At 68.1% G+C, this 222355-nt stretch carries 211 protein-coding genes, 6 tRNA genes, 1 pseudogene and 1 riboswitch (1 of these 219 cut by a window edge); of the genes and pseudogenes, 127 read left to right on the top strand and 91 right to left on the bottom strand.

The window, feature by feature from the left end:
- The 4 genes from FBZ89_RS16265 to FBZ89_RS16250 all read left to right on the top strand — a co-directional run.
- A protein-coding gene (locus tag FBZ89_RS16265; RefSeq protein ID WP_145750987.1) for a Ros/MucR family transcriptional regulator crosses the window boundary here: on the top strand, positions 1 to 164 show its final stretch. Its footprint begins 301 nt before the window's first position; only the last 164 of its 465 coding nucleotides appear in the window; its start codon lies beyond the left edge, outside the window; its stop codon occupies positions 162 to 164.
- Between the two features lie 486 nt (positions 165 to 650).
- Complete coding sequence (locus FBZ89_RS16260; RefSeq protein WP_145750986.1) at positions 651 to 1358, top strand: hypothetical protein; 708 nt, start codon at positions 651 to 653, stop codon at positions 1356 to 1358.
- Positions 1355 to 1624 (top strand): hypothetical protein, encoded by a 270-nt coding sequence (locus FBZ89_RS16255; protein ID WP_145750985.1) that lies wholly within the window; start codon positions 1355 to 1357, stop codon positions 1622 to 1624. The genes FBZ89_RS16260 and FBZ89_RS16255 overlap by 4 nt, the downstream gene beginning before the upstream one ends.
- A gap of 1415 nt (positions 1625 to 3039) precedes the next feature.
- On the top strand, positions 3040 to 3405 hold the full coding sequence (locus tag FBZ89_RS16250) for a hypothetical protein (RefSeq protein ID WP_145750984.1): 366 nt from the start codon (positions 3040 to 3042) through the stop codon (positions 3403 to 3405).
- Between the two features lie 344 nt (positions 3406 to 3749).
- On the opposite strand, the gene FBZ89_RS16245 is transcribed toward FBZ89_RS16250, so the two are convergent.
- The 3 genes from FBZ89_RS16245 to FBZ89_RS16235 form a co-directional block, all read right to left on the bottom strand.
- Positions 3750 to 4334 carry a DNA/RNA non-specific endonuclease gene (locus FBZ89_RS16245; RefSeq protein ID WP_145750983.1) on the bottom strand — a complete coding sequence of 195 codons (585 nt, stop codon included), beginning with the start codon at positions 4332 to 4334 and terminating at the stop codon, positions 3750 to 3752.
- Complete coding sequence (locus FBZ89_RS16240; protein ID WP_145750982.1) at positions 4331 to 4627, bottom strand: plasmid mobilization protein; 297 nt, start codon at positions 4625 to 4627, stop codon at positions 4331 to 4333. Before FBZ89_RS16240 ends, FBZ89_RS16245 begins: the two co-directional genes overlap by 4 nt.
- Positions 4628 to 4754: 127 nt before the next feature.
- Positions 4755 to 5024 carry a helix-turn-helix domain-containing protein gene (locus FBZ89_RS16235; RefSeq protein WP_186457398.1) on the bottom strand — a complete coding sequence of 90 codons (270 nt, stop codon included), beginning with the start codon at positions 5022 to 5024 and terminating at the stop codon, positions 4755 to 4757.
- 200 nt (positions 5025 to 5224) lie between these two features.
- On the opposite strand from FBZ89_RS16235, the gene FBZ89_RS16230 reads away from it, so the two are divergent.
- The 5 genes from FBZ89_RS16230 to FBZ89_RS16210 all read left to right on the top strand — a co-directional run bounded on the left by FBZ89_RS16230 (position 5225) and on the right by FBZ89_RS16210 (position 9802).
- The gene (locus FBZ89_RS16230; protein ID WP_145750980.1) at positions 5225 to 5788 is read left to right on the top strand and encodes a hypothetical protein; all 564 of its coding nucleotides are present in this window, start codon (positions 5225 to 5227) and stop codon (positions 5786 to 5788) included.
- Positions 5789 to 5893: 105 nt separating this feature from the next.
- Positions 5894 to 6412, top strand: coding sequence for a hypothetical protein (locus tag FBZ89_RS16225; protein WP_145750979.1), 519 nt, complete (start codon positions 5894 to 5896; stop codon positions 6410 to 6412).
- Positions 6413 to 6490: 78 nt separating this feature from the next.
- The gene (locus FBZ89_RS16220; RefSeq protein ID WP_145750978.1) at positions 6491 to 7621 is read left to right on the top strand and encodes a DUF3800 domain-containing protein; all 1131 of its coding nucleotides are present in this window, start codon (positions 6491 to 6493) and stop codon (positions 7619 to 7621) included.
- Positions 7622 to 8976: 1355 nt separating this feature from the next.
- Positions 8977 to 9387, top strand: a complete 411-nt coding sequence (locus FBZ89_RS16215) for a helix-turn-helix domain-containing protein (RefSeq protein ID WP_145750977.1) — start codon at positions 8977 to 8979, stop codon at positions 9385 to 9387.
- A gap of 4 nt (positions 9388 to 9391) precedes the next feature.
- The gene (locus tag FBZ89_RS16210; RefSeq protein ID WP_145750976.1) at positions 9392 to 9802 is read left to right on the top strand and encodes a hypothetical protein; all 411 of its coding nucleotides are present in this window, start codon (positions 9392 to 9394) and stop codon (positions 9800 to 9802) included.
- Between the two features lie 19 nt (positions 9803 to 9821).
- On the opposite strand, the gene FBZ89_RS30920 is transcribed toward FBZ89_RS16210, so the two are convergent.
- Positions 9822 to 10115 (bottom strand): DUF6471 domain-containing protein, encoded by a 294-nt coding sequence (locus FBZ89_RS30920; RefSeq protein WP_186457397.1) that lies wholly within the window; start codon positions 10113 to 10115, stop codon positions 9822 to 9824.
- Positions 10116 to 10223: 108 nt separating this feature from the next.
- Here FBZ89_RS30920 and FBZ89_RS16205 point away from each other — a divergent pair, with 108 nt between their 5' ends.
- Both FBZ89_RS16205 and FBZ89_RS16200 read left to right on the top strand, forming a co-directional pair.
- A complete protein-coding gene (locus FBZ89_RS16205; protein WP_186457396.1) occupies positions 10224 to 11207 on the top strand; it encodes an IS1595 family transposase in 984 nt (327 codons plus the stop codon).
- Positions 11201 to 11434, top strand: coding sequence for a hypothetical protein (locus FBZ89_RS16200; protein ID WP_145750974.1), 234 nt, complete (start codon positions 11201 to 11203; stop codon positions 11432 to 11434). Before FBZ89_RS16205 ends, FBZ89_RS16200 begins: the two co-directional genes overlap by 7 nt.
- Positions 11435 to 12245: 811 nt before the next feature.
- Here FBZ89_RS16200 and FBZ89_RS16195 read toward each other — a convergent pair.
- Together FBZ89_RS16195 and FBZ89_RS16190 are read right to left on the bottom strand one after the other, a co-directional pair.
- On the bottom strand, positions 12246 to 12614 hold the full coding sequence (locus FBZ89_RS16195; protein WP_145750973.1) for a hypothetical protein: 369 nt from the start codon (positions 12612 to 12614) through the stop codon (positions 12246 to 12248).
- Between the two features lie 159 nt (positions 12615 to 12773).
- A pseudogene (locus tag FBZ89_RS16190) lies at positions 12774 to 13373 on the bottom strand (magnesium chelatase domain-containing protein); the annotation flags it as partial.
- A gap of 144 nt (positions 13374 to 13517) precedes the next feature.
- On the opposite strand from FBZ89_RS16190, the gene FBZ89_RS16185 reads away from it, so the two are divergent.
- Positions 13518 to 14015 (top strand): helix-turn-helix domain-containing protein, encoded by a 498-nt coding sequence (locus tag FBZ89_RS16185; protein WP_145750971.1) that lies wholly within the window; start codon positions 13518 to 13520, stop codon positions 14013 to 14015.
- On the opposite strand, the gene FBZ89_RS16180 is transcribed toward FBZ89_RS16185, so the two are convergent.
- The 4 genes from FBZ89_RS16180 to FBZ89_RS16165 all read right to left on the bottom strand — a co-directional run bounded on the left by FBZ89_RS16180 (position 14012) and on the right by FBZ89_RS16165 (position 20023).
- Positions 14012 to 14944, bottom strand: coding sequence for a replication protein RepA (locus tag FBZ89_RS16180; protein WP_004274244.1), 933 nt, complete (start codon positions 14942 to 14944; stop codon positions 14012 to 14014). The two genes, FBZ89_RS16185 and FBZ89_RS16180, sit on opposite strands and share 4 nt — an antisense overlap.
- A gap of 666 nt (positions 14945 to 15610) precedes the next feature.
- Positions 15611 to 16255 carry a tetratricopeptide repeat protein gene (locus FBZ89_RS16175; RefSeq protein ID WP_145750970.1) on the bottom strand — a complete coding sequence of 215 codons (645 nt, stop codon included), beginning with the start codon at positions 16253 to 16255 and terminating at the stop codon, positions 15611 to 15613.
- Positions 16256 to 16442: 187 nt separating this feature from the next.
- A complete protein-coding gene (locus FBZ89_RS16170; protein ID WP_145750969.1) occupies positions 16443 to 17813 on the bottom strand; it encodes a histidine-type phosphatase in 1371 nt (456 codons plus the stop codon).
- Entirely contained in the window at positions 17813 to 20023 is a 2211-nt protein-coding gene (locus tag FBZ89_RS16165; protein WP_246172273.1) for a TonB-dependent receptor, read from the bottom strand. Before FBZ89_RS16165 ends, FBZ89_RS16170 begins: the two co-directional genes overlap by 1 nt.
- Between FBZ89_RS16165 and FBZ89_RS16160 the strand changes: the two genes are divergently transcribed.
- The 3 genes from FBZ89_RS16160 to FBZ89_RS16150 all read left to right on the top strand — a co-directional run bounded on the left by FBZ89_RS16160 (position 19998) and on the right by FBZ89_RS16150 (position 21635).
- On the top strand, positions 19998 to 20216 hold the full coding sequence (locus tag FBZ89_RS16160; protein ID WP_145750968.1) for a hypothetical protein: 219 nt from the start codon (positions 19998 to 20000) through the stop codon (positions 20214 to 20216). The genes FBZ89_RS16165 and FBZ89_RS16160 overlap by 26 nt on opposite strands.
- A gap of 50 nt (positions 20217 to 20266) precedes the next feature.
- Positions 20267 to 20878, top strand: a complete 612-nt coding sequence (locus tag FBZ89_RS16155) for a winged helix-turn-helix domain-containing protein (RefSeq protein ID WP_186457395.1) — start codon at positions 20267 to 20269, stop codon at positions 20876 to 20878.
- 88 nt (positions 20879 to 20966) lie between these two features.
- Positions 20967 to 21635 (top strand): winged helix-turn-helix domain-containing protein, encoded by a 669-nt coding sequence (locus FBZ89_RS16150; protein ID WP_145750966.1) that lies wholly within the window; start codon positions 20967 to 20969, stop codon positions 21633 to 21635.
- A gap of 30 nt (positions 21636 to 21665) precedes the next feature.
- Here the strand turns inward: FBZ89_RS16150 and FBZ89_RS16145 are convergent, their stop codons facing one another.
- The 3 genes from FBZ89_RS16145 to FBZ89_RS16135 form a co-directional block, all read right to left on the bottom strand.
- Positions 21666 to 22274 (bottom strand): response regulator transcription factor, encoded by a 609-nt coding sequence (locus tag FBZ89_RS16145; RefSeq protein ID WP_145750965.1) that lies wholly within the window; start codon positions 22272 to 22274, stop codon positions 21666 to 21668.
- The gene (locus FBZ89_RS16140; RefSeq protein WP_145750964.1) at positions 22261 to 24249 is read right to left on the bottom strand and encodes a two-component system sensor histidine kinase NtrB; all 1989 of its coding nucleotides are present in this window, start codon (positions 24247 to 24249) and stop codon (positions 22261 to 22263) included. Before FBZ89_RS16140 ends, FBZ89_RS16145 begins: the two co-directional genes overlap by 14 nt.
- A 150-nt stretch (positions 24250 to 24399) precedes the next feature.
- Complete coding sequence (locus tag FBZ89_RS16135) at positions 24400 to 24951, bottom strand: thioredoxin family protein (RefSeq protein WP_145750963.1); 552 nt, start codon at positions 24949 to 24951, stop codon at positions 24400 to 24402.
- A gap of 174 nt (positions 24952 to 25125) precedes the next feature.
- Here FBZ89_RS16135 and FBZ89_RS16130 point away from each other — a divergent pair, with 174 nt between their 5' ends.
- A complete protein-coding gene (locus FBZ89_RS16130) occupies positions 25126 to 26232 on the top strand; it encodes a winged helix DNA-binding domain-containing protein (protein WP_211115258.1) in 1107 nt (368 codons plus the stop codon).
- 73 nt (positions 26233 to 26305) lie between these two features.
- The gene (locus FBZ89_RS31950; RefSeq protein ID WP_145750962.1) at positions 26306 to 27982 is read left to right on the top strand and encodes a Na/Pi cotransporter family protein; all 1677 of its coding nucleotides are present in this window, start codon (positions 26306 to 26308) and stop codon (positions 27980 to 27982) included.
- 37 nt (positions 27983 to 28019) lie between these two features.
- On the opposite strand, the gene FBZ89_RS16120 is transcribed toward FBZ89_RS31950, so the two are convergent.
- From FBZ89_RS16120 to FBZ89_RS16110, 3 genes are all read right to left on the bottom strand, one after another.
- The gene (locus FBZ89_RS16120) at positions 28020 to 29276 is read right to left on the bottom strand and encodes a serine hydrolase domain-containing protein (RefSeq protein WP_145750961.1); all 1257 of its coding nucleotides are present in this window, start codon (positions 29274 to 29276) and stop codon (positions 28020 to 28022) included.
- Positions 29276 to 29764 (bottom strand): MarR family winged helix-turn-helix transcriptional regulator, encoded by a 489-nt coding sequence (locus FBZ89_RS16115; protein WP_145750960.1) that lies wholly within the window; start codon positions 29762 to 29764, stop codon positions 29276 to 29278. The genes FBZ89_RS16120 and FBZ89_RS16115 overlap by 1 nt, the downstream gene beginning before the upstream one ends.
- Before the next feature lie 80 nt (positions 29765 to 29844).
- On the bottom strand, positions 29845 to 30561 hold the full coding sequence (locus tag FBZ89_RS16110) for a helix-turn-helix transcriptional regulator (RefSeq protein WP_145750959.1): 717 nt from the start codon (positions 30559 to 30561) through the stop codon (positions 29845 to 29847).
- Between the two features lie 109 nt (positions 30562 to 30670).
- Between FBZ89_RS16110 and FBZ89_RS16105 the strand changes: the two genes are divergently transcribed.
- A complete protein-coding gene (locus FBZ89_RS16105) occupies positions 30671 to 31423 on the top strand; it encodes a glutathione S-transferase family protein (protein ID WP_145750958.1) in 753 nt (250 codons plus the stop codon).
- A 67-nt stretch (positions 31424 to 31490) separates the two neighbouring features.
- On the top strand, positions 31491 to 33290 hold the full coding sequence (locus tag FBZ89_RS16100; RefSeq protein WP_145750957.1) for a multicopper oxidase domain-containing protein: 1800 nt from the start codon (positions 31491 to 31493) through the stop codon (positions 33288 to 33290).
- Here the strand turns inward: FBZ89_RS16100 and FBZ89_RS16095 are convergent.
- The 3 genes from FBZ89_RS16095 to FBZ89_RS16085 are packed head-to-tail and all read right to left on the bottom strand — an operon-like array spanning position 33281 to position 35199.
- Positions 33281 to 33712 (bottom strand): VOC family protein, encoded by a 432-nt coding sequence (locus FBZ89_RS16095; protein WP_145750956.1) that lies wholly within the window; start codon positions 33710 to 33712, stop codon positions 33281 to 33283. The two genes, FBZ89_RS16100 and FBZ89_RS16095, sit on opposite strands and share 10 nt — an antisense overlap.
- Before the next feature lie 14 nt (positions 33713 to 33726).
- Positions 33727 to 34740, bottom strand: coding sequence for a polysaccharide deacetylase family protein (locus FBZ89_RS16090; RefSeq protein WP_145750955.1), 1014 nt, complete (start codon positions 34738 to 34740; stop codon positions 33727 to 33729).
- Between the two features lie 15 nt (positions 34741 to 34755).
- Positions 34756 to 35199, bottom strand: coding sequence for an ester cyclase (locus FBZ89_RS16085; protein WP_211115257.1), 444 nt, complete (start codon positions 35197 to 35199; stop codon positions 34756 to 34758).
- Between the two features lie 208 nt (positions 35200 to 35407).
- Here FBZ89_RS16085 and FBZ89_RS16080 point away from each other — a divergent pair, with 208 nt between their 5' ends.
- Positions 35408 to 36307, top strand: coding sequence for a LysR family transcriptional regulator (locus tag FBZ89_RS16080; RefSeq protein ID WP_186457394.1), 900 nt, complete (start codon positions 35408 to 35410; stop codon positions 36305 to 36307).
- Positions 36308 to 36512: 205 nt separating this feature from the next.
- On the top strand, positions 36513 to 37709 hold the full coding sequence (locus tag FBZ89_RS16075; protein WP_145750954.1) for a sulfotransferase: 1197 nt from the start codon (positions 36513 to 36515) through the stop codon (positions 37707 to 37709).
- Here FBZ89_RS16075 and FBZ89_RS16070 read toward each other — a convergent pair.
- Positions 37706 to 39625 carry a glycosyltransferase family 9 protein gene (locus FBZ89_RS16070; protein WP_145750953.1) on the bottom strand — a complete coding sequence of 640 codons (1920 nt, stop codon included), beginning with the start codon at positions 39623 to 39625 and terminating at the stop codon, positions 37706 to 37708. The two genes, FBZ89_RS16075 and FBZ89_RS16070, sit on opposite strands and share 4 nt — an antisense overlap.
- Before the next feature lie 602 nt (positions 39626 to 40227).
- Positions 40228 to 40304: transfer RNA gene (locus FBZ89_RS16065), tRNA-Arg, on the bottom strand.
- A gap of 235 nt (positions 40305 to 40539) precedes the next feature.
- Here FBZ89_RS16065 and gpt point away from each other — a divergent pair.
- Positions 40540 to 41028 (top strand): xanthine phosphoribosyltransferase, encoded by a 489-nt coding sequence (gene gpt, locus FBZ89_RS16060; protein WP_040845989.1) that lies wholly within the window; start codon positions 40540 to 40542, stop codon positions 41026 to 41028.
- A 186-nt stretch (positions 41029 to 41214) separates the two neighbouring features.
- Here the strand turns inward: gpt and FBZ89_RS16055 are convergent, their stop codons facing one another.
- Positions 41215 to 41634, bottom strand: a complete 420-nt coding sequence (locus tag FBZ89_RS16055) for a hypothetical protein (protein ID WP_145750952.1) — start codon at positions 41632 to 41634, stop codon at positions 41215 to 41217.
- Between the two features lie 178 nt (positions 41635 to 41812).
- Positions 41813 to 42415, bottom strand: a complete 603-nt coding sequence (locus FBZ89_RS16050) for a TrmH family RNA methyltransferase (RefSeq protein WP_425465961.1) — start codon at positions 42413 to 42415, stop codon at positions 41813 to 41815.
- Positions 42416 to 42507: 92 nt separating this feature from the next.
- On the opposite strand from FBZ89_RS16050, the gene FBZ89_RS16045 reads away from it, so the two are divergent.
- Positions 42508 to 43629 carry an asparaginase gene (locus FBZ89_RS16045; RefSeq protein WP_145750951.1) on the top strand — a complete coding sequence of 374 codons (1122 nt, stop codon included), beginning with the start codon at positions 42508 to 42510 and terminating at the stop codon, positions 43627 to 43629.
- A gap of 96 nt (positions 43630 to 43725) precedes the next feature.
- Here FBZ89_RS16045 and FBZ89_RS16040 read toward each other — a convergent pair whose 3' ends face one another.
- Together FBZ89_RS16040 and FBZ89_RS16035 are read right to left on the bottom strand one after the other, a co-directional pair.
- Positions 43726 to 45120 carry an ammonium transporter gene (locus FBZ89_RS16040; RefSeq protein WP_425465960.1) on the bottom strand — a complete coding sequence of 465 codons (1395 nt, stop codon included), beginning with the start codon at positions 45118 to 45120 and terminating at the stop codon, positions 43726 to 43728.
- 512 nt (positions 45121 to 45632) lie between these two features.
- Positions 45633 to 45872 carry a hypothetical protein gene (locus FBZ89_RS16035; protein ID WP_040843696.1) on the bottom strand — a complete coding sequence of 80 codons (240 nt, stop codon included), beginning with the start codon at positions 45870 to 45872 and terminating at the stop codon, positions 45633 to 45635.
- A 157-nt stretch (positions 45873 to 46029) separates the two neighbouring features.
- Here FBZ89_RS16035 and FBZ89_RS16030 point away from each other — a divergent pair, with 157 nt between their 5' ends.
- The 3 genes from FBZ89_RS16030 to FBZ89_RS16020 all read left to right on the top strand — a co-directional run bounded on the left by FBZ89_RS16030 (position 46030) and on the right by FBZ89_RS16020 (position 48217).
- Positions 46030 to 46497, top strand: coding sequence for an acyl-CoA thioesterase (locus FBZ89_RS16030; RefSeq protein WP_246172271.1), 468 nt, complete (start codon positions 46030 to 46032; stop codon positions 46495 to 46497).
- On the top strand, positions 46494 to 47885 hold the full coding sequence (locus FBZ89_RS16025; protein WP_145750950.1) for a class I SAM-dependent RNA methyltransferase: 1392 nt from the start codon (positions 46494 to 46496) through the stop codon (positions 47883 to 47885). The genes FBZ89_RS16030 and FBZ89_RS16025 overlap by 4 nt, the downstream gene beginning before the upstream one ends.
- A gap of 140 nt (positions 47886 to 48025) precedes the next feature.
- Positions 48026 to 48217 carry a hypothetical protein gene (locus tag FBZ89_RS16020; RefSeq protein WP_040848183.1) on the top strand — a complete coding sequence of 64 codons (192 nt, stop codon included), beginning with the start codon at positions 48026 to 48028 and terminating at the stop codon, positions 48215 to 48217.
- A 152-nt stretch (positions 48218 to 48369) separates the two neighbouring features.
- Here FBZ89_RS16020 and FBZ89_RS16015 read toward each other — a convergent pair whose 3' ends face one another.
- Positions 48370 to 49485, bottom strand: coding sequence for an NUDIX hydrolase (locus FBZ89_RS16015; protein WP_342780622.1), 1116 nt, complete (start codon positions 49483 to 49485; stop codon positions 48370 to 48372).
- 282 nt (positions 49486 to 49767) lie between these two features.
- On the opposite strand from FBZ89_RS16015, the gene FBZ89_RS16010 reads away from it, so the two are divergent.
- The 15 genes from FBZ89_RS16010 (at position 49768) to gyrB (ending at position 70379) form a co-directional block, all read left to right on the top strand.
- Positions 49768 to 54627 carry an NAD-glutamate dehydrogenase gene (locus FBZ89_RS16010; protein WP_145750949.1) on the top strand — a complete coding sequence of 1620 codons (4860 nt, stop codon included), beginning with the start codon at positions 49768 to 49770 and terminating at the stop codon, positions 54625 to 54627.
- Positions 54628 to 54921: 294 nt separating this feature from the next.
- The gene (gene coaBC, locus FBZ89_RS16005; protein WP_145750948.1) at positions 54922 to 56193 is read left to right on the top strand and encodes a bifunctional phosphopantothenoylcysteine decarboxylase/phosphopantothenate--cysteine ligase CoaBC; all 1272 of its coding nucleotides are present in this window, start codon (positions 54922 to 54924) and stop codon (positions 56191 to 56193) included.
- Positions 56193 to 56672 (top strand): dUTP diphosphatase, encoded by a 480-nt coding sequence (dut, locus tag FBZ89_RS16000; protein ID WP_186457393.1) that lies wholly within the window; start codon positions 56193 to 56195, stop codon positions 56670 to 56672. Before coaBC ends, dut begins: the two co-directional genes overlap by 1 nt.
- 17 nt (positions 56673 to 56689) lie before the next feature.
- Positions 56690 to 57145: an RrF2 family transcriptional regulator gene (locus FBZ89_RS15995; RefSeq protein ID WP_004273531.1), complete on the top strand. Its 456-nt coding sequence runs from the start codon at positions 56690 to 56692 to the stop codon at positions 57143 to 57145.
- Positions 57146 to 57160: 15 nt separating this feature from the next.
- Entirely contained in the window at positions 57161 to 58132 is a 972-nt protein-coding gene (cysK, locus tag FBZ89_RS15990; protein WP_040848093.1) for a cysteine synthase A, read from the top strand.
- A gap of 168 nt (positions 58133 to 58300) precedes the next feature.
- Positions 58301 to 59155, top strand: a complete 855-nt coding sequence (locus tag FBZ89_RS15985; protein ID WP_145750946.1) for a HesA/MoeB/ThiF family protein — start codon at positions 58301 to 58303, stop codon at positions 59153 to 59155.
- Positions 59152 to 59574 carry a DsrE family protein gene (locus FBZ89_RS15980; RefSeq protein ID WP_145750945.1) on the top strand — a complete coding sequence of 141 codons (423 nt, stop codon included), beginning with the start codon at positions 59152 to 59154 and terminating at the stop codon, positions 59572 to 59574. Before FBZ89_RS15985 ends, FBZ89_RS15980 begins: the two co-directional genes overlap by 4 nt.
- A 25-nt stretch (positions 59575 to 59599) precedes the next feature.
- Entirely contained in the window at positions 59600 to 60457 is an 858-nt protein-coding gene (gene mutM, locus FBZ89_RS15975) for a bifunctional DNA-formamidopyrimidine glycosylase/DNA-(apurinic or apyrimidinic site) lyase (protein WP_145750944.1), read from the top strand.
- Between the two features lie 109 nt (positions 60458 to 60566).
- The gene (locus FBZ89_RS15970; protein WP_211115256.1) at positions 60567 to 60944 is read left to right on the top strand and encodes a hypothetical protein; all 378 of its coding nucleotides are present in this window, start codon (positions 60567 to 60569) and stop codon (positions 60942 to 60944) included.
- A 263-nt stretch (positions 60945 to 61207) separates the two neighbouring features.
- Positions 61208 to 61471, top strand: a complete 264-nt coding sequence (gene rpsT, locus FBZ89_RS15965; RefSeq protein ID WP_040846579.1) for a 30S ribosomal protein S20 — start codon at positions 61208 to 61210, stop codon at positions 61469 to 61471.
- A 949-nt stretch (positions 61472 to 62420) separates the two neighbouring features.
- Entirely contained in the window at positions 62421 to 63935 is a 1515-nt protein-coding gene (gene dnaA, locus FBZ89_RS15960; RefSeq protein ID WP_145750943.1) for a chromosomal replication initiator protein DnaA, read from the top strand.
- A gap of 161 nt (positions 63936 to 64096) precedes the next feature.
- Entirely contained in the window at positions 64097 to 65146 is a 1050-nt protein-coding gene (locus tag FBZ89_RS15955; protein WP_145750942.1) for a winged helix DNA-binding domain-containing protein, read from the top strand.
- Between the two features lie 191 nt (positions 65147 to 65337).
- Entirely contained in the window at positions 65338 to 66462 is a 1125-nt protein-coding gene (gene dnaN / locus FBZ89_RS15950; RefSeq protein WP_040846584.1) for a DNA polymerase III subunit beta, read from the top strand.
- Between the two features lie 53 nt (positions 66463 to 66515).
- Positions 66516 to 67754: a DNA replication/repair protein RecF gene (gene recF / locus FBZ89_RS15945; protein WP_145750941.1), complete on the top strand. Its 1239-nt coding sequence runs from the start codon at positions 66516 to 66518 to the stop codon at positions 67752 to 67754.
- Between the two features lie 102 nt (positions 67755 to 67856).
- Positions 67857 to 70379, top strand: a complete 2523-nt coding sequence (gyrB, locus tag FBZ89_RS15940) for a DNA topoisomerase (ATP-hydrolyzing) subunit B (RefSeq protein WP_145750940.1) — start codon at positions 67857 to 67859, stop codon at positions 70377 to 70379.
- Positions 70380 to 70530: 151 nt separating this feature from the next.
- Here gyrB and FBZ89_RS15935 read toward each other — a convergent pair whose 3' ends face one another.
- Together FBZ89_RS15935 and FBZ89_RS31205 are read right to left on the bottom strand one after the other, a co-directional pair.
- Positions 70531 to 71589 carry a Fic family protein gene (locus FBZ89_RS15935; protein ID WP_246172269.1) on the bottom strand — a complete coding sequence of 353 codons (1059 nt, stop codon included), beginning with the start codon at positions 71587 to 71589 and terminating at the stop codon, positions 70531 to 70533.
- Positions 71590 to 71790: 201 nt separating this feature from the next.
- A complete protein-coding gene (locus FBZ89_RS31205; protein ID WP_211115255.1) occupies positions 71791 to 72000 on the bottom strand; it encodes a hypothetical protein in 210 nt (69 codons plus the stop codon).
- 2 nt (positions 72001 to 72002) lie between these two features.
- Here FBZ89_RS31205 and FBZ89_RS15925 point away from each other — a divergent pair, with 2 nt between their 5' ends.
- Positions 72003 to 72203 (top strand): hypothetical protein, encoded by a 201-nt coding sequence (locus tag FBZ89_RS15925; protein ID WP_145750938.1) that lies wholly within the window; start codon positions 72003 to 72005, stop codon positions 72201 to 72203.
- A gap of 52 nt (positions 72204 to 72255) precedes the next feature.
- On the opposite strand, the gene FBZ89_RS15920 is transcribed toward FBZ89_RS15925, so the two are convergent.
- Positions 72256 to 73002 (bottom strand): SDR family NAD(P)-dependent oxidoreductase, encoded by a 747-nt coding sequence (locus FBZ89_RS15920; protein ID WP_145750937.1) that lies wholly within the window; start codon positions 73000 to 73002, stop codon positions 72256 to 72258.
- On the opposite strand from FBZ89_RS15920, the gene FBZ89_RS15915 reads away from it, so the two are divergent.
- Positions 72986 to 73468 carry a winged helix-turn-helix transcriptional regulator gene (locus FBZ89_RS15915; protein ID WP_246172267.1) on the top strand — a complete coding sequence of 161 codons (483 nt, stop codon included), beginning with the start codon at positions 72986 to 72988 and terminating at the stop codon, positions 73466 to 73468. The two genes, FBZ89_RS15920 and FBZ89_RS15915, sit on opposite strands and share 17 nt — an antisense overlap.
- A gap of 360 nt (positions 73469 to 73828) precedes the next feature.
- Here FBZ89_RS15915 and FBZ89_RS15905 read toward each other — a convergent pair whose 3' ends face one another.
- The 3 genes from FBZ89_RS15905 to FBZ89_RS15895 form a co-directional block, all read right to left on the bottom strand.
- The gene (locus tag FBZ89_RS15905) at positions 73829 to 74062 is read right to left on the bottom strand and encodes a tautomerase family protein (RefSeq protein WP_145750936.1); all 234 of its coding nucleotides are present in this window, start codon (positions 74060 to 74062) and stop codon (positions 73829 to 73831) included.
- A 24-nt stretch (positions 74063 to 74086) separates the two neighbouring features.
- Positions 74087 to 74800 (bottom strand): SDR family NAD(P)-dependent oxidoreductase, encoded by a 714-nt coding sequence (locus FBZ89_RS15900; protein WP_145750935.1) that lies wholly within the window; start codon positions 74798 to 74800, stop codon positions 74087 to 74089.
- Positions 74801 to 74949: 149 nt separating this feature from the next.
- Complete coding sequence (locus tag FBZ89_RS15895; protein ID WP_145750934.1) at positions 74950 to 75879, bottom strand: LysR family transcriptional regulator; 930 nt, start codon at positions 75877 to 75879, stop codon at positions 74950 to 74952.
- Between the two features lie 151 nt (positions 75880 to 76030).
- Here FBZ89_RS15895 and FBZ89_RS15890 point away from each other — a divergent pair, with 151 nt between their 5' ends.
- Both FBZ89_RS15890 and FBZ89_RS15885 read left to right on the top strand, forming a co-directional pair.
- Positions 76031 to 76549, top strand: a complete 519-nt coding sequence (locus FBZ89_RS15890; protein WP_211115252.1) for an isoprenylcysteine carboxyl methyltransferase family protein — start codon at positions 76031 to 76033, stop codon at positions 76547 to 76549.
- A 93-nt stretch (positions 76550 to 76642) separates the two neighbouring features.
- Entirely contained in the window at positions 76643 to 77323 is a 681-nt protein-coding gene (locus FBZ89_RS15885) for an exopolysaccharide biosynthesis protein (protein ID WP_145750933.1), read from the top strand.
- 2 nt (positions 77324 to 77325) lie between these two features.
- On the opposite strand, the gene FBZ89_RS15880 is transcribed toward FBZ89_RS15885, so the two are convergent.
- On the bottom strand, positions 77326 to 78417 hold the full coding sequence (locus FBZ89_RS15880) for a hypothetical protein (RefSeq protein ID WP_246172265.1): 1092 nt from the start codon (positions 78415 to 78417) through the stop codon (positions 77326 to 77328).
- 303 nt (positions 78418 to 78720) lie between these two features.
- On the opposite strand from FBZ89_RS15880, the gene FBZ89_RS15875 reads away from it, so the two are divergent.
- Positions 78721 to 81168, top strand: coding sequence for an ATP-binding protein (locus FBZ89_RS15875; RefSeq protein WP_145750932.1), 2448 nt, complete (start codon positions 78721 to 78723; stop codon positions 81166 to 81168).
- Between the two features lie 120 nt (positions 81169 to 81288).
- Here the strand turns inward: FBZ89_RS15875 and FBZ89_RS15870 are convergent, their stop codons facing one another.
- A complete protein-coding gene (locus FBZ89_RS15870) occupies positions 81289 to 82419 on the bottom strand; it encodes a type III PLP-dependent enzyme (RefSeq protein WP_145750931.1) in 1131 nt (376 codons plus the stop codon).
- A gap of 1040 nt (positions 82420 to 83459) precedes the next feature.
- Between FBZ89_RS15870 and ccmA the strand changes: the two genes are divergently transcribed.
- The 11 genes from ccmA to upp all read left to right on the top strand — a co-directional run bounded on the left by ccmA (position 83460) and on the right by upp (position 93141).
- Entirely contained in the window at positions 83460 to 84119 is a 660-nt protein-coding gene (gene ccmA, locus FBZ89_RS15865) for a heme ABC exporter ATP-binding protein CcmA (protein WP_145750930.1), read from the top strand.
- Positions 84119 to 84775 (top strand): heme exporter protein CcmB, encoded by a 657-nt coding sequence (gene ccmB / locus FBZ89_RS15860; RefSeq protein ID WP_145750929.1) that lies wholly within the window; start codon positions 84119 to 84121, stop codon positions 84773 to 84775. Before ccmA ends, ccmB begins: the two co-directional genes overlap by 1 nt.
- A 127-nt stretch (positions 84776 to 84902) precedes the next feature.
- Complete coding sequence (locus FBZ89_RS15855; RefSeq protein WP_145750928.1) at positions 84903 to 85619, top strand: heme ABC transporter permease; 717 nt, start codon at positions 84903 to 84905, stop codon at positions 85617 to 85619.
- 132 nt (positions 85620 to 85751) lie between these two features.
- Positions 85752 to 85973 carry a heme exporter protein CcmD gene (gene ccmD, locus FBZ89_RS15850; protein WP_088872274.1) on the top strand — a complete coding sequence of 74 codons (222 nt, stop codon included), beginning with the start codon at positions 85752 to 85754 and terminating at the stop codon, positions 85971 to 85973.
- Positions 85970 to 86461 (top strand): cytochrome c maturation protein CcmE, encoded by a 492-nt coding sequence (ccmE, locus tag FBZ89_RS15845; RefSeq protein WP_145750927.1) that lies wholly within the window; start codon positions 85970 to 85972, stop codon positions 86459 to 86461. The genes ccmD and ccmE overlap by 4 nt, the downstream gene beginning before the upstream one ends.
- A 23-nt stretch (positions 86462 to 86484) precedes the next feature.
- Positions 86485 to 88485 carry a heme lyase CcmF/NrfE family subunit gene (locus tag FBZ89_RS15840; protein ID WP_145750926.1) on the top strand — a complete coding sequence of 667 codons (2001 nt, stop codon included), beginning with the start codon at positions 86485 to 86487 and terminating at the stop codon, positions 88483 to 88485.
- Between the two features lie 10 nt (positions 88486 to 88495).
- Positions 88496 to 89056, top strand: coding sequence for a DsbE family thiol:disulfide interchange protein (locus tag FBZ89_RS15835; RefSeq protein WP_145750925.1), 561 nt, complete (start codon positions 88496 to 88498; stop codon positions 89054 to 89056).
- Complete coding sequence (locus FBZ89_RS15830) at positions 89053 to 89574, top strand: cytochrome c-type biogenesis protein (protein ID WP_145750924.1); 522 nt, start codon at positions 89053 to 89055, stop codon at positions 89572 to 89574. Before FBZ89_RS15835 ends, FBZ89_RS15830 begins: the two co-directional genes overlap by 4 nt.
- Positions 89571 to 91220, top strand: a complete 1650-nt coding sequence (gene ccmI / locus FBZ89_RS15825) for a c-type cytochrome biogenesis protein CcmI (RefSeq protein WP_145750923.1) — start codon at positions 89571 to 89573, stop codon at positions 91218 to 91220. The genes FBZ89_RS15830 and ccmI overlap by 4 nt, the downstream gene beginning before the upstream one ends.
- Positions 91221 to 91420: 200 nt before the next feature.
- Positions 91421 to 92287, top strand: a complete 867-nt coding sequence (locus FBZ89_RS15820; protein WP_145750922.1) for a diguanylate cyclase — start codon at positions 91421 to 91423, stop codon at positions 92285 to 92287.
- Between the two features lie 203 nt (positions 92288 to 92490).
- Positions 92491 to 93141 carry a uracil phosphoribosyltransferase gene (upp, locus tag FBZ89_RS15815; protein WP_145750921.1) on the top strand — a complete coding sequence of 217 codons (651 nt, stop codon included), beginning with the start codon at positions 92491 to 92493 and terminating at the stop codon, positions 93139 to 93141.
- A gap of 189 nt (positions 93142 to 93330) precedes the next feature.
- Here upp and FBZ89_RS15810 read toward each other — a convergent pair whose 3' ends face one another.
- Positions 93331 to 94620, bottom strand: coding sequence for a hemolysin family protein (locus FBZ89_RS15810; protein ID WP_145750920.1), 1290 nt, complete (start codon positions 94618 to 94620; stop codon positions 93331 to 93333).
- A 291-nt stretch (positions 94621 to 94911) separates the two neighbouring features.
- Here FBZ89_RS15810 and groES point away from each other — a divergent pair, with 291 nt between their 5' ends.
- From groES to FBZ89_RS30915, 3 genes are all read left to right on the top strand, one after another.
- The gene (gene groES, locus FBZ89_RS15805; RefSeq protein ID WP_040848135.1) at positions 94912 to 95199 is read left to right on the top strand and encodes a co-chaperone GroES; all 288 of its coding nucleotides are present in this window, start codon (positions 94912 to 94914) and stop codon (positions 95197 to 95199) included.
- A 105-nt stretch (positions 95200 to 95304) separates the two neighbouring features.
- Entirely contained in the window at positions 95305 to 96936 is a 1632-nt protein-coding gene (groL, locus tag FBZ89_RS15800; protein ID WP_145750919.1) for a chaperonin GroEL, read from the top strand.
- 214 nt (positions 96937 to 97150) lie between these two features.
- A complete protein-coding gene (locus FBZ89_RS30915; protein ID WP_186457392.1) occupies positions 97151 to 97291 on the top strand; it encodes a hypothetical protein in 141 nt (46 codons plus the stop codon).
- Positions 97292 to 97429: 138 nt separating this feature from the next.
- Here the strand turns inward: FBZ89_RS30915 and FBZ89_RS15790 are convergent, their stop codons facing one another.
- Both FBZ89_RS15790 and FBZ89_RS15785 read right to left on the bottom strand, forming a co-directional pair.
- Complete coding sequence (locus FBZ89_RS15790; RefSeq protein ID WP_145750918.1) at positions 97430 to 97675, bottom strand: DUF1150 family protein; 246 nt, start codon at positions 97673 to 97675, stop codon at positions 97430 to 97432.
- A gap of 99 nt (positions 97676 to 97774) precedes the next feature.
- Entirely contained in the window at positions 97775 to 98248 is a 474-nt protein-coding gene (locus FBZ89_RS15785; RefSeq protein WP_145750917.1) for an Hsp20 family protein, read from the bottom strand.
- 712 nt (positions 98249 to 98960) lie between these two features.
- Here FBZ89_RS15785 and FBZ89_RS15780 point away from each other — a divergent pair.
- Complete coding sequence (locus FBZ89_RS15780; protein WP_145750916.1) at positions 98961 to 99551, top strand: hypothetical protein; 591 nt, start codon at positions 98961 to 98963, stop codon at positions 99549 to 99551.
- A 372-nt stretch (positions 99552 to 99923) separates the two neighbouring features.
- On the opposite strand, the gene folE is transcribed toward FBZ89_RS15780, so the two are convergent.
- Together folE and apaG are read right to left on the bottom strand one after the other, a co-directional pair.
- Positions 99924 to 100559, bottom strand: a complete 636-nt coding sequence (gene folE / locus FBZ89_RS15775; RefSeq protein ID WP_186291326.1) for a GTP cyclohydrolase I FolE — start codon at positions 100557 to 100559, stop codon at positions 99924 to 99926.
- 188 nt (positions 100560 to 100747) lie between these two features.
- Complete coding sequence (gene apaG, locus FBZ89_RS15770) at positions 100748 to 101140, bottom strand: Co2+/Mg2+ efflux protein ApaG (protein ID WP_040848143.1); 393 nt, start codon at positions 101138 to 101140, stop codon at positions 100748 to 100750.
- Positions 101141 to 101659: 519 nt separating this feature from the next.
- Between apaG and FBZ89_RS15765 the strand changes: the two genes are divergently transcribed.
- From FBZ89_RS15765 to FBZ89_RS15750, 4 genes are all read left to right on the top strand, one after another.
- The gene (locus FBZ89_RS15765) at positions 101660 to 102262 is read left to right on the top strand and encodes a GNAT family N-acetyltransferase (protein WP_145750915.1); all 603 of its coding nucleotides are present in this window, start codon (positions 101660 to 101662) and stop codon (positions 102260 to 102262) included.
- A 141-nt stretch (positions 102263 to 102403) separates the two neighbouring features.
- A tRNA-Gly gene (locus FBZ89_RS15760) sits at positions 102404 to 102477 on the top strand.
- A 251-nt stretch (positions 102478 to 102728) separates the two neighbouring features.
- On the top strand, positions 102729 to 103451 hold the full coding sequence (locus FBZ89_RS15755; RefSeq protein WP_145750914.1) for a Bax inhibitor-1/YccA family protein: 723 nt from the start codon (positions 102729 to 102731) through the stop codon (positions 103449 to 103451).
- Positions 103452 to 103585: 134 nt separating this feature from the next.
- Entirely contained in the window at positions 103586 to 104452 is an 867-nt protein-coding gene (locus FBZ89_RS15750) for an SAM hydrolase/SAM-dependent halogenase family protein (RefSeq protein WP_145750913.1), read from the top strand.
- 115 nt (positions 104453 to 104567) lie between these two features.
- On the opposite strand, the gene FBZ89_RS15745 is transcribed toward FBZ89_RS15750, so the two are convergent.
- On the bottom strand, positions 104568 to 105347 hold the full coding sequence (locus FBZ89_RS15745; protein WP_246172263.1) for an HAD-IB family phosphatase: 780 nt from the start codon (positions 105345 to 105347) through the stop codon (positions 104568 to 104570).
- A gap of 100 nt (positions 105348 to 105447) precedes the next feature.
- Here FBZ89_RS15745 and FBZ89_RS15740 point away from each other — a divergent pair, with 100 nt between their 5' ends.
- Positions 105448 to 106437, top strand: a complete 990-nt coding sequence (locus FBZ89_RS15740; RefSeq protein WP_145750912.1) for a nucleoside hydrolase — start codon at positions 105448 to 105450, stop codon at positions 106435 to 106437.
- A 247-nt stretch (positions 106438 to 106684) separates the two neighbouring features.
- A complete protein-coding gene (locus FBZ89_RS15735; protein ID WP_145750911.1) occupies positions 106685 to 107248 on the top strand; it encodes a hypothetical protein in 564 nt (187 codons plus the stop codon).
- Here the strand turns inward: FBZ89_RS15735 and FBZ89_RS15730 are convergent.
- Entirely contained in the window at positions 107245 to 107838 is a 594-nt protein-coding gene (locus tag FBZ89_RS15730) for a helix-turn-helix transcriptional regulator (RefSeq protein ID WP_145750910.1), read from the bottom strand. The two genes, FBZ89_RS15735 and FBZ89_RS15730, sit on opposite strands and share 4 nt — an antisense overlap.
- 85 nt (positions 107839 to 107923) lie before the next feature.
- Positions 107924 to 108337: a bactofilin family protein gene (locus FBZ89_RS15725; RefSeq protein WP_145750909.1), complete on the bottom strand. Its 414-nt coding sequence runs from the start codon at positions 108335 to 108337 to the stop codon at positions 107924 to 107926.
- Between the two features lie 432 nt (positions 108338 to 108769).
- On the opposite strand from FBZ89_RS15725, the gene FBZ89_RS15720 reads away from it, so the two are divergent.
- The 3 genes from FBZ89_RS15720 (at position 108770) to hslO (ending at position 111962) form a co-directional block, all read left to right on the top strand.
- The gene (locus FBZ89_RS15720; protein ID WP_145750908.1) at positions 108770 to 109942 is read left to right on the top strand and encodes an aspartate aminotransferase family protein; all 1173 of its coding nucleotides are present in this window, start codon (positions 108770 to 108772) and stop codon (positions 109940 to 109942) included.
- A gap of 14 nt (positions 109943 to 109956) precedes the next feature.
- On the top strand, positions 109957 to 110883 hold the full coding sequence (gene argF / locus FBZ89_RS15715) for an ornithine carbamoyltransferase (RefSeq protein WP_145750907.1): 927 nt from the start codon (positions 109957 to 109959) through the stop codon (positions 110881 to 110883).
- A gap of 101 nt (positions 110884 to 110984) precedes the next feature.
- A complete protein-coding gene (gene hslO / locus FBZ89_RS15710) occupies positions 110985 to 111962 on the top strand; it encodes an Hsp33 family molecular chaperone HslO (protein ID WP_145750906.1) in 978 nt (325 codons plus the stop codon).
- Here hslO and FBZ89_RS15705 read toward each other — a convergent pair.
- Positions 111944 to 112879 carry a DMT family transporter gene (locus tag FBZ89_RS15705; RefSeq protein WP_145750905.1) on the bottom strand — a complete coding sequence of 312 codons (936 nt, stop codon included), beginning with the start codon at positions 112877 to 112879 and terminating at the stop codon, positions 111944 to 111946. The two genes, hslO and FBZ89_RS15705, sit on opposite strands and share 19 nt — an antisense overlap.
- A gap of 133 nt (positions 112880 to 113012) precedes the next feature.
- Here FBZ89_RS15705 and msrA point away from each other — a divergent pair, with 133 nt between their 5' ends.
- Both msrA and FBZ89_RS15695 read left to right on the top strand, forming a co-directional pair.
- The gene (gene msrA / locus FBZ89_RS15700; protein WP_145750904.1) at positions 113013 to 113522 is read left to right on the top strand and encodes a peptide-methionine (S)-S-oxide reductase MsrA; all 510 of its coding nucleotides are present in this window, start codon (positions 113013 to 113015) and stop codon (positions 113520 to 113522) included.
- 107 nt (positions 113523 to 113629) lie between these two features.
- A complete protein-coding gene (locus FBZ89_RS15695) occupies positions 113630 to 113953 on the top strand; it encodes a YnfA family protein (protein ID WP_145750903.1) in 324 nt (107 codons plus the stop codon).
- A 9-nt stretch (positions 113954 to 113962) separates the two neighbouring features.
- Here FBZ89_RS15695 and FBZ89_RS31945 read toward each other — a convergent pair whose 3' ends face one another.
- The 5 genes from FBZ89_RS31945 to FBZ89_RS15675 all read right to left on the bottom strand — a co-directional run bounded on the left by FBZ89_RS31945 (position 113963) and on the right by FBZ89_RS15675 (position 117104).
- Positions 113963 to 114091, bottom strand: a complete 129-nt coding sequence (locus FBZ89_RS31945; RefSeq protein WP_281292022.1) for a hypothetical protein — start codon at positions 114089 to 114091, stop codon at positions 113963 to 113965.
- A gap of 40 nt (positions 114092 to 114131) precedes the next feature.
- The gene (locus FBZ89_RS15690; RefSeq protein WP_246172260.1) at positions 114132 to 115988 is read right to left on the bottom strand and encodes a M14 family metallopeptidase; all 1857 of its coding nucleotides are present in this window, start codon (positions 115986 to 115988) and stop codon (positions 114132 to 114134) included.
- Between the two features lie 136 nt (positions 115989 to 116124).
- Positions 116125 to 116200: transfer RNA gene (locus FBZ89_RS15685), tRNA-Ala, on the bottom strand.
- Positions 116201 to 116476: 276 nt separating this feature from the next.
- Positions 116477 to 116552: transfer RNA gene (locus FBZ89_RS15680), tRNA-Ala, on the bottom strand.
- 147 nt (positions 116553 to 116699) lie between these two features.
- Positions 116700 to 117104, bottom strand: coding sequence for a TIGR02300 family protein (locus FBZ89_RS15675; protein ID WP_145750902.1), 405 nt, complete (start codon positions 117102 to 117104; stop codon positions 116700 to 116702).
- A gap of 264 nt (positions 117105 to 117368) precedes the next feature.
- On the opposite strand from FBZ89_RS15675, the gene FBZ89_RS15670 reads away from it, so the two are divergent.
- The 5 genes from FBZ89_RS15670 (at position 117369) to FBZ89_RS15650 (ending at position 122548) form a co-directional block, all read left to right on the top strand.
- The gene (locus tag FBZ89_RS15670; RefSeq protein WP_186457391.1) at positions 117369 to 118700 is read left to right on the top strand and encodes a 3-phosphoshikimate 1-carboxyvinyltransferase; all 1332 of its coding nucleotides are present in this window, start codon (positions 117369 to 117371) and stop codon (positions 118698 to 118700) included.
- Between the two features lie 98 nt (positions 118701 to 118798).
- Entirely contained in the window at positions 118799 to 119473 is a 675-nt protein-coding gene (cmk, locus tag FBZ89_RS15665) for a (d)CMP kinase (RefSeq protein ID WP_145750900.1), read from the top strand.
- Positions 119474 to 119620: 147 nt separating this feature from the next.
- Positions 119621 to 121345, top strand: a complete 1725-nt coding sequence (rpsA, locus tag FBZ89_RS15660) for a 30S ribosomal protein S1 (protein WP_004272478.1) — start codon at positions 119621 to 119623, stop codon at positions 121343 to 121345.
- A 429-nt stretch (positions 121346 to 121774) separates the two neighbouring features.
- Positions 121775 to 122056 carry an integration host factor subunit beta gene (ihfB, locus tag FBZ89_RS15655; RefSeq protein ID WP_040845205.1) on the top strand — a complete coding sequence of 94 codons (282 nt, stop codon included), beginning with the start codon at positions 121775 to 121777 and terminating at the stop codon, positions 122054 to 122056.
- 117 nt (positions 122057 to 122173) lie between these two features.
- A complete protein-coding gene (locus tag FBZ89_RS15650) occupies positions 122174 to 122548 on the top strand; it encodes a lipopolysaccharide assembly protein LapA domain-containing protein (protein ID WP_186291181.1) in 375 nt (124 codons plus the stop codon).
- A 148-nt stretch (positions 122549 to 122696) separates the two neighbouring features.
- On the opposite strand, the gene bla is transcribed toward FBZ89_RS15650, so the two are convergent.
- Positions 122697 to 123620: a subclass B3 metallo-beta-lactamase gene (gene bla / locus FBZ89_RS15645; RefSeq protein WP_145750898.1), complete on the bottom strand. Its 924-nt coding sequence runs from the start codon at positions 123618 to 123620 to the stop codon at positions 122697 to 122699.
- Positions 123621 to 123754: 134 nt separating this feature from the next.
- The gene (locus FBZ89_RS15640; protein ID WP_145750897.1) at positions 123755 to 124534 is read right to left on the bottom strand and encodes a tRNA-uridine aminocarboxypropyltransferase; all 780 of its coding nucleotides are present in this window, start codon (positions 124532 to 124534) and stop codon (positions 123755 to 123757) included.
- A 244-nt stretch (positions 124535 to 124778) separates the two neighbouring features.
- On the opposite strand from FBZ89_RS15640, the gene FBZ89_RS15635 reads away from it, so the two are divergent.
- Positions 124779 to 125198 carry a metallopeptidase family protein gene (locus tag FBZ89_RS15635; RefSeq protein ID WP_145611001.1) on the top strand — a complete coding sequence of 140 codons (420 nt, stop codon included), beginning with the start codon at positions 124779 to 124781 and terminating at the stop codon, positions 125196 to 125198.
- A gap of 91 nt (positions 125199 to 125289) precedes the next feature.
- Positions 125290 to 125688, top strand: a complete 399-nt coding sequence (locus tag FBZ89_RS15630) for an MAPEG family protein (RefSeq protein ID WP_145750896.1) — start codon at positions 125290 to 125292, stop codon at positions 125686 to 125688.
- Here the strand turns inward: FBZ89_RS15630 and FBZ89_RS15625 are convergent.
- The 3 genes from FBZ89_RS15625 to FBZ89_RS15615 form a co-directional block, all read right to left on the bottom strand.
- Positions 125685 to 126215 (bottom strand): DUF3299 domain-containing protein, encoded by a 531-nt coding sequence (locus tag FBZ89_RS15625; RefSeq protein ID WP_145750895.1) that lies wholly within the window; start codon positions 126213 to 126215, stop codon positions 125685 to 125687. The two genes, FBZ89_RS15630 and FBZ89_RS15625, sit on opposite strands and share 4 nt — an antisense overlap.
- Positions 126216 to 126296: 81 nt before the next feature.
- Positions 126297 to 127535 (bottom strand): ABC transporter permease, encoded by a 1239-nt coding sequence (locus tag FBZ89_RS15620; RefSeq protein WP_145750894.1) that lies wholly within the window; start codon positions 127533 to 127535, stop codon positions 126297 to 126299.
- A complete protein-coding gene (locus FBZ89_RS15615; RefSeq protein WP_145750893.1) occupies positions 127532 to 128200 on the bottom strand; it encodes an ABC transporter ATP-binding protein in 669 nt (222 codons plus the stop codon). The genes FBZ89_RS15620 and FBZ89_RS15615 overlap by 4 nt, the downstream gene beginning before the upstream one ends.
- A 188-nt stretch (positions 128201 to 128388) precedes the next feature.
- On the opposite strand from FBZ89_RS15615, the gene FBZ89_RS15610 reads away from it, so the two are divergent.
- Both FBZ89_RS15610 and mutS read left to right on the top strand, forming a co-directional pair.
- The gene (locus tag FBZ89_RS15610; RefSeq protein ID WP_145750892.1) at positions 128389 to 128922 is read left to right on the top strand and encodes a low molecular weight protein-tyrosine-phosphatase; all 534 of its coding nucleotides are present in this window, start codon (positions 128389 to 128391) and stop codon (positions 128920 to 128922) included.
- Positions 128923 to 129070: 148 nt separating this feature from the next.
- Positions 129071 to 131725, top strand: a complete 2655-nt coding sequence (gene mutS / locus FBZ89_RS15605) for a DNA mismatch repair protein MutS (RefSeq protein WP_145751011.1) — start codon at positions 129071 to 129073, stop codon at positions 131723 to 131725.
- Between the two features lie 15 nt (positions 131726 to 131740).
- Here mutS and FBZ89_RS15600 read toward each other — a convergent pair whose 3' ends face one another.
- The gene (locus FBZ89_RS15600; RefSeq protein ID WP_145750891.1) at positions 131741 to 132223 is read right to left on the bottom strand and encodes an FxsA family protein; all 483 of its coding nucleotides are present in this window, start codon (positions 132221 to 132223) and stop codon (positions 131741 to 131743) included.
- A gap of 164 nt (positions 132224 to 132387) precedes the next feature.
- On the opposite strand from FBZ89_RS15600, the gene FBZ89_RS15595 reads away from it, so the two are divergent.
- From FBZ89_RS15595 to purB, 8 genes are all read left to right on the top strand, one after another.
- Positions 132388 to 133116, top strand: a complete 729-nt coding sequence (locus FBZ89_RS15595; RefSeq protein WP_145750890.1) for a Tim44/TimA family putative adaptor protein — start codon at positions 132388 to 132390, stop codon at positions 133114 to 133116.
- 161 nt (positions 133117 to 133277) lie between these two features.
- Positions 133278 to 134498 (top strand): murein transglycosylase A, encoded by a 1221-nt coding sequence (mltA, locus tag FBZ89_RS15590; RefSeq protein ID WP_246172256.1) that lies wholly within the window; start codon positions 133278 to 133280, stop codon positions 134496 to 134498.
- The gene (locus FBZ89_RS15585) at positions 134495 to 135073 is read left to right on the top strand and encodes a Smr/MutS family protein (protein ID WP_145750889.1); all 579 of its coding nucleotides are present in this window, start codon (positions 134495 to 134497) and stop codon (positions 135071 to 135073) included. The genes mltA and FBZ89_RS15585 overlap by 4 nt, the downstream gene beginning before the upstream one ends.
- A complete protein-coding gene (locus FBZ89_RS15580) occupies positions 135070 to 135423 on the top strand; it encodes a helix-turn-helix domain-containing protein (protein WP_145750888.1) in 354 nt (117 codons plus the stop codon). Before FBZ89_RS15585 ends, FBZ89_RS15580 begins: the two co-directional genes overlap by 4 nt.
- Before the next feature lie 193 nt (positions 135424 to 135616).
- Complete coding sequence (locus tag FBZ89_RS15575) at positions 135617 to 136039, top strand: Fur family transcriptional regulator (protein ID WP_004274465.1); 423 nt, start codon at positions 135617 to 135619, stop codon at positions 136037 to 136039.
- A gap of 11 nt (positions 136040 to 136050) precedes the next feature.
- Complete coding sequence (locus FBZ89_RS15570; protein WP_145750887.1) at positions 136051 to 136260, top strand: hypothetical protein; 210 nt, start codon at positions 136051 to 136053, stop codon at positions 136258 to 136260.
- Positions 136261 to 136276: 16 nt separating this feature from the next.
- Positions 136277 to 136513 (top strand): DUF6434 domain-containing protein, encoded by a 237-nt coding sequence (locus FBZ89_RS15565; protein ID WP_145750886.1) that lies wholly within the window; start codon positions 136277 to 136279, stop codon positions 136511 to 136513.
- A 122-nt stretch (positions 136514 to 136635) separates the two neighbouring features.
- A complete protein-coding gene (gene purB / locus FBZ89_RS15560) occupies positions 136636 to 137931 on the top strand; it encodes an adenylosuccinate lyase (protein ID WP_145750885.1) in 1296 nt (431 codons plus the stop codon).
- Between the two features lie 201 nt (positions 137932 to 138132).
- On the opposite strand, the gene FBZ89_RS15555 is transcribed toward purB, so the two are convergent.
- Positions 138133 to 138453, bottom strand: coding sequence for a DUF1476 domain-containing protein (locus FBZ89_RS15555; protein ID WP_145750884.1), 321 nt, complete (start codon positions 138451 to 138453; stop codon positions 138133 to 138135).
- A gap of 156 nt (positions 138454 to 138609) precedes the next feature.
- Between FBZ89_RS15555 and FBZ89_RS15550 the strand changes: the two genes are divergently transcribed.
- The 3 genes from FBZ89_RS15550 (at position 138610) to purS (ending at position 140645) form a co-directional block, all read left to right on the top strand.
- On the top strand, positions 138610 to 139410 hold the full coding sequence (locus tag FBZ89_RS15550; RefSeq protein ID WP_145750883.1) for an NRDE family protein: 801 nt from the start codon (positions 138610 to 138612) through the stop codon (positions 139408 to 139410).
- Positions 139411 to 139565: 155 nt separating this feature from the next.
- Positions 139566 to 140324, top strand: a complete 759-nt coding sequence (gene purC / locus FBZ89_RS15545) for a phosphoribosylaminoimidazolesuccinocarboxamide synthase (RefSeq protein ID WP_145611017.1) — start codon at positions 139566 to 139568, stop codon at positions 140322 to 140324.
- 81 nt (positions 140325 to 140405) lie between these two features.
- Positions 140406 to 140645, top strand: a complete 240-nt coding sequence (gene purS, locus FBZ89_RS15540; RefSeq protein ID WP_145734887.1) for a phosphoribosylformylglycinamidine synthase subunit PurS — start codon at positions 140406 to 140408, stop codon at positions 140643 to 140645.
- A gap of 39 nt (positions 140646 to 140684) precedes the next feature.
- On the opposite strand, the gene FBZ89_RS15535 is transcribed toward purS, so the two are convergent.
- Entirely contained in the window at positions 140685 to 141308 is a 624-nt protein-coding gene (locus FBZ89_RS15535; RefSeq protein WP_145750882.1) for a TetR/AcrR family transcriptional regulator C-terminal domain-containing protein, read from the bottom strand.
- An 84-nt stretch (positions 141309 to 141392) separates the two neighbouring features.
- Between FBZ89_RS15535 and FBZ89_RS15530 the strand changes: the two genes are divergently transcribed.
- A complete protein-coding gene (locus FBZ89_RS15530) occupies positions 141393 to 142631 on the top strand; it encodes a TCR/Tet family MFS transporter (protein ID WP_145750881.1) in 1239 nt (412 codons plus the stop codon).
- A 22-nt stretch (positions 142632 to 142653) separates the two neighbouring features.
- Here FBZ89_RS15530 and FBZ89_RS15525 read toward each other — a convergent pair whose 3' ends face one another.
- Complete coding sequence (locus FBZ89_RS15525; protein ID WP_145750880.1) at positions 142654 to 143178, bottom strand: MarR family winged helix-turn-helix transcriptional regulator; 525 nt, start codon at positions 143176 to 143178, stop codon at positions 142654 to 142656.
- Between the two features lie 153 nt (positions 143179 to 143331).
- Here FBZ89_RS15525 and FBZ89_RS15520 point away from each other — a divergent pair, with 153 nt between their 5' ends.
- Entirely contained in the window at positions 143332 to 145101 is a 1770-nt protein-coding gene (locus FBZ89_RS15520; RefSeq protein ID WP_145750879.1) for a redoxin family protein, read from the top strand.
- Between the two features lie 86 nt (positions 145102 to 145187).
- On the opposite strand, the gene radC is transcribed toward FBZ89_RS15520, so the two are convergent.
- Positions 145188 to 145931 (bottom strand): RadC family protein, encoded by a 744-nt coding sequence (gene radC, locus FBZ89_RS15515; protein ID WP_246172254.1) that lies wholly within the window; start codon positions 145929 to 145931, stop codon positions 145188 to 145190.
- A 269-nt stretch (positions 145932 to 146200) separates the two neighbouring features.
- Here radC and FBZ89_RS15510 point away from each other — a divergent pair, with 269 nt between their 5' ends.
- Positions 146201 to 146701, top strand: a complete 501-nt coding sequence (locus tag FBZ89_RS15510) for a hypothetical protein (RefSeq protein ID WP_145750877.1) — start codon at positions 146201 to 146203, stop codon at positions 146699 to 146701.
- Positions 146702 to 146802: 101 nt separating this feature from the next.
- On the opposite strand, the gene map is transcribed toward FBZ89_RS15510, so the two are convergent.
- On the bottom strand, positions 146803 to 147648 hold the full coding sequence (gene map, locus FBZ89_RS15505) for a type I methionyl aminopeptidase (protein WP_145750876.1): 846 nt from the start codon (positions 147646 to 147648) through the stop codon (positions 146803 to 146805).
- 245 nt (positions 147649 to 147893) lie between these two features.
- On the opposite strand from map, the gene FBZ89_RS15500 reads away from it, so the two are divergent.
- Together FBZ89_RS15500 and FBZ89_RS15495 are read left to right on the top strand one after the other, a co-directional pair.
- Positions 147894 to 148664, top strand: coding sequence for a competence/damage-inducible protein A (locus FBZ89_RS15500; RefSeq protein ID WP_145750875.1), 771 nt, complete (start codon positions 147894 to 147896; stop codon positions 148662 to 148664).
- A 94-nt stretch (positions 148665 to 148758) separates the two neighbouring features.
- Positions 148759 to 148845 (top strand) — tRNA-Leu (locus FBZ89_RS15495).
- Between the two features lie 27 nt (positions 148846 to 148872).
- On the opposite strand, the gene FBZ89_RS15490 is transcribed toward FBZ89_RS15495, so the two are convergent.
- From FBZ89_RS15490 to FBZ89_RS15480, 3 genes are all read right to left on the bottom strand, one after another.
- Positions 148873 to 149118, bottom strand: a complete 246-nt coding sequence (locus FBZ89_RS15490; protein ID WP_145750874.1) for a helix-turn-helix domain-containing protein — start codon at positions 149116 to 149118, stop codon at positions 148873 to 148875.
- A gap of 11 nt (positions 149119 to 149129) precedes the next feature.
- On the bottom strand, positions 149130 to 149399 hold the full coding sequence (locus FBZ89_RS15485; RefSeq protein ID WP_145750873.1) for a BrnT family toxin: 270 nt from the start codon (positions 149397 to 149399) through the stop codon (positions 149130 to 149132).
- 81 nt (positions 149400 to 149480) lie between these two features.
- On the bottom strand, positions 149481 to 149741 hold the full coding sequence (locus tag FBZ89_RS15480; RefSeq protein WP_040849837.1) for a hypothetical protein: 261 nt from the start codon (positions 149739 to 149741) through the stop codon (positions 149481 to 149483).
- 183 nt (positions 149742 to 149924) lie between these two features.
- On the opposite strand from FBZ89_RS15480, the gene FBZ89_RS15475 reads away from it, so the two are divergent.
- Positions 149925 to 151025, top strand: coding sequence for a patatin-like phospholipase family protein (locus FBZ89_RS15475; RefSeq protein WP_145750872.1), 1101 nt, complete (start codon positions 149925 to 149927; stop codon positions 151023 to 151025).
- Between the two features lie 109 nt (positions 151026 to 151134).
- Here the strand turns inward: FBZ89_RS15475 and FBZ89_RS15470 are convergent, their stop codons facing one another.
- Positions 151135 to 151557, bottom strand: coding sequence for a YccF domain-containing protein (locus tag FBZ89_RS15470; RefSeq protein WP_145611029.1), 423 nt, complete (start codon positions 151555 to 151557; stop codon positions 151135 to 151137).
- A 229-nt stretch (positions 151558 to 151786) separates the two neighbouring features.
- On the opposite strand from FBZ89_RS15470, the gene FBZ89_RS15465 reads away from it, so the two are divergent.
- Complete coding sequence (locus tag FBZ89_RS15465) at positions 151787 to 153064, top strand: PQQ-dependent sugar dehydrogenase (RefSeq protein WP_145750871.1); 1278 nt, start codon at positions 151787 to 151789, stop codon at positions 153062 to 153064.
- A gap of 145 nt (positions 153065 to 153209) precedes the next feature.
- On the top strand, positions 153210 to 153494 hold the full coding sequence (locus FBZ89_RS15460) for a hypothetical protein (protein ID WP_145750870.1): 285 nt from the start codon (positions 153210 to 153212) through the stop codon (positions 153492 to 153494).
- A gap of 104 nt (positions 153495 to 153598) precedes the next feature.
- Here FBZ89_RS15460 and FBZ89_RS15455 read toward each other — a convergent pair whose 3' ends face one another.
- Positions 153599 to 154252, bottom strand: a complete 654-nt coding sequence (locus FBZ89_RS15455; protein ID WP_145750869.1) for an HAD family hydrolase — start codon at positions 154250 to 154252, stop codon at positions 153599 to 153601.
- Positions 154253 to 154484: 232 nt separating this feature from the next.
- Here FBZ89_RS15455 and FBZ89_RS15450 point away from each other — a divergent pair, with 232 nt between their 5' ends.
- Positions 154485 to 156587, top strand: a complete 2103-nt coding sequence (locus FBZ89_RS15450) for a S9 family peptidase (RefSeq protein ID WP_145750868.1) — start codon at positions 154485 to 154487, stop codon at positions 156585 to 156587.
- A 90-nt stretch (positions 156588 to 156677) separates the two neighbouring features.
- A complete protein-coding gene (locus FBZ89_RS15445) occupies positions 156678 to 157745 on the top strand; it encodes a COX15/CtaA family protein (protein WP_246172252.1) in 1068 nt (355 codons plus the stop codon).
- A 183-nt stretch (positions 157746 to 157928) separates the two neighbouring features.
- Here the strand turns inward: FBZ89_RS15445 and FBZ89_RS15440 are convergent, their stop codons facing one another.
- Positions 157929 to 158531: a DJ-1/PfpI family protein gene (locus tag FBZ89_RS15440; RefSeq protein WP_145750866.1), complete on the bottom strand. Its 603-nt coding sequence runs from the start codon at positions 158529 to 158531 to the stop codon at positions 157929 to 157931.
- Between the two features lie 467 nt (positions 158532 to 158998).
- Positions 158999 to 159859, bottom strand: coding sequence for a flagellar motor stator protein MotA (gene motA / locus FBZ89_RS15435; RefSeq protein ID WP_004271405.1), 861 nt, complete (start codon positions 159857 to 159859; stop codon positions 158999 to 159001).
- Positions 159860 to 160047: 188 nt separating this feature from the next.
- Positions 160048 to 160157, top strand: a riboswitch (TPP riboswitch).
- On the opposite strand from motA, the gene thiO reads away from it, so the two are divergent.
- The 4 genes from thiO to FBZ89_RS15415 all read left to right on the top strand — a co-directional run bounded on the left by thiO (position 160125) and on the right by FBZ89_RS15415 (position 163034).
- Complete coding sequence (gene thiO / locus FBZ89_RS15430; protein WP_186457390.1) at positions 160125 to 161342, top strand: glycine oxidase ThiO; 1218 nt, start codon at positions 160125 to 160127, stop codon at positions 161340 to 161342. (Overlaps the previous riboswitch by 33 nt.)
- A gap of 115 nt (positions 161343 to 161457) precedes the next feature.
- Positions 161458 to 161661 carry a sulfur carrier protein ThiS gene (gene thiS, locus FBZ89_RS15425; protein WP_211115251.1) on the top strand — a complete coding sequence of 68 codons (204 nt, stop codon included), beginning with the start codon at positions 161458 to 161460 and terminating at the stop codon, positions 161659 to 161661.
- Entirely contained in the window at positions 161654 to 162427 is a 774-nt protein-coding gene (thiG, locus tag FBZ89_RS15420; RefSeq protein WP_145750863.1) for a thiazole synthase, read from the top strand. The genes thiS and thiG overlap by 8 nt, the downstream gene beginning before the upstream one ends.
- 7 nt (positions 162428 to 162434) lie before the next feature.
- Positions 162435 to 163034: a thiamine phosphate synthase gene (locus FBZ89_RS15415; protein WP_425465959.1), complete on the top strand. Its 600-nt coding sequence runs from the start codon at positions 162435 to 162437 to the stop codon at positions 163032 to 163034.
- On the opposite strand, the gene FBZ89_RS32050 is transcribed toward FBZ89_RS15415, so the two are convergent.
- The 6 genes from FBZ89_RS32050 to FBZ89_RS15385 form a co-directional block, all read right to left on the bottom strand.
- A complete protein-coding gene (locus FBZ89_RS32050; protein WP_145750861.1) occupies positions 163013 to 163336 on the bottom strand; it encodes a type II toxin-antitoxin system RelE/ParE family toxin in 324 nt (107 codons plus the stop codon). The two genes, FBZ89_RS15415 and FBZ89_RS32050, sit on opposite strands and share 22 nt — an antisense overlap.
- A gap of 394 nt (positions 163337 to 163730) precedes the next feature.
- The gene (gene polA, locus FBZ89_RS15405; protein ID WP_145750860.1) at positions 163731 to 166736 is read right to left on the bottom strand and encodes a DNA polymerase I; all 3006 of its coding nucleotides are present in this window, start codon (positions 166734 to 166736) and stop codon (positions 163731 to 163733) included.
- 205 nt (positions 166737 to 166941) lie between these two features.
- Positions 166942 to 167018, bottom strand: a tRNA-Arg gene (locus FBZ89_RS15400).
- Positions 167019 to 167119: 101 nt separating this feature from the next.
- Positions 167120 to 167479: a hypothetical protein gene (locus FBZ89_RS15395; protein ID WP_145750859.1), complete on the bottom strand. Its 360-nt coding sequence runs from the start codon at positions 167477 to 167479 to the stop codon at positions 167120 to 167122.
- A gap of 157 nt (positions 167480 to 167636) precedes the next feature.
- Complete coding sequence (locus tag FBZ89_RS15390) at positions 167637 to 167960, bottom strand: heavy metal-binding domain-containing protein (protein ID WP_145750858.1); 324 nt, start codon at positions 167958 to 167960, stop codon at positions 167637 to 167639.
- A gap of 108 nt (positions 167961 to 168068) precedes the next feature.
- A complete protein-coding gene (locus FBZ89_RS15385; protein WP_186457389.1) occupies positions 168069 to 170801 on the bottom strand; it encodes a M1 family metallopeptidase in 2733 nt (910 codons plus the stop codon).
- 796 nt (positions 170802 to 171597) lie between these two features.
- On the opposite strand from FBZ89_RS15385, the gene FBZ89_RS15380 reads away from it, so the two are divergent.
- The gene (locus FBZ89_RS15380) at positions 171598 to 173670 is read left to right on the top strand and encodes a methyl-accepting chemotaxis protein (protein WP_145750856.1); all 2073 of its coding nucleotides are present in this window, start codon (positions 171598 to 171600) and stop codon (positions 173668 to 173670) included.
- Positions 173671 to 173808: 138 nt separating this feature from the next.
- Positions 173809 to 174345 carry a transcription elongation factor GreB gene (gene greB, locus FBZ89_RS15375; RefSeq protein ID WP_145750855.1) on the top strand — a complete coding sequence of 179 codons (537 nt, stop codon included), beginning with the start codon at positions 173809 to 173811 and terminating at the stop codon, positions 174343 to 174345.
- 32 nt (positions 174346 to 174377) lie between these two features.
- On the opposite strand, the gene FBZ89_RS15370 is transcribed toward greB, so the two are convergent.
- Genes FBZ89_RS15370 through secA form a run of 3 tightly spaced genes read right to left on the bottom strand, consistent with a single transcriptional unit; the run spans position 174378 to position 177982 of the window.
- The gene (locus FBZ89_RS15370) at positions 174378 to 174899 is read right to left on the bottom strand and encodes a YqhG/Tai3 family protein (protein ID WP_186457388.1); all 522 of its coding nucleotides are present in this window, start codon (positions 174897 to 174899) and stop codon (positions 174378 to 174380) included.
- Positions 174900 to 174913: 14 nt separating this feature from the next.
- Positions 174914 to 175174, bottom strand: coding sequence for a hypothetical protein (locus FBZ89_RS15365; RefSeq protein ID WP_145750853.1), 261 nt, complete (start codon positions 175172 to 175174; stop codon positions 174914 to 174916).
- A gap of 51 nt (positions 175175 to 175225) precedes the next feature.
- Entirely contained in the window at positions 175226 to 177982 is a 2757-nt protein-coding gene (gene secA, locus FBZ89_RS15360; RefSeq protein ID WP_145751009.1) for a preprotein translocase subunit SecA, read from the bottom strand.
- A 499-nt stretch (positions 177983 to 178481) separates the two neighbouring features.
- On the opposite strand from secA, the gene FBZ89_RS15350 reads away from it, so the two are divergent.
- The 3 genes from FBZ89_RS15350 (at position 178482) to mutT (ending at position 181521) form a co-directional block, all read left to right on the top strand.
- Positions 178482 to 179444: a peptidylprolyl isomerase gene (locus tag FBZ89_RS15350; RefSeq protein ID WP_246172249.1), complete on the top strand. Its 963-nt coding sequence runs from the start codon at positions 178482 to 178484 to the stop codon at positions 179442 to 179444.
- Positions 179445 to 179681: 237 nt separating this feature from the next.
- Positions 179682 to 180914, top strand: coding sequence for a bifunctional glutamate N-acetyltransferase/amino-acid acetyltransferase ArgJ (gene argJ, locus FBZ89_RS15345; protein WP_145750850.1), 1233 nt, complete (start codon positions 179682 to 179684; stop codon positions 180912 to 180914).
- A 166-nt stretch (positions 180915 to 181080) separates the two neighbouring features.
- Positions 181081 to 181521 (top strand): 8-oxo-dGTP diphosphatase MutT, encoded by a 441-nt coding sequence (gene mutT, locus FBZ89_RS15340; RefSeq protein WP_211115250.1) that lies wholly within the window; start codon positions 181081 to 181083, stop codon positions 181519 to 181521.
- 130 nt (positions 181522 to 181651) lie between these two features.
- On the opposite strand, the gene FBZ89_RS15335 is transcribed toward mutT, so the two are convergent.
- Positions 181652 to 182569, bottom strand: a complete 918-nt coding sequence (locus tag FBZ89_RS15335) for a methyltransferase domain-containing protein (RefSeq protein ID WP_145750849.1) — start codon at positions 182567 to 182569, stop codon at positions 181652 to 181654.
- A 146-nt stretch (positions 182570 to 182715) separates the two neighbouring features.
- Here FBZ89_RS15335 and FBZ89_RS15330 point away from each other — a divergent pair, with 146 nt between their 5' ends.
- The 3 genes from FBZ89_RS15330 (at position 182716) to FBZ89_RS15320 (ending at position 184669) form a co-directional block, all read left to right on the top strand.
- Complete coding sequence (locus FBZ89_RS15330) at positions 182716 to 183441, top strand: double zinc ribbon domain-containing protein (protein WP_342780618.1); 726 nt, start codon at positions 182716 to 182718, stop codon at positions 183439 to 183441.
- Positions 183442 to 183542: 101 nt separating this feature from the next.
- On the top strand, positions 183543 to 183824 hold the full coding sequence (gene grxC / locus FBZ89_RS15325; RefSeq protein ID WP_088872197.1) for a glutaredoxin 3: 282 nt from the start codon (positions 183543 to 183545) through the stop codon (positions 183822 to 183824).
- Positions 183825 to 183826: 2 nt separating this feature from the next.
- Positions 183827 to 184669, top strand: a complete 843-nt coding sequence (locus tag FBZ89_RS15320; RefSeq protein WP_145750847.1) for a carbon-nitrogen hydrolase family protein — start codon at positions 183827 to 183829, stop codon at positions 184667 to 184669.
- A gap of 6 nt (positions 184670 to 184675) precedes the next feature.
- Here the strand turns inward: FBZ89_RS15320 and mazF are convergent, their stop codons facing one another.
- From mazF to hppD, 3 genes are all read right to left on the bottom strand, one after another.
- Positions 184676 to 185008 (bottom strand): endoribonuclease MazF, encoded by a 333-nt coding sequence (mazF, locus tag FBZ89_RS15315; protein WP_145750846.1) that lies wholly within the window; start codon positions 185006 to 185008, stop codon positions 184676 to 184678.
- A complete protein-coding gene (locus tag FBZ89_RS15310; protein ID WP_145619310.1) occupies positions 185008 to 185250 on the bottom strand; it encodes an AbrB/MazE/SpoVT family DNA-binding domain-containing protein in 243 nt (80 codons plus the stop codon). Before FBZ89_RS15310 ends, mazF begins: the two co-directional genes overlap by 1 nt.
- Before the next feature lie 152 nt (positions 185251 to 185402).
- Positions 185403 to 186551, bottom strand: coding sequence for a 4-hydroxyphenylpyruvate dioxygenase (gene hppD / locus FBZ89_RS15305; protein WP_246172247.1), 1149 nt, complete (start codon positions 186549 to 186551; stop codon positions 185403 to 185405).
- A gap of 138 nt (positions 186552 to 186689) precedes the next feature.
- Here hppD and FBZ89_RS15300 point away from each other — a divergent pair, with 138 nt between their 5' ends.
- Positions 186690 to 187181 carry an Lrp/AsnC family transcriptional regulator gene (locus FBZ89_RS15300; RefSeq protein WP_040848442.1) on the top strand — a complete coding sequence of 164 codons (492 nt, stop codon included), beginning with the start codon at positions 186690 to 186692 and terminating at the stop codon, positions 187179 to 187181.
- Positions 187182 to 187328: 147 nt separating this feature from the next.
- A complete protein-coding gene (gene phhA / locus FBZ89_RS15295) occupies positions 187329 to 188201 on the top strand; it encodes a phenylalanine 4-monooxygenase (RefSeq protein ID WP_145750845.1) in 873 nt (290 codons plus the stop codon).
- Positions 188202 to 188314: 113 nt separating this feature from the next.
- On the opposite strand, the gene FBZ89_RS15290 is transcribed toward phhA, so the two are convergent.
- Both FBZ89_RS15290 and FBZ89_RS15275 read right to left on the bottom strand, forming a co-directional pair.
- On the bottom strand, positions 188315 to 188995 hold the full coding sequence (locus tag FBZ89_RS15290) for an SDR family NAD(P)-dependent oxidoreductase (RefSeq protein ID WP_186457387.1): 681 nt from the start codon (positions 188993 to 188995) through the stop codon (positions 188315 to 188317).
- Between the two features lie 41 nt (positions 188996 to 189036).
- Positions 189037 to 192504 carry an SIS domain-containing protein gene (locus FBZ89_RS15275; protein WP_211115249.1) on the bottom strand — a complete coding sequence of 1156 codons (3468 nt, stop codon included), beginning with the start codon at positions 192502 to 192504 and terminating at the stop codon, positions 189037 to 189039.
- A gap of 170 nt (positions 192505 to 192674) precedes the next feature.
- Here FBZ89_RS15275 and FBZ89_RS15270 point away from each other — a divergent pair, with 170 nt between their 5' ends.
- Entirely contained in the window at positions 192675 to 193022 is a 348-nt protein-coding gene (locus FBZ89_RS15270; RefSeq protein ID WP_145750842.1) for an ArsC/Spx/MgsR family protein, read from the top strand.
- Between the two features lie 64 nt (positions 193023 to 193086).
- Here the strand turns inward: FBZ89_RS15270 and FBZ89_RS15265 are convergent, their stop codons facing one another.
- Complete coding sequence (locus tag FBZ89_RS15265) at positions 193087 to 195060, bottom strand: sensor histidine kinase (RefSeq protein ID WP_186457386.1); 1974 nt, start codon at positions 195058 to 195060, stop codon at positions 193087 to 193089.
- A 344-nt stretch (positions 195061 to 195404) separates the two neighbouring features.
- Between FBZ89_RS15265 and FBZ89_RS15260 the strand changes: the two genes are divergently transcribed.
- The 3 genes from FBZ89_RS15260 (at position 195405) to FBZ89_RS15250 (ending at position 199754) form a co-directional block, all read left to right on the top strand.
- Entirely contained in the window at positions 195405 to 197666 is a 2262-nt protein-coding gene (locus FBZ89_RS15260; protein ID WP_186457385.1) for a sensor histidine kinase, read from the top strand.
- Positions 197667 to 197703: 37 nt separating this feature from the next.
- Entirely contained in the window at positions 197704 to 198222 is a 519-nt protein-coding gene (locus FBZ89_RS15255) for a hypothetical protein (RefSeq protein ID WP_004273874.1), read from the top strand.
- 257 nt (positions 198223 to 198479) lie between these two features.
- Complete coding sequence (locus FBZ89_RS15250) at positions 198480 to 199754, top strand: dicarboxylate/amino acid:cation symporter (protein ID WP_145750839.1); 1275 nt, start codon at positions 198480 to 198482, stop codon at positions 199752 to 199754.
- A 115-nt stretch (positions 199755 to 199869) separates the two neighbouring features.
- Here the strand turns inward: FBZ89_RS15250 and FBZ89_RS15245 are convergent, their stop codons facing one another.
- The 4 genes from FBZ89_RS15245 to htpG form a co-directional block, all read right to left on the bottom strand.
- Positions 199870 to 200307, bottom strand: a complete 438-nt coding sequence (locus FBZ89_RS15245) for a hypothetical protein (RefSeq protein ID WP_246172246.1) — start codon at positions 200305 to 200307, stop codon at positions 199870 to 199872.
- A gap of 156 nt (positions 200308 to 200463) precedes the next feature.
- On the bottom strand, positions 200464 to 201141 hold the full coding sequence (gene mepK / locus FBZ89_RS15240; RefSeq protein WP_246172244.1) for a peptidoglycan L,D-endopeptidase MepK: 678 nt from the start codon (positions 201139 to 201141) through the stop codon (positions 200464 to 200466).
- Between the two features lie 274 nt (positions 201142 to 201415).
- Complete coding sequence (locus tag FBZ89_RS15235; protein WP_145750838.1) at positions 201416 to 203374, bottom strand: L,D-transpeptidase family protein; 1959 nt, start codon at positions 203372 to 203374, stop codon at positions 201416 to 201418.
- Positions 203375 to 203725: 351 nt separating this feature from the next.
- Complete coding sequence (htpG, locus tag FBZ89_RS15230) at positions 203726 to 205618, bottom strand: molecular chaperone HtpG (RefSeq protein WP_145750837.1); 1893 nt, start codon at positions 205616 to 205618, stop codon at positions 203726 to 203728.
- Between the two features lie 188 nt (positions 205619 to 205806).
- On the opposite strand from htpG, the gene FBZ89_RS15225 reads away from it, so the two are divergent.
- The gene (locus FBZ89_RS15225; protein ID WP_211115248.1) at positions 205807 to 206511 is read left to right on the top strand and encodes a protein-L-isoaspartate(D-aspartate) O-methyltransferase; all 705 of its coding nucleotides are present in this window, start codon (positions 205807 to 205809) and stop codon (positions 206509 to 206511) included.
- On the opposite strand, the gene FBZ89_RS15220 is transcribed toward FBZ89_RS15225, so the two are convergent.
- Positions 206508 to 207518, bottom strand: coding sequence for a hypothetical protein (locus tag FBZ89_RS15220; protein ID WP_145750836.1), 1011 nt, complete (start codon positions 207516 to 207518; stop codon positions 206508 to 206510). The genes FBZ89_RS15225 and FBZ89_RS15220 overlap by 4 nt on opposite strands.
- A gap of 180 nt (positions 207519 to 207698) precedes the next feature.
- Positions 207699 to 209087, bottom strand: coding sequence for a DUF2125 domain-containing protein (locus FBZ89_RS15215; protein ID WP_145750835.1), 1389 nt, complete (start codon positions 209085 to 209087; stop codon positions 207699 to 207701).
- A gap of 264 nt (positions 209088 to 209351) precedes the next feature.
- On the opposite strand from FBZ89_RS15215, the gene FBZ89_RS15210 reads away from it, so the two are divergent.
- The 4 genes from FBZ89_RS15210 to FBZ89_RS15195 all read left to right on the top strand — a co-directional run bounded on the left by FBZ89_RS15210 (position 209352) and on the right by FBZ89_RS15195 (position 214190).
- On the top strand, positions 209352 to 211979 hold the full coding sequence (locus FBZ89_RS15210) for a helicase-related protein (RefSeq protein ID WP_145750834.1): 2628 nt from the start codon (positions 209352 to 209354) through the stop codon (positions 211977 to 211979).
- A gap of 39 nt (positions 211980 to 212018) precedes the next feature.
- A complete protein-coding gene (locus FBZ89_RS15205) occupies positions 212019 to 212366 on the top strand; it encodes an RNA-binding S4 domain-containing protein (RefSeq protein WP_145750833.1) in 348 nt (115 codons plus the stop codon).
- A gap of 109 nt (positions 212367 to 212475) precedes the next feature.
- Positions 212476 to 213783, top strand: coding sequence for a M48 family metallopeptidase (locus FBZ89_RS15200; protein ID WP_145750832.1), 1308 nt, complete (start codon positions 212476 to 212478; stop codon positions 213781 to 213783).
- On the top strand, positions 213780 to 214190 hold the full coding sequence (locus FBZ89_RS15195; protein ID WP_145750831.1) for an MmcQ/YjbR family DNA-binding protein: 411 nt from the start codon (positions 213780 to 213782) through the stop codon (positions 214188 to 214190). Before FBZ89_RS15200 ends, FBZ89_RS15195 begins: the two co-directional genes overlap by 4 nt.
- Here the strand turns inward: FBZ89_RS15195 and FBZ89_RS15190 are convergent.
- Positions 214187 to 215074 (bottom strand): LysR family transcriptional regulator, encoded by an 888-nt coding sequence (locus FBZ89_RS15190; RefSeq protein ID WP_145750830.1) that lies wholly within the window; start codon positions 215072 to 215074, stop codon positions 214187 to 214189. The two genes, FBZ89_RS15195 and FBZ89_RS15190, sit on opposite strands and share 4 nt — an antisense overlap.
- A 209-nt stretch (positions 215075 to 215283) precedes the next feature.
- Here FBZ89_RS15190 and maiA point away from each other — a divergent pair, with 209 nt between their 5' ends.
- Complete coding sequence (maiA, locus tag FBZ89_RS15185) at positions 215284 to 215925, top strand: maleylacetoacetate isomerase (protein WP_145750829.1); 642 nt, start codon at positions 215284 to 215286, stop codon at positions 215923 to 215925.
- On the opposite strand, the gene FBZ89_RS15180 is transcribed toward maiA, so the two are convergent.
- Positions 215922 to 216689: an MOSC domain-containing protein gene (locus FBZ89_RS15180; RefSeq protein ID WP_145750828.1), complete on the bottom strand. Its 768-nt coding sequence runs from the start codon at positions 216687 to 216689 to the stop codon at positions 215922 to 215924. The two genes, maiA and FBZ89_RS15180, sit on opposite strands and share 4 nt — an antisense overlap.
- A gap of 236 nt (positions 216690 to 216925) precedes the next feature.
- Between FBZ89_RS15180 and clpB the strand changes: the two genes are divergently transcribed.
- Positions 216926 to 219568: an ATP-dependent chaperone ClpB gene (clpB, locus tag FBZ89_RS15175; RefSeq protein WP_145750827.1), complete on the top strand. Its 2643-nt coding sequence runs from the start codon at positions 216926 to 216928 to the stop codon at positions 219566 to 219568.
- 218 nt (positions 219569 to 219786) lie between these two features.
- On the opposite strand, the gene FBZ89_RS15170 is transcribed toward clpB, so the two are convergent.
- Positions 219787 to 221214, bottom strand: coding sequence for a peptidoglycan DD-metalloendopeptidase family protein (locus tag FBZ89_RS15170; protein ID WP_145750826.1), 1428 nt, complete (start codon positions 221212 to 221214; stop codon positions 219787 to 219789).
- Positions 221215 to 222355 lie beyond the last annotated feature (1141 nt).

The following is a 222355-nucleotide window of genomic DNA, read 5'->3' as shown; positions in this document are numbered from 1 at the left end:
CGGATGAGTACCGGGCTCGCTGGGGCCTGCCGGCGGACTACCCCATGGTAGCGCCCAACTATGCCGAGCAGCGCTCAGGGCTGGCCAAGGCTATCGGCCTGGGTAAGCGCGAGCCGGTGGCGGAAGCCAAGCCAGCGCGGAAGGGCAAGCGCGCGGCAGCGTGACCTGCTCGGGCGGCCGTCTTCAACCGGCGGCTGCCCGCATCATCAGTTCTATAGGCGAGAAACGACCTGGCTTCGATGCGAAGGCTCCCGAACTGGGCCGTGGGTTGCTGACCAATCTCCTGCCCCAAGGCGGCGAGGTCGCTTGTCATCGCGATGGGCTGGAGTTTGGCCACCTGCTCAGCGAATTGGCTGAAGCCGGCGGACAATCCGGAAACTGAAGTGGCGCCGTCACTGGCCCAAGTGCCCCTTCTTTCAGCAAGGCCCGAGGGCTAGTACTGCGGTCACTTGGCGGAAAACCAGCAGACAAGGAACAGGCTGGAAACCTTTTTGGGCTGGGCAAAAGCACCCGCTAAATTGCCATCGAGATCATTGTCCGGCGCGGGCGCTCACCGCTACGGCCACCTCCCCAGGTGATATATCCCCTTGCCGATTCGCTAAATTCGCCTACCTCGCTTCTGTCAGCACCGGGAGAAGGCCAGCCCAGACATGAGCGCGACCGCGGACAACCAGGCAATGGAAGCCGAGCTTGACCGGCAGCTTGTGCAAGGTGCCCAGCGCATCGTGACGGATGCCGTGGGTCAGCGAGTAGACCAACGCACCATGCCTGTGGGTCGAGTCCCGGCCGGCATGAGTCTGGTGCAGTTCTGGCGCCTGGACACCCCGCTGGATGGTGTCTCCACGCGGTACAACGATCCACTGGTGCAGCACCTTCTTCAGGACATGCTCTCGGTGCGGCGTCTGGATCCGGGTGCGCTCTATGCGCTCCTGACCAGGATCAAGACCCAGCTGGTGACAGCGTACGGCCCAGCCCAAGGTGGTTGGATGGCCGCCATGCTGATGTCCCGATGCCGTCAGGCGATCGAAAGCCCGGAGGACTTCCCGCCGCTGCTCTCCGACGACGAGTTGCGGGAGGCTTTCAAGACTTATGACCGTCTGGCCAAGGTCTTCCATTATGGCGACGCCCTCAGACAGGGGGCGCTGGGGGAGGGCACGCGCCGAAAGGTCATGCAATACGGCAGGAGCCCGGTAATCCTCAAAGACATGTACACCGAGTTGACCAAGGGGCCAGCCATACCCATCGCCGCGATGTATTACTTTATCGGCTATATCCTGAGTACGGGCGAGAAGTACAATGCCGCTCGGAATCTCAGCTATCGAGATGAGCTGAACCGGCGGAACCTGGCGCTCCCATGACCTCCACGATTGAACCCCAGCAACGCAATCCGAAGGTCCGCCGCGTCTACCTGGTGCTCTGGGGGCTGGGCCTAGCCATCTATCTCTCCAGCCTGTTCATAGATCATTCTACGCCATTGTCCGGGGGCGCCCAGTTGCTGGGCAGCGCGATCTTGCCGATCGGGTTCCTGCTGTCCGTGGTCACCGCGCGCCGGCCATTGTTGAGCGGCGGGCTGTGGGTGGCCTCTGCGCTTGGCCAACTGGCGTTCGCCCTGGCCTGCCGCTGAAGCAATCCCCAGCCCCCGGGCCTGGTGGATGCGCGTGAGGCGCGGTGCCGGACAGCATCGACGCTTGGAGGTTTCTGTAAAGCGTAGTCGGCCTGGGCTTTGCCGCGGTTCTGGCCCCGTGGTGGCCATCAAGGCATGGGCCATCAATCGCCCGCTGCGCACCAGGCCGACGCGAGCTTCAGGGGGTGGCTAATTCAGGCGATAGCAGCGACTGGCGCCGGTTCGATCGTCGACGCGGGGTTCGTTCACCACGAGTTCGCACATCGCCCATCGCCGATCGTTCCTTAAGATCATACCGATAGTCGGCGAGCCTGACGTTACCACCCACCCGCTGGACAACAACTTCTCCAAAGACTCCGTCATTGGCTCAGCCATGGTTGGCAGTCTTTTTGGTATTGGATCGGCGTGCGCTGCCATAGAAAATGGCGCAGAAATCAAGAATATGGAAAAGATAATGGAAATAGCCTTCACGTTGCACCTTTCATTCTTAGAGACCGGGTAAATTAAGGACGCGCACAACAAGCGCAGAGCCCGCGTCCATAGACAATGTAAGGATTTATGCTCATTGCATATTCACTATTACTGTCAAATTCTGACGTGGGTGAAGTGGATCAGTTGAGCATGATGGTTCAGCGGAGACGTCATAGATGCGATTGTCAGAGCCCTTAAGCTGCCTCCACGTAATGCATCGCCGGTCAGATGACATGTCGCCAACTAGGCTCCACCCAAGTTGGTCCCATGGCCTATCGGGGCTCTCCCCAATAAAGAGGATCGGCGCAACCACATCCTCTCCTCCCCCGAGAAACGCGCCACCACCGCCAAGAATAACATGGACCTCCTGAACATTTTGCCCAGCACTCGACGTGTCGCACATCAGAACAGACGCACCAAACGTCGCAGCAACGAGTCGCGTTAATTTTCTTAAAGGTTTATGCAAAGCGGCACTCCATCGATTTCTTGCCTTCTTGCAACAGGATTAACTCCCTGCCGGCAACAAACAATAGATGAGGGCTTCGCTCCCCATGATCGGCGAGCAAGGAACGGCGAACGACTACGGGTGTAGTAAGACATTACAGATTTGGCCATCCCGATGGGTGTCCGTCGTCGTGGTTGCTCGGGCGGGCGTCGCGACAGCTTGTTAGCCAATCCCGACTCCGTCAGCCAGTGGATGGTCCGCCACTGCCTCCACCTTTTACCTCGCCCGATCATCCGCCTGGATCGCGCTCGTCAGTTGCTGGCTGTCGATGCCAGGCGGTGTGGGCGGTACGTCGAGGAGGAGGATCACCCCAGAGGTGGCTCACTGCAAGCACGGCCATCCCTTGGACGGGCTCAGCATGCGAGCGATCCCCTCTTTGATTGCCGATGGGAGCGATATACAACCAGAGCCCCATTCATCGACGCTGAAGGAATGATAGATGACGCGGGCTCTTATTGCCGTTGTGCTGGCCGCCGGCACCTCTCTCTTTGCCTTGACGGGGGCTGGACAGGCTGAGCCCTCTTCTGCTGCTCCGGCGGGCCGCTATCAGCTTCTCTATACCGGCAAGTTCACCAACCAGGTGGCCGAGGTTTATCGGATCGACACCCAGACGGGCCAACGATGGTTCCTGGCGGAGGGAACCCACTGGGTGCCAGCCGATCCAGTAGCCCCAGGCCACTATCAGGTCTTAAGCACCGGATTCACCCGGAATGGCGAGTCGGAGGTGCTCATGATCAACGCCGAGACGGGCGAGACATGGCGCAGGAAAGGCAACGACTGGATCCGCATCCCGTTTCCAGGTTGATGAGATCGGCGCGGCGGGGCCTTCTCAGCCGCGCTTGCGGCTCGCCTGAATTGGGCGGCTGCCTCCGCTGCCGGCTCGCGCTGGGTGGCTTGGCGGCCATCGGCTCCTAACCGTCAACGCACCTGGCAGGCTGCATGCTTGCGCTCTTGAAACGCCTCCGTGTCGGCGGGCCAAACCACGCCGACAGCAGCCCGGTCCACGCCGGCAGGCAATGGCAGCGTAAGCCCAGCTGCAGCTTCTACCTGAGCGATCGATACCGCGTAAGGGGCCAGGTCGCCTTTCGGCGTGGCCTCGTTCCTCATGATGAACGCGGCGGTCTGCCCGGAGCTATCCACCACCACCTTCTAATACGCCGCGGGCACGCCCACCGCATCGGCGCCGATGGTTGTGATGGGGTCCGCCCAGATGGGGCCGTCCATCACGACCAGCGGTCCCCGCGTCAGCGCCCACGCTCGTGTCACTTCCTCCAGCCGCTCCCATTCCCACTGATTCAGGTGAGACGCCTGGGGGCTCATGTTCGACAGATAGAAGCTCTCTCGTTGAACTTGGGCATCCCACTCGAAATCCGAGTTGGGGGCCATGTGACCCCGGTCGTACACCCCGGCATGCCCCTTGTAGTCGGCCAGCTCGGCCCGGTGACCAGCAGGGAGATCAGGGTCCGGTGCGAACGAGTCTTTGCGCGGAAGGCACCCCAACGCGTGTTCCGCCGTCAGCGACCAGGACACGAAGTCCGGCACCAGCTTCACGTCATCGTGCAGAGCGACATAGGCCCGGTGGCAAAGGGTCGTGATCGGCGGCTCCGTTCCCGCCCATTGAGGTGCTCCCCAGGGGGCCTGGGCCTGGCAAGCGTCTGGGATTTCCGCCGCGCCTGGTGCTCCGCATATGCTCAGCCAGGCCAGAACAGCCAAGCCCGCCACATATTTGGTCATGCAACGTCCCAGGGCGCCGGTTGGGCGATATCGAGGCGGTGTAGCGTGGCGTCCAGAGCAGCCATGGCGGCGTCGAGATCGGCTTCCATGCCGGCGATAAGCCGGTCGACCTGAGCAAGTGCGTGGGCAGGCACCCCGGAGTTATCATCAAGAGCGCGGAGGCGCAGATAGGCGCTGACGGAGAGGCCGGCGGCGCTCGCCTTGGCGGTGATGGTTGAACTTTCCTCTTCGCTGACCAGGGCGCTGACGCGGGTGGTCCGCGCCTGGGAGGGAGGTGTTGTGGGCAGGGCCATGAGCGGGCTCCTTGGCGTGATGACCAAGCCCATATTGGCACATCTGCCGGCGCGCATTCAGGGGTGATTGTCCGAGCCCAACGCCGCCGGCCGGACACGAAGCCCGGCTCAGCCAGCAGGGCTATTCCTACTGGTGCATCGACTCGTCTTTGACGGATTTTAGCCAGTTGAACTGGCTCAGGAATGCCCCCGGTTCGCACCGTAAGGCGACGCAATACCGAACGAAATCCAGGACATCCAAGAGGACGTCCAAGCGCTCATACCGGGAGATCAGCGACTGGGTGGTGCCCATACGGTCGGCGACGTCAACCTGGGTAAGGCCCCGGCGCTTTCGCTCAGCGACCAGCGCTTTAACGACAGCTGCATATTCCGGGTCAAAACGGTCCTTGTTCGCCAAGCCAAACTCCCCCTGGGCCTGGACAGGGGGTAGCTTACTCGCTGCAAAATGCATGATGTACATAGACACGTTGTGTCTTATCCTGATGCGGCCGCACGCTGCGTCTGGGACGCCGTGCGCTGGTATCCCCCGACGCCGGGGCAAGGAACGTCTACGCCGCCCCCGGGGACCATCCCGGGGCCTGTCCACCGGAGCCCGGCATGTCCTTCACCTCTCCTCACCCTGAAGATCGGGCGGCTACCCTGGGCAGCAACCCACTTACCACCTGCGGCTGGATGTTGGGCGGGGCTATCCTCGCCATGTTGGCCGGGCCTTCGTTGGGAGGATTCGGGGGCCTGCTCTTCCTCGGCGGCCTGTTCATGGTGGTGGCGTCGCTCTGGTGTGGTCTCCGCGCGATGTTCGGCACCCAGTTCTACAAAGCCGCCCACCACCTGGTCGCAACGGGTCAGTTCACGCCCACCTGGACCTACCGGTCATTCATGTGCGCAGGGGGCGGCATCCTGATGGTGGATGAGCCTGGCCGGCGCGTTCACCTCGGGGGCGACACCTTCGCCTTCGCCGACGTGAAAGGAATCTCGTACACCTCCTTCGTTGGCCCCGGCGCTCCATCGGATGGGGAGGTCTCCATCATCCGGAACGGCGGCATGACCCCCGTCCGCGTGCTGCGCATTCCGCGGGCTGATGTGGCGCAGGTCGCCCATCGGCTGGCCAACTGCATCGGTGGTTTGGAAGCCACCGTCGTTCCGCATCACAGGCAGGCGTAACAGCCTCGACGCCCCGCAAGGTTCCGTCTTGCCGGTCGATGCGGTGGGGCAGACACTGCCTGTGTTTTTGGATTGCGGTGAACCTCTCAGCCAGCGGCCCCGGTCATGATCGCCTTTCTTGACATCGAGGCGTCCAGCCTCGACTCGGGCAGTTACCCCATTGAGGTTGGCTGGGCCATACCTGGCCGCCAGATCGAGAGCTACCTGATCCTCCCCCACCCGGATTGGACGGACTGGGACCCGGCTGCGCAAGGCGTGCACGGGCTTTCCAGGCAGACGTTGTTCAGCGACGGTACGGCGGGCCCAGCGGTGTTGGCGCGGCTGTCGCGCAGCCTGGTGGGGCTGACAGTCTACAGCGACGCGCCGGCGGAAGATGGATACTGGCTAGGGCGGCTTTGCCAGGCTTGTGGTCAGCCCCAGCCTTTCCTCCTGCACGACGCGGAAATGCTCTTTCAGGAGATGGCGGCTGCCGCAGGCCGGGACCTGGAAGCGGCCCGGCTGGAAGTGGGGCACCAGTTCCCGATCCGCCATCGGGCTGCGCCGGACGTCGCCTATCTAAGCGCCCTGTGGACCAGGTTAGGGAGCGGAAGAAAGGCTATTAATCAAAGAACGCGACTCCAATAGTGTGGTAAAATGTAAACTAGAATCACAGCGGTTGATGGAAATCCGATAAGATTGTGGCTTAGGTGAGGATGACAAAGAATGAAGACGGTATTTAAATCTGAGGAAATGCTAAAAATGGTTGCGGCACGGCGTAATCTTTTTGCGCCGCTTAAGATATTTTACGACGAAAGTGAGAATTTTCGCAAAGTCCGTATTACTAACAACGGCTTCAACAATGACATCCGGAAAGCATTCGTTTTGGCCGGGATAGCGCTTCAACCTGGCCAGGAAGTGCCAAGTGAGGCCACATTGAGGTCCCTCACTATGATGCAGAGCAACATGCCGGAAATTAAGTTCGACTATATCGCAAATGGGACTTATGAGAATATTCTGAAATCTCGAAAACTCGAGGCCTTTCTGGCGCATTTGGTCGAAAAGAAGATTGTTGTACATTATTCGGTTATTGATTTGTTGTACTGGACGCTGGTTGATATCATCGATAATACAATTGGCCCAAACTGGGATCTGAAGAACGAGCTATTCCGAGGCGCCATACAGAGCAACGGTAAGATTACTGATCTCCTATACCGCTATGAATTTCCAGTTATACCAGATGGAAAGACCCAGGCGTTTTTATCAGAATTGAAAGATATATTGGCAGCTCTACAGCATCATCCTGATAATCCCCATCCTCCTGTTCTGATGGAGGCAATCGATATGATGATCGCGCATCCGGATATTGAGGACGCGTTTTTCTCCACGGGTACCAAGCATGAGGTGGTCGAAGGGCTCTCATCTCATTATTTTCACTGTGTCTACAAATTTCCCAAGGCAACACATCTATTTGACCGAGAGGTTGAAATAGAAGATGCCTTGTCAGATTTGGAGCTACAGGATAACGGGAATCCTGTGAATTTTTCGTTTTGTGATTCCAAATCCGAATTTGGCATTCAGATCGCGGATGTCATAGCTGGCCTTTTTTCCAGGCACTTCACATACTTGCGGTCTCTACCTATTTCCGAAATCCGTAGAAGGAAATCAGGGTTTTTTGCCATACAGAACCGTAATCTTGCTCTTATTAAGAAACTTGTTGATTACTCCGACGCCGTGAGTGACGGAACATGCCATGCAATTGTTCCACTGGACACCGCCGCGAAGAATAGATTGTTCTTGCATGATATTGATGAGCCGGAATTGTACGATGATTTTGTTTATGTAAATGGGTCATGATCTAATGTTGCTAGGGGTGGCTTGCATGCTACATCCCTTGATTGGCCGGCTGCCTTTCCCTCCCCCGCTCGCCGGTAGATATTTTTGCTGGGGGTCAAAGCACCTGCACGGCTAGGCCTTGGCTGCTGACCAGCGAATGCTAGCCGCGCTGACCATCTGGGGGCTCAGCCGGCAGGCCATCTGCTACGCAAGATGATGTGGATCGGTGGGCTGCTGGACGCGGCGCGCCGGTCGAGCAGCCTCAACGCAAGGGCCGCGGTTTGGACCGCCTGAGCCGTGGGCTGCACCGCCGCAGGCGCGGTCGCAGGAATGTCCTGAGGCGGAAGCCACAGTTTCCCTTGGTAGCTCAAGTCGGCGCAGTATTGCTTTGAGAAGAGCGGCGTTCGACTATTCCCACCCCAATGGCCCAATGAAACCAGGCACCTAACCCGCCCAATGAAATTGAATTGAGGGGAATTTTCGATTTAGCCAAGTAGGACTATCCTGTGGTAGCAAATTTCGGCGCCATCAGATCAGCGCAGATAGTAAGGTGGCGAGAACAGGTCCGCCCTTTGCCTGTTAGCCCTCAGGCCGAAACTTGAATTGCGATTCGCCAAGAAGTCTGTTGTATTGATGGCGTGCGGCCGGCCGGGCCGCGTCCCCACCAAATGGTGCGCGATGGTCTAGCGAATACATGGGCGCCGATAGCATGATGCCCCGCCGCAGAGCGGCAGGGCATCAAGGATGATGCGGGTGCTACAACACCCCTCATCCGGGCAAAGCGGCGATGGCACAACCACAATCCACACTTGCTGGCAGAGAATGCCACAAGGCCGCCCTATTGTCTAGGGTGTGCCAATCCTCTTCCAGTCATTGTGGACTAAACCCAAGGGAAACCAAATGGGAACAGTCCCCTATGACGTGCGAGGCCGCACGCCACTACTTACTCCGATTTCAGTCTTTATTGTTTTTCGGCTACCGCACGGGTAGGCCGCTATGAAGCCTCCCGTGCTCCCCTACAAACGAATAGCCGCTGAATGGCGGGCTGCTGCGGCTCACCTGTCTGCGGCCGCCGCTCGGTTCGAGGCCCTTGCTCAACTGGGCGCTCCGCCTCCCGAAATTACCGCCGGCACGGTGCCTGTGCGCTATCGGCGAACGCGGCAGAAATGCCAAGAGCCCATCCTGCAGCTGCTCGCCTCGGCGCCAGGGCCAATGTCCTTGGACGAGATCATGGCAGGGCTCCAACAGCAGGGCCTCACGTCCCTGCCGAAGTCCGTAAAGGCCGCGCTGTGCCGGCTCGAGCTTCGTCGTGCGGTTCAGGTCGTGGGCCGAGGTCACTACCAGCTGGGCCCAGCCTCCAAAGATCGGAGGACGCCATGATCAACGTGGAACTGGTCCGTAGGAAGCTGGAAGAGACCCGTACCGCCGTAGTCCACCAGTCGGGCTACGCGGCCGCCTTAGTCTGGGTCCTGGAGGAGGCAGGCGGCGTGCCGGTGGGCGACGCGGCGGCCGCCCCCGTTGCTACGGAAGCGCCAACGGCGCCGAAGAAGCTGCCTCGGCAGCGAACCCCATACACGAAGTATGTGCTGGCCATAATCGACAAGGCCGGCGGCCCGTTGACCCCGCTCGAGATATGCAACGAGCTGAAGGCCCGGGGGGTGACGATTTCCGAGGAAGAGTGCCTTCGGGTCTTGCGGCGTCTAACCAGCGCCGGCCTGCTCACAGAAGAGGGGGCAGGATTCGAAGACGCTCCGGAGGGCGGAGAGCCCAATGGCACCGAAAGCTGATGCCATGGCCACGATTGAATCAAAGGCGACTGCCGCCCGCCAGGCGGCGGAAGATGCCGCCTGGGAGGAAATCATCGCCGCTGGTCAGTTTGCCGCTGGCGTCGCTGACGGCTTGGCCTGGGTGGCACGCCACGCCTGGACGCCTGGGAAGGAGGAGGCAGTGCTACCCCCGCCCGAGCCCGAAGCCCCCCGAACTGCGGCGCGCTATCGCGACCCAACGCCGACTCAGCGGCCGCTCATCGACATCATGCGGCGTGAGGCCAGGCCGCTATCGATCACAACCCTCATGACCCTCGCGCGGGCCGAAGGCCATGACCTCATCCGGCCGACGGTCAAAGACGTGCTGAAGCGCTTACACAGCCGCGGTGACGTCAAACTCTTACCCAATGGCAGATGGCTCTTGGTCCACCTGTGAGGAGAATGCCATGCCTGGATTAGCTATCCCCGGCTTCAGTGTCGGCGCGCTTCTCTGGAAGGAACTTCGCCACTTCCTCAAGGGTGACTCCGGGGAGACCAATCGCCGCCAGCAGGGCGAGGAAGAAGCCGGGGTCATACATGCTGCGCCGAACCTTGTTCCCCAGCGCCACCCGTTCCTTGGGCTCGCCGGCGAAGCTGGGGGGCTGGGCGATGTCGGAGTAATCCACCCGCCGCTGAGCCATGGCGTGGCGCAGGAAGCGGAAGAGCGCCTCCCGCCACTGGTCTTCGGTAACGTGTCGCAGATCGGTCAAGGGATGCTCCCGTTAAATTCGGCGCCATCATATGGGATGGCGTTTCCTGTTGCAACGCGCTCACCCGAGGGGTATAACGCCATCATATACGATGGCGATGAACCGAAGATGCGCAAGCAGGGAACCCACTTTCTGAAGTCAGCGAGGCGCGCGACCTGGTCGCTGTGGAGCGTCGCTGAGATGACGGAAGAAGAGGCCTACGAGCGTTTCCTGAAGCACCGGTGGCCGCGAACGGGCGGGACGCCAGTCTGCCGGTACTGCAAGTGTGAGAGGTGCTACACCATCACCACCAGGCGGATATTCAAGTGCTCCGCCTGCCGCCGGACCTTCTCGGTGACGGCCGGCACGCCATTCAATTCAAGAAAGCTGCCCTTCAAGCGAATCATCGCGGAGATCACGACGTTTGTGCTCAATGCCAAGGGAGTCAGCGCCATCCAAGCATCCCGGACGGTGGGGCTGAACACCAAGACGTCGTTTGTTTTCAACCACAAAATCCGCGAGACGATCGCTCGCAGGCGCGGCGACCTGGTTTTGTCCGGTGAGGTGGAGGAGGATGCCGCGTATTATGGCGGGCACGTCCGCCCTGGAAACACCGGCCGGGAGGGGCTGCGGCCCGACAAGAAGCAACCCAAGAAGTTGCCCAAGAAGAAGGCGGTCTTGGTGTTGCGGGAACGGGGCGGGAATACCGTGACCGTGGTGATAGAAAGCGAAACCACCGAGGAAATCCTGGCGGCGAGCGCTAAGCACGTCGCTCCGGGCAGCGTGATTTATACCGACGAGCACAAGGCCTACGGCGCGTTGCACGCCCGCTACCAAACCCATCACATCAATCACCGCCTCGAGTACGCCAATGGCCGGATCCACACCAACGGCGCGGAGGGGTTTCACTCCCGCATGCGCCGCGCCGAGATCGGCGTCTACCACCGGATCAGTTCGCACCTGCTAGGGCTGTACAGCGCGGAGATGGCCTACCGCGAGGATCGGCGCCGCGTGGATGACGCCAGCCAGGTCTGGGAAATCCTCGAAATGATGCTCGCGAGCCCCACCAGCCGCGTGTGGACGGGCCGGTGGCAGAAGATGGCGTGTTGCTGACGATGGAACGGACTGGACGAGAACGGCCGGCGCTGCGCGAGGTCTTCATCGTGGTCACCGACATGTCTGGCCGCCGGCACGCCCTGGCACCGAGCTTCATCGCCGGCATCTCCGACGCCGACGACACTGCCATGAACGCGTGTGTCACCCTGCGCACGGGCGCAGTGTTGCTGATTACCGAGTCGCTGGATGCGCTTATGAGCCGGTTGGGGGCTTGCCAACGCTAACCGACGGCATTTCGGCCAAACGATCCTCAACGTCACTTCGGAAAGCGCCAATCCGCCGTTTTGCGAAAAATAATGGCCATTTATTGCGATGCTTCCAGTATGCCTCCCACGCCCCGTCTTCAGCATGGATTTTTGCGATACGGAGATGCGCATTGGTCCCGAAAGGCACGATACTCCTCCATGCCCCCTGGTGGAGAAGCACGTTACTCGGATATGGCAGCGCCAAATCTTGCGCATCTTCCATTATTGGCCCATCCCACAAGAACGTTATTTTCGCTCCGTTCCCTTCAATATGTTGGTTCGTGTTATGCGGTTGTCCGGCTGCAAAGCAATTCAAGCCCGAGTCTGCAGCAAGAGGGTTCCTATAGCGAGGAACGAACCAAAGCGTATCCAATATGCTTAGGGCTGCGCCGAGCCCCGTATAGTGATATAATTCAGTCATGTTTATCTCCTGATATTTAATAGTTATTTATTATGTTAAAACGCGGTCCAATTGTAATTATCTCGCGCCTCATATCCGCATCGGAGACATTTTGCGCGCAGACCAGTTTGGTGGCTATCTTCCGTCTTCGACCACGGAAGCACGGACACTTCACCATAGCGCGTCCTACCGCAAACGCCCCGGCACACTATTTGTACTAACTTTTCCTTCGGCACATGTCGGGCGTAATCGGGTATAGGCATTTTCCCTCCATATGATCCGCAACTCGAGGCTCTGGAAAATTATTAAAGCTCTACGTTGATCTCATATGGCCTGCCGACCACCAGAATTCAACCTCACGTTTCTCTAGGGTGCTTTATAAACAGCGCTTTAGATCAGATGCCAGATCACCGCGCGGTTGGCGCCATGGCCACCGTCTCGCCCTGCCTTGCGAACCAACCCTTTCCGGAACTGGCCATTCAGGCCGGCATTGATCTTCCGCAGCAGGACCTGGAATTGCCGGGATGTCAGCCGCGGACCACCCTTTTTCTCGAGCATCACCTTGAGGATGTCCGTCGTCGAGAGGGCCGTATTCGCCTCCCTGAGGGCATCAAGCGCCATCAACGGCGCTTCGCCTGGACGGAAAATCTCATCAAAGGTAACGTGCTTCTTCGGCGTCACGGCCGCGAGATCCACCGAGGGATCCAGCAGATGTATCACCGCGTCCAGATGGTGAACGGCCTTCTCGCACTCAGCCATCTCATCCCGAAGTATCGCCATGTCTCGGAGGATGTCTCGGCGCTGATCAAGGAGTGCCGTTATTGTAGGGGACGTCATGCGGGCTCCTGCTATTGCAGAACTAGTCTATCGGTCCCCCGTCAGCCTTGCGATTTCGATTTGGGTGTTTTTGCGCCACCATTCCGCCGTCTCCTGCCCCTTGATGTCGGCCAGGTCCGGCAGGGCGCCGGGCTCATCCTCCTCCATCTTGGGCTGGGGGCGGGACAGCACTTGGGTGCCCTTGAAGTGATTGATCAGTTCCAGCAGGGTGCGGGGGGCCAGCACCTCCAGCTCCCCGGCCCAGGCGGCCTCCCCGCCGCAGGCCGCCGGGCAGATCAGCCCCCGGTCGGTGGCCACCGCGTGGATGGCGGCGGGCAGGGTGCCGGCCACGGCCGTCAGCGCGCCGTCCAGCGCCAGTTCGCCCAGGGCGCAGAAGCCCTTGATGTCCTCATCCGGCAGGATGCCCATGACAGTCAGCAGGGCGATGGCGATGGGCAGGTCGTAGTGCGACCCCTCCTTCTGCACGTCGGCCGGCGCCAGGTTCACGGTGATGTGCTTGGGCGGCAGGGCCAGGCCCAGGGCGTGCAGGGCCGCCCGCACCCGCTCCCGGCTTTCGGCCACCGCCTTGTCCGGCAGGCCCACCACGGTGAAGGCCACCTGCCCGCCTGACATCTGCACCTGGACGTCGATGTCCAGGACGTCCACCCCCTGGAAGGCCACCGTCGAAACCCGCGCTACCACCGGCCCCACCCCATCCCGCCTCTGCACGTGCGGGTAGTGTAGGGGCGGGATGGAGGATGCGCCAGGGGATGCGATCGGCTCTATTGATCCCAGATAGAGTTATGATATTATCACTTGTGAATTTTTCACAAACTGAGGAATGTCATGCAGCCCGAGCAATTACGAGCAGCCCGCAGCGCGCTCAATTGGAACTTGGATCGTCTAGCGGAGGAATCGGGGATTCATCGAAATACAATTTCGAACTTTGAAAATAGAAAGTACTCAGGAGAGAGTGTGACGATCAATATATTAAAGAATACTTTGCGTATGGCGGGGATAATTTTTATTGAAGAAAGTGAAAATGAATCGGCCGGTATTCGGATGCGTCGTTTTAGAGTGGGTGACAAGGTGAGTTTCCGGCCAAACTCTAGAGTGTCAGCGGGAATATCGCCTAGAGAAGTGGGGGATGTTGTAGAAGTCGAGCCACATCCGCCCGCCACGGGACCTACCTATCAAATCAAGGTTAAGTTTGACCAAAAAATTTTGCCATATATCTTCAGATATGAATTTGAGTTGAAGCAGCCTGCCCCAGACGATGGGGAAAATATTCAATCGGAAATGATCCGGCGACCGTATCTTCAGATAGTTGAAGATAATATTTAAGCGATCAGCGCCGCTTCCCTTCGCGCGATGGGCGGGCGCGACGGATGCAGGACGATGCCGTCGTCGGCGATCTCGACCTTGGCTTCGGGGTAAACGGCGGTGGCCAGGGCCAGGGCGTCCAGGAACACGGGCTTGAAGTGGCTGAGCTTGGCGTAGTGCTCGCCGAACTGGCGGCGCAGGGCGGCCCAGCGCACGGGCGTCGCCTGGTTCAGCACGTGCAGGCGGTAGGCCAGCCAGATGTAGACGTCGATGGCGGTGCTGCTGGCGCTGATGTGGCGCAGGGCCGCTTCGGAGACGGGGACGGCGTGCTGCTTCAGGCTGTCGTAGAAGCTCTCGTTCAACTCGATCACGTCCTGGAACAGGGCCACCTGGCGCTGGTCGGGGTTGGACTTGAACAGGATGGAATTGTTGACGAAGCCGGCGTTCTGCCGGGTGACCGAGGCGTCCGTCTCCCACAGGAATTGCAGGCTGCAGGCGGTGATGCGCTGCGCCTGTTCCATCACCAGGCGGTAGGTCTTGCCGCCGGGGCTCTCCCCCATGGCCTTCAGCCAGGAATGCCAGCTCTTGCCCAGCTCCACCTGGCGGGAATTGGTCTTCAGCGCCTCGGTCTGCAGGTACAGCAGGATCATGCGCGCCTTGGCGCCATAGGGCACGCCCACCAGGCTGCCGTCGGCGTGCCGGCCGCTCTGCACGATCAGGGTGCAGCGCCCGGTTTCCTTGCGGTGGTATTCCGGCTCCGGCCCCTTGTCGATGGAGCGGTGGGGCAGGCTGGTCAGGGCGAAGCCGGCATGGGTGATGCCCATGCTGTCCTCTTCCTGGGCCAGCATGGCGGCGGCCACGTCCACCAGGGCGCGACCGCTCTTGCTGGTCGCCATCTCGCGCGCCCGGTCCACGCCATGTTCCAGGATCAGACGGTGAATGTCGGCCATGGCGCCCTTCGCTCCCTGCCAGTCGGTTCGGTCGGTGTCGGTTGGTGTCGGTTGGTGGCCGGAGTGTTCCAAAGGCAAATCACTAAATCTAGGTCGGACTTTACCGGCCCCCGCTATTTGTGGGGTATTTGGAGTCTGTTATTTGAGGTGCCGGTTAAGTCCGGGAAATAATCCCGAGTCGGGCCGGTAGAGTCCGGCCCTCGGCCGGCAAGGTCCGGGGGAAAACTGTTCTTCCCATGCGGGCGGACCGCCCCGGCGCATCTTTTGGCCGGTAAAGTCCGGAGGAGACGCGCCCGAGTCTGTGGATAACTCTGACCTGGCCGGTAAAGTCCGAGCCGAATCGTGACGAATCGCCCCGCCGGGGATCGCGGGATCGACTCCGCCGGACTCGAAAGCGGTCGCGACTCGCCCCTGGATTCGGACTTTACCGGCCTTGCCGACGGAAGTCTGGGCCTTTCCGGCCGGCGGGATGGTTGAGGGAGGGGGGGCGGGTGGGCGCGGCCGCGGCTCAAATCCAGGCCCGCCGGGTCCACTCGGACTTTACCGGCCCCGACTTTGGGGCGGGGCTGTTCTGCCCCGGCGCTTTTTCCTGGACTCGGACTTTACCGGCCTTGGCCGGGCGGAACACGGACTTTACCGGCTTACGCCCGCCCGCCGTCACCGGGCTCAGGGTTGGCCGGAACAGACCGAGGCGAGAAAGTCGATCTCCAGTTCATCGCCATTGGCCTGGGCTTCCCGCGCGCAGCGGCAGGCCTGGGGCAAGTCGTTCTGGTTGGCGTAGACATAGGCTATCTGGGCGCGGGCGTTGTGGGCGGTGGGTGAGGCCGCCAGCGCCTCCCGCGATTGCGCCAGGCTTTCCTGGTAACGGTGTTGCATATCCAGATAGCGGGCGTAATCGACGTGCGACGACACGGTGTCGCGCGGTTGGGCCAGCGCCATCTGGAAATAGCGCTCCACCTCCGCCGCCGGGGCATTGCGCATGGCCAGGACGACGGCGAAGCCGTGATAGGGCTCCCCGCTTTGCGGGTCCAGCATCCAGGCCTGGTTGAAGCGGGTCATGGCGGCCACCAGATTGCCGCTGGCGAGATAGCGCCAGGCGTTCAGCACCACCCGTCGCGCCCCTTCCTCATGCGTGACGCCCAGCGCCTCGATGGAGGCGATGAACTTGGCGTCGGCCTGCTTCTGCTTTTCCGTCTTTTCCACGCCGCCATAGAGGGGCTGCTGGTTGATGGGCAGGTCGGCCGCCCGCCCCGGGGGGACGCCCGGGACGCAGGTCAGGATGAGAAGAAGGCGCAGCAGGCGAAGACGCATCGGCTAGGCTCCGCAAGGGGTTACCCTCCGGATGCCACAGGACCGCAATCACGGCGTGAATGGCCAGCCGGAAGCACCACCGGGTGCCGAATTCCAGAAGGACGGAAGGCGGGGCGGTTCCGCAGACCGCCCCGCCTCTCCCTCACGGGCGGCGGATGATGGGAGGGCCGCCCGTCGGTTTCGCCCCTCAGCGCCAGCAGGCTGCCGGCACCGCCTTGCGCACCAGGGTGGCAAAGTCCTCCACCGTGCAGCGGTCGCCGCCGCAGGCGGGCAGGGGCAGATCAACCTTACCCGCCGGGTGGCCCGGCGTCAGGGCGGCGGCTTGCCGCAGATCCTCCAGGGTCTGGTAGTACAGCACCACCCGGACATAGCGCTTGCCCGTGGCGGTGTCGCGGCTCACCTCGAACGCCAGGGTGGTGTCGGGGGCGGTCTTGTCCGGCTGGTCGGGCAAGGTCCAGTCCAGACCCAGCAGGCCGGCCACGTTGGACAGGTTGGTGTCATGCCCCAGGATGGAGACGAGCTTGGCTCCCGCCGGCACCGGTGCCAAGGGTGCCGGCGCCGCCCCGCCCGTCACCCCGGCCACGATCTGGCGGGCCAGCAGCGCGCCGTTGTGACTGGCGATGTAGGGGGTGCGGCGGGTCAGGTCGGCCTGGTAGTCGTGCACCGGCAGGATGGCGGCCAGGGCCTGCGGCGTGCCGGCGCGGCCCCAGCCCACCTGCTCGGCGGGCATGCCCTGCACATATTCCAGGAAGACGCTTTCGGCCAGCATGGCGCCCCGCGCCAGGGGCCCGTCCACCTTCACCTCTCCGCCCTTGTCCACCACCTTGGCGGGGCCGGTGGCGAAGCAGGCGCCGGGGGTGGCGTTGGCCGCGCAGGCCTTGGGCGCCACCACCTTCACCAGGGCCGCCAGGGCCGGGGCGACGCTGGCCGGCACGGTGGCGATGTCGCCGCCGTTGGCCGCGACCACCGCCTTGGTGGCCTCATCCGCGTCCATGGGGCAGGCGCCGCCCGACGCGGCGTCGAACAGCACGTCGGGGCTGTCCGGCGCCAGGCCATGGGGCTTCAGTCCGCAGCCGGGGGCCAGCCCCTCCGCCAGGGCCTGGGCGCTGGCGCGGGTGCGCTGGTCGCCGCTGTCGCCCCAGACGAAGATACTGTCACCCGCTGGGCCGCCGGCTGGGCCGCCCCCTGGGCCGCCCCCTGGGCCGCCCCCTGGGCAGCGACCGGGGCCCAGCAAGCCGCGCTGGCGGTACTGGGCGCCCAGGTACAGGCCCAGCTGGCGGATGGCGTCGGCGCCGTGGGGGGTCAGGATGCCCCGGTCCACGGGCCACGCCGGCCAGTCCTGGTCCGACAGGCGGCGCAGTTCCGCCAGGCCCTTGGTCGGGCTGCGCACGCCGTGGCGGGTTAGCATGACCACCCGTTCCAGGACCTCATGAGAGGCCGGGGGGGCGGTATCGGCCCAGGCGGGGCCGGCCACCAGGCCGGCCGCCAGGACCACCGGCATAAGCCGCCGGACGGCGGCGCCCGGCGCTTGAGGGAACACGCGGAAACCCTTACCCATCACCACCCCGTCACCGACAGGTTGAAGAACACGCTGCGTCCCGGCGTGGTCCAGTACAGCGCGTCGCCGGTGGCCGACTGGGTGCCGGCGAAGCCGTTGATGCGGTGGGTGTCGAACAGGTTGCCGATCTTCAGGCTGGGGGTGACGTCCACCAGGTGATAGCCCAGGTCCTTCAGCCGCCAGCCCACAGAGACGTCGGCGGTGAATACCGGGTGGATGCGATAGGCATTGGCGAAGTCGGGCAGGCCGGTCTTGGCGTCGGTGGTGTTGTCCTGGCCGTAGAACGGGCCCACCACCTTGCCGATGGCGGAGAAGTAGAGGCCCTCGGGGCTGTCGTACATGACGCCGGTGGTGGCCATCCATTGCGGCGTGTCCGCCACCCAGACGTAATTGTCCTTGTACTGGGCGTGGTTCAGGCTGGCGTTGGCGTACAGCGACAGGGCGTCCGTCAGGGCGTACTGCGCCTCCATCTCCAGGCCCTTGTAGATGGCGCCGGATCCGTTGACGAAGGTGCTTTCCGTCGTGCCCGGCACCTGGCTGGTGGAGATGTAGTTGCTGAAGTCGATATAATAGGCGTCGGCGCCCACCATCCAGCGGCCATGCTGCACGGCGGTACCGACCTGGTAGTTCATGGTCTCTTCCGGCTTGATCGAGGCGATCTTGGCGACCTGGAAGACGTCGATGGGCGGCGCCAGGAAGCCCTTGGCCACCTGGGCGTAGGCGGTCCACCCTTCCTGGATGGTGTAGTGGGCGGCGATGGAGGGCTGGGCCTCGGTATAGGTTTCGCTGTAGTTCAGCGGCGCCGGCGGCTTGGTCTTGTTATACAGGGCGTCGACATCGCGGGTGAAGCTGGTGACCTTCACGCCCGGGATCAGGGTCAGGTCCGGCGTGACCTTCCAGTCAAACTCGGCATAGGGCTGCCAGGTGGTGTTCAGGTCGCGGTACTTGTAGGTGTAGGGCGTGCCGTACTTGCCCGTAACCAGGATGTTCTGGGTCCAGTCATAGGATTCGGAATGGCGGTGGTCCAGCTGGCGGTCGTACCAGACGCCGGCCTTGATGTCGCCGAAGGACAGGCTGTCGGTCAGGCGGAAGGTGTCGCCGAAGGTGCGGTAGTTGGCGTTGGCCTCCTTGCCCGGGATGTCGTTGGCATAGGTGGCCACCTTCTTGCCCGCGGCGTTGTACACGGTGACGCCCACATCCTTGGGGTTGCTGTCGCTGGCGTCCGACGATTCCTTGTAATGATGGCCGAAGCCGTTGGTGTAGGCGGTGTTGTCCAGCTTGATGCTGTCCGTCAGTTCCGACTGCACCCGGATGTAGTCGAAGTCCGAGGTGTAGCGGCTGGGCTGGTACTTGTAATAGGACTGGGCCTTGGGGTTGTCGCCCAGGCCCCAATTGTCGCCGTACTTGGCCAGGTCGGCCAGGGTAACGCCCTGGGTGGTGTACTCGAACGAATGGTTCTTGCTGGCCACCAGCGTCACCGTCGTGCGCTCCCCGATGTCCAGCACATCCTTGAAGAAATAGTTGGTGCGCTGTTCCTCCGCCCCGGTCAGGTAGCCGTCGGAGGTGGTGCGCTGCACGTCGAAGAACATGCGGCCCAGCACGGTGCGGCCGGTGTCGATCTCCCCGCCGATGCCCTTGGTGTTCCAGCTGCCATAGGTGCCGTAGGCGGTGACGCCCGGATCTTCCGACGGGGTCTTGGACAGGAAGCCCAGGGTGCCGCCGAAGGTGGCCTTGCCGATGGTTGAGGCCGTGCCGGGGCCGCGGTCCACCTCCGCCTGGCCCATGTCGTGCGCCACGAACAGGGCGGAGCTGGTGTGGTGCAGGTCGGTGGCGTCGCCGAAGGGGATGCCGTCGAAGGTGATGTTGAACTGGCTGTCCTGGAAGCCGCGCAGGCTCAGCGTCTCCGCCTTGCCCAGGCCGGGGCCGTTGGGGCTCTGGGCATAGACGCTGGGCTGGAACTTCACCATGTCGTCGAAGCTGGACAGCGGGACGATGTTGTCGCGCAGGAAGCCCTCCGGAACGATGGAGGTGGGCTCCGTCGCCTCCAGCGGCACGTTGGAGGGCGAGACGCGCATGACCTTGGCCACCACGTCGATCTCGGTCATGGGCGCGTCGGCGTCGGCCGCGCCAGACGGGGCGGGCGCCTCGGCCGCGCGGGCCGGCGGGGCGAGGGCGGCCAGCGCCATGGCCACGGCGGCGGCGCCCATCATCAGTGTGGCCCTGCTCGGGCGGGTCTCCGGCTTCGTCGTCATCATCGTCCCCCTTCGTTCATCGCGGCACCTTGGACGGCGCTTTGCAAAATCGCGTGCCGCGCTGGTACAGTCGGGACGGGATGCGGATCTTGACGGCAGCCTGACGGAAATTTCAGGTATCGCCGATCACGGCGGCGGCATAAGGCCTTAGGTGGCGCCCGTTTTCTTGTGAATTTCATTTGACCAATACATGACGGGATGATGACGGGCCGCCTTGCCTTGACCGCGCTGGACCGCGATGCCGGGGAACTGATTCAGGAACTGGCGGCGCTGGGGTGGGAGGCCACCCAGGACGGCGTGCCCGATGTCCGCCTGCTGATCGCAGCCGATGCCGGGGCGCTGCCGCGTCATCTCATGGAAGAGTGGCCCACCCTGTGCCTGGCCACTGTGGGGGCGGAGGCCGAGTCCGTCCTGCTGCGGGCCGGCGCGCACATGGTGCTGCCTTTGGATACGGCGGCGATGACGGTGGCGGCGGCCCTGTCGGCGCTGGCCCGGCTGGCGGCGCCCGGCGACCGCCCCTTTCGGGTGGGCGACGTCGCCCTGCACGTCGACCGGCGGTTGGCCTGGTGCCGGGGGCGGCCGCTGGCCCTGGCGCCCCTGGATTTCGACCTGTTGCTGCTGCTGGCCGAACGGGCCGGGCAGGTGGTGCCGGCGGCGGAACTGCGGGCCCGGCTGTGGCCCGATGCGACCGACAGCGCCGGCCGCCTGACGGCGCACATCCACAGCCTGCGCCGCGCCCTGGGGCCGGCCGCGCCGCTGCACACCTGCGGCCACCGGGGCTATATGCTGGGGACGCCGGGCCGGGAACGGTAGGCTGGATCGTTAGGTAGTATACCGGATATCGGCGCTGGCGGCCGCCGCCTAGGGTACCCGGCATGGTTCCACCAGGCGGGTGATTCCCATGCGCGCCCTTATCATCGGCAAGGCCACGCCCGGCGTCGCGCGGCTGTCGCGGCTGTTGCGGGAACGCGGCTGGCAGGTCGACACCCTGGCTGCCCTGCCGCTGGCGCCCCGTACGACCGACGTCGTGGTGCTGCCCGATGACACCCGTCACTTGCGAGAGCGCCTGAGCCGCGCACGGCGGATTTTCGCCGGCGCCCTGGTGGTGACGCTGGCGGCGGAGCGGGCGGACCGCGCCGGCGCCCTGGCGCAGGGCGCCGATGACCAGGTGGACGCCGCCCTGCCCGGCGACCTGGTGGTGGACCGCCTGCTGTCCCTGCTGCGCCTGAAGCGCCAGGGGCCGCGCCTGGCCTATGCCCTGGATGACCTGACCGTGGATGTGCGCCAGCGCCGCGTGCGCCGCGCCGGCCGCGACATCCTGCTGTCTTCGCGCGAGTTCCAGCTGCTGGTCCTGCTGCTGCAGGCGGAGGGGGCGGTGGTGCCGCGTAGCGCTATCCTCGACCGGCTGTGGGCCGGCGACCTGGACGTGGCCGACAATGCCGTGGATGCCCTGGCCTCCCGCTTGCGCCGCCGGCTGGACGGGCCGGGCCAGCCCCGCCTGCTGCACACCCTGCGCGGCGTTGGCTACTGCCTGCTGTCCGCCGTGATGGAGACCCGGGCCGCCGCCTGATGCCGCCGCCGTCCCCTATGTCGGGGGCCGTCATGTCGCGGCCATGCTCAAGTGGATCAGGGCGGGTACGTTGTCGCAGCCCGTCTTTTCCATGACCCGCGCGCGATGGTTTTCCACCGTGCGGGCGCTGATGCCCAGCTTCCAGGCGATGACCTTATTGGGGTGGCCGGCCACCAGCAGGTCCATGACCTCGCGCTCACGGGTGCTCAAGGTCTCCAGCCGGCTTTGCGCCGCCTGGAATTCCGCCTGGTGGCGCAGGGTGTGGCCGGAGCGCGCCATGGCCGTCTCCACCGCCCGCACCAGGGCGTCGATGGCGAAGGGCTTCTCGATGAAATCCACCGCCCCGGCCTTCAGGGCCGTCACCGCTTTGGGCACGTCACCCTGGCCGGTCAGGATGATCATGGGCAGGGGACAGGCGCGCCGCGCCAGCTCCGCCTGCAACTCCAGGCCCGTCATGCCCGGCATGTTGATGTCGGCGATGACGCAGCCGGGCACGCCGTCGGCGCCCGCTTCCAGGAAATCGGTGGCCGAAGGGTATGTGGCCACAGGGTAGCCTTCGGCCTGGAACAGGGCGCTCAACGCGTCGCGCACCGCCTCGTCATCATCGACGATGGCCAGGGTCAGCTCAGGCTGCGGCATCGGGTACCTCCTGGGCGGGCACTTCCGGGGCGGGCACTTCCGGGGCGGGCGGTGCCAAAGGTCGGGAGGCCAAAGGCAGGGAAAACGAGAAAGCGGCACCGCCCAGGGTGCCGGTGCCGGCCCGCAGGCGGCCGCCATGGGCCTCGACGATGCCGCGGCTGATGCTGAGGCCCAGGCCCATGCCCGTGGGCCGGGTGGTGGTGAAGGGCGCGAACAGGCGGCCCGCCACTTCCTCCGCGATGCCGGGGCCGGTGTCGGCCACGCGGATGTCGGCATGGGTCCCGTCTTCCGCCGCCCGCATCTCGATCAGAATGCGGCGGTCGGCGGTGGCGCCATCGGCCAGGGCGTCCAGGGCGTTGCGCACCAGGTTGATCAGTACCTGTTCCACCTGCACCCGGTCGATGGACAACGCCAGGCCGTCCTCGACCGCCAGGTCCAGGCGGGCGCCGGCGTTGGCCACCTCATCCGCCAGCAGGCGGGCGACGCCGGCCACCAGGTCGCCGGCCGGTACCGGGGCGCTGTCCACCTGGCCGGTGCGGTAGAATTCGCGCAGGTGGCGGATGATGGCGCCGGCCCGCTCCGCCTGGGCGGCGGCCTTGCCCATCAGTTCCAGCGCCTTGGACTGGCTTTCGGATTCCAGGATGCGGCGACAGGCGCCGGTGTAGCTGACGATGGCCGACAGGGGCTGGTTCAACTCGTGCGCCAGGGCGGCCGCCAGTTCCTCCGTCAGGTGGCTGCGGCTGGCCTGCTCGGCGGCGGCGCGGTGTTGGCCCAGGGCGGCGGCGGCGCGCTTGCGGGCGGAGATGTCGCGGATGGTCAGCACGCCCATGACGCCGCCCGTTTCCTCGACCATGGCCAGGGACGATTCCACCGGCAGGGGGTGGCCATCGGCGGCGACCAGCCATTCCTCGCCGCCCTCGCGGCGCAGCAGGTCGGCCAGGGGGCGGCCGCGCAGGATATCGGGCGTCCGGCCCGTCAGGTCGGCGACCAGGCGGTTGACCTCCTCCACCCGGCCGTCGGCGTCCAGGATGACGATGCCATCGGGCGCCAGCTCGATCAGGGTCTTCAGTCGCGCCTCGCCCTTGGCGGCGGCGGCGCGCACCCGCTCGCGTTCCGAGATGACGGCGCCCAGCAGCAGGCCGGTCATGGCCAGCGACAGCATCAGGATTTGCAGCTTCAGCGCCTGATACGGCTGGATGTCGCAAACGGCGATGCCCAGGCTCAGGGCGGCCTCCAGCCCGGCCAGGGCCAGCACGGCGCCGGGCAGGCCGCTGCCGGCCGCCACCCAGACCAGGGGGATGAACACGGGGTAGAACCGCGACCCCACCACCCGGGGAAAGATCACCGCCACCGACAGGCAGATGCCGGCGACCTGGCCCAGGGTCTGGGCCCGCAGCAGGCGGGCCGGGTGCAGGGGATGCGCCAGGCGCGGCGCCATCAGGGCCAGGGTAGCGGTCACGGTGACGCCGGCCACGTCGCCCACCCAATGCTGCAGGGCCACGGTCAGCGGGTCGGCGGTCATGGCGCGCCCGTCCCAGCCGGTCAGCGTCCATCCCGCCAGGGGCCAGCCCGGCAAGACCCGGGCCAGGGCCAGCAGCAGCAGGCTCTGCCCCAGCGCCCCCGCCATGGTCAGGCCGGCCAGGCGCATGACGCCGTCCACATCCTCCAGCACGAAACCCTCGCCGTCGCGGCGCAGGCGGCGGGCCAGCAGCAGGGCGGGCAGGGTGAAGACCAGCGGCTCGGCCAGGGTGGGGATGGCCATGCTGGCGGCCAGGGGGTGGCTGGCCGGCACCAGGACGGCGCGCAGGGCCAGGCCGGCGGCGGCGGCGGCCATCAGCAGCGGCAGGCGCCGGGGGCCCCAGACCATGACCAGGGCCAGGCCGATGCCGGCGCGCACGTTCCACGGCGCCCAGCCGGGCACGGCCGAGACCAGCAAAGGGTCCAGCAGGCCGGCCAGCGGGTACAACGCCAGCAAGGCCCACGGCCAACGGGAATTTGAAGTCGACAGCAAAAGGCCCCATCACGGACAGGATGAAGGCGGTTCCTTCATCTGCCTGTGATAGGGCCCTTGCGTTACGGTCTTGTGACGGCGCGTCTTTTCGGGGCGCCGTCTTCGACGCTGCCTTTACCGGGAAGCCGTCTTCGACGGCGGGGCCCACTTGGCCAGCCAGTCGACCACGGCCTGCGGGTCCATATGGCGGGCGTCGGTCAGGTCGAAGCTGGCGTCGCCGTTCACCAGGGTGCCATCGGCCTCCACCACCAGCACGGTGGGCACGCCCTTGAACTTCGGCACGCCAAAGCGCGCGGGCACGTCCATGTTCTTGGTGTAGCGGCCCACGTCCACCGTCACCATCACGTAGTTCTTGTCCAGGAAGCTGTGGACCTGTGGCAGTTCCACCAGACCGGCCAGCACGCGGCAGTCGCCACACCAGTTGCCGCCGAAGTCCAGCAGCACGCGCTTGTGCTCCTTCTTCGCCTTGGCCAGGGCGGCGTCCACCTGGGCGTTCACGGCGGCGTTGTCGATGGCCTCGTCATAGGGATAGGGCAGGGGCTGCTTCAGTTCCACATTGCCCACCTGCGGGGCGGCGACCTGGGCGGTGGCCGCGGCGGGGGCCAACAAGGGCAGGGCCAGCAGGGCGGTGACGCCCAGGGCGGAGAGGGTGGTGCGGACGGTCATCGCAGGCTCCTGGGCTACAAGGGGACAGTCGCACTTTTCCAAGCGCGAATTCAGGTCATTATGCCTGATATGGGCACCAGGGAAAGCCCCGCCAGGGACCTATTCCCACCGCCGGCCGCATGACCGCCCGGCATTTGACGAATAATGGGCGATTGGTTCGGGTGAATTACCACAATGACCAATGTAGATAACAAGATCATGGACCGTGCGGACCTGAACCGCGCCCTCCTGGCCCGTCAGATGCTGTTGTCGCGCCATGCGGCCGGCGTGGTCGCGGCGGTGGAGGCGACGGCGGGACTGCAGGCGCAGGAACCCCGCCCGCCCTTCGTCGGCCTGTGGTCCCGCCTGCTGGGCTTCCAGCGCGATGACCTCCTCGCCGCCCTGCGCGAACGCCACGTGGTTCGCGCCACCCTGTTGCGTGGGACTCAGCACCTGGTGAGCGCCGCCGACTACGCCGCCTGGCGCGGCCTGATGCAGCCGATGCTGACGGCCGCCTTCTTCGGCCTGGGCGACCGTACCCGCCATATCGACCCGCTGCCCATCGCCGCCGTGGCCCGGCCCTTCATGTCCCTGCCGCGCACCTTCACCGACCTGCGCGCCCACCTGGCCCAGGCCTTCCCCGATGAGGCGGACGACCGGGCCATGGGGCACGCGGTGCGCTGCCACCTGCCGCTGGTGACGGCGCCGGATGACGGCCCCTGGGGCGTCGCCAACGATCCGCTGTACGTGGCGGCGGAGGAATGGCTGGAGCGGCCGGTGGATTTGCAGGGCGACCTGCAGGGGCTGGTGCGCCGCTACCTTGCCGCCTTCGGGCCCGCCACCGCCGCCGACATGCAGGCCTGGTGCGGGCTGAGGGGGCTGAAGCCGGTGCTGGACTCCATGGCGGCGGAACTGGTGGTGCTGCGCGATGAGAAGGGCAAGGCGCTGTGGGACCTGCCCGACGCCCCCCGCCCGCCGCCGGAGACGCCGGCGCCCGTGCGCTACGTGCCCGCTTTCGACAACCTCATCCTGGCCCATGCCGATCGCACGCGCATCGTGGATGAGGCTTGGCGCCCGCGCATCGTGTCCAAGAACCTGCAGGTCGCGGCCACCTTCCTGGTGGACGGCTTTGTCGCCGGCATCTGGAAGACGGCGCGCAAGGCCAAGCTGGCCACCCTGACCCTGGAGCCCTTCACCCCCCTGGCGCCGATGGATGAGGCGGCGCTGCGCGAGGAGGGCGGGGCGCTGCTGCGCTTCCTGGAACCCGACGCGCCGGGCCTTGAGATCACGGTGGCGGGGTGAAGGGGGTCCCCCCATCTTCCTAGTCCCATGGTCCGTGTTGCGCCGCGATCCAGGGGGGCGGACCCTGGCACCCATGGATTTCACCTTCGCCATCGCCGAGCTGGCGGGCGCCGTCGCCCTGTTGTTATGGGGCGTGCACATGGTGCAGACGGGCGTGCAGCGCGCCTTCGGCGCCCGGTTGCGCGCGGTCTTGGGGCGGGCGCTCTCCAACCGTGCCCGCGCCTTCCTGGTGGGCATGGGGGTGACGGCCCTGCTGCAGAGCAGCACCGCCACCGGCCTGATGGTTTCCGGTTTCGTGGCTGGCGGGCTGGTGGATCTGGTGCCGGCCCTGGCCGTCATGCTGGGCGCCAACGTCGGCACCACCCTGATCGTGCAGGCGCTGTCCTTCAACGTCGCGTCCATCGCCCCGGTGCTGATCCTGGTGGGCTTCCTGCTGTTCCGCCGGGGCGCCAGCCCGTCGCGGGACATGGGCCGCGCCTTCATCGGCCTGGGCCTGATGCTCATGGCCCTGCACCAGTTGCTGGCCATCATCGCGCCTTATGAGGACGCGCCCAGCCTGCGCATGATCCTGGGGGCCATCGCCACCGAGCCGGTGGTGGACGTCATCCTGGCGGCGGCGCTGACCTGGGCCGCCCATTCCAGCGTGGCGGTGGTGCTCCTGACCATGTCGCTGGCGGCGCAGGGGGCCGTGCCGCCGCATGCGGCCTTCGCCCTGGTGCTGGGCGCCAACCTGGGCACGGCCATCAATCCGGTGCTGGAGGGGGCCGCCGGCGACGACCCCGCCGCCCGGCGCCTGCCCCTGGGCAACCTGTTGAACCGGGCGGCGGCGGTGCTGCTGGGCTTGGCGGCGCTCAACCGCATCGGGCCGTTGATGGTGGGGCTGGAACCGGACGTGACCCGGGCGGTGGCGGATTTCCATACCTTGTTCAATCTGGCGGTGGCGCTGCTGTGCTTCCCCCTGCTGCCGCTTTACGCCCGGCTGCTGGCCCGCCTGCTGCCGGCCCGGGTGGACGCGGCCGACCCGGGGCGCCCGCTCTACCTCGATCCATCCGCCCAGGGCACGCCGGTGGTGGCCCTGGGCAACGCCGCGCGTGAGGCGCTGCGCCTGGTGGACGTGCTGGAGGCCATGCTGCAAGGCCTGCGTGACGCCTTGGAGGAGGGCGACCGCCGCCGCATCGCCGAGACCAAGCGCTTGGACGACGTGCTGGATCGGCTGAACACTGCCATCAAGGCCTACCTTTCCGCCCTGGACACCGATGCCCTGTCGGATGCGGACCAGCGGCGCGTGTTGGAAATACTGACTTTCGCCCTGAACATGGAACACGCGGGCGACGTGGTGGACCGCAACCTGATGGGCCTGGCGCGCAAGCGGCTGAAACGCGGCCTGGTCTTCTCGGCGGAGGGGCAACGGGACCTGCTGGCCATGGTCGATAGCCTGGTCGTCAACCTGCGCACCGCCGGTTCGCTGTTCATGACCGGCGATGCCCGTGCCGCCCGCCTGCTGGCGGGGGAGAAGGAGGCGTTTCGCCGGCGGGAGAACGCGGCCACCACCGCCCACTTCGCCCGCCTCAGCGCGGGCCGGGTGGACAGCACGGAAACCAGCGCCCTGCACCTGGACCTGCTGCGCGACCTGAAACGGGTGAACACCCACCTGGTGGAGGCGGCGGCCTACCCCGTCCTGGAACGCTCCGGCGATCTGCTGCCCAGCCGGCTCAAGGGCCGCCAGCCAGCGGACGGCCGGGACGGGTAAGGGCATGGGGCCCACCCCATGCCGCCATGGCTCGCGACTACTCCTTATCCCACTCGCGGATCACCGCCAGCCACAGGGCCAGCGTCTCCGAATGCGGGCTGGTCAGGGGCAGGTTGTCGGTCTTGACCGAGGTCTGGACCATGACCAGCTTGGTCTTGGGGTCGACGAAGATGTACTGGCCCTCGGCGCCCAACAGCGCGAACAGCCGGCGGCCGTCGGGGCTGACCTTGGGGGGCAGCACCCAGACCTGATAGCCATAGCCGTAAAGGTGCGACGCCGTGCCCGGCGCCACCTGCGCGTCGGCCGGGTCCAGGGCGGTGGCGGCCAGCATCCAGTCCTTGGGGATCAGTTGCTTGCCCTCCCACGCGCCGTCGTGGGCCAGCAGGCGGCCCAGGCGGCCATAATCGCGCAGGGTGGCATTGAAGCCGGAACAGCCGATCTCCTGCCCGCTGGCGTCCACCTCCCACCGCGCCTCCGCCTCCGCCCCCATGGGCTGCCAGACCTTGGTGGCCAGGTAATCGGACAGGGACCGGCCGGTGGCGTGGCGCACCACCGTGGCCAACGCCTCGCTGTCACCGCAGGAATATTGGAAATGGCCGCCGGCGGGGGTGGCGCGGCGGTATTTGGCCAGCGCCGTTCCCTCGTCCACCCCGCCGTGGATGTCTTGGAACAGGCTGTGCGGCTCCGCATCCTCAAAGGCCACGCCGGACGACATCTGCAGCAGCGCCTTCAGCGGGGTCTGGCCATAGGCGCTGCCCTTCAGGGTGGGGACGTAGGCCTCGGCCGGGTCGGCGATACCCTTGACGCGGCCGTCGGCGATGGCGGCCCCCAGCAGCAGGCCGACCAGGGTCTTGGCCATGGATTGCGAGGTGAAGCGGTCCTTGTCCGTGCGGCCGTACTGATAACGCTCCACCAGGATGGTGTCGTCCTTCAGGATCAGCAGGCCGGTGGCCGGCACCCGCGCCATGTAATCGGCCAGGCCCAGCACCGGCCCGTCCTTCAGGTGCAGGATGTCGGGCACGTAGTGCAGTTCCGGCTCCGCCGCCGCCCGCCGGAAGGCCCAGGGCTTGGCCGCCGCCGGCAGGGTGTGGGTCTTCACCAGGCTGTCGTAATGGCTGAAGCCCCAGACCATGTGGGGCTTCTCATACCAGTTGTCCCAGGTGCCTGCGGGATAGCCTTCCGCCTGGCCATAGGCGGCGGCGTCGGGGCCGCCGGTCTCGAAGGTCTGGGCCTTTGCGGAAGGGGGCAGCAGTGACACCCACAGCGCGGCGAGGACCAATCCGGTACGGCGCATCACGCATCCCCTTCTTCAGATATCGGGTTGTTCGGCCCCGGATCGGCGTCGGCCAGCCTGTCCATGAGGCCGGCCGCCAGGCGCAGCAGCTCGCGCTCCGTCGGGGTCAGGGTGGTGATCATGGCGCGGGCCAGGGCGGTGCGCCGGCCGTGCACGTCGCCGAACAGGGCCCGGCGGCCGGTATCGGTGATTTCAATGCGCACCTGGCGGCGGTCCGCCGCGTCAGGCCGGCGGGCGATGTGGCCCTGTCCTTCCAGGTCGGCCAGCAGGCGGGTCAGCGACTGCGGCTGGATGCGCAAGTAGGCGGCCAGCGCCGTGGCCGTGGCCGGCCCCTCCCGGTGCAACTGGCCCAGCACGCCCAGCTTGGTCGTGCTCATACCCTCCGCCGGCCGGTCGGCCAGCAGGCGGCGGGACAGGGCGGTGGTGCTGCGGTGCAGCCGCCGCGCCGTCTCCAGCGCCGCCGTGAAGGTTTCATCGTGATCGCTCATATACCAAGATATGGCTTAGTATATTTCGGGAGTCAATGGGCGTTTTTGCCGCGATACGGACAATATAAAGAAGCCATATCTTATGAATTTTTCGCGACGCCCATTGCCTGCCAGCGCTGGCGCATGTCTTCCAGCCAGCGGCCGCGGAGCGCGGCGGGGCGGTCGGGATAGCGCTCATCCAGGAAGTCGGCGGCGGTCACCCGGTCGGTGCGGAAATGGCGGAAGTCCTGGCGCAGCTCGCACCACGCCACCAGCAGGCGCACGGTCTGGAAATAGGCGACGGTGACCGGCCAGACGACGCGGTCGCTGGGCCGGCCGAGTTCATCGGCGTAGCTCAGGCGAATTTTGCGGCCGGCATGGATCCATGTGCGGGTGCGGGCCATGTCCAAGCCATCCGGCGTGCGTTCCGGCCGCCGGGGCGGCATGCGCGTCGCCGGCTCCAGCACATAGGGGCGCAGGCTGTCGGGCACGGCGGCGGCGATCTTGGCGATCAGATCCTGGGCCGCCCGCACCAGGGCGGGGTCGGCCTGGGTGCTGACCCACTGGGCGCCCAGCACGGCGGCCTCGATCTCATCCGGGGTCAGCATCAAGGGCGGCAGGTCGTACCCCTCGTCCAGCACATAGCCGATGCCGGCCTCTCCCCGGATGGGTACCCGCTGGGCCATCAGGTCGGCGATGTCGCGATAGACGGTGCGCTTGGACGTCTCCAGCTCCGCCGCGATGGCGTCGGCGGTCAGGGGGCGTCGGGTGCGGCGCAGGATCTGGATGATCTGGAACAGGCGGTCGGCACGTCTCATGGCGGCATCCTGGGTATACGCTGCTGACAGCATGTTGGCAGCAGGATGGCAGTAGAACGGGGCCATCGACAAGCCACCACCCCCGCCACCACCCCCAAGGAAAACCGCCATGACCGCCACCCAGAGCAGCCCCGGCCAGCCCATCACCCTCTACACCGGCGGCGCCCTGTTCGGCCTGCCCGACGCCAGCCCCTTCTGCATCAAGGCGGAGGTGCAGCTCAAGATGGCCGGCGTGCCCTATGTGAAGGCCCAGGGCATGCCCGACCAGGGTCCCAAGGGGCAGATCCCGTATATCGAGGATGACGGCACCCGCCTGGGCGACAGCACCTTCATCCGCGCCCATATCGAAGCGACCTACGGCGTGGATCTGGACGCCGGCCTCACGCCCCGGCAGCGGGCCCTGTCCTGGACCATCGAGCGCCTGCTGGAAAACCAGCTGTACTGGACCGTGGTGTACAGCCGCTGGCTGATCCCCGAGAACTTCGCCAAGGGCCCCGCCCAATTCTTCAACCGCGTGCCGGAAGCGGTGCGGGAGCAAATGCGGCAGTCGGTGCTGGAACGGGTGACCAACAATGTGCGCGCCGCCGGCCCCGGGCGCCATTCGGATGCGGAGATCGCGGATCTCTGCGACCGCTCCCTGTCCGCCCTGTCCCTGCTGCTGGGCGACCAGCCTTATTTCATGGGGGACAAGGCCACGGCGGTGGATGCCACGGCGCTGGGCGTGCTGGCCAGCCTGCTGACGCCCTACTTCGATACGGAGGTGCGCCGCCGGGTGCTGAAGTATCCCAACCTGCTGGCCTACACCGACCGCCTGATGGCGCGGTTCTTCCCAGACTTCGCCTGGGTGCCGGCAGCCGCTTGACGGAACCTCCGCCGCCACGGCCGGTTAGGGTCCCTGCCTCCCCAACGGCAACGGAAGCAGGGCGCCCATGCTGATCCAGCCGATAGATTATTTTCTGGTCGCCTGGTTCGTTCTGGCGCTGGCGTCGGCCGTCTATGTCGGTATCGACCAGTATCGCCACAATCCGGAACCGCCGGTGATGAAGTGGGGCTTCATCCTTATCACCCTTTATCTGGGTCCCCTTGGTCTTCTGCTCTATGTGCTAGTCGATAAGGAACCCCGGCCGGGCGGGCATGAGGACTTCATCCGGCCCCTGTGGAAGCAGGGGGCCGGTTCCACCATCCACTGCGTGGCGGGGGACGCCACCGGCATCGTGCTGGCGGCGGCGGTGACGGCGGCGTTCGGCTTGCCCATGTGGCTGGACCTGATCGTGGAGTACCTGTCCGGCTTCGCCATGGGGCTGTTTATCTTCCAGTCGTTGTTCATGCGATCGGCCATGGGCGGCGGTTATTGGCAAAATGTGCGGGGCAGCTTCCTGCCGGAGTTCATCAGCATGAACTTCATGATGGCTGGCATGGCGCCGGTCATGTGCTTCCTGATGATGGGGCGTGACATGCGTGCCATGGAGCCGGCGGAGCTGTTGTTCTGGGGTACCATGGCGCTAGGCATCGGCGCGGGGTTCGCGGCGGCCTATCCCGCCAACGTCTGGATGGTGGCCCGGGAAATGAAGCATGGGCTGATGACCCAGCGGGAAGCACGGCAGCATCATCACGACATGAAATCCGACGCCACCAGCGCCCAGGTGGCCGCGTTGGGCGGCGTGTCCCTGCTGGCGTTGGCCACGGGCATGGTAGCGCCGGCCAACTGGTTGAACCTGGATGTCTCGGCGCGTGACGTGGGCGGGGCCATCATGCCTCCAGGCATGGTCATGGACCGCGACACGCCGGCGGACGCGATGCGCGACATGGCCGCCGTGGATCCACGGCGGGTGACGGCCGCCTTCAATATGGACGCCTTGGGGGACCGCGAGTTGCCTTACCGGCTGGAGGGCGGCGTCAAGGTCTTCGACCTGCGCGCGTCCGTCATCCGCTGGACGATTCTTCCCGGCGTCACGGTTGATGCTTATGCCTACAACGGCCAGATCCCGGGGCCGCGTATCCATATCCGCCAGGGCGACCGTGTGCGCATCAACGTCACCAACGCCTTGCCGGAATCCACCACCGTCCATTGGCATGGCTTGGTGGTTCCCAACGGCATGGATGGGCCGGCGTGGGTGACGCAGCCGCCCATCCCGCCCGGCGGACGGTTCAGCTACGAATTCATGGCCGCTCAGCACGGCACCTACTTTTATCACCCGCACGCCAACCCCGACCGCACGCAGGCCTTGGGGCTGTACGGCGCGTTGATCATCGATCCCGCCGACCCGAAGGATGAGGTGCCGGCCGACCATGACTACGTGATCCAGTTGCAGGAATGGCTGCGCCGCGACGGATTGACCTTCCCAGCCATGCCCATGGACGGCGGCCACCCCAACTATTTCACCATCAACGGCCGCGCCTATCCCGCGACGGAGACGGTGCGCATGAAGGTGGGTGAGACGCTAAAGGTGCGCTTCATCGGCACCAACACCGGCTTGGTCCACCCCATGCATATCCATGGCGGGCCTTTCCTGGTGGTGGCCCGCGATGGCCAAACCCTCCCCCCATCCGCCCGGTACGAAGCCGACACCGTGAACGTGGGGCCGGGGCAGCGCTATGATGTCATATGGACGGCACGCCTGCCTGGGAAGTGGCTAATTCATTGCCACATTCCCCACCACACCACCAACAACAACACCGAATCTCGGGGCGGAGGCGGGTTGATGGTGATGATCGACGTTCAGCCTTGAGGGCCGTCCTCCCGGAACACCAGTTCCAGAAGGATGGCGCCGCCGCCCGCGCCGGGGGGCGTGCGGCTTGGGGGCGTGCGGCTGGGGGGCGTGCGGATGAACAGCCGCCGTTCCCCCAGGTCCGGAAGGTCCATGGTGGAATAGGGGACGGCCAGGCCTTCCAGCTTGGCCCGCATGGCCCAGTAACGTTCCGATTGGCCGTCCATGCGGAAGGCCACGTGGTCCAGCATCTCCCCCGTCCGGTCCACCGCCGTTCCTGATCCAGGGATCAGGTGGACGATGGGGGCGCCCTCCGCGTACAGCCAGTACCCAGGGAAATCGAAGGGCGGGCGGTACCCGGGCTTCAGGTCCAGCACCGCCTCCAGAAAGCCGCGCGTGGCCTCCAGGTCGGCGGTGCGCAGGGTGGCGTGGTCCAGCCGCATGACCGCCCCCGCCTTTAGATCGTCTCGGTTTCGCGCACGGTGAGCGGGCTGCCGGCGGCGAAGCGGGCGATCTCATCCTTGCGCAGGAAGGCCACGCCGGGATGGCTCTTGGCGTAGGTCAGGAACTTGTCCCATACCCGTACCATCTGCGGCGTGCCGCTGATGCGGTCATGCGCGCTGATGGACATCATGCGGCGGCGGTGGCCCGCCTCCTCATACAGCTGGTCGAAGTCCAGGGTGACCTGCTCCAGGAACTGGGTGGGCGTGTAGTTGCGGCCCTCGATCAGCACGATGTCGTTGTTGCGCAGGGTGTAGGGCACGACCAGGAAGTCGCGGCCGGCCACCTGCTCGATGAAGGGCTCATCCCGGCTGACGTCGTCGATGTGGTAGAGGTAGCCCAGCTCCTGCAGCAGCGGCAGGGTGTGGGGCCCACGGCGCAACCAGTTGGCGTTGTAGCCCATGGGTGTCTGGCCCGTGACCTCCGCCACCATGGTGCGCGCCTCGGTCAGGAAGCGGCGTTCCTCCTCCCGGCTCATGGCGTATTCGCTGCTCCAGCGCGGGCCGTGGCCGGCGGCCTCATGGCCGCGCTTCACGATCTCGCGCGCCAGGTCCGGGTTCTTGCGCACCGCCTCGCCGATCATGTGCGAGGTGACCTTGACGCCGTGCTTGTCCCACAAATCCAGCATGCGCGGCACACCCTCGCGGTAGCCATAGGCGAACCAGGTGTTGGCGACGGGGTCGCTGGGCACGCTGTCGGGGAAGTCCACCTTGGGGAAGGGGCTGTCGGTGCCCTTCAGCGGCTGGCCACCCGCCTCGAACTGCATGGACACGCTGATGACCAGGCGGGTGTCGCCGGGCCAGAAGCCGGCTTCCTGGGATTTAGGGGGCGCCGCCTTCACGGCGGGGGCCGCGGAGAGGGACTCGGCGGCGCCGGCGGCGGACCCGCCTAGGGCCATGCCGGCGGCCAGCATGCCGGCGCCGGCATGGGTCAGGAAGCCGCGGCGGCTGGCGATGATATCCGCGCTCATGGCTGGTCGCTCCTCTTACTGGGCCACCACGCCCAATTGGCGCAGCAGGGTCAGGTTGTCCTCGATATGCCAGTTTTCGGCGATGCGGCCGTCCTGGACGCGGTAGAGGTCGGTGGCGATGAAGTCGACCGCCTGGCCCTTGCCCTGCACCGCGCCGAAGCGGCCGGTGAAATGGCCCTGGAAGCGGAAGTGCACCGTCACCCGGTCCCCGGCCACCACCAGCTGTTCGACGCTGGCCGTCAGGTCGGGGATGGCGGCCCGCACGAAGGCGGAGGCGGCCAGCGGCCCGGGCACGCCCTGGGCGCGGCCCGGCGGCAGGGTGCGGTCGGTGAAGTCCGGCGCCAGCGCGGCGTGGGCCAGGGCCTCATCGCCGGTGGACCAGAAGGTGGCGTAGCGGCGGGCCGCCAGGATTTCGGCATCGGCCTGCGCCTTGGGCAGGCCGGCGTCGATGGTCACCATGCTTGGGCTGAACCAGGGTGTCGGCGCCAGCCGCGAGGGCCAGGGGCGAGGCGGTCAACGCCAGGCCCAGGACGGTGCCGCGCATCACGGAAAGAGGCATCTCACGCTCCATCGACCGGGGTGAATTCGATGGGCAAACGGTAGCTTAAGGCCCCGCCCGCAAGAATGTACCTTATTCGGCAAGGTCTATTGTGTTATCAGCAAGAATATGGCCGACACTTTTTCCGATATGGCGACCTTCGTCCGCGTGGTTGAGGCGGGCAGCCTGTCCGCCGCAGCCCGCGAACTGGGGCAGTCGCTGGCCGTCGTCAGCCGCCGCCTCGGTGGGCTGGAGGAACGGCTGGGCGTGCGCCTGCTGAACCGCACCACCCGCACCCTGGCCCTGACGGAAGAGGGGGCGGCCTACCACGCCCGCTGTGTGCGCATCCTGGCGGAGGTGGGGGAGGCGGAGATGGAGGCGACCAGGGGCCGCCACACCGCCACCGGCCTGCTGCGCCTGACCTCCACCGTGGCCTTCAGCCGCCACTTGGCGCCCCTGCTGCAGGAATTCCAGGCGTTGCATCCCGGCCTGCAGGTCCACCTGCATGCCGCCGACGCCCTGTTCAACATCATCGACAACAGTTTCGACCTCGCCATCCGCTTCGGCGCGCTGGCCGACAGCAGCCTGATCGCCCGCCAGCTGGCCCCCAACCGGCGGGTTATCTGCGGCGCGCCCGGTTATCTCGACCGCCGGGGCCGGCCACAGGCTTTGGAGGATCTGCTGGGCCACGATTGTCTGCTGTTCGGCGACCCGCCGCCCGACCAGTGGACCTTCGCCGACGGGCGCAGCGTCCGCGTGCGCGGGCCCCTCAGCAGCAATGACGGCGAACGGGCCCATGCCTGGGCGCGGGCCGGGGCCGGCCTGGTGCTGAAATCCATCTGGGACGTGCATGAGGATATTGCCGCCGGCCGGCTGGAAGTGGTGCTGCCCCACCTGCCGTTGCCGGCCGCCCCGCTGCACGCCGTCTATCCCCATAGCCGCCACGCCGCGGCCAAGGTCCGCCTGTGCGTGGACTTCCTGGCCGACCGCTTGCGGCGCATGACGCCGGCCCTGGTTGATCATTCATAAGACGGAATCCTGTGGGTGTCGGGGCCGGCAATACGCCCAGGCCCCCTCCTCCCGAAGATAAGAATGCACATTATGACCCTTTTGGCGAACAAGACCGCCCTGATCACCGGCGGCGGCATGAGTACGCTCTAAGGCCGAAGGACGGCGCCGGGCGGCCTTGATAAGGTCGGCCGGCCCGCCGTTCCTGGTGCTTGAGAGACCCCGTATGACCCTGTCCGTGCCCAGCCATTCCCCCCGCCTCATCGGCTCGTTCGGCTTGCAGGGCAGCGGTTCCACCTGGGTCTACAATGTCATTCACGCGGTGCTGGAAACGACGGGCGTCCGCATCGCCCGCTTCTTCGCCAGCGACCTGACGCACGAGAACATCCTCCAAATCAGGGGCGCCGATATCGCCATCGTGAAGGCGCATGAGCCATCGGCGGCCCTGCTGGCGGCCTGCCTGTTCGCGGGCGCCCCGGTCATCGTCACCGTCCGCGACCCGCGCGATGCCGTCGTCTCCCTCATGGAGCGGTTCGGCCATTCCTTCCAGGAGGCGGCGGACGAGGTGCGCAACAGCGCCCGCTATCTGATGCGCCTGGTGGCCGACTGCCCAGCCTGGGTGTTGCGCTATGAAGACGGCTTCATGGAGGCGCCGGCCACTGTGTCCAAGATCGCCGCCCATGTCGGCGTGGAAATCAGCGGCCAGGATGCCGATGCGATCTTCCAGGCTCACGCCAAGGGCGAGGTGGTGCAGCGGATCGGCCGCTTCATCCAGGAAGGCCGCATGGGCGGCGACAACCCGCGCCTGCGGTTCGACGCGGCGTCCCACTGGCATCCTAACCATGTCGGCGACGGCCTGGTGGGCAAATACGCCAGGAAGTTGACCGCCGACCAGGTCATGGCCGTCGAGATCGCCGGCCGGGACTTCATGGACCGGTTCGGCTACGGTCCCCTGACCAGCGGCCTGCCCTCCGGCTACGCCATCGACTTCGGCCCGTCGGGGTGCGTGAACCGCAGCGTGGCGCACGGCTTCTTCCGTCCGGAAATATCAGACGGCGCCGGGGTCATGTGGGCGCGCACGGCGACGGCCACCGTCGATTATCCCCTGGCCGGTCCCGCCGCCTGGGCGCGGGGCACGGTTGACCTGGCCCTGGCGCCCGGCTTTCGGCACGCAGCCGGTAAGGCCGAGGTGGCCGTCGAGGTCCGCGGGCGGACGATCGCGGTGTTGCGGTCGGGTTCGGCGGGTGAGGACGGGGCGCGGTTGAGCTTCGCGCTGGAGCGGGAGGAGATACCGGCCGATGGTTGTCTGGAACTGGTGTTCCGTACCACGAACGCCGTGAGCGCCGCCGCGCTGGGCCTGTCTCATGACGACCGCAAGCTGGCCGTAGGCATCCGCCGCCTGGCCATGGAGTACGGCGCCTAGCTGTACTCAACCAGGCTGGCGGATGCGGCGGTGGGCGTCAGCAGGGTTTCGGCGGCGGCGACCACCTCGGCGGGGCTGACCCCGGTTATGCAATGCGCCGTGTGCCGCGACACGCAGCCCTGGGCACAGGCCGGGTCGGCGGGAGTGGCGGGCCGCACGATGCGGTGTGGCACCCCCACGGGGCCGAAGCGGCGGGGCGCGTTCTCATGATTGTCCGGCGCCGTCAGTGGATGGCAGGAGATTTCGACCACCGGCACGGCCACGGCCGCCGCCATGTGCATCAGGCCGGAATCGTTGCCGATATACAGGGCCGCGCGCTCCAGCACGGCGGCCGATTTGCGCAGGTCCAGCCGGCCAGCCAGGTTGTGCGCGCGGCTGCCCAGGGCCCGCGCAATGGCGGCGGCGTCGCCGGCCACGTCCGCGCCCCCCAGCAGCGCGAACATCAGGTCGTGGCGCCCCGCCAGCGTCCGCGCCGCCGTGACCACCTGGTCCACCGGCCAGCGCCGGCGCCCGGTCGAGGCGCCCAGGCCCAGGGCCACCAGCGTGCGGCCGGCCACGGGCGGCACCATCGTCCAGGCCGTGGCGCGGTCGACCTCATCCAGGTGGATGTCGCAGCGCGGCTCCGATGATGTCGGGACCGCCCCACCGCCGCTGACCGCCCGCATCAGCGCGCCCATCACCTCGACCTCGTGGCAGGGGGTGGGAATGGTCACCACGTCCGTCATCATGGCGGTGAAGGCGGCGTTGAAACGGCTGAGGTCGGGCATGCGCGGGCTGGTCAGGCCATAGCGGCGCGGTACCCCGGCCAGCACCGCGATGTGGTTGGCCAGGTAATAGTCGGGCATCAGGCGGGGGATGATGGTGGCGTCCACTCCCTGCAGGAACGCCACGGCCTGGTCGATCGTGGCCTCCAGCCAGGCCGTGGCTTCATCGGGGGCGAGCCAGGGCAGGCGCACCGGCACCAGCAGCGTGCGGTCGATGCGCGGGTCGCGGGTGACCAGGTCGCGCACGCGGGCCCCCGCCATCAGCCCGATCTCGCCCCCGAACCAGGGCCTCAAGGTCCGCAGGAAGGACGTCAATAGGACGCTGTCGCCGATGGAATCCAGCTTCAGGATGCCCAGCCGGCCCTGTGGCGTCAGGGGACGGGCCCGCTGGTCGGGCGGGATGAAGGGGGCGAGGGCGGCGGCCAGGCGGTTGGTCAGGCGTGACAGGGCGGCGTCGATGGCGCGCTTGGCCGCGCGCGTCCGCTCCTCGCCGTGGTCGGGGCCATCGTCGGGCGCCTCATCCAGAACGGCGAAGGCATCGCTCTGCGCATCGCCGGCCAGCGCCAGCAGGTCGTGCGCGGCCATGCGGCCCCGGTGCTGGTCGGCGCCGCTGGCCTGGGCCAGGGAGGGCAGGACCAGGCCGCCCGCGGGCAGGTTGGCGACGGGCAGGCCGGCCCTGACGGCGCGCAGCACGACATGGTGGCCGATCCAGCGGTCCAGCGGAACGGGGGCGTCGCCGACGCAGGCGGGCAGGGCATTCACGGGCAGCAGCACGGGGCCGAAATAATGCTCCGGCCGGTCCAGCCGGTCTGCCCGGTCCAAGCGGTACAGTGGGCCGATCACCGGCAGCAACCGGACGACCCCGACGCCGGTTGACGCCGGTGGCGGGGAGGCGGGCAGGGCGATCAGGCCATCGTCGCCGCACAGCAGCACGGCCGGTACCGCCATGTCCCGGGCCAAGGCCGCCAGTGCGGCGGCGTCGACGGTGTCACCCTCCAGAACGCGGCACCCGTCGTCCGGAATAAGCAAAGGGTGGCCAGGCACCCGCAAGATGGTGACCGGCACGCCGGCTGGAATGCGGCGCAGCAGGTGATGCACGACGCGCGGGCCCAGGCGGCCCACGCGCAGCACGACGCCGTAAGAACGCGTCAACCCCCATTCCCCCATGGACCAACTGCCACTTCAGCCCCGGGGCGGCTGGCCCCTGGCCGGATCTGTTAGCGGATCGATGAATTGATACGTGGGGAAGCGTATTTACCCGGTGGTAGAGTCGCAATGATTAGTGCGACAAAATGCGCACTTCACGTTTACTGAATTGGTAATAGACAAACAATTCTGCAATGAATATGGCAGATATTACACGGCCTTTCGATCTATTAAATTAGTAATAATATGAGCAATTTTACAACTATTATGTCGCATAAGGCCGTTAGTTGGTGAGTCTGACGGGGTTTCCCAAAGGCGATGAGATGGTGAAATAAAACGGCGGCCTTCTCGGGGGAGGGGCATCCACGGCGGGCCGGGGGGCAATAGGCCAGGGCCAGCTCTGCGTTCGTCAAGCGGATGCGGCCGGCCCTTTACCGGGGCCGGCGTGGGGCGTGGGCTGGAAAGGATCTGCGGAAATGGCAAAGACCGGGCGGTGGCTTCGCGTCATCGGCGAAGACCTCGGCCCAGGTGACATTCAATTCGTTTGGAATAAGCGGCCGGAAAACTCGACGGCCTGATCTGGCTATTCGCCCACTACTTGAGACGAATGGCGCGCCCGGAAGGACTCGAACCTCCAACCCCCAGATTCGTAGTCTGGTGCTCTATCCAATTGAGCTACGGGCGCTTTTTCGTCTCACCGGTGTCGGCCGGTGAGGTGGGTGCTTGTAGAGGATGATCGGTGGGGACGCAACAGCTTTTTTGGGTCCCGTTGCATTTTCTTTTCGATGGCCACCCCCACCCCGCAAGCGGAGCGGGACGCCGGTGCGTCGCGATGCATTGTCCAGACGGCGGGGATGGGCTATCTACCCAATCCTCCACCTATGTGAACATTTTTGACCGTTTCGCGGAGCGCCGCCCCCATGTCGTCCCATCACGCCGATACCGCCAAGAACTTCCCCGTCACCTGGGAAGAACTGCACCGTCATGCCAAGGCGCTGGCCTGGCGCATCAGCGACAAGGGGCCGTGGAAGGGCATCGTCGCCATCACCCGCGGTGGTCTCGTGCCGGCCGCCATCCTGGCGCGCGAGCTGAACATCCGCCTGATCGACACCATCTGCATCAGCAGCTACGACCACCAGAACCAGCGCACCGCCCAGAACCTGAAGGCGCCGGTGGCGGTGGAGGGTGAGGGCGAGGGCTGGCTGATCGTCGATGATCTGGTCGATACCGGCAAGACCGCCGCCATCGTGCGCAACATGATGCCCAAGGCGCACTTCGCCACCATCTACGCCAAGCCCGCCGGCCGCCCGCTGGTCGACACCTTCATCACCGAGGTGTCGCAGGACACCTGGATCCACTTCCCCTGGGACCTGAACCCCATCGCCTACATGCAGATCCGCAACGACTGATCGCCTGAGGCCTTCGCCCAAACGAACGGCCCCGCCGGGTACGCCCGGCGGGGCCGTTTGCGTTTGCGTTCTTTTTCCCGGCTATTTCCCATAGGACGCGACCGCGTCCGCCGGAGGTTTCCGGGGAGCGAAGCGGACTGGAAACCGAGGTTGGCAGGCGGGCGGATGCCCGGGCCCGCAGGGAACTTATTTAGATTCAGGCGCCACCACGTCGCTCAGGTGCGGGGTGTCCGGGTCGGCGATGATGGCGCGCAGGGCCGAGCGGTCCTGCGGCAGCTTGCCCAGGGGCACGTCCATCAGGGTGTCGGCGCGGGTACTGACCGGCACGGGCTTGCCGTAGATGGCGTTCAGCCGCTCATACTCCGCGCGGTGGAAGGCGTCGTCCTCCTCATAGCTGGGGTAGGCGCGCGGGGTGATGATGATGTCTTCCTGCCGCGTCGCCGTCTCGGCCGCGCGGCGCGGGCCCGGCGCCGGCACGGTCACCGTCTGGGTGGTGGCGGTGGGCTGGGCGGTGGTGGTCTGCTGCGCCCCGGCGGGCGCGGCCAGCAGCGCGGCGGCCAGCAGCGCGGCGGTCACTGTAGGAAGGGGGGCAAGGCGGGTCGGCATGGCATCGGTCTCCTCTGATGCCGGCCTCGCGTAAGGCCGGACGGTGAAGGAATCCGCGACCGCGAAGGAAAGGCCGCCCGGGACCCTGGGGCGGGTCGCGGGAGGGCGGCGGCGGGTAAGCCACTTGAGACCGATAATATAGGGAAGACCGGGACTTATTCCCAGACGGCCAGGACGCTTATTCCCAACCGCCTAGCAGGGGGCGCATGCGCTTGCTGTCCACGTTGCGGACCTTCTGCCGGCCGTGGACATGGGTGGGTGCGGGTTCGACCGGGCCGCCGGCGCGCACCGGGCGCTCGGCGAAACGGCCCAGCGAGATCATGCGGTCGTACATGACGATGGCGGCGGCCACGGCCACGTTGACGCAGAACTTGATGGGGATCTTGATGACATGGTCGCAGCGCGCCTGCATGGCCGGCGACAAACTGCCGCGCTCCGGCCCCAGGACATAGGCGGCCCGCAAGGGATGGCGGAAGCTGGGCAGGTCCACGGCGTCGTCCGTCAGTTCCACACCCACCAGGGTGCAGCCTTCCGGCAGGGTCATGGCCGAGACGCTGGGATAGGTATAGAGCGGAACATGGTCCTGGCCGCCCGAGGTGTCGACCCGGTTCATCTCATCCAGGTCCAAGGCGGCGTTCACGGTGAACACAAAGCTCGCCCCGAACGCATGGCCGGAGCGCATGATGGTCCCGATGTTGCCCGACTTGCTGATCCCCTCGGCGCCCAGGGCGAAATATCCACGCATGTCGCGCACCTTGCACAAGGCAAGCCGCTTGGGCAAGGTTCCAGCCCCCCGGGAAACAGGATTGCAGTCATGCCCCGGCCGGGGGAGAACGCGGACCTCAACGAACCCCAAGGGCGGAGCGCCTGGTCATGCACGACCACGACGACCATGATCACCACCACGGCGACGGCTGCTGTGGCCATGACCACCAGCCCGCCCCCCAAGGCCAGGCGACCGTGCGCCAGGTGGACATCCCCGACCGTTCCGACGCCCCCATCCTGGTGGAGGTGACGCGCGGGTCCATGGTGGAATCCCGGCATCGCGGCCGCGTGGTCGTCGTCGACGCCGGCGCCCGCGTGGTGGCCCACTGGGGCGACGTCGATGGCCTGGTCTATCCCCGCTCCTCCAACAAGGCCTTGCAGGCCATCCCCCTGATCGAAAGCGGGGCGGCCGACGCCTACGCCGTGACGGATGAGGAACTGGCGCTCGCCTGCGCCTCCCACCAGGGAGAGGCCATGCACACCGAACGCGTGGCCGCCTGGCTGGACCGGCTGGGCCTGTCGGCGGATGACCTGGAATGCGGCGCCCACCTGCCGACGCATGAGCCGACGGCGGCCGCCTTGCTGGCGGCGGGGCAGAAGCCCACCGCCCTGCACAACAACTGCTCCGGCAAGCACACCGGCTTCCTGGCCGTGGCCAAGCATAAAGGAGAGAAGCTGGCGGGCTATGTCCGGTACCAGCACCCGGTGCAGCAGCGTATCCTGGGCGTCATCGAGCAGGTGACGGGCCACGACCTTAGCCGCGCACCCTGGGGCGTCGATGGCTGCTCCATCCCCACCATCGGCCTGCCCCTGGGCGCCCTGGCCCTGGGCATGGCCCGGCTGGCCGACCCCGACAGCCTGCCCGACCGGCGGGCGGAGGCGGTGATGCGCCTGCGCCGCGCCTGGGGCAGGCATCCCGAACTGGTGGGTGGCACCGGCAACTTCGACACCGAGGTCATGCGCGCCGCCAACTCGGCCGTGCTGCTGAAGTCGGGGGCGGAGGGTGTGTGCTGCGCCGTGCTGCCGGAACACGGTCTGGGCATCGCGCTGAAGATCGAGGACGGGGCGCCCCGCGCCGCCGGCCCGGCCATGGCGGCGGTGCTGAAGCGCCTGGGCGTGCTGCCCGACACGGTGTGGGACGGCGTGGCCACCCTGGCCGTCGCCCCCGTCACCAGCCGCAAGGGCGAGACCGTCGGCGAAATCCGCCCCACCGCAGCGGCGGCGGGGTGATCGCCCCCCGATTGACGCGCCGATGAAAACCGCCGCCGAGGTCGCCCCCGGCGGCGGTTTCCGTTTTGGGCTGCCCCGCCTTTTTAGTGGCCCCTTTTAGTGAATGGACTCGCCGTGCAGGGCGATGTCCAGGCCGTCGCGCTCGATGTCCTCATCGACGCGCAGGCCGATCACCAGGTCGATGATTTTCAGCAGGATGAAGGTGATGACGGCGCACCACACGACGGTGAAGGCCACCCCCTCCAGCTGGGTGATGACCTGGCCGACATTGCCCTCGATCAGGCCCAGCTTCGTGTCCGGCGCGTCTTTCAGGGTGGTGGCGAAGGCGCCCTCGCTGTTGGCGATGGACATCTTGGCGAACACGCCGGTCAGGATGGCGCCGACGATACCACCGATGCCGTGCACGCCGAAGGCGTCCAGGCTGTCGTCATAGCCCAGGGCGCGCTTCATGGATGTGGCGGTGAAGAAGCAGATGACGCCGGCGGCGATGCCGATGGCGAAGGCGCCGACGGTGTCGACGAAGCCGGCGGCCGGGGTGATGGCCACCAGGCCGGCCACGGCGCCCGAGATGATGCCCAGGACCGAGGGCTTGCCCTTAACCGCCCACTCGACGAACACCCAGGCCAGCGCCGCCGCGGCGGTGGCGACCTGGGTCACGGTCATGGCCATGCCGGCGCGCGGACCGGCCGTCAGGGCCGAACCGGCGTTGAAACCGAACCAGCCCACCCACAGCAGCGAGGCGCCGATGAGGCTCAGCACCAGGTTGTGCGGGCTGAAGTCGGCGTTGGGGTAGCCCTTGCGCTTGCCGATCACCAGGCAGGCCACTAGGCCGGCGATGCCGGCGTTGATGTGCACGACGGTGCCGCCGGCGAAGTCCAGCACGCCCAGCTTGGCCATGAAGCCGTTGGGATGCCACACGGTGTGGGCCACCGGGGCGTAGACCAGCAGCGACCACAGGGTGATGAACACCAGCATGGAGGAAAACTTCATGCGATCGGCGAAGGCGCCGGTGATGAGGGCCGGCGTGATGATCGCGAAGGTCATCTGGTACATCATGAATACCGGCTCCGGGATCGTCGGGGCCAGGGCGTGGGTGCCGGTCGGGTCCATGCCCGCCAGCAGCACGCGGCTGAAGCCGCCAATGAATTCCTTGGCGTCGGCGGCGTCGCTGGCGGCGGTGAAGGACAGGCTGTACCCCACCAGCGCCCAGATGACCGTCACCAGACAGGTGATGGTGAAGCTTTGCATCACCATGGCCAGCACGTTGAACTTGCGCACCATGCCGCCGTAGAACAGCGCCAGGCCGGGAATGGTCATCATCAGCACCAGGGCCGTGGACATCAGCATCCACGCCGTGTCGCCGCCGCTGATGGTGGGGGCCGTCGCGGCCGCGGCGGGGGCCGCCGCATCCTGCGCCATGGCCAGCGCGGGCAGGCCCGCCGCCAGCGCGCATGCGCCCAGTCCCAGGAAACGCCTACCCAAACCGCTCATCCCACACCCCATTCCAACATCCCATTCCCAGGCACCGCCGGCGGCAGGGGGCCGTCACCGGCCCTGGTCCGCCGGCTATCCGCGAACCCGCGCCCCGAAAAGCGCGCCGCCCCCTCTTTCAAACTTCGTGCCGCGATACATCCGGTCGCGGTCCGGGGCCTTGGGCTTCTCTGGGTATGACGGTGGGTGATTATTTAATGGGCGGAATTGGGCGCGCCGGAAGGGTGCAACACCCCATGAGCCTAAAGAATAGGCTGATTTTCATCAAAAATAGAAAGAGATTAACAAAATGATCAATGGCTTAGCGCCAAGCGCCATCAAATATCTGTGCCGTTGGCGGCAAACTGTGCGGGAATTGCCCAATTTTTAGGCTTCGCCCCATCTTCCCCAATTGGGCCCCCAAAAAAGCAACAACGCCGGCGCCACCCCATCGCCACCCCGGGAACAGGGCGGAAAGGGGCGGGCGCCGGCGCCGCCAGCAAACTCTCAATCGGCCGTGAGGAAGGCGACGATTATTCCTCTTCCTCGTCGGCGTCCTGCTCGATCTGGTTGGCCAGGTCGTGCAGCATGTCCACCACGTCCTGGTGCGTGGTCTCTTCCACCGCCTGGTTGACGGCCACTTCGATCATGGCGACCGCCACATAGGCGGCCAGGGGGCCCGCCTCCTTGAGCGCCGCCTCAAGATGCTTTTCCGCGACGCTCAGCGCCTTCTCGAACAGGGCTTCCGCGGTGGAGTTGTTGGTGTCGCTCATGGCAGACCTTCACTGTGATAATAGGGGTGTATGGATCAGATGATGGGCAGCTATAGCACCCTTGCCGGGTGTCGTCACGCCGCCCCGCTTGCCAAAACCGGTTCCATACCCCTAATCCCTGGGGCGAACCCCGCCCCGTCACAGGAACTTAACGCCCGTGTCCGTCCCGCCCCCGTTTCCGTCTGCCTCCAGCGACGCGGCCGACCCGCCCTTCGACCTGGCCGACGCCGGCAGCTATCGTTTCTGGACGGATGAGCATGTGCGTTTCAACGACCTGGACCCAGTGGGCCATGTCAACAACAACGCCTTCGGGGTCTATTTCGAATCGGGGCGCGTGGCGCTGCACCAGGCCCTGCGCCGCCGGGTGGGTTTTGACCGCCATGCCATCGTGATGCGCAAGATCACCCTCGATTACCTGGCGGAGATCACCTACCCCAACGCCGTGCGCGTCGGCACCCGCCTGGTGCGCCTGGGCCGCACGTCGTGGACGACGGGCAGCGGCCTGTTCGTCGGCGGCCGTTGCCACGCCACCGCCCTGTCCGTCTCCGTCCTGGTGGATGTCGACAGCCACCGCCCAACACCCATTCCGGACGACCTGCGCCCTGTCATGGAGAGCTTCCTGTGAGCCGCCGTTCCCCCCCCGGGCCCACCCCCGCGCGCGGCAAGCCCTCCGCCGGTCGCCACCAGTCCCGCCGCCCCGCCGCCCGTCCGCCGGTGGAACCCCCGACCAGCGGCCCCGTCGAGATCACGGTGGAAAGCGTGGGCGCCCTGGGCGACGGCGTGGCCCACTGGCAGGAGCCCTACGGCCCGAACCACCGCCTGTTCGTGCCCCAGACCCTGGTGGGCGACCGGCTGATGGTGCGCTTCGCCCAGCAGCGGGGCGAGGGCTGGCTGGTGGAGCCGGTGTCGCTGCTGGCCGAGGGGCCGGGCCGGGCCGACCCCGCCTGCCGCCACTTCGGCATCTGCGGCGGCTGCACCCTGCAGCACATGGACGCCGACACCTACGGCGCCTGGAAGGTGGAGCAACTGCGCCACGCGCTGAGCCGCGTCGGTATCACCGACCTTCCCATGGCCCCGCTGGCGCGCACGCCGCCCCATGCCCGTCGCCGCGCTGTGCTGGCCGCCGCCCGCCGGGGCCGGCGCCTTTGGCTGGGCTTCAATGAGCGCGCCAGCCACCGCCTGGTGGATATCGAGGAATGCACGGTGCTGGCGCCGCGCCTCATGGCGCTGATCGCCCCCTTGCGCTCCCTGCTGCTGGACCTGCTGCCGGACGAGCATACACTGGACGTGGCGCTGACCCTGCTGGACGATGGGCCGGACGTTCTGCTGGTGGGCCTGCCGCAGCCCGACCTGAACGCCCTGGAAAAGCTGGGCGCCTTCGCCGAGGCGCATGACCTGGCCCGCCTCAGCTGGTCCAAGCGGCCGGGCGCGCCGGCGGAGCCCATCGCCCTGCGCCGCACCGGCGTGGTGCGCTTCGGTCCGGTGGCGGTGTCGCCGCCCGCCGGATCCTTCCTGCAGGCCAGCGCCGAGGGCGAGGCCGCGCTGGTGGCGGAGGCTTTGGCCGGGGCCAAGGGGGCGGCACGGATCGCCGACCTGTTTGCCGGCAGCGGCACACTGACCTTCCCCCTGGCCACACTGGCGCCCGTTCACGCGGTGGAGGGGGATGGGCCGGCCCTCACGGCGCTGAAGGCGGCGGCCCGCATGGCCGGCGGCGGCCATCCCGTGACGGTGGAACGCCGCGACCTGTTCAAGGAACCCTTGTCCCCGGCGGAATTGTCGGCCTACCAGGCAGTGATCTTCGACCCGCCGCGCGCTGGCGCCGCGTCCCAGGCGGCGGCGCTGGCTGCATCCCGTGTGCCGGTGGTGGTCGCCATCTCCTGCAACCCGGTCAGCTTCGCCCGCGACGCCGCCCTGCTGCTGGAGGGCGGCTACGTGCTGGAACGGCTGGTGCCGGTGGACCAGTTCCTGTGGTCCCCCCACCTGGAGGTCGCGGCCCGCTTCCGCCGGGGGTGATGTGGCCCCGGGGTGATGTGCACATGTCACGCCGGGGCCAAACGTTTGGCCAGGGGCGGCAGCGGCGATGCGGGGGCGGGCGGGGCGTGTTATAAACCCTGCCCCCATAGTCGCAATACAGAAGCGAGTCCGGCAGTCCCATGAGCAAGGCGCTTGAGATCCTGAAGTCCTACGCCCCGGCCACGGTGGCGGAGGAAAACGTGCTGAACGATATCCTGGACCGGCTGGGCCGCCGGACGCTGGACGCCGACACCGCCGTCGAACAGATCATCGACCGCCTGGACTGGCCGCTGGACCGCGCCGCCGCCGAGGTGGATGCTTATTTAGAGTAATTCCCTCAAACGGCGGGCGGGCCCATCCGGGCCCTTGCCTTGTCCTCGCTGCGCCCTTCGGTGTCTCGCTGCGGCGGCCACGGTCGTGGCCTTGTCGCTGCGCTCCGGTGCGCTTCGTTTGAGGTGAGGCCAGGTGCGCCTGGCCTCCATCCTTATTCCGTGATGCGGATGGTCGGCAGGCCAACCCCGGCGGCGGCGCGTTCGCGCAGGATTTCGCGGCGGAAGCGGTAGAGTTCCGCCGGGCGGCCGCCGGTGCGCACTTCCAGGGCGCCCGTGGGCTCCACCAAGCCGCCGGCGATCAGCAGGCGGCGGAAGTTCTGCTTGTGCAGGCGCACGCCGGACAGCGCCTCCACCAGGCGCTGCAGCTGGAACAGGGTGAACTGCGGCGGCAGCAGATCGAACACCACCGGCCGGTATTTCAGCTTGCCCCGCACCCGCCCCAGCGCCGCCGCCAGGATGCGGCGGTTGTCCTGGGCCATGGGGATGCCGGTGGCGGCCTGCGCCTCGGGCTGCACCGGGCCGGACCACAGGCCGGCCACGTCGGCCGGCAGCTTGCCGTTCTGCGCCAGGCGGGCCAGCACGGCGCGGTCGCGCGGCGCCTCCGCCACCAGGCCTGCCTCATACAGCAGCTCATACCGCTCCAGCACCCGTTCATAGTCCCAGGCGTCGTCGTCGCGGCTGAAGGTGGTGTGCACCCGGTCGCGGCGCGCGGCGGCCAATTCCGAATCATGGTCGGCCCAGCGTTCCAGCGCCGGCAGCAGGGTGCGCGCGATCATGGCCGGCCGGCCGTCGCGCCAATCCTCCCATGGGAAATAGCTGTACCAGTCGTGCCACTCGGCGGCACCCGAGCCCGACAGCGGCGCCTCGCGCGTCAGGGCGATGTAACCGACGGAGACAACACGGGCGTCGCCATCCACCTCGCGCAGGTCGCGATAGCGGTCGCCGAAGGTGTAGAGCTGCTCGACATAGCCCAGGGGCAGGCCCGTCAGCTCCGTCACCCAGCGGCGCAGGCCCTGTTCCAGGGTGCGGTGGCGCTCCGGCGCGAAGGGACCGAAGGGCAGGGCGTCCCAGTCGCCGCTGGCCTGTTGCTGCGGCGTCGCCAGGTCATGGGTCAGGCGGCGCACCACCAGCACGCGCGGCACCTCCCGCGTCACCGCCACGATCACGGCGGTCAGGCCGATGGAGGCGCGCTCGCCCATGGGCTGCGAGATGGGCTGCGGATTGGCCTGCGGGCTGGGCTGGGGCTGAGGGGCCTGGGCGCTGGTCACGAGTCTCCCGCCAAATCTGTTTTCTGGGCACCTTTTCCGGGCCCGGGGCGGAGGCCCGTCCCGGGGCGCGACAGAATGTGTTGTCCGAGACGCTTTTGACAGCAAGAGAAAGTTCACGGGCACCTGTTAAAAGACGACAATCTGCTTATTGTCCTGGGCGGCAGGATGCCGCTTCGTTTCCCCACCATGATTTGCCTATGGTAGGCCCCGCGAATTAACGGGCCGGCCGCCGTGTGGCAACCACATGTCGTGAGAGAAGGTCCGACTTCGGGAGAGAGACCCATGGCGCTCAAAGCAGAACAGCGCAAATCCGAACTGACCGAGCAGATCGCCGCCAAGGTGCGGGATCGCCTGTCTCGGGAAAAGGCCGCCACGGCGGAACGTTTCGTCCGGCAGTTCTACGCCAACGTGCCCCCTGACGACATCCTGCGCAGCAGCAGCGACGAGCTGTACGGCGCCGCCATCGCCATGTGGCAGTTTGGCGCCGCGCGCAAGGCCGGCACCGCCCAGGTGCGCGTCTGCAATCCCAAGGTGGAGCAGGACGGCTGGCATGCCCCCCACACGGTGGTGGAGATCGTCAACGACGACATGCCCTTCCTGGTGGACAGCGTTTCGGCGGAACTGAACCGCCACGGCCTGGCGGTGCACCTGGTGATCCACCCGGTGGTGAAGGTGAAGCGCGACGCCGATGGCCGCCTGGTCGAGCTGTATGAGCCGCACGCCGCCCCCGCCGATGCGCACGCCGAAAGCTTCATGCATGTCGAGGTCGACCAGCAGACCTCGCCCGAACTGCTGGAAAAGGTCCGCGCCGGCCTGGTGCATGTCCTGGCGGACGTGCGCGCCGCCGTGGAGGATTTCGAGGCCATGCGCAGCCGCGTGGCCGAAACCATCGATGAATCGCGGAAGAACAGCCAGGCCCTGGACGCCGCCGAGGTGGCGGAGGGCGTGGACTTCCTGCGCTGGATCGATGACGACCACTTCATCTTCCTGGGCGTGCGCGAATACCGCTTCGGCAAGGAGGACGGACAGGACACGCTGGACATCCTGACCGGCGCCGGCCTGGGCATCCTGCGCGATGACGAGGTCTCGGTCTTCGACGGCCTGCGCTACTTCTCCCAGCTGCCGCCGGACGTACGCGCCTTCGTGCGCCAGCCGCGCGCCATCATGGTGACCAAGGCCAACAAGGACTCGACCGTCCACCGCCCGGCGCCGCTGGACGCCGTGATGGTGAAGCTGTTCGACGACAAGGGGGTGGAGATCGGCGAGCGGCTGTTCGTCGGCCTCTTCACCTCGGTCGCCTACAACCGCGCTGCGCGCGAGATCCCCTACCTACGCCAGAAGGTGAACCGCGCGCTGGAGCGGGCGGGCTTCGACAAGTCCAGCCACGACGGCAAGGCCCTGCTGCACATCCTGGAGACCTATCCCCGGGATGAGCTGTTCCAGACCAGCGATGATGAGCTGTTCGACATCGCCATGGGCGTGCTGCACCTGCAGGACCGCCAGCGCGTGGCCCTGTTCGTGCGCAAGGACCCGTTCGAACGCTTCGTCAGCGCCCTGATCTACGTCCCGCGCGACCGTTACGACACCGACCTGCGGCTGAAGCTGCAGGGCATTCTGGAGACGGCGTTCGAGGGCAAGACGACGCAGTACCATGTGATGCTGTCGGAAAGCGCGCTGGCCCGCGCCCACATCATCATCCAGACCACCCCCGGCAAGGTGCCCGACTACGACGTCCGCGACGTCGAGGAGACCCTGATCGAGGCGGCGCGCGGCTGGGGCGAACGCCTGCAGCAGGCCCTGATCGACGCCAAGGGCGAGGAGGTCGGCCTGCGGCTGGCCCGCCGCTACCGCCGCGGCACCCTGGCCGAGGGCTACCGCGAGATCTACAGCCCCGAAGCCGCCGTGATGGATATCGAGCGGCTGGAGGCGGTGGCGGCCACAGGGCAGATCGCCCTGAATCTGCACCGCCCGGTGGAGGCCGAGCCGCACGAGCTGTTCTTCAAGGTCTACCACGACGACACGCCGGTGCAGCTGTCCCAGGCCCTGCCCATGCTGGAGGACCTGGGCCTGAAGATCCTGGCGGAAGGCGGCCCGCACGAGGTGCGCCTGCCCGGCCGCGAGAAGTCCATCTGGATCCAGGACTTCGAGATGAAGATGGCCAACGGCCAGGCCGTCGAGCTGGACGCGGTGAAGGAGGCGTTCGAGGACGCCTTCATGCGCGTCTGGACCGGCGAGGCCCAGACCGATGGCTTCAACAAGCTGGTGCTGGGGGCCGGTTTGGCCTGGCGCGACGTCACCATGGTGCGCGCCTACGCCAAGTACCTGCGCCAGGCCCGCTTCGACTTCTCCCAGTCCTACATCGAGGACACGCTGGCCGCCCACGTGGGCATCACCAAGCTGCTGGTGCGCCTGTTCCACCTGGCCCATGACCCCGCCATCCTGGCCAAGCTGGGCCGGGAAGAGGTGGACAGCCGGCGCATGGGCCTGGTGGTGGAGATCGACCACGCCCTGGACCAGGTCACCAACCTGGATGAGGACCGCATCCTGCGCCGGATGCTGAACCTCATCCGCGCCACCCTGCGCACCAATTTCTTCCAGAAGGGTGCCGACGGCCAGCCCAAGGCCTACCTGTCGTTCAAGCTGGACAGCCGGTCCATCGACGACCTGCCGCTGCCCCGGCCCATGGTGGAAATCTGGGTCTACAGCCCCCGGGTCGAGGCCGTGCACCTGCGCGGCGGCAAGGTGGCGCGCGGCGGCATCCGCTGGTCCGACCGCAAGGAGGATTTCCGCACCGAGATCCTGGGCCTGATCAAGGCGCAGATGGTGAAGAACGCCGTCATCGTGCCCATGGGCTCCAAGGGCGGCTTCGTGGTGAAGAACCCGCCGCCGGCCTCGGCCGGCCGTGAGGCGGCGCTGGCCGAAGGCATCGAGTGCTACAAGACCATGATGCGCGGCCTGCTGGACATCACCGACAACCTGGTGAAGGGCCAGGTGGTGCCGCCCCGGGACGTGGTGCGCCTGGACGGCGACGACCCCTATCTGGTGGTCGCGGCCGACAAGGGCACGGCCACCTTCTCCGACATCGCCAACGGGGTCAGCCGCGACTACGGCTTCTGGCTGGATGACGCCTTCGCCTCCGGCGGTTCGGCCGGATACGACCACAAGAAGATGGGCATCACCGCGCGCGGCGCGTGGGAGGCGGTGAAGCGCCACTTCCGTGAGCTGGGCCGCGATTGCCAGACCCAGGACTTCACCGTCGTGGGCGTGGGCGACATGTCGGGCGACGTGTTCGGCAACGGCATGCTGCTGTCCCGGCACATCCGCCTGGTGGCCGCCTTCGACCATCGCCACATCTTCCTGGACCCCGACCCTGACGCGGCCAGCAGCTGGGAAGAGCGCAAGCGCATGTTCGACCTGCCGCGCTCCTCCTGGGCGGACTATGACAAGTCCAAGCTGTCCCAGGGCGGCGGCATCTTTGAGCGCGGGGCCAAGTCGGTCCCGCTGTCGCCCGAGGTGCGCGCGGCCTTGGGGATCACGGCGGAGCGCCTGACCCCGGCCGAGCTGATGCAGGCCATCCTGAAGGCGGACGTCGATCTGCTGTGGCTGGGCGGCATCGGCACCTATGTGAAAGCCGGGGGGGAGAGCAACGCCGAGGTGGGCGACAAGGCCAACGACGCCCTGCGCATCGACGGCCGCCAGGTCCGCGCCAAGGTGGTGGGCGAGGGCGCCAACCTGGGCTTCACCCAGCGCGGCCGCATCGAGGCGGCGCAGGCCGGCGTGCGGCTCAACACCGACGCCATCGACAACTCCGCCGGCGTCGATACCTCGGACCATGAGGTCAACATCAAGATCCTGCTGCGCGACGTGATGGACAAGGGCAGCATGACCCTGCCCCAGCGCGACGCGCTGCTGGCCACCATGACCGACGACGTGGCGGAGCTGGTACTGGCCGACAACTACCAGCAGACCCAGGCCCTCTCCATCGACGAGGCGGTCGCGCCGGACACGCTGGACGATCTGGCCCGCTTCATGCGGCTCATGGAAAAGGCGGGCAAGCTGAACCGCGCCATCGAGTTCCTGCCGACGGATGAGGAGGTGTCGCTGCGCGCCCAGGCCCGCCGGGGCCTGACGCGCCCGGAAACGGCGGTGCTGCTGGCCTATGCCAAGATCGACCTGTACGACAAGCTGCTGAACTCCGACCTGCCGGACGATGCCAAGATGGCGGCGGACCTGGTGGACTACTTCCCGGAAAGCCTGCAGCGGCAATATCCGCAGGCCGTGGCCGGCCACCAGCTGCGCCGCGAGATCATCGCCACCGTGGCCACCAACAGCATGGTGAACCGCGTCGGTCCCAGCTTCGTCGCCGAGATGGTCGAGCAGACCGGCTTGGGCGAGGCCGACGTGGCCCGCGCCTATCATATCGCCCGCGACGCCTATGGCCTGCCGGCGGTGTGGAAGGCCATCGACGCCCTGGACAACCAGGTCCCGGCTGCCACCCAGGCGGCCATGGGCCTGGCCACGCGTCGCCTGTTACGCCGCGCCGTGCCCTGGACCCTGCTGAACAGCACCCATCCCCTGGACATGGCGGCCGGCATCGCCCGCCTGGGGCCGGCGGTGAAGGTGCTGTCCAAGGCGCTGGCCGACATCCTGTCGCCCGACGCCGCCGCCGACCTGGCCGCCAAGAAAGAGGAGCTGGAGCAGGCCGGTGTGCCGGCCGAGCTGGCCCATCACGTGGCGGCCCTGTCCGCCCTGGGGGCCGCCACCGACATCAGCCAGATCGCGGTGGAAACCAACCGGGGGGTGGAAACGGTCGCCGCCGTCCACTTCGCGCTGGGCGAACGGCTGGGCTTCGACTGGCTGCGCGGCCGGGCGGAGGCGGTGAAGACCACCACCCACTGGCAGCGCCAAGCTCTGGGCGCCATCATCGACGACCTCTACGGCCTGCAGGGCCGCCTGGCGGCCCGCGTGCTGGCGGGCGAGGGCGACGATGCGACCGCCCTGATCGACGGCTGGCTGGCCGCCAAGTCCGGTCCGCTGGACCGTATCCAGTCCCTGCTGGCCGAACTGCGCGGCGTGGCCCATATGGACGTGGCCATGCTGGCCGTGGCCGCCCGCCAGCTGCGCGGCCTGACCGCCGGCTGAGTCAACGCTTGGGCATGAACAGCGGCGTGGGGCCATCCCCATGCCGTTGTCGCCCACCCGGCGATTGCGGGAAACCCAGTCCCCTCGGGGGAACTTTTTCCGTGAATTTCAACCCTGATTCTCCGTCGCCTGCACTGTGGGCGGCGGTGGTGAACTGTCGCTTGCGCAAAGCGTGGCGACCCCATATTTATTGATTTCACATCACCTGTCCGTGCATTGATAAGATTGTCCGGCTCGTGGTTTCGTTTCCCCGATATCCCTTGGGGGAACCGCTTCCATAGGTGACCTTTGTCCGTGACGTCGGATTACAGAGTCCTTGAGGGCAAGCGCCTGCTGCTGGTGATATCCGGCGGCATCGCGGCATACAAATGCCTGGAACTGATCCGCCGGCTGAAGGAACGCGGCGTCCGCGTCCGCGCCGTTCTGACCGAGGGCGCGCAGCAGTTCGTGACGCCTCTGTCCGTGGCCGCCTTGTCGGAGGAGAAGGTCTACACCGACCTGTTCTCCCTGACCGACGAGTCGGAGATGGGGCACATCCGCCTGTCGCGCGAGGCCGACCTGGTGGTGGTGGCCCCGGCCAGCGCCGACATCCTGGCGCGCATGGCCGCCGGCATGGCCAATGACCTGGCGACCACGGCGCTGCTGGCCACCGACAAGCCGGTGATGGTGGTCCCGGCCATGAACGTCATGATGTGGACCAACCCGGCCACCCAGGCCAACGTCCGCACGCTGGAGGGGCGCGGCATCCGCCGCCTGGGGCCCGCCGCCGGCGACATGGCCTGCGGCGAGGTCGGCTCCGGCCGCATGGTGGAACCCATGGAGATCGTGGCCGGCATCGCGGCCTTCTTCGCGGAACGGAGCGTGCCCAAACCCCTGGCCGGGCGTCGCGCCGTGGTGACCAGCGGGCCCACCCATGAACCCATCGACCCGGTGCGCTACATCGCCAACCGCTCATCGGGCAAGCAGGGCCACGCCGTGGCGGCGGCCCTGGCGGCGCTGGGCGCCGACGTGACCCTGGTCAGCGGCCCGGTCACCTTGGCCGATCCGCCGGGCGTGCGCGTGGTGCGGGTGGAGACGGCCGCCGAGATGCTGGCCGCCAGTCAATCCGCTCTCCCGGCCGACATCGCCGTCTGCGCCGCCGCCGTGGCGGATTGGCGCGTGGCCGCCGCCGCGGGCGACAAGGTGAAGAAGGGCCCGGACGGCCCGCCCACCCTGACCCTGGCGGAAAACCCCGATATCCTGGCCACCCTGTCCCAGGCCGGCCCGGCGCGACCCCGCCTGGTGGTGGGCTTCGCCGCCGAGACGCGCGACGTGCTGGCCTATGCCGCCGCCAAGCTGGCCAAGAAGGGCTGCGACTGGATCGTGGCCAACGACGTGGCGACCGGCACCGGCACCTTCGGCGGCGATGACAACCAGGTGCATCTGCTGCGCCAAGGGGCCCAGCCCGAAACCCCTCTCATTGAGATTTGGCCGCGCCTCAGCAAGACCGAGGTGGCGGCGCGCCTGGCCCAGGCCATCGCCGACACTTTCCTTTCAACAAGCAACCACAGTCCGGAACCCGTTTGATGACCGAAGCCGTTACCGTCGCCGTCACCCGTCTGCCCCATGGCCGGGACCTGGACCTGCCGGCCTATGCCACCGCCCAGGCCGCCGGCCTGGACCTGATGGCGGCCGTGTCGGCCCCCGTGGTGATCCCGCCCCTGGGCCGCGCGCTGGTGCCCACGGGCCTGGCCATTTCCCTGCCGGTGGGCTTCGAGGCGCAGGTGCGCCCGCGTTCCGGCCTGGCGCTGAAGAACGGCGTCACGGTGCTGAACGCGCCGGGCACGGTGGACGCCGACTACCGGGGCGAGGTGGGCGTCATCCTGGTGAACCTGGGGGACCAGCCCTTCACCGTCGAACGCGGCATGCGCATCGCCCAGATGGTGATCGCCCGCCACGAGCGCGCCCAGTGGAACGAGGTGGACAGCCTGGATGAGACCGCCCGCGGCGCCGGCGGCTTCGGCTCCACCGGCGTCACCGCGACCGCCACCGGCCGGGCGGGCTGATAAAAATGGGGGAAGGGATGCTGCGGATTTCCAAGAAGCTGATGTTCGCCATCGAGGTGGTGCTGGACATCGCCTACAACGCCGGTTCCGAACCCGTGCAGTCGGGTGAGATCACGGCGCGGCAGGGCATCCCCAAGCGTTACCTGGAACAGGTGCTGCAGGCCCTGGTGCGGGCGGGTATCCTGGCCGGCGTGCGCGGCCCCCGGGGCGGCTACCGTCTGGCCCGCGAGCGCCGCCGCATCACGGTGGGTGAGATCGTGCGCATCGTCCGCGCCCTGGAACAGGCCACCGATCCCATGGAAGAGGCGGTGGGGGCCGAGCTGGGCCGGCAGGTGGTGCGCCCGCTGTGGGCCGAGCTGCAGGACGACTGCATGCGCCGCCTGGACCAGACCACCATCGAGGATTTGTGTCTGCGCGCCCACCGCGCCGGCATCGAAAGCGAAGCGACCCACAAGCTGGACTTCAGCATCTAAGGAAGGGATCGAACCATGGCTGACACCGCCCCCACCGCCGCCTTCCGCGGCCGCGTTTACGACAGCATCCTGGAAACCGTGGGCGCCACCCCCCTGGTGCGCCTGAAGCGCCTGGCCGCCGCCCACGGCGTGAAGGCCGACATCATCGGCAAGTGCGAGTTCTTCAATCCGCTGTCCAGCGTGAAGGACCGCATCGGCCTGGCCATGATCGAGGCCGCCGAGGCCGACGGCCGCATCTCCCCCGACCGCACCCTGCTGATCGAGCCCACCTCGGGCAACACCGGCATCGCGCTGGCCTTCGTGGCCGCGGCCAAGGGCTACCGCCTGATCCTGACCATGCCGGAAAGCATGTCGGTGGAACGCCGCCGCATGCTGAAGCTGCTGGGCGCCGAGATCGTGCTGACCCCGCCGGCCCAGGGCATGAAGGGCGCCATCGCCAGGGCGGAGGAACTGGCGGCCGAGGCCGGCGACGCCTACATCCTGCAGCAGTTCAAGAACCCGGCGAACCCGGAGATCCACCGCCGCACCACGGCCGAGGAAATCTGGACCGACACCGCCGGCGGCGTTGATTTCCTGATCTCCGGCGTGGGCACGGGCGGCACGCTGACCGGTGTGGCCAGCGTGATCAAGGAGCGCAAGCCCAGTTTCAAGGCCGTGGCGGTGGAACCGGAGGACAGCCCCGTCCTGTCCGGCGGCCTGCCGGGCCCGCACAAGATCCAGGGCATCGGCGCCGGCTTCGTGCCCGACATCCTGGACACCCACCTGATCGACGAGGTGCTGCGCATCTCCAACCAGCGCGCGTTCGAGACGGCGCGCGAGGTGGCCAAGCTGGAAGGTGTCGCCGTCGGTATCAGCTCCGGCGCCGCCCTGGCCGCCGCCCTGGAGCTGGGCGCCCGCCCGGGGAACGAGGGCAAGCAGATCGTCGTGATCCTGCCCAGCTTCGCCGAACGCTACCTGTCCACCGGCCTGTTCGACGGCCTGGATTGATCGACATCGGGGCCGGTTGAGCGCAACCGGCCCCATCACATCGCTGCTGGTTTTATCGTTTTATCTAGACCGCGACCGCGGTCGCCGGAGCATTTCGGGGAGCGTCAGCGGACTGGAATGCGAGGACAGCCAAGGCGCGGATGCGCCGCCGGCGCCTGAGGCAAACATATGGACTTTAATGACTCACAGATCGAGCGCTACTCCCGCCACATCATCCTGAAGGAGGTGGGCGGGGAGGGGCAGGCCAGGCTGCTGGCCAGTTCCGTCCTGGTGGTGGGCGCCGGCGGCCTGGGCGCCCCCCTGCTGCTGTACCTGGCGGCGGCCGGGGTGGGACGCATCGGCATCGTCGATGACGACACGGTCGACCTGTCCAACCTGCAGCGCCAGGTGGTGCACGACATGGCCTCGTTGGGCCTGGCCAAGGTGGACAGCGCCGCCGCGCGCCTGCGCGCCATCAACCCCGACGTGGCGGTGGAGGTGCACAAGATGCGCCTGGGCCCCCACAATGTCCGGGACCTGATCCGGGCCTATGACATCGTGGCCGACGGGTCGGACAATTTCGCCACCCGCTTCCTGCTGAACGACGCCTGCTATTTCGAGCGCCGTACCCTGGTGTCGGCCGCCATGCTGCGCTTCGACGGCCAAATCTCCACGTTCAAAGCGTATCTGGGTAAGGCCCACGAGGGCCATCCCCACCCCTGCTACCGCTGCGTCTTCCCCGAACCGCCGCCGCCGGGCCTGGTGCCCTCTTGTTCCGAGGCCGGGGTGCTGGGCGCCCTGGCCGGCACCGTGGGGTCCTTGCAGGCGCTGGAGGTGCTGAAGGAGCTGCTGGGCATCGGCGACAGCCTGTCCGGCCGCCTCATGCTCTATGACAGCCTGGGTGCCTCCTTCCGCACCGTGCGGGTGAAGCCCGACCCCGACTGCCCCCTGTGCGGCAGCCATCCCATCATCACCGCCCTGCCGGGCGAGGCCACCATCACCGCCCTGCCCGGTGAAAAGGGGTCGGGGGAAGAGACGGCATGACGGCCACTCAACCGGGGCTTTCCATCGTCCTGCACTCCGGCGGCTTCGACCGGGTGCATTACGCCCTGGTCATGGCCACGGCGGCGGCGGCCATCGGCCGCCCCACCCTGCTGTTCGTCACCGGTCGCGCCCTGCACCTGTTGCTGGCGGACGACGGCTGGACCGGCCTGGACCCGGCGGACGACGGCAGTACCGCCGTCGAGCGTGAGCGGCGGTTCAGGGAAACCAACGTTGCCACCCTGGCGGAGCTGGCTGAGTCGCTGGACCCCCTGGGGGTGCGCGTCATGGCCTGTGAGATGGGCTGGCGCGTGCTGGGGCTGGACAAGCCGGCCCTGCGTCCCGATGTGACGGTGGAAACCGCGGGTGTGGTGACGCTGTTGCAGGCGACCCCGCCGGGCGCCCATCTTATCCACCTGTGATCCGCCCAGCCTGAGAGCGCCCCCCATGCCTGAATTGCCCGAGGTCGAAACCGTGGCCCGGGGCCTGGCCCTGAAGATGGAGGGCCGCACGCTGGTGCGCGTGGCCCAGCACCGCCCCAACCTGCGCACGCCCTTCCCGCCCGGCTTCGTCCAGCGCCTGACGGGCCGGCGCGTGGCCGGCATCGGCCGCCGGGCCAAGTATGTGCTGGTGCGCCTCGACCCGGTTTCTGGCTCCGGGGATGATACCCTGCTCATCCACCTGGGCATGTCGGGCAGCATGGTGGTCAGCCGGGGGCCGGCTGGCGCGCCCGGGGCGCACGACCATGTGGTCATGGAAACGGACGACGGTGCCGTCGTCACCTTCAACGATCCCCGCCGCTTCGGCCTTATGGACCTGATCGCGGACGGGCAGGTGGACAGCCACCCCCTGCTGGCCAAGCTGGGGCCGGAGCCCCTGGGCAACGAATTCGACGCGGATACGCTGTCCGCGCGCCTGGCCGGCAAGATGACGCCCATCAAGGCGGCGCTGCTGGACCAGCGCGTGGTGGCCGGCCTGGGCAACATCTATGTCTGCGAGGCGCTGTTCCGTTCCGGTATCAGCCCGGAACGGTCGGCCGCCAGCGTGGCGGGCAAGGACGCCCAGCGGCTGGTGCCGGCCATCCGCGACGTGCTGACCGAGGCCATCGCGGCCGGCGGATCCTCCCTGCGCGATTACGTCCAGTCGGATGGCGAGTTGGGCTACTTCCAGCACTCCTTCGCCGTTTATGGACGGGAGGGGGAGGCCTGCCCCGGTTGCGACTGCGACGTGGCCCGCACGGGCGGCGTGCGGCGGCTGGTGCAGGCTGGCCGGTCCAGCTTCTTCTGCGCACGGCGGCAGCGCTGACGCATGCGGCCTTGGCCGTTGATGGGCGGCCCGGCATGCTTCACCTTATGGCTCTAGCGAACCTTACCGGCCCCTCCTGGCCGCCCCTGGTCCCCCGCGTGAGCCCTGAATGCGCCTTGCCCTTGCCGTTGCCGTTTCCATCCCCCTGCTGCTGGCCGCCGGGCCGGGCGGCGCCGGACCGGTGGAGCCGGGGTTCGTGCCGGGGGTGGAGGATTTGCCCCTGATGCCGGGGCTGACGGCGCCGGCCAACGCGGCGGTGGTCTTCGATCAGCCAGAGGGCCGCATCGTCGAGTCGGCAGCCCAGGGCGACGTCAACGCCGCCGCCATCACCGCCTTCTACGCCCAGACCCTGCCGCAGCTGGGCTGGCACCCCGCCGGCAACGGCCACTGGGCCCGTGAGGGGGAAAGGCTGGAGATCACGGCGACCCGCGACGGCGTGGGCGGCCGGGCCGAAACCATGGTGCGCTTCATTCTGCGGCCGCAGTAGACCCATTTCTGAAGTGCTTCGCAAGGGAAAGGGCGTGTTTAAAGTAAAAGACCCATGATCTTGGGTGTCGGCGACAGAATCGCCCATATCTGGTTTTAGACTCGTTGAATCCGGGGGGCGGGGATGTCCAAAGCAAGGGCATGCTCGCCGGATTTTGGTCTAGTCTGGCGCGGTTTTTAGGGCCGTGCCGCTTGACGGTTTCGTGGGGAGGGGGTATAAGCCCGGCCTTCCACGGCAAGGGTCGTGTTCGAAAAGGGTTTGTCATGGCTAATCATAAGTCCGCTGAAAAGCGCATCCGTCAGACGGAAGTCCGTACCGAAGTGAACCGGGCCCGCGTGTCCCGTATCCGCACCTTCGTGAAGAAGGTTGAGCTGGCCCTGGAAGCCGGCGACAAGGCCGCCGCCGCCGAGGCGTTCAAGCTGGCCCAGCCGGAAATGATGCGTGGTGTCTCCAAGGGCGTGATGCACCGCAACACGGTGTCCCGCAAGATTTCCCGTCTGTCTCTCCGCATCAACGCTCTGGGCTGATACGCCGGCCGCGCCGATCGCGCGGGCCCTCGGGGCCCGGCGCATGGGGCGGGGTTCCAGCTCTTGACCGTGGATTGGATGAGGCCGCGTCCTGCCGGACACCGGCGGGGGCGCGGCCTTTTCCTTGTCCGCCCGTCGTTACTGCGTTCATCCTCACCTATTCTTCCAGAATAGTCCGAAGGGCCGGTGGCGGGCGGCGGGTGCGAGCATCATTCGGTCTTTTTTGCTTGTTCCCTTTTCGAGCCTATTGCGAGTCCCGGACGGCCCGACTAGCATCTGCGGATGTGCGGGGTCGTTCTCCTCGATGAAGTAATCAAGCGGCGGAAACGCCCGCGCAGACCGATGGCAGATGTACATTGATGCTGACGCTTGGCGCTCTACATCATTCTGGCGTTGGTAGATTTCTGAATCTTTGAAGAAGATCATGCGTCTACGGGAGATTCTTTAAAACGAATCCCGTAAGGTGCGCGGTTTTGTTTGCGTGTGTAGGTTTTGGTCTGCCTAATATTTCAGCGGAATGGCGCCGGACAGGGCGGGGCGATGCCTCAAACCCGGTGCCGGCAAACGTTCCGGTGGGAGGAAAGGCGGTCACGGAACCAGCCGGGACAGGGCCGACGACAGGGGCTGACGAAGCGGGGTTAGGGCGGCGTTGGAAAGGGCGGGACCTTGGGTGGTCCTCCGCCTTTGTCCATCATCATCCGTCGCGCCGGCTGTCCGGCCGGCTCCCATGCCTTCGTTCGGCTCCAGGCTCGTCGCCCGGACCTCCGGCCTTCATGAGGCGCCTGCCGGGGTGATGCATCCCGGGATGACCTGTCTCATGGGGGAACCGGGCTTTTCCGGCATAAGGTTCCGGTCCGATTTGATCCGGTTGTCAGGCCGGCTGTCGTTGGCCGGTGTCGTCTTATTGATTTCCGGGTCCGGAAGGCGTTGGGGCAGGAGCGAAGCGGGAATGTCGGTTCAGGCATCTCTGGATCAGCAATGGGCGCGCATCAGCGGGCGCCTGAAGGACGAGGTGGGTGAAACCGCGTATCGCAGCTGGCTGAAGCCGCTGACCGTTGAGGATTTCATCGGCGGCCAGGTGCGCATCGTCGTGCCCACGCGCTTCATGCGCGACTGGATCCGCACCCACTACGCCGATCGCATCCGCGCCCTGTGGACAGGGGAGAATCCCGGCGTCCAGTCCGTGGAAATCGTCGTGGCCCCTCCGCGCAACGACGCCTCGCTCGGCGGTGCCCTGACCACCGGCCCGCGCGCCGCCAACGCCATCGTCGATGCCGGGCCGCTGGCGGAAACCGGTATCGATCATCTGCCCACATATGACGAGGTCCAGGCGCCCGCGTCCCTCAACGGTGGCCTGCATGGCGGTCTGAACGGGGTGGCCGAGGCGCCGGCCCTACCGGCCTTCATCGCCGGCAACGGCCTGGGTGAGGAGCGCGACGACGTCTCGGCCCTGCTGGACCCGCGCTTCACCTTCGAGAATTTCGTGGTGGGCAAGCCCAACGAGCTGGCGTTCGCCGCCGCCCGCCGCGTGGCCGACGCCAACGCCGTCACCTTCAACCCGCTGTTCCTTTACGGCGGCGTGGGCCTGGGCAAGACCCACCTGATGCACGCCATCGCCTGGCACATCCGCAAGAAGGACCCCGCCCGCCGGGTGATCTACCTGTCGGCGGAAAAGTTCATGTACCAGTTCATCCGGGCGCTTCGGTACAAGGACACCATGGCGTTCAAGGAGCAGTTCCGCTCCGTCGATGTGCTGATGATCGACGACGTGCAGTTCATCAGTGGCAAGGACAGCACCCAGGAAGAATTCTTCCACACCTTCAACGCCCTGGTGGACCAGAACCGCCAGGTCATCATCTCCGCCGACAAGAGCCCCTCCGACCTGGAAGGCATGGAGGAGCGCCTGCGCTCCCGCCTCGGCTGGGGGCTGGTGGCCGACATCCACCCGACGACGTACGAGCTGCGCCTGGGCATCCTGCAGTCCAAGGGCGAGCAGATGCGGGTGCAGATTCCGCAGAAGGTGCTGGAGTTCCTGGCCCACAAGATCACGTCCAACGTGCGTGAGCTGGAAGGCGCCCTGAACCGCATCGTGGCGCATGCCGAGCTGGTGGGCCGCGCCATCACCCTGGAAAGCAGCCAGGAAGTGCTGCACGACCTGCTGCGCGCCAGCAACCGCCGGGTGACCATCGAGGAAATCCAGAAAAAGGTGGCGGAGCATTACAACATCCGTCTGGCGGATATGAGCTCCGCCCGCCGCGCCCGCGCCGTCGCCCGCCCGCGCCAGGTGGCGATGTATCTGTCCAAGCAACTGACCGCCCGCTCCCTGCCCGAGATCGGCCGCAAGTTCGGCGACCGCGACCACACCACCGTGATGCACGCCGTGCGCAAGGTGGAAGAGCTGTGCGCCACCGACCCGACCTTCTCCGAGGACGTGGAACTGCTGCGGCGCATGCTGGAAGGGTGAAGAGGGTGGCTTGACGGAACAGTCAGGCCCCGTCCTAATGTACCTGATCCGTTCTTCTGCCTGATCGGGACATTGCCCTGACCTCCCCCCTGGCGATCTCACTGCCCCAGGCGCTGGCCTTCCGCCTGGACCGTCAGCATCTGCTGGCCCCGGCGCCCGACATGCTGACGGCGGCCGGCACGCTGCTGGGTGCCCAGGCCCAGGTGCAGTCCGCCGCCATCCTGCAATTGCGGGCGCGCACGGCCGCCCTGGACGACGCCGAGGTGGCCGGGGCTCTCCATGACAGCCGCAGCCTGGTGAAGCTGTGGGCCCAGCGCTCCACCTTGCACCTGGTGCCTGCGGCCGACCTGGGCGATCTCTTGGCCCTGCGCCGCCTGAAGCAGCCGGAGTATCATGCGTGGTACAGCCGCGAGGGCCTGTCGCCCGAGCGGGTGGCGGTGCTGATCGACGCCGTGGTCCAGGCGCTGGCCGACGGGCCGCACAGCCGCATGGACCTGTCCCGCCGCCTGGTGCCGCACCTGGGCGGCTGGGCCCAGCCCTGGCTGGAGCACAGCTGGGGCGGGGTACTGAAGCTGGCCTGCGCCCTGGGCCATCTGTGCCACGGCGCCCCGCGTCCCGACGATAACGAAGCCGCCTTCGTGGGGCTGCCCGCCTGGCTGGGCCAGGCGCCCGCGGTGCCGGCGGACAGCGCGTATGGCGTGGCGAATTTCCTGCGCCGCTATCTGGCGGCCTATGGTCCGGCAACGCCGGCCGACTTCCGCAAGTTTGCCGGTATCCCCGCCGGCCCCTGCCGCCAGGCCTTCCAGGACCTGGCCGGCGAACTGCTGGCGGTGGAGGTGGATGGCCGTCCTGCTTACATCCTGGCGCGGGACGAGGCGGCGGCGCGTGCCGCCGAGATGCCGGCCGGTCACCTGGCGGTGCTGCCCCTGTTCGATCCCTGGCTGCTGGCCCACACCGACACCGCCCAGGTGGTGGACGACAGGCATCGTACCGCCATCTACCGCCAGGCCGGCTGGATCTCGGCTGTGGTGCTGCGCCAGGGGCGGGTGGCGGCGACCTGGACCCATCGCCGCCTGGCCGCCAAAGGCCAGCCGGTGTGGGAGGTGGAACTGGCGCCGCTGGGCCGCCTCACCAAGGCGGAACGGCGGGTCGTCCTGGACCGTCTGCGCCACCTTTCGGGCGGCCCGGACGTGCGCTACGCGGGCGGATGATCCCCCTTTCGGACAGGCGGCGACTCGGCCTTCCGAATGCCTCTGGAATCGGTCGAAAACGCTGTCGCCGCGCGGGGCTTGTGCTATGGTGACCACCCATTTTTCCAGGCCCTGTGGGGGGGCCTTGGGGGATTCAAGGCAAACAATCGCCGCGCCTCACAGGGGCGACGGGTCAGCACAAGCGGAACGGCATGAAGATCACCATCGAACGCGCGGCTTTGCTCCGGTCTCTCGGTCATGTTCAGAGCGTGGTGGAGCGTCGGAACACCATTCCGATCCTGTCCAACGTCCTGCTGAAGGCGGAAAACGGTGAGCTGGCGCTGACCGCCACCGACATGGATCTGGAGATTGTGGAATCCGTGCCGGCCGACATCGCGCGTCCCGGTTCCGCCACGGCCCCCGCCCACACCCTGTACGACATCGCCCGCAAGCTGCCGGATGGCAGCCAGGTGGAACTGGACTTCACCGCCGACACGCTGACCCTGCGGTCCGGCCGGTCGCAGTTTCGCCTGGGCGCCCTGCCGGTGGAGGATTTCCCCGTCATGGCCGGCGGCGACACGGGCCACCGCTTCAGCCTGTCGGCCAGCGACCTGAAGATGCTGGTGGACCGGACCAAGTTCGCCATCTCCACCGAGGAGACGCGCTACTACCTCAACGGCATCTACCTGCACGCCTCCAAGGCCAAGACCGGCGCCGCCGAAATCCCCGTGCTGCGCGCCGTGGCCACCGACGGCCACCGCCTGGCCCGGGTGGAGATGGCCCTGCCCGACGGCGCCGGCGGCATCCCCGGCGTCATCATCCCGCGAAAGACCGTGATCGAGGTGCGCAAGCTGCTGGACGAGGCGGCCGACCGCATCGAGGTGCAACTGTCCGATACCAAGGTGCGCTTCGCCTTCGACAGCATCGTGCTCACCAGCAAGCTGATCGACGGCACCTTCCCGGACTATGAGCGCGTCATCCCCACGGGTAACGACAAGGTGATGGAGGTCAACGCCGGCCAGTTCGCTGCCGCCGTCGACCGCGTCGCCACCATCTCCACGGAGAAGAGCCGGGCGGTGAAGCTCAGCCTGGACCGCGGCATCCTGACCCTGTCGGCATCCAGCCCCGAGGCGGGTTCCGCCACGGAGGAGATCGAGGTCAGCTACGACAACACCGCCCTCGAGATCGGCTTCAACAGCCGCTACCTGCTGGACATCACCCAGCAGATCGAGGGTGAGGGCGTGCGCTTCACCCTGGCCGACGCCGGCTCGCCCACCGTGGTGCGCGACGTGGCCGACGGTTCGGCCCTCTACGTCCTCATGCCGATGCGCGTTTGAGGTCCTGGGGTCCCCCGGGGCGGCGGTAGCGGTTGCTGGCCAATATGGGCGCCATGTCCACAGAAGAGCCGCCCCTGACGGGGAAGCCGGAGGGCACCCCTCATGAGCATGGGGGGGCGGCGTCCGCGCCATTCGCGGCGCTGGCCGTCACGCGGCTGACCGTCACCCGCTTCCGCTCCTACGCCCAGGCCCGCCTGACGCTGGACCGGCGGCCGGTGGCGCTGACCGGCCCCAATGGCGCGGGCAAGACCAACCTGCTGGAGGCGGTCAGCTTCCTCGCCCCCGGTCGCGGCCTGCGCCGTGCCAAGCTGGGGGATGTGGAACGGCTGCAGGCCCCGGGCGAAACTTGGGAGACGCCGGGTTGGGCGGTGGCGGCGGAGGTGCAGACGCCGCTGGGCGCGGTGGAGATCGGCACCGGCCGCGACCCCGCTGGGGCGCCGGGCAGCGAGCGCCGCGTGGTGCACATCGATGGCCGCCCGGCCAAAAGCCAGATGGCACTGGCGCAATATGTTTCCTGCGTCTGGCTGACGCCGCAGATGGACCGCCTGTTCGTGGAGGGGGCCGCCGGCCGCCGCCGCTTCCTCGACCGGCTGGTGTTCGGCTTCCATCCCGAGCATGCCGGCCACCTCAGCCGCTTCGAACAGGCCATGCGCGACCGCATCCGCCTGCTGCGCGAGGGGGGCGACCCGTCCTGGCTGACGGTGCTGGAGGATCAGATGGCGACCAACGGCATCGCCGTGGCCGCCGCCCGGCGCGACGTGACCGCCCGCTTGGCCGCCGCCTGCCGCCGGGGCGTGGGTCCCTTTCCGGCGCCCGGCCTGGCGCTGACCGGCACCCTGGACGGCTGGCTGGCCGACCGGCCGGCGGTGGAGGCGGAGGACACGCTGCGCCGGGCCCTGGCGGAGGCGCGGCGGATCGACGCGCACGCTGGCACCACCACGGTGGGGCCCCACCGCAGCGACTTGGCTGTGACCTATCTGGCCAAGGGCATGCCGGCGGACCTGGGCTCCACCGGCGAGCAGAAGGCCCTGCTGATCGCCATCGTGCTGGCCAACGCCCGGCTGATGGCGGCCGAGGGCGGGGCGCCGCCCCTGCTGCTGCTGGACGAGGTGGCCGCCCACCTGGACGCCGAGCGCCGCACCGCCCTGTTCCAGGAGGTGCTGGCCACGGGGTCCCAGGCGTGGATGACGGGCACCGACGCCGCCACCTTCGCCGAGCTGGGGGGCGCTGCCACCCATGTCCGGGCGGTCCCGGACGACGCCGGCGGCGGCGTGGTGGTGGGCGCCGGATAGGCCCCCTGGCGCTTTCGAGAGTCCGCGGAATGGGGGGCTGCGATCCCCCTTGGTTATGACGGTTTTGCCCCTGAGCGACGCGATATCTGGTAGAGTGTATTCATGGCACAAGAAGCTCTGACGACCCCCGACTCCGCCGCCGAGGATTATGGCGCCAGCTCCATCAAAGTGCTGAAAGGCCTTGATGCGGTGCGCAAGCGTCCCGGCATGTACATCGGCGACACCGACGATGGTTCCGGCCTGCACCACATGGTGTACGAGGTCGTGGACAACGCCATCGACGAGGCGCTGGCCGGCTATTGCACGCGGGTGGACGTCATCCTGAATCCCGACGGCTCGTGCACCGTGCGCGACGACGGCCGCGGCATCCCCGTGGACATCCATGCGGAGGAGGGCGTGTCGGCGGCCGAGGTCATCATGACCCAGCTGCACGCCGGCGGTAAGTTCGACCAGAACAGCTACAAGGTGTCCGGCGGCCTGCACGGCGTGGGCGTGTCCGTGGTGAACGCCCTGTCGGAAATCCTGGACCTGCGCATCTGGCGCCAGGGCCGGGTGTGGGAGATGCGCTTTGCCCATGGTGAGGCCCAGGCGCCGCTGGCCAACACCGGCGTCGCCCCGCTGAGGGAAGACGGTCGGCCCCTGTCCGGCACGGAGGTCACCTTCCTGCCGTCCAAGGGCACCTTCACCAAGACCGAGTTCGACTACCAGACGCTGGAACATCGCCTGCGCGAGCTGGCCTTCCTGAACTCCGGCGTCACCCTGTTCCTGACCGATGCCCGGGGCGTGGAGCCCAAGTCGTGCGAGCTGCATTACGAGGGCGGGCTGGAGGCCTTCGTGCAGTGGCTGGACCGGTCCAAGACGCCGCTGCACAAGCCGGGCATCGCGCTGCGCGCCGAGCGCCAGAGCGACCTGGGCGGCACCATCGGCGTGGAAGTGGCGCTGCAGTGGAACGACAGCTATCACGAGAGCACGCTGTGCTTCACCAACAACATCCCGCAGCGTGACGGCGGCACCCATCTGGCCGGCTTCCGCGCGGCGCTGACCCGCACGCTGAACAACTACGCCAATGAGTCCGGCATCGCGAAGAGGGAGAAGGTGAACCTCTCCGGCGACGACATGCGCGAAGGCCTGACCTGCGTGCTGTCGGTGAAGGTGCCCGACCCCAAGTTCTCCAGCCAGACCAAGGACAAGCTGGTCTCCTCCGAAGTCCGCCCGGTGGTGGAGGCGGTGGTGGCCGAGGCCCTGGCGATGTGGCTGGAGGAGCATCCGGGCGACGCCAAGCGCATCATCGGCAAGGTGGTCGAGGCCGCCGCCGCCCGCGAGGCCGCGCGCAAGGCGCGTGAGCTGACCCGGCGCAAGGGCGCGCTGGACATGGCCTCGCTGCCCGGCAAGCTGGCCGACTGCCAGGAACGGGACCCGGCCTTGAGCGAACTGTTCCTGGTCGAGGGTGACTCGGCCGGCGGCTCCGCCAAGCAGGGCCGCTCGCGTCAGTTCCAGGCCATCCTGCCCCTGCGCGGCAAGATCCTGAACGTGGAGCGCGCGCGCTTCGACAAGATGCTGTCCTCCGCCGAGATCGGCACCCTGATCGCGGCGCTGGGCACCGGCATCGGGCGGGAGGAGTTCAACGCGGAAAAGGCGCGCTATCACAAGGTCATCATCATGACCGACGCCGACGTGGACGGCGCGCACATCCGCACCCTGCTGCTGACCTTCTTCTATCGCCAGATGCCCGAGCTGGTCGAGCGCGGCTACCTCTACATCGCCCAGCCGCCGCTGTACCGCGTGAAGCGCGGCACGGCCAAGGAACGCTACCTGAAGGACGACCGGGCGCTGGACGATTACCTGATCGGCCAGGGCCTGGAGGACGTGACCCTCAAGGCCGCGGACGGCAGCGAGCGCCTGGGCGGGGATCTGCGCGACGTGGTGGAGCAGGCGCGTTCCGCCCGCCACCAGCTGCAGGCCCTGACCCGCAAGGTGGGCAACGCGTCCGTGGTGGAACAGGCGGCCGTGGCCGGCGCCCTGTCCATGACCCTGCTGACCGACGACGCGCGCGCTGATGAGCTGGCCCGCGTGGTGGCGGACCGCCTGAACCGCATCGAGGCCCAGGCCGCGCAGGCGGCCGGCAATGCCGGCGAGGGCGCCACCGTGGGCGTGGGCGCCTGGCAGGGTGAGCGCGCGCGCGAGGGCGGCCTGATGCTGTTCCGCACCAGCCGCGGCGTCACCCACCGCCACATCCTGGATGCCGACGTGCTGAAGAGTGTGGAGGCGCGGCGCCTGGACGCCATGGCCGACTTCCTGAAGACGGTCTTCACCGACGCCGCCACCCTGACCTATCGCGGCCGCACCACCCGCACCATCGTCGGCCCCACCGGCCTGATGGACGCCGTGCTGGAACAGGGCCGCCAGGGCCTGGCCATCCAGCGCTATAAGGGCCTGGGCGAGATGAACCCGGACCAGCTGTGGGAAACCACCCTGGACCCCAAGATCCGCTCGCTGCTGCAGGTCAAGGTCACCCACGTTGACGAGGCGGAAGAGGTGTTCTCCACCCTCATGGGCGACATCGTCGAACCCCGCCGCGACTTCATCCAGGAAAACGCGCTGAAGGTGGCGAACCTGGACGTGTAAGTATTCGCCTTTGTGAGTTGACCCATAAAACGAGAATCTTTGACCCATAGCGTGAGAATCGGCGGTTTTTCTCATGCTATGGGTCAGGGCACGCCGAAGGTCGTCACCCCCTCTCCCGGAGCCCGGAAAGGGGATCTCCAGGCCTTCGGGTTCAAAAGGCTTCTCGTCCCTCGGCAATGTTCAGCAGCTGGGGGAACACGAACGTGGCCGGTGCGCGCCCTGCCGCCGGCACCAGTTCACGCAACAGGCCGTTGTCGCGCAGATCGCGGATGATCTTTCTGGCCGTCGGTGGTGGAATTTGGGCTGAGGTGATGAAATCCGGCGTCTGGAATATGGGCCGCTGGAAAATCCAGTCGAGGGCCCGCACCGCATATTGGGAATGGGTGATCTCCACCACCCAGTCGCGCTTATCCTGATGCAGGGCCAGGATCGCCTGAGCTTTCCGGGTGTTGCCTTCGGCCTGGGCGATGATGCCACGCAGGAAGAAGGCCACCCAGCCACTCCAGTCGCCGTCACGCGAGACGGCGAGCAACCGATGGTAATATTCATCGCGGTTGGCTTCGAGATATTCTGAGAGATAGAAATTGGGCCGAGACAACAGGCCATGAGCACAGAGAAACAGCGGGATGATGAGCCGCCCGATGCGCCCGTTGCCGTCGAGAAACGGATGGATCGCCTCAAACTCGGCATGAACAATGGCCAGCTGTACAAGCCGATCCGGCGCATCGGTGTGAATGTAGGCCTCCCATGCCGACATTGCCGGCTCGATCTTGTCAGCGCCTGGTGGCACGAAGCGCGCCTGCCCGATGGTGCAGCCTTCTGGTCCGATCCAGTTGGGAATGCGGCGGTATTCGCCGGGATCCTTGTGGCGACCACGGACACCATCCATCAACACGCGATGCGTGGCCTTGATGAGCCGCTGCGACAGTGGAAGCCAGGACATCAGACCCGCCGCCTCACGCAAGGCGGCACGGTAGTTCAGAACTTCGCGGGCGTCCGCCTTCTTGGGGGTGCTCTCATCGAACAGATGGCCCTGCGCCTCAAATTCCAGCACCTCGCCCAGCGTCACCTGCGTCCCCTCGATCTTGCTTGAGAGAACAGCTTCGTGGGCCGTCAGTGGGGATAGGAGGACGTCGGGATTGGGAATGCCGGAGAGTACGCCCTCATACCGCGCAATCGCGGCATTGGCGGGGCCAACCAGCGGGAACAAGGTTGGGAGATCAAGCTCCGCAGGTGGAAACCGTCCGTCGTGGTAAGCAACAGGCAATGGAGTCTCCGTCGGGCCATCATGGGTGAGCGCGCGTAAGCCGCAGGCTGCCCTTGATGATCGTTTGCCGAAAGCTACACCATTTGATGATCATGAAATAGGATTCTGCCTACATCAAGACAACTTGTTGTTATTGGACGATCATCAAATCCCCAGTCGGCGATGTCCTTTGGGGTTGTGGTTCATCGCGCCAGTCGTCAATCCACAAAAAAGATCGTCCAGGAACTCTGTTCCCGGTCGCACGCCCGTCACCAGCAGGCGATCACGGGCTCGGGTGCAGGCGACGTACAGCAGGCGGCGCTCGGTATCATTGATCGCTTCGATGTCCGCGACGTCGCCGATTGACAGGCGCACTCATGCAACGTGCCCAGGACGCTGGGTTCATCCGAAACGACTTGCCGCCCGGCCTCGCCGCGATCATGGGCGGCGCGCTGGTACAGTTCTGGCTCGACAGTCAGCTTGAAATCCGCGCTGCCCTGGCGATCACCGGCGACGAAGGGCTCGCAGACGAAGACGCCATTCGTCACATTGTTCGCCTGCTCCGCAGCCAGAGTTGAAACCGCGATCCGCGTCTTCCAATTGCGCTTTCGTTTTCTGGGCGCCGTCCGGTCAGATTTGGGCCATGCCACCATCGGCAAAGATCTCGCCGCCGGTGAGGAAACTGCTCTCCGCCGATGCGAGAAACAGAGCGACGGCCGCCACTTCCGTGGGCTTGCCCAGGCGACCTAGCGGAAGCTGGCTTGCCATGGCCTTGAGCGCTTCGTCAGGGTTTGGCGCACGCGACGCCGCGCGCCGGAGACCGGGAGTCTCCGTGGGTCCCGGCGATAATACGTTAACGCGAATCCCGGTTCCCTTGAGGTCCAGCGCCCAGCATCTCGCAAAGCTGCGAATGGCCGCCTTCGAGGCGCTGTAGATGCTGAAGTTCGGAGAGCCCATCGAGCCCGTCGTGGAACCGGTCATGATGATCGAGCCGCCGCCGGTCATCAACGGGAGCGCTTTCTGGACGGTCTGGATCGTGCCTTTCACGTTCACGCCGAAGACAAACTCATAGGATTCTTCGGTGATGCTCCCGAGTTTCTCGCCGGATCCGACACCGGCGTTCGCGAAAACAATGTCCAGCTTGCCGTGATTCGACCGAACCAGGTCAAAGAGACGATCGAGATCGACCGCCATCGCGACATCACCCTGCACGGCGGTGACGCCCGGGCCGATCTCCGCGGCAGCGCGCTCAAGCTCATCGGCACGCCGCCCGGTAATGTAAACATGCGCGCCTTCGCTGGCGAAAAGCCTTGCGGTCTCGAATCCAATGCCCGTGCTGCCGCCGGTTATGACCGCGACCTTGTCCTTCAACCTCATGCCGAGCCCCTCAAAAAAAATCCTGGCGAAGAACATTTTAGGCTCGCATATACTTTGTCACCAGTATGCACCTTTTGGTAAGTGCCACATCATGCGCCGTCCCATGCCCGTGAACGGCTTCAGCTCCGGCCTTGATGCCGCCCTGTTTGTACTTGGCGGCAAGTGGAAGCCGCTGATCCTCTTTCATTTGTTCAAGAACAGCCCGCTCCGCTATGCCGAGCTGCGCCGTGCTGTCGGTCGCGTCAGCGACAAAGTGCTGATCCAGCAGATCAAGGAAATGTTGGCTGACGGCATCATCGATCGGCGTGATTTTGGCGAAATCCCGCCTCGCGTCGAATACTCGGCCACGCAGCTCGGCAAAAGCCTTGGCGCGGCGTTGATGCCGCTGTGCAAATGGGGCGAGGAGTTCACCGATCGCGTCGAGGTGATCCGGGATCGTCGCGATCTCCGGGATATGAGTGACTAGGGAACTGATAAGGAAGGGGCATCACGCCAGGCGCAATTCCACATCGATGTTGCCGCGCGTGGCCTTGGAGTAGGGGCAGAACCCGTGACGGCGGGTGTAGGCCAGTTCCGCCGCCAGTTCGGCGACGATCTTGGCCGCCGGGGGGAAGCGGGCCAGCGGGGCACCCTGGCCGGCCCATTGCGCGCCATAGCCGGCGTCGCCAGCGGCCTTGGCGGCGGTGTTCAGGGCCTTGCCGGCGTCGTAGGCGACCGGGCAGGTGGGGACAGGTGGGCACCGCGTCCGGCGGCAACCTCCCGCCCAGAGAATGCCTCATTTGGCATCCCTGGCGGTACCGTCAGGTCATGGTGCTAAATCGGGGGATCAGCCGATGGCTGCCTTGCGCCGCCGGTACTCCGGCACCGGCAGGCCGCCCCAGCCCCAGTTTTCCAGCGGCATCTCCTCGATGACGACGAAGGTGCTGTCCAGCGGCTTGCCCAGAACCTGCAGCATGAGCTCGCTGGCGCCCTTGATCAGGGCGGCCTTCTGTTCCGCCGTGGTGGCGTCGGCACCGTGTGTGGTGCCTTCGCGGGTGATCTGGATGGTGACGATAGGCATGTCGGCTCTCCCGCCTTCCCAGGATCAGTGACCGGCACTTTGGCCGCCGTCGACGTGCAGGATCTCGCCCGTCACGAAGGGGGCGTTATCCAGGTAGAGGATGGCGTTCACGATGTCGGTCATCTCCCCCATGCGGCCCACCGGATGCTGCTTGCCCAGCCAGTCGTGGGTGGACGGGTCGTGCATCGGGGTCTTGATGATGCCGGGGGAGACGGCGTTGACGCGGATGCCACGGCTGGCGAACTCGATGGCCAGCGACTTGGTGGCGGCGTTCAGCCCACCCTTGGTCAGCGAGGCCAGCACCGAGGGGACACCGGAATTGGCGTGATCCACCAGGCTGGTGGTCACCTGCACCACATGGCCGCCGCCGCCCTGCTTCAGCAACTGGGCGATAACCAGCTGGGTGATGTGGTGGAAGCCGTTCAGGTTGGTGGACAGGACGCGGGCGTAGTCCTCGTCCGTGTAGTCGGTGTAGGGCTTGGCGATGAAGATGCCGGCGTTGTTGATCAGGCTGTCGATGCGACCGAAGCGCTCAAGCGCCGTGGCGATCACGCGCTCCGCCGTTTCGCGGCTGCCGATGTCGCCGGCCACGGTGGCCACGTTCGGATCCTGCGAGGGCTGGATGGTGCGGGAGGTGGCGACGACACGGTAGCCCTGGGCGACGAGGCCGGCGACGGTGGCGGCGCCGATGCCTTGCGAGGCGCCGGTGACGATGGCGACTTTTCCAGTGGTGCTCATGATGGGAACTCCTTCGGGATCGGTGGCGGGCGATCGTCTTTGTCGACGGCGCTGCCCTGTGGATGACCCGAAAGATGCGCCCCGCCTGGTTGCGGGTGAACGCCCGGCCGGCGGCAGACATCCTTGCGCCGCGTGGAAGAGTGCCGTGTTTAAAGGAACTTGAGGGGAGGCGGGCACAGCTGGGCGAAATGGGCCCGTAGGCGCGGCACGGCGTAATCGACGAAGGCGCGCACCTTGGGCACGGACAGGCGCCCCGGCGGCGCGATCAGGTGCACCGGCACCGGTTCATGCTCATCCCGGTCCAGGATGACTTTTAGGCTGCCGTCCGCCAACTCGGCCGCGATGTGGTAGGAGAACAGGCGGGTCACGCCCCGCCCCTCCACCGCCGCCGCGGCCGCCGCCCGGATGGTGTTGACCACCAGGCGGGGGGTGAAGCTGACGGTGCGGGGCACGGCCGACCCGGGCGCCGGTGGGAAGCTCCACGTCTCCAGCCCGAAATGGGTCATGGCCACGATGGCGTGGCGCGCCAGGTCCGATGGCTGTTCGATGGCCGGATGGCTTTCCAGGTAGCGGGGGGCCGCCGCCACCACCCGCCGCACCTCCCCCACCCGGGTGGCGACCAGGGCCGAGTCCGCCAGGTGGGAGATGCGCAGGGCCAGATCCATGCCCTCGTCGATCAGGCTGACCGGATGGTCGATCATGTTCAGGCGGACGGACACCTCGGGATAAGCGTCCATGAAACCCGCCAGGATGGGGCCCAGCACGGTCTCCCCCGCCGCCACCGGGGCGGTGACGGTCAAGAGGCCGCGCGGGGCCGAGTGTTCGCCGGCGGCCAGCATGTCGGCCTCGTCCAGGTCGGCCAGCACGCGGCGGCAGGCGGCGGCATACCGCTCCCCCGCCTCGCTCAAGTGCAGGGATCGTGTGGTCCGGTGCAGCAGGGCCGTTCCCACATGCCCCTCCAGGAAGGCGATGGCGCGGCTGACGGCCGCGGCGGAGCGGCGCATGCGGCGGGCGGCGCCGGCCAGACTGCCTTCGTCCACGGCGGCCACGAACACCCTCATCGCGTCGATACGGTCCATGGGCAAGGCTCTGGCAGGTGGGCGGGGCGAGCGGGCGCGGATGGCTCCGCCACGATAGGGCCGGAACGCAACGGTTGGAATGGGGCATCGCCCCAGGCGCTTATGCTATTGATGCGCCCGACGCTTTCGTCCCTTGGAGCACCGTGCCGCCGTGACCTACCTGATCCTGTTCATCGTCCTGGCCTTCGCCTACCGCTTCGCCATGCTGGCGGTGTCCATTCGGCATGAAAAGGCGCTGCGCGCCGCCGGCGCCGTGGAACATGGCGCCCGCAACACCTTGGCGCTGACCATCGCCCACATCGCCTTCTACCTGTCGGCGACGGTGGAGGGGCTGGTGCGCGACGCGCCCATCGACGCCGTCAGCGGCTTCGGCTTCGCGATCTACCTGTTCGGCACCGCGATGCTGCTGGTGGTGGTGTGGCTGCTGGGCCGGCTGTGGACGGTGAAGCTGCTGATCGCGCGCGACCACCAGCTGGTGACCCACCCGCTGTTCCGCCTGGTGCGGCACCCCAACTACTTCCTGAACATCCTGCCGGAACTGGTGGGCTTTGCCCTGACGCTGCACGCCTACTGCACCCTGGTCGCCGGCCTGGTCGTCTATCTGGTTCCCCTGACCATCCGCATCCGGCAGGAGGAACGGGCCATGCGCGAGACCTTCGCCGCTTATTGATCCGGTGCGCCGGGGAAAAATCGCTGGACCCGGGGCCCCATCGACCCCACCTCCATGGGCGCAAGGCCATTGGGATGGGATCAGAGGAACAGCATGACCGTGGGCGATGCTCCCAACACCCATGCGGCCAACACCCATGCGGCCGACATCCACGCCGCCGATGCCACCCGGCCCCACAAGGTTTCCGATATCCTGCAGGCCCTGGCGGCGGATGAGACCCGGGAGCGGGTGGCCATCGGCGATCTGCTGACGGCGCTCAGCGACCGCGCGGTGGGGGCGCTGATCTTCGTCTTCGCCGTACCCAACGCCCTGCCCATGCCGCCTGGCACCTCCGCCGTGCTGGGCCTGCCGCTGGTGTTCCTGACGGCGCAGCTGGCCCTGGGGCGCAAGCCCTGGCTGCCCCGCTTCATTTCCAGCCGGTCGCTGGCGCGCAAGGATTTCGCCGCCATGATGGCCAAGGTGGCGCCCTGGCTGGCCAAGGCGGAGCGCATGCTGAAGCCCCGCCTGGGCGTGCTGGCCCGCCCGCCGGTGGAACACGCGGTGGGGCTGGTCTGCTTCCTGCTGGCGCTGATCCTGTTCCTGCCCATACCGCTGGGCAACATGCTGCCGGCCGTGGCCATCAGCCTGGTGGCCCTAGGGGTGCTGGAACGGGACGGGGTGTGGGTGCTGCTGGGCCTGGGCACGGCGGTGACGTCCGTGGCCGTCGTCTGGGGCGTGCTGGTGGCCCTGCTGAAAAGTGGGCTGTTCCTGCTGGAACATACGCTGGGGATCTGAACTCAGGCGGTGCCCGCGGCCGACTTTTCGATGCGGCTGATGTGGTCCAGCCCGGGCAGGATTTCCGAACGCACGAATTCGACCCGCTTCATCGGGCCGCCGCCGCCGTGGGGGAATCGGGCCTTCCACAGGGCCATCTTCACCGCCAGGCCGCACAGCACGCCGCCGATGGTGACATGGTGGGCGGACAATTGGGCGCGGACGGAGCGGAAGCTGTCGGCATTGATGTCGTGCCAGAAATCCTTGCTGCGCCGGTCAAAGGCCTCGAACCGCCCGGTGATGGAGGTGGTGATCCCTGTCAGCATACGCATGACGTCGCTGATCATCTTCATCAGCAGGCGGTCGCGGGTGATCATCTCACTCTTGGTCGCTTCGTTCACCCAGGCCATGAAGCGCTGCACCTCCGGCACCAGGCCGTCCAGGCAGCTGCGGAAATAGGCCAGCGACAGGAAGACGTCGCCGTATTCCTCCAGGAAGTTGGGGATGTCCTGCAGCTGGATGTTCAGCTTCCGCGACAGCAGGGTCAGGTTGCGCAGCGCCTCTTCGCGGTCTGGATTGGCCAGCAGCTGGAACAGGTCGGCGATGTCGTTGATGGGCCGCTCCTCCGACCCATAGACCTGCTGGATCAGGGGCAGGGTGAAGTCGCGCATGTAGGTGGTCAGCTCCAGCCGCTTGCCGGCGGACAGGCGCAGGTAGTTGACGTCCTCCACCGGGATGCCCAGGCGGCGCAGTTCGATGCGCAGGCTGTAGACGTCATAGCTGTTCAGTTGGGTCAGCCGGTGGATCTGCGCCATGTCGGTGCGCATTTCCTTGGCGTGCGAGGGGTACATGGTGGCCAGGTGTTCCGGGTTCACCTGGCCGCTGCCGGCCGACCGGTCCTGGAACACCTCCACCACCGTCTCCAGCCGCGCGTTCTTGATCAGCCGCGCCCGTTTCAGGCCCGGCGTCTGCACCGGGATCATGCCCAGCGGCAGGATGTGCAGCGCGTCGCGGTCATCATCGGCGAACAGGCCATCGTCGCCCGACGACGAGGTCGTGGGCGGGAATTCCTCGGCGGCGGCCTCGCTGTCGGAAGGGGCGGGTGAAGACGTCAACGGGGCGGGATCCGGGAGGGCAGCGGGGTGGCGGCAACGGCGCCCTGTGTCGGCCGCCTCGACCCTGCGTCAGGTATAGACGACGGGGGGTGTGGTCAAGGGCGCCCGCGCAAGGATTTGGGCGGCCCCGGACATGCCCGCCCTGTGTCGTACCCACCCCCGGACTTGGATGGTACCCCACCCCCCTGGATATTTGCGCGGGGGCCATGGCCTCGCATACAGTGGGCCACAGGTACAAGGTGTGGGCCTTGGGATCATTTCTCCAATGAGCTGCTTTGTGAACAGATGGGCCGGGTCGGTGCCATGCGCCAGTCGGTGATGGGCGCCCTTGCCGGCCTGGCGGCCCTGCAACTGGGGCTGGCGGTCGTGGACATGCGAACGGCCTGGCTCCAGGCGCGCGACGCGCAGGACGGCCACGCCCTGGTGCTGGCCGCGCGGGGGCTGGCTGGCGCGCTGGATATCCAGTCGGCGCAGTGGACGGCGTCATACCTGGCCTTGCGGGCGCCGGGGACTTTGCCCGCGTCCCCAGCCACCGCTCCCCCGGCCACCACTCCCCCGGCCGCCACACCCTCTGCGGCCAACCCCTCCGCTGATGATCTGGCGGAAAAACGGCGGCAGGCGGACCAGGCGTTGGGCGCGGCGCTGGAGGCGCTGCCCGCCAATGCCGTGCTGGACAACGCACGCCAGCGCCTGGCCGGAATACGTCAGGAGCTGGCGGGGCCGCGCCGCGCGGTGGACCAGATGCTGCATCAGGCCGGCGGCGACCGCGACCCGTCCCTGGTGCGCAACTGGCTGGCGGGGGAAAGGGCGCTGGCCACGGCCGAGGGCCGTTTGGCGCGTGAGATCGTGGCCACCGCCGCCCGCAGCCTGCCCAGCGCCGACGCCGTCCTGGCCGGCGACGCGCTGGCGGCCCGCCGTGACGCCGACCTGGCATGGGCGGACGCGCTGACCCAGCCGCCCGCCGCCACGGCCGCCCCGCTGTTGGACTGGCCCGCGCCCTCCCGGCCCGACGACGGCCTGGCCGTGGCACTGGCGCGTTTCACCGCCGCCTTGAATGGCCGACGGGCGCCGGAGGAGGTGGTGGCGGCGCTCACCGGCATCGGTGCCGTGGCCGGCGGGGCGCTGGACCGCTGGGCGGCGGTGCCCGTTCCCGCCGCCGGCTGGGCGGCGGTCAAGGCCGGGGCGCCGCTGACCTTGGCGGCCCTGTTGACGCTGGCCATCCTGGGGACCTTGCGCCAGGGCGTGTTCCTTGCCGTGTCGCGCACCGCCCGGCTGATGCGCGACCTGGCGGAGGGGCAGGTGGCCCAGGCGCCGGCGTTGCTGCCGCGGCTGGGGCGCGACCCTCTGGTGGCGGAACTGCATTCGGCGCTGGCCCTCTATTGGTCCCACGCCCGCCGCATCGAACGAGAGACCCAGCGCCGGGAACGGGCGGAACGGCTGCTGACGGTGGAACGCAAGGTGTTGGGCATGACCGCAGGGCGCGCGGCCCTGTCGGCCGTGCTGTCGGCCCTCTGCTCCGGCATGGAGGCGGAACTGGAGGGCGGGCTTTGCTCCATCGTGCTGGTGGATGCCGAGCGGCGCCACATCCAGACCGGTGCCGCCCCCAGCCTGCCGCCGGCCTTCGTGCGCGCCGTCGATGGGACGGAGGTGGGGGCGTCCGTGGGGTCCTGCGGCACGGCCATCCACCGGTGCGAGCCGGTGATCGTCACCGACATCGCCAGCGACCCGCTGTGGCGGGAATTCCGGCAGGTCGCGGCGGAGGCCGGCCTGGCCGCCTGCTGGTCCCTGCCCATTCTGGCCGGTGACGGTCATCCCCTGGGCGCCTTCGCCGTCTATTTCCGCACCCCGCGCTCGCCCGAGGGCTGGATGCTGGACCTGGCCCGCCGGGCCAGCCGGTTGGCCACCGTCGCCATATCGGCGGAGCGGGCGGCGGAAGAGGTGGAGCGGGCCAAGGCCGCCGCCGAGCTGGGCAATCGCACCAAGACCGAGTTCCTGGCCAACATGAGCCATGAGCTGCGCACGCCCCTCAATGCCATCATCGGATTCGCCGAGGTGCTGGAGAACGACCTGCGCCGCGTGCCCGATCAGGCGACCAACACCGGCTATGCCGGTGACATCGTGGCCAGCGGCCGCCACCTGCTGGCCATCATCAACGACATCCTGGATGTTTCGAAGATGGAGGCGGGCAAGGTCGAGCTGCGGGAACGGGTGTGCGACGTGGGCGCGCTGGTGGCGGGGTGCGAGCGCATCGCCCGCGCCCGCGCCATGGAAAAGCGCATCGACCTGGTGGTGGCCATGGCGCCCGGCCTGCCCCCACTGTTGGCCGACGACGTGAAGATCAAGCAGATCCTGCTGAACCTTCTGTCCAACGCCGTGAAGTTCACGGACCCGGGCGGCACCGTGTCGCTGACCGCCACCATCAATCCCGAGGCCCAGCTGGTCATCGCCGTCACCGACACCGGCATCGGCATCGCGGCGGAGGACCTGTCCAAGGTCTTCGTGCCCTTCCAGCAGATTGACAACGTCTACGCCCGCACGACGCAGGGCACCGGCCTGGGCCTGTCGCTGTCCAAGGGCTTGGCCGAACTGCATGGCGGCCGGCTGGACATCGCCTCGCAACTGGGCCAGGGCACCACCGTCTCCCTCATCCTGCCCGGCCAGCGCCTGCTGACGGGCGGCGCCGGCGAGGACGGCCGCCCCGGCTTGCCGCCGGGCGTGATGGCGGCGGCGTTGGGGGAAAAGGGCGCGTAAGGGATTACGCGGCCGCCGGCGCCCGATGATCGAGGGAAGGTAAAACGAAAAGGCCCGAAAGCGCAGGGCTTCCGGGCCTTTCCCCCGCCGCTTCCGCGACGGACCAGGTCTCGAAGAACCTTATATGTAGTAGGACGCCAGCGGCGAGAAGCCGTTGAAGTTGACCGCCGAGTAGGTGGTGGTGTAGGCGCCGGTCGCCAGGATATCGACCTTGTCGCCGATGCGCAGGTCCACCGGCAGGCGGTACTCCGTCTTCTCGTACAGCACGTCGGCGCTGTCGCAGGTGGGGCCGGCCAGGATGACGGGCTCGGCGGCGCCGCCGTCATGGGGCGTCTGGATCTTGTACTTGATGGCCTCGTCCATGGTTTCGGCCAGACCGCCGAACTTGCCGATGTCCAGGTAGACCCAGCGGCGCTCGTCACGGTGCGACTTGCGCGAGATCAGCACCACTTCCGACCGGATGACGCCAGCGTTGCCTACCATGCTGCGGCCCGGCTCGATGATGGTCTCGGGCAGGCGGTTGCCGAAGTGCTTGCGCAGCGAGGCCTCGATGGCGTTGCCATACTCGCCCTCGCTGGGGATGTCCTTCAGATAGCGGGTGGCGAAGCCGCCGCCCAGGTTCACCATGCGCAGCATCACGCCCTTTTCTTCCAACGTATGGAAGATCTCGGCGGTCTGGGCCAGGGCCTTGTCCCACTGGGTCAGGTCGCGCTGCTGCGAGCCGACGTGGAAGGACACGCCGTAGGGCACGACGTTCATGGTCGAGGCGGCCAGCAGCAACTCCGTCGCCATCTCCGGCTCGCAGCCGAACTTGCGCGACAGGGGCCAGTCGGCACCCTCGCCCGAGGTCAGGATGCGGCAGAAGACGCGGGCGCCGGGGGCATGCTCCGCGATCTTCTCCAGCTCTTCCATACTGTCGAAGGCGAACAGGCTGATGCCCAGGGCGTGGGCGCTGGCGATGTCCGACGCCTTCTTGATGGTGTTGCCGAAGCTGATGCGGTCGGCGGTGGCGCCGGCGGTCAGGCAGTACTGGATTTCCGGGATGCTGGCGGTGTCGAAGCAGGACCCCCGCTCGACCAGCAGCTTCAGGATTTCCGGCGCCGGGTTGGCCTTCACGGCATAGAAGATCCGGGCCTCGGGCAGGGCGTCGTGCAGGTTGGCGTAATTGTTGGCGACGACGTCCAGGTCGACCACCAGGCAGGGCGTGGCGGGCGTGTTCTCAGCGAAAAAACGAGCGATCTTCTCGGTCATCGATGACTCCGAGGCCAAAAGGCATTCAGGGGATGGATCGGGAATGGGGGCTTAACCGGGCAATGGCCCGGGTCCGTTCACTTAACCGGGCAGCGGCCCGGGTCCGTTCAAGCGTGCCAATAAAGCGGCCGGCCCGAACGGGTCAGATACTGGAGATATGCCCAGGCGGTGCCAAAAGCGCGCAAACCACCGGCCCGGTCTGACTGCAGACCGCCTGATCATGGCCCATCCGACTCTGCTTCAGAGTGGGGGCGGGGGATCGAGGAAAGGCGGGCGCATGCCCACCGACAACAACATCAACCATCGTAGCCTCCAATTCGCCGCCTTGCTTAAGGGACGGACGAGGATACGCGTTACGTCGTTGCATAACCCGTGGGCGGAACCATTCCGCCCGGGGCCATAGGCACGTGCGCTGCGACTGAGCGCTATATAAGATGGAAATCCGGGGTTGCACAGCGATTTTTTTGGTGGACGCCGCCCCTGCGACCTCATGGCCGAATCTTCGGCACCGCGTGGCATTCCTCTCTAATTCCGCTTGGCGCCCCGCGGGTTCCAGCCTGGATGACGCCTGCGGTACAAATCTCAATTTCGCCATTTTTGCGGCCCAAATTGGCCATGTCGCGCTGGCCTTATGCGCATAGAGGACGACGCGACATGATCCCCTGCCGGGGTCGGAAGCACTCCCGCCCGGTCTCCCCCGACCGGCCTACCGGAGGTGTCCTCTCCAGCCTGCCCCGGCTGGTCTACCAAACGGCCACCGCACCTGCCCCCCGCGGTGGCCGTTTTCTTTTTTGTTTGTTCTCAGGCGCCGGGCGCGGGCATCCGCCCGCTGGGCCTGTCCTCCCTTCCAGTCCGCTCCCCCGGAAAGGTCCGGCGGCCGCCCTTTTACGGAGACAGGGGCGTGGCCTACAACGGCGCGAGGGGGAGTCTCACGCCGTTGATTCCGGGCACCGTTGAATTGGGCAATTGATCCAGCGCTTTGTGGCGTGGGCGCCGCCGGCCTATAGTCGGGTCCCTTTCGACTCCGGTGCCCAGGGCCCATGACGTCACCTCAGCTTTTCACCGGCCAGGATTTGCTGTGCCTGCGCGGCGGGCGCCTGGTGTTCCAGGACCTGGACTTCCAGCTGGCGGCCGGCGGCTGCCTGACCCTGGTGGGACCCAACGGCAGCGGCAAGTCCACGCTGCTGCGCCTGATGGCCGGTTTGCTGAAGCCGTTGCGCGGCACCATCGCCTGGGGCGGCGTGGCCCTGGGCCAGGATCCGGAGGCGCACCGGGCCCGCCTGCACTATGTCGGCCACCTGGACGCGGTGAAGGCCAGCTTCACCTGCCGCGAGATTCTGGCCTTCTGGGCCGGCCTGCGCGGCGCTGGCGGGGTGGACGCGGCCCTGGCGGCCTTCGCCATCGACACGATCGCCGATGTGCCGGGCCGTTTCCTGTCCGCCGGCCAGCGCCGGCGCCTGTCGCTGGCCCGCCTGGCGGCGGCCCCGGCCCCCCTTTGGCTGCTGGATGAGCCCACGGTGGGCCTGGACCGCGCCTCCGTCGCGCTGCTGGAGGGGGCCATCGCCCGTCATCGCGCCGGTGGCGGCCGGGTGGTGCTGTCCACCCATATCGACCTGGCGACACCGGGGGGCGAGGTCCTGGACCTGGCGGCCTTCGCGCCGGTCGAGGACGATCAGGACGGGGCGGAGGACGCCGCCTGATGCTGCGCCTCATCCTGCGTGACCTGCGCCTGGTGCTGCGCCAGGGCAGCGACGCCACCGCCGCCCTGATGTTCTTCGTGCTGTGCGTGGTGCTGTTCCCCTTCGGCGTGGGGCCGGAGCCCAACATCCTGACCCGAATCGCCCCCGGCGTGCTGCTGATCGCGGCCCTGCTGGCGGCGCTGTTGTCCATGGAGCGGCTGTTCCAGGGCGACTTCGAGGACGGCAGCCTCGAACTGCTGCTGCTCTCGCCCCTGCCGGCGGAGGGGGTGGCCATCGCCAAGGTGGCGGCCCATTGGCTGGTGACGGGCGTGCCCCTGTTGATCGTGGCGCCCCTGCTGGCCCTGCTGCTGCGCATGCCGGCGGACCAGCTGGGCCTGCTGGTGGGCACGCTGGCCCTAGCGACGCCGCTGCTCAGCCTCATCGGCGCGGTGGGGGCGGCGCTGACCCTGGGCGCCCGGCGCAGCGGCGTGCTGCTGCCGCTGCTGGTGCTGCCGCTCTATATCCCCGTGCTGATCTTCGCCGCCGCCGGCCTGGACGCCGGCCTGTCCGGCCTCTCCCCCCGGCCGCACCTGCTGCTGCTGGGCGGCATGCTGTGCGGCGCGCTGGTGCTGGCCCCGCTGGCCATCGCCGCGGCGCTGCGGGCGGCGCACGAGTAGTCAGCTCGACGCCCAGGGACGGGCATTAACCAATCCATTCGCCCCCTACACCATTGGGCCTGATCCATATCAATTTACAGTGTATCCCGATGGCAAAGGCCGGAGGGCGTGATACATAACGGGGGCCATGCATCGCTTCGCCAACCCCGCCCGTTTCCTGAAGATCGCCAACGCCGTGCTGCCGTGGGCGGCGGGCCTGTCGGCGGTCTGTTTCGCGGCCGGGCTGTACCTGGGCCTGTTCGCGTCGCCGCCGGACTACCAGCAGGGCGACACCGTGCGGATCATGTACATCCACGTGCCTGCCGCGTGGATGAGCATGTTCACCTACAGCACCATGGCCGTGGCCGCCGCCGCCGCGCTGGTGTGGAAGCATCCGCTGGCCGAGGTCTACGCCAAGGCGGCCGCGCCCTTGGGTGCCGGCTTCACCGCCCTGTGCCTGCTGACCGGGTCCCTATGGGGCGCCCCCATGTGGGGCACCTGGTGGGTCTGGGACGCGCGGCTGACCAGCGTGCTGGTGCTGTTCTTCCTCTATCTTGGCTACATGGCCCTGGTGGACGCCTTCGACGATCCGGCGCGGGGGAACAAGGCTGGCAACATCCTGTTGCTGGTGGGCGCCGTGAACGTGCCCATCATCAAGTTCTCGGTCGAATGGTGGAACACCCTGCACCAGCCGGCCAGCGTGTTCCGCCTGGGCGGCCCCACCATCGCCGCCAGCATGCTGTGGCCCCTGCTGCTGATGGCCGCGGCCTTCCAGAGCTACTTTTTCGCCGTGGTCATCCTGCGCATCCGCGCCGGCCTGGCCGCCCGCCGAGTTCAGACCCTGCGCCTGGGCCAGGCCAACTGAACCGGCGGTTGGGGATGGGGTGGGGCCGATGGGACAAGAAGACCGAAGGCGGTCGTTCCGGGGGCGTGATAACGTAATGGTCGTGCCAACTTCGCGGTCCTTCCGGACCGTCCGGCAGTGGTTGAGAGTGTGATGGACGGGTTCCTGTCGATGGGCGGATACGCCGCCTATGTCTGGTCATCCTACGGGGCCGCGGCCGTGGTCCTGGTGGGCCTGCTGGTGCTGAGCCTGACCGGCCTGCGCCGGGTGGAACGCACCCTGGCCACGCTGGAGGCGGCCAAACCCCGCCGCAAGCGCGAGCCCAAGGCGGCCCCGGCCCCCACGGCCACCCCTGCCGCCGAGACCACACCATGACCCGCAAACGCCGCCGCCTGATGATCCTGGCGCTGGCCCTGCTGGGGCTGGGCACCGCCACCGCGCTGACCCTGTCGGCCTTCCGCGACAACATCGTCTTCTTCTACAGCCCGTCGGATCTGGCGGCCAAGCCGCCGGGGGGGCGCACGGTGCGCATCGGCGGGCTGGTCGAGGCCGGCAGCCTGAAGCGCGAGGGCGGCATGACCGTCACCTTCCAGGTGACCGACACCGCCAAGTCGCTGCCCGTCACCTACACCGGCATCCTGCCCGACCTGTTCCGCGAAGGGCAGGGCGTGGTGGCGGAGGGCAAGCTGGGCGCCGACGGCGTGTTCGCGGCGACCGAACTGCTGGCCAAGCATGACGAGAAGTACATGCCGCCTGACGTGGCCGATGCCCTGAAGCGTGCCGGCCACCCCGGCAAGCCCGGTGACGCGCCAATCGCGGCCGGTGAGGAGCACCAGACCTCCACCCTGCGCACCAATCCCTGAACGATGATCCCGGACGACCGCCCATGATCCCCGAGCTTGGACACTACGCGCTGGTTCTGGCGCTGGTCGTCGCCCTGGTGCAGTCGGTCATCCCCCTGTGGGGCGCGGCGCGACGCGACCCCGCGATGATGGAGGTGGGGCGCACGGCGGCCTACTGCCAGTTCGTGGCCCTGGCCCTGGCCTTCGGCGCCCTGACCTATGCCCATGTCGTGTCGGACTTCAGCGTCTTGAACGTGGTGGAGAACAGCCACACCGACAAGCCCATGCTGTACAAGGTGGCCGGCGTCTGGGGCAACCATGAGGGCTCGCTGGTCCTGTGGGTGTTCATCCTGGCCCTGTTCGGCGCGATGGTGGCCGCCTTCGGCCGCAACCTGCCGGCGTCCTTGCGGGCCCGCGTCCTGGCGGTGCAGGGCATGATCGGCGTGGGCTTCCTGTGGTTCATGGTCGCCACCAGCAACCCCTTCACCCGCGTGGATCCGGCGCCGCTGAATGGCCATGACCTCAACCCCCTGCTGCAGGATCCGGGCCTGGCCTTCCATCCGCCCTTCCTCTACCTGGGCTATGTCGGCTTCAGCCTCTGCTTCTCCTTCGCCGCCGGCGCCCTGCTGGAGGGGCGGGTGGACGCCGCCTGGGCGCGCTGGGTGCGGCCCTGGGCCCTGATCGCCTGGTCGTCGCTGACGCTGGGCATCGCCATGGGGTCGTGGTGGTCCTATTACACCCTGGGCTGGGGCGGTTGGTGGTTCTGGGACCCGGTGGAAAACGCCAGCCTCATGCCCTGGCTGGCCGGCACGGCGCTGCTGCACTCCGCCATCGTGGTGGAAAAGCGCGACACGCTGAAAAGCTGGACCATCCTGCTGGCCATCGTCACCTTCACCCTGTCGCTCATGGGCACCTTCCTGGTGCGGTCTGGCGTGCTCACCTCCGTCCACGCCTTCGCGTCCGACCCGGCGCGCGGCGTCTTCATCCTGGCGCTGCTGGTGGTGGCGACGGGCGGCGGCCTGCTGCTCTACGCCCTGCGGGCGCCCATCCTGAAGGCCGGCGGCCTGTTCGCGCCCATCAGCCGCGAAGGCGGGCTGGTTCTGAACAACCTGCTGCTGTCCACCGCCTGCGCCACCGTCTTCCTCGGCACCCTCTATCCGCTGTTCATGGATGCGGTCGGCGGGGGCAAGATTTCCATCGGCCCGCCCTTCTTCAACGCCACCTTCGTGCCCCTGATGGTGCCGGTGGTGGCGGTTATGGCGATGGGTCCCCTGCTGTCGTGGAAGCGGGCGGACCTCGCCGGCGTGCTGGGGCGGCTGAAGATCGCGGCCCTGGTGGGGGTGGTGGCCGCCCTGGCCGCCTTGTGGCTGGCGGGCACCAAGCCGGTGCTGGCCGTTCTGGCCCTGGGCCTGGCCGGCTGGGCCGTCATGGGCGCGGTGGTGGACGTGGCCGACCGCATCCGCCTGTTCCGCATGCCCCTGGGCGACAGCCTTTCCCGCGCCCGCCATCTGCCGCGCGGCGCCTGGGGCACCGCCATCGCCCATGCCGGGCTGGGCGTGGCCGTGGCCGGCATGGTCGGCACCTCCGCCTGGACGACGGAGGCCATCCAGGTGCTGCACATCGGGCAGGCGGTGGACGTGGCCGGCTACAGCTTCCGCCTGGACAGCGTGGCAGAGGCACCGGGCCCCAACTACACCGCGCGGCGCGCCGTGCTGACCGTCACCCACCAGGGCGACTTCGTGGCGACCCTGGCGCCGGAACAGCGCTTCTACCCCGTCACCCGCATGACGACGACGGGGGCGGCCATCCACACCAATTTCTTCAGCGACCTCTATGCCGTGGTGGGCGAGCCGGCGCCGGACGGCACCGGCTACAACACCCGCTTCTATCGCCACCCCCTGGTGCCGTGGATCTGGGTGGGCTCCATCCTGATGATGACCGGCGGCTTGGCCAGCCTGTCCGACCGCCGCCTGCGGGTGGGCGTGCCGCTGAAGCGCGCCGCGCCGCGCGCCGCCGCCACCGTTCCGCCGGCCCCCGCCGAATAAGGTTCCCCGCATGCGCCGCCTGATGTTCCTGATCCCCCTGGTGCTGTTCCTGGGCCTGGCCGGCTGGTTCGCCGTGCGCCTGAAGCAGATCGACCGGGGCGACACGCCCGACCATCTGCCCTCCGTCATGATCGACAAGCCGGTGCCGGCCTTCGACCTGCCGCCCCTGGTGGAGGGGCAGCCGGGCGTGGCCGCCAAGGACCTGGGGCCCAGCGCGGGTGAAAGCGGTAAAGTCCGGCTGGTGAACTTCTGGGCCAGCTGGTGCGCGCCCTGCCGCTCGGAACACCCCATCCTGATGCGCCTGGCGGGGCAGGGGGTGGACATCCGCGGCATCGACTACAAGGACAAGGCGGCGGATGGCCAGGCCATCCTGGCCCGCGACGGCAACCCCTACGCCGCCGTGGCCCGCGACGAGAGCGGCCGCACCGCCATCGACTTCGGCGTCTATGGCGTGCCGGAAACCTATGTCATCGACCGCCAGGGCCGCATCCGCTACCGCCAGGTGGGGCCCATCACCCCACAGGATCTGCAGAACCGCATCCTGCCGCTGATCAATGAGCTGTCGAAATGAGGCGGGCGCTTTTCCCACCGGCCCGGGTCACCCCGGTCCTGGTTACCTTGGTCCTTGTGGCCACGCTGTTGTCCGGCCCCTTGGCGCGCGCCGTGCAGCCGGACGAGATGCTGTCCGACCCGGCCATGGAGGCGCGGGCGCGCGCCATCTCCAAGGATTTGCGCTGCCTGGTCTGCCAGAACCAGTCCATCGACGACAGCGACGCGCCCCTGGCCCGTGACCTGCGCCTGCTGCTGCGCGAACGGCTGGTGAAGGGCGATACGGACGCCCAGGCCGTGGCCTACCTGACCGATCGCTATGGCGACTATGTCCTGCTGCGCCCGCCGGTGCGGCCGGCCACATATCTGCTGTGGTTCGGGCCCTTCGTCCTGCTGGTCGGGGGCGGCGGCATCCTGCTGTGGCGGGGCCGGCGCGGATCGACGGGGGCCGAGGCGGTGGCGCCGCCCCTGACGGCGGAGGAAAAGGCCCATCTGGCCCTGCTGATGCGTGATGAGGACGAAGGGAAGGGGCGGTCATGATGGCGTTCTGGATCGCCGCCGCCTTGCTGACGGCGGGCGTCCTGCTGGCCCTGCTGCGCCCGCTGATGGTGGCGCGCAAGGCGGAGGCCGGCGGCTCGCCCGAAGTCGATATCTATAAGGACCAGCTGGCGGAAATCGAGCGCGACGTGGCGCGCGGCCTGCTGACCGACGACCAGGCGGCCGCGGCGCGGACGGAGGTCAGCCGGCGCCTGCTGGCGGCCGACGCGCGCGCGAAGTCGGTGCCGGCGGCGCCCGCGATGCCGGCGAAGCCCTCCCGCAAGCTGGCCACGGCGCTGATGGCCGCCGTGCCGCTGCTGGCCATGGGCATCTACCTGCGTCTGGGTAGCCCCGACCTGCCGGGCCAGCCGGCGGGGGGGCGCACCGACCAGACCGCCGGCGTCCAAGCCCAGGCGGTGCTGAAGACCCTGCAGGCCCGGGTCATTGAAAACCCCAAGGATCTGGAGGCGTGGAAGGCCCTAGCCACCGCCCAGGGCATGACCGGCCAGAACGACAAGGCCGCCGCCTCCTGGGCCAAGGCCGTGGACCTGGCCCCCGACGACGCCAACCTGCAGGCCTCGCGCGCCGAGGCGCTGGTGCTGTCGGCCGACGGTGTGGTGGGGCCGGAGGCCAAGCAGGCGCTGGCCAAGGCCTTGGCCCTGAACCCCAAGGAGCCCCGCGCGCGCTACTATGACGGCTTGGCCGTGCGCCAGGCGGGCGACCTCAAGGGTGCCATCACCCGCTGGTCCGCCCTGCTGGCGGAAAGCCCGGCCGACGCCCCCTGGGTGCCCTTCCTGCGCGGCCAGCTGGGTGAGACGGCGACCGAGGCCGGCATGGACCCGGCGGCCGTGACGCCGCAGCCCCTCCCGCCCGCAGGGCCCCCGGCTGGTCCGCCCGCCAACCCGACGCCTGCACCTAATACCGGTACGCCCGGCCCGACGGCGGACGACATGGCCGCCGCTTCCACCATGTCCAGCGGCGATCGCAACGCCATGATCCAGGGCATGGTCCAGCGTCTGGCCGATCGGCTGAAAACCCAGCCCGAGGATGCCGAAGGCTGGTCGCGCCTGGCCCGCGCCTATCGTGTGCTGGGGCAGAACGACAAGGCGGCGGAGGCCGAGGCCAACGCCAAGCGCTACGGCGGCACCACCACCGGCGCGCCTGCCGGCGCCGTTCCGCCGGGCATGCCCGACCCCGCCACCATGACGCCGGAACAGAGGTCGGCCACGGTGAAATCGCTGCTGGCCCAGTTCCAGGCGGCGGCGGAGAAAGAGCCGGACAAGCCCGAGGGCTGGGCCCGCCTGGCCCAGGCCTATGAGGCGACGGGCGATGTGGCCAAGACGCGGGAAGCCTGGGCCAAGGCCGTGGCGACCGCGCCCGACGATGCCGAGATCAACCTGGCCTATGCCCGCGTGCTGTTGCCGGCCGACGGCGGCCATCCGCCGCCGGCCTTCTTCACCGCCCTGCGCGTGGTGCTGAAGTCCTCCCCCAACAATCCCCAAGCCCTGTGGTACCTGGGCCTGGACGCGGCGGAGGGGGGGCGCAAGGCTGAGGCCAAGGATCTGTGGGGCCGCCTGTTGCCCTTGCTGCCCGAGGGCTCCGACGACCGCAGGGAGTTGGAGGGCCGGCTGAAGGCGCTGGGTTCCTGAGGCGTTTGACGGTCTGACCTACAGGGGTAATCCCAAGGTGCGGGGCGGGGCGCCGCCGATGCGACATCCTATCCCTCGGGTTGGTGCCAAGGGCGGTGCAAACCGGGGGTGAATGACCTAAAGTGCGGGTATTGCCCCGTTTCGCTGGCGCCGCCCTATCCATGCGGCATACGGCCCCGTCCCAGGATCCCCTTTCCGCGATGAACGAATCGTCCCCCTTGCCTTCCGCCGCCGGTCTGGCCGGCGTGGTGGATGAGCATCTCCGGTGGATCGGTCAGTGGCACCGCGCAGCCTTCTTCAGCCTGGGCGACGGCGCCCCCCTGCCCACGCCGGGGGCTTTTCCCGCGTGGGTGCGGGGCGCCTCCGGCAGCGAGTTGGCCGACCAGCCGGCTATCGACCGCCTGATCTCCCTGCACGACCAGATGCACCGTATGGCCCGCCTGGTGCACATGCGCGCGGTCGAGGGCCAGCCGCCCTCCCTGCAGTCGTACGAGGCGGTTATCGAGAAGTTCGACGAGTTCATGCTGCTGCTGCGCCGCATCGAGCGGGCGTTCAGCGTGGCCGGCAGCGGCATCGACCCGCTGACCGGCCTGCGCAACCGCACCGGCCTGCGCGAGGAGATGGAGCGCGAGGTCAACCGCTACCGACGCACCGGCCGGCCGTTCTGCGTGGCGCTATGCGACCTCGACAAGTTCAAATCGGTCAACGACACCTATGGGCATGAGGCCGGCGACCGCGTGCTGATGGCCGCGGCCGGCGCCGTGAACCAGGGCATCCGCAGCTTCGACGAGGCCTTTCGCCTGGGTGGCGAGGAAATCCTGATCCTGCTGAAGGATGCCACCATCATGGACGGCTACGCCGTGGTGGAACGCCTGCGCCAGGATATGGAGACGCTGTCGGTCGCCATCGGCGGCGGGCGCGCCATCCGCTTCACCGCCAGCTTCGGCCTGGCCGAGGCGCGGCCGGATTGCGACCCGGAGGATCTGGTGGCGGAGGCGGACGCCGCCCTCTACACCGCCAAGCGCCAGGGGCGCAACCAAGTGGTGCGCGCGACCCCGCCGGCGTGAGCGGGATTTGCCGGATGGCGTCCAGGTCTGTCGCGGACCAGCCATGAGGCTTGACCGCTTGGTCAGGATCACCCGCCTGGGGTAACCGGTCGCCTTATTCGGGCGGGGGGACCTGATTTGTCGCGTCGCCATGGTGGCGCTCGGCTGCCGGGTCCGCTAGCTTGGAACCAATTCCACCGCTTAAATCCCTGGTCCTGCCGCCCATGCGCACCGTCCCCGAATTCCCCAACCTGTTCATCGCCGACCATCCGCTGATCCAGCACAAGCTGTCGCACATGCGGGACAAGCGGCGGTCCACCATGGGCTTCCGCCAGCTGCTGCGCGAGATCGCGCTGCTGATGGGCTATGAGCTGACGCGCGACCTGCCGTTGACCACGGAACGGATCGAGACGCCGCTGGTGGAAATGGACGCGCCCGTGATCGAGGGCAAGAAGGTCGCCGTCGTTCCCATCCTGCGCGCCGGCCTGGTGATGGCCGAGGGCCTGCTGGAGCTGATGCCCGGCGCGCGCGAGGGCCACATCGGCCTCTACCGCGACCATGAGACCAAGCAGCCGGTGGAATACCTGGTGAAGCTGCCGGCCGCGGCCGGCCGCACCTTCATCCTGGTCGATCCCATGCTGGCCACCGGCAACTCCGCCGTGCACGCGGTCGACGTGCTGAACCGCCACGGCGTGGCCGACGACCAGATCCGCTTCATGGCCCTGGTGTCGGCGCCGGAGGGCGTGCGCGTCTTCCACGACGCCCACCCCGAGGTGAAGGTCTACACCGCCGCCCTGGACAGCCACCTGACCGACGACGCCTACATCGTTCCCGGTCTGGGTGACGCGGGTGACCGGTTGTTCGGGACGAAGTAGTTTTTTCGTTTTCCCTCAGGCGCCGGGCGGGCGCATCCGCGCCCTCGGCTGTCCTCCCTTTTCAGTCCGCTGACGCTCCCCGAAAAGGTCCGGCGCCCGCAGTCGCGGGCTCGTCGCTACGCTCCACGCGCCCGAATCTGCTCGGGTTCGCCGGGGCTCTATGGCTAAGCCCGCCGTTCGAGGGCACACCTACTCCGCCGGCGGGATCACCAGGATTTTGTCGATGCGGCGGCCATCCATGTCCACCACCTCGAACCGGTATCCCGCGTGGCTGATGCCTTCGCCCACGCGGGGCAGGTGGCCCAGCTTGAACAGCAGGAAGCCGGCCAGGGTCAGATAGTCGCCCCCATCGCGCAGGCCCGGCAAATCCAGGACGTGCGACGCCTCATCGATGTCCATGCGGCCGTCGATGAGCATGGAGCCGTCCTCGCGCCGCACGAACTCATCCTCGTCCACATCGTGGGCCTCCGGCAGGTCGCCGGCGATGGACTCCAGGATGTCGGTCAGGGTGACGATGCCCTCGGCGCTGCCGTACTCGTCCACCACCAGGGCCATCTGCTGGCCGGAGGAGCGGAACAGTTCCAGCAGGCGCATGACCTGGGTGCCGTCGTGGACGATCAGGGCCGGATTGGCCAGCTTGCCCAGGTCCGGCGTCTCGCCGGCCAGCACGGCATCCAGCACCGCCTTGGCGTGCAGCACGCCCACCACCTCGTCCAGGCTGCCGCGGCCGATGGGAAAGCGGCTGTGGTGGCTTTCCTGGATTTCCTTGGTCAGCTGCTCGACGCTGTCGTTCAGGTCCAGCCACATGACGTCCAGGCGCGGGGTCATGATGGCGCGCGCGGGCCGGTCGGACAGGCCCAGCACGCCCTCGATCATGCGCTTTTCTTCCGGCTCGAACACGCCGGCGGCGGTCCCCTCGGCGATCAGGCTCTTCACTTCCTCTTCGGTGACGGCGTTCTCCGGCTTGCCGGCGGCGCCGAACAGCTTCAGCACCAGTTCGGTGGTGGCACCCAGGAACCAGGCCACGGGCGATGCCACGCGCGACAGGCCCAGCAAGAAGGGCGCCGTCAGCACGGCAATGCGCTCGGTCGCGAACAGGGCCAGGCGCTTGGGCACCAGCTCGCCCACGATCAGCGACAGCAGGGTGATGCACACCACCACCAGGGCCACGGCGACGCTGTCGGCATGGGGGGCCAGGGCCGGGATGGTCGCCAGGCTTTCCGCCAGCGGACCCGACAGGGTGGCGCTGCCGAAGGCGCCCTCCACGATGGCGATCATGGTGATGCCGATCTGTACCGTGGACAGGAAGTGCGACGGGCTTTCCTGCAGGGCCAGGGCGGTGCGGGCGCCGCGCTGCCCCTTCTCCGCCAGGGCGGTCAGCCGGCTGCGCCGGGCGGACAGAACGGCCAGTTCGGACATGGCGAAAAAGCCGTTCAGCAGGATCAGCAGAACCAGGATGGCGACTTGCAGGTAAAGCATCAGGGCGGCGTCGGAGCCTGTCGGGGAGGGAAGGTACACGCGGCACGATAGCATGGACGGACAGTCTGTCGCGTCCCACCATCACAGGGGCACCTAAGTTTTACGGCTTATGCCTTCAAAACGGCGACGGGACCAGGGGCGCGGCCATGACGTTTTCGCGACCATCGCCCAGCCGGACGCAAGTGTCTTGATTCCCGACCGGACTCGTATTATCTCCGCTAGCACTCACCGGGGTTGAGTGCTAACAGCAGGCTCAGCCCCACAGCTTTTGCCTTTTGAGGGAGAGATCCTATGAAGTTCCGTCCGCTGCACGACCGCGTGGTGGTGCGCCGCGTCGAGAGTGAGCAGAAGACCGCCGGCGGCATCATCATCCCCGACACCGTCAAGGAAAAGCCCCAGGAGGGCGAGGTCGTCGCCGTGGGCCCCGGCGCCCGTGACGAGCAGGGCAAACTGATCGCCCTGGACGTGAAGGCTGGTGATCGCGTGCTGTTCGGCAAGTGGTCCGGCACCGAGGTCAAGATCGATGGGGCCGAATACCTCATCATGAAGGAATCCGACATCCTGGGCATCGTCGCCTGATTGGATGACCAGGTTGGCCGACCCTGACGGGTCGCCGTCCTGTCGTGTTCCCCTCAAAGCCATCGCGGGCCTCATGAGGCCCCGGAAATTCAAGGAAGAGAGATTATGGCTGCCAAGGAAGTGAAGTTTGGCGTCGATGCGCGCAACCGCATGCTGCGCGGCGTGGACATCCTGGCCGACGCCGTGAAGGTGACCCTGGGCCCCAAGGGCCGCAACGTCGTCATCGAAAAGAGCTTCGGTGCCCCGCGCATCACCAAGGACGGCGTCAGCGTCGCCAAGGAGATCGAGCTGGCCGACAAGTTCGAGAACATGGGCGCCCAGATGGTGCGCGAAGTGGCCTCGAAGACCAACGACATCGCCGGTGACGGCACCACCACCGCCACCGTGCTGGCCCAGGCCATCGTGCGCGAAGGCGCCAAGGCCGTGGCCGCCGGCCTGAACCCGATGGACGTGAAGCGCGGCATCGACCTGGCCGTGACCACCGTCATCAACGACATCAAGAGCCGCTCCAAGAAGATCTCGACCAACGCCGAGATCGCCCAGGTCGGCACCATCTCCGCCAACGGCGAGGCCGAGATCGGCGAGATGATCGCCAAGGCCATGGAAAAGGTGGGCAACGAGGGCGTCATCACGGTGGAAGAGGCCAAGAGCTTCGACACCGAGCTGGAAGTCGTCGAGGGCATGCAGTTCGACCGCGGCTACCTGTCGCCGTACTTCGTCACCAACGCTGACAAGATGACGGCTGAGCTGGAAAGCCCGTACATCCTGCTGCACGAGAAGAAGCTGGGCAGCCTGCAGCCCCTGCTGCCGGTCCTGGAGGCTGTCGTGCAGAGCAGCCGCCCGCTGCTGATCGTGTCGGAAGACGTGGAAGGCGAGGCGCTGGCCACCCTGGTGGTGAACAAGCTGCGCGGCGGCCTGAAGATCGCCGCCGTGAAGGCCCCGGGTTTCGGCGACCGCCGCAAGGCGATGCTGGAAGACATGGCCATCCTGACCGGCGGCCAGGTCATCTCCGAAGACCTGGGCATCAAGCTTGAGAACGTGTCGCTGGACATGCTGGGCACCGCCAAGAAGGTGGTGATCACCAAGGACGCGACCACGATCGTGGACGGCGTCGGCGCCAAGGCCGACATCGAGGCGCGCATCGGCCAGATCAAGGCGCAGATCGAGGAGACCACCTCGGACTACGACCGTGAGAAGCTGCAGGAGCGTCTGGCGAAGCTGGCGGGCGGCGTTGCCGTCATCCGCGTCGGCGGCGCCACCGAGGTCGAGGTGAAGGAGCGCAAGGACCGCGTTGACGACGCCATGCACGCCACCCGCGCCGCGGTGGAAGAGGGCGTGGTGGCCGGCGGCGGCACCGCCCTGCTGTACGCGACCAAGGCCCTGGACGGCCTGAAGCCGGCCAACGACGACCAGCGCGTGGGCGTGGACATCATCCGCAAGGCCCTGCAGTCGCCGGTCCGTCAGATCGCCTTCAACGCCGGCACCGACGGTTCCATCGTCGTCGGCAAGCTGCTGGACCAAGCCAGCGCCGATTTCGGCTACAACGCCCAGACCGGTGAGTTCGGTGACATGTTCGCCTTCGGCGTCATCGACCCGACGAAGGTGGTCCGCACCGCCCTGCAGGACGCCGCTTCGGTGGCCGGCCTGCTGATCACCACCGAGGCGATGGTCGCCGAGAAGCCCGAGAAGAAGGCCGCTCCGGCCGGCGCCCCGGGCATGGGTGACATGGACTTCTAATTCGTCTCCAAGACGAATCGGAAAAGAGGGGGCCGGCTTCCGAAAGGGGGCCGGCCCTTTTCCTTGGCGAAGGCGCATCCGCGCCTCGATCCTCCCTTTTCAGTCCGCTGATCCTCCCCGAAAAGGCATCGACCTGGCGCACGAGGCCGAGGATCGGCGGCTGGGTCGGCGCATCCAATGCCCGACCCTGATGTTATGGGGAGAGAGAGGCCTGGTGGGCCGTGCCTACGACCCGCTGGCCGTGTGGGGCGAGGTCTGCCGCGACCTCCAGGGTGAGGCCCTGGACTGCGGCCACTTCCTGCCGGAAGAGCGCCCGCAGGATGTCCTGCGCGCGCTCTTGGACTTCATGGGTTAGTAGCCGCTACGCCCCGCTGCCTTTTCTCTTGGCCGCGACGGTGCCGCCGGAGATTTCCGGGGGAGCGAAGCGGACTGGAAATCGAGGACAGCCGAGGGCGCGGATGCGCCCGTCCGGCGTTTCGAGGATACAATAAGCTTAATGCACCCGCTGGGGTTCCATGTCGTGCTGGCGGACGGAGGCCAGCGCCACTTCGGGAGAAGCGGCCACGGCCAGCGGCGTGCCGTCGGCGGCGTGGATGGCATAGCCCAGGATGCCCTGGGTCACCACCGGCTTCACATAGGCCAGGACGTTCACGCCGAAGGCGGCGAAATCCTGGGTGGACAGGTGGCGCAGGGCGTCGGGGCTCAGCGTCTGGAATTCAGCGTCGAAGCTGTCGGTCATGATGTCACTCGCTTTTCGCAACGTGAGGAAAGACAGGCTTTTGGAAGCCCTGCCAGGGTGAAGGCGGAAGGTGGCCCGATCTGGGATGAAGCGGGGTTTTTATGGGGCGGGGCTTTTATCGGGCGAAACGTCGATGGTTTGGGGCTCGGGCGTGCCCTCGCCGGCGCCGCTGATCTTGATGGTGCGCACCTTGGGCTCCGGAATGGGCCGGCGCAGGTCGATGTGCAGCAGACCGTTGTCCAGGCTGGCGCCTAGAACCTCGATGCCGTCGGCCAGGACGAAGCTGCGCTGGAACTGCCGGGCGGCGATGCCGCGGTGCAGATAGATGCGCGACTTGTCGTCCTGCTGGCGGCCGCGGATGATCAACTGGTTGTCCTCCGTCTGCACCTGCAGGTCGTCGAAGGTGAAGCCGGCCACGGCCAGGGAGATGCGCAAGCCGTCTTCGCCGACCTGCTCAATATTGTAGGGGGGATAGCCCTCGGCGGCGGACTTGGAAATCCGGTCGAGCGTGCGTTCGAACTGGTCGAAACCCAACAGGAAGGGGCTGTTCAGGAACGAGACGCGGGTATTCATGATGTCGGCAACCTCCTCCAACGAGCGAGTATGCAACGAGCGAATATGCGGGGGCGGCCTCCGCGCCAGGCTCCATCCGAACCCGGTGCCTTCGGCCCGCTGCTCGGCGGCCCGGAACGGCACCGCCTACGGGATACATGGGTACCCCCTCCCACGGTTCAAGACAAGCGCCGGCGCGCGAGGTGGGCTGAGGAGCCGTGGGCGATCGTGGCGGGGAGGGATGAGGCGCCCCCTCCTGTGATCACGATCATGGCAGGGCCCACATGCCTTTCGGCCAGGGGAAGGGGCGGGATTCAGATACCCCCAGAAACTGTGGATAAGTCTGTGAAAGGGTGGTGCCGGGGCCAGGAGTCCCGGGGCTCTGCGCTCTTTGCCCAAAAAATAGGCAATAAAGGCAAGTTATTGGAATTAAACGATATTAATGACAATACGTTTGCGCCGACGGGGGTATTTCCTTATCGCGTAGGGCCATGGCGGCCCCTGATTCGGCCTTGACAGGCTTGTGGACCGCCAGGCAGCAGGGGCCGCGCCGGGGAGAGGGGGGATTCCTTGAGGCTAGGCCCTCCGTCGGGGGATTCGAGTCGCGCCGCCATGCGTCTTCCCTGCCGTTGGTAGGGGTTTATCTCCGGCGTCGCGCTTGATCGGCCGCCGGGGTCATGACACAAGCATTGCCAGCTACCATTCAGGCTTACCGCCTTTTTCGAGGTGACCCATGCGTCGTCTGTTCTTGGCCCTTGTTCTCGGTCTGCTGGTCGTGGCACCCGCCGGCGTGGGTGTACGGTCCGCGTGGGCCCAGTCGGGCGGCTTCGGCTTCGCCGATGAGACGCCCATCACCTTGAACGTGGCCGAGATCGAGGTGGTGAACGATTACGTGTCGCCCATGAAGCCGCCCAACATCGAATACCAGCTGCAACTGACCCCGGCCGAGGTGGTGCGTCTATGGGTGCAGGACCGGTTGAAGGCCGCCGGCTCCAGCGGCAAGGCCCGGGTGGTCATCAAGAACGCCAGCATCGTGGAAGTGAACCTGCCGCGCACCACCGGCGTGAAGGGCTGGTTCACCACCGACCAGTCGCAACGGTATGACGGTCGGGTGGAGGTGGAGATCCAGGTCGACATGCCGGCCAAGGGCTATGCCGGCAGTACCTTGGTGGTGGTGACCTCCAGCCAGTCGGTGTCCGAGGACGTAACTCTGAACCAGCGGGAAAAGACTTGGTCGCAGCTGGTGCGCGACATGGCCCGCGACATGGACGCCCAGCTGGCCAAGGGCATCCGCGACAACCTGTTCGCGGCGATGATTCTCTGAGTTCCTCAGGTGCCGGCAGGGCCGTCCGGCCCTTTGGCCATTCTCGCGTTTCGGTCCGCGTCGCTTCCCAAAACGCTCCGGCGGCCGCAGTCGCGGCCTAGGAAAAGGGTGATGGGACTGGCGATGGCGCAAAGGAAAAGGCCGGTGGCGCTGGGGCGCCGCCGGCCTTTTCCTTTGGTGCTGGCTCGTTGGTGTTGGGGCTCCGGCCTCATACCAGCGGCACGAGATGGTGACTCGTGTCGCTGTAGGCCCCGACCGGGGCCGCCGTAGCGAGCACCGGAGGGCGCAGCGAGGACGAGCCTAGGCGGACGGACATCCGCCGCCCGGCGCATGAGGGAGCATTTGAACGGCCACGTTCAAATGCCGCGCGTATCAGAACATGCTCCCGGCCGGGCTGGGGTTGCCGATCATGGCCAGGAACTCGCGGCGGGTGCTGGGGTCGTTGCGGAAGGCGCCCAGCATGCGGCTGGTGACCATGGACACGCCGGGCTTGTGCACGCCGCGGGTGGTCATGCACTGATGCGACGCCTCGATCACCACGGCCACGCCCAGGGGCTGCAGCACCTCGTCGATGGTGTTGGCGATCTGCGAGGTCATCTTCTCCTGGATCTGCAGGCGCTTGGCGTAGACCTCCACCACCCGCGCCAGCTTGGAGATGCCGACCACGCGCGACCGGGGCAGGTACGCCACGTGGGCCACGCCGATGATGGGCACCATGTGGTGCTCGCAGTAGCTTTCAAAGCGGATGTCGCGCAGCACGACCATCTCGTCGTAGCCGTCGGTCTCCTCGAACGTGCGGGCCAGCAGCTCCATGGGGTCGGAGGCATAGCCGGCGAAGAATTCCTCATAGCTGCGGACCACGCGGTCGGGCGTGCCCAGCAAGCCTTCGCGCGTGGGATCGTCGCCCGCCCAGCGCAGCAGGGTGCGAACCGCCTCCTCCGCTTCCTCCCGGCTGGGGCGGCCTTGGGCGACCACGGTGCGGCGCCCGTGGACCGGCCCGGCCACGATCTTGTCGGCAGGGGTATTTTTGGCGTGGGTCACGGTATTTCTCCCTCGGGCGGGCTGGCTTGATGGCGACGGGGCGTCTGGGCCCTGATTCGGGACCATGCGGTCAGGTTCTGTACAAGCACTGCGCGGTGCCGTCTGTGACAGCGGACGGCTGGTCTTGTGGCTTTATCTACGAGCGGGCGGGGCTGTCAGTTCAGCGCCCCACGTTCATGGGGGCTATCCAGCGAAAAGGCCGGGATGCGCACGTCGAACCGGCTGCCGTCCGTGCGCTCCATCTGATAGCTGCCGACCATGATGCCTGATGGCGTGCTCAGCGGCGTGCCGCTGGTGTATTCAAAGGATTGCCCGGGGCTCAGCACCGGCTGCTCGCCCACCACGCCGGCGCCCCGCACCTCCTGCACCCGGCCGCGGGCATCGGTGATGTGCCAGTGGCGGCTGCGCAGTTGCACCGTCTCGCCGCCGGTGTTCTCGATTCGCACGGTGTAGGCCCAGACGTAGTGACCTTCCCCCGGGGACGATTGGTCCTCCAGGAATTCGGGGCGCACGCTGACCCGGATGGCATGGGTGGTTTCACTGTACATGGGACTTGTCTTTCAGGGCGTTCTTCCCATGTCGCCGGCCGGCGGCTGGTTCGCCCAGCGCCTGATTGGTCCGCGACAAAATCTCCTGTCCCATCCTTCTTAGGCCTGTTCGCGGCCAATCTCCAGGGTCTTGGGCGGCAGGGGAGGAAGGCGTCCCGGGGGGGCGCCCCCGGGCGTCCGAGGGGGGCTGCGGGCCACATGCGTGCGAGGCGGTGGTCCCAGCATTGCCGTAAGCGGGATGCCGACCCCGGCCCAGCGGGGATCAGGCCCTAAAAAACACGCTTGCGCCCGGGGGGGCTTGGCCTCATATAGGCCCTCAGGTGCAACTACCGACGGCGCGTTACATGTACGCCAGCCTCCTCCTTCGACGACGATCCTCCGGTCGCCTGCCTTGCGGGCGACAGGGTCGTATCACGGCCGGATGCTGACGCGTCGCCCCACTCCTGGCGACGCCCCTCGGTTCCGGTCTCTAGGCGCCCACCGCGCCATCGTTTTAGAGAACCGGGACACCCCAATCGTATGATCCTGACGACTGAGCTGCCGGCGCACGCCGGCGCCATCGAACGCCTGCTCGACACCGCCTTCGGACCGAAGCGCAAAGCCAAGACCGTTTACCGCCTGCGCCGTGGCGTGGCCCCTGTGGCCGATCTGTGCATGGTGGCGCTGGATGAAGAGGCGCCCGGCTACTCCGCCGCCCAGCCGCGCCTGGTGGCGTCCATCCGCTACTGGCCGGTGATGGCCGCCGACGGCACCATGACCCTGATGCTTGGCCCCATCGCCGTGGCCGAGGATTACCGGTCCGCCGGCCTGGGTGGCCAGCTGATCCGCGCCAGCCTGGCCCGGGCCGAGGCGCTGGGCTATGCCAGCGTCCTGCTGGTGGGCGATGCGCCCTACTACAACCGCTTCGGCTTCACCCGCCAGCCGGTGCTGGGCCTGAAGCTGCCGGGCCCGGTGGAACTGGACCGCTTCCTGGGTCTGGAGTTCATCCCCGGCTCGCTCAGCAACGCCCACGGCATGCTGGGCCGCGCCCCGACCCGCACGGCCGTCCCCGCCGCGACAGCCGAAACCGCCGAGGCTGGCGTGGCCAAGCTGGCCCGCCCGCGCCGGAGGGCGGTTCGCTGAACCGTCCGGCCCCCCGGCCAATTGCAACGGCCGGGACCCTGATTGATGTGCCCCTGAGGTTCGATGTTTCCCGCGTTTCAAGTGGCGGCCCTACTGCCGCTTGAACGCCGCCCCGGAAAGCCCTATAAGCTCCTTCCCGGCGCGGGTGTAGCTCAATGGTAGAGCAGAAGCTTCCCAAGCTTACGACGAGGGTTCGATTCCCTTCACCCGCTCCAGTTCCGGCCGGCTGGAACCCGCTGCGTTCAGGCGGCGCAAGCCTTCCCGGCGAGACCATTTCGCGGCCTGCGGGTCCCCGGCACCGGGGCCGCCGCCCCACTGCCGCCACGGTTCCTCCCTACATTACAAGTGTGTAACCCGTCCGGGGCTTGGTCGCTTTCCCGTTGAATCGCCGGGCCAGTGGGACAATATGGAAGTCGCGGCCCATGGGGGCCGCCTGGGTTTAACCTGGGATCATTCGAGGAACGTCATGGCTATTGGACCCTACAATCGTTTTGCGTCGAGCACCGGCGCTTACGACCGGGCCCTGTTCGATGAGGGCCTGCGCCAGCACATGCTGCGCGTTTTCAACTACATGACTGTCGGCCTGATCGTCACCGGCCTTGTCGCCTTCTTCGGGGCCCAGTCCCCGGCCCTGGTGGCGGCCATCTTCGGCACGCCGCTGAAATGGGTGGTCATGCTGGCCCCCATCGGCTTCGTGTTCGCCCTGTCGGCCGGCATCAACCGCATGTCGTCGGGCACGCTGCGCACCGTCTTCTTCGCCTACTGCGCCGTCATGGGCCTGTCGCTCATGAGCCTTTTCCTGGTGTTCACCGGCGCCAGCATCGCCCGCGTGTTCTTCATCTCGGCCGCCACCTTCGCCGGCGCCTCGCTGTACGGCTACACCGCCAAGCGCGACCTGACGCAGTTCGGCTCGTTCCTGATCATGGGCGTCATCGGCTTGGTCATCGCCAGCCTGGTCAACATCTTCCTGGCCTCCAGCGCGCTGCAGTTCGCGGTGTCGGTGCTGGGCGTGCTGATCTTCACGGGCCTGACCGCCTACGACAGCCAGCGCATCAAGGAGATGTACGCCGAGTCCTGGGGTGTCGAGGCCAACACCAAGCTGGCCGTCATGGGCGCGCTGAGCCTGTACCTCGACTTCATCAACATCTTCGTCTCCCTGATGCAGCTGATGGGCGATCGCCGCAACTAAGCGGAACCCGCCCGCATTGAGAACGTTGTGGGGCCGTCCGGGCGACCGGGCGGCCCTTTCCTTTTGGCGCCGCCGCCGGTCATGATCGGGCGGGTCCTGTCCACCGTCTCCCCTCTCCCGAGAGGTCCGCCGCCATGATCTTCCTCTATACCGATTTCGGCTGGTCCGGCCCCTATGTCGGCCAGATGCGGGCGGTGCTGGCGGCCCGCGCCCCGGCGGGCACCGCCGTCATCGACCTGATGCACGACGCCCCCGCCTTCGATCCCCTGGCCGCCGGCCGCCTGCTGGCCGCCATTCTGCCGGCCACCCTGGCGGCCCTACCGCACACCACCGTGCCGGCCGTCTTCCTGGCCGTGGTCGATCCCGGCGTGGGCACGGAGCGCCGCCCCCTGGCCGTGCAGCTGTCCGGTGGGCAGGGGAAACCCCAAGGGCGCCCCGTCTGGTTGGTAGGGCCGGATAACGGCCTGTTCCAGCCGCTCATCGCTGATACCACCACCACCGGGGGCCTGGCCGAGGCGTGGGATGTCACCTGGCGGCCAGATGCCCTGTCCGCCTCCTTCCACGGCCGCGACCTGTTCGCGCCCGTGGCGGCCTTGGCCGTGGAAGGACAGGAACTGGGGGACTGGGTCCGGCCCCTGGCCTTGACGGATCTGATGGGTGCGGCGCCATTGGGCGGAACAGGGGGTGGCGGGACCGCCGACCATGGCCGCATCCTCTACATCGACAGCTACGGCAACGGCTGGACCGGCCTGCGTCCCGCCGGAGTGCTGGACGGCACCGTCGCGCCCGACGCCCGGCTGTGGGTGGGCGGCCCCGGCGGCGGCGGCCAGGCGGTGGAGCCCGCCCGCACCTTCGGCGCCGTGCCCCGGGGCACCGCTTTCTGGTACGTGAATTCCAGCGGCCTGGTGGAGATCGCCGTCAACCAGGGCCGCGCCGATGAGGCGCTGGGCTTCACCCTCGGCTCCCCCATCGGCGTGCGCGCGCCCTACATCAAGCTGTAGGTGCCTGTAATCTTCATCGCATTTCAGCCCGGCCATAGGACGCGACCGCGTCCGCCGGAAATTGAGGAGAAGCCAAGCCGGCGGATGCCGGCGCCCGGCGCTTGAGGGCGAAAAACTAATGCGCCGTAGGCACCACTGTCGCCTCGTCCATCAGGGCCAGGAAGGGCAGGTCGCTGGGCTGGTTGCCATAGCCCCAGCGGCGCCCATAGGGGCCCGTCTCCTCCATCCACAGGGCCAGGCGCCGGGCCTTCTCCGCGCGCACGCAGTTGCCGGCCACCATCTCGCCCGTCAGCAGGCCGTCCTCGCCCACCGCCATCTCGGTGCCCAGCAGGTCATGCACCGGCAGGTCGGCCAGCAGGGCCGGCATGTACAGGGTGAGCGCCCCGGTGGCCACCAGGATGCGGTGGCCTTGGTCGGCGTGGCGCATCAGGGCGTCGCGCAGCGGGGTGTGCCAGCGGACCCAGGCCCCCATCTCCGCCGCCGCTTCCTGTGCCCGCTCCAGCGGCACGCCGGCCAGGCAGCGGCGCAGCAGGCGCCGTTTGAAGGCCGTCTTGAAATCGTCGTCCGCGTCGCTGGCGTGGCCGCCCTTCACCAGGGCTTCCCCCGGGGGCCGCTGACGACCGGGCAGGCGGCGGCCGGGGCGAACCGGCAACCGGCGCGACGCGGCACCGGCCACGCTGCCGGCCAGGTGGCGGCGCAGGGTTTCGCCCCCCGCCACCCGCGCCAGGAAGGGCAGCAGGCTGTCGCCGCGCGCCAGGGTGCCGTCGAAGTCGAATACCGCCAGGCCCGGCAGGTCGCTTTCCTGGGAAATGTCGCCCGTGCGGGCGGCGGTCTTGGGGGCGGTGGACTGGGACATGGATGGCATGAAGCTCAGCGGCAGGCGGATGGGGCGCAACCCCCGGTTCATCCGCGCCATAAAACGGGGTGGGCGGCTTCCTCTCAAGTGGTTTTCGCGTTAAGTGTCGGCCTTTCCGCTCAAGACCGACGGCAGACCCATGATCACCACCCCCACCACCCTTGCCGCCGCCACCCAAGGTGCGGCCAAGCCCTACAAGATCATCATCGACACCGATCCCGGCCAGGACGACGCCGTGGCCATCCTGCTGGCCTTGGCCAGCCCCGAGGATGTGGAGGTGCTGGGCATCACCGCCGTGGCGGGGAACGCGCCCCTGCCATGGACGGAGAAGAACGCCTGCCGGGTGTGCGAGCTGGCGGGCCGGCCGGACGTGAAGGTGTATGCCGGTTGCGACCGGCCCATGGTGCGCCTGCTGCACACGGCGCCGGAGGTGCACGGCGACACCGGCCTGGATGGCCCGGTCCTGCCCGAGCCGACCATGCCGCTGCAGGCGCAGCACGCGGTGGACTTCATCATCGAGACGGTGATGCGGGAGGAGCCGGGCACCGTCACCCTATGCCCGCTAGGGCCGCTGACCAATGTCGCCCGCGCCCTGGTGAAGGAACCGGCGATCGCCACCCGCCTGCGCCAGATCGTGCTGATGGGCGGCGCGCAGATGGAGGGCGGCAATTCCACCCCCTGCGCCGAATTCAACATCTATGTCGATCCGCACGCCGCCGACATCGTCTTCAAGTCGGGTGTGCCCATCGTCATGTTCCCGCTGGACGTCACCCACCAGGTCCTGACCGCGCGTCGCCATATGGACCGCATCCAGGCCGTGGGCAACCGCGTGGCCCAGGCGACGTACGAGATGCTGGACTTCTACCAGCGCTATGACGAGCACAAGTACGGCACCGACGGCGGCCCGCTGCATGACCCCTGCGTCATCGCCTGGCTGATCCGGCCGGGCATCTTCGAGGGCAAGACCGTGAATGTGGAGATCGAGACCGGCAGCCCGCTGACCACCGGGCAGACGGTTATCGACCGCTGGAACACCACCGGCCGGCCGCGCAACGCCACCGTCATGCTGAAGGCCGACAGCGACGCCTTCTTCGACCTGCTGGTGGAACGGCTGCGGCGTTTCGGCTGATGCCCCGGCGGCGACGATGGCAGATCGGCAATAGTTGCCGATCTGTCGGAATCTTTTGCCCGGGCCGGCTTGGGGCAGGGGCATGTCTGGCCGGGCTTCACGCCGGCTAAACCGGCGGATCGCCTGGATTTTCGCGGGTGAGGGCGGCGGCCCGGGCCTTGCTTGGGAACACGGCGTTAACCATGGCTGTCTTTGGGCGCCATGGGGATCGCGTCGTTCCACCCCAGGGGCCAAGGGACCGAAGACCATGTCGTTCCTGAACACCAGCAACCACACCCAGTCCACGGCCAATGCCTATGGCGGCTTCGGCGCCGCGGGCAGCGGGGGCGTCGGTCCGGCCGGCTCGCAGAGCGCCCTGTCCGTCAGCCAGACCGACAGCGCCTTCGCCGACCTGCTGAAGGGTGACGACGATCCGCAAACCATGCTGAAGGACATGACCACTGGCGGCTTCCAGGGGTATTGGTCCTATCAGATCAAACAGATGAAGCAGAAGATCGCCGAGGACACGCTGCAGTCCAAGGGTCTGACCGCCCAGGACGTGGCCAACATGCCCGCCGACCAGCGCGCCGACCTGGAACGCCAGATCATGCGCGAGGTGGAGCAGAAGGTCCGGCAGATGACCGCCTCCGGCAAGGATGGCAAGAGCGGTTTGGAAGACGCCACCCAGACGGCGGCTGATGGCAGCGGCCAGAACGGCTTCGGCAGCCAGATGGCCGCCAACAGCAACCAGACCGGCGCCCGCAGCGGCGTGCCCATCGCCGGCGGCGACACCCTGCAGGGCATACTGGCCGCCCAGGAGATGAGCGCTTAGTTTTTCGTTGCTTCCGGGGCACCCCAGCGCAGGGTGGTGACCAGCCGGCCGGCGGTGCCGTCCTCCAGCAGGAGGCGTTCCCAGCGCATGCGGCTGCGGCGGATCAGCAGGTCGGGGCGATGGTTGGTCTCGGTCTCCAGGTCCAGCACGCCGTCCGGCCGGTCGTACCAGCCGGCGCCGGCCAGGCCGGCTTCCGCGTCCAAAATCTGCGGCGTGGCATAGGACAGCAAGGGCAGCCCCAACACCGTGCTGGCCGACACCGTCCATTCCGCCTCGCGCGCCGCGGACGCCGCCAGCAGGCGGTGACTGCGATCGCAGATCAGATGCACCGGATCGCGGGAACGCTGCACCAGTCGCTTCAGGGCGGCGTCCTGGCCCGCCCGGCCCGGGCTCAGCAATGTGGCGATGTGGGCGGCGTGCGTCTCATCCGGCCAGGCCAGGCCCCGTTCCCAGCGCGATACGGTGGCCTGGGTCACGCCCAGCAGCTCGGCCACGTGCCCCTGCTTCAAGCCCCGCAGCCGGCGCAGGCGGCGCAAATCCTGGCCCACGGTGTGGCGACCCACGGTGTTGCTGGCCGACCGTCCCTCCATGCCTGCCTCCCAAAAAACGCCGCCCAAAAACGAAGGGGCGACCCGAAGGCCGCCCCATCATACCAGACCCAGGCATCCCGGCCGCTCAGTGCGACTTGCCGCTCTGGATGGTGCCGGCGATGGAACCGCCGTCGGCGATGCTGATGCGGCCATAGCGGATGGTGCCATCGACCTGGCCGCTCTCACCGATGGACAGGGTGCCCGTCACCTCGATGGTGCCGGTGGCGCGGCCGGAAACCTTCATGCTTTCCACCACGGCGGTGCCTTCGAAATGGCCGCCCTCGGCCACCTCCAGCACCTTCACCTCGTTCAGCGTCACATCGACCAGGCGGCCAGCGACGTGCAGGGTGTGGCAGTGGGAGATCTTGGCGCCCTCGATACGGGCCTCGGGCGAGATGGTGGTGACCCCGCCGCCCAGGTCGGGCGCCGATTCCGTCTGCGGTCCGCCGTTCAGGCCCGGCCGCAAAAAGCTGCGCGGATCGAGGATGTCACTGGCCATCGGTCCCCCTCATAGTCCGGCGCGGGCCGGAACCTGGAAATATCCGGCGCGGGCCGGACGCTGAAAACACCCGGCGCGGGCCGGAGGTCGAAAAATTTCTCGCCCGGGCCGGCGCGCATTCCCCACGACGCACCGCCGCCCCCGCCGAAACGGGCCGGACGCTGCAAAACTCTTAAGCGTTTCTTAGGCTTTTCGCAACATCTCCCGGGTCGGTGAGGTGGGGGACGCCCCCTTTGGCTTCACCGGCGCGCATGCGTCCCGTACCAGGGGCGCATGGCAGGGGACCCGCAGGATAGGGCGGGTTGCGATTGACGGAGGGCCGGCGGCACACAATAGTCGGCGGTTCGAAACCCCGGTTGGCGTGCCGGGGGTGGCCCTGGTTTTATGATAATTTCGTGTAACGCGCCTCAAGAAATAAAGGAGTGTCTGGCCGTGATTCCTGTCGTGATGCCGACCTATTCCCGGATCGACGTTGTGTTCGAGCGGGGTGAGGGCTGCTTCCTTTACGACACCACCGGCCGACGATTCCTGGATTTCACCAGCGGCATCGCGGTGAACGCCCTCGGCCACGCCCACCCCTACCTGGTGGAGAAGCTGACCGAGCAGGCGCACAAGCTGTGGCACACTTCCAACCTGTTCCGCGTGGCGGGGCAGGAGAAGCTGGCCAGCCGCCTGCGGGAACTGACCTTCGCCGACACCATGTTCTTCACCAATTCCGGCGTCGAGGCGTGGGAATGCGGTGTGAAGCTGGTGCGCAAGTATCATTATGAGACCGGTCATCCGGAGAAGACGCGTTTCATCGTCGCCGGCGGCAATTTCCATGGCCGCACCATGACGGCCATCGCCGCCAGCGGCCAGGACAAGATGGTGAAGGGCTTCGGCCCCCTGCTGGACGCCTTCGACCGGGTGGCCTACGACAATTTGAACGAACTGCGCGCCGCCATCACGCCGGAGACGGCCGCCATCCTGGTGGAGCCCATCCTGGGCGAGGGCGGCATGCGCCCGGCCAGCCTGGATTACCTCCGCGCCCTCCGCGCCATCTGCGACGAGTACGGCCTGCTGCTGTACTTCGACGAGATCCAGAGCGGCATGGGCCGGTCGGGCAAGCTGTTCGCCCATGAATGGGCGGGCGTCACCCCGGACGTGATGTGCATCGCCAAGGGCATCGGCGGCGGCTTCCCGCTGGGTGCGTGCCTGGCCACCGAGAAGGCGGCCCAGGGCATGGTGGCCGGCACCCACGGCAGCACCTTCGGCGGCAACCCGCTGGCCATGGCCGTCGGCAACGCCGTGCTGGACGTGATGACGCAGCCGGGCTTCCTGGACAACGTCATCGCCAAGGGCGCCCTGCTGCAGGGCAAGCTGGAAGAGCTGGTGGCGCGCCACCCCACGGTGCTGGACAGCGTGCGCGGCAAGGGCCTGATCCTGGGCCTGAAGTGCGTGACGCCGGTGGGCGACCTGGTCACCGCGTTGCGCGACAACGGCATGCTGGTGGTTTCCGCCGCCGACAACGTCGTCCGCATTTTGCCGCCGCTGATCGTGGGCGAGGCCGAGATCAACGAGGCCGTGGCCATCCTGGACCGCACCTGTGCGGCCCAGGCGGCCTGAGGGGTACCCACACCATGACCGCGACGACCAAGACGGTCCGGCATTTCCTGGACATCAGCGATTTCGATACGGCCACGCTGCGCGAAATCCTGAAGCGGGGCCGGGACCTGAAGCAGACCAACGGTACCGCCCAGCACCCCCAGCCCTTCCGGGGCCTGACGCTGGCCACCATTTTCGAGAAGCCATCCACCCGCACCCGCGTCTCGTTCGAGGTGGGGATGCGCCAGCTGGGCGGTGAGGTCATCACCCTGACGGGGCGCGAGATCCAGTTGGGCCATGGCGAAACCATCGCCGACACGGCCCGGGTGCTGTCGCGCTTCGTCAACATCATCATGATCCGCACGGACCATGAGACCAAGGTGCATGAGATGGCGGGGGCCGCCAGCATCCCCGTCATCAACGGCCTGACCGACACCTCCCACCCCTGCCAGATCATGGCGGACATCATGACGTTCGAGGAGAAGCGCGGGCCCATCGAGGGCCGTGTGGTCTGCTGGAGCGGCGATGCCAACAACGTCTGCCAGAGCTGGATTCATGCCGCCGCCCGCTTGGGCTTCGAAATGCGGGTGGCGGCGCCCGCCAGCCTGCAGCCCACGGCCGACACCATCGCCTGGGCGGCGCGTGAAGGCGCCCGCCTGGTGGTGACGGAGGATCCCAAGGCCGCGGCCGAGGGTGCCGATGTCGTGGTGACGGACACCTGGGTGTCGATGCATCACAAGGATGCGCCTGCGCGCATGGCATTGCTGGCCCCCTTCCAGGTCAATGACGCGCTGATGAAACTGGCCTCTCCCGACGCCATATTCATGCATTGCCTGCCGGCCCATCGGGAGGAGGAGGTGACCTCCTCCGTCATCGACGGTCCGCAGTCCGTCGTCTGGGACGAGGCGGAAAACCGCCTGCACGCCCAGAAGGGCATCCTGGCCTGGTGTCTGAACGTCTGATCGTTCCGGTACCGGACCCAGGGTGTCCGGCCTTGAGGTATTCCATAAGGCCCCGATCGGTTGACCCCGATCGGGCGCCTTTGTTTTTGGGGTAAGCGATCATGACCACCGCCGCCGTTTCCACCCTCGCCCCCTCCCTGGTTTCCCGGAACATCGACGTGGTGCAGCCCTTCCAGCTGGACCGGTCCAACCTGCGCGGCCGCATGGTGCGCCTGGGGCCCGTGCTGGACGAGATCCTGGGCCGCCACGCCTATCCGGGTCCCGTCGCCCAGATGCTGGCGGAAACGATCACGCTGGCGACGACGCTGGCGGCGGCGCTGAAGTATGAGGGCGTCTTCACCCTGCAGACCAAGGGCGATGGCCCGATCAACCTGATGGTGGCCGACATCACCAGCGCCGGCGCCGTGCGTGGCTATGCCCAGTTCGACGAGGACAAGCTGAAGGCCGCCCTGGAGGCCGCCGGTGGGGCCTCACGCCCGTGGGCCCCGGTGCCCACGCTGCTGGGCAAGGGCTATCTGGCGTTCACCGTCGACCAGGGCGAGCACACCCAGCGCTACCAGGGCATCGTCGGCCTGGAGGGCGATCGCATGGATGATTGCGTGCGCCACTACTTCACCCAGTCGGAACAGCTGGCCACGGGCATCGTCGTCCACGCCGGCCTGTCTGACGGGGGCAACTGGGGCGGCGGCGCCATCATGCTGCAGGCCCTGCCGGACGAGGATGCCGGCGGCGTGGCGTCGGATGCCAAGCCCAGCGACTTGGAGGACGACTGGCGCCGGGCCATGGCCCTGCTGTCCACCGTCACCCCGGCCGAGGTGCTGGACCCGGCGCTGCCGGTGAATGATGTGCTGTTCCGCCTGTTCCACGAGGAAGAGGTGCGTGCCTACGACCCGCACGGTCTGGCGGCGCAGTGCCGCTGCTCGCGGGAACGGGTGGTGACGGTGCTGAAGTCTCTGCCGCGGGACGAGGTGGCGGAGCTGAAGGTGGATGGGGCCGTGGACGTCGCGTGCGAGTTCTGCAGCACCCACTACCGCTTCGACGATGCCGAGCTTGAGACCGTTTACGGCTCGGCTTCCTGAGGTCGCGCTGTCGCTGGCCGGTTTCGCCCGGGCATGACGCCCACGGCGATGCCGGCCAGCACACCCGCCAGCCCCAGGGCGTGGGCCAGGGTCGGCCGCTCACCCAGCAGGAACAGCGACGGCACCAGCACGGTGACGGGCAGCAGGCCGGTGAAAAGGCCGCTGCGGCTGGCCGGGATACGGGCCGCCCCGCGCAGCCAGAACACCACCGCCACCAGGCCGTTGCCCAGCGAGGCCGCGGCGTACAGCGCCCAAGCGCCCGGCGACAGGCCGCCCCACAGCGACTCAGGCGTCATCCCCCGCGCCGTCAGCACGGCGAAGGGCAGGGCCAGCACCGCCGCCATCAGGTTGGCGAGGAAGGTGACGGCCAGGGGCGACACGCCCGCCAGCCGCCGGGCATAGACGTTGTACAGCCCCTCCGACACCACGGCACCCAGGACCAGGGCGTTGCCGCGCAGGGTATCGCCGGCGCCGCCGTCTGCGCCATGGGCCCCGTGGCTGGCCAGGTTGAGGGCGGCGATGCCCGCCATGGCCAGGGCGATGGCCGCGCCGTTCCGCAGGGTCAGCCGCTCACGCAGGATGGCGGCGGCGCACAGGGCGGTCACGGCGGGGATGGTGCTGGTCAGGATGCCGGCGGTGGTGGCGCTGGTACCGCGCAGGCCGTACATCAGGAAGACGTTGAACAGCACCATGCCGAACAGCGACAGCAGGGCCAAGCTGGCCCAGTCGCCGCCCGTGGCCGGCAGGGCGCGGCGTCCGTGGCGGATGGCCCAGGGGCTGAGCGCCAGCGCCGCCAGGGCGAAGCGCACGTCGGCGGCCACCAGGGGCGGCACGGCGGTCACCGCCATCTTGCTGATGGGCACGGACAGGCCGACCAGGACCATGGCGGCGGTGAGGGAGAGATAGGCGGAGCGCATGGGGGCCACTATGGGGGACAGTGTGGCCGCTCGCCACCCGCGCCGACATCCCCGGCAACATCGCTGTTGAAGCCGGGCCCGCCAGCGCTTACTTGCAGTGCCTGACTGTTTGCCTTTCCCAAGGATGACGACAATGACGACCGAAACCGCGACGCTGGCTGGTGGCTGCTTCTGGGGTATGGAAGATCTGATCCGCAAGGTGCCGGGCGTGGTGGATACCCGCGTGGGCTACATCGGCGGTGAGCTGCGGAACCCGACCTACAAGGACGTGAAGACCGGCACCACCGGCCACGCCGAAGCCATCGAGATCACCTTCGACCCGGCCAAACTGACCTTCCGCCGCCTGATCGAGTTCTTTTTCCAGATCCACGACCCGACGACCACCAACCGCCAGGGCAACGACATCGGCAGCCAGTACCGCAGCGCCATCTTCTACGCCTCGCCCGAGCAGAAGGCGGCGGCCGAGGAGGTGACGGCCGAGGTCGGCGCGTCGGGCCGCTGGCCCGGCAAGGTCGTCACCCAGATCGTTCCCGCCGGCACCTTCTGGGAGGCCGAGGACTACCACCAGGACTATCTGGAAAAGAACATCGGCGGCTACACCTGCCATTGGGTCCGCCCCGACTGGGTGCTGACCGGCAAGTAAGCCTGGGCGGGCACGCCGACACTCGGGTAAGCTGTTGAAACGAAACAGCGGCCGTCGCCATCATGGGCGGCGGCCTTTTGTTGTGCGCCATTGGATGGTGATGTCGCGTGCTTGCCCTGCCCACCTATCTGCTGGCCGCGGTGGCGGAGATCGGCGGTTGCTTCGCCTTCTGGGCCTGGCTGCGCCTGGGCAAAAGCCCCCTGTGGCTGCTGCCTGGCATGGCCAGCCTGGCCCTGTTCGCCTGGGCGCTGACCCGCGTCGATATCGCCTTCGCCGGCCGGGCCTATGCGGCCTATGGCGGCATCTACGTCGCGACGTCCCTGCTATGGCTCTGGGCCGTCGAGGGGGCCCGGCCGGATCGCTGGGACATCCTGGGCGGCCTGGTCTGCCTGACCGGCACCGGCATCATCCTGTTCGGGCCCAGGGGATAGCGGCTTCAGTCAGGCGGCATCATCCTCCAGCTCCAGCTCAATCTTCAGTCGCTTGCCGGCGTGGCCGTGCAGCAGAATGGCTTTGCTGTTTGAAATACCGAAGTAAACGCGGGCTTCCACCTTGCCTTTACGGATCATTGGCCGGACTTCGTAATACGGTACGTTTTCGCAGCGTCCCTTATCGCCCCATCTCCCGCCCCACGGGATAGCGCAGGTAGGCGGCGTCGCTGTAGGGCGTGCGGTCATAGAACCAGGCCAGGCGCTGGTCCGGGTTGGTGGCGAAGCCGGGGTCGGCCTTCAGCTTGGCCTCGAAGGCGGCTTTCAGGGCCGGGTCGGCGGCCAGCATGCGCTCGGCCAGCGGGGCGATGGCGTAGGGCTCGATATATTCCGTGCGCTGCAGGATTTCGGGAAAGAAGCCCCAGGCCAGGAACGACTCGGTGCTCTCCGCCTCCAGCAGCTGGCCGGCCAGGTCGCCCAGGGGCTGGTCGGTGGGCACGCGCACGCTGCCCTTGGGGTACAGCACCGTGCGCGTCTCATGCACATACCCGGCCGTGTCCAGCATGACGTGGCCCTCGTTGGTCTCGGTGGCCAGCTTGGGCTCCGTCAGGCGCACGGCGTCCACCGTGACCTCGTGCGGCTGGTCCTGCGTTTCCATCGCCAGGCCGTGCAGGCGCAGCCGCGCGATGATCTCCGGCTTGGTCGCCGGCACCCAATAGGCATCCGGCCGCGCGACGGTGACGCTGGGGTGATCCAGGAAGATGGGCATATGCACCGTGGCGCCCGGCCGGCCCAGCCAGCGTACCTCCACCCCGCCCGAGGCGGGGGAGATATAGCTCTCGTGCCGCATGGTCCGGAACGCCACGCTGGCGCTGGGCGTCTTCTCCGTCTCGAACGCCACGGGCAGGGTGACGGGCCGGCGGGCGCGGTCGGACGCCATGGCCTGGCGCAGGGCGGCGCCCTGTTCCGCCAGCAGGGTCAGCGATCGCTCGATCAGCACATAGGTGCCCAGTACCCGCTGGCGGTAGGGCTTCAGCGAATGGTTCTCCACCAGCACGGTGGGGATGTGCGCCAGGTTGCCGTAGCCGGTGGAATAGCGCAGGGGCGTGGTGCCGCCGGCGATACCGCCCTCCGGCTTGCGGCCGTCGGCCTCCGTCACCAGGGGCCCGGGGATGTGGCCGGCCTTGGCCAGGGCTTGGCTCACCTCCGTCTTGAAGGGGCCCGCCAGCCAGCGGTCGATGGCGGGGGAGAACAGGTCGCCGGCGGCGCCTTCGTCATTGCCGAAGGTGATGTCATAGGCATAGTCCATGCCGTCGGTGACATGGATGTCCAGGTACAGGTCGGGCTGATAGCGGCGGATCAGGGCGATCATGGCCCGCATCTCGGGCGTGTCCAGCTTGCCGTAGTCGCGGTTGAGGTTCAGGTTCTGCGCCGTGGTGCGCCAGCCCTGGTTCATGGGGCCGCGCTGATTGGGCCGGTTGTAGGCGCCGGCGCGCTCATGGCCATCGACGTTGAAGATGGGCACGAACAGCAGGTTCACCCGGTCCAGCAGGCCGTCCTTGCCCCGCTGGGTGATGTCGCGCAACAGCATCAGCCCGGCGTCCTTGCCGTCGATCTCGCCCGCATGGATGCCGGCCTGCACCAGCAGCAGGGGCTTGGCCGGGTCCGGCTTGCCATCCACCATTCCCTTGGCCGCCAGCACCGCCACCATCTCGCGTCCCTTGGGGGAGGTGCCGAACACCTCCTGCCGCAGCAGGGGGGATGCCGTGACCAGCCGGTCAATGAAGGCGCGGGTCTCGTCATAGCTGGGCGTGGCGGTCAGGCCGGTCAGCTCCGCCGGTGTGGCCCAGGGATCACCCGCCTTCACCACCAGCTTTTCCGAGGCGCCGTGCCAGGGCGGCGGCGGCGGCAGGAAATCCGTGTCCCACGGCTCGGTCTGTTGGGGGCCGTTCTGTTGGCCGGGCGCGGCCGCCCAGGCGGGGGCGGCGACGGACAGCATCAGGATGGCGCAGAGCGCCAGGCGATGGGAACGGGGCATGGACGGGACTCGGGGGAGGGGCGAAGGGATGGGGCTCGACCATCACCCGGCGGGCAGGCCGCTTTCAAGAATGCTTTTGCCAGAACCCCGAAAGCGCGAAAGCCCGGCTGGGCTGTGCCAACCGGGCTTTCGGATTTGGTGGAGCTAAGCGGGATCGAACCGCTGACCTCTACAATGCCATTGTAGCGCTCTCCCAGCTGAGCTATAGCCCCGAACCTGTGAATTCGGTCGCCGCCCTCTGGGGCCCATTGATCTGGGCAGCGGCGGTGAGGCCGGGAATATGCGCAGATGCGGGGCGGAGATCAAGCGCGCAATTCCATCCGCGACCCTGGCATGTCTTTCGGTCATGTGACAGGTGCCGCTGCCATCGATGCCCAAGTCGGTCAATGGCCAGGGCTGTGTGCTGAAAGAAAAAGCGGCGCGGGAGACCAGTCAATCCGGCCAGAAACACGAAAGGCCGGCTGAGTCGTCAGCCGGCCTTTCGGATTTGGTGGAGCTAAGCGGGATCGAACCGCTGACCTCTACAATGCCATTGTAGCGCTCTCCCAGCTGAGCTATAGCCCCGAACCATTTTTAACTCGGTCCGCGCCGCCTGGGGGCTGGCGTGGTGTGGGCGGGAATATGCTCAGATGCGTCGGCTGGATCAAGAGAAAAATCGGGGATTCCCAAACTTTTTTCCAGAATGGCCAACGCCCTGAAATTCCTCAGACTTTAGCGGTCCTCGTCGCCACCTTCGACATCGACCACTTCGCCCACGTCATCCTCGTCGCCCAGTTCCTCGGCGTCCTCCAGCAGAACGTCCTCGTCATCGTCGCCGGGCACCTCGTCGGCGGTCTCGGCTTCCTCCAGGTCATCGACCTCCAGATCGACCTCGGCCTCTTCCAAGGCCTCTTCCTTCTCCTCGTCCTCAACCTCGACGCCGGTGTCCTCGTCATCCAGGACCGGCTTCTTGGTGTCGTCGGCCAGGATGGGACGGGCGCGGCGGGACTTCAGCAGGGCCTCAGGATCGAACACCGTCGAGCACGAGGGGCAGGTCGGCGGATTCTTCCGCATGTCGTAATAGCGGGTGCCGCAGTTCGGGCAGATCCGCTTGGTGCCCCATTCCGGTTTCGCCACGGCAATCCTCCGTCAAAAACACGCGTGGCGACGGCCCGGGCCGGCCATGTCCACGCTCCATATAAAAAGGTACAGGAGCGGGCGTTTGCCATGAAGCCCGCCCCCTGTCAAACGTGAATCCTCGAAGACACCCACAAGGGGGCGCTTTCGTCCCATGCGGCGGTGCCCGCCGGGGCCCCCATGGCCCCAACGCCTTGCGCGGCGGCGGGGGTGGGGCCATCCTTGACACCGTTCCGCCCCGTCATTCCAGGGACTCCAATCCCCATGTCCGCGCCCGCCTTGTCCACCTGGATCTCATCCCCCGCGCCCCCGCTGGGCGGCACGGCGGCGGTACCGGGCGACGCCGCCATCGCGGCGCGCGCTCTGGTGCTGGCGGCGCTGGCCGTGGGGGAAAGCCGGGTGACGGGCGCCCCCATCGGGCAGGAGCCGCTGGTGCGGGTCCTGCGCACGCTGGGGGCCCACCTTGAGCCGATGGGCGCGGGCGCCTGGCGGGTCCACGGCGTGGGCGTGGGCGGCCTGCGCCAAGCCCCGGGCCTGCTGGACGTCGGCGCCGACGGCCTGGCCTTCGCCTTGCTGGCCGGCCTCCTGGCCACCCAAGGGGGCGAGACCTTCCTCACCACCAGCCATCCCGCCGCCGCTTTCCTGAAGACGGCGCTGCCGCCCCTGTCCCGCATGGGGGCGGCCTTCATTCCCGCCGGTGACGGGTTGGGCGGCATCCATCCCCCGCTGCTGGTGCGCGGCACGGCCCGGCCGGTGCCGGTGGACCACCGCCCGCTGGCCCCGGTGGGGTGCGAGGTGAAATCCGCCCTGCTGGTGGCCGCGCTCAACGTCGCCGGCCGCACCACGGTGGTGGAGGAAACGCCCACCGCGGACCATACCGAACGCCTATTGCGCCAGTTCGGCGCCGCCGTCACCGCCCGCCACCAGCCGGACGGCGCCTGGGCCGTCAGCGTCGACGGCCAGCGGGAACTGCAGCCGGCCCGGGTGGCCGTGCCGGGCGACGTCTCCCTGGCGGGTGCCGCCCTGGTGGCCGCCACCCTGCGCCCCGGCCCCGGCATCGCGCTGCCCCATGTCGGCGTCAATGAGCACCGCATCGCCCTGTTTCCCGTGCTGCGCGACATGGGGGTGCGCGACATGGGCGCCGGCCCGACGGCGGCGAACCAGCCCGCCGGCGAGGGCGAACCCGTGGCTGACCTGCGGCTGCACCCGCCGGCACATCCCTTGCGCGGGGTGGAGGTCGCGGCCGCATCCCTCACCGCCGGGGAGCTGGCGCTGGTGGCGGTGGCGGCGTCCTGCGCCCGGGGCACGACGGTGCTGCGCGGCCTTCCCCCCCGCCTGGCCCGGACGGTGCCGCCCCTGGTGGCGGCCTTGGGCGCCTGCGGCGTCACGGCGTCGGCGGGGATGGATGTCCTGACCATCACCGGCGACGGCCGGCCGCCGCAGGGCGGGGCGGCGGTGGAGGTCGATGCCGACGTGGCGCCGGCCTTCCTGGCGCTGGGCACCGCCGCCACGCAACCCATAGCCGTGCGGGCCAGCCTGGGCCCGGCGGCCGCCTCTTTGCTGAACGCCCTTGGCGCCGCCATCACCCAAGCGTGAGGGGGCGGGGCCGGCTTGCCAGGCGGGGCGGGCGGTGTTAGGCCACCGGCCAACCCTTCTTTCCTGTTCCTTCCTGCTTGGCGAAGGCGCCCGATCCCATGACATCTTCCTTCATCGTCGCCATCGATGGCCCCGCCGCCAGCGGCAAGGGCACGCTGGCCCGCCGCCTGGCCGCCACCCTGGGCTTCGCCCACCTGGACACGGGCGCGCTTTACCGCGCGGTGGGGTTGACGCTGTTGCGGACCGGCCATGCGCCGGATGACGCCGTCGCCGCCGTCGCGGCCGCCCAGGGCCTGGATGCCACCACCGTCCTGCCCATGATGAACGACCCGGCGCTGCGCCAGGACGCGGTGGCGGTGGCCGCCTCCAAGGTCTCGGTGGTGCCCGAGGTACGGGCGGCCCTGTTGGATTTCCAGCGGAATTTCGCCAACCACCCGCCCGAGGGGGCGAAAGGCGCGGTGCTGGACGGGCGCGACGTCGGCACCGTGGTCTGCCCCGACGCGCCCGCCAAGCTCTACGTGACCGCCGACGTTGAGGTTCGCGCCCGGCGCCGTTTGTCGGAGTTGCGGAATACTGGCGCCGAGGCTATATACGAGGCCGTCCTGGAGGACATGAAAGTTCGTGATGCGCGTGACAGTCAACGGGCGGTGGCACCGCTGAAGCCCGCTGTCGACGCGTTTTTGCTTGATACGTCCATGATGGATGCCGAACAGGCGTTCGTCGCCGCCACGGACTTCATCCGCTCCAGACCCGCGTTTCCCGGCTTCCTTTAAAACGGACGGTTAGGCCGCGCGGCCCCCAACTCAACCCAAGTCGCCGGGCATGGTGTCCGACGCCATGGGCCAAGTTAACCTCCTGTCGGCCGGGCGTCTGCCGGGGGGTTGGAACGGGCCTGTGCTGGATCCACTCAAGGAGTTTAAATGGCCCAGGTTTCCGCCGCCAAGTCCCAAGACCGTGGGATGAAGGAAAGTTTCGCCGCCCTTCTGGAAGAGTCGCTCGGCACGAGCGAGAGCCTCGAAGGCACGGTGGTCAAGGGCACCGTTCTCAACATCGAGAACGACATGGTGCTCATCGACGTTGGTCTGAAGTCCGAAGGCCGGGTCGCGCTGAAGGAATTCGCCGTCCCCGGTCAGCCGGTTGAGCTGAAGATCGGCGACACGGTCGAGGTCTACCTCGAGCGCATGGAAGACAAGCACGGCGAAGCCATGCTGTCGCGCGAGAAGGCCAAGCGCGAAGAGGCCTGGACCCAGCTGGAGCGCGCGTTCACCGAACAGCAGCGCGTCACCGGCATCATCTTCGGTCGCGTCAAGGGCGGCTTCACGGTCGACCTGTCGGGCGCCGTGGCCTTCCTGCCGGGCAGCCAGGTGGACATCCGCCCGGTGCGCGACATCTCCCCGCTGATGGGCACCCCGCAGCCCTTCCAGATCCTGAAGATGGACCGCTCGCGCGGCAACATCGTCGTGTCGCGTCGCGCCGTTCTGGAAGAGAGCCGCGCCGAGGCCCGTTCGGAGCTGGTGGCCAACCTCAAGGAAGGCCAGGTTCTGCAGGGCGTGGTCAAGAACATCACCGACTACGGCGCGTTCGTGGATCTGGGTGGCGTCGACGGCCTGCTGCACGTCACCGACATCGCCTGGCGCCGCATCAACCACCCGTCGGAAGCCCTGCAGATCGGCCAGACCGTCACGGTCCAGGTCGTCCGCTTCAACTCCGAAACCCAGCGCATCAGCCTGGGCATGAAGCAGCTTGAGGCTGATCCGTGGGAAGGCGTGGAAGCCAAGTACCCGGTCGGCGCCAAGTTCAAGGGCCGCGTCACCAACATCACCGACTACGGCGCCTTCGTGGAGCTGGAGCCCGGCATCGAGGGTCTGGTGCACGTCTCCGAGATGTCCTGGACCAAGAAGAACGTCCACCCCGGCAAGATCGTCTCCACCTCCCAGGAGGTCGAGGTCATGGTGCTGGACGTGGATCCGCAGAAGCGCCGCATCTCCCTGGGCCTCAAGCAGTGCCTGGACAACCCGTGGGAGACGTTCGTCGACAAGTTCCCGGCCGGCACCGAGCTGGAAGGCGAGGTCAAGAACATCACCGAGTTCGGTCTGTTCGTTGGTCTGCCGGGCGACATCGACGGCATGGTCCACATGTCCGACCTCGACTGGAACAAGTCGGGTGAAGAGGCCATCCAGGACTACAAGAAGGGCGATCACGTCCGCGTGAAGGTCCTGGACGTCGATGTGGAAAAGGAACGCATCAGCCTGGGCATCAAGCAGCTGGCCAGCGATCCGTTCGAAGCCACCGTCGCCGGCGTCAAGAAGAACGACGTCGTCACCTGCACCGTCACCGCTATCACCGAGGGCGGCATCGAGGTGTCGGTCGTCGATGGCTTCACCGGCTTCATCCGCAAGTCCGACCTGTCGCGTGAGCGTTCCGAGCAGCGCCCGGACCGTTTCGCCGTCGGCGAGAAGGTCGACGCCAAGGTCACGCAGATCGATCGCGCCAGCCGCAAGATCGGCCTGTCGATCAAGGCGAAGGAAGTCGAGGAAGAGAAGCAGGCGATGGCCGAGTTCGGTTCGTCCGACTCGGGCGCCTCGCTGGGCGACATCCTGGGCGCCGCGCTGAAGCGCGCCCAGAAGGACAAGGACGAGGCCTGAGATTTGGTCCGTCAGGACTGAGTTTCAGGACCCATCCGGGTCTTGAGTGAGAAAGGGCCGTTCCCGGGCAACCGGGGGCGGCCTTTTTCTTATCCAGCCGGCTTGGCCGGACGGAGGGGCTCGACGGGGAAGGGCCCCCGAAAGGCCGAGTCCAATCAGCGATAATGCAGGAGTATGAAGACCTTACCCTTGCCAGGACGGGTCCGCTCCGGCACAGTTGGGAGAGGACGGGCGGCGACGGAGGCCGTGACCCGACCCCACAGGGCTCAAGCCGAGGCTGGCCACCAGGGGAAGCGGGACGCGGTATCAGGACCCGCTAGGCATGGGTGGATGTACACCTGGGCCGCCGGCCTGCCGGGAGGCACCAACGACACGATAAAGATAGCGGTCCCGCGAGACCGGGACCGATTGCCCAAGGGGGAATTGCCGATGACCAAGTCGGAACTCATCATGCGGCTGGCGGAACTCAATCCGCACCTCTACCAGCGCGATGTGGAAAAGATCGTCACCACCATCTTCGACGAGATCACCGAGGCCCTGGCCCGGGGTGACCGGGTGGAGTTGCGCGGCTTCGGCGCCTTCTCCGTGAAGCGGCGCGACGCCCGCACCGGCCGGAACCCCCGCACGGGCCAGGCGGTGGACGTGGATGAGAAGTTCATTCCCTTCTTCAAGACGGGCAAGCAGCTGCGTGAGCAGTTGAACACCGACTGATAGCCCCCATCTGTGGGACCCGGCCCCGGCGGTTCCGTCGGGGCCTTCTCAGCGCCGCCCCCAGGGGCCGCCCCATCCGCGGGTGGTCCGGGGCGGCCGTTGCCAGTGGAGCGGCCAGTGCTGCGTTACCTTTCCTGGATCGTGTCCATACCGCTGGCCCTCGTCGCCATCGACTTCGCCATCGTGAATGAGGAGTTGGTGCGCCTGACGCTGTGGCCGCTGGACGGCGCGGTGGTGGCGCCCTCCTTCGCGGTGGTGTTCGTGTCCCTGCTGGTGGGCTTCCTCGCCGGCGGCCTGATCTCCTGGCTGTCGGCCGGCAAGCACCGCCGGGCCCTGCGCAAGGAGCGGGCACGGGGCGACCAGCTGCAGCGCGATCTGGATGCCGCCCGGCTGCACGCCGCCGATTTGGAAAAGCGCATCGCCGCCGCCGACCGGGCCGCGGGTGCGGCGGCGGCCCCGCCGGCCGATGTGCGGGTGATGTCGCTGCGTTAGTTCGGCTTGCCCTCATGCGCCGGGCGCGGCCATCCGGCCGCTTGGCTTCCTCGTTTTCCAGTCCGCTGTCGCTTCCCGGAAAACTGTGGCGGATGCGGTCGCATCCTGCAGCGGCATGTCATGCCGCCCGTTCCAGGCATGGCGGCCCTCAGCGGGCCGCCTTTTCCTTTTCCGGCATGGCCTTTTCATCCGCCAGGCGCTTGTCCAGGCGGGCCGTCACCGCCGCGCCATAGCGATGGCAGGCGGTCTCATCCACCAGGGGCAGGGTGGCGTTGGGGCCCAGGCGCTTCCACATCTGCGAGGCGTCGGGATGGGGCGTCAGCAGGATGTCGCAGGGCAGGGCCGCCATGGTGGCGATGGCTTGGCGGAAGCTGGCCAGCGCGCCGGGATGCGCCGCCTCGTCCGAATAGCGGTAGACATCGTCGGTGTAGGCGCTGAGGCTGTCGGCGTAGACCATATGATGGCAGCGGCCATCCTGGCAGCTGTCCCAGGTCCAGGTGGTGGCCCCCGGCGTGTGGCCCGGCGTGGCGTGGGCCGTCAGGCGGATGGGGCCCAGGGTCACCTCCTCCCCATCCTTCAGGCGCTTCACATGCGGGATGGCGGGGAAGGCCTCGATGCTCAGGTACTGCGGGTCGCCCCGATCGCCCTTGCCGTGCTCCAGCGCGCCGGCCGCGGCCGACAGGGCCATGACCGTGGCGCCCGAGTCGCGCTGCAACTGGGCAATGCCGCCGGCATGGTCCAGGTGCTCATGGCTGTTCAGGATGACGCGCACGTCCTCCACCTTGAAACCCAGGGCGCGGATGTTGGCCTCGATCAGCGCCGCCGCCTTCTCCGTGGCGCCGTCGATCAGCACATGGCCCTGGGGCGAGGTGATGAGGATGGAGGACAGCCCGCAGGTACCGACGTACCAGGTGTCGGCATAGATGCGCAGCGGCGCCGCCGGCATGTTCCAGTCCGCCCCTTCCGGACAGGCGGCTGCCGGCCGCGGGGCCGGCGCGGGGGCGGTCGCGGCCAGCGCGGAAGCGGCGACGCCGCACAGCAGAAGGGCGGCGAGGGCGAAATACCGGGGCATGGGGGCTGTCCGCAGGCTGGAGGAAAAACTTCCGCGTGTGTGACTGCCAATTCTGGCCAAAAAAGGGCTACGGGGCCATGGGCGCCGCACCGGATGGTGGCGTTCGCCGCAACGGGCGGATGCCGCCGGAACCGTTAGCGGGGCCGGCGCTTGCGGCCGCGCCAATCGGGCTTGCGCGCGCCCTCGCCGGATGGCCGGTTGGCGGCGGCCTTGGGCGGGCGGTTGCCACGCACGGCGCGGTAGCGGGCCACCAGGGCGATGAAGGGCGCGCGCAACCGCTCCACCAGCGTGTCGTCCCCCTCCAGCTTGGCCAGGGCGAAGGCGCCGGCCTCCAGCGTCGACACGCTTTCGCGCCGGGGCTCGCGGCGCAGATTGCCGTAGGCGGAGACGAAATCGGGATGGACGATCAGGCGGCGCAGCTTCAACAGCCAGGCGTTGCGCCACCACAGGGCCTTGGCCTGCGACCACGACCCGTCCAGCAGAATGATACCCTCCAAGTCGGCCAGCATGGTGGGGTCCTCCACCGTCTGGCCCTTCTTGTCCACCAGGCGCAGGGTACCGGGCTGGGTGGCGACGGCGTCGTCGCCCGAGCCCATGTACAGCACGGCCCAGCGGCGCGGGTCGGCCTCGCGGCCCCCTTTTTCCGTGCCCAGCGCCTTGGCCAGGTTGGGCCAGGACAGGCCCACCTTCAGCCGGCCGCGCGCCAGGCCCAGGGTCAGCAGCCGGGCGCTGCCCAGCTCCACGTCCTGTTCCTGGGGATGCTGCAGCACCAGCACCTCCAGCCGGGTCTCGATGGGCGTGATGCCTTCGCAAACGCAGAGGTCCAGGGGTTTGGCGCAGCGGGGACAGGTAGCAAGGGCGGCGGAGGGCTGGGGGGTGGCCTCTTCCGCCGGCGGCACGGTGTCGTCAGTCATCTCAACCAGCACTCTCTTCCATGAAACGGGCCTTGCGCATGGGCGTGGGGTTCCGCGCCATGGTGTCTTCCTTTCCGCAGCCGCCTTCCGGCCCAGGGTCTATCGGGGCGATAATGGGGTTAAGTCGCCTGCGACGATGACGCCTGAGCGCCGGGGCTTGACGGCGGGGGCCGACAAGCGTTGACGTGGACCCGGCGGGGCCCTCCCGTCAAGATTCTAGCACAGCCTACCCCGGTATAGAGCCATGGCCACCGTCACCGTCCTGCCCCGCCGCTTCACCTCCCCGCCCACGCTGGAGGAGATCGAACGCCTGGCCACCGACGCCATCGCGTCCATCCCGCCCGAGCTGCGGGTGCACATGGGCAACCTGGTGGTCCATGTCGCGGAATTCCCGGATGAGGAGACGGAACGGGAGATGGGGCTGGAAACCCCGTTCGACATCCTGGGCCTCTACCGGGGTGTCTCCCTGCCCCAGCGCGGCGCCAACGACGCCAGCCACGGGCCGGACATGATCTTCCTCTACCGCCGGCCGCTGCTGGACTATTGGTGTGAGACGGGGGAGGATCTGGGCGATCTGGTGCTGAACGTCATGATCCATGAAATCGGCCACCATTTCGGCTTCACCGACGACGACATGTACGGCATCGAGGCCAACGATCCCTGAGTTTGGGGGGCCAGATTGGGGTTGGCGCCGATATAAGAAACGAGGGGCGGGCGGCCTGGGCGCCGCCGGCCGAAAGATGGGGGATGGGGTTATGGCGGCCTTCGTGTGGACCGGTCTGGTCACGCTTCTGGCATTGTTCGTCTATTTCTGGACCATCGGGCAGGTGAGCCGGGCGCGCACCCGGCATGGGGTGGAGGCGCCGTCGGTGGACGGCCCGCCGGCCTTCCAGCGGGTGCTGCGCGTGCAGGTGAACACCCTGGAGCAGATCGTGCTGTTCCTCCCCGGCCTGTGGCTGTTCGCCAACATCTGGGGTGACCACCAGGCGGCGGTGATCGGCCTGGCATGGCCCATCGGCCGCGTGCTGTACGCCGTGACCTACTATGCCGATGCCAAGAAGCGCGCCGCCGGCTTCGGCCTGGCGCTGTTCGGCACCTCGGTGCTGCTGGTCGGCAGCCTCATCGGCCTGGTGCGCTACCTGCTGGGGATTTAGCTCCCCGCCTGCAGGGTGGCGTCGCCCAAGCGGTAGTACAGGCCGTTGTCGTCATCGCCCACCATGTGCAGCGTGCCCGTCAGGGTGATGGGCTCGTTGGTCATGGCGATGGGGGCGCTGGTCTTCACCTCCATCAGGTCGGCGGGCCCGGGCGGCGGGCAGAAGGGGCAGCTGGGCGCCATGGCGCTCAGCAGGAAATGGCCGGACTTCTCCTTCTGCTCCAGCGGGATGATGAAGCCGGCGATGGTCAGGGGCTTGCCCTCCAGCGCCTGCACCGCCGGCCCGAAGGCGGCGCGCACGCGCAGCAGGCCGTTGTCCATGCTGTGCACTTCCTTGACGTCGGCCAGCTTGTCCCAGCCCAGGGTGGCCTTGGGGATGTTGGCCTGCACGGATGCTGCCGTCCCCGGCGCCGGCGCCGGGGGCGTGACCGATGCCACCTTCTTGTCGGCCGCCAGGGCGGGCGCCCCCGCGACGATTGCCGCCATCATCAGGGCGGCGGCGAATGTGCGCTTGGCCTGAACCGTCATGGCGAAATCCTTTCTCGCAACTGCCAAATGCTTTGTTGGCCCCAATCGTGGCCGATTAAGGGCTGGGTGTGCAGCGGAGGGTCACCCCCGCGACAGCACCGCCGACACATCCGTGCGATAGGCCTGGACCGCCGGAACCAGGGCGGCCAGCACCGACAGGCCGGCCGCCAGGACAAGAAGATAGGGTTCCGTAGCCGGAAACTGGAGTCCTGTGATGCCCATGTCGCGGGCCTGGGGCACCAGGCGGCCCGCCAGTTCCACCGCGCCATGGCCCAGCGCCAGGCCCAGGGCGGTGCCTGCCGCGCCCATGGCCAGCGCCTCGGTCAGCAGCAGGCAGGAGATGCGGGTACGGGTGGCGCCCAGGGCGCGCATGACCGCCAGGTCGTACCGCCGCGCCTGGGTGGCGTTGTAGAGCGCCACGAAGATGCTGAGCGCGGAGGAGGCGACCAGCAGCAGGCCGAAGCCGCGCACCGTGTCCGTGCCGATGCCCACCAAGGACAGCAGCCGCGTCATCTCCGCCGCCGGCGAGGCCGCCTGCATGGCGCTGCCGGTGTTGATGCGCCGGGGCAGCAGGGCGGCCGCGATGGGGGACCGGTAGCGCAGCAGGACGGAGGTCACCTCGCGCTCGGGTGCTTGCTGGGCCGGCTGGGCACCCTCCGCCAAATGGTCATGCGCCTCATGCGCGTCGTCGGGATGATGGTGGTGGGCGTCGTGCACCGCCCACACGCTGTCGATGGGGGTCAGCACCAGGCGGTCCACCACGCCGCCGGTGGGGGCCAGGATGCCCACCACGGTGTAGGGCGTGCCCTCATGCACCGCCCCGCCGGCCGACAGGCCATGGTTGCCGTTGAACTGGTCGCCCACCTTCAGGCCGGCGGCCCGGGCCACCTGGGCGCCCACCGTCGCCTCCATGGGCGCCTGCCACAGCCGGCCCATCGCCACCTGGGCATGGCGCAGGGCGACGAAGGCCGGGTCGGTGCCGACGATGCGGTATCCCCGGAAACTGTCGCCCAGGGCCAGGGGGACGGCCCGGGCCACCAACGGGTCGGACGCCAGGGCCTGCGCCTGCGACAGCGGGATGTTCCCCGTGGGGATGTCGATCTGGTACAGCGCCGACAGGATCAGCTGCAGCGGGCTGCCCTTGGCGCCCACCACCAGGTCGATCCCGGCGGCGTCCTTGGCCAGGCGGTCCTGCACCTGCGTGCCCACCAGGATCAGCACAACGATGGTGCCGGTGCCCAGCGCCAGCAGCGCCACGTTGAGCGCGGTGGTGAGGGCCGAGCGCTTCAGATAGGCCCACGCCAAGCCAAGGGTGTTCATGCGGCGTGACCGTCCACGGCGGTGCTCAATTTCGGCAATTCCAGCCGGTCGGATATCCGGGCGCGGGTGCGCTCGTCATGGGTGGCCACCAGCAAGGTGGCGCCGCACCCATCCGCCTGTTCCAGCAGCAGGTCCAGGACCAGCCCGCAATTCTCGTCATCCAGGGCGGAGGTCGGCTCATCCGCCAGGATCAGCTTCGGCCCCGTCACCACGGCGCGGGCGATGGCCACGCGCTGCTTCTCCCCCTGGCTCAGGTGTTCCGGCTTGGCGGCCAGGCGGTTGCCCAGGCCCACGCGGTCCAGCGCCCGGGCCACGGCCCCCGCGTCGCGCGGCAGGCCGGCCAGCCAGCGCGCCAGATGCAGGTTCTGGCCCACGTCCAGTGCCGCCACCAGGTGCAGGGTCTGGAAGACGATGCCGATCAGGCGGCCCCGCGCATGGTCGCGGGCGGCGGCGTCCAGGTCCCACACCGCCTGGCCGTCCAGCAGGATGCGCCCCTGGTCCGGCCGCTTCAGCCCGGCCAGGGCGTGGATCAGGGTGGTCTTACCGCTGCCGCTGGGGCCCAGCAGCAGGCAGTGCCGGCCGGCCTCGACCGACCAATGGGGAATGTCCAGCACCGGCCGGCCCGCGATGGCGTGGCGCAGACCGGTGACGTCGATAAGGGGCATGGGACCTGTATCCTGCCGCGTTGCCGTACCCCGGCGGCTGCCACCGGCGGGACGGGCGCATCTTGGGCGGCGCCGCGCGGCCCGGCAAGCGGGAAGGGGTGGTCCGGATGTCGCGGGCCTACCTTCTTGGAGAGGGGGATCGGGTGAGCATTTGATTCCCGGGTCCGACGTTGCTACAGTCGCCGCAGATGTCTTGGCACTCCCGGAATAAGGGTAAGGCATTGGAAAATAATCGGAAAATTTCAATCCTGTTCGTTTGCACGGGCAACATCTGCCGCTCCCCCACGGCGGAGGGCGTGATGCGCCGCCGCTTGGTCATGGATGGCCTGGCCGATGATGTGACGGTGGCCAGCGCCGGCACCCATGGCTATCACGTGGGGGAGGCGCCGGACATCCGGGCGGTGGAGGCGGCGCGCCATCGCGGCGTCGACCTGTCGGCGCTGCGCGCGCGCCGCGTGGACGCGGATGATTTCGAGCGGTACGACATGGTGCTGGCCATGGACCGCGATCATCTGGATTTCCTGCGCCGCCTGGCGCCGCCCAAGCGTCGCGACCGGGTGCAACTGTTCCTGGACTACGCCCCCGACCACAAGGGCCATGACGTGCCCGATCCCTATTACGGGTCGGAGGACCAGTTCGACACCGTGCTGGACTTGATCGAGGCCGCGGCCGACGGCCTGCTGGACGAGGTGCACCGCCGGCTGGGGCGCAAGGCGGGCTAGGTAAACGGACTCGGCTTGGCGGGCCGGGGGCGCTATACCTAAGGGCCCTATCGTCCCCGCCCTACCGGATTTAGTAGCCGTGCCCGACACCACCGACATCGCCTCGCCAGCCGCCAGCCAGGGGGCCGCCAACCAGGGCGTCACGCCCATGATGGCGCAGTACCTGGAGATCAAGGCCCAGCATCCGGGTGCCCTGCTGTTCTACCGCATGGGCGATTTCTACGAGATGTTCTTCGACGACGCGGTGGCCGCCGCCCGCGCGCTGGACATCACGCTGACCAAGCGCGGCCTGCATCTGGGGGAGGAGATCCCCATGTGCGGCGTGCCGGTGCACTCGCACGAGAACTATCTGTCCCGCCTCATCCGCCTGGGCTTCCGCGTCGCCATCTGCGAGCAGACCGAGGACCCGGCGGAGGCGCGCAAGCGCGGCGGCAAGGCGGTGGTGCGGCGCGAGGTGGTGCGCGTCGTCACCCCCGGCACCATCACCGAGGACGGGCTGCTGGACGCCCGGTCCAACAACTACCTGGCAGCACTGGCCGAGGTGGGCGGCGCCCTGGGCCTGGCCTGGCTGGACCTGTCGACGGGTGAGCTGACCCTGCAGCCGGTGGAGCGGGCGGCCCTGCCGGCGGCGCTGGCCCGGCTGGCGCCGGGTGAGCTGCTGGTGTCCGAACGCCTGACACAGCAGCCGGAGCTGTTCGAGCTGTGGGCCGAGTGGCGCGACCAGCTGACGGTGCAGCCTAACGCCCGATTCGACAGCGAGAACGGCCGCCAGCGCCTGCTGGACCTCTACGGCGTGGGCACGCTGGACGCCTTCGGCAGCTTCAGCCGGGCGGAGGTGGCGGCCGCCGGCTCCCTGGTCGATTATGTGGAGCTGACGCAGAAGGGCCGGGTGCCCCGCCTGGACCGGCCGCGCCGCCTGGCGCTGGGCGCGGTCATGGAGATCGACCCGGCGTCGCGCCGCAACCTGGAACTCAGCCGCACGCTGACGGGCGAGAAGCGCGGCAGCCTCCTGGGCGCCATCGACCGCACGGTCACCGGCGCCGGCGCCCGCCTGCTGGCGGCCCACCTGGCCTCCCCCCTCACCGACCCGGCGGCCGTGGGCCGGCGCCTGGACACGGTGGCCTATTTCGTGGAACAGGGCGGTCTGCGGGCCGACATCCGCGCGCACCTGGGCCGGGCGCCGGATATCGAGCGCGCCCTGTCCCGCCTCAGCCTGGGCCGGGGCAGCCCGCGCGACCTGGCGGGGGTGCGTGACGGCCTGGGCCGCGCCCGCGACATCTGCGACACCTTCCCGGCCGAGGCGTTGCGCGGCGCCCTGGAGCCGCCACTGCCCCCCGGGCTGCTGGACGCCCTGCACGGCGTGAAGGTGCCGGCCGACCTGGTGTCCATGCTGGTGGCGGCCCTAGGGCCCGACCTGCCGCTGAACGCCCGTGACGGCGGCTTCATCGCCCAGGGCTATTCCGCCCCCCTGGACGAGCTGAAGGAGTTGCGCGACGACTCGCGCCGCCTGATCGCCAACCTTCAGGCCCGCTATGCCGGGGACACGGGCATCAACACCTTGAAGATCCGGCACAACAACGTGCTGGGCTATTACATCGAGGTCACCGCCCAGCACGGCGACAAGCTGATGGCGGCGGAGCAGCGCGGCACCTACATCCACCGCCAGACCCTGGCCAATGCCATGCGCTTCACCACGGTGGAGCTGTCGGACCTGGAACGCCGCGTGGCGGAGGCGGGGGACAAGGCGCTGGCCCTGGAACTGGCCCTGTTCGAGGAGCTGACCCAGGCGGTGCTGGCCCGGGCTGACGACATCGCCTCCACCGCGCAGGCGCTGGCGTCGCTGGACGTGGCGACCTCGCTGGCCGACATCGCGGTGGAATGCCGCTGGTGCCGCCCGGTGGTGGACGACAGTCGCGAATTCCGCATCGTGCGCGGCCGGCATCCGGTGGTGGAGGCGGCGCTGGTGGCCGCTGCCAGCGGGCCCTTCGTCGCCAACGACTGTGACCTGTCGGACGCCAACCGCCTGTGGCTGCTGACCGGCCCCAACATGGCCGGTAAGTCGACCTTCCTGCGCCAGAACGCCCTGGTGGCCGTGCTGGCGCAGATGGGCAGCTTCGTACCCGCCGATGCCGCCCACATCGGCGCCGTCGACCGGCTGTTCAGCCGCGTGGGGGCGGCCGACGACCTGGCGCGCGGCCGATCCACCTTCATGGTGGAAATGGTGGAGACGGCGGCCATCCTGAACCAGGCCACGGGGCGCAGCCTGGTCATCCTGGATGAGATCGGGCGCGGCACCGCCACCTTCGATGGCCTGTCCATCGCCTGGGCGGCGGTGGAGCACCTGCACGAGGTCACGCGCTGCCGTGCCTTGTTCGCCACCCACTACCATGAGCTGACGACCCTGTCGTCCAAGCTGCCGTCCCTGGCCTGCCACACCATGCGCATCAAGGAATGGCAGGGCGACGTGGTGTTCCTGCATGAGGTGGCCGCCGGCGCCGCCGACCGCAGCTATGGCATCCACGTGGCCCGCCTGGCCGGGCTGCCGGCCACGGTCATCAGCCGGGCGGAGGAGGTGCTGGCCATCCTGGAGGCGGGTGACCAGGGCAGCGCCGTGACGCGTCTGGCCGACGACCTGCCCCTGTTCAGCGCGCCCGTGCGCCGCGCGCCGGAACCTGCCGCGGCGCCGCCGCCGGAATCGCCGGCGCTGGCCGCGCTGAAGTCCGTCAGCCCGGATGAGCTGACGCCGCGCCAGGCACTGGAAGAGCTGTACCGGCTGAAGGGGTTGGTGCAGGGCGCTCCCTGACGCCGGGCGGGTGCCTCATTCCTTGGGCAGCGTGGGGCCTTGGTCCGGCTTGGTGACATCCACGAAGTCGCCATCGATGACGGTGGTGGGGCGGGCCGGGCTGCCATAGGTGCCGCCTCCATTCATCCTGCCATCGGTGGTCCGGACGGTGAAGCGGGCGCCCGACAGCCGCTGGGCCTGGCCCAGCAGGGCGCGGCGCACCGGCGGGACCAGCAGGGCAAGCCCGGCCAAATCGCTGAGGAAGCCGGGCACGGCGAACAGCACGCCGGCGGTGGCCAGGCACAGGCCGTCCCATGCCACCACGGGCGCCTCGCCCGGGGTCGACCCCGCGACCTTGCGCAGGGCGTCCAGACCCTGGCGCTGCACCAGCCACAGGCCGACGATGGTGGACAGCACCACCAGGGCCACGGTGCCCAGCACGCCCACCTTCTCCCCCACCCAGGCGAAAGCGGCGATTTCCGCCAGAAGATACGCGATGAGAAAAAGGGGAAGGCGCATAAGCTTGCTCTTTCTTCGGGCGCCGCCTATCTACAGCGAGAGGGCCGCCCGTAATGACAACCGGGTGTTCGGTCTTAACATGGTGGGGCGGGGGCCCCGTATCCAGGTGCCGATTGGGCCTGGAACGCGGGCTGATTTCAAGCGCCGGAGGTTCGAAGTCTGCAATGGGTGACAACTCCTACTTCTTCGAAATCATCATCTTCGCGATGATCGCCGTGTTCCTGGCCTATCAGCTGCACAAGGCGCTGGGCCGCAAGACGGGGGAGGAGCGTGAGCGCCCCAACCCCTTCACCGCCGTTCCTCCCGCGCAGGGGCCCACCCAGGGACCGACCACCCAGGGGCAGCAGGGCGTGCGCCCGCCGTCCTTCCAGGGGGTGCAGCCCAAGGTGATCGAGGGCACGGCGCGCGATGTCACCCCGCCCGACTACGACGGCCCGCTGTCGCTGGAAGCCGGCCTCGCCCGCATCCATCAGGCCGATCCCAGCTTTGACGAGCGGCGTTTCCTGAAGGGCGCCGAAAGCGCCTTCGGCATCATCGTCGACGCCTTCGCCCGGGGCGACACCGGCGCCCTGCGCCCGCTGCTGGCGGACGCCGTCTATAACGATTTCGCCAAGGCCATCGAGGCGCGGGCCCAGGCGGGCGAGACGCTGGAGGCGCACATCCAGGCCTTCGACACCGTGGACCTGGTACAGGCCCGCCTGCTGGAAGGCCAAGCCCTGTGCACGGTGAAGTTCATCACCCACCAGACCAACGTCACGCGCGACGCCCAGGGGCGGGTGCTGGATGGCGACGCCGAGCACCCGGCCGAGGTGGTGGACATCTGGACCTTCGCCCGCGACACCAGGTTGTCCGACCCCAACTGGCGCCTGGTCGAAACCCGCGTTCCCCACTAAGGGCCCCCACTACGGGCCCCCACTACGGGCCATGGCTTAAGCGGGCGAATGGCGGCGCAAATCGCGATGCGCCCCGCATCCGGTGTTTCCTTCCGGCGGCGATCCGTTTTAAGGTCCGGCTCGACCTGACGATCCAGCCGCCCCGCGAGGAACCATTGCCCATGCCGTGCCGGCCCGTTTTCGCCCGCGCGGCGCGCGGCGTGGCGGGCGCCCTGCTGCTGCTGACCACCGCCTGTTCCCTGTTCACCTCTGAAGAGCCGCCGCCCCCCAGCCCGGCGCCGGGGGCCAAGCTGGTGCTGCAGCCGGCCGCCTATGCCGACCTGCCCGGGTGGCAGGCGGACAAGGTGGTGGAGGCCGTGCCCGCCATCCTGCGCTCTTGCGACAAGATGTTGCGCCAGACCTCGGGCGTCGCGGGCAAGCCCCAGGACTGGAACGCCCCCTGCTCGGCCCTGAAGAACCTGCCGCCGGGGAACGAGGCCATGGCCCGCGCCGCGCTGGAACGCTGGTTCCAGCCCTGGCGCGCCACCGACAACGGCAATCCCGAGGGCCTGTTCACCGGATACTATGAGGCGGAGCTGCGCGGCAGCCGCACGCGCCACGGCCGCTACACGGTACCGCTCTATCGCCGTCCGCCCGATCTGGTGATGGTCGATTTGGGTGAGTTCCGCGACAGCCTGAAGGGCCAGCGCATCGCCGGCCGCGTGACGGACGGCAAGCTGAAGCCCTATGAGGACCGCCGCCGCATCGATGCTGGCGCCCTGACCGGCAAGGGGCTGGAGCTGGTGTGGCTGGACGACGCCGTCGACACCTTCTTTCTGCACATCCAGGGCTCCGGCCGGGTGGTGCTGGAGGAGGGGGGCGAGATGCGCGTGGCCTATGACGGGCAGAACGGCTGGCCCTATGTCGCCATCGGCCGCCAGATGGCGGCGGACGGCAAGCTGGACCGCGACGCCGTCACCATGCAGTCCATCCGCGCCTGGCTGGCCGCCAACCCGGCGCAGGCCCAGGCCACCATGGAAGGCAACCCGTCCTACGTCTTCTTCAAGGCGCTGGAGGGCGACGGCCCCCTGGGCGCCCAGGGCGTGGCGCTGATCCCCGGCCGCTCGCTGGCGGTGGATCACACTTACGTGCCCTACGGCCTGCCCGTCTGGCTGGACGTCACCGATCCGGAGGATGAGGACAAGCGCCTGTCCCGCCTGATGGTGGCGCAGGACACCGGCGGCGCCATCCAGGGGCCCGTGCGCGGCGACGTGTTCTGGGGCCACGGCGCCCAGGCGGAACACCGGGCGGGCCTGATGAAAAGCCGGGGCGGCTATTGGCTGCTGTTGCCGCGCACGGTGACGCCGGCCAATATCGGCGCCGGGCCCGGACCGTCTTCATGAGCCGCCAGCGCCGCAGTCCGACGTCGGAGGAAATCCGCCTGTGGCGTGAGGTCATGCGCGATGCCGCCCCGCTGCGCCGGGGCGGCCCCCTGCCGCCCCCACCGCCCGCGCCGGTGGAGGCCGCCCCCGCCGTGCCCGCCGCCCCGCCGCTGGCGACGGCGCCGGCGGCCAAGTCGGTTCCCGCGGCCCCGCTGGTCCATCCCCCGTTGGTCTTCGGCGCCCGCGCCGGCCTGGACCGCCGCACCGACGACCGCTTGCGCCGGGGACAGCTGGTCATCGACGGCCGGCTGGATCTGCACGGCATGACCCAGGCCGAGGCGCACGGCGCCCTGAACGCCTTTGTCGCCCGCGCCCACCGCGAGGGCCGGCGCACCCTGCTGATCATCACCGGCAAGGGCTCCGGCGGCGGCGTCCATATGGGCACCGACCGGGAGAAGGGCATCCTGCGCGTGGCCGTGCCCCGCTGGCTGGGGGAGGCGCCCTTGCGCCCGCTGGTGCTGGCCATCCGCCAGGCCCAACCGCAGCATGGCGGCGGCGGGGCGCTCTACGTCCTGCTGAAGCGCCAACGTCCATGACCCCTTTCGGCCAGCGGATGCGCGAGCTGCGCGAGCAGCATGGCCTGGCCCTGAAGGACATGGCCGCGGCACTGCACATCTCCTCCGCCTACCTTTCCGCGCTGGAGCACGGCCGCAAGGGCACGCCTTCGCCCATGCTGGTGCGCCAGATCTGCGGCTATTTCGGCATCATCTGGGACGAGGCGGAGGAGATGGAACGCCTGGCCCAGATGTCCGATCCCCGGGTGGTGATCGACACCAGCGGCCTGCATCCCAAGGCGACCCTGGCCGCCAACCGCCTGGCGCAGCGCATCGGCAAGATGGATGAGGCGACGTTGGACCGGCTGCTGGGGCTGATCGGGCCCGCCTGACCGGATGCCCTCTTTCCCGCCGCCGCCGTTTCATGCGACGAAACAGTCGGCGCGGCGGAACGGGCGCGGCGAAACGGGGCAGCCCTGCGGTCGATTCCACTCGAACCGGGCGGGGCGCTCGGTTTAGAATGCTTATAGTTTCCCGTCCTCACCGGCGGCCGGTTCACCATTTCCGTCTTTTGGGAGCGTCCCCATGCCATCGCGTCTTGAACAGCTTTGCATCCAGAAGGGCCTCAAGATGACCGAGCAGCGGCGGGTGATCAGCCGCGTGCTGTCCGAGGCCATGGACCATCCGGATGTGGAGCAGGTGTACCGCCGCGCGGTGGAGATCGATCCCAACATCTCCATCGCCACGGTCTACCGCACCATGCGGCTGTTCGAAGAGGCCAACGTCATCGAGCGGCTGGACTTCGGCGACGGCCGCGCGCGGTACGAGGAAATCCGGGACGAGCACCACCACCACCTGATCGACCTGCAGTCGGGCGAGGTGATCGAGTTCCGCAATGAGGAGCTGGAGCGCCTGAAGGAAAAGGTGGCGGCGGAGCTGGGCTATGAGCTGATCGGCCACCGCCTGGAACTGTATGGCGTGCCGCTGAACCGCGCCAAGCGCTCCTGAGGTCCCGTCCCATGGCTTGCCGCGAGGATGCCACGTCCGACTGTTGCCGCCCCGCCGTCGTGCGGGCGTACCAGGAGATGCGCGGCAAGGGCCAGCCGGAGAAGTTCTGCCTGGAGGCGGCGATCACCGTCTACCGCTGGCACCATCCCAGCCCGGACAATTTGCCACCCGAGGTCATGGCCATGGTGACCGGCTGGGTGCGTCAGGGGCTGATGCACTGAGGGGGCCGGGAAGGGGATGGGACCTTTGTTCGACTGGCATGCCGACCCGATCGATCGCGCCACCCCCATCACCGCCGGTTATCGCGGGACCCAGAACGTCCGGCGCTTCTTCCGCCGGGAATGCGGGGAGCATTTCAAGTTTGACCGGCCCTTCATGGCCTGGATGAAGGCGGCGGCCCATCAGGCGGGTGGGGGATGGACCATGGGCGATGCGGCCGACGAATGGCGCCGCCGCGACCTGGCCGGCGGATAACGGCCGTTACCCCTCGGCACCACCCTTAGCACGCTGCCCCTGCGCCCCTTGCACTGGTCAAGGCGTCCGGCCGCCCGTATGGTCCGGCGCCATCAGCAGCCCCCCAGCAGAGGCGACGCCCCATGATTCCGCGCTACAGCCGCCCCCAGATGGTCAAGATTTGGGAACCGGAGAACCGGTTCCGGATCTGGTTCGAGATCGAGGCCCATGCCTGCGACGCGCAGGCCGAGCTGGGCGTCATCCCCAAGGAGGCCGCCGCCGCCGTGTGGGAGCGCGCGAAGTGGGATGTGGCCCGCATCGATGAGATCGAGCGCGAGACCAAGCACGACGTCATCGCCTTCCTCACCAACCTGGCGGAGCATGTCGGCCCCGAGGCCCGCTTCGTCCACCAGGGCATGACCTCCAGCGACGTGCTGGACACCTGCCTGGCGGTGCAGCTGAAAGAGGCGACCGACCTGCTGCTGGAGGATATGGACGCCCTGCTGGCCGCCCTGAAGCGCCGCGCGCAGGAACACAAGTACACCCCCAGCATCGGCCGCAGCCACGGCATCCATGCCGAGCCGGTGACCTTCGGCCTGAAGCTGGCCGGCCACTACGCCGCCTTCCAGCGCGGCCGCGACCGTCTGGCCGCCGCCCGGGATGAGATCGCCACCTGCGCCATCTCCGGCGCCGTCGGCACCTTCGCCAACATCGACCCCCGGGTCGAGGAACATGTGGCCGCCAAGCTGGGCCTGTCGGTGGAGCCCATGTCCACCCAGGTCATCCCGCGCGACCGCCACGCCATGTACTTCGCCGTCCTGGCCGTCATCGCCGCCAGCATCGACAACCTGGCCACCGAGGTCCGCCACCTGCAGCGCAGTGAAGTGCGCGAGGCCGAGGAGTATTTCAGCCCGGGCCAGAAGGGCTCGTCCGCCATGCCGCACAAGCGCAACCCGGTGCTGTCGGAAAACCTGTCGGGCCTGTCCCGCCTGATCCGCAGCCATGTGGTCCCGGCGCTGGAGAACGTGACCCTGTGGCATGAGCGCGACATCAGCCATTCCTCGGTGGAGCGAGTCATCGCCCCCGACGCCACCATCGCCCTGGACTTCGCCCTGTCGCGCCTGACCGGCATGATCGACAAGCTGGTGGTCTATCCGGAGAACATGCAGCGCAACCTGGACATGCTGGGCGGCCTGCACAACAGCCAGCGCGTCCTGCTGGCCCTGACCCAGGCCGGCATGAGCCGCGAGGACGCCTACCGCGCCGTGCAGCGCAACGCCATGCCGGTGTGGCTGGAGGGCAAGGACTTCCGCACCCTGCTGAAGGCCGACGCCGACGTGGCCAAGCACCTGACGGCCGACCAGATCGACGGCGCCTTCGACCTGGACTACCACACCAAGCACGTCGATACGGTTTTCAAGCGCGTGTTTGGGGAATAGTTCTGTTCCCTGAGGCGACGGGCGCGGGCGTCCGCCCGCTTGCCTTATCCTCGTTTTCCAGTCCGCTGATGCCCCCGGAAAACTCCGGTGGACGCAGTCGCGTCCTGCGGCGGCATGGAATGCCGCCGGTCAAACACAAACAAAAAAAGGGGCGGTCCCGCTTGGGGCCGCCCTTTTTCCTATTCGTGATCCTGTAGGGGATCAGTCGGTCATCACCTGCTGGCGGGCCGCCTCCAGCGTGTGCTCCATCTCCTTCTCCACGCGGTGGGCGGAGATGTCGATGCCCTTGGCGGTGAAGTCGGCCATGATGCGGGCCAGGATGTCCTGGTGGCCGGGTTCCTTCAGGTCTTCCGACACCATTTCCTTGGCATAGGCGGCGGCCTCGTCGCCCGTCAGGCCCAGGTGCTGGGCGGCCCATTCGCCGACCAGGCGGGCGCGGCGGACGTAGATGCGGAACAGCAGTTCCTCGTCATGCTTGAACTTGGCCTCGAAGGCCTGTTCGCGTTCGTCAAAGGTCGTCATCGCTATTCCTCGAAGCACAGCTCTGGGTGGTTTCGATTTCCCCCGGCAGCCTTATATATCGGGTGGTCGCTTGCGGTCTACAGCCCCCGGGGCAATACGCCGCCCCCGGGGCCTTTCCCGAAGCGGCGCCAATACTCTGTCAGGTGCCTTCATCCCATGTGCAGCGTCATCCTCCTCCGCCGTCCCGGCCATGCCTGGCCCCTGATCGTCGCCGCCAACCGGGACGAGATGAACGACCGTCCCTGGCTGCCCCCCGGCCGCCATTGGCCCGACCGGCCGGAGGTGGTGGCCGGCAAGGATGAGCTGGCGGACGGCAGCTGGTGCGGCCTGAACGACAGCGGCGTCCTGGCCGCCGTGCTGAACCGCGAGGGCACGCTGGGCCCGGCGGCCGGCAAGCGCTCACGCGGGGAGCTGGTGCTGGAGGCGCTGGACCATGCGGACGCCCCGGTGGAGGCGCTGTCCGACCTGGACACCCGCGCCTACCGTCCCTTCAACCTGCTGCTGGCCGACAACCGCGACGCCTGGCTGCTGGAACATGCCGGTGAGGCGGGGCGTACCCGCGTGCGGGTGACGCCCATTTCCGAGGGCGTCTCCATGATCACGGCCCGGGGCCTGAACGCCCTGGACTGCCCGCGCACCCGGCGCTACCGGCCCCTGTTCGCCGCCGCCCCCGCGCCGGATCCTGAGACCGAACGCTGGGCGGAATGGGAGATGCTGCTGGCCAGCCGCGTCAGCGGCGCGGGCGATGATCCGCGCGAGGCGATGTGCATCGTGACCCCGCCCGTTGGCGGTAAAGGGGGTTTCGAGACCACCAGCAGCTCAATCATCGCCCTGCCGGCCATGGACCGCGCCGGGGTGCTTCCCCGCTGGCGCTTCGCCGCCGGCCGGCCGGACGAGGCCCCCTTCCTTGACGTGGATCTGGGACGTGGATCTGGGCCGGTAAGTCCGACCGTATAGGCGCCCGGCGTGGGGCGAGGGGTGCCTGACATTGTACAGAACCCCATTGCTTGCTATATCCTCGCCATCAGGGCCGGCCCTCGGGCGCGGGCGTTCCACTATGCGCACGTCCGCCCGATGCCGCCCGCATCCGTTCGTTCGAAAGAAGTGATCCCATGTCTCGACGCCGGCGGATCTACGAAGGCAAGGCCAAAGACCTGTTTGAAGGGCCTGAGCCCGGCACGCTGGTTCAGTACTTCAAGGATGATACGTCCCATGAGCACAAGAAGGGCGTCATCACCGGCAAGGGCGTGCTGAACAACCGCATCTCCGAATACCTGATGACCCGCCTGGGCGAGATGGGGGTGCCCACCCATTTCGTCCGCCGCCTGAACATGCGCGAGCAATTGGTGCGCGAGGTGGAGATCATCCCGGTCGAGGTGGTGGTGCGCAATGTCGCCGCGGGTTCGCTCAGCAAGCGCTTCGGCATTCCCGAAGGCACGCAGCTGCCCCGCTCCATCATCGAGTTCTATTACAAGTCCGACGAGCTGGGCTGCCCCATGGTGTCGGAGGAGCACATCACCGCCTTCGGCTGGGCGGGGCCCCAGGACCTGGACGACATGCTGTCGCTCAGCCTGCGCATCAACGACTACCTGTCCGGCCTGTTCCTGGGCACGGGCCTGAAGCTGGTGGACTTCAAGGTGGAGTTCGGCCGGTTGTGGGACAACGACGAGATGCGCATCGTCCTGGCCGATGAGATCAGCCCGGACAATTGCCGCCTGTGGGATATCAAGACCAACGAGAAGCTGGACAAGGACCGCTTCCGCCAGGACCTGGGCAAGGTCGAGGAAGCCTACCAGGAAGTGGCCCGCCGCCTGGGCATCCTGCCCGAGGGCGGCCCCGGCGACGTCAAGGCGCCCAAGCTGATGCAGTGAGTTCCGGTCCCGGGGGCGGTTTCGCCCCCGGGCTTTTTCATACCCCCGTTCGCGTAAAACTAGCCAGGAAGAGCATCGATCATGAAGGCCAAGGTTACCGTCACGCTGAAGCACGGCGTCCTCGATCCCCAGGGCAAGGCCATCGGCCACGCCCTGCAGACCCTGGGCTTCGACGGCGTGGGCGAAGTCCGTCAGGGCAAGCTGATCGAGCTGGAGCTGGAAGAGACCGATGCCGCCAAGGCCAAGGCGGCGGTGGAGGCCATGTGCCAGCGCCTGCTGGCCAACACTGTCATCGAGAACTACGCCATCGAACTGGTGTAAGTCCTGGCCCGGGGCGGCATCCGGCCGCCCCGGTATCCCTTATTCCGCCGGTTTCAGGCCGGCGATGAAATAGCCCAGCGCCCGGTCGAACGCGGCATCTGGGCTGTCCTCCAGGACGCCGGCCACCGCCACCGCCATCAGCGGCGCCTCTGGCCCCATTTCCGGCAGGGTCTGGCCGGCGCGGTCGGGCGCGTCCATGGCCCTGGCCTGTTCCTCCAGCACCCACCCCACGACGAAGCGCGACAGCGCGATCAGGATGGACAGCGCGTCCGCCGGGGCGAAGCCGTGCCGGCACAGCAGTCCCACCTGCGCCTCCGCCAGCGGCATCTGTTCCGCCAGCGGGCCGGTGCCGGCATGCACGCGGGCGCCGTCGCGATAGGCCAGCAAGGCGTGGCGGAAACTGCGGACGTTCAGCGTCAGCCACGCCCGCCAGTCCGTCTCCCCCTCGGGCGGCCACACGTGCTTGTGCCGCGCCAGCATGGCCACGGCCATGGCGTCCAACAACGCGCGCTTGTTGCGGAAATGCCAGTATAGGGTGGGCGACTGCACGCCCAGGCGCGCCGCCAGCAGGCGGGTGCTGAGCCCGTCCATCCCCACCTCGTTCAGCAGATCCAAGGCCGCGCGCACCACCGTGTCGCGGGTCAGTTTGCCCTCTGGCCGCATGCCGTCCTCCATTCGCGCTTGACTCTCTATCATCGATAGGGAAAATGCAACTCTATCAGTGATAGGGATCGAAGGCGTGGCGTCATGAACAAGGCGTTGTATGTGGTTTTCCTGGCCATGGCGCTGGATGCGGTGGGCATCGGCATCATCATGCCCATCCTGCCGGGTTTGTTGCGCGAAGTGACCGGCACGGACGACGTGGCGCCGCTCTATGGCCTGCTCCTGGCGACCTTCGCCCTGATGCAGTTCTTCTGCGCCCCGGTGCTGGGCGCGCTCAGCGACCGCTATGGTCGCCGGCCTGTCCTGCTGCTGTCGCTGGTCGGCGGGGCTTTGGACTATCTGGCCCTGGCCTGGTCCCCCAACATCTGGGTGGTGGCGGGTGGCCGCATCCTGGCCGGCATCACCTCCGCCAACATGGCGGTCATCACCGCCTACATCACCGACACGACGGAGGAGGCGGGGCGGGCCAAGCAATTCGGGCGCATGAGTGCCGCCTTCGGCGTCGGCTTCATCGCCGGCCCGGCCCTGGGCGGCCTGCTGGGCATGGTTTCGCTGCGGGCGCCCTTCCTGCTGGCGGCTGGCCTGAATGGCCTGAACTTCCTGCTGGCGCTGCTGGTGCTGCCGGAGTCGCGGCCGGCGGCGGCGGAGCGCACGCCCATCAAGCTGGGCGCCCTGAACGCCTTCGGCTCCCTGCGCTGGGCCGCCAGCGTGCCGGTGCTGGCGCGGCTGCTGGTGGTCTATGTCCTGGCGGAGGGGGCGGGCCAGCTGGCGGCCTCCCTCTGGGTGCTGAACGGCCAGGACCGGTTCGCCTGGGACGCGTCGGTGGTGGGCTGGTCGCTGGCGGGCTTCGGTTTCCTGCACGCCATCGCCCAGACCTTCGTGACGGAACCGGTGACCCGCCGCCTGGGTGAGCGCGGGGCCTTCATCCTGGCGGCGGCGGCGGATGGCGTGGCCTACGCGGTCATGGCCTTCGCAACCCATGGCCTGGCTGTCTTCCTCATCATGCCGCTGCTGTCCCTGGGCGGCATTGTCGGGCCGGCCCTGCAGGCGCTGATGTCCTTCCGCGTCGGCCAGGACCGGCAGGGTGAACTGCAGGGCACGCTGGCCGCCCTGGGCAGCCTGGTGGGCATCGGCGGCCCGCTGCTCTTCACCGCGGTCTATGGCGCCACCCGGGCCATCATGCCGGGTGCCGTCTGGCTGCTGGGCGTGGCGGCCTACGCCATCGCCGTTCCGCTGCTGCCCAGCCGCCGGGCCCTGGCACCCACTGGGGCACCCACTGGGGCGCCCGCTGAGGCACCCACTGGCGCGCCGGCGGGGGAATGAGGGCGGCCGAGCCGCTCGCGCGTCAGTCCGGCTTCCCCCCCGTCATTTCCATCTGGTCCCGGTCCGCCTGGCTGGCGCCGGCGTGGACCAGCAGGTTGTCGCGCAGGCGGCTGACCGTCTTCTGGATCACCTTGAACTCTTCCGGCGTCAGGCCGCTGGCCTTCACCAGATTGCGCTGCCCGCCCTTTTCCCGCAGCTGCCGGCCGGCCGGGGTCAGGCTGACCCGCACCTGGCGTTCGTCCGCCGGGTCACGGCGGCGCCGCAGATAGCCCAGCGACTCCAGCTTCTTCAGGATGGGGGTCAGGGTGTTCGATTCCAGGAACAGCTTCTCACCCAGGCTGCTGACCGTCTGGTCGTCCTGTTCCCACAGGGCCACGATCGCGATCCACTGGGTATAAGTCACGCCCAGTTCATCCAAGATCGCCTTGTAGGCGCGGCCATAAGCCAGGTTCGCGGAATAGACGGCGAAACACAGGAAATCCGCCAGCTTCGCCTGGGGGGCTGAGGGCGCGGGGCTGTCTGGTGCCGGGGCGTCGGGGGGTGTCATCGGCGTTCCTTCCGATAAGGGTGTCGTGGGCCTTCCGGCCTCTCCCGCCCCATATAGCACGCATGCGATTAAATCGGAAATTGACGCTGTGTCGAAACGGATTTATTAGTAGCGTATCCGATCTAAACGGAAGCGATTAAAATAGGAACCATCATGGCCTCGATCCTCCTGGCGTATCTGGCGGGTGTGTTGACCATCGCCGCCCCCTGCATCCTGCCCCTGCTGCCCATCGTGCTGGCCCCGGCCTTGACGGACGGTGCCGGCTTTCGCCGCCGGGGGCTGCCCCTGCTGGTGGGGTTGGCGGCGGCCTTCGCCGTAACGGCCAGCCTGGCGGCGGCGGGCGGCTGGGCGGTTGCGGCCAACCAGTACGGCCGCGCGGTGGGCCTGGCCTTCGTGGCTCTGTTTGGCCTGGCCATGATGTGGCCGGCGCTGGCCGCCCGATTGACGGCGCCGCTGGTGGCGGCGGGGTCGCGGCTGGCTGAACGGTTCAGCCCCGCTGCGAGTCCCGGGGCCGACAGGACCGTCGCCTCATCGCTGGCCCTGGGCTTGGCCACCGGACTGGTGTGGGCGCCCTGCGGCGGGCCCGTCCTGGGCCTGATCCTCAGCGCTGCCGCCCTGCACGGGCCGGGCCCCGATACCACGGTGGCGCTGTTCTTCTACGCCCTGGGCGCCGCCACGCCGCTGGCCGTCATCATGATCGGGGGCGGCCGCCTGGCGCGCGCCTTGCCGCCGGGGGCCCTGCACTGGGCCGAGGGCATGCGCCGGGTGGCGGGTGGTGCCGTGGTCGCCACGGCGGTCATCAGCGCCGCCGGCCTGGACACCCGCCTGTTCCTGGGGGTGCCGGCCCTGCCCACCGACCGGATGGAACGCGCCCTGGTGAAGGTGTTGAGCGCCCATGAGTCCGGCGTGGCCCATGCCGCCACCCTGCCGACGACGAGCCCATCGCCGCCGCCGCCGGTGACCGGCCCCCTAGCCGATGTGCTGAAGGCCAAAGCCTGGGTCAACACCCCCGGCCTGTCCCCCGGCGACCTGCGCGGCCATGTGGTCCTGGTGAACTTCTGGACCTATTCCTGCATCAACTGCCTGCGCGCCTTGCCCCATGTCCGCCAGTGGGCGGCGCAGTACAAGGACCAGGGCCTGGTGGTGGTGGGCGTCCACACCCCGGAATTCGCGTTCGAGCGGGATGTGGGCAACATCACCAAGGCCGCCGCCACGCTGGACGTGACCTACCCGGTGGCGGTGGACAACGACTATCGCATCTGGCACGCCTTCGACAACCAGGCTTGGCCCGCCCTGTACCTGGTCAACGCCGACGGCCGCGTCATCTACCAGGCCTTTGGCGAGGGCGATTACGACAAGACGGAACGCGTCATCGGAAAGGCGCTGGCGGACGCCCAGGCCACGCCCGCGGCTCAGGTTCCTGCTGCCCAGGTGAAGGTCGAGGGCACCCAGGCCGCCGCCGACCTCAACGACCTGGGCTCCCCCGAAACCTATGTCGGTTATGGCGAGGGCCAGCGCTATTCCGGCGGCGACGACATCGCGGCCGACGCCCCCGCCCGTTACCGCCCCGCCGGCAGCCTGCGCCTGAACCACTGGACCCTGGGCGGCGGCTGGACGGTGGGCCGGGAATTCGCCACGGCCGGTCAGGCCGGGGCCCGCATCGCCTACCGCTTCCACGCCCGCGACCTGCACCTGGTGCTGGCGCCAGGCGCCGATGGCCAGCCCGTCCGCTTCCGGGTGCGCATCGACGGCGCCGCCCCCGGCCCCGACCATGGCACCGATGTGGACGCCGACGGCGGGGGCACGGTGCGCGCCGCCAAGCTGTACCAGCTGGTCCGCCAGGCCGGCCCGGTGGCCGACCACACCTTCGAGATCGAATTCCTGGACCCTGGCGCCCGCGCCTACGCCTTCACCTTCGGCTGATCCGCCCCGAACCCCGTCCATCCCCGGTGCCGGTTGGACGTCGTCAGGCTCTGACGCCGCAGGGCCGCGACCGAGGTCTCAGGGGATCAGACCAGTCCCTGGGCGCGGAAGCTGAAGTGCCGCCCCCGGCCGATGACCAGATGGTCGTGCACCGCTATCTCCAGCGCCTTGGCGGCGTCGGCGATGGCCTTGGTCATCTGGATGTCCGCTCGGCTGGGGCTGGGATCGCCGCTGGGGTGGTTGTGCACCAGGATGATGCCGCTGGCGCCCAGCTCCAGCGCGCGCTTCAGCACCTCGCGCGGGTAGGCCGCCGTCTGGTTGACCGTGCCGCGCTGCTGCACCTCGTCCCGCAGCAGCGCGTGCCGGCCGTCCAGGAACAGAACGCGGAACTGTTCCACCGGCTCATGCGCCAGGGCGCCCTGGCAGTAATCCAGCAGCTTCTGCCAGGACGACAGCACGGGGCGGTCCAGCAACTCCCGCCGCGCCATGCGCAGGGCGGCGGCGGCCACCACCTTGATGGCGCCGATGGCGGCGTCGCTCAGCTTGAACTCGTCACGCAAGGTGGCCACCGGTGCCGACACCAACCCCCAGAAGGAGCCGAAGCGGTCCAGCAGCTGCTTGGCCAGGGGCTTCACGTCGCGCCGGGGGATGGCCTGGAACAGCAGCAGCTCCACCAGCTCATAATCCTGCAGGGCTTCCGGCCCCTGGTTCAGAAAACGCTCGCGCAGGCGGTCGCGGTGGCCGTGGTAATGGGGCGGCGGTTCCTTTTCGGCGGCCGGTGTGGGCAGGTCCAGTTCCAGTACGGCGTTCTTGTCGTGCTCGCGGCCCATGCCCATCCCCCGTTACCCGCGCAGGCAGTATAGGTGGGGCGCGGTGCACCCGCCAGGGGTGCCGCCGTGGTGCCGCCGGGGGGGGGGCGATGGGGGGAATCGTCCCGGCAAAACCTGCCCTTCGCGAAGCGAATTGCAGGGGCTTGCCGGGTGGGCACGGCCGGGCGCTGGCCGCGACTCGCGGGAATCCCTAATCCATTCGCCCTGCCATTGCCTGGCATATCTATTGCTTTGGGGTTACTTCGCCTGACCAGAGGAGTCCAGCCGCGATGTCCCATCCCATTCCCCTGTCCACCGTCAAGACGGCGCGTGTCGACAAATCCCTGGCCGACAAGTCCCTAGCCGACAAGTCCCAGGGGCCGGGGGATGAGCGCGGCCTTGAACCCTTGCCCGGCATTCCCCTGGTGGAGGAGGAACGGCTACGCCGCTACGCCCTGTCGCTGGGGGACGGCGTGCTGTCCGAGATTTTGGCGCTCTACGCGGAATGTCTGGTGGATGCCGGTGGCGCCTTGGACCTGGCGCTGCGGCGCGGTGCCGTCGACGGCGTGCGCCACTATGCCTATCTGCTGACCGGCACGGCGGCGGAGATGGGAACGCCCCGGCTGGCCCACATCAGTCGCTTCCTGGCGCGCCGCGCCGGGCAAGGTGTGGCGGAGGCTGGCGCCTTGGCCTCCCTGCACCAGGTGCTGACCCAGACCCAGGCGGCGGTGGGTGATATTCTGGAACACCATCTCCAGGTGGTGCAGGGACCGCACGTCGCCCGCGCCTGAGCCCACTCGCGTGATTCCGCTGCCGATATGAAAAAGCCCCGCCCGGGGCGACCTGGGCGGGGCTTTCCTGATGCTGGAGAACTGGGTGCCGGGGAAGCGGATCAGGCCTTGGCGGCGTAGGGCGGGCGGTGGAAGCCGGCCGGCGACAGGGTGAAAATCTCACAGCCGTCCTTGGTCACGCCCACGGTGTGCTCGAACTGCGCCGACAGGCTCTTGTCCTTGGTCACGGCGGTCCAGCCGTCGGACAGGATCTTCACGTCATAGCGCCCGATGTTGATCATGGGCTCGATGGTGAAGATCATGCCTTCCTTCAGTTCCGTCCCCTGGCCAGGCTTGCCGAAGTGCAGGACGGACGGGGCGGTGTGGAACACCTTGCCCACGCCGTGGCCGCAGAAGTCGCGCACGACGGAGAAGCGGTTGCCCTCGGCGAAGGTCTGGATGGCGTGGCCGATGTCGCCCAGGGTGGCGCCGGGACGCACCGCCTGGATGCCGCGCATCATGGCCTCATAGGTCACGTCCACCAGCTTGCGCGCCTTCAGCGGGATGTCGTCGCCCACGAAGAACATGCGACTGGTGTCGCCGTACCAGCCGTCGACGATGACGGTGACGTCGATGTTGGCGATGTCGCCCTTCTGCAGGCGCTTGTCGCTGGGGATGCCGTGGCAGACCACGTGATTGACGGAGATGCAGCAGGACTTGGGATAGCCGCGATAGCCCAGGGTGGCGGACTTGGCGCCGTGGGCCTGCGTCCATTCCTCGCACAGCCGGTCGATCTCCTCCGTCGCCACGCCGGGCACGACGAAGGGGGTCAGGTAGTCCAGCAGGGCCGCGGCCGTCTGGCCGGCCTTGCGCATGGCGGCGAAGCCTTCCTCGCCGTGGATGACGATGCCGCGGTCTTCCAGTTCGTACTCTTCATCCGCGGCGGCGGCCGCTTCGCCTCTGTTCATGCTCTCAAATCCATCTGTCGGGCGGCCCAGGGGCCGGCCCAGCCAAACACCAGCCTCCGGCAACCCACGGGATGGTGAACAGGTGCCGGAACACACGGTTCCGAACTTAGGCGCGCCACCGCCCCACGGCAAGGCAATCCGGGGGCAGGGCAGGGCCCCGAATCCGTGTCAGGGACGGTTGGCGGCGGGACATTTCCCCCTATAATCGCGCGGCATATCCCGTCCCGCGACGAAAGCCCGCCTCGATGACCGCCTCTACCGCTGCGCCCACTGGCTGCCTCATCATCATCGGCAATGAGATCCTGTCCGGCCGCACCCAGGATGTGAACCTGAACCACCTGGCCAAGGTGCTGGGCGGCATGGGCGTGCGCCTGAGGGAGGCGCGGGTGGTGGCGGATGACGAGGCCGCGATCATCGAGGCGGTGAACCAGACCCGTGCCCGCTACACCTACGTCTTCACCACCGGCGGCATCGGCCCCACGCACGACGACATCACCGCCGCCTGCGTCGCCAAGGCCTTCGGCGTGCCCCTGCTGCGCGATCCCGAGGCCGTGCGCCGGCTGGAGGCGCACTACGCCGGCACGGGGCGGGAACTGAACGAGGCGCGGCTGCGCATGGCCAACGTGCCGCAGGGCGGCATCCTGATCGACAACCCGGTCTCGGCCGCCCCCGGCTTCCAGATCGGCAACGTCTTCGTCATGGCGGGCGTGCCGGCCATCATGCAGGCCATGCTGGCCGGCCTGACCAACCGTCTGGTGGGCGGCCCGGTGGTGCTGGCCCGCACCGTGCGCTGCCTGGTGGGGGAAGGCGAACTGGCCGGCGGCCTCAGCGCCATCCAGGACCGCTATGCCGACGTGGACATCGGCAGCTACCCCACCTATCGCGAGGGTCGCTTCGCCACCAGCCTGGTGCTGCGCAGTTCCGACGCCGCCCGCCTGGCCGCCGCCACGGACGAGGTCGCGGCCCTGGTGCGCGGCATGGGGGCGGAGCCGGAGGTGGTGGAGGGCGCCGCCTGACAGGAAGATCCGAAGCGGCGTCACCGCACGCGTTACTGGCCTTGCCCTGCCGGCCCCACCTCCGCTAGGGTCCCTCCCGGCCTCGACCCTGGATGCCCGCTTGGCGGAATTGGTAGACGCAAGGGACTTAAAATCCCTCGCCCTCACGGGCGTGCCGGTTCGATCCCGGCAGCGGGCACCACGGGTGGGACCTCATTCAAGGCAGGCGCTATTCCGCCGCCAGGGCCCGGGCCGCCATCAATGGCTCTTTCTCAATAACCGTAAGGTACGCCAAAACCGTGGCATCCGGTTCGCGGCGACCCTGTTCCCATTCCTGCAAGGTACGCAGAGGAATGTGGTAACGCGCGGAAAAGTCTTCTTGGGAAAGCCCCAAGGCGCGACGAATGCGTTTGGCCACCGCCTGCGGGCGCATCTTGGCCAACTGCTGGTCGGTAAAGGGGATGTCATCGGTCATGCCATTTACCTTCAACGGCTGAAATAGCGGGCCTGTTCTCTTTTGTCGGCCACCCGAACGGAGATGATGCGGATCGCATCCTCCCGTTCTGTGTAGACCATGGCGTGGACGATACCGGCGACCAATCCCAGAGCCAGGAACCGATCCTCGCCATAGTCCAGGGTGTCATCCAAGAACTCGAGCAAGTCGGGATCGAGCAGTACCTGTTTGCCAAAAGCGAGGTCGAGTCCGTGCTTGCCGCGGTTGGCCGTATCCTTGGCCGGGTCGAACTCGATCTTCATGGGGCATACTACGTCATTGACGGATTCTTTCCATGGTCAAGTCGATGGTGTCCGCCCCGGCCATGGGAAGCTAAGCAGGGCTTATTGCTCCCGGTCTTCCGCCATGTCCTCGGCCAGCTCGCTGGCCAGGTCGACGAACAGGCCGGGGTCGACGGTCAGGCCCTGGGCCTCGTTGATGCGCACGAAGATGCGCCAGGCATGCAGGATGGCCACGTCCAGGATGGTGTCATCGGCCTCTTCCGAATGCTTGTCGGTGATGCCCCGCTCCTCCAGGGCCGCCTTGATATCCAGGTCGGCGGCTTCCAGCACAGCTTCCATGGCGCGCTTGTGGGGGGTGGACATGATGGCAACTCCTTGAATAACAATCAGATGCTTGGGACATGACATCCGCCGCCGGCGCCGTGCCGGCGGGGGTGCCGGCGGGGGTGTTCGCAAACCATCATAGCGGATGGCGCGGACGCGAAGCCATGCGCGGGTTTAAGCGGTGTTTCAAGCCGAAACTTGAGCGGTTTTGGGGGGAAGGACGTGGCGCCTGCCTTGCGTTTCCTGGCCGGGTCCGAGGCCATGGCCCGCCTGCGCCGCGACGGCGTGTCGGATGGGATGTTCGGCACGGTGGCGGGGGCATCCGGCGGACCGAAATGGCTGGCGCTGACCCGGCTGGACCGGGCCATCCTGTCGCGCTGGTTCCAGGGCCGCACCCGGCCCCTGGCCATGGTGGGCAGTTCCATCGGCAGCTGGCGCTTCGCCGCCATGGCGCGCCAGGACCCGGCCGGCGTGCTGCGCCGGTTCGAGGAGGCCTACCTGGCCTACGTCCCGTCCGACGCCACCATGCCCACCCTGACGCGGGAAAGCCGCGCCTTCCTGGACATCATCCTGGGCTCGCCGTCCGGCGCCAACGAGGGTGACCGCAAGGGCGCGCGGGAGATCCTGTCCCACCCCGCCATGCGCCTCTCCATCCTGGCCGTGCGGGGGCGGGGACTGCTCAGTGCCCGCCATCCGGCCTGGGTGGGCGCCGGCATCGGGGCGGCCGGCCTGGCCAACCTGGTCAGCCGCCGCAGCCTGCCCCTGTTCTTCCAGCGCACGCTGTTCGCCGACCCGCGCGCGGCCGACCCCTTCGATCTCGCCGCCGGCTTCCCCACACGGCGGGTGGCGCTGACCCCGGCCAACCTGGGCGACGCCCTGATGGCCTCGGGCGCCATCCCTTTCCTGTTCGAACTGGTGCGCGACATCGGCGGGGCCAGACCCGGCGCCTACATGGATGGCGGCATCATGGACTACCACCTGGACATTCCCTTCGTGGCGGAGACGCCAGGCAGTGACTTGGTGCTGTTCCCGCATTTCGGGCCCAAGGTGGTGCCGGGATGGTTCGACAAGGCCCTGGCCTGGCGCCGCCCTGCCGCGTCTTCGCTGGCCCGCACCCTGCTGCTGTGCCCCTCGGACGAGTTCCTGGCGTCGCTGCCGCACGGCAAGATCCCCGACCGCCGCGATTTCAAGGCGCTGCCGCCCGCCGAGCGCCAGCGCTACTGGCGCCAAGCCGTGGCCGAGACCGACCGCCTGGCGGACGCGTTCCTGGACGCCGTCGACCGTGACCGCATCCCCGACCTGCTGGAGCCGCTGCGGGGCTGACGTCCCTTCCCCCCAGGCTCAAGCGCCCGGCTTTTCCGGGCCGCGACCGCGGGTCCCCCTCGCAGTTCCAGTCCCTCACAAGACAGGGCTTAGTTCCAGATACAAGGAACTAGTAACGCGGCATTCCCATGGTCTCCACCGGCACGATGGCCTTGCCGATGGGGGCGAGCGCCAGCATGGCGAACTTGAAGTGCTGGATGCCGAAGGGGATGCCGATGATGGTCACGAACCAGAACACGCCGGCGAAGACGTGGTAGAGGGCCAGCCACCAGCCGGCGAACAGGAACCAGACGACATTGCCCAGGAAGCCCAGGGGGCTGGTGCCCAGGTCTTCCCGGCCGGTCAGGACGCGGCGGTCCACCGCCATCTGCCCGAAGGGCCACAGCACGAACAGGCCCATGTTGAAGGCCGCCCGGGCCCAGGGAATGCCGACGATGCTGACCACCATCAGGATCGCGGCCATGAACCAGGCCAGCGCCCCGGTGAACCCGAACAGCACCACCCATAGGATGTTCATAAGCAGACTGATCATGACGCGCAGGCCCCGCTTGTTGCTTCCAGGATCCGATCATTCCCCAACGGGCCCGCGCCGTCCAGGACCACACCGGCCGGGGCGGGGGGAGCCACCTCGAGGCGGGGCTGTGACGGCGGTGACTTGCCGGGCGCGGCATTCCGGCATATGCCAAGCTGTAGCCTTGCGAACGTGGTTAAAGTCACCGACAGTGACAACGTTATCATCCCCCCGCACATCCGAGCGACCCATGCGCCGCAGCAGCCTTGCCGTCCTGTCCGCCGTCAGCCTCAGCCTGGGGGCGCTGGCGCCCGCCTGGTCTTCCGCCGGGGCTGCGACCCCGGCCGGCGATCCCGAACAGAAGGTGGGCCAGCGCATCCAGATTCGCGCCGCCGACCTTCCCGCCCCCTATGCGACCGAGGGCGTGGGCAATTCGTCGGAAGAGGTGCCGCGCCCGGACGGCGCCAGCCTGAACGTGCCCAAGGGCTTCACCGTTTCCGTCTTTGCCACGGGCCTCAGCCGCGCGCGCAATCTGGCGGTGGCGCCGAACGGCGACGTCTTCCTGGCCCGCCAGGCCACGCCGGGTGAGATCACCCTGCTGCGCGACAGCAAGGGCACCGGCACCGCCGACCAGGTCGTCACCTTCGCCGCCGGCTTCGACCGCCCCTACGGCATCGAGTTCCACGACGGCTACCTCTGGGTGGGCGACATCAAGGCGGTGTGGAAGATCCCGTACAAGGACGGCGACACCAAGCCGGCCGGGGACCGTATCCAGGTGACGCCGGACGGCGCCCTGGGCCAGCCCAAGGGCCACCCCACCCGCACCCTGGAATTCGCGCCCGACGGCAAGAGTTTCTTCGTCGGCGTCGGCTCCATGAGCAACATCGGCGAGGATCCGAAGCCCCACGCCGCCGTGACCGAGTTCAACATGGACGGCACGGTGAAGCGCCTCTACGCCACGGGCACGCGCAACCCCGTGGGCCTGCAGTTCTACCCCGGCACCGACGACCTCTACGCCGTGGTGAACGAGCGCGACGGCCTGGGCGACGGGCTGGTGCCCGATTACTTCACCCGGTTGCAGCCGGAAGGCTTCTACGGCTGGCCCTATTCCTACATCGGCAACCACCCCCAGCCGGACTTCGCCGACAAGCGGCCGGATCTGGTGGCCAAGGCCATCGTGCCCGACCTGTTGTTCGACGCCCATTCGGCCCCGCTGGGCCTGCTGTTCTACACCGGCCACCAATTCCCGGCCGATTACCAGGGCGGCGCCTTCGTCACCCTGCACGGCTCGTGGAACAAGGCGAAGCCCACGGGCTACAAGATCGTCTACGTGCCCTTCACCCACGGCCGCCCGGCGGGCCATTACGTGAACTTCGCCACCGGCTTCTGGCTGCCCGGCACCAACCCGGCCCAGGTCTGGGGCCGCCCGGTGGGCCTGGCCATGGCGCATGACGGCAGCCTGCTGGTGGCGGACGACGTCGGCGGCACGGTGTGGCGCATCAGCTATCACGCGAAGGGCAAGTCGTAAGCCTTTCTATTTGCAAGATTTGGTGGCCGCCTGGAGTCTAGCGGCAATGAAAGGGTGGTGGCGGTGGGCAATTTCTGCCGCAACCACCCTTGTCCAATTTGCAAAATGAGCGTATATGTCGGGGTGGCTAAAGGAGGCCATTCCCATGTCCATCGGCGGCATCAACTTCTACAGCTCTGGTTATGGCGCGACGTTCCTGACCTCCGGTGTCGGTTCGACCAGCGACGTGGCCAACTCGCAGGTGCAGTCCATCTCCCCGGTCAAGACCCAGGGGACCTCGGACCAGGGCACCGACCAGGCCAACACGGACAACAACGCGTCCAACAACAGCAGCAGCTTCACGCAGAACTTCAGCCCGACGCAGGACCAGGTGAAGGCGGCGTCGGACACCGGCCGCACCCGGGGCGCGTTCGTGAACCTGACGGTCTGAGGAAGCGCTGATCACCGGGCACCTTGGGTGTCCGGCGCAAGGGTCGACAGCGGTCGCTGCCGGCCCTTTTTTGTTGGTGCGCGCGACGCCCGTGCCCGGTGGCGTCAAGCCACCCAGCGCCGGACTTCATGCAGGTCGGCGGCCACGCGGCACAGGGCCTCGATCTCTTCCGTGGGGGCCAGCAGGTCCGGCACCATCACCGCCATCATGCCCGCGGCGTGCGCCGCGCGGATGCCGTTGTGGCTGTCCTCCAGCGCGATGCAGTGCCGGGGATCGATACCCAGGGCGGCGGCGGCCTTCAGGTAGGGCTCCGGATGCGGCTTGCCCTGGCTGACGTCGTCGCCGCCGATGACGGCGCGGAAGCGGTGGGCGATACCGGCCTGGGTCAAATGGTGCAGCGCGCGTTCCCGCTGGGTGCTGGTCGCCACAGCCATGGGGATGCCGGCGGCGTCCAGATGGTCCAGCAACTCCACCACCCCGGCCATCAGGGCGATACCGGCGTCGAAATGCGCCTGGATGGCGCTGCGGTACAGCTCGGTGAAGTGCTCGAACACGGTTTCGCCGCCGAAATGGTCCACCAGCATCTGGCGCACCGCCGGATAGGGCCGGCCGATCAGGGTGCCGTAGAACAACTCGGTCAGGGGGCGGCCCACCGTCACGGCGGCGTCCATCATGGCGCCGCGCAAGGGGCGCTCGCTGTCGATCAGCAGGCCGTCCATGTCGAAGATCGCGGCTTGGATGGCGTGGGGAAACGGCATGTCCGTGTCTTCATGCTGAGGGTGGCGGTCGCCTTGGGGATACCCTGGGGCCATTCCGGCCGCCAGTGCCGGGGCGGCATGGCAGGTTCCCCGCCGCTGGCCGTGCCGGGGACATGGCACCCCCCCACTCGGGCCCGCTTGCCGGCTCCATACCCCCGACCATATCGTTGCGATCCGTTTCCGCCGCCTGCCATTCCCGATGCGGGCGGCACAACCATTGGTATCGCCATCCATGTCCGCCTCTGACGCTCCCTTCCGCCAGTCCGCTTTCGCCAAGCCGCCCGTGGCCCGGGTCTGGCCGGTCGAGAAGACGGCCCACGGCGAGGTCCGCGTCGACCCCTACGATTGGTTGCGCGACCCGGCCTTCCCCGAGGTCAAGGACCCGGACATCCTGTCCTACCTTGAGGCGGAGAACGGCTATATCGAGCAGGTGCTGGGCGGGGAGGGGGACTTGCGCCCCGCCCTGGTGGCCGAACTGCGCGCCCGCATCAAGGAGGACGACACCGGCGTGCCCTACCGCCGCGACGGCTATTTCTACCAGTCGCGCTTCGCCGCCGGTCAGAACTACCCTGTCTTCGTGCGCTGGGCCGCCGGCACCTCTGAAGAGGAGGTGGTGCTGGATGTGAACGTCCTGGCGGCGCAGCACGACTTCATGCGCGTGGCGGATTTCGAGACGACGCGCGACGGCCGCTACCTGGCCTACACCGCCGACACCGATGGTTCCGAACGCTATGGTGTGCGGGTGAAGGACCTGTCCACCGGTGACCTGGTGCTGGAGGGGGCGGCCGACGCGACCCCCGGGGTCGCCTGGGCGGCCGACGGCCGGCACCTGTTCTACATCCGCCAGGATGAGTTCCAGCGGCCCAAGACCGTGTGGCGCCATCGCTTGGGGACCGCCCTGACCGAGGACGTGCTGGTCTATGAGGAGGCCGATGCCGCCTGGATGGTCAGCCTGGACCTGACCCTGTCCGGCCGGTTCATCCGCATCGTCGCCCACAACAACGTGTCGACCGAGGTGCGGTTGCTGGACGCCGCCCGGCCGGAGGGTGAGCCGCGCCTGGTCCTGCCCCGCCGCCAGGGGCACGAATACAATGTGGAGGATCAGGGCGACATCGCCTGGATCATCACCAACGACACCCATCGCAACTTCCGCCTGGTGAAGGCGCCGCTGGCCGATACCAGCGAAGCAAACTGGGTGGAGGTCATCGCCCCGGCCGACCGCACCTACCTCACCGGGCACATGGCGTTCCGCGACTGGCTGGTGGTTTATGCCCGGGTGGACGGCGCCCAGGTGGTGCGGGTGCTGGACCCCAAGCGGGCGGATGGCGGCGGCGCCCACGACATCGCCTTCCCCGACGCGGCGTTCGAGGTCGGGCCCGGTGCCAACTTCGACTATGACGGCGGCCTGCTGCGCCTGCGCTATCAGTCGCTGGTGACGCCGCCCACGGTCTACGACTACGACCTGAACGACCGCACGCTGGCCATCCGCAAGGTCCAGGAAATCCCCAGCGGCTATGACGCCGACCAGTATGTCAGCGCCCGCCTGATGGCGCCGGCGCGCGACGGCACGCTGATCCCCATCTCCATCGTCCACCGCCGCGATTTCCCCAAGGATGGCTCTGGCGCCCTGCACCTCTACGCCTATGGCGCCTACGGCAACGGCATCGACCCCTATTTCTCCGCCAACCGGCTGGGCCTGCTGGACCGGGGCTTCGCCTTCGCCATCGCCCACATCCGCGGCGGTGATGAACTGGGGCGCGGCTGGTACGAGGACGGCAAGCTGGAGAAGAAGATCAACAGCTTCACCGACTTCATCGACGCCGCGCAGTTCCTGGGATCCCGAGGCTACGCCAAGGCCGGCAACATCTCAGCCGAGGGCGGCAGCGCCGGCGGCCTGCTGATGGGCGCCGTGGCCAACATGGCGCCCGAGGGCCTGTTCCGCGCCATCGTGGCCCAGGTGCCCTTCGTCGATGTGGTCAACACCATGCTGGACGACAGCCTGCCGCTGACCGTCATCGAGTATGATGAGTGGGGCAATCCCAACGAGCCCGAGGTCTATCAGCGGCTGAAATCCTACAGCCCCTATGACAACGTGGCGGCCAAGGCCTATCCCCACCTGTTGATCACCGCCGGCCTCAGCGACCCGCGCGTCACCTATTGGGAACCGGCCAAGTGGACGGCCAAGCTGCGCACGCTCAAGATCGACGACCATGTCCTGCTGTCGCGGACCGAGATGGGCGCCGGCCACGCCGGCGCCGCCGGCCGCTTCGACAAGCTGAAGGAGGTGGCCCTGACCCAGGCCTTCCTGCTGCGGGCCTTCGGCAAGGGGCTGTAAGGCAGTTCGTCCACTGCCGGGCATTTGTAAGGGGGGATGGGGCAGGCTTATAGTCCGCTCCAGCCCTTTACATTTCAAAGGTCCTATCCCGTGACCGTCACGCCTTTCCCCATCGCCCGCGCCCGCGCCGCCACCCGTGCGCCCCATCGCGCCATCGGCATCTGGCTGCTGGTCTGCGCCGGCCTGGTCTTCGCCATGGCCGTCATCGGCGCCATCACCCGCCTGACGGAAAGCGGCCTGTCGATCACGGAATGGAAGCCGGTGACGGGCGCCCTGCCGCCCCTGTCGGACGCCGCCTGGGCGGAGGAGTTCGCCAAGTACCAGGCCACGCCGGAATTCGCGCTGAAGCACAGCGGCATGGACCTGGCGCAGTTCAAGGGCATCTTCTTCTGGGAATGGTTCCACCGGCTGGTGGGGCGCCTGATCGGCGTCGTCTTCCTGCTGCCCTTCCTGGTCTTCCTCGCCACCCGCCGCGTGCCGCGCAGCCTGGTGCCACGCCTGGCCGGCCTGTTCGTTCTGGGCGGACTGCAGGGCGCCTTGGGCTGGTACATGGTCAAGAGCGGCCTGGTGAACCGGCCGGACGTCAGCCACTACCGCCTGGCGGCCCACCTGTCGCTGGCGGTGCTGATCTATGTCGCCATGCTGGCCACGGCCCTGCCACTGCTGTTCCCCGCCGCCAGCGGCACCCTGCACCGGGCGCGCGGCAGCTTGCGCCGCCATGCCGGCATCGCCATGGGCTTGGTCGCCACCACCATGGTGTGGGGCGCCTTCACCGCCGGGCTGGATGCCGGCCAGGCCTACAACACCTGGCCGCTGATGAACGGCACCCTCGCGCCGGAGGAGATGTGGAACCTCAGCCCGGCCTGGCTGAACTTCCTGGAGAACACGGCCGCCGTGCAGTTCACCCACCGCTGGCTGGCCATCCTGACCGGGCTGGTGGTGTGGTCCTACGCCTTCCGCGCGCTGCGCGCCGGGGTGCAGGGCCGCGTGCGGGCCTTGGCCATCGCCGTGGCCGTCATGGTGCTGGTGCAGATCAGCCTGGGGATCAGCACCCTGCTGATGTTCGTGCCGGTGCACGTGGCCGCCACCCACCAGGCGGGCGCCCTGGTCCTGCTGGGCCTGTTCACCTGGACGGTGATGGAGTATCGGCGGGCGTAAGAGGTCCGGCGGACAAACAAAAAGGGCACGAGGCCGGTGCCGCGCGCCCTTTTTCATTCCGGGTTCGGGTATCGCCCGATGGTCTGAGCATCAGGCCACCGGAGGCTGGCGATTGCCAACCCGGACCGGTCAGGTCCGTAAGCCAAGCCGCCGGATGGCGGCGCCCGGCGCCTGAGGGGCGGCTTAAGCCGCGGCGGCCTTCTCGGCCTGCAGCTGGCGGCGGTACTCGAGGGCGTCGGCGAAGACGCGCAGCATGGTGTCGATGAACTCCGGCACCACCTCCTCCGGACCGCGGGCGGTCAGCAGCTGGCGGTCGATGTTCATGTTCTGGCCTTCCTCGGCCACCCAGGTGGCGCCGGCGGCCTCGACGGTCTCGCGGATCGCCTCGTTGCCGGTCACGGTGCGGCCCTTCAGACGCTGGGCCACGGCCAGCAGCTGGACGCCGTGGTTGATGGCGGCGACGCCCTTGCCGGCGTCCATGAAGCTGCCGATGATGCGGCGGGTGTGCGGGTTGGCGGACAGCTTGGCCACGCTGCGCTCACCACCCGGCAGGACCAGCAGGTCGAAGTCGGCGGCCAGCACTTCGCCAATCTGCTTGTCCGTGGGGAAGTAGTGGCCCCAGGACGTGCCGTGCCAGCCGTTCACCAGACCCTGCTCGGGCGAGATGATCTTGGGCGCGGCACCGGCGCGCAGCAGGGCGCGCTGGGCTTCGGTCATTTCCACTTCTTCGAAGCCGTTGGCGATGAGGATGGCAACGGCTTTTCCGGCGAGCGGCTGATCGGTCAAATTACGTCTCCTATGTTGTTTCGGCGGCCCGACACCCGCCCGTCGCCGTTCCCCAGGGGACGGCGCCGTTGGCAAGGCGCGATGGATGCTGCCTCGTGAAAATGGCCGCCCAGGAACAGGCGGCCATGGCAAAGCGTCAGGCGCGGGCGGCTGTCGTGATGCATGCCGGGCCGATGGGATGACGCTCTATTCGCATGGCATCGTAATTGGCCTCTCCGACGCCCCAGGTCAATCGCATTAAGACCGATTCGGGGTTGCGGTGCGGCATGGCTGAGTTGCGGGTGCACGGCCAAGCTCTGGCACGGCCGCGCCTACCTTGACCTAAACTTTGGGATGGGGTGGGCGTCCGCCGCTGTAGGCCCCGACCGGGCCGCCGGGGCATTCCGGGGAGCGTCAGCGCACTGGAATGCGAGGACAAGCCTAGCTGCCGGATGGCCGCGCCCGGCACTTGAGGGAACACTAACTAATTAACTAATCGCCGACAGCGCCTCTTCCAACTCGTTGAAGTCCGGCATGTACTCCGTCGGCACCTTTTTTCGCGCCGCCTCGATGGAGACCTGGGGCGCGTAGCCCGCCAGGTGGGATGTGATGGCCGCCCGGATGACGTGATAGAACTGGTTCTCCTCCTCCGCCACGCCTTTCAGCCGCGAGGCGATCGGGGCGATGATGCAGTAGGACAGGAAGATGCCCATGAAGGTGCCGACCAGGGCGCCGCCGATCAGCTTGCCCAGCACCTCGGGCGGCTCGGTGATGGACGCCATGGTCTTGATGACGCCCAGCACGGCGGCGACGATGCCCAGGGCGGGCATGGCGTCGGCCATGGTCTGGAAGGCGTGGCTGGAGTGCAGGTCCTCGTGCTTGGCCTTGTCGATCTCCTGCTCCATCAGCGCCTCAAGCTCATGCGGGTTGTCCACACCGATGGAGAACATGCGCAGGTAATCCGCGATGAACTTGACCGTGAACGGGTCCTTCATGATCGAGGGGTAGGCGTTGAAAATGTTGCTTTCCAAGGGCTTTTCGATGTGCTGCTCAATGGCCAGCACGCCCTTGGTCTTCATCGTCTTCAGGATTTGATAGAGCAGCGACAGCAGCTCCATGTATTCCTTCTTGTGGAACTTGGCGCCGGGGAAGATGCGCTTCACCGCACCCAGCGCCTGCTTGATGGTGTGGGTGCTGTTCGCCACCATGAAGCCGCAGATGGCGGCGCCGCCGATGGTCATGAACTCGCCGGGCAGGGCCTCAAGGATGATGCCGATCTTGCCGCCGAAGATCATGAACGACCCGAACACGCAGATGAACACGCCGAGCAGGCCGATGGCGGCAAACATGAGCAGACCTTGGTAGCTGGACCCCTAAGGTTCGCAGAGTCCAGACAATCGGCCTACTTGTCAAATCCCTGATGGGTTAGGGCGACGGCACATCGGCGCGCCCGGACGGGTGATGTCGAACGCGGCCCCCGTCACCCAGGCATGATGCCAAGACCCTTGAATTCGGACGCCCCCTCCGCCATCGTTCCCGCCATCGACTGGGGTGCCGCCCGCCTGACCATCAGGCCCGCGGCTGAGATCAGACCCATGGAACCTGCTCCGGATCATGCCGGCGAAGGGAGATCGCGAGACCGTGACCTATCATCCGCCCTCGGGCCATTCATCCGCCAAGCCGTCCGTCACCTCCCGGGTGATCGTCATCGGCGCCGGCTGCATCGGCCTGTCCATCGCCTGGCGCCTGGCCGCCGCCGGCAGCACGGTCGACATCTATGACCAGGGCCGGGCCGGTGGCGGCGCCACCCATGCCGCCGCCGGCATGCTGGCGGCCGCCGTGGAGACGGAACCGGGGGAACAGGCGCTGCTGCCCTTGACCCTGGACAGCCAGCGGCGCTGGCCCGCCTTCGCCGCCGAGCTGGAGGCCTACAGCGGCCTGCCCGTCGACCTGCGCACCGACGGCACGGTGCAGGTGGCCCTGACCCGCGACGATGTGGAGGTGCTGCGTAGCGGCTTCGAGTTCCAGCGCGGCCTGGGCCTGAACGTCGCCTGGCTGACGGGCGCCCAGGTGAAGGAACGGGAGCCGTGGTTGAACCCCCGCGCCGCCGCCGGCGTGCTGGGCGCCGATGACGGCCAGGTGGACAACCGCAAGCTGGCCGTGGCGCTGAAGGCCGCCGCCGTGAAGGCGGGCGCCCGCCTGCACGAGGGTGCCGCCGTGGAGACCCTGTCGCTGACAGCGGGCCGCGTCGATGGCGTGGTGGTGGACGGCGCGCTGAAGCCCGCCGACGTGGTGGTGCTGGCCGCCGGCGCCTGGTCGCGCCAGCTGGCGGGGTTGCCGGAGGGCGCGGTGCCGCCGGTGCGGCCGGTGAAGGGCCAGATGCTGGCCCTGCGCATGGATGCCGCCCAGCCGCTGCTGCGCCATGTGGTGTGGCCGCCCAAATGCTATCTCGTGCCCCGTCTGGACGGCCGCCTGATCGTGGGCGCCACGACCGAGGACAAGGGCTGGGACGACCATCTGACGGCCGGCGGCGTGCTGGCCCTGCTGGAGGCTGCGTGGCGGGCCCTGCCCGGGGTGGAGGAGCTGCCCATCGAGGAGATGTGGGTGGGGCACCGCCCCGGCAGCCGCGACGACGCCCCCATCCTGGGGCCCGTGCCCGATGTCGCCGGCCTGGTCATGGCCACCGGCCACCACCGCAACGGCATCCTGCTGACCCCCGGCACGGCCGACTTGGTCGCCGACCACATCCAGACCGGCCGGGTGGACCCGCTGCTGGCGCCCTTCGGCATCGGGCGGTTCCAGGAACGACATACCAACGGCATGAGACCTTGACTCATGCCCTTGTCGGACGCGACCGCGTCCGCCGGAGCGAGTACCGCGCGGCGGAGCGAGGAAGCCAAGCCGGCGGATGCCGGCGTCCCGGCGATTGAGGGATAAGGAAGCGCGCATGATCACTGTGAACGGCAAGACCCGCGACCACGCGAACGGCCTGGACCTGCCGGCCCTGCTGGGTGAGGCGGGGGTAGATCTGGGGGCCCGCGGTATCGCCGTGGCCGTCAACGGCACCGTCGTGCCGCGTGCCCGCTGGGCGGAGCGTGCCGTCGCCGACGGCGACGCCATTGAAATCGTGAAGGTGCTGCAAGGTGGCTGAAGACCTGTTCCGCATCGCCGGCAAGGCGTTCACCTCCCGCCTGTTCCTGGGCACGGCGGGCTATCCCAACCAGCAGGTGTTCCTGGACAGCCTGGCGGCCTCGGGTGCGCAAGTGGTCACCGTCTCCATCCGCCGGGTGGACATGGAAGGCGGGGCCGAGGGCATCCTGGATCTGGTGCGCGACCGCGCCTGGTTGCTGCCCAACACCGCCGGCTGCGCCACGGTGAAGGACGCCGTGCTGACCGCCCAACTGGCGCGCGAGGCGCTGGATACCAACTGGATCAAGCTGGAACTGATCGGCGACCGTGAGACGCTGTACCCGGATGTGGAACAACTGGTGACGGCCGCCGCCCAACTGGTGGATGACGGTTTCGCCGTCCTTCCCTATTGCACCGACGATCCCATCGTCTGTCGCCGCCTGGCCGATGTCGGCTGCGCCGCCGTCATGCCTCTGGGGTCACCTATCGGCACGGGGCTGGGAATCCTGAATCCTTACAATATCGAAATGATTTGTAGCCGGAGCACGGTGCCCGTCATCCTGGATGCTGGTGTGGGTACGGCCTCGGACGCCGCGCTGGCCATGGAATTGGGCTGCGACGCCGTGCTGCTGAACACCGCCGTGTCCAAGAGCACCGACCCGGTGCGCATGGCCGCCGCCATGGGCCACGCCGTGGCCGGTGGCCGCCTGGCCCGTCTGGCCGGCCGCATTCCGAAGCGCACCCGGGCCGAGGCCTCCAGCCCCGAACTGGGGCTGATCGGGGGGTAGGGTGGAGTTGCCATATCCCGCGCTGCTGGTCATCACCGACCGCCGCCAAGCGAGCATGCCCTTGCCGCGGTTGCTGGACCGGGTCTTCGCCGCCGGTTGCCGCTGGGCCAGCGTGCGGGAGAAGGATTTGGCCCCCTGCGAGCGGTTGGATTTGGTGCGCCAGTTGCGACCCATCGCCCGCCACCATGGCGCCCTGCTGACGGTGCATGGTGACCTGACGGCGGCGGTACTGTGCGACGGCGTGCATCTCGGGGCGGGCGGCGACGTGGCGGCGGCCCGGGCCCGCCTGGGACCACGGGCCCTGGTGGGCATCTCGCGCCATCATCCGGAGGAAGGCCTCGGTGGCGCCGACTACGCCACCCTCAGCCCCATTTTCGAGACCGCGTCCAAGCCCGGCTATGGTCCCGCCCTGGGCCCCCAGGCGCTGTCCCGCCTGCCCGGCGCCGTGGCCCTGGGCGGACTCACCCCCGCCAACGCGGCGCAGGCCCGCACGGCCGGCGCTGCCGGCCTGGCAGTCATGGGCACGGTCATGCGCGCAAGCGACCCCGGCGCCATGGTCGGGGAGCTGCTGGCGGCCTGGGATGATTACGATATTGGGGGGCCTTGATCCTTGAACCCGTCAAAGATCGCGTCGAAATCCCTTTGCCCGTGAACCAAGCGGAGGATTTGGACGACGCGGCCGGTTACGCGATGGAGGACCACGTAAGATTTGGCGACGGGGAAACTCCGCAATCCAGCGGTGACATCGCCCAAATCCCGGCCCAGCTTGGGAAAATCCGCGAACTTCTCCGCAAAATGGAAAACGGCATCGATCAGGTCATCGGCCGCCTTCGGGTTTTCCGTGTAGATGTATGACCAAATCTGGCGGAGGTCCTCTTTCGCAAGCGGAGAGAAGACAACCTTTGCCATCAAGAGCCGTGACGGGTGCGAAACTCCGCCTTCAGCGATTCCTTGGTTTCCACCGTGCCCAACCCGGCGTCCAACTGATCAATCGCTGCCTGGCTGTATTGGCGCAATCGTTCGATTTGTTCCGCCTCACGGGGGGGGGGATGCGGCGCACCTCCACCCGGTACAGGTCGGTCGGCTTTCCGGCGTCCAGGCCCTCCGCCAAGCTGGCAGGCAGCTCGTCACGGCGAAGGGTGCCAACGGTGGAGTTTGCCATGAGAGGCTCCGGGCGGCTGGATTCGGTACGGGGCGATGATAGTCCATTCCACTGACCATGGCATCGCCCATCCAGAGATGATGGTCGCAGCCCATTTTGCCAAGGACGGCGGAGGCTCCCGCCGGCGCCCGAGACCCCGAACTAGTGCGCCTCGCCCCAACTGCGCCCGGTGCCGGCCTCGGCCACCAGGGGCACGCTCAAGCTGGCCGCCCCCTCCATCACCTGGCGCACTACGGGGATGGTGGCGTCCACCTCCGCCACCGGCACTTCGAACAGCAGTTCGTCGTGCACCTGCAGCAGCATGCGGCCGGCCAGCCCGGCGTTGGCCATCGCGGCGGGGATGCGGGCCATGGCGCGGCGGATGATGTCGGCGGCCGTGCCCTGGATGGGGGCATTGATGGCCTGGCGCTCGGCGAAGGCGCGGCGGGCGGCGTTGCTTTCCTTGATGCCCTGGATCCAGCACTGGCGACCGAACAGGGTGGTGACGTAGCCCTTTTCCTTGGCCTCGGCCTTGGTCTTCTCGAAATAGCCGGCCAGTTCGGGGAAGCGTTCGAAGTACTGCTTGATGAAGGCCCCGGCCTCACCCGCGCCGGTGCCCAGTTGCCGCCCCAGGCCGAAGCCGGAGATGCCGTAGATGATGCCGAAGTTGATGGCCTTGGCCTTGCGCCGGATCTCGGATGTCATCTGGTCCAGCGGCACGCCGAACACCTGGCTCGCCGTCATGGCGTGAATGTCGATGCCCTCGGTGAAGGCCTGCTTCAGGGCCGGCACGCAGGCGATCTCCGCCACCAGGCGCAGCTCGATCTGACTGTAGTCCACGGACAGCAGCACATGGCCCTCCGGCGCCACGAAGGCGCGGCGGATCTTGCGCCCCTCCTCCGTGCGGATGGGGATGTTCTGCAGGTTCGGATCGGTAGAGCTGAGGCGCCCGGTGGCGGTGGCGGCCAGGGCGAAGCTGGTGTGCACGCGGCCCGTGTTGGCGTTGATCTCCTCCTGCAGCGCGTCGGTGTAGGTGGATTTCAGCTTGGCCAGCTGGCGGTGGTCCAGCACCTTCTGCGCCACCTCCACCCCCTGTTCGGCCAGGGGCTCCAGCACGGAACTGTCGGTGGAATAGGCGCCGGTCTTGCCCTTCTTGCCGCCGGGCAGGCCCATCTCGTCGAACAGCACCTCGCCCAGCTGCTTGGGGCTGGCGACGTTGAAGGGGTGGCCCACCAGGGCATGGATTTCCTGTTCCAGCGCCGCCAGACGGCCGGCGAAATCGCGCGACAGCTCGGCCAGCATGGCGCGGTCCACCAGGATGCCGGCCTCTTCCATGGTCGCGACCACGGGCGTCAGCGGGCGGTCCAACGTCTCGTACACCGTCACCAGGTGTCGGCGCAGCACGTCGGCCTTCAGCACCTGGTGCAGGCGCAGGGTGATGTCCGCATCCTCCGCCGCGTAGGCGCAGGCGCGGTCCAGGGGCACGCGGTCGAAGGTGATGCGGTTCTTGCCCGTCCCCGTCACCTCGTCGAAGGTGATGCAGGTGTGGCCCAGGTGGCGCTGCGCCAGCTCATCCATGCCGTGGCCGTGGGCGCCGGCGCCCAGGGCGTAGGACAGCAGCATGGTGTCGTCCACCGGCGCGATGGCGGCCGGGCCGGGGGCGAAGCCGTGGCGGGCCAGCACCCGGATGTCGAACTTCAGGTTATGGCCCACCTTCAGCACCGACGGGTCGGCCAGCAGCGGCGCCAGCAGGGCGCGGGCCTCGTCCAGCGGAATCTGCGGCGGCGGGGGCGGCGCCTCGCCGAAATCGAAGCCGCCGGCTTGTGGGTTCGGGGCGTCCGGGTTGATGTGCGCGAGGGGCACGTAGCAGGCACGGCCCGGCGTGTGGGAGAGGGAGAAGCCCACCAGCTTGGTCCGGTCGGGGTACAGGCCGTCGGTCTCGGTGTCGATGGCCACCGTGCCGGCCAGCGTCGCCTCATCGATCCAGCGCTTCAGCACGGCGGCGTCCTGCACCAGCTCGTACGCGATCTCGGTGGGGGCGGGAATCTTGGGCTCCCCGATGGGGGCGACCTCGGTGCTGTAGAAACGGCTGTTGTAGGCGGCGCGCACGGCGTCGGTGCGCTGCTCCGCCCCGCCGCCACTGGCCGTGGCCTCCAGCGTCAGGGCCGGGGCGCCACTGCCGCCCGCACTGCCGCCGCCATTGGCCTTCAGGATGTCGTTCTCGACCTTCTGGATGGCGGAGCGGAAGCCCTGCTCGCGCAGCCAGCCGATCAGGCGCTCGGGGTCGGGCTTGCGCGCCGTCAGGTTCTCCAGCGGCTCGGGCACCGGCACATGGGCCTCCAGCTTCACCAACTGGCGGGAGATGCGGGCCATCTCCGCATGCACGGTCAGGGCCTCGCGCCGCTTGGGCTGCTTGATCTCGTGCGCGCGCTCCAGCAGGGCGTCCAGCCCGCCGTATTCCGTGATCAGCTGGGCGGCGGTCTTGACGCCGATGCCCGGCACGCCCGGCACGTTGTCCACGCTGTCGCCGGCCAGGGACTGCACGTCCACCACCAGTTCCGGCGCCACGCCGAACTTCTCCAGCACCTCGTCCCGGCCGACGCTCTTGTTCTTCATCGGGTCCAGCAGGCCGACGCCATCGGTGATCAACTGCATCAGGTCCTTGTCGGACGAGACGATGACGCAGTCTCGCCCCGCCTCGCGCGCCAGGCGGGCGTATGTCGCGATCAGATCGTCGGCCTCATACCCCTCCAGGTGCAGGCAGGGCAGGTTGAAGGCGTCCACCGCCTGGCGGATCAGGTCGAACTGCGGGATCAGATCTTCCGGGGGCGGCGGGCGGTGGGCCTTGTAGTCCGGATAGATGGCGTTGCGGAAATTCTCCCGCTTGCTGTCGAAGATGACGGCGACGGAGTGCACCTTCACGTCGGCCAGCAGCTTCATCAGCATGTTGGTGAAGCCCAGCACCGCGTTCACCGGCGTGCCGTCCGGCCGGTTCAGCGGCGGCAGGGCGTGATAGGCGCGGAAGATGAAGCCCGAGCCGTCCACCAAGTACAGCGTTTCCTTCACCTCGCCCGGCACGGCCGGGACACCGGTTACGGGCGTGGGCGCATCCGGCGGAACGGGGATGGCGGCGGTCGCGGCGGCGGGCGCGTCGGTGGTGTCGGCCATGGCGGGCATCTTCAGCGTAACGGGCGGGGTGGGACGGGCGCATGAACGCGGGCATCCCGGGAGCGCACCATGGCCGATTTGGGGCGGGGCTGTCGAGGGTGGCGACGGTCGAGGTCCCGCCCCCGCAGTGTCCCAAATGCGGCCCAACACGCGAACAGGCGGGCGAAGCGCCAGCCAAAGAGATCAAGCAACTATTTGAAAGCGGTGGCGGACCCGATACGATTCGAACGTACGACCTCTGCCTTCGGAGGGCAGCGCTCTATCCAGCTGAGCTACGGGTCCATGCCGGGCGGCACGCCGGGTTTCCGGCGGCGCGGCGCGCACCATACAGGCAAGTTCCGGGCAATGCAAACGCTATGGTAGGTGTTGGGTGGGGGCGCCGCTCAGGGCGCCCGGTCCAACCGGACGTAGCGGCGTTCCAGGCGGGCGGCGTTGTAGTAGACGGCGACGGGGGCGCCGGTGCCGGGGTCGGTGAAGCGCTCGCCCGTATCCTGCCAGCCGGGGCCGGGCAGGCCGGTCATCAGCGGCTTGTAGGCGACGCGCTCGACACAGGCGGCCAGGCACAGCACGCCGGTGCCGACCAGCAGGCCGATGGGGAACACCGTCACCATATCCATGAACCAGACGGCCAGGGTGGCGGCGAAGGCCAGGGCGCTGCCGATCATCAGCCAGGTGCAGGCGGGCTGGCGCAGGTGGGAACGGCGGTGCCGGGTGGGACCGAAATGGACATGCAGCACGGACATGATGGACGTCTCCTTCCCCTGTTCGGGGGCCCTGGCGGCGGGCGTGCCCGGATCGGCGGCGGGGCGGCGGTCCGTGGCGGGCGTCCGGGGCGTCGGGCCCCTCTGCTTGATGGCGGTACTCAGGCTTTCCTTGAAGCGGGCTTTCCTTTCGTAAGACTCAGGCGGCGGGCTCCAGCACCACGGCGGTGCCGTAGGCGACGATCTCGCTCATGGTCTCGCCGATCTCGGAACTGTCGAAGCGCATCATGACAACGGCGTTGCCCCCCATGGCGCCGGCATTGGTGACCATGCGGTCGATGGCCTGGCGGCGGCCTTCCTCCAGCATCTGGGTGTATTCGTGGATCTCACCGCCCACCAGGGTGCGCAGGCCGGCCATGAAGTTGCCGGCCAAACCCCGGCTGCGTACCACCACACCGAACACCTGGCCCTTCACGGCCACGACCCGGTGTCCGGGCACGGCCTCCGTCGTCACCACCAGCATGCGGCACTCCTGTCCTGTGAGGGAAAGCTTACGCCCGGGCGCGGTCCCACGCCATGAGCGCGTTCGGTCAGGGTGGCCCCCGCCGTGGCGGGCGGGGGCCGTTTCCGGTCAGTGCGTGGCCGGCAGCGTGGCCAGCCAGCCGTCCACCTGGGGCAGCCGCTCCTGCGCCACCTTGGCCCGGTAGGCGATTTCACCCGCGGCCTTGGCGACACCCTGGCGGGCGGTGGCCGGCACGTGCGCTTCGGCATAGGCGTTCAGCTCGCCGATGCGCGCCGGATCGGACGAGCGGCGCGCCACGCCGGCGAAGAACTCATAGCGCTGCATCTGGTCCAGCGTGGCCTCCACCGCGTCGACGTGGGCCGTGACGAAGCGCCAGGCCAGGTCGGGGTTGGTGTCGGCCACGGCCAGGATCAACTGCGGCGCGATGGTGGTGCCCACCTCCGGCGTCAGGCTGAGGTCCAACACCTTCTGCGCCAGGGCGGGGTCGCGCACCGCCCCCAGGGCCCCGTACAGCTGGCGGCGGGCCAGCGCGTCGGTGGTGCTGGACGCCAGGGTGTGCAGCCGGTCGAAGGTGGCGGCATCGGCGTGCTGCGCCACGGCGGTGATGACGGCCAGGCGGATGCCGGGGGGCAGGGCCGTGGGGTCGGTGCCGTCGGCCGCCAGGCGCCGTTCCGCCTCCGTCAGCGTTTCGGGGGCGTCGAAACCGCTGAGCGCGCGGATCAGGGCGGCGCGGGTCAGGCCCACCTTGTCGCCCTGGCCCGGCTGCGGGTCCCAGCCGATGGTGGAGAGCACCGGCGCCAGCACGCCGCGGGCGAAGGCGCGGAAGGCGGCTTGGCCGGGCTTGCCGGCGTAATAGCCGTCCACGTCGCGCAGGTAATCGGCCGCCTGTTCCCATACCGACGGGTCGGCGTCCGGGCGCAGGGCGCGGATCAGGGACAGGCTGTCGCTCATGGCCATCTGCCCCGCCTCGCCCAGGGCGGCGCTGTCGTACATCAGGCCCAGCTGGTCGATGGGCGCCAGCCGGTCGACATGGTCCACCAGGGCCTTGAACGCCGGCTCGGTATAGGCCGTGCGGAAATAGCCGGTCTGGCCGGCATTGGCCAGCAGGGGCCCGCAGCCGGGCACGGCGGCCTTGCCCGTCAGGGCCGTCAGCAGGCTGTGCGTCTGGGAACCGGTGCCCCCGCTGGCGCCGCCGCCCACCGTCGCCAGCGGCACGGGGATGGCCCACAGCCGGTCGCTCAGATGGTACTGGTCGGGGATGGTCACCGGCTCGGTGGCGAAGCGCGCCTGGCGCAGGCTGACCTGCGTGCCGCCCCCCGCTACCACGGCCGGCGCCGTTTCCTTGGCGCCCTTCCTGCCCTTATGCGGCTTGGGGCTGTCGTCGGCGCCGCAGGTGGCGCTGACCGATACCAGGGGGATGCCGGGTTTGGTGATGAAATCGGTGGCGATGCGCAGCGCGTCCTTGGCGCCCGCCTCCTCCACCGCCTTGAACAGGTCGCGGGTGGTGGCGTTGCCGTAGGCGTGGCGCTTCATATAGCGGCGCACCCCGTCACGGAATACGGTTTCGCCCACCGTCGCCTCCACCATGCGGATGACGGCCTGGCCCTTGTCATAGGTGATGTCGTCGAAGGCCTCATCCGCCTCGGCCACGGAATTGATGGTCTGCACCACCGGGTGGGTGGCGGCGCGGGCGTCCAGGCGCTTGGCCCGTTCCATCGCCGGCATGGCCACCAGCCAGGGCGACCAGTCGGGATGCAGGGCGTCCATGGCCTTGGCCTCCATCCATGAGGCGAAGCCCTCGTTCAGCCACAGGTCGTCCCACCAGGCCATGGTGACCAGGTCGCCGAACCACTGGTGCGCCATCTCGTGCGCCACCACCTGGAACACGCGCTGCCGGGCCTTCTCGGTGGCCAGGGCCGGGTCCAGCAGCATGTCCTTCTCGAACGACATGATGGCGCCCCAGTTCTCCATGGCGCCGAAGCCGCCGGCGCCGGGCGTGGCGATGAAGTCCAGCTTGGGCAGGGGGTAGGGCGTGCCGAAATAGTCGTTGTAGCGGGCCAGGATGGCGGCGGCCGTCTCCAGCGCGAAGCGCGCCTTGTCCACCGACCCGCGCCGCACAACCACACCGATCTCCACATCGCCGGCCTTGGCGGTGGCGCGCTCCAGGTCGCCCACGGCCACGAACAGCAGATAGCTGGACATGCGCGGCGTGGGCTGGAAATGCACCAGGTGGCGGCCGTCGGCCATGGCCTCGTCCGCCTTCACCGGCATGTTGGACACGGCCATCTGGCCCTGGGGCGCCATGATGGACAGGGTGAAGGTGGCCTTGGCCGAGGGCTCGTCCCAGCAGGGCAGGAAGCGGCGGGCGTCGCCGGCCTCGAACTGGGTGGACAGCATGCGGGCCGGCACGCTGGCGTCCCCCTTGCCATTTCCTGGAACATCCGTGGCGTACTCCAGCTGGAACAGGCCGCGCGCCGACTTCTCGATCTGGCCACGGTAGGCGATGTCCACCGTGTGATGGCCGGGGGGCAGGGGGGATGCCGCCGTTAGGGTGGCCGTTTGGCCGCCCTTGTCCAAGGTGACGCCGGTGGCGGGGTTGCCGTCGATGGTCACGCGGTCCAGGCTCAGACTTTCCGCGTTCAGCACCACCGTGGGGGTGGCCGTGGCCACGTCGATGTCGATATGCACCTCACCGGCGAAGGTCGAGGCCTCGATGTTGGGGATGACCGTCAGGTCATAGTGCAGGGGTGAAATGTTGCCCGGCAGTCGGCCGTTGGCCGCTAGACTAACCGTGGGGATGAGGCATAGGGACGCAGTCGTCGCCAGAACAATTTTGAGCATGCCTTTGAAATTAGTCGGGGCCAGGGGCATACAGCCACTCCTACGCTTGTATTGCGTGGCGCCACTGCGGGGCGCTTTACGCTTTGACGCGGAGTGTGCCTGCGTCCACCCCGCAGTTCAATTGCGGACTTCCCGGCCGATAGGGGCGCCGCCTGCCGAGGGCGGCGGGGTTGGTGTGTGGTGGATACTATATCCATCGACTTTCAAGGTAAGCGCTGTCCCCATGCTGAAATCGCCACGTTGGGCCGGCAATTCGCGGTGGGATGCGACAGAAGAACGCAGACCCGGTCGCAAACCTGTCGCCCGCTGACACCGCTTCTCGGCGTTGGCCCGGGCTCTTCGGACAGGATTTAGCGGAGGGCGGTGGATGATATGTCAACCTCATCTTTCCCAAAGGTCGGCCTCGATGCCTGATTAGTTAGGCTGGGCAATCGATTTTCTGCTGATTCAGCAAGTGTTACTTAACAAAGAATACCGACATGATCTGGTGCGCTGATAGCAAAACCGCAAAGAGATTAGCGATTGGTGATGAAGGTGCCCGAGAGTTAAAAGAAAATTCAAAGGCGAGCGGGTTAGCCGGTCGTTCCAACTGATGGTCTAGTCTTCAAAATTCGCATGGGCTTGTCCCTGGACTAAACTCCCAGCGGCCTATATTGAAAGTTGCCTTCCGAAAGTCAGCTCCGCGGTTCGCGGGCTGATCGGGATCGCTCTAGCCGGCATTTCAAATTTCGCTGTCGTTCTCGCCCGTGCGCGCCCTCCAGCGCCCTCGTGGGCGCCGCATTTGGGAAGTATCGCCATGTTCCAAGCCCAGTCCTCGACGGCCCCATTGGCTGCCGACACCCCGTCCATTTCCAACCGGGCCCGCAAACGTTTCGCCGTGTCGGTGGCGGCGCGCATCGCCCTGCTGATCGTGGGGGCCGTGACCCTGCTGACGGTGGTCAGCCTGGGCATCAGCCACGTGTTGCTGGCGGGCTTCACCATGGAATTGGCCAAGGACCGGCAGGACGCCAACATGCAGGTGGCCTGGCACGTGCTGGAAGGTTACGGCAAGGGCTACAGCCTCAAGGACGGGCGCCTGTACGCCGGCGACACCGCGCTGGAGAACAACGTCGCCGCCGTCGATACGGTTAAGCGCCTGGTGGGCGGCACCGCCACCATCTTCGCCGCCAAGAATGGCGAGATGGTGCGCATCGCCACCAACGTCATGAAGCCGGATGGCAGCCGTGCCGTCGGCACCGCGCTGGACCACAACGCCGCCTACGACGCCGTCGTCGGCCGGGGCGAGGCCTATCGCGGTGAGGCCGACATCCTGGGCGTGCCCTTCTACACCGCGTACGACCCGATCAAGGACGCCGGCGGCCATACCGTGGGTGTGCTGTACACCGGCATCCAGAAGCGCATCTTCGCCGAGGCGGTGGAGCATCTGAAGACCAGCATCCTGGTGGCCAGCGTCACCCTGGCCGTGGTGCTGGGCCTGGCCGCCTGGTGGCTGGCCAGCCGCTGGGTGGGCCGTCCCGCCCTGCTGGTGGCCCGCCTGCTGGAACGCCTGGCGGCCAACGACACCACGGTGGAGATTCGCCCCACCCAGCGCCGGGATGAGATCGGGCGCATGCTGCGCGCCGCGGGCGCCCTGCGCGGCGTGGTGGCCGACGTCTTCCGCCTGAAGCAGATGGTGGACGACATGCCGCTGAATGTCCTGCTGGCCGACGCCGACCAGAATTTCCGCATCACCTATGCCAACGCCGCCAGCCTGGGCACGCTGAAGACGCTGGGCGCCCCCCTGCCGCGCCCGTTGGCCGGCGGCACGCCGGTGGGCGCCGGGATCGGTCTGTTCCATGCCGACCCCGCCCCGTTGCTGGAGGTGGTGAAGAACCCCGCCCGCCTGCCCTGGCAGGGTCGCCTGACCCTCGAGAACGTTGGCGGGAATGCACAGGGGGGCGATAACGAGGAGCTGGAGCTGCGCGTGGCCGCCGTCCGCGATACCGACGGCCGCTACGTCGGGCCCATGATGACCTGGTCGGTGGTGACGCGTCAGGCCCGCCTGGCCGCCGCGTTCGAGACCGACGTGCATGGGGTGGCCGCCGCCGTTACCAGTGCCGCCCACACGCTGGAGGGCGATGCCCGCACCCTGACCGACAACACCGGCACCGCCTGCACGCAGGCCCAGGACGTGCAGGCCGCCGCCAGCCAGACCTCCAGCAACGTGCAGACGGTGGCCGCCGCCGCCCAGGAACTGGCGGCCTCGGTGGATGAGGTCGGCCGGCAGGTCGAACGCTCGAAGGCCATCGCCGCCCGCGCGGTGGCAGAGGCGACCACCACGGGCCAGACCATCGGCGGCTTGGCCGAGGCGTCGGACCGCATCGGCGCCGTGGTGCAGATGATCAGCGACATCGCCGGGCAGACCAACCTGCTGGCCCTGAACGCCACCATCGAGGCGGCGCGGGCGGGTGAGGCCGGCAAGGGCTTTGCCGTCGTGGCCTCCGAGGTCAAGACCCTGGCCGGCCAGACGGCCAAGGCCACGGAGGAGATTACCCGCTATGTCCAGGACATCGGCCAGCGCACGGGCCTCAGCGTCGCCGCCATGGAACGTATCGGCACCACCATCCACGAGGTGAACGAGGTCGCCGCCGCCATCGCCGCCGCGGTGGAGGAGCAAGGCGCCGCCACCCGTGAGATCGCCCGCAACGTGGCCGAGGCCGCCGACGGCACCGACCACGTCAGCCGCACCCTGTCCTCCCTGACCGATGCCACCGGTGTGGCCGGCAGCACGGCGGGCGAGGTGCTGGACACCGCCGGCAGCCTGACCCGCGAGGCCGGCCGCCTGAACCAGGCGGTGGAAGGCTTCATGAAGGCGTTGCGGGAGATGTGAGGGGCGCGCGCGTTTGCCCGCTAGGCTAGCTTTGGTTTCCAGTCCACGTTCCCTGGAAACCTGCGGCGATCGCAGTCACGGTCTTGTCGCGGCACTCCGGGTGCGCTAGAGGGCGGGGGTAGTTAGCGAAGTGACCTCATGAACGCCACGCCCGATCTAGACGACGATGACGAGGACGACCTGCCGCCCCTGCCGGCGGGCGCCAAGAACTATATGACGCCGGAAGGCTTCAACCGCATGCGGGACGAACGCCATCAGCTGCTGAGGGTGGAACGGCCCAAGGTGGTGGAGGTGGTGTCCTGGGCCGCCGGCAATGGCGACCGGTCGGAGAACGGCGACTACCTCTACGGCAAGAAACGGCTGCGCGAGATCGACCGGCGCATCCGCTTCCTGACCAAGCGCATCGAAAGCGCCGAGGTTGTCGACCCCCAGCTGCAGAAGAACCGTTCCCAGGTCTTCTTCGGCGCCACCGTCACCTATGCCGATGAAGACGACGGTCGCATGACCGTCACCATCGTCGGCCGGGACGAGGTGGACATGGATCGCCACCGCATCAGCTGGGTGTCGCCGGTGGCGCGCGCGCTGATGAAGGCACGCGTGGGCGATGTCGTCACCGTGCGCACGCCCAAGGGGCCGGAAGAAGTGGAGATCCTGGAGATCCGCTACCCCGACTGAAGGGCCGGGGTGGCGGCCGGGGAGGATGGTCCTCAGCGGTGCTTCCGGGCCGTCGTGTCATACTCCGCCGTCAGAGTGTCCTTCAGCGACCACGGATGGTCGGCGGCGCTGGCGTTGTCCTTCAGGATGACCACGTCGTCGATCAGCCAGCGTCCGCCGGTCCGCGCGAAATGGTAGGCCAGGACGCGGGGCCCCATGTTGTTGAAGCGGGCCGTCACCGTGGCCGTGTCGCCCGCCGCCTCGGCCTCCAGGCCGAAACCGGACAGCTCCCAGTCCTGGCCGTCGATGATGATGTCGAAATCCAGGGCGCAAATCCCCTGGGTGCGCTTCTCGCAAGCCCGGTCGGCGTCCAGCAACCGCGCCAGCGCCGGGGTGGCGTGGCGCCGGACCTGGGCGACCGAATCGATAGTCGTATCTTTTTCGGCATGCGGATCGACGAGGTATGGCCGATACAGCGCCTCTACGATGGCCCGGGGTGTCGATCGCGGCGCCTCGGCGCCGGCCGCCGGCGGTAGGGCTAGCAGGCTGAGGGCCACCGAGCCCATTGCGGGCAAGCGGCCCGCCCGCCTCATAGTTCCGGCCGCATGCCGGCGAGCGACCGCCGGGCGATATCCTTCAGGGCGGCGCGCAGGCGCTCGATCTCTTGCGCGGCGGCCTCGTAATCCTCGATCAACCCCCCGACCAGGGTGCCCGGGTCCCCGGCATGGTCGGGATAGCGGTCGCGGGCCCGTTCGGCGCGGCGGCGCAGCCGCTCCACGATGTCCTCGTTGACGGGCGGCGCCGGGCGGTGGCTGTCATCCTCCGGCGTCATGTCCTCGGCATCCGGCATGGCCTCAGCCTTTCTTCTTCAACGTAAAGGCGGGTTGTCGGGCCCCACCCCTTACGGGGCGCGGCCATGGCAATGCTTGTACTTCAGCCCGCTGCCGCAGGGGCAGGGGGAATTCCGGGGGGTGTTCATCCAGGTGTCCGGGTCCTGGCCGCCCACCTGGGTCGATTGCGGCATGTTCACGGCGCCATAACCCAGGCCGGTGCTGGCCCGCACCATGCCTGGGGGCAGGGGCTCATCGACCGGCGGCAGGCCAGGGGGCGGGAAGGCCGGGTCGATGCGGGTCTCCTGCATTTCCTGGGGCGGGAAATCGTTCGGGTCCAGCGGCGGCTGGGCGACCTGCAACTGCACGCGCATCAGCACCTGCGTCACCTGCTCGCGCAGGCTGTCCAGCAGCTCCTCGAACAGGTTGAAGGCTTCGCGCTTGTATTCGTTCAGCGGGTCGCGCTGGCCATAGGCGCGCAGGTTGATGCCCTGGCGCAGATGGTCCAGCGACAGCAGGTGGTCCTTCCACGACTGGTCCAGGAGTTGCAGCAGCAGGCTGCGCTCGATGGAGCGCATGATTTCCGGTCCGTAGCTGGCCTCCTTGGCGGCGTAGGCCTCCGCGGCGGCCTTCATCAGGCGCTGCTCGATCTCAAGCTCGGCGATGCCTTCTTCCTTGCCCCATTCCTGCACCGGCACGTCCAGCGCCAGGACGCGCACCACGTCCTCGTGCAGCTGGTCCATGTTCCACTGCTCGGCATAGGAATTGGCCGGAATGGCCTTGGCCACCAGGGTGTTGATGGTGTCCTGGCGCATGTCCTCGACGGTTTCCTTGATGTCGTCGACGGCCATGATTTCGCGACGCTGCTCATAGACGACCTTGCGCTGGTCGTTCATGACGTTGTCGTACTTCAGCAGGTTCTTGCGGATTTCGAAGTTGTGGGCCTCAACCCGGCTCTGGGCCTTTTCCAGCGCCTTGTTGATCCAGCTGTGGATGATGGCCTCGCCTTCCTGCAGACCCAGGCGCTGCAGCATGGTGTCCATGCGCTGCGATCCGAAGATGCGCATCAGGTCGTCTTCCAGCGACAGGAAGAACTTCGAGGCGCCGGGGTCGCCCTGGCGGCCCGAGCGGCCGCGCAGCTGGTTGTCGATGCGCCGGCTTTCGTGCCGCTCCGTGCCCACGACGTAGAGGCCGCCGGCGGCCAGCGCCACGTCCTTGGCGGCCGCCACCTCTTCCTCGATCTGCTGGATGCGCCGCGCGCGCTCGGCCGGGTCGGTCACTTCCCCCAGCTCGTACTCGATGCGCATCTCGACGTTGCCGCCCAGTTTGATGTCGGTACCGCGGCCCGCCATGTTGGTGGCGATGGTGACGGCGCCCGGCCGGCCGGCCTGGGAGACGATGTAGGCTTCCTGCTCGTGATAGCGGGCGTTCAGCACGTTGTGCGGGATGCCCTGTTTCTTCAGCAGGTCGGACAGCAGTTCCGACTTCTCAATGGAGATGGTGCCGACCAGGATGGGCTGCTGGCGCTCCTGGCACTCCTTCACCAGCTTGACGATGGCGTCGTACTTCTCGCGCGCCGTGCGGTAGACCTCGTCATCGTAGTCGATGCGCTGGACGGGCAGGTTGGTCGGCATATCGACCACGTCCAGATTATAGATCTCCGCGAATTCCGCCGCCTCGGTCATGGCCGTGCCGGTCATGCCGGCCAGCTTGGGGTACAGGCGGAAATAGTTCTGGAAGGTGATGGACGCCAGCGTCTGGTTCTCGCGCTGGATGGTCACATGTTCCTTCGCCTCCAGGGCCTGGTGCAGGCCCTCGGAATAGCGGCGGCCATCCATCATGCGGCCCGTGAACTCGTCGATGATGATGACCTTGTCATCCTTGACGATGTAGTCCACGTCGCGGGTGAACAGCTTGTGGGCGCGCAGGGCCTGGTTCACGTGATGGACCAGGGTGATGTTGTGGATGTCGTACAGGTCGCCCTGCTTCAGCAGGTCCATCTCCGTCAGGATCTGGGCGACCTTCTCGGTACCCTCTTCCGTCAGGTTGACGGACTTGGCCTTCTCATCCTTTTCATAGTCCGCGTCGACTAGGCGCAGGATGACCGTGTCCACGGCGGCATACAGCTCGGACCCGTCGGTGGAGGGGCCGGAGATGATCAGCGGGGTGCGCGCCTCGTCCACCAGCACGCTGTCCACCTCGTCAACCACGGCGAAGTTGAAGGGCCGCTGGACCATGTCGTCCAGGCGGAACTTCATGTTGTCGCGCAGGTAGTCGAAGCCGAACTCGTTGTTGGTGCCGTAGGTGATGTCGGCGGCGTAGGCGCGGCGGCGCTCGTCATCATCCAGGCCGTGGACGATGCAGTCGGTGGTCAGGCCCAGGAAACCATAGATTCGGCTCATCCAGCCGCTGTCGCGCTTGGCCAGGTAATCGTTCACGGTCACGACGTGCACGCCCTTGCCTTCCAGGGCGTTCAGGTACACCGCCAGGGTCGCCACCAGGGTCTTGCCTTCGCCGGTGCGCATCTCGGCGATGCGGCCGCGGTGCAGGACGACGCCGCCCATCAGCTGCACGTCGAAATGGCGCTGGCCGATGGCGCGCTTGGCCGCCTCGCGCACGGTGGCGAAGGCGTCGGGCAGGATGTCGTCCAGCGTCTCGCCCTTGGCCAGCCGGTCGCGCAGCCAGTCGGTGCGCATGCGCAGCTCGTCGTCGGACAGCGATACCAGCTTCGGCTCCAGCGCGTTGATGGCGTCGACGTCCTTCCGCAAGCTTTTGACAACGCGCTCGTTGGCGCTGCCGAACAGTTTGCGGGCGATGGAACCGAACATGAAAACCTCGAAGAGAACGAACACGGGGAAAACCGGCCGGATCATCCAGCCCGGCCGCGCGGGACATGGGGCCCTTTTGGATAAGGCCCCCCATGCGCCTTGTGAGATAAGGTGGCAGGGCCCGGCGGTCAATGAAGCCCCGCCGTTTCCGGTACCGCGATACCGGTCCCACCTGCCGCGTCAAATCCCCCACACGCGCGGGGCTGGACCATAGCATGATCCGCCTGCTTTCCAACCGCTTTGATGCCCAAGGGAATGCGGTATCCGGGGACCGTTGCCGGGCACGGCGCCTAGCCTGTGCTTTGGGGGGCCGGGTGCGGCATCAGGACACGTTCTGGGTGGGTATCCGGCGCTGTCCCACCTTGCGATGGGGGCGCCCCCCGTGTTTTATGGCGCGACAGCCGAAGAAGGGCCCGGCAGTGCTACGGCGTGGCCGTCCCTGGTCCCTAGCATCGCGCCGTTTTTTGATGCAGCCCCAGTCCTCGAGGAATTCAGCTCCATGTATGTGAAGATGTTGCGTGCCGCGCTGCTGACCGCGGCTTTCGGGTCCCTGGCCGGCACCGCCCTGGCCGCTGACACCCCGGCCAAGGCTGCCGCTCCCGCCGCGGCGCCGGCCGCCGGCTCCCCGGCTGCCAGCGCGCCGGCCCAGGCCGCGGACGATCCGGTGGTGGCCCGTGTCAACGGCAAGGAAATCCACCGGTCGGAAGTGCTGGCCGAATACAGCCAGCTGCCGGCCCAGACCCAGCAGCAGATTCACCTGAACGAAGCCTACCCGCGCGTTCTGGAGAACCTGGTGACCGCCCGTCTGCTGACGGATGCCGGCTACAAGGACAAGCTGCAGGACAGCAAGGAAGTGAAGACCGAGCTGAAGCACGCTGAAGAGCGCTTCGTGCAGCAGGCCTACATCCGCAAGCAGGTCGACGCCCGCATGAACGAGGCGCTGCTGAAGAAGAAGTACGACGAGATGGTGAAGGCCATGCCGGCCGAGGACGAGGTCCGCGCCCGGCACATCCTGGTAAAGACCAAGGAAGAGGCCGACGCGCTGATCAAGCAGATCCAGGGCGGCGCCGATTTCGCCAAGCTGGCGTCCGAGCAGCAGATCGACAAGAACTCCGCCGCTTCGGCTGGTGACCTGGGCTACTTCACCAAGGGTGACATGGTCGCCCCCTTCGCCGACGCCGCCTTCGCCATGAAGCCGGGCGAGGTCAGCAAGACCCCGGTGAAGACCGATTTCGGTTGGCACGTGATCAAGGTTGAGGACCGTCGCAAGCGCCAGGCCCCGCCGTTCGAGCAGGTGAAGGGCCAGGTCGCCCAGGCCGAGGCCCAGGATCTGGCCGCCCAGGTGGTGGATGAGCTGCGCAAGGGTGCCAAGGTCGAGGCCTTCGACATCACTGGCAAGCAGGCCATTTCCCTGGCCCCGCCGCCGGCCGCCGCCAAGCCGGCCGCCCCCGCCAAGCAGTAAGGCGGGTGGGAAGGCGCGGGGATGATTTCCCTTCCCGCGCCGTCACGCTAGCGAAGGGCGCAAGCATCGCCGGTGGCGGTCTTGCGCCCTTTTGCTGTCCGCGTTCCGCTTAAGCACGGGAAGTCCGTTTTCGATTTTATTCGTCATGGATTTCGGCCTATTTTCTGCGCCGTTTGCCCGGCCCTTCTCCGGGCGGCCCCCCATCCGAACCGTTCGCCTTCAACGGAGCGATTCCCCATGGCCCTCAAGGTTTCCCCCCTGGCGCCCGACGCTTTCCCCACCCTGTCCCCCGTGGCCGGCGTCCGCCTGGCGGCGTACAACTGCGGCATCCGCTACAAGGGCCGGGATGACCTGATGGTGGCCGAGCTGGCACCCGGCACCACCGTGGCCGGCGTGCTAACCCGCTCGCTGACCGCCAGCGCGCCCGTGCATTGGTGCCGCCGGGGCCTGGCGGGCGGCAGTGCCCGCGCCCTGGTGGTGAACTCCGGCAATTCCAACGCCTTCACCGGTGCCGCCGGCGAGTCGCTGGTGTCCGAGACGGTGGCCACCGCCGCCCAACTGGTGGGTTGCAAGCCGGAGGAGGTCTTCGTCGCCTCCACCGGCGTCATCGGCCAGCCCCTGCCGGCCGACATGATCGCCCAGCACCTTGGCGCCGCTTGGGCCAAGCTGGACGCCGGCAGTTGGGACGCGGCCGCCCGTGCCATCATGACCACCGATACCTTCCCCAAGGGGGCGGTGGCCACCTGCGTCATCGACGGCAAGACGGTGACCCTGAACGGCTTCGCGAAGGGCAGCGGCATGATCGCCCCCGATATGGCGACCATGCTGGGCTTCCTGTTCACCGACGCCGCCATCGCCGCGCCGGTGCTGCAGAAGCTGCTGTCGCGCGCCACCGACCGCAGCTTCAACTGCGTGACGGTGGACGGCGACACCTCCACCAGCGACACGGTGATCCTGGTCGCCACGGGCCAGGCCGGCAACGCCCCCATCACCGACGCGACCGACCCGCGCCTGCGCCCCTTCGCCAAGGCGCTGGACGCCATCTGCCTGGATCTGGCCCAGCAGATCGTGCGCGATGGCGAGGGTGCCACCAAGTTCGTGACCCTGACCGTGACCGGTGCCACCAGCAACCAGGCGGCCAAGCGCATCGCCCTGACCGTCGCCAACTCTCCCCTGGTGAAGACCGCCGTGGCGGGTGAGGACGCCAACTGGGGCCGCATCGTCGCCGCCGTGGGCCGCGCCGGTGAGAAGGCCGACCGTGACAAGCTGGTCATCAGCATCGGCGGCGTGCAGATCTGTGCCAACGGGATGGAGGTCCCCGGCTATGACGAGGCGCCGGTGGCCGCCCACATGAAGGGGCAGGAGATCGACATCCAGGTCGATTTGGGCCTGGGCCGGGGCAAGGCCACCGTGTGGACCTGCGACCTGACCCACGGCTATATCGACATTAATGGGAGTTACCGGAGTTAAGGTATTCCCTCAGGCGGCGGGCGCGGGCATCCGCCCGCTTGCCTTGTCCTCGATTTTCAGTCCACTGCGTTCCCCGAAAATCTCCGGCGGACGCCGTCGCGTCCTACAGCGGCATGAGACGACCTCATGCCGCTGATTATTTGGAGGAAGTGCTGTGGCGGATGAGATGACCCCATGCTGGAACGGACAGTCTGAACCGACGGATCCGGTGCGTACCGTGCTGGTCGCCGCCGTGGCCCTGATCGACGCCGACGGGCGGGTGCTGCTGGCGCAGCGTCCGCCGGGCAAGTCCCTGGCGGGCCTATGGGAGTTCCCTGGCGGCAAGGTCGATCCGGGTGAGACGCCGGAGGTGGCCCTGGTGCGGGAACTGCGGGAGGAGCTGGGCATCGACACGCGCACCAGCTGCTTGGCGCCCTTCACCTTCGCCAGCCACCGGTACGAGACCTTCCACCTGCTGATGCCGCTTTACGTCTGCCGCGTCTGGCAGGGCACGCCCCAGCCCCTGGAAGGCCAGTCCCTGGCCTGGGCGCGGGTGGACCAGCTGAACGATTATCCCATGCCCCCCGCCGACGTGCCGCTGGTGGCCATGCTGCGCGATCTGCTGTAGCCGACGCCTGGAGCGAACGATGGCCAGCTTTATCCCGGTCGCGAGTGGCGCATCCAGGAGGGGGCCAAACTGGTGGGGTGGGGCACGGTGATCCAGGTTCTGTCTGAGCGGCTGTGAGCCCGCGTCCCAATCAGTTCTTCAGCGGATTGATTTCTTCCGTACCCAGCGCGTCGGCCAGGCGCAGCTTGGCGCTGCCGCGGCGCAGGGGCTTCTGCTGGCTGTCGTCGGGGGCCCAGCCGGCCAGGTACAGCACCTGGAAGCTGGCCTCGATGCCGCCCTCGCCATCGGGGTACAGGTCCTGGTAACGCTCCGCGGCCCGGGTGAACAGGTCGCTGGGGCTGACGGCCTTGCGGCTGTCCAGCACGGCGTTGGTCTCGCCCATGCCGCGCAGATCCTGGATCAGGCGGAAGGCGTGGGGATAGCTGACGGTCAGCATGTCGCTGTCCACCACCGGCAGGGCGAAGCCGGCGCGCTGCAGCAGGCCGCCGGCGTCGCGCACCTCGGCCATGGGGCTGATGCGGGGCGACAGGCCCCCCATCAGGTCCATTTCGGCCTCCATCAGGCTGCGGCGCAGCTCGAACAGCGTCTCGCCGCCCAGGATGGCGCCCAGGAACAGGCCGTCGGGCTTCAACGCGCGGCGGACCTGGATCAGGGCGCCAGGCAAGTCGTTGACCCAATGCAGGCTGAGGGCGCTGACCACCAGGTCGAAGCTGCCCTCGGCGAAGGGCAGGAACTCCTCATCCGCCGCCACCGTGGGCAGGCCGGGCATGCGCTTGGCCGCCTCGGCCGCGAAGCGGGGCGACAGATCCGTCGCCACCACCTGGGCGATGCTGGGCACGGCCGCCAGGGCCTGCGCCACCTCCCCGCCATGGCAGCCCAGGTCCAGGGCGACGCGGAAGTCGCGCTTGATGTCGGCCAGTCGTTCCACCAGGCGGCCGACCACCTCGGCCTTCAGGAAATCGAAGCCGGTCCACCCGGCGGCGGCCCGGTCGCGATGGGCCCGCACGCGGCGGCGATTGAACACGGTCATGCTGTCGGCGTCGCTCATGGGGCCGGTATAGGCCCTTCCTTGGCCGGAGCAACAGGAATTTACGGGGTACGCGCGGCTTTGCGCTATCATGGCGCGTGCTTCTTGGAGGACATGCGCGCATGGGCGATTGGGGGCGGGCGATAGGGGCCGCGATGGGGGCTAGGGTGCGCGACACCGGCGTGCGCCTGCTCGACCTGGTACTGCCGCCGCGCTGCTTGGGCTGTGGCGAGGCGGTGGCCGCCGCCGGCACGCTGTGCGGCACCTGCTGGCGGGGCGTCAGCTTCATCACGGCGCCGCAATGCGCCGCCTGCGGCCGGCCCTTTCCCCACGACATGGGCGCCGACGCCCTGTGCGCCATCTGTGTCGCCGCGCCCTTGCCCTTCGGCCGGCTGCGCGCCGCCGTGCTGTACGACGACGCCAGCCGCCCCCTGATCCTGGGCTTCAAGCATGGCGACCGGACGGAAGCCGTCCCCCTGTTCGCCGGCTGGATGGCGCGCGCCGGCGGGGAGTTGCTGGCCGTGGCCGATCTGGTGGCGCCGGTGCCGCTGCACCGCTGGCGCCTGTTCGCCCGGCGCTACAACCAGGCGGCCCTGCTGGCCGCGCGGCTGGGGGCTCTCAGCGGGGTGAAAGCGGTGCCCGACTTGCTGGTCCGCCGCCGCCGCACGCCCAGCCAGGGCAGCCTGTCGCGGGAGGGGCGGGCGCGCAACGTGGCGGGCGCCTTCGCCCTGCGCCCCGGCCGGTCGGTCCAGGGGCTGCGCGTGGTGCTGGTGGATGACGTCTACACCACCGGTGCCACCGTGGCGGAGTGCGCCCGGGTGCTGTTGCGGGCGGGTGCCGTGGGGGTGGAGGTGCTCGCCCTGGCCCGGGTGCTGAAGGCGGAAGATATTTAGAAACACTCTAAAATCAGGGCTGGGTTGCGCACCCACCCTTGGCGCTGCGCCGCCGATGCGCCAATATTTCAGGTAAATCATTTCCTCAGGAGTTTGGGCCCATGCCCCGCGTTGAGATCTACACCAGCCCCTACTGCCCGTACTGCCACCGCGCCAAGCGCCTGCTGGACAGCAAAGGCGTGCAGTATGAGGAGATCGACGTCATCGCCAACCCGTCGCGCAAGCCCGAGATGATCCAGCGCGCCGATGGCCGCACCACGGTGCCCCAGATTTTCGTGGATGGCGAGGGCCTGGGCGGCAGCGACGACATCCACGCCCTGGACCGCGCCGGCAAGCTGAACGCCAAGCTGGGCCTGGATCAGCTGGCCTCCGGCACCGCCTGAAGATGACGGTCGCCCCCTTCTCTGGCGTCTTGCGCGCGGCGGTCCTGCAAATGACCGCCGGGCCGGAGATCGCGGCCAACATGGACGCGGCGGCCCGCCTGCTGCGCCAGGCCAAGGACCAGGGGGCGGCATTCGCCACCCTGCCGGAGAACGTGGCCCGTATGGTCCAGGGCCGCGAGCGGGTGCTGGCCGGTGCCTTCGCGGAAGAGGCGCACCCGGCGCTCAGCCGGTTCCGTGAGCTGGCGGCCGAAACCGGGCTGTGGCTCATGACCGGTACCCTGGCCTGCCTGACGAAGGATGGCCGCGCGGCCAACCGCTGCTTCGTCATCGACCCGGCCGGCCAGGTCCTGGCTCATTACGACAAGCTGCACATGTTCGATGTGGAGCTGGCGAACGGGGAGCGGTATCGCGAAAGCGCCACCTTCCGCCCCGGCGGCAGCGCCCGCGTGGTCGACACCCCCTGGGGCGGCCTGGGCCTCACCGTCTGCTACGACGTGCGCTTTCCCCAGCTGTTCCGCGCCCTGGCCAGGGCCGGGGCCCGCCTCATCACCGTGCCCAGCGCCTTCACCGTCCCCACCGGCCGCGCCCACTGGCATGTGCTGCTGCGCGCCCGCGCCATCGAGACGGGCTGCTGGATCCTGGCGCCGGCCCAGGTGGGCCTCCACGACGGCGGCCGCGCCACCTACGGCCACGCCCTGATCGTCAGCCCCTGGGGCGAGGTGTTGGCCGACGCCGGCGGCGAGGCCCCGGGCGTGCTGGTGGCCGATTTGGACCTGTCCAAGGTGGACGAGGCGCGGAGCATGGTGCCCAGCCTGCAGCACGACCGGGCGTTCGAGGGGCCGTGAGGGGATTCAGGGCTTACCGATGAGGGCTGAGGCCTTGCGGCGAACCTCCGATAGTTCCGCTTCGCCGATCTTGTCTTTGAACTCAGCCTGCCGGGCTTGCCAGTCCAGGCTTTTCACCTGGTCGGCCAAGACTGCCTGCTTCTTGTCTGGACCGATCAACACTTCGAAGGGATAGCCTTTGATCTGTGTTGTCATCGGGCAGCACAGCATCAAGCCGGCGCGTCGATTGTAGGCTGCGGGGCTTAAGACCACGGCCGGCCGGTGTCCGGCCTGCTCATGCCCCGCTTGCGGATTGAATTGCAGCCACACGACATCCCCGGCATCCGGGATGTAGCCCATTACGGGATTTCCTTGCCGACCGATGGTCCGTAGTCGACTTCGACATGGCGATTTTCCGGGGTTATGCCGGCAATCAAATCCGCCAGGTCGTAATCGTCCTTGCGCACCGGCTCGATCACGATGCGGTTGCCCTCTTCCCGAATATCGACTGTGGCGTCGACCTCCAGTCCCACCGCTTCCATGATCGCCACGGGAATGCGGACTGAGGCGCTGTTTCCCCATTTTCTTACGGTCACGCGCATGCTCGGCCCTTCCGTGACGTCGAGACAATGTCGATACGTTAGCGTAGACGGGCGCGTTGTCAACGTCACCGGACCTGAGGCGTGGACAGGGTCCAACGAAAAAGGCGGCACCCCTGCGGATGCCGCCCTTCGTTTTGCTGCCGGAACAGACCTTATTCAGCGACCTTCAGCACACCGCGGCGGATCTGGTCGCGCTCCATGCTGACGAACAGGGCGCGGAAGTTGCCTTCGCCGAAGCCCTCGTCGCCCTTGCGCTGGATGATCTCGAAGAAGATCGGGCCGATGGCCGTCTCGGTGAAGATCTGCAGCAGATAGCGGTTGTCCTTGCCGTCCAGCAGGATGCCGCGCTTCTTCAGTTCCTCCACCGGCTGGCCGTGGCCGGGAAGGCGCTCTTCCAGCATCTCGTAATAGGTGTCGGGCGGCGGCGTCATGAACTTCACGCCGGCGGCCTTCAGCGTGTCCCAGGTGGCGATGATGTCATCGGTCAGCAGGGCGATGTGCTGGATGCCTTCGCCCTTGTAGGCCTCGATGAATTCCTGGATCTGGTCCAGCTTGTCGGCGCCCTGCTCGGATTTCGACTCGTTGATCGGGATGCGGATCTTGCCGCAGGGGGCGGTCAGCGCCCGGCTGGTCAGGCCCGTGTACTCACCCGTGATGTCGAAGTAGCGGATCTGGCGGAAGCCGAAGATCTTGCCATAGAATTCCGAGATCGGGTCCATGCGGCCCTTGCGGACGTTATGGGTCAGGTGGTCGATCAGTTTCAGGCCGGCGCCCACGGGGTTCTGGTCGGCGCCCTCGATGGGCAGGAAGTCGATATCGTAGATGCTGGGGCTGTTGTAGCGGTCCACCAGGTAAAGCAGGCTGCCGCCGATGCCCTCGATGGCCGGGATGTTCAGTTCCATGGGGCCGACGGTGCCCTTCACCTCTTTGGCGCCCTGGGCCACGGCGTGCTTCAGGGCTTCGCCGGCGTCCTTCACGCGGAAGGCCATGGCGCAGGCGCTGGGGCCGTGCTCACGGGCGAAGCGCTGGGCCAGGCTGTCCGGCTCCGCGTTCACGATGAAGTTGATGTCGCCCTGGCGGTACAGCACCACGTTCTTGGAGCGGTGGCGGGCCACCTTGGTGAAGCCCATGGCCTCGAACAGGCGGCCCAGGGCCTCGGTGTCCTCCGCCGTATATTCCACGAACTCGAAGCCATCGGTGCCCAGCGGGTTCTCCCACAGGTCGCCGCCGGCGACGGCCTCGGCGACGGGGGAGGACGCGGAGGAGGAGGTGGTCGGGGTGGGCGCGGTCGGGGTGGACATGGCGGGTCGCTCTCCCTGTTAGAAGCAACAATCCCCCTGATGATACGCCTGGCAGCCGGGCATTTCCTTGCGAAGTCTGCCGCATTTTGTCAAGATTGAGCAACATTGTGCTCAATAAATCCTTAAGGCGGCATCACTATGGGTAAATCCAGTCTGGACGCGGCAGATCTGCGCATCCTGGATACGTTGCAGCGCAACGGGCGCCTGTCCAACGTCGATCTGGCGGAGGCCGTGGGCCTCTCGCCCTCGCCCTGCCTGCGCCGGGTGAAGGACCTGGAGGACCAGGGCTACATCCAGGGCTATGCCGCCCTGCTGGACCGGCGCCTGCTGGGCCTGGGGGTCGTCGCCTTCGTCGAGGTCAAGATCGACCAGAACGCGGAGGGCGATGCCGTGTTCCGGCGCCTGGTCAGCCAAATCCCCGAGGTGGTGTCCTGCTTCGTCATGACCGGCACCATGGACTATCTGGTGCAGGTGGTGGTCAGCAACCTGGAGGCCTTCGCCGAGGTGTCGATGAAGAAGCTGCTGCAGATTCCGGGCGTGAAGGACGTGCGCTCCAGCTTCGTGCTGGACGTGGTCAAGCACTCCACCGCCGTGCCCCTGCCGTCGGTCGCCGAACTGGCGCGGGACTGAAATTTCTTGTAGGCACAAGATTGCTAAACCGATCGCTCAAACGGCAGGAAGTGGTTTTAAGCCCGTGGTGCTGAGGCATGATCGCAAGGAAATGGTGCTGATGCAGCGATAAAATGGTTTCAGAAACCCAGCCAGGGAGATGAAGCCATGAGCAGCAGCGCGCCGGTCAACACCACGGGCAAGTCCGACACCCCCCTGCGCGGCGACTACAGCGCCATGGCGGCCGACTACACCGTGCCTCAGGGCTGGGAGAGGATCACGGCGGAGGAACATGCCCGCTGGCGCACGCTGTATGAGCGCCAGTCGGCCCTGCTGCCGCGCTATGCCGCCCCGGAATTCATGGAAAGCCTGGCGCCGCTGGACGCCCGCGACGGGGTGCCCCATTTCGACCGGGCCAGCGAACTGCTGAACAAGGCCACGGGCTGGACCCTGGTGGCCGTGCCGGGCCTGCTGCCCAACGATGTCTTCTTCAACCACCTGGCTGAAAAGCGATTTCCGGTGACCAACTGGATCCGCCGCGCGGATGAGATGGATTACCTGGTGGAACCGGACGTGTTCCACGACTTCTTCGGCCATGTGCCCCTGCTGATGCATCCGGTCTTCGCCGACTACCTGCAGGCCTATGGCAGGAAGGGGGCTGAGGCTGAGGCCCATGGCGGGCTGGAACGCCTGGCCCGCCTGTACTGGTACATGGTGGAATTCGGCCTGATCAGCACGCCCCAGGGCCTGCGCGCCTATGGCGCCGGCATGCTGTCCTCGCGCGGTGAGACGCAATACTGCATCGAAAGCCCCGAGCCCAACCGCGTCGGTTTCAATCTGGAACGGGTGATGCGCACCCACTATCGCATCGACGACTACCAGGAAACCTACTTCGTCCTGGACAGCTTCGAGCAGTTGTTCCAGGCCACGGCGCAGGATTTCGCGCCGCTCTACGCCAAGCTGGCGTCCTTGCCGGACCTGCCGGCCGACCAGATCCAGCCGGGTGATACGGTGTTCACGGCGGGCCGCAAGGCGGCGTGACACCGCCTTCCGGTTCGCCTCAGGCGCCGGCAGGCGCGTCCGCGGCTTTGGCTCGTCCTCGATTTCCAGTCCGCTGACGCTCCCCAAAAATCTCCGGCGGCCGCAGTCACGGCCTACGGGCTGGGTCGCAGGGTCTGACCGATCATGGCGTAGGCGTCGTCGCTGGCCAGGAAGACGTAGGCCGGGGTGATGCCGGCCCAATCCTCCTCCTCGCCATTCGCGTCGGGCGGCAGGTGGCCCGGGCACACGCAGTTGGCGGTGATGTCGTTGTCGCCGAACTCATGCACCAGGCTGCGGGTGAAGCCCAGCAGGGCAGAGGCCGCGGCGCCGTAGGCGGTCATCCCGCGCGCGCCTTCCATGGCGGTGCTGTCCACCGTGGTGACGATGCGGCCGTAGCTGCGCGCCCGCATCAGGGGCAGCAGATGGCGCACCATCAGGAAGGTGCCGCCCATGTTGGCGGCCATGGTGGCCTCGAACAGCTCCAGCGTCATGCCGTCAAAGGGCTGTTTCAGGCGGAAGCCGGCGTTGTTGACCAGGATATCGACATGGTCGAAGGCGGCGATGGCCGCCTCCGCCACCGTATAGGCGCCGGCCGGCTGGGTGATGTCGGCCTGCACGACGATGCCGGTGCGGCCCAGGGCTTGCACCTGGCGGGCGGTTTCCGTGGCCGCCGCCTGATCATCGGGCAAGAGGTGGTGGAGGATGACGTTGGCGCCCTCTTGCGCCAGGGCGACCGCGACGGCGCGGCCCAGGCCGGACGCCGCCCCCGTCACCACCGCCGTCCGGTTCGCCAAACGCCCCGCCCGTTGCATCGCCGTTCCCCAAAACCCCGAGTTCAGGCCCGGCGGATCAGGTCCGCGGGCGTGGACAGGATGAGGTCGCGGGGGGCCAGCTTCTCCAGGAAGGCGGCGAAGCCACCGTCCTTACCGCCGTCCTTGGCGCCCCCTGGGCCTGCCCCGTCGCCGGCCGCATCCGCCTGTCCGGCCTCATGGTAGGCATCGAACAGGTCTTCGTACAGGCGCAAATCCTTCAATATTGCAATCTTCTGCTGCAGCGAGGCCTGGCTGACCAGCGCCAGGTGCAACAGCACCAGGCCGTCCGGCGTCCAGTTCGGCTCCCGCATCAGGGGCAGCAGCGCCAGGGTCTGGGTGCCGTTGGCCCCGCCCGACAGCATGCCCCGGCCCAGGCGCAGGGCGCGGCGCTTGCCGCCCGTGGCCGGCGCCGGCTGGTCGTGGCGCGAGGCGACGCCCTTGGCCCGCCCGCTGCGCTCCACCGCCTGCAGCAGCGGCGTACCGTCCGCGCCCTCATTTCCAGGGCTGCCGGCCGGGTGATAGCGCACGCCGCCCTCCACCCCGATGACCAGGGTGGACAGGGCGATCAGCAGCTGGCGCTCCGGTTCCGCCAGGTCGGTGGGGGCGGCGCCCAGGTCGGCCAGGGCCGCCAGCAGCAGGGGGCTTATCTCACGGCCGGGGCGGGAGATGCCCACGGTCACGGTCTTGGCCTGGTGGCGAATGGTGTCGATGGGGCGCGACGTTTCCTCGAACACCAGGCGCAGCAGATCCTGGCCCCGCGTGATGACGGCCGTCCGCTCCGGCTTGCCGCCCGGCGTGTCCAGCATGGGCAGGGCGGAAGTCAGCTTGGCCAGGCGGGCCGCGTAACTGGCGGGTAAGGCGGCGTCCAGCTGCCCGTCGGCGATGCGGTCGATGATGGCGGCCAGGCTGGTGGCCACCGGCGTCACCGGCCGCTCCGGATCGGCCAGCGCCTGGTCCAGCACCGCCGACACCTCCCGGAAGGGGCGGGATTCGGCGTCGATGGCAAGGGCGGCGTGGAAACCCCACAGGTGGCCCGCCACCGTGGCCATGATGAAGTCCAGGCCGGCGCCGGCGGACGGCAGGTGCACCACGGCCTCGGCATAGGGGGCGAAGCAGGTCTCGCCCTTGGCGGCGAAGACGATGGGCTTGCCGTTGTGCGCCTTGAAGATGGCCACTTCCTTGGCGGTGTCCTGGGCCAGCAGCGGGGCCAGGTCGTTGGCCACCACCAGGGTCAGCGGCTCGGTCGACAGGTCGATGTGCTTCTTGTCCTCGGTGTAATCGACCGGGATGGACTTGTAGCAAAGCTCCGACAGCTTGATGCGGATCTCTTCGGCCGCGACCTTGTTGGCGCCGTTGCCCACCACCGCCCAATAGCGGTTGCGCGGGGCGTAGGCCCGGGCGCAGGCGGCGATGGCGCCCTCGTCATCCAGCACCTCCTGGATGCGCTGGGGCAGGGCCTCCAGCGCCACCATCTCGTCATGGATCTGCTGGGCCGGCAGGGTGCCCAGCGCGTCGGCCAGGCACAGGGCGGTCAGCTTGCCCGCCGCCACCTGGCTGTAGAAGGCCTTGGTGGAGGCCACGGCCATCTCGATGTCGCGGCCGTCGCTGGTGAACAGGTGGCTGTCGGACTTGCGCACCAGGGGGCTGTTGCGGCGGTTGACGATGGCATGGATCCAGGCGCCGGCGGCGCGGGCGAGGTCCACCGTGCGGTTGGTGTCGGTGGTGGTGCCGCTCTGGCTGATGGCGATGACCAGGGCGTCGTCCAGGCTCTTGCCGTCCAGGTTGGTGGAGAGTTCCGAGGCCTTGGCGCTGGTCACCGTCACCGGCGCCTTGTCCAGCGCCAGCCGGATCAGGTGCTCGATGCCCATGGCGGCGATGGCGGCGGTACCCTGGCCCGTCACCAGGATGCGGCGGATGGGCGGCTTGGCCGGGTCGGCCAGGCGGGCGCGCAAGCCGGCCCACGGCCCCGTGTCGGTGCCTCCCGCCGCCCCCAGGTCGAAGCTGACGCGCCGGTCCTGGCGGCGGTAGCGGCCCGCCAGGGTCTTGCGCACACTGGCCGGGGCCTCATGCACCTCCTTCTCGAAGAAGTGGTCGTGGCGGCCGCGGAAAATGTCGCGCGAGAAGATCTCGATCGCGTCGGCCTTCAGGCTGGCCGGGGCGCCGTCATCGACCGTGCGGGCCGACAGCGCCGGCTCGCCCGCCGCCGTCGACAGGACGACGGCCAGGCCGCCGCGCTCCACCTGCGCCAGGGGGATGGACCGGCGGGCGCGCGGCGCCAGGCCGTAGTTCTCCGACGCGACGATCAGGCCGTCATTCACCTCGGCCACGAACAGGCTCTGCCCGCTGCCCTTCTGGCCCAGCTGCAAGCGCTCCGGATCGGCCGGGTGCTGCAGGATGATGGCCATGGACCCGTCCAGCCGCCGGAGGGTGGCCAGGAAGCGGTCGGCGTTGCCGCCCCCATTGCCGGTTTCACCTTCCAGGCGGAACAGCACCGGGATGACCTTGGTGTCGGTGGTGGTGTCGGTGGGCAGGGCGTGGCCGGTGCCCTCGATGGCGCTTTCCGTCAGGGCCCGGTAATTGTCGATGTCGCCGTTCAGGGCCACCATGGCGTCGGCATCGGCGTCCAGCGCCGTGGCGGCCTTGCCGGCGCCCGTCTCGTTCAGCAGCCGGGCGTTCAGCGGATGGCAATTGGGCAGGCTGATGGCGCCGTGCGAGGCCCAGCGGGTGTGAGCGATGGCGCTGAAGCCGTCGGCGTGGCGGGCCACCGCCCACAGCACGGCATCGGCGCGCATGCGGGCGCGCAGGAAGGCGCCGTTGTCGCCCAGGCGGCCGATCAGGGTGGCCACCTTGTAGGTGAAGCGCACGGTGGTGCGGCCGTCGGGCAGGACATGCAGCGCCAAGCCCTCGTGCCGGTCGCCCACGGCCAGCCGCTCGGCGGCGCCGGCGCGCAGGGCCGCCGGCAGGTCGTCCAGGGTGTAGCGATGGTCGATGGTGATCTGCAGGGCGATGCCGGCGCTGTCGCGCCCGCGCACCTCCAGCCGGTCCAGATTCTCCAGCACCTGTTCCGCGGCCCAGGCCACGGCGTGCTGCGGCCGGGTGGCGGCGGCACCGTCCGGCAGCAGGGCCAGGGTGCGGCCGATGTTGCCCAGCACCTCGGTCCGCAGCTGCCAGGCATAGTCGCGCAGCCGTTCGGCCGTGCGCTCCACCGCCACGTCGCGGGCGGCCTCGCCGGACCGGAGCATCGTCTCCAGCGCGTCGATGCGGTCGGCCACCGCCGTCAGCAGGGCGGCGGCGGCCGTGTCGGCCACGGCGGCCATGTGGGTGGGGAAGGCCATCAGGTCGGTGAAATGCGCCACCAGCCCGTCCAGGGCGGCGTCGATGGCGGCGGGTTCGCCCGCCTGGGCCAGCCGATCGGCCACGGCCTTCAGCCAGGATAGGTCCGCCGTGCGGGTCCAGTTGCGATTACCCAGGAAACCGGCGATGCCGCACATCGTTCACCTCACTCAGCCAAGATCGCAGTCATAGTCCAGGCCGGGGCCGGGGTGGAAGGCTGAAAACGTAACGTTACACGTGGCCGGCATTGCCGTCCTGACGGGTGGCCTCAGGGCCGTGGCACGGCTATGGTGCCCGCCTCATATCGCCCAACCTTGGAACCGTCCGCATGATCGTGACCCTCTGGCACAACCCCAAATGCTCCACCTCGCGCCGGGTGCTGGCCGACCTGCAGGCCGGCGGGCATGAGGTCCAGGTGGTGGAATACCTGAAGACCCCGCCTGATCGCGCCGCCCTGGCCGACACGCTGGCCGCCCTGAAGGCCCGCCCGGCCGACATCCTCCGCCGCCGTGGCAACGACGATCTGCTGGCCGGGGAACCCGCTGGCGGCTTTGGTGACGAGGCCCTGCTGGACCTCATGGTGGAACACCCCATCCTGATCGAGCGTCCCATCGCCCGGACGTCCAAGGGTGCCGTGCTGTGCCGCCCGGTGGAACGCCTGGCCGAGGTGCTTTGACCCGCCACCTTTGGTGATCAATTACGGCGGAAGCGTGGTGCATTCGGCGATCGCGGGACCAATCTCACCTTGGCGCCGCCGCCAGCGGTACCGTGAAGCTGACGGTGGTGCCCACGCCGGGCTGGCTGTCGAGGGCCAGGACGCCGCCGTGGCGGGCCACCAGGTCGCGCACCAGGGTCAGGCCCAGGCCGGTGCCGACCTCCCCCAGCGTGCCGGGGCGGCTGTCCTGCGCCTCGCGGCGGTACAGCTGGTCCAGCTGTTCGGGATCCATGCCGATGCCCCGGTCGGACACCGCGATCTCCAGCCGGTCGCCCAGCGCGCGCGAGGTCACCTGGACACCCTGGTTGGGATGGCTGAACTTGATGGCGTTGGCCAGCAAGTTGCGCAGGATGGCCAGCACCATGGTGCGGTCGGCCAGGATGTGGCGGTCGCCCGAGGCGTCAAGGATGCGGATGCCCTTGGCATCGGCCGTGGGGCCCAGGTCGTGGATGGCCGCCGCCACCACCTCGCCCAGCGGCATGACAGACGGGCTGAACGGCGTGCCCGACATCTGCACCCGCGACCAGTTCAGCAGGTTGTCCAGCAGGGTGTGGGCGGTGACCGCGCTCTGGTGCACCGACGCGGCGAAGTCGGCCACGTCGGCCGGTGCCATGCGGGTGCCGTAGTCCGCCAGCTCCTTGGTCATGCCCAGCAGCACGTTGAAGGGCCCGCGCAGATCGTGGGAGATCAGCGAGAAGAAGCGCGTCTTCTCCCGGTTCAGGAAGTCCAGCTCATCATGGGCGGCGCGCAGCTCGGCCAGGGCCTGTTCCGTGGCCGCCCGCGCCTCCCGCTCCGCTGCGGCGGAGCGCTCCTGAGAGCGCACCATGCGTCGCACCACCATGTTGAACAGCAGCACCACCGCCAGCAAGACGCTGGAAAATCCCGCCATGGACCCGGCGGTGTGCATGACCAGCGACCAGGTAAGGGCGGCGCGCGGCGCCACGTGTACCAGGCGCCAGGGGGCGTTGGCCAGGGGGCGGGTGGTGATGAGATAGCCCGCGTGCTCGGCCGTGGCGGCTGTCTTGCCCATCACCGCCGCCAGGCCCACGGGGGTGGGCCGGCCCTGCTGGAACAGGTCGGCCGGCGGGGTGCCGGCGGCCGACAGCAGTCGGTCGTCCGACCCCAGCAGCAGCACGGCGCCGCCGGCGGCGGCATCGGCCGCGGGCAGGGCCAGCAGGGCGGGATCCAGGTCGAAGGCCACCGCACCCAGGAAACGGCCCTGGTCATCAATGGGGGCGGCGACTGTGGGCAGCGGCTGGGCCAGCCCCTCATCCCGCATGTCGCCCGATGATGCTTGCCCCTGCGGCGGCGAGGCGGGCGTCTCAGTCCACAGCACGCGGCCGGCGGGGTTGGCGGCCAGGGTGGACAGGCGATAGGCCTTGCGCTCGAAGATACCCGCCATCAACCCCTGGGCACTGTCGGCGGGTCGCCAGGGTGCCACCGCCACCAGGCCGGAGGTGGCGATGAAATAGCCGCGCCCCAGGCCGGGCTGGGTGCGCACGTCCAGCGCCAGCTGCTGGGCCAGGGCCACGGCGGTTGCCGCCTCGGCCCGCCAATGGGCGCGATCGGGGCGCGACAATCCTTCATGCCGCGCCAAGGCGCGGTCGGGCAGGGCCAGCAGGGCTGCGGGCACGGGTCCGTCCAGCGGATTGGCGCCGGCCGGGCCGACGTGGTCCAGCATCGGCACCTCATCCGCGCCGGTTTGGGCCGCCCCGTCCAGGAAGGCGTTCAGTTGGGGGGTGTCGGCTGGCGGGGCCTGTATCGCGCGCCGGGTCCACTCCCGCAGGCGCTCCACCCGGCCGGAAATGGCGGCCAGCGTCCCGTCCAGGGCGATGGCCTGGGTGTCCATGGCCTGGCGGATTTCGGCACGGCGGGAATTCAGGCCCCGGGTGAATTCGGCATGGACGAACACCAGGGACAATACGATGCCGGCGGCCAGCGAGATGTTGATCAGGCGGCCCGGCCCGATGGATTTCATCCAATCCGCCAGCCGTCTCATGACCCGCCGTCCCGCCATGTCGTGCCCAAGGGCGCACCGCCGCCTTGTCCGTCCCACCAGGTGGCCCCGCCCGCCCCGGCATTGCCCGGAAGAGGGCGGGCCCATCCTTGCGCGACGCTTATCATGGGGGCGCGGGCCTGGCAATTGATGGCCGGCCCGCGCCGGGACCGGAACGGGGCGGTTCGCGCGTGACAGGATGGGGCCGGTTGACGGTTCGCGCGTGCCCGGCGTCATCAGGACACGCAAGGCGTGCCTTTCCGGCTTGGATAGGGCATGGTTGCGCCAGCCACGGGTTTAGCGGACGGATGATGGGTGTGCGGGGACAGGGCGCGGGATGTGACGGGATGGGCTTCCGCCTGCGGGCGGTGCTGGCCGCCCTGCTGTTCTTCGCGCTCACGCTGCTGGCGCCACCAGAGGCCCGCGCGGACGCGGCCGCGACGAACACGGCGGCCCCCAATACGGTGACAGTGAATGGTCCGGACCTGTCCCTTGGCGGCCATCTGGACCTGTTGGAGGACAAGGGGCGGGACCTGACCCTGGCCGACGTCATGTCGGGCCCGGCGGCGTCCCGCTTCACCCCCGCCACCCGCGATACGCCCGGCTTCGCCCGCACCCATTCCGCCTATTGGGCGCGCATCACCCTGGACAACCCGACCGGCGGCACGATCGACCGGCTGCTGGTCTTCGCTTATCCCTATTACCGCAGCCTGGACCTCTACGTGTTCTCCGGTGACGGGCTGCTCCCGGTGGCGCAGCGGCACGTGGCCGAGGGGGCGGCGGCGCGGGGCACCGACATTCCCCACCGCTACCCCGTCTTCGCCCTGGCCCTGCCGCCAGGGCGCACGGTGCTGTACATGCGGGTGGAGCACTACTTCGCCTCGTTCGCGCTCTACCTGCGCAGCAGCGACGCCCAGGCCCAGGTGGACCGCCGCGACATCCTGCTGCACGGCCTGACCTTCGGCGTCCTCATCATCGCCGCCGCCTATCAGTTCGCCCTGGTGGTGATGGCGGGGGTGGAGGTGGGGGTGACCCTGCTGTTCTACGCCCTGATCACCCTGGCCTACATCTACGGCCAGCTGGGTTATCCCTGGGAACACCTGCCAGCCGACCTGGCCAGCCATTATTACCGCGAGGTGGTGGGCACCCTGCCCGTGGCCGTGGGCCAGATCTTCGCCGTCCAGTTCCTGGACCTGAGGCGGCGGCAGCCCTGGATCGCCCGCCTGCTGCTGCTGTCCACCGGCCTGCTGGTCCTGGACACGCCCCTGCATTACCTGGATCCGGCGCGGGGCTCGGGCATCGCGCAGGCGCTGGCGCTGTTGGGCTCGGTCCTGACGCTGACGGCGGCGGTGCGCGACCTGCGGCGTTCCGTCAACGCCCGTTTCTTCCTGCTCGGCTTCCTGCCCATCGTGGGGGTGGCGGTCGTGTGGTCGCTGCGGGCCAGCGGCGTCCTGCCGGCCGCCATCTGGACCGAGGCGGCGCTTTACGCCCCCAACGCCATCGGCCTGGTGCTGCTGACCTTCGGCGTCGCCTACCGCATCGGCAAGGAGCGGGAGGAGCGCGAGCGGGCGCTGGAGGCCAGCGAGGCCGCCTTGCGCCGCGCCAATGACGAGCTGGAGGACCGCGTGCGCACCCGCACCGCGGAGCTGAGCGACAGCCTGGACAAGCTGAAGCGCTCGCAGGACGCGCTGGTGCAGGCGGAAAAGCTGGCCTCGCTGGGCCAACTGGTGGCCGGCGTGGCGCATGAGATCAACACCCCCATCGGCGTGACCCTGACCACGGCCTCGCACGTTTCCGAACGGGTCACGGCCATCGACCACCTGGTGCGCGACGGCCGCCTGCGCCGCAGCGACCTGGCTGATTTCATGGGCGACCTGGCGGAATCCTCCCGCCTCATGCTGTCCAACATCGGCCGCGCCGCCAGCCTGATCCAGAGCTTCAAGCAGGTGTCCGCCGACCAGAGCTCGGAGGAGCGGCGGCGGGTGGAGCTGTGCGCCTACATGGAGGAGGTGGTGTCCAGCCTCGGCCCCAACCTGCGCCGCAGCGGCCACGCGGCGGAGGTCATCTGCCATGGCCCGGTGGAGCTGGAGACCTATCCCGGCCTGCTGGCCCAGGTGCTGACCAACTTCGTCTCCAACTCCATCCTTCATGCCTATGAACCGGGCGTGCGCGGCCGCATCACCATCACCGCCCGCCGCCTGCCGCCGGGGGAGGGCCCGGGGAACCAGGGGGGCGCCCAAGGGGGGGGCGCCCAAGGGGATGGATACGCCGGCGGGGCGGAGGTGGTGTACCAGGACGACGGCCGGGGCATCCCGGCGGCCATCCTGCCGCGCATCTTCGACCCCTTCTTCACCACGCGGCGCGGGGCGGGCGGCACGGGCCTGGGCCTCAACATCGTTTACAACCTGGTGACCCATCGCCTGAAGGGCACGGTCACGGCGGCCAGCGAGGCCGGGGCCGGCACCCGCTTCACCCTGGTCCTGCCCGACCTGCGGGGCCGCGACCTGGAGATCGACGACCTGACCGCCCGCGGGGATGACAGGGCGGTGGGCGCCACGGGCCGACCCCATACACCGGATACCCTGGTGGCGACGGGGTTGGCGCGCTAAGCTGGGGCGTCTGATCCGTTACAGGGACATCGCCCCCATGCGCATGAAGAAGGAGGTCAACCACGGCGCCCTGCTGCGTGAGCTGGCGGGATCGCTGTCGTCCACGGTGACCTCTTTCGAGCAGATGTCCGGCCGCCCCGCCCAGTCCTTCCCGGACTACAAGAAGGCGCGCGCCGTCTATCACGAAATCCAGGCCATGATCTTCACCATCGGCGACAAGGCCGAGAGCCGTCCCAACGACGCGCCGCGTGAACTGAAGTCCTGGCTCATCCGCATGCGCCTGCGGTCCATCGCCGCCTTCACCCGCGTCAGCCTGGCCTTCTTCCGCAACCCGCCGCAGCTGCTGGTCCACGCGCTGGGCGCCTATGAGATCCTGCAGCACGAGCGCGAGGCCTTCACCAAGGTGCTGGCCGACTACGACATGATGCTGTTCGAGGCCGGTATCGACGACAAGACGGCGGACGAGTTGGACCGAGTGCGCGTGAACATGGAAGAGGTGGTCGAGCGGCTGGAGAACCTGCTGAAGACGGCGCCCCCACAACTAACCGTGTTTTAAAACGACGTTTTGTTGAAGAAGCAAAAGCTCCGGAAACGGAACCAAGGGGAGGCGGTGCCGACCGGCTGTTGTCGCGGCCGCATCGGTCAAAAAATTTCATCGGCCCGGGCCCGGAAATCGTGCCTTAAGCCTTGATCTCACCTGGCAATTGCTTTCTTGTCGCACCTAACGGCCGTGCTGTGGCCGCGGGTCCCTGGGGCATAGGAATGGGGACCCGGCAACACGCCTCGTCACAAGAGGCTAAGGGAGATGTGCCCATGGAACATGTGAAAAAGCCCTGGTACTCGGTCCTCTACTTCCAAGTCATCATCGCCATCATCCTGGGCATCATCGTCGGCTATATCTGGCCAAGCTTCGGCGCCTCGCTGAAGCCGCTGGGCGACGGCTTCATCAAGCTGGTCAAGATGATGATCGCGCCGGTCATCTTCTGCACCGTGGTCAGCGGCATCTCCGCCATGACCGACATGAAGAAGGTCGGCCGCGTGGGCGGCAAGGCCCTGATCTATTTCGAGGTCATCTCCACCTTCGCGCTGGTCATCGGCCTGCTGGTGGGCGAGGTCGTGCGGCCGGGCAACGGCATGAACGTCGATCCCCACACCCTGGACGCCAAGGCGGTGTCGACCTATGTCGACAAGGCCGCCAAGGACTCCGTGGCCGACCACATCCTGGGCATCATTCCCGACACCTATCTGGGCGCGCTGGGCGGCGGCGACCTGCTGCAGGTCCTGCTGATCGCCATCCTGACCGGTTTCGCCATCGCCCACCTGGGCGACTATGGCAAGCCGGCCACGGTGGTCATCGAGCGCATGTCGAAGATCTTCTTCCGCATCATCCACATGGTGGTGCGCCTGGCCCCCATCGGCGCCTTCGGCGCCATGGCCTTCACCATCGGCAAGTACGGTGTCGCCGCCCTGATCAATCTGGGCATGCTGATCGGCAGCTTCTACCTGACCAGCCTGCTGTTCGTGCTGGTGGTGCTGGGCATCGTCGGTTGGCTGTGCGGCTTCTCCATCCTGCGCTTCATCAACTACATCAAGGCCGAGTTGCTGATCGTCCTGGGCACCTCCTCGTCCGAGACGGTGCTGCCCCAGATGATGGAGAAGATGGAACGCCTGGGCTGCGCCCGCCCCGTGGTGGGCCTGGTCATCCCCTCGGGCTACAGCTTCAACCTGGACGGCACCAACATCTATATGACCCTGGCCACCCTGTTCCTGGCCCAGGCGACCAACACCCACCTGACCTTCGGGCACCTGGTCACCATCCTGCTGGTGGCCATGCTGACGTCCAAGGGCGCCAGCGGCGTCACCGGCGCCGGCTTCATCACCCTGGCGGCCACGCTGGCCGTGGTGCCGGACATTCCCATCGCCTCGCTGACCCTGCTCATCGGTATCGACCGCTTCATGAGTGAATGCCGCGCCCTGACCAACCTGGTGGGCAATGGCGTGGCCACCATCGCCGTCAGCAAGTGGGAAAAGGAACTGGATACCGAGGTCCTGCACCGGGAACTGGCGAACGGACCCAGCGCCGCCTGAACCTTGAAATTCGGCCGGCCCGATTTCAAATCCGGCCGATAGCAAGACAGCATGCGATGAAACGCGACAGGCCCCGGATCGACCGATCCGGGGCCTGTTCGCTTATCGGGGGATCTCAATTGCGCACGCAGCTTTCCGTGCCGGTGTTCCCGCCCTTGTAGGCTTCCTCGTAATAGAACTTGTCGAACCGCACCTTGCCGTCCTTGGTCAGGCCCACGGTGGCGATGCCGGTGCCGTAGTCCTGGGTGGCCGGATCCTCGTGCGCGAAGGTGATGGCCAGGGCGTCGCCGTCGGCGGTGGCGACGCCGCGATAGGTGCCGTAATTTGGCACCTCCATCTTGAAATGATAGCCGGCCCGTTTCCCGTGAGACTGCGCCCTGTCCATCTCCAGCGTCACGGTGGAGGTGTAGGCGCCCTCATGCCCGTCCACGCCTGTGCAGGCGTACGTGCCGCTGAGGTCGCGGCCGGTGAAGGGGGCTGGCGCGGTCTGCGCGGTGGCGGTGGATGCGGTGGCGATGATCAGGGCGGCCAGTGCCACCGGGCGCATGCGCATGTTTTTGATTTCCCCCCCTCAACGTATTGCGAGGAGTGTTTGTCTCATGCCGGCAAACAGGGGAACAACCCCGTCCTTAGACCCATGGGTTGTGCGTTACGCTCCCGCCATCACGCCCCCAGGCCTTCACGCCCCGAGCCATCACGCCCCGAGCCATCACGCCCACTGGCGGACGCGGCCGGTATCGACGTGGACGAAGTTGGACTTGGGATAGTAACCGACGCCGCCCTGCTTCAGCTCCACCGCCACCTGGCGGATGCGGGCCAGGGGCTTGCTGGCCAGGTCCAGGTCGATGGCCTTGCCTTCCATGTGCATGCTGTGGCTGGCCACCCCTTCGGAGTTGGCCGCCAGCATGGCGTTGGTCTTGGGGCAGCGATAGCCGCAGATGACCTGGATGGTCTCGTTGGTGCGCAGGCGGTGCTGCATCTGGAACATCAGGTCCAGCAGCTTGGGGTCCATGGCGATGGTCTGGTTGGTCCGCCAGTCGCGCAGGATGGAATTCACGTCGTGCAGGGCGGTCGGCAGGTACTTGCCATCGGCCCAGTACGTGACCTTCAGCTTCTCGCCGGTGTGCAGGTGGTTGAAGGCCAGGACGCGGCGGTTGTCCGACAGGGGCCGGGTGGCGGCGCGGGCGTTGGACCAATCGCCGTGCATCAGGTTGCCGTGGGCGGCGCTGTGGCCGTGGCTGGCGCCGCTATGGTGCTTGGTGGCGGCTTTGGCCAGCGCCGGCAGGGGCGAGGCGACGCCCCCCACCAGGGCGGCGCCGGTGGCCAGCTTGGCGAAGCCGGCGAGCAGGCCACGCCGGGTCGGGGCGGGAGTGGAAGAGGCAACCAAGGACGCGTCAGAGGCACTGGGGGCGTCGCAGGCAATAGTAAGCAAACGCGCCGCGGCGTGCCGTTCGTCCATTCCGGATGTCCCCATCTGTCTTGCCACAGCCCCGCGTCACCAGCAGAGCAGGGCTGCAGTCTGTGACAACGGGGTGTGAATAAGCAAGCCCCAAATGAGGCAAAAATTTGATGAACGTATGACCGCTACCGGGCGGCGGCTTGGGCGCCCGCCTTTGCAACCGCTTCCGAAACGGTCACAATTGGGCGGGCGCCCCCATCCGTCAGCGGGTTGGGTTGGCATTCGCCGGCGTGGGGGCTGCCGCCGGCACCGGCGCCGTGGCCGGGGCGGCCGTCGCGCCCGTACGCACCCCCGGGACCGAAGGCTTTGGAGTCTCAGGCGCTTTCGGCGCGTCGCCGGACGCGGCCGGCACGGTGTTCGGCGCGGCGTTGGGCGCGCTGCCCGGCGTCGGCGCGGCCGCCGGCACGGCGGCGGGCACCACCGGCTTGCGCGGGCGGGGGCCGTTCAGGGCCGCCAGCACGCGGGCGTCGCGGCCATAGACGTCGGTGCGGAAGTCGATGCCGCCGTCCGGGTCGGTCACGGTCGTGATGTAGGTGATGTGCACCGGCAGGCGATTCTTCAGGCGAATCGTCTGGTGCTTCAGGCTGTCGCCGCCGATCTCGGCCCGCAGCTTCTCCTCCGGCCAGCCCGGCGTGTCGGTCAGCGCCAGGATGGCCAGGGCCAGATTGGGCGGGTCCTGCACCCGGATGCAGCCATGGCTGAAGGACCGCACCGCCCGTTCGAACAGCCGCTTGGACGGCGTGTCGTGCAGGTAGATGTCGAACTTGTTGGGGAACATGAACTTGATGCGGCCCAGCGAATTGTCGTTGCCCGCGTCCTGTCGCACCCGCCAATGGAAGTTGCGTTCCGTCACGGTCGCCCAGTTGATGCTGCTGGGGTCCACCGGCACCGCGTTGGACGTCCAGTCCGACAGCAGGGTGTAGTGGTTTTTGACGACGTAGCTGTGGTCCTTCTTCTGCTTGGGCAGAATCTCTTCCTTGGCGATCTTGGTCGGCACGTACCAGTAGGGGTTCAGCTCCATATAGCTCATGTTGCCGATGAACACGGGCGTGCGGGTGAAGGGGGCCCCCACCACCACGCGCATGGTCATCTGCACGTCCATGCCACGCATCAGCGACAGGGTGTAGTCGGCCAGGTTGACCACCAGGTAGGGCTGGTCCGCCGGCTCCCGCTCCCACCGCCAGCGTTCCATGTTGACGATGATCTGGTTGATGCGCTGGTCCACCGTGGCGTTCAGTTCCACCAGGGTGCGCTTGCCGATGGCGCCGTCGGGTTCCTGCCCCTGGCGGCGCTGGAATTCCTTCACCGCCGTGGCCAGGGCGTCGTCGTACAGTTCCGGATTGGTGCCCTTGGGCAGCGGGTTGGGCAGGGGCTTGGCCTCGCCCGTGGCCACCAGGCGGGCGCGCAGGGCCGGCACGCGCGGGTCGATCATGCCGGGCTTCAGCGCATCGCTGGTCTTTTCCGGCTTGGGCGCGGGCGCCGCGGGGTTGGCGGGATCGGCCGGCGGTGGCGGCGGCGCCTTGGGCGCCGGCGGGATGGTGGGCCAGCCGCCGGCGGCCTTCATCTGGCGATAGTGGGCCAGTGCCGCCTTCAGCGCGGCGTATTCCGGCCGGTGCGGCGCGAGGCCAGTCAACAGGGCGCCCAGGTCCGTGGCGGAGGCGACATTGCCCAGGAACTGCGCCCGGTCGAAGGGCGGCCGGTCGATGACCAGTTCCGGGTCGGCCAGGGTGGGGATGATGCGGCCCACCGAGACGTCGCTGGCATAGTGCACCAGGCCCAGGGTCAGGTTGGTTTCGAACGCGGCCTGCGCCTCGGGGCTGTCCAGATGGCCCTGCTGCGCCGGCAGGCTGGCGGGGGCGTAGTCGTTGGGGTTCAGCCCATCCTCGTCGGCATGGCCCAGGACGGTCAGGACGGCGCGGGCGGCGGCGTTGGCCTCGCCATGCTCCACCCACAGGGGCTTCAACCCCCGGCCGCGGTAGAACCGCGCCAGCACGGTCTGGTCGCTGTCGTCCGGCGTCGCCTCGCCCTGCGTCACGGGGAAGCGGTCCTTCATCAGGTCCGCCAGGTCGCGCGCCTGGGCGCCGGCCTGGATGCCCAGCGGCAGCATGAACAGCACGGTGGCCAGCAGCATGGCGGTGGAGGCCTTGCCGCCCCGCTTCACGGCCGGCAGCCCATTCCGATCATTCGGGGCGAACGCCCCCCTCGATAACCCCATGCAAACCCCGCCTGGCTCACGCCCTTGGACCCCGGGGACGCCCCCGGGGGAAACCCATGTCAACGACGGCAAGGGTGCCCCCCTGTGCAGCCGCATGTCGACCTGACAACGGTAACAGCCGTATCGTCCGATCGGTTGCGGACTATGCCAGCAGTTAGCGGCAAGAAAAGGGCGAAACCGTTCGATGCGGTGCGCGGCGTCCCTGACACCCGCCGGGCGTTGCAAAAACGCCATGCCCCGCGCCGGTTTCCCGGGCGGGGCATGAACAGAAGGTAAATAAATGAGGCGACTGGCCTTTTAGGCCAGGCCCTTCTCCACGAACATGGCCAGGCGGCGGCCGAAGGCCACCGGATCCGGCAGGGGCTCACCCTCCAGGATTCGCGCCTGGTCCAGCAGCAGCCAGGCGGCATCCGCCAAGGCCTCACCCTGGGCGCCGCCGGCGCCGTTGGCCTTGGCCAGGTCCGCCAGGCGGCGGATCAGCGGGTGGCCGGGGTTGACCTCCAGGATGCGCTTGGACGCCTCGTCCAGGCGGCGGTGGGCCTTCAGCATGCGTTCCAGGTGAATGTCCATGTCGCCTTCGTCCGCCACCAGGCAGACGGCACTTTCGCGCAGGCGTTCAGAGGTGCGCACGTCCTTGACCGCGTCGCCCAGGGTCAGCTTGGCCAGCGCCACCAGGTCGGCCACGCTGTCCTCCGGCGCCTTGGGCGTCTCCTCGGCCTTGTCCTCGGCCGTGACGTTGGCCAAGTCGGCGCCGCCGCGGGTGACGGACTTGAAGGCGTGGTCCTTGTACTGCGTGACGGATTGCAGCCAGAACTCGTCCACCGCGTCGGTCAGGAACAGCACCTCGACACCTTTGGCGCGGAAGCCTTCCAGGTGCGGGCTGCGGGCCAATGCCGCCTTGTCCTCGCCGGTGATGTAGTAGATGGCGTCCTGGCCCGGCTTCATGCGGCCGACATAGTCTTCCAGGCTGACCAACTCATCGCCGTGGGTGCTGTGGGCGCGCAGCAGCTTCAGCAGGGTGTCGCGCTGCTCCCGCTCCTCATACAGGCCTTCCTTCAGCACGGCGCCGAAGTTCTCCCAGAAGCGGGCGTAGTCGGCCTTGGAGTCGGCATCGTCGGCCTTGCGGGCCAGGTCGCCCAGCACGCGCTTGGCGATGCCGGTGCGCATCTTGGCCAGCATGGGGTTGTGCTGCAGCATCTCGCGGCTGACGTTCAGCGGCAGGTCCTCACTGTCCACCACGCCGCGCAGGAAGCGCAGGTAGGCCGGGATCAAGCCTTCCGGGCCCTCGGTGATGAAGACGCGGCGGACGTACAGCTTCACCCGGTGCTTACGCTCCGGCTCGAACAGGTCGAAGGGCTTGGCCTCGGGGATGAACAGCAGGTTGGTGTATTCCAGCACGCCTTCCGCCCGCCAATGCAGGGTCAGCCAGGGATCGTCGAAGGCGTGGCCGACGTGATGGTAGAATTCCTTGTACTGCTCGGCCGTGATCTCGCTCTTGGGCCGGGTCCACAGGGCGGAGGCGGCGTTGGCCGGCTTCTCGTCGTCGCCCACCAGCACGGGGATGCTGATGTGGTCGCTGTACTTCTTGACGATGCTCTGCAGGCGGTAGGTCTGCAGGTAGTCGTCCTCGCCGTCGCGCAGGTGCAGCACGATGCGGCTGCCGCGCGCCGGGGCGTCGTCGCTCTCGCCCACGGTGAACGAGCCCTTGCCGTCCGAGGTCCAGCGCCAGCCCTGGGTTTCACCGGCCTTGCGCGAATAGACCTCGACCTCGCCCGCCACCATGAAGGCGGAATAGAAGCCCACACCGAACTGGCCGATCAGCGACACGTCCTTCTCGCCCTCCTTCTTGGCCTCGGCCTTCTGGGAGAGGGCGGCCATGAAGTTGGCGGTGCCGGAGCGGGCGATGGTGCCCAGGTTTTCCACCAGGTCGTCCCGGTTCATGCCGATGCCGTTGTCGGCGATGGTCAGGGTGCGGGCGGCCGTGTCCGGCGTCAGGGTGATGCGGAAGTTGGCGTCCCCGGCCGTCAGGTCCGGCTGGGTCAGGGAGGCGTAGCGCAGCTTGTCGCAGGCGTCCGAGGCGTTGGAGATCAGCTCCCGCAGGAAGACCTCCTTTTCCGAATAGAGCGAATGCGCGACGATATCCAGCAGCCGGGAAACTTCGGCCTGGAAGCTGAGTTTTTCCTCACTCATGGGCGTGTTCCGTCCTCTTTTCTGGGCGGCCCGATCGTGGCGCCGCCGAATTGGTGAACCTGGCTCCGACGCGCCGCCCATGGATGGGCCGGCCGTCGCGCCCCGATATGAGGGGCGGGCGCGACGGACGCAAGCCCCTCCGTTGGGGCAGGGCCTGATTCCGGCATGACCGCTACGGGGGTAGGGTGATGGCATGGTTCGGAAAGTCCGGTGCCGGCGGCGCGGCGGTGGGCCTGGCGGCCCGCCAGGATGAGCGCGAGGCCCTGGTGGCCGCCATCGCCCGGCGCATGCGTCTGGACCGGCCCTTGGGCCTGCCGGCCTTGAGCCCGCGCGTGGCCGCCGCCCTGTTGGCCACGCCGCGCGAGCTGTTCACCCCGGCGGACCAGGCCCCTTACGCCTATCATGACCAGGTGCTGCCCCTGGGGGCGGGCCAGACCCTGTCCCAGCCCTCCCTGGTGGCCTTGATGACGGAGCTGCTGGATGTCCAGCCCGGCAACCGGGTGCTGGAGGTCGGGGTCGGCTCCGGCTACCAGACAGCGCTGCTGGCCCACCTGGGCGCCACGGTCTTCGGGCTGGAAGTCATCGCCGACCTGGCGCGGGATGCGGAGGGCCGGCTGGCGGCCCTGGGGATCAGGAACGTCACCCTGCGCGTGGGGGACGGCCATGGCGGCTGGCCGGACGCGGCGCCGTTCGATGCCATCCTGGCCGCCTGCGCCGCGCCCAGCGTGCCGCCGGCATTGGTGGACCAACTGCGGCCGGGCGGGCGCCTGCTGCTGCCGGTGGGGCCGGCAGGGGGTGCGCAGCAATTGTGCCTGGTGGAAAAGGGACGGGACGGCCAAGTGCGGGAGCGGCCACTGCTGGCGGTCGCCTTCGTGCCTATGGTTGAGGGTTAGGGCGCGACGCGCAGGCGCCGCAGGCCGCCGAAGCCGGACACCGCCTTGCCGAACTTGCCGGCCAGGGCCAGCGTCAGGATGAAGGGCCACAGGTTCAGGCGAATGAAGCGCGACACCCGTTGCGGCAGGCTGGCCGAGGCCATCTGCTCCGCCTCACGGATGGCCTGCTGCACCTCCGGTGGGGTCTGGTGGCGGGTTTCCTGGATCGACTGCAGCAGGTCGATATGCCGCTGCTTGGCGATGGCGTCGGCTGGGCGGGTGGCGCAGAAGGACAGCAGGGTGAACAGCTCCTCCGCGAATTCCCCTTCGGTGCCCAGCAGCTTTTCCATAGCGGCGTACTTTTCCGTCGGCACGGCGGACAGGATGCGGTCGTGGCTGGTGCCGATCGCCTCCGCCAGCGCGGCGGTTTCCAGGGCGGAGGCCTCGTTGCGCTCCATCGCCAGCAGCCGCTGCTTCACCAGGGCATAGTCGTCCGTGCCCACACCGCTGTTCAGCGCCAGATGGTCCACCAGCTGATAGGCGCGCTGGCAGAAGTCTTCCTCCTTGCGCGCGCGGTCGGCGGGAACCGCCATGGTGCCGGGGTCGAACTGCTGGAAGTCGCGCTTGATGAAGCTGGCGTGGCTGGTGTGGGGGGCGCAGTCCAGGCTGGGCGCCTGGCGGCACAGTTCGCCCAAATCCTGCTCCGCCTTCAGCGCCTCGTAGCTTGCCCGCCAATGATCGGGGGAGGAGGCGGGCAGCACCGGTATGGCGGGCACGCCCGTGCCGGCGCCGGGAAAGGCCGAGGCCCAGTGCCGCTCAATCTCCCGCTCCTTCTCCTGGATGCGCAGCATGGCGCGGTTCAGATCTTCCGACACGAACAGCAGGATCACGCCGAAGACGCTGAGGGAATAGTAGACGATGTCGATCCACTTCCAGACGGGGTTGTCATGGAAGAAAATCCCGCAGCCCAGCGCGAACAGGAACGAGCTCACCGCCACGACGACGATGGAAATATCGATTTCCGCCACTTCGTTTCTTTCTTTTGGGCGCCGCTTCCATGACTCTTGCCCAGCCCTTCCCTGGGCTTTGCCCGGGCCGGCCCCTGTCCCCCTTCGGGCTGGACAGGAGTTATGGAAGCGGCGCCCTGAAAGGGAAGTGTATTTTTTATGTCAGTGGCAGGTCGGGCCCCGCACCCTGGGGAGCGGCCTTCAGGGAAGCTTGGCCAGGCCGGTCATCAGCAGGGTGACGTCGCTGCCGTTCAGCTTCACATGGCCATCGGGGCGGAAATCCAGGCTGAAGCGGCGGCCCTGGTTCTCCGGCGCGCCCATGGACTGCAGGGCGAAGAAGCCCAGCATGGCGCCGTTGCCCACGCCGTTGGCCGGCAGGTGGTCCAAGCCGCGCATCAGCAGCGACAGGGTGCCGGTCAGGCCGCGCGGGTTGGCGGCGTCGAACACCAGGGCCGCGTTGCCCACCAGGGCCGCGTCGGGCGCCTGAAAGTCCAGCTTGTCGATGGTCAAGTGGCTGCCGGCCTGGCCCAGGGCGGCCAGCGTGCGGTCCTTGATGGCGCGGTTGCGGTGCTTGGCGTCCGGCGGCAGTGTGTTCCAGTCGGCTTCCGCCAGGGTGCGCGCCGGCAGGTCGGTGATCTTCAGGTGCAGGTCGCCCTTTTCCGGGATGGGGTCGGCCTGGCCGTTGACGGCCGGCTTGACCAGGCCCCGGTGGCTGTAGTCCAGCGACAGCACGCCATGGTCGCCGTCCATGTTGTCGGCGGTGACGGCGGCGTTCAGGGTCTTCAGGGAATAGGGATGGCCCTCGTCGTCGTGGCTGGCATAGCCGTCCAGGCTGAGGGTGCCCTTCATGCGCGACAGCACGGCGCCGGCGGGCCCTTGATCCGTGCCGCCGCCCACGCGCAGCAAGGCGCCCTGGGCCATGTTGAAATCCGTGACGTCGATGGCCAGCAGGCCGCGCAGCAGCCGGGTTTCCTCGGCACCTTCCGGCGTCCTGGTTTCCAGCTTGTTCACCTCTATCCGCAGCGGGCCGCTCCACCGCCCGCGCGCCTCGTCCTCGGGCATGAAGCGCACGGTCAGGGCGTCCATGGACACGGCGCCGTGGCCGGGGCGGGGGATGAAACGGATGTCGCCCGCCTTGGCGTCCAGCAGGTCCACCGTCTGGAAGTCGGGGGTCCAGCGGGCGTGCAGGCTCTGGCTGCCCAGGCGTACCTCGCCGATGCGCATGCCCTGGCCGTCGAACACGCCCATGGGGCTGGGCAGGGCGCCGGTGGCGTCCCAGTGGCCGTCGGCCGTGGGGGTGACCGCCAGCACCAGGGTGCCCAGGTCCAACACGCTGTCATCGCCCAAGTGCAGTTGCGCGCCCGGCAGGTTCAGACGGTAATGATCCCCCTCGCGCGTGGCGCTGGCGTGGCCGTTCAGGGTCAGGCGCAGGCTGCCGTCCTTGTGCGGGTTGGCGGGTTTGGTCAGCTGCTGTTCTGCCAGCCGGGCCAGCTTGTCCGCACCTTCCTGCGTCACGGGCGCCGCCAGGGCAGAGGTGCCCAGCAGCAGGGGGATCAGCGACAGGGCGGCGAGACGGGGGCGGACGGGCATGGACGGGCCTTCAAGGGAACGGTGTTGCGCCTAGGTGATACGGGAGTATTGGCCGGAATCAAGCGGCGTGCCTGTCGGCCCGGCACCCTATATAAGGATGGCCCCGCATTATGTCCGCATTGGGGGCGGGGTTTTTCCAGGGCCACTTGGCCGCGGCCGAACCGGGGTCCACTTCGGAACCGCCGCCGTCCGGTGGGGTTCATGGGTGGGCCCCCCAAACACGGCGTCTTGTTTTTGGGGGCCGCCGCCCCAACACTGAGTGTCATGAGCGACCGTCCCCGCCTCTCTCCAGCCTCCGCCCTGCCCGCTCCGCGGCGGGCCGCCGACAGCGTGGGCGCCTTGCCGGGCGGGCGGGTGGTGGCGGTGCTGGGGCCGACCAACACCGGCAAGACCTACCTGGCCATGGAACGCATGCTGGCGCACGCCAGCGGCATGATGGGCTTCCCCCTGCGCCTGCTGGCGCGGGAAAACTACGACAAGGTGGTCAGGGCCAAGGGGGCGGGCCAGGTGGCCCTGGTGACGGGGGAGGAAAAGATCATCCCCCCCGGTGCCCGCTATTGGATCTGCACCGTCGAGTCCATGCCGCTGGACCATGTGGCACAGTTCCTGGCGGTGGACGAGATCCAGCTGGCCGCCGATCCGGAGCGCGGGCACATCTTCACTGATCGCCTGCTGCACGCGCGCGGGACGGAGGAGACGATGTTCCTCGGTTCCGACACCATCAAGCCGCTGCTGCAGAAGCTGATCCCCAAGGCGGAGTTCGTGTCGCGGCCCCGCTTCTCCAGCCTGACCTACAGCGGGCACAAGAAGCTGACCAAGCTGCCGCCCCGCGCCGCCGTGGTGGCCTTCTCCGCCGCCGACGTCTACGGCCTGGCGGAGCTGCTGCGCCGCACGCGCGGCGGCACGGCGGTGGTGCTGGGCGCCCTCAGCCCCCGCACCCGTAACGCCCAGGTGCAGCTCTATCAGGAAGGGGCGGTGGATTACCTGGTGGCGACCGACGCCATCGGCATGGGCCTGAATATGGATGTCGACCATGTGGCCTTCGCCCGCCTGTCGAAGTTCGACGGCCAGCAACCGCGCCGCCTGCGCGCGCCGGAGGTGGCGCAGATCGCCGGCCGTGCCGGCCGCCACCTGACCGATGGCACCTTCGGCACGACGGATGAGGCGCCATCGCTGGATCCCGAACTGATCGACGCGGTGGAGAACCATAAGTTCGAGACGTTGAAGACCCTGATGTGGCGCAACGTCGATCTGGATTTCCGCAGCCCCCAGGCCCTGCTGCGCGCGCTGGAGGAACGGCCGCCGTCGCCTGTGCTGATCCGCGCGCGGGAAGCGGACGACCATCTGGCCTTGCAGGCCCTGGCGCAGGACGCCGACCTCATGCGTCTGGCCAACAATCCCCTGGCCGTGCGCCTGTTGTGGGAGGTCTGCCAGATTCCGGACTTCCGCAAGGTGCTGTCCGACGCCCATACCCGCCTTTTGTCCCAAATCTTCAAGTATCTGCGCGACGGACCCGCCGGCACCCTGCCGCTGGACTGGGTGGCGGCCCAGGTGGCCCGCCTGGACCGGGGGGAGGGCGACATCGACACCCTGGTGTCGCGCATCGCCCATATCCGCACCTGGACCTACATCTCCCACCGCCCCGGCTGGCTGGACGATGCGGTGCATTGGCAGGAGCGCACCCGCGCTATCGAGGACCGGTTGTCCGACGCCCTGCATGAGCGCCTGACCCAGCGCTTCGTCGACAAGCGGTCGGCCGGCCTGGTGAAGCGCCTGGCCGATGGGCGCGACCTGATGGGGGCGGTGGACCGCGACGGCCGCGTGCTGGTGGAAGGCCACCCGGTGGGCCGGCTGCACGGCGTGGCCTTCCAGTTGGATGCCGACGTGCCGGCGGCCGACGCCAAGGCCATCACCACCGCTGCCCGCCGCGCCCTGGGCGACGTCATCGCCCAGCGGGTGCGGGCGCTGGAGGCGGCACCCGACGCCGCCATCACCCTGGACGGCGGGGGGGAGCTGAGCTGGGATGGCGCCGTCATCGGCGTGCTGGCGCCGGGGCCCACGCCGCTGGCCCCCCTGGTGCGCCTGGTGGGGGACGATTTCCTGCAGACCGGCCAGCGCGAACCGGTGCGGGCGCGACTGGCCCGCTGGGTGGAGGCGCACGTGGCCCGCGTGCTGTCGCCTCTCACCGCGCTGGCCGCTGCGGCGCGGGGTGGGGAGCTTTCCGGCGCCGGCCGGGGCATCGCCTTCCAGGTGGCGGAGGCGCTGGGTGGCCTGCCGCGCGCGGCGCTGGAGCCCCTGATCGCCACCCTGACGAAGGAGGATCGGCGGCGCCTGGCGGCCCTGGGCTTGCGCCTGGGCTTCAGCCAGGTGTTCCTGACGGCGCTGACGCGGCCTGTCGCGGTGGCCTTGCGCGGGCTGCTGTGGTCGGTGGCGCACGCCACGCCCATGGCCGTGCCGCCACCCGGGCGCGTGACCTTGGCCGTCGGCGACCTGCCGCCGGACTTCCTGGCTGCCATTGGCTACGTCCCCTTGGGATCCCGCGCCCTGCGCATCGACATGGTGGACCGGCTGGAGAAATCCCTGGCAGGCCGGGCCAAGGCCGGGCCGCTGGTCGCCGTGGATGATTTGGTGCTGAGCCTGGGCGTACCCCGGGCGGAGGTGCCGTCCCTGATGTCCGCGCTGGGCTACCGTTTGGGGCAGCCCAAGGCGGAGGGGGAGCCGGCCCCCTGGCTGCGACGGCGGCCTAAACCTGCTCCGGCACCCGCGGCGGCCAAGCCCGACCCGGCGCCTGCGGCGCCCAAGCCTGGCAAGAAGGCGGCGCTGGCACCCCAGCCCGCGCCGCCCGGTGACCATCCTTTCAGCATTCTGCGGACCTTGGTGGAGGTGCCCTGATGGGGGGCATGGTGGTGATGGCAAAGGCGGCGGCGCGATATGGCTAAGGGGAAGGGCGCCGGTCCGGATGACGAGGATGCGGCCGACCTGGCCGAGGGCCGGCTGCGGCTGGACAAATGGCTGTGGTACGCCCGCTTCCTGAAGTCGCGCAGCCTGGCCGCCAAGCTGTGTGGTTCCGGCGCCATCCGCTGCGGTGGCACCCCCATCACCAAGGCGCACCACACCGTGCGGCCGGGCGACGTGTTGACCTTTCCCCTGGGCAACCATATCCGCGTCATCAAGGTGCTGGCGCTGGGCACCCGCCGCGGCCCGGCGCCCGAGGCCCAGGCGCTGTATGAGGACCTGGCCCCGCCCACGCCGGAGTCGCGCCTGCCCAAGGCCCTGTAAATTTAGGAAGATTTAGGCGAACTGGTTCTATCCAGGCCGGCTCCGTCCTTCTACGCTGTGCCGATAAGCGCCGCCCAGGGGGCGCGGCGCGCAAGGATCGGGGCTGGTTATGACGGTGTTGGGAAAAGGGACGGGGGCGGCGGTAGCCGTGGGGATTTTAGGCACGGCGCTGGGGGCCTGCCTGATCCCGGTGGCGGCCCATGCGGCGGCGTTCGACCCGCTGGCGGCGACGCAGGCTTACCTGGACACGGTGCCCGCCGACGCGCGGGCCAAGTCGAACGCCTATTTCGAGGGCGGCTATTGGCTGCAGCTGTGGCGCTTCCTGGTGTCGCTGGCCGTGGCGGCCGTATTCCTGGCCGGGGGCCTGGCGCGACGCCTGCGGGATCGGCTGGCCCGCCTGGACCGCTTCGCCACGCCGGTGTTCTTCATCGCCTACACCGTCATCGACTATATCCTCAGCCTGCCCTACGTCGCGTATGCCGACTGGTACCGTGAGCGGCAATACGGCCTGATGAACCAGGCCTTCGGCGACTGGTTCGGCGACCAGATGATCCAGCTCGCCATTTCCAGCTTGATCGGCGCCCTGGTCGTCTGGGGGCTGTATGCCATCGTCCGTCGCCTGGGCCGCAACTGGTGGATATGGGCCAGCGCCTTCGGCATGGTGGTGGTGGCCCTCATGGTGGTGGTGACGCCGGTCTTCGTGGCGCCGCTGTTCAACAAATACGAACCGATGAAGCCCGGCCCGGTGCGCGAGGCGCTGTTGTCCATGGCACGGTCCAACGAGGTGCCGGCCACCGACGTCTATGAGTTCAACGCCTCACGCCAGTCCAACAAGATCAGCGCCAATGTCAGCGGCCTGTTCGGCACCACCCGCATCTCCCTGACCGACACGCTGCTGCAGCGCTGCACCCTGGCGGAGATCAAGGCGGTGATGGGGCATGAGATGGGGCATTACGTCCTGAATCACGCCTTCGTCATCCTGCTCTATCTCTCCATCCTCGTGTGCTTCGGCTATCTGTTCGTTGACCGTGTCTTCGGCCGGCTGACGCGGGGCGGGCGCTGGGGGATCACCGGCTTGGGCGACGTGGCCGGCCTGCCCTTGGTCGTCATCCTGTTCACCGCCTACTTCTTCGTGCTGACCCCGGTGCTCAACACCATCATCCGCACGCAGGAAGCCGAGGCCGACGCCTTCGGCCTGAACCTGGCGCGCGAGCCGGACGGCTTCGCCAACGCGGCGCTGAAGTTGGCGGAATACCGCAAGCTGCAGCCGGGAAAGTGGGAGGAGATCGTGTTCTACGACCATCCCTCGGGCTACAACCGCATCCTGCGCGCCATGCGCTGGAAAGCGGAGAACCTGCCGGCAGAGGCGGCCGCCGAGCCCACGCCCGGTCGGGCCCCGGCGGAGCCCAGGCCGTGACCGACGCCTCTTCGCTCCCAGACTCCCCCTTGGCCGGTCTACGGGCATACGCCCTGACCTATCCGGAGGCGTGGGAGGATCACCCCTGGGGGGAGACGGTGGTGAAGGTGCGGCAGAAGATCTTCGTCTTTCTGGGCCGGGACGGGGCGGCCGGCTGCCACGTGACGGTGAAGCTGCCCCGCTCCGCCCCCTTTGCGCTGGATATGGCCAACTGCGCGCCCACGGGCTACGGCCTGGGGCGCGCGGGGTGGATCACCGCCACATTCGGCGCGGGCGAGGACGTGCCGCTCGACCTGCTGCGGGCCTGGATCAAGGAAAGCTACCAGGCCGTGGCGCCCAAGAAGCTGGCGGCGCGGCTGGACACCCAGGCCGCGACCGGGGGCGCTGGCGGCGAACCCACCGCCTAGCCCTTGCCCTCCAGCAGGGCGCGGCGGGCCACCAGGCCCTGGCCGACGACCTCGAAGAAGGCGCGGACGCGCGCGGTGTTGCGCAGATCACGATGTGTGATCAGCCACAGCTCACGCGTCAACGCCCCCTCGGGACCGGCGACGCGCGCCAGGTCCGCTTCCGGGTCCCCCAAATAGCAGGGCAGAAGGGCCATCCCGATCCCGGCCTTCACCGCCATCATTTGGTTGATGAGGCTGCTGGAGCGATAGACGATGGCTGTCCCCGGCACCATGTCGGTGAGCCAGGTCGCGGCGGCGGTGGCGGCGCCCGTGTCCCAGCCGATGAAGCTGTGCCCCGCGAACCCCGGCGCCACGGGGGTGGGCCTGCCGGCCAGGTAGGCCGGACTGGCGTACAAGGCCCAGGCGGTGTCCGCGAGGCGCCGGCCGAACAGATCGCCCTCCGCCGGCCGCGTGGCGCGGATGGCGATGTCCGCCTCCCGGCGCAGCAGGTCCAGTTGCCGGTTATCGACCAGCAGTTCGATCGAGATCCCGTCGTGGCGGGCGCGGAACTCCACCAGCAGGTCGTTCAGCAGCCGGTAGGCCAGGCTTTCCGAGCAGGTGATCCTGAGGTTTCCGGACAGGCGGGCGTCCCGGCCGGTGATGTTCCGGTCCAGCGCCAGGGCCTCCTCCTCCATGCGTTCGGCCGCCAGCAGCATGCGCTCCCCCGCGTCCGTTGGGCGGTAGGTGCCGGCGCTGCGCTCGAACAACTGCACCTGGAACGCCGCTTCAAGGGCGTTCAGCCAGCGAAAGATGGTCGAATGATCGTGCCCCAGCGTCTTGGCGGCGCCCTTCAACGATCCCGTCCGGCTGATCGCCAGGATCAGCCGGAAGCTGTTCCAGTCCATGTGGCTTGTTCCTGTGCAAGCTTGTCCGCCAAAATCCTCTGCACCTTTGCGCCAGCGCAAAATACGGCGGCTGCGGCGATCCGGGCAACATCGCTGGATTTGCGCCGGCGCAAGCGCGCCTTGCCAAAGGCCAAGCCGGCTTGGCATCGGCGAAAGCCTATGGTGCCCGCCGTTGACCTGAGCCGCCGACCTGAAAGGAACCTTGGCCCATGTTCAAGATGTACGGCTTCTGGCGCTCCGCCGCCGCCTTCCGCGTGCGTGCGGCGCTGAACCTCAAGGGCCTGGCGGTCGAGGAGACGATGATCGATCTCGACGCCGGGGAGCAGAACGCGCCGGCCTTCCTGGCCGTCAATCCGGCGGCGGCCGTGCCCGCGCTGTTCGTGGATGGCGGGCCGCCGCTGACCCAATCGCTGGCGATCCTGGAATATCTGGAGGAGCTGTATCCCGACCCGCCGCTGCTGCCCGTCGGCGCGCGCGACAGGGCCCGGGTCCGGGCGCTGGCGCTCAGCTTCGCGGCCGACCATCACCCTCTGATCGTGCCCCGGGTGCGGCGCCATCTGGCCGCCGCCTTCGGCGTGGGCCACACCGATTGGGTGCGGCATTGGTTTCGCGAGGGCCTGGCGCAGGGGGAGGCCCGGCTGGCCGGTGACCCCGCCGTCGGCCGCTTCTGCCATGGCGACAGCCCCACGATCGCGGACCTGTGCCTCATGAGCCATGTGACGGGGGCCCAGGGCTTCCAGATATTCCCGGCCGACTATCCAACCGTCGACCGGATTTTCAACGCCTGCATGGAGATCGACGCGTTCGCCAAGGCGGCGCCGCTGCGCCAGCCGGGGGCGCCTCACAGCTAGGCGTCGAGCACCGTGACGGTGTCGCCCGGCCGCACCGTTCCGCCCTCGATCACGCGGGCGTAGACGCCGCAATTGACGTGGCCGTAGCCGTTCATCAGGGACTTCAGCACGGGCATGTCGCGCTCGCCCGTCACCGGGTTGACCTCGGTGGCGGCGCAGCGGCGGATGTTTTTGAACACCTCCAGCAGCGCGTCGCCCACGCGCAGGCGCTTGCCCACCCATTGCGCCTCCGCCCAGGGGGCAAGGTCCGAGAGCAGCAGGTTGCCGCGGAAGCGGCGCGGGTCCACCGGTGCCTGGGTCACCCGTTCCAAATCTTTGCAACTGGCCAGGTTGATCAGGGACACCGCCTTTTCCTCGATATCGCCGAACATGTGGCCCGGCGCCTCGATCACCTTGTAGGGCGGCGGCACGGCCGCGTCCTTCATGTAGGCGGCCAGGAATTGCTCGATCAGCAGGCGGCCGGTGGGGGTGTCGATGCGCCCCTTGGCCACCTGCCTGCCATTGCGCAGCAGCACCAGCGTGCAGTTGGCGGCATCATAACGCGCGTCCAGCGTGGCCAGCCGCTCATCCCGCATCAGGGCCAGGAAGTTGCTCTTGGGCCGCCAGGCGGGGTTGACAACGTCGAAGGTGGTGGCCCCGTGGGTGATGGCGAAGCGCCGGTCCTGCGGCATGCCGTGGCCGGGGGTCAGCGTGACCGCCTCCAGGGTTTGGGCGGACAACCCCTTGACGGGGAAATAATGCAGGATGGAAACGGTCGTCATCATGGCGCCAGTCTAAGGGATCGCCCCAGCCGCTTGTCAACGAACGGTCGGGGACAGGTTGACGACAATTAGATGTAGGGATGGGGGTAGATATAGGGACGGGGGCGGGATCGGGCTTGCGGCTGGCCGGATCAGGCCCCATATCGCTGGTGCATCCTTCGGATCGCACAATTGTCGTGGATCATGGCTGGAACGGGCTGCCTGGCGGACGCTCCGGCCGACACTAGGAGCTTTTTGCGATGGACTTCGAGAAGTTCACAGAGCGCAGCCGTGGCTTCGTGCAGGCGGCGCAGACGCTGGCGCTACGCGGCGGCCACCAGACCCTCAACCCTGAACACCTGCTGAAGGTGCTGCTGGACGACAGTGAAGGCCTGGCGGCCAACCTGTTGCGTTCCTCCGGCGCCGATCCCGCCCGCGCCCTATCGGGCGTGGAGGCGGCGCTGGCCAAGGTGCCGGTGGTGTCCGGCCCCGGCGCCGGGCAGATCAGTCTCAGCCGTGAGCTGGCCAAGGTGTTCGACAGCGCCCTTCAACTGGCCCAGAAGGCGGGCGACAGCTTCGTCACGGCCGAGCGCCTGCTGCTGGCCCTGACCATGGCCGAGGGCACGACGGCCGCCAAGGTGCTGACCGAGGCCGGCGCCAAGCCGCAGGCCCTGAACCAGGCCATCAACGCCCTGCGCAAGGGCCGCACCGCCGACAGCGCGTCGGCGGAACAGAGCTATGACGCGCTCAAGAAATACGCCCGCGACCTGACCCAGGCGGCGCGGGACGGCAAGCTCGACCCCGTCATCGGCCGCGACGAGGAAATCCGCCGCACCATCCAGGTGCTGGCCCGCCGCACCAAGAACAACCCCGTCCTGATCGGCGAGCCCGGCGTGGGCAAGACCGCCATCGTGGAAGGGCTGGCCCTGCGCATTGTCAACGGCGACGTGCCGGAGGGCCTGAAGAACAAGCGCCTGATGGCGCTGGACCTGGCCGGCCTGGTCGCCGGCGCCAAGTTCCGGGGTGAATTCGAGGAACGGCTGAAGGCCGTGCTGCAGGAAATCCAGGCGGCGGCGGGTGAGGTCATCGTCTTCGTGGACGAGCTGCACACCCTGGTGGGGGCCGGCAAGGCCGACGGCGCCATGGACGCCTCCAACATGCTGAAGCCGGCGCTGGCGCGCGGCGAGCTGCACTGTGTCGGTGCCACGACCCTGGACGAATACCGCAAGTACATCGAGAAGGACGCGGCCCTGGCCCGTCGCTTCCAGCCCGTCTTCGTGGCCGAGCCGACGGTGGAGGACACCATCTCCATCCTGCGTGGCCTGAAGGAGAAGTATGAGCTGCACCACGGCGTGCGCATCACCGACGGCGCCATCGTGGCGGCCGCCACCCTGTCCAACCGCTACATCACCGACCGCTTCCTGCCCGATAAGGCCATCGACCTGGTGGACGAGGCCGCCAGCCGGCTGCGCATGGTGGTGGACAGCAAGCCCGAGCAGATCGATGAGCTGGACCGCCAGATCATCCGCCTGAAGATCGAGCGCGAGGCGCTGAAGCGCGAGACCGACCAGGGCTCCAAGGACCGGCTGGTCAAGCTGGAGGCCGAGCTGGCCGAACTGGAGGAACAGTCGGGCAACCTCACCGCCCAGTGGCAGGCGGAGAAGGACACCCTGTCCAGCGCCCAGAAGCTGAAGGAACAGCTGGAACAGGCCCGCGCGGAGCTGGAAAACGCCCAGCGCACCGGCAACTGGGCGCGGGCGGGCGAATTGACCTACGGCGTCATCCCGGAGACGGAGCGCCGCCTGCGCGAGGCGGAGGAGGCCGGCGGCAACCGCATGCTGAACGAGGAGGTGCGCGACGGCGACATCGCCGCCGTGGTCAGCCGGTGGACCGGCATTCCCGTCGACAAGATGCTGACGGGCGAGCGGGAAAAGCTGCTGCGCATGGAGGAGAAGCTGCACAGCCGGGTGGTGGGCCAGGACGAGGCGGTGGTGGCCGTGTCCAACGCCGTGCGCCGCGCCCGCGCCGGCCTGCAGGACCCCAACCGCCCCATCGGCAGCTTTCTGTTCCTGGGCCCCACGGGCGTGGGCAAGACGGAGCTGACCAAGGCCCTGGCCGAATTCCTGTTCGATGACGAGACGGCCATGGTCCGCCTCGACATGTCTGAATATATGGAGAAGCACTCCGTCGCCCGCATGATCGGCGCCCCTCCGGGCTATGTCGGCTATGAGGAGGGCGGGGCCCTGACCGAGGCGGTGCGCCGCCGCCCCTACCAGGTCGTGCTGTTCGACGAGGTGGAGAAGGCCCACCCCGACGTGTTCAACGTGCTGCTGCAGGTGCTGGACGACGGTCGCCTGACCGATGGCCAGGGCCGCACGGTGGATTTTCGCAACACGCTGATCATCATGACGTCCAACCTGGGGTCCGAGGCCTTGGCCTCGCTGGCCGACGGGGCGGACGCGGCGGCGGTGGCCACGGCGCATGCCCATGTGCTGGAGGTGGTGCGGGGCTCCTTCCGGCCGGAGTTCCTGAACCGGCTGGATGAGATCCTGATCTTCAACCGCCTGTCGCGGCCGCACATGGCCGGCATCGTCAACATTCAGTTGGGCCGCCTGCGGCGCATGCTGGCGGAGCGCAACATGACGCTGGAACTGGACGACGCGGCCCTGCGCTGGCTGGCCGACGCCGGCTACGACCCGGCCTATGGCGCCCGGCCCCTGAAGCGGGTGATCCAGCGGGAACTGCAGAACCCCTTGGCCACCCGCATCCTGGAAGGCCGCATCAACGACGGGGAGACCATCACCGTCTCCGCCGGGCCGGAGGGTCTGGTGCTGAACGGTGAGGCCATCAAGGTGCCGCCGGCCGGCGAAAGCCTCTGGGGCCAGCCGCCCACGGTGCACTGATCGGTAAAGCGAAAGGGCCGATCTCTCCCGAGGCCGGCCCTTTTTCTTTTCCAGGAAGTCTCCAGAAGCGAAGCGACAAGGACGCGACCGCGTCCGCCGCCGCATTCTGGGGAGCGAAGCGTACTGGAATGCGAGGAAGCCAAGGCCACGGATGTGGCCGCCCGGCGCTTGAGGGCATGAAAAAAGCCGACCTCGTGAGAAGCCGGCTTTTTTTCGTATCAGTGCCGCTTCACGGCGGCCTGGACCACATGGCCGGTGCCGGGCTTGGCGGCGACCAAGGTGCTGCCGTTGCCACCCTGCAGATCGCGGAAGGCGTCCTGGTCCTCGGCGACGACGGTCTGGAACTGCTTCAGATCCTTCCCGTCCAGCTTGCGGCCGGCCTCGATCTTGGCTTCCTTGCTGTCGGGATTGATCTGCTGGTTGCCGCGCAGCACTTCGAAGTGCAGGTGCGGGCCGGTGGCGCGGCCGGTGGCGCCGACGTAGCCGATCACGTCGCCCTGGGCCACGCGCATGCCCGGGCGCAGGCCCTTGGCGATGCGGCTCATATGGCCGTAGGCGGTCTCCATCTGGTTGCCGTGGCGCAGCTTGACGTAGTTGCCATAGCTGCTGAAGGGACCCGCCTGTTCCACCAGGCCGTCGCCGGCGGCGTAGATGGGGGTGCCCACGGGGGCACCGAAGTCCTTGCCCTTGTGCATCTTGCTGTAGCCCAGCACCGGGTGCATGCGCATCCCATAGCCGGAGGTGACGCGGGCGCCATCGATGGGGGTGCGCAGGATGGCGCGGCGGATGCTCTCGCCCAGGGCGTTGTAATAGTCGGCGGTGCCGCCGGCCGCCTGATAGCGGTATATGGGCTTCTGCTTGCCCGACAGGGTCAGCGAGGCGAACTGGATCTCGCCGTCGCGGGCGGGCTGGCCGTCCTCGGTGTAATAACGCTCGAACAGGATTTCGAAGGTGTCGCCCGGCTGCAGGTCGCGCTGGAAATCGACGTCGTAGGCGTAGCGCTTGATGAAGGCGTCCAGCACGGGGTAGGGCACGCCGGCGGCGCTGGCCGCCTCCGACAGGCTGCTGGTGATGCGGCCGCGGGCGGCCATCAGCTTCTTCTCCAGCGGCTTGTCCACCTGGCGGGCCTGATAGCGCCCGCCATTGAAGGCCACCGACACGGCGCGCTCGGCGGCCGGCTGGAATTCCAGGCCGATGAACTTGTCACCCTCGCTGTGGTCGAACAGCACGGTAATGCCCTGGCCCGCCTTCATGCGGCGCACGTCATAGACGCCGCTCAGCGCGCTGACGGCGTTCTGGGCGCTGTCGGCAGGCACGCCGCCGTCCATCAGCACCTGCATCAGGGTATCACCCCGGCCGACATTGACGTGGCGGCGTTCCACCGGGTCGACCGACAGGGGCTTGCTGGCCTGCGGCGCCGGATCGGCGGCGGCAACGGCGGTCTGCTGTGGAACCTGCTGGTCCTTGGGTGCCGCGGCGGCGGCGGCGGCCAGGTCGGGGTCCACATCCGATGGCGGGGCGGGGGGCAGCGCCTGCGGGGCGACGGCCACGCTGCCCGTGTCGTCCAGGGACGCCAGGGAAACGACGCCGCCCAGGGTCAGGGCGACGGCCGATGTCACGGCGATGCGCTTCAGCAAGGCCCCCACTCCCCCAAATCAAACCGCATCGTCAAAACCCTCAACCTCAAAGGCTACATGGGGCCCCATCGGGCGCTGTTTCCCGGGCACCTGTTTCCAGGGCGCGGGCACGGTGTCGACGGGCCGCCCGGTTGAACGGCCTTGGCCATGGTGCCGACGCACCACGAAAATCCTCATCAACCGGTCCCACCCTTGCGTGATGGGGCCGATGTCGAGGGAGAGGAACTGACGACTGGAAACGCCGAAATCCGGTTCATCGCCCCGAGGATTCCGGCAGGTCGTAATGCCCCAGCTTCTTCTCGTCCGATGGGCCTAGGTTCACCCGCCAAAAGGCGCGGAAAGCCTGGCCGCCGGTTAGGCCAATCCTCGCGTGACGCGATTGCCACTGTCAACGGGAACATCCTACGTACGACACGTTAATAGGACTTGAAAGACGATGGCGTTTGAGTCCGTGCCTGCGGGGGCAGGCTGGGTACCGCCGACGGGCCGCCTCCTATCCGGCGGTGGTGGCGAAATTGGGGCAAGGTATCGACGCCCCGTCCCTGCTGCAGGCCTGGGGTGGTCAAAGCGCCTGGCCGGACACCCTGATTACGCGCGCGCACGAGCATATATAGGGGATATGCGCCGGTAACGATGGTGCCTCCGGTGGGATGGTCTTGGTTCGGTAAAAATCGTCATGTGACTGCAAAATTCCTATAGACAGGGGGTGGTTGGGGTCACTATAACCCCGTTCACCGACGCGGCGGGCGACAACGAACGGCGCGACGGCGAAGCGATCCCTGAGTTCTGGCGGTTGACGCTGGTGATTGAGGTGGTTGCGGTCCAGGCGGTGAAGCCCCAGCGATGGGGTCGTCGGACGACACGGAATTTGCCCTTCCTGTCCGGGTATGGGTTGGTCCTTACGGGGATCGGCCGAGGACGGGGTTGTGGCCTTGGGCGCTTTTTGCGTTTGGGCCACGGGTTCTTGAACAAGTGAACGTCTTGAGAAGGGATGCGCAGACGGCGGTTCCGATGCTGGGTCCAGTACGGGCACACAATGGAAACGATCGAAGCGCATCTTAAGAACATGCTCTGAAAATGTCCCTTCAGCGATGAGGGGAACAGGAACGGACTTGGGTTTGAGGTGCCGACTGAGGTTGGTTTCCGTCGA

The organism is Nitrospirillum amazonense, from assembly GCF_007828045.1.
Taxonomy (GTDB): Bacteria; Pseudomonadota; Alphaproteobacteria; order Azospirillales; family Azospirillaceae; genus Nitrospirillum; species Nitrospirillum amazonense_C.
The sequence above is the reverse complement of the archived record's forward strand: the minus strand, read 5'-3'. Positions and strand labels throughout refer to the sequence as shown.

Coding starts and splice junctions, on each gene's coding strand:
- FBZ89_RS15180 (WP_145750828.1), bottom strand. CDS start 216,689: ATGATGACGACCGTTTCCATCCTGCATTATTTCCCCGTCAAGGGGTTG.
- FBZ89_RS15365 (WP_145750853.1), bottom strand. CDS start 175,174: ATGCCGGATGCCGAGGACATGACGCCGGAGGATGACAGCCACCGCCCG.
- FBZ89_RS15835 (WP_145750925.1), top strand. CDS start 88,496: ATGCGCCGCCTGATGTTCCTGATCCCCCTGGTGCTGTTCCTGGGCCTG.
- FBZ89_RS15580 (WP_145750888.1), top strand. CDS start 135,070: ATGACCCCTTTCGGCCAGCGGATGCGCGAGCTGCGCGAGCAGCATGGC.
- FBZ89_RS15390 (WP_145750858.1), bottom strand. CDS start 167,960: ATGCTGGTGGTGACGACGGAGGCCGTGCCCGGACACCGGGTCGTGGCC.
- dnaA (WP_145750943.1), top strand. CDS start 62,421: ATGTCGGTTCAGGCATCTCTGGATCAGCAATGGGCGCGCATCAGCGGG.
- rpsA (WP_004272478.1), top strand. CDS start 119,621: ATGGCCCAGGTTTCCGCCGCCAAGTCCCAAGACCGTGGGATGAAGGAA.
- FBZ89_RS15705 (WP_145750905.1), bottom strand. CDS start 112,879: ATGCGCTCCGCCTATCTCTCCCTCACCGCCGCCATGGTCCTGGTCGGC.
- FBZ89_RS15925 (WP_145750938.1), top strand. CDS start 72,003: ATGCAACGTGCCCAGGACGCTGGGTTCATCCGAAACGACTTGCCGCCC.
- recF (WP_145750941.1), top strand. CDS start 66,516: ATGTCCACAGAAGAGCCGCCCCTGACGGGGAAGCCGGAGGGCACCCCT.
- FBZ89_RS16175 (WP_145750970.1), bottom strand. CDS start 16,255: ATGCGTCTTCGCCTGCTGCGCCTTCTTCTCATCCTGACCTGCGTCCCG.
- upp (WP_145750921.1), top strand. CDS start 92,491: ATGCGCACCGTCCCCGAATTCCCCAACCTGTTCATCGCCGACCATCCG.
- FBZ89_RS15750 (WP_145750913.1), top strand. CDS start 103,586: ATGATCTTCCTCTATACCGATTTCGGCTGGTCCGGCCCCTATGTCGGC.
- FBZ89_RS15725 (WP_145750909.1), bottom strand. CDS start 108,337: ATGGCCAGTGACATCCTCGATCCGCGCAGCTTTTTGCGGCCGGGCCTG.
- FBZ89_RS16100 (WP_145750957.1), top strand. CDS start 31,491: ATGCTGATCCAGCCGATAGATTATTTTCTGGTCGCCTGGTTCGTTCTG.
- FBZ89_RS15510 (WP_145750877.1), top strand. CDS start 146,201: ATGTCCCATCCCATTCCCCTGTCCACCGTCAAGACGGCGCGTGTCGAC.
- bla (WP_145750898.1), bottom strand. CDS start 123,620: ATGCCCCGGTATTTCGCCCTCGCCGCCCTTCTGCTGTGCGGCGTCGCC.
- hslO (WP_145750906.1), top strand. CDS start 110,985: ATGACCACCGCCGCCGTTTCCACCCTCGCCCCCTCCCTGGTTTCCCGG.
- secA (WP_145751009.1), bottom strand. CDS start 177,982: ATGTTCGGTTCCATCGCCCGCAAACTGTTCGGCAGCGCCAACGAGCGC.
- FBZ89_RS15245 (WP_246172246.1), bottom strand. CDS start 200,307: ATGCGCATGCGCCCGGTGGCACTGGCCGCCCTGATCATCGCCACCGCA.
- FBZ89_RS16170 (WP_145750969.1), bottom strand. CDS start 17,813: ATGGGTAAGGGTTTCCGCGTGTTCCCTCAAGCGCCGGGCGCCGCCGTC.
- htpG (WP_145750837.1), bottom strand. CDS start 205,618: ATGAGTGAGGAAAAACTCAGCTTCCAGGCCGAAGTTTCCCGGCTGCTG.
- purS (WP_145734887.1), top strand. CDS start 140,406: ATGAAGGCCAAGGTTACCGTCACGCTGAAGCACGGCGTCCTCGATCCC.
- FBZ89_RS32050 (WP_145750861.1), bottom strand. CDS start 163,336: ATGGCAAAGGTTGTCTTCTCTCCGCTTGCGAAAGAGGACCTCCGCCAG.
- ccmE (WP_145750927.1), top strand. CDS start 85,970: ATGACCCGCAAACGCCGCCGCCTGATGATCCTGGCGCTGGCCCTGCTG.
- purC (WP_145611017.1), top strand. CDS start 139,566: ATGTCTCGACGCCGGCGGATCTACGAAGGCAAGGCCAAAGACCTGTTT.
- cmk (WP_145750900.1), top strand. CDS start 118,799: ATGACATCTTCCTTCATCGTCGCCATCGATGGCCCCGCCGCCAGCGGC.
- argF (WP_145750907.1), top strand. CDS start 109,957: ATGACCGCGACGACCAAGACGGTCCGGCATTTCCTGGACATCAGCGAT.
- mutM (WP_145750944.1), top strand. CDS start 59,600: ATGCCTGAATTGCCCGAGGTCGAAACCGTGGCCCGGGGCCTGGCCCTG.
- FBZ89_RS15905 (WP_145750936.1), bottom strand. CDS start 74,062: ATGCCTATCGTCACCATCCAGATCACCCGCGAAGGCACCACACACGGT.
- phhA (WP_145750845.1), top strand. CDS start 187,329: ATGAGCAGCAGCGCGCCGGTCAACACCACGGGCAAGTCCGACACCCCC.
- FBZ89_RS15920 (WP_145750937.1), bottom strand. CDS start 73,002: ATGAGGTTGAAGGACAAGGTCGCGGTCATAACCGGCGGCAGCACGGGC.
- FBZ89_RS31950 (WP_145750962.1), top strand. CDS start 26,306: ATGGATTTCACCTTCGCCATCGCCGAGCTGGCGGGCGCCGTCGCCCTG.
- groL (WP_145750919.1), top strand. CDS start 95,305: ATGGCTGCCAAGGAAGTGAAGTTTGGCGTCGATGCGCGCAACCGCATG.
- ihfB (WP_040845205.1), top strand. CDS start 121,775: ATGACCAAGTCGGAACTCATCATGCGGCTGGCGGAACTCAATCCGCAC.
- FBZ89_RS16160 (WP_145750968.1), top strand. CDS start 19,998: ATGGCCACGGCGGCGGCGCCCATCATCAGTGTGGCCCTGCTCGGGCGG.
- FBZ89_RS16185 (WP_145750971.1), top strand. CDS start 13,518: ATGCAGCCCGAGCAATTACGAGCAGCCCGCAGCGCGCTCAATTGGAAC.
- FBZ89_RS16260 (WP_145750986.1), top strand. CDS start 651: ATGAGCGCGACCGCGGACAACCAGGCAATGGAAGCCGAGCTTGACCGG.
- FBZ89_RS16090 (WP_145750955.1), bottom strand. CDS start 34,740: ATGAGCGCGGATATCATCGCCAGCCGCCGCGGCTTCCTGACCCATGCC.
- grxC (WP_088872197.1), top strand. CDS start 183,543: ATGCCCCGCGTTGAGATCTACACCAGCCCCTACTGCCCGTACTGCCAC.
- FBZ89_RS15570 (WP_145750887.1), top strand. CDS start 136,051: ATGGCTTGCCGCGAGGATGCCACGTCCGACTGTTGCCGCCCCGCCGTC.
- FBZ89_RS15600 (WP_145750891.1), bottom strand. CDS start 132,223: ATGCGCCTTCCCCTTTTTCTCATCGCGTATCTTCTGGCGGAAATCGCC.
- FBZ89_RS15735 (WP_145750911.1), top strand. CDS start 106,685: ATGTCGTTCCTGAACACCAGCAACCACACCCAGTCCACGGCCAATGCC.
- FBZ89_RS15855 (WP_145750928.1), top strand. CDS start 84,903: ATGCATCGCTTCGCCAACCCCGCCCGTTTCCTGAAGATCGCCAACGCC.
- FBZ89_RS16245 (WP_145750983.1), bottom strand. CDS start 4,334: ATGACCAAATATGTGGCGGGCTTGGCTGTTCTGGCCTGGCTGAGCATA.
- FBZ89_RS15790 (WP_145750918.1), bottom strand. CDS start 97,675: ATGACCGACAGCTTCGACGCTGAATTCCAGACGCTGAGCCCCGACGCC.
- FBZ89_RS15190 (WP_145750830.1), bottom strand. CDS start 215,074: ATGGACTGGAACAGCTTCCGGCTGATCCTGGCGATCAGCCGGACGGGA.
- apaG (WP_040848143.1), bottom strand. CDS start 101,140: ATGTACAGTGAAACCACCCATGCCATCCGGGTCAGCGTGCGCCCCGAA.
- FBZ89_RS15670 (WP_186457391.1), top strand. CDS start 117,369: ATGTCCGCGCCCGCCTTGTCCACCTGGATCTCATCCCCCGCGCCCCCG.
- gpt (WP_040845989.1), top strand. CDS start 40,540: ATGTCGTCCCATCACGCCGATACCGCCAAGAACTTCCCCGTCACCTGG.
- hppD (WP_246172247.1), bottom strand. CDS start 186,551: ATGTCCACCCCGACCGCGCCCACCCCGACCACCTCCTCCTCCGCGTCC.
- mutS (WP_145751011.1), top strand. CDS start 129,071: ATGATGGCGCAGTACCTGGAGATCAAGGCCCAGCATCCGGGTGCCCTG.
- FBZ89_RS16220 (WP_145750978.1), top strand. CDS start 6,491: ATGAAGACGGTATTTAAATCTGAGGAAATGCTAAAAATGGTTGCGGCA.
- FBZ89_RS15985 (WP_145750946.1), top strand. CDS start 58,301: ATGGACTTTAATGACTCACAGATCGAGCGCTACTCCCGCCACATCATC.
- FBZ89_RS16055 (WP_145750952.1), bottom strand. CDS start 41,634: ATGCCGACCCGCCTTGCCCCCCTTCCTACAGTGACCGCCGCGCTGCTG.
- FBZ89_RS15255 (WP_004273874.1), top strand. CDS start 197,704: ATGCGCATGAAGAAGGAGGTCAACCACGGCGCCCTGCTGCGTGAGCTG.
- FBZ89_RS15840 (WP_145750926.1), top strand. CDS start 86,485: ATGATCCCCGAGCTTGGACACTACGCGCTGGTTCTGGCGCTGGTCGTC.
- FBZ89_RS15525 (WP_145750880.1), bottom strand. CDS start 143,178: ATGACACCCCCCGACGCCCCGGCACCAGACAGCCCCGCGCCCTCAGCC.
- FBZ89_RS16040 (WP_425465960.1), bottom strand. CDS start 45,120: ATGAGCGGTTTGGGTAGGCGTTTCCTGGGACTGGGCGCATGCGCGCTG.
- FBZ89_RS15500 (WP_145750875.1), top strand. CDS start 147,894: ATGACCGCCTCTACCGCTGCGCCCACTGGCTGCCTCATCATCATCGGC.
- FBZ89_RS15740 (WP_145750912.1), top strand. CDS start 105,448: ATGATCACCACCCCCACCACCCTTGCCGCCGCCACCCAAGGTGCGGCC.
- FBZ89_RS15755 (WP_145750914.1), top strand. CDS start 102,729: ATGGCTATTGGACCCTACAATCGTTTTGCGTCGAGCACCGGCGCTTAC.
- FBZ89_RS16095 (WP_145750956.1), bottom strand. CDS start 33,712: ATGCGGCTGGACCACGCCACCCTGCGCACCGCCGACCTGGAGGCCACG.
- FBZ89_RS16205 (WP_186457396.1), top strand. CDS start 10,224: ATGCGCAAGCAGGGAACCCACTTTCTGAAGTCAGCGAGGCGCGCGACC.
- msrA (WP_145750904.1), top strand. CDS start 113,013: ATGACGACCGAAACCGCGACGCTGGCTGGTGGCTGCTTCTGGGGTATG.
- FBZ89_RS16135 (WP_145750963.1), bottom strand. CDS start 24,951: ATGACCGTCCGCACCACCCTCTCCGCCCTGGGCGTCACCGCCCTGCTG.
- FBZ89_RS15820 (WP_145750922.1), top strand. CDS start 91,421: ATGAACGAATCGTCCCCCTTGCCTTCCGCCGCCGGTCTGGCCGGCGTG.
- FBZ89_RS15275 (WP_211115249.1), bottom strand. CDS start 192,504: ATGTGCGGCATCGCCGGTTTCCTGGGTAATCGCAACTGGACCCGCACG.
- FBZ89_RS15640 (WP_145750897.1), bottom strand. CDS start 124,534: ATGACTGACGACACCGTGCCGCCGGCGGAAGAGGCCACCCCCCAGCCC.
- FBZ89_RS16035 (WP_040843696.1), bottom strand. CDS start 45,872: ATGAGCGACACCAACAACTCCACCGCGGAAGCCCTGTTCGAGAAGGCG.
- FBZ89_RS15470 (WP_145611029.1), bottom strand. CDS start 151,557: ATGATCAGTCTGCTTATGAACATCCTATGGGTGGTGCTGTTCGGGTTC.
- groES (WP_040848135.1), top strand. CDS start 94,912: ATGAAGTTCCGTCCGCTGCACGACCGCGTGGTGGTGCGCCGCGTCGAG.
- FBZ89_RS15555 (WP_145750884.1), bottom strand. CDS start 138,453: ATGACGACCTTTGACGAACGCGAACAGGCCTTCGAGGCCAAGTTCAAG.
- gyrB (WP_145750940.1), top strand. CDS start 67,857: ATGGCACAAGAAGCTCTGACGACCCCCGACTCCGCCGCCGAGGATTAT.
- FBZ89_RS15575 (WP_004274465.1), top strand. CDS start 135,617: ATGCCATCGCGTCTTGAACAGCTTTGCATCCAGAAGGGCCTCAAGATG.
- dut (WP_186457393.1), top strand. CDS start 56,193: ATGACCGAAGCCGTTACCGTCGCCGTCACCCGTCTGCCCCATGGCCGG.
- FBZ89_RS15690 (WP_246172260.1), bottom strand. CDS start 115,988: ATGCCCCGTTCCCATCGCCTGGCGCTCTGCGCCATCCTGATGCTGTCC.
- FBZ89_RS15380 (WP_145750856.1), top strand. CDS start 171,598: ATGTTCCAAGCCCAGTCCTCGACGGCCCCATTGGCTGCCGACACCCCG.
- FBZ89_RS15205 (WP_145750833.1), top strand. CDS start 212,019: ATGGCTAAGGGGAAGGGCGCCGGTCCGGATGACGAGGATGCGGCCGAC.
- FBZ89_RS16105 (WP_145750958.1), top strand. CDS start 30,671: ATGACCGCCACCCAGAGCAGCCCCGGCCAGCCCATCACCCTCTACACC.
- mazF (WP_145750846.1), bottom strand. CDS start 185,008: ATGGGCTACATCCCGGATGCCGGGGATGTCGTGTGGCTGCAATTCAAT.
- FBZ89_RS16210 (WP_145750976.1), top strand. CDS start 9,392: ATGGCCACGATTGAATCAAAGGCGACTGCCGCCCGCCAGGCGGCGGAA.
- maiA (WP_145750829.1), top strand. CDS start 215,284: ATGTTCAAGATGTACGGCTTCTGGCGCTCCGCCGCCGCCTTCCGCGTG.
- FBZ89_RS15810 (WP_145750920.1), bottom strand. CDS start 94,620: ATGCTTTACCTGCAAGTCGCCATCCTGGTTCTGCTGATCCTGCTGAAC.
- FBZ89_RS15210 (WP_145750834.1), top strand. CDS start 209,352: ATGAGCGACCGTCCCCGCCTCTCTCCAGCCTCCGCCCTGCCCGCTCCG.
- FBZ89_RS16250 (WP_145750984.1), top strand. CDS start 3,040: ATGACGCGGGCTCTTATTGCCGTTGTGCTGGCCGCCGGCACCTCTCTC.
- FBZ89_RS15215 (WP_145750835.1), bottom strand. CDS start 209,087: ATGCCCGTCCGCCCCCGTCTCGCCGCCCTGTCGCTGATCCCCCTGCTG.
- FBZ89_RS15310 (WP_145619310.1), bottom strand. CDS start 185,250: ATGCGCGTGACCGTAAGAAAATGGGGAAACAGCGCCTCAGTCCGCATT.
- FBZ89_RS15385 (WP_186457389.1), bottom strand. CDS start 170,801: ATGCTCAAAATTGTTCTGGCGACGACTGCGTCCCTATGCCTCATCCCC.
- FBZ89_RS16110 (WP_145750959.1), bottom strand. CDS start 30,561: ATGAGACGTGCCGACCGCCTGTTCCAGATCATCCAGATCCTGCGCCGC.
- FBZ89_RS15520 (WP_145750879.1), top strand. CDS start 143,332: ATGGCCTCGATCCTCCTGGCGTATCTGGCGGGTGTGTTGACCATCGCC.
- FBZ89_RS15610 (WP_145750892.1), top strand. CDS start 128,389: ATGTCTTGGCACTCCCGGAATAAGGGTAAGGCATTGGAAAATAATCGG.
- FBZ89_RS15490 (WP_145750874.1), bottom strand. CDS start 149,118: ATGACCGATGACATCCCCTTTACCGACCAGCAGTTGGCCAAGATGCGC.
- map (WP_145750876.1), bottom strand. CDS start 147,648: ATGAACAGAGGCGAAGCGGCCGCCGCCGCGGATGAAGAGTACGAACTG.
- FBZ89_RS31945 (WP_281292022.1), bottom strand. CDS start 114,091: ATGATCCGTAAAGGCAAGGTGGAAGCCCGCGTTTACTTCGGTATTTCA.
- FBZ89_RS15780 (WP_145750916.1), top strand. CDS start 98,961: ATGCGTCGTCTGTTCTTGGCCCTTGTTCTCGGTCTGCTGGTCGTGGCA.
- FBZ89_RS15550 (WP_145750883.1), top strand. CDS start 138,610: ATGTGCAGCGTCATCCTCCTCCGCCGTCCCGGCCATGCCTGGCCCCTG.
- FBZ89_RS15620 (WP_145750894.1), bottom strand. CDS start 127,535: ATGAACACCCTTGGCTTGGCGTGGGCCTATCTGAAGCGCTCGGCCCTC.
- FBZ89_RS16045 (WP_145750951.1), top strand. CDS start 42,508: ATGCACGACCACGACGACCATGATCACCACCACGGCGACGGCTGCTGT.
- thiS (WP_211115251.1), top strand. CDS start 161,458: ATGATCACTGTGAACGGCAAGACCCGCGACCACGCGAACGGCCTGGAC.
- rpsT (WP_040846579.1), top strand. CDS start 61,208: ATGGCTAATCATAAGTCCGCTGAAAAGCGCATCCGTCAGACGGAAGTC.
- motA (WP_004271405.1), bottom strand. CDS start 159,859: ATGTTTGCCGCCATCGGCCTGCTCGGCGTGTTCATCTGCGTGTTCGGG.
- FBZ89_RS15970 (WP_211115256.1), top strand. CDS start 60,567: ATGCGCCTTGCCCTTGCCGTTGCCGTTTCCATCCCCCTGCTGCTGGCC.
- FBZ89_RS15635 (WP_145611001.1), top strand. CDS start 124,779: ATGGCCACCGTCACCGTCCTGCCCCGCCGCTTCACCTCCCCGCCCACG.
- thiO (WP_186457390.1), top strand. CDS start 160,125: ATGCCGGCGAAGGGAGATCGCGAGACCGTGACCTATCATCCGCCCTCG.
- FBZ89_RS15980 (WP_145750945.1), top strand. CDS start 59,152: ATGACGGCCACTCAACCGGGGCTTTCCATCGTCCTGCACTCCGGCGGC.
- FBZ89_RS15585 (WP_145750889.1), top strand. CDS start 134,495: ATGAGCCGCCAGCGCCGCAGTCCGACGTCGGAGGAAATCCGCCTGTGG.
- FBZ89_RS15450 (WP_145750868.1), top strand. CDS start 154,485: ATGTCCGCCTCTGACGCTCCCTTCCGCCAGTCCGCTTTCGCCAAGCCG.
- FBZ89_RS15485 (WP_145750873.1), bottom strand. CDS start 149,399: ATGAAGATCGAGTTCGACCCGGCCAAGGATACGGCCAACCGCGGCAAG.
- FBZ89_RS15870 (WP_145750931.1), bottom strand. CDS start 82,419: ATGACCGAGAAGATCGCTCGTTTTTTCGCTGAGAACACGCCCGCCACG.
- FBZ89_RS15765 (WP_145750915.1), top strand. CDS start 101,660: ATGATCCTGACGACTGAGCTGCCGGCGCACGCCGGCGCCATCGAACGC.
- FBZ89_RS16165 (WP_246172273.1), bottom strand. CDS start 20,023: ATGATGGGCGCCGCCGCCGTGGCCATGGCGCTGGCCGCCCTCGCCCCG.
- FBZ89_RS15630 (WP_145750896.1), top strand. CDS start 125,290: ATGGCGGCCTTCGTGTGGACCGGTCTGGTCACGCTTCTGGCATTGTTC.
- FBZ89_RS15460 (WP_145750870.1), top strand. CDS start 153,210: ATGTCCATCGGCGGCATCAACTTCTACAGCTCTGGTTATGGCGCGACG.
- polA (WP_145750860.1), bottom strand. CDS start 166,736: ATGGCCGACACCACCGACGCGCCCGCCGCCGCGACCGCCGCCATCCCC.
- FBZ89_RS15530 (WP_145750881.1), top strand. CDS start 141,393: ATGAACAAGGCGTTGTATGTGGTTTTCCTGGCCATGGCGCTGGATGCG.
- mutT (WP_211115250.1), top strand. CDS start 181,081: ATGACCCCATGCTGGAACGGACAGTCTGAACCGACGGATCCGGTGCGT.
- FBZ89_RS16080 (WP_186457394.1), top strand. CDS start 35,408: ATGGCCGACACTTTTTCCGATATGGCGACCTTCGTCCGCGTGGTTGAG.
- FBZ89_RS15565 (WP_145750886.1), top strand. CDS start 136,277: ATGGGACCTTTGTTCGACTGGCATGCCGACCCGATCGATCGCGCCACC.
- FBZ89_RS16075 (WP_145750954.1), top strand. CDS start 36,513: ATGACCCTGTCCGTGCCCAGCCATTCCCCCCGCCTCATCGGCTCGTTC.
- radC (WP_246172254.1), bottom strand. CDS start 145,931: ATGGGCCGCGAGCACGACAAGAACGCCGTACTGGAACTGGACCTGCCC.
- FBZ89_RS15265 (WP_186457386.1), bottom strand. CDS start 195,060: ATGAGACGGCTGGCGGATTGGATGAAATCCATCGGGCCGGGCCGCCTG.
- FBZ89_RS15895 (WP_145750934.1), bottom strand. CDS start 75,879: ATGGACCGTATCGACGCGATGAGGGTGTTCGTGGCCGCCGTGGACGAA.
- FBZ89_RS16155 (WP_186457395.1), top strand. CDS start 20,267: ATGACGGGCCGCCTTGCCTTGACCGCGCTGGACCGCGATGCCGGGGAA.
- FBZ89_RS15625 (WP_145750895.1), bottom strand. CDS start 126,215: ATGACGGTTCAGGCCAAGCGCACATTCGCCGCCGCCCTGATGATGGCG.
- FBZ89_RS15480 (WP_040849837.1), bottom strand. CDS start 149,741: ATGTCCACCCCCCACAAGCGCGCCATGGAAGCTGTGCTGGAAGCCGCC.
- FBZ89_RS16115 (WP_145750960.1), bottom strand. CDS start 29,764: ATGAGCGATCACGATGAAACCTTCACGGCGGCGCTGGAGACGGCGCGG.
- FBZ89_RS15730 (WP_145750910.1), bottom strand. CDS start 107,838: ATGGAGGGACGGTCGGCCAGCAACACCGTGGGTCGCCACACCGTGGGC.
- purB (WP_145750885.1), top strand. CDS start 136,636: ATGATTCCGCGCTACAGCCGCCCCCAGATGGTCAAGATTTGGGAACCG.
- FBZ89_RS15300 (WP_040848442.1), top strand. CDS start 186,690: ATGGGTAAATCCAGTCTGGACGCGGCAGATCTGCGCATCCTGGATACG.
- FBZ89_RS15875 (WP_145750932.1), top strand. CDS start 78,721: ATGCGCCAGTCGGTGATGGGCGCCCTTGCCGGCCTGGCGGCCCTGCAA.
- FBZ89_RS15320 (WP_145750847.1), top strand. CDS start 183,827: ATGACGGTCGCCCCCTTCTCTGGCGTCTTGCGCGCGGCGGTCCTGCAA.
- FBZ89_RS16130 (WP_211115258.1), top strand. CDS start 25,126: ATGACCAATGTAGATAACAAGATCATGGACCGTGCGGACCTGAACCGC.
- FBZ89_RS16180 (WP_004274244.1), bottom strand. CDS start 14,944: ATGGCCGACATTCACCGTCTGATCCTGGAACATGGCGTGGACCGGGCG.
- mltA (WP_246172256.1), top strand. CDS start 133,278: ATGCCGTGCCGGCCCGTTTTCGCCCGCGCGGCGCGCGGCGTGGCGGGC.
- FBZ89_RS15260 (WP_186457385.1), top strand. CDS start 195,405: ATGGGCTTCCGCCTGCGGGCGGTGCTGGCCGCCCTGCTGTTCTTCGCG.
- FBZ89_RS16085 (WP_211115257.1), bottom strand. CDS start 35,199: ATGGTGACCATCGACGCCGGCCTGCCCAAGGCGCAGGCCGATGCCGAA.
- FBZ89_RS16195 (WP_145750973.1), bottom strand. CDS start 12,614: ATGGCTGAGTGCGAGAAGGCCGTTCACCATCTGGACGCGGTGATACAT.
- clpB (WP_145750827.1), top strand. CDS start 216,926: ATGGACTTCGAGAAGTTCACAGAGCGCAGCCGTGGCTTCGTGCAGGCG.
- FBZ89_RS15830 (WP_145750924.1), top strand. CDS start 89,053: ATGAGGCGGGCGCTTTTCCCACCGGCCCGGGTCACCCCGGTCCTGGTT.
- FBZ89_RS16215 (WP_145750977.1), top strand. CDS start 8,977: ATGATCAACGTGGAACTGGTCCGTAGGAAGCTGGAAGAGACCCGTACC.
- FBZ89_RS15885 (WP_145750933.1), top strand. CDS start 76,643: ATGACCGTGGGCGATGCTCCCAACACCCATGCGGCCAACACCCATGCG.
- FBZ89_RS16020 (WP_040848183.1), top strand. CDS start 48,026: ATGAGCAAGGCGCTTGAGATCCTGAAGTCCTACGCCCCGGCCACGGTG.
- FBZ89_RS16255 (WP_145750985.1), top strand. CDS start 1,355: ATGACCTCCACGATTGAACCCCAGCAACGCAATCCGAAGGTCCGCCGC.
- ccmD (WP_088872274.1), top strand. CDS start 85,752: ATGGACGGGTTCCTGTCGATGGGCGGATACGCCGCCTATGTCTGGTCA.
- FBZ89_RS15250 (WP_145750839.1), top strand. CDS start 198,480: ATGGAACATGTGAAAAAGCCCTGGTACTCGGTCCTCTACTTCCAAGTC.
- greB (WP_145750855.1), top strand. CDS start 173,809: ATGAACGCCACGCCCGATCTAGACGACGATGACGAGGACGACCTGCCG.
- FBZ89_RS15335 (WP_145750849.1), bottom strand. CDS start 182,569: ATGAGCGACGCCGACAGCATGACCGTGTTCAATCGCCGCCGCGTGCGG.
- FBZ89_RS16150 (WP_145750966.1), top strand. CDS start 20,967: ATGCGCGCCCTTATCATCGGCAAGGCCACGCCCGGCGTCGCGCGGCTG.
- FBZ89_RS16010 (WP_145750949.1), top strand. CDS start 49,768: ATGGCGCTCAAAGCAGAACAGCGCAAATCCGAACTGACCGAGCAGATC.
- FBZ89_RS16120 (WP_145750961.1), bottom strand. CDS start 29,276: ATGCGCCGTACCGGATTGGTCCTCGCCGCGCTGTGGGTGTCACTGCTG.
- FBZ89_RS15225 (WP_211115248.1), top strand. CDS start 205,807: ATGGCATGGTTCGGAAAGTCCGGTGCCGGCGGCGCGGCGGTGGGCCTG.
- ccmA (WP_145750930.1), top strand. CDS start 83,460: ATGACGTCACCTCAGCTTTTCACCGGCCAGGATTTGCTGTGCCTGCGC.
- FBZ89_RS15455 (WP_145750869.1), bottom strand. CDS start 154,252: ATGCCGTTTCCCCACGCCATCCAAGCCGCGATCTTCGACATGGACGGC.
- FBZ89_RS16225 (WP_145750979.1), top strand. CDS start 5,894: ATGATCGCCTTTCTTGACATCGAGGCGTCCAGCCTCGACTCGGGCAGT.
- FBZ89_RS15535 (WP_145750882.1), bottom strand. CDS start 141,308: ATGCGGCCAGAGGGCAAACTGACCCGCGACACGGTGGTGCGCGCGGCC.
- FBZ89_RS15200 (WP_145750832.1), top strand. CDS start 212,476: ATGACGGTGTTGGGAAAAGGGACGGGGGCGGCGGTAGCCGTGGGGATT.
- argJ (WP_145750850.1), top strand. CDS start 179,682: ATGGCCCTCAAGGTTTCCCCCCTGGCGCCCGACGCTTTCCCCACCCTG.
- FBZ89_RS16240 (WP_145750982.1), bottom strand. CDS start 4,627: ATGGCCCTGCCCACAACACCTCCCTCCCAGGCGCGGACCACCCGCGTC.
- FBZ89_RS15350 (WP_246172249.1), top strand. CDS start 178,482: ATGTATGTGAAGATGTTGCGTGCCGCGCTGCTGACCGCGGCTTTCGGG.
- FBZ89_RS15955 (WP_145750942.1), top strand. CDS start 64,097: ATGCTGACGGCGGCCGGCACGCTGCTGGGTGCCCAGGCCCAGGTGCAG.
- FBZ89_RS16145 (WP_145750965.1), bottom strand. CDS start 22,274: ATGCCGCAGCCTGAGCTGACCCTGGCCATCGTCGATGATGACGAGGCG.
- cysK (WP_040848093.1), top strand. CDS start 57,161: ATGGCTGACACCGCCCCCACCGCCGCCTTCCGCGGCCGCGTTTACGAC.
- ccmB (WP_145750929.1), top strand. CDS start 84,119: ATGCTGCGCCTCATCCTGCGTGACCTGCGCCTGGTGCTGCGCCAGGGC.
- FBZ89_RS15465 (WP_145750871.1), top strand. CDS start 151,787: ATGCGCCGCAGCAGCCTTGCCGTCCTGTCCGCCGTCAGCCTCAGCCTG.
- FBZ89_RS15900 (WP_145750935.1), bottom strand. CDS start 74,800: ATGAGCACCACTGGAAAAGTCGCCATCGTCACCGGCGCCTCGCAAGGC.
- ccmI (WP_145750923.1), top strand. CDS start 89,571: ATGATGGCGTTCTGGATCGCCGCCGCCTTGCTGACGGCGGGCGTCCTG.
- FBZ89_RS15615 (WP_145750893.1), bottom strand. CDS start 128,200: ATGCCCCTTATCGACGTCACCGGTCTGCGCCACGCCATCGCGGGCCGG.
- FBZ89_RS15595 (WP_145750890.1), top strand. CDS start 132,388: ATGGGTGACAACTCCTACTTCTTCGAAATCATCATCTTCGCGATGATC.
- FBZ89_RS16230 (WP_145750980.1), top strand. CDS start 5,225: ATGTCCTTCACCTCTCCTCACCCTGAAGATCGGGCGGCTACCCTGGGC.
- dnaN (WP_040846584.1), top strand. CDS start 65,338: ATGAAGATCACCATCGAACGCGCGGCTTTGCTCCGGTCTCTCGGTCAT.
- FBZ89_RS15995 (WP_004273531.1), top strand. CDS start 56,690: ATGCTGCGGATTTCCAAGAAGCTGATGTTCGCCATCGAGGTGGTGCTG.
- FBZ89_RS15270 (WP_145750842.1), top strand. CDS start 192,675: ATGATCGTGACCCTCTGGCACAACCCCAAATGCTCCACCTCGCGCCGG.
- FBZ89_RS15395 (WP_145750859.1), bottom strand. CDS start 167,479: ATGTCCGTGCTGCATGTCCATTTCGGTCCCACCCGGCACCGCCGTTCC.
- FBZ89_RS15785 (WP_145750917.1), bottom strand. CDS start 98,248: ATGAATACCCGCGTCTCGTTCCTGAACAGCCCCTTCCTGTTGGGTTTC.